Source organism: Kosakonia sp. SOY2, from assembly GCF_027109175.1.
GTDB lineage: Bacteria > Pseudomonadota > Gammaproteobacteria > Enterobacterales > Enterobacteriaceae > Kosakonia.
The window spans coordinates 1-230686 of the sequence record NZ_JAPVXH010000005.1 but is presented as its reverse complement, the minus strand read 5'-3'; the positions used below and the strand labels follow the sequence as shown (position 1 = coordinate 230686).

Here is a 230686-nt window from a genome sequence, read left to right as displayed (position 1 = left end):
GAGTTTAGCGGGAAGGTAATTTTGATCCCCTGACATAACGCGTTTTAAAAATGAAACAGCACCAGGGAAGCACATAATAAAAAGCGGACACCGGAAATTCCGGTCGAGAAGCTGAAGTAAAAAGCGGGGCGATTGCCCCGCTTCGTTTAACCAGATACCGAATTAACGGTATTTCTTGTGATACGTATTGCGGGTATCAATGAACCCTTTGGCGGCGTCCTGCGCCTCTTTCACTTTGCCTTCGTTAGCCAGTTTCAGCGCGCCGTCAATCTGCCCGACCAGCACATCAAAGCCGTGACGATAATCTTTCATCTCCGCGCTATCTGCCGCTTTACCTTCCAGTTTCGGCGGCGTCGCTTTTTGTGCATCCAGCGCAGCGGTACGCATTTTGGTTAATGCATCTTTCATCTCGCCAGCGTCGCTGGTTTTCTGCACCACTTTCAGATTGTCATTCAGGGTGCCCATATCATCTTCGAGATCGGCGGCGAACACCGACGATCCAACAAACAACGATGACACAGCAAGGATCGCTAACAGGTTTTTACGCATTGCTCACTTCCTTTTTTTATTATTCACGCTAAAGGCGCAACTCTGTGCGCCACGGAGTTATTGTCCGGCGATTTTCATCTCCGGGAGTAACACTGAACCACACTGAATATTGCTACGGTGTTCGATATCGTCACCAACGGTAACGATATTACGCCACATATCTTTCAAATTTCCTGCAATGGTAATTTCGCTCACCGGGTACTGGATTTCACCATTTTCTACCCAAAAACCGGACGCACCGCGCGAATAATCACCGGTAATGCCGCTCACGCCCTGGCCCATCAGCTCGGTGACAACAAGCCCGGTGCCCATCTCTTTTAGCATCTGTTCGAAGCTCAAGCCGCGTCCGGCAATGCGCCAGTTATGGATACCGCCTGCATGTCCGGTGCTTTTCAGTCCCAGCTTACGCGCGGAATAATTGGTCAGCAGCCACTGCATCAGTACGCCATCTTTCACGATATCGCGGCGTTCGGTACGCACGCCTTCGCTGTCGAACGGTGAAGATGCCAGCCCTTTAAGCAGGTGCGGATGTTCTTCAATAGTCAGCCACTCTGGCAGGATCTGCTTGCCAAGATAGTCCAGCAGGAACGTCGATTTGCGGTAGACAGAACCACCGGCAATCGCGCCGACCAGGTGACCAAACAGGCCGGTCGCTACTTCGTGGCCGAAAATGACCGGCGCTTTCATGGTCGACAGCTTGCGCGGCGACAGGCGGGACAACGTGCGACGCGCACACTCTTCGCCCACCCACTCCGGCGTTTGCAGTTCGTTAATATCACGGCTGATGGTGTAGGCGTAATCGCGTTCCATGTCGCCATTCTCTTCGGCAATCACGCAGCTCGACAGCGAGTGGCGCGTGGAGCAGTAGCTTTGCAGCATGCCGTGGCTGTTACCGAAGACTTTAATGCCGTAATGGCTATTGAAGCTGCCGCCTTCGGTATTATTAATGCGTTTATCCGCTTTCAGCGCCGCCTGTTCGGCGCGCGCGGCCCATTCGATGGCTTCATCCGGCGTCACTTCCGCCGGGTGGAACAGGTCAAGATCGGGTGCTTCAAACGCCAGCAGATCTTTATCTGCCACGCCCGCGTAAGGATCCGGCGAAGTGTAACGCGCGATATCGAGCGCCGCCTGTACGGTGCGGGCAATCGCGTCCGGGCTGAGATCGGTTGACGAGGCGCTGCCTTTACGGTTCTGGTGATAAACGGTTATCCCCAGAGCCCCATCGCTGTTAAATTCGACATTCTCCACTTCGCCGTAGCGCGTGCTCACGCCGATCCCGGTGGTTTTGCTGACAGCCACTTCCGCACCGTCCGCTTTTCCGGCAGCTAATTCCAGCGCTGTGGAAACCGCCTCTTCCAGCGTTTTGCGTTGTTGTGCAACTTGTGTGATTACTTTCATTGCCAATGCCATAATTAAGGGAGAGATTCTTTGAAGTCTAACAGAGAACCGTTTTTCAGTGCGCGCCTTAACTGGTAACATTAGCCTCTTTTTTTAAGGAGCCTGAGATGACAAAGCAGCCCGACGACTGGCTCGACGACGTGCCCGGTGATGATATTGAAGACGAAGATGACGAGATCATCTGGGTCAGTAAGAGTGAAATTAAGCGCGATGCTGAAGAGTTAAAGCAGCTCGGCGCGGAAATGGTCGATCTTGGTAAAAACGCGCTGGATAAACTCCCGCTCGACCAGGATCTGCGCGACGCTATTGAGCTGGCGCAGCGCATTAAGAAAGAGGGTCGCCGCCGTCAGTTGCAGTTGATCGGTAAAATGCTGCGTCAGCGCGATGTCGATCCGATTCGCCAGGCGCTGGATAAGCTGAAAAACCGCCACAACCAGCAAGTTGCCTTTTTCCACAAGCTGGAGCAGATCCGCGATCGCCTGATTGAAGAGGGTGATGATGCGGTGCCAGAGGTGCTGAACCTGTGGCCGGATGCTGACCGCCAGCAGTTACGTTCGCTGATCCGTAATGCGAAAAAAGAGAAAGAAGGGAACAAACCGCCGAAATCCGCGCGTTTAATCTTTCAGTATCTGCGTGAACTGGCTGAAACCAGCGAGCAATAACCTTTCTGAATTATCCTCTCCTGCGGGAGAGGGCTTTTCCTGCTTCCCTTTTCCTGTTTCATTTATTCCCTTCTGAACGCGATCAAAATTTAGCTGAATCGTTAAAGCTAAAAACGTTCTCTATCACATATTTATTACGCATATATCTTTCATTTCATAGATAAATGCGATCAATACCAGCTATTTTCATTCTCATCCTCGCTCATTTTCACCAAATGAAACGGATCACATTTTCTCCCCTGCGCAAAACGTAGATTTCAGCCGTGGTGCAAATAATCGATTCAGCTAAAAAGGACAAAATGATGAAAAAAACCGTAATGCTTTCCGCACTTGCCCTGCTTGTATCTGCTCCGGTAATGGCGAAAACCTGGGTGCTGACAAGTGCTGAAGGCGGCGTTGAGCAGGGAAACTGGCGCATCAGCAGCGATCAGCTGAACATCAAAGATCAGCAGTTCAGCATTGAGCAGGTGGTACTGCATGGTGGCAAACAAGAGGGCAGCAAAGTTATCAAACTGAGCAGTAAAAACGGCCTGACTATCGCGCTGAGCCCGACGCGCGGGATGAATTTACTCTATGCAGACGGTTTTGGCGTGCATATGGGCTGGAATTCACCGGTAAAAGAGGTCGTTAACCCGGCATTCATCAACCTAGAAAGCCGCAACGGACTCGGCTGGCTGGAAGGTTTCAACGAGATGGTGGTGCGCTGCGGTTACGAGTGGACCGGCCATCCGGTAACGGCGGACGGACAGATTTACACCCTGCATGGCAAAGTGGGTAACACGCCCGCTTCGCAGGTTTCCGTCGATGTTAGCGAAACGGCACCCTATGAAATTCGCATTCGCGGATTAGTGAAAGAGAGCACCTTCAAAAAAGCGGATCTGCAAACGGAAATGGAGTTGCGCTACATTCCGGGCAGCAACAGTTTCAGTCTGCATGACGTGCTGACCAACCATGCTGACTATCCGCACGATTACCAAATCATCTACCACAGCAACTTCAGCAAACCGATCCTTGAACAGGGCGCGCGCTTTATTACGCCGTATGAAAACGTCAGCCCGTTCAATGATTACGCTAAAAAAGGGCTGAAAGAGTGGCAAACCTACGCCGGGCCAACCAAGGGCTTCGACGAAATGGTGTTTAATATCAAGCCGCTGGCCGACGCCAGTAAACAGACTGTCGCGGCACTCCTCAACAAGGCCGGAGATAAAGGCGTGGCGATCAGCTATAACACTGAACAGTTGCCGGTGCTGACGCTGTGGAAAAATACCGACACGGAAAAACAGGGCTACGTCACCGGTATCGAGCCGGGCACCAGCTACGCCTACCCGGTGACCATTGAGCGTGAACAAAAACGCGTGAAACAGTTGCAACCAGGCCAGAGCACCCGCTTCGATTTAACCTATACCTTGCTGCACAGCAGCGGTCAGGTGGCTGAAGTAGAGAAACGCGTGCAGGAAATTCAGGGCAGCAAAACCCCGCAGTCGATTGAAACGCCGATGGCGAAAGAGTAACGCGCAGGCATAAAAAAACCGCGCCAGGTTTCAGGCGCGGTTTTTTATTCGGCTTAATTTAATCAGGCGCTTTCAGCAGCGAGTTGCGCTTTTTTCGCCAGCCCGTCCAGCAGTTTCTGGTGGATACCGCCAAACCCGCCGTTGCTCATCACCAGAATGTGATCGCCCGGCTGGGCGCTTTTGACAATCATCTCCGCCAGCGTATCTACATCCGCACTCCAGTACGCAGGCTGTACGCAGGCATCCGCCACTTCCGCCACCTGCCAGGGAATATGCGGCGGCTGCAGCAGGTACACTTCGTCGGCGCGTCCCAGCGACGGAGCGAGATCGGCTTTGCAGATGCCCATTTTCATGGTGTTCGAGCGTGGCTCCAGCACGGCGATAATTTTCGCGGTGCCGCCCACTTTCCCGCGCAGCGCCGCGAGGGTTGCCAGGATTGCCGTCGGGTGATGGGCAAAATCGTCATACACGGTCACGCCATTGGCTTCGCCACGCAGCTCCAGACGACGACGCGCATTGATGAAAGAGCCCAGCGCGTTCGCCGCATCTGCCGGTGCAACGCCAACATGACGCGCGGCGGCAATCGCCATCAGGCCGTTATGCATGTTGTGCTCGCCCACCAGACCCCAGTTCACCTGGCCTACGCATTCGTTATCCAGCCACACTTCCCAACTGGAGGCGTCAGTATTCAGTTTTTTCGCCTGCCAGTGCCCCTGCTCGCCCACCAGCTCCTGCTCGCTCCAGCAGCCCATCGCCATCGTCTGTTTCAGGTTGATGTCGTTTTCCGGCCAGATGATTTTCCCCTGCCCCGGCACGATGCGCACCAGGTGGTGGAACTGTTTCTGAATCGCTTTCAGGTCATCGAAAATATCCGCGTGGTCAAACTCAAGATTATTGAGCACCAGCGTGCGCGGGCAGTAATGGACAAATTTGGAACGTTTGTCGAAGAAGGCGCAGTCATATTCATCGGCTTCAATCACGAAGAACGGGCTTTCACCCAGACGCGCGGATACATCGAAATTGCCCGGTACGCCGCCAATCACGAAGCCCGGTTTGTAACCGCAGGCATCCAGAATCCAGGTCGCCATGCCAGCGGTGGTGGTTTTACCGTGCGTACCGGCAATGGCGACAACCCAACGGTCGCGCAGCACAAAGTCATGGAGCCATTGCGGGCCCGACATAAACGGAATGTTCTTTTCCAGCACCGCTTCCACACAGGGATTACCGCGCTTCATCACGTTGCCGATGATGACCAAATCCGGCGCCGGATCGAGCTGGCTGGCGTCATAACCTTCAATCAGTTCAATCCCTTGATTCTCAAGCAGCGTGCTCATCGGCGGATAGACACTGTCGTCCGAGCCCGTTACCTGGTGTCCCAGCGAGCGCGCCAGCATTGCCAGCCCGCCCATGAAAGTGCCACAAATCCCCAATATATGAATGCGCATACGTCGTTATCCTTTCTTAAACTGGCGCACATTTTACTCATATGTTTACGCACAGAGAAATGCATTTCAGGATAATCCGCATATAGCTGGCGCGATTCACCTGTGCGCGAGCTTTTGAATGTTTGTTAGTATTGTTACAGGACCTTCGCGTTTTCGTTTGCGAAAGCTCTGGCTGTTACGGCGTCGGCTGTTTACTATCCGGAACTTGCTGTGAGCAGCAACCTGAAAACCACAGGCTACAATCGCTTTACTCCATCATGAAAAATGCAGGGAAAGTGTTATGAAAACGTTAGGTGAATTTATTGTCGAAAAGCAGCATGAGTTCTCGCATGCAACGGGTGAACTGACTGCTTTGCTGTCGGCGATAAAACTGGGCGCCAAGATCATTCATCGCGATATCAATAAGGCCGGTCTGGTCGATATCCTGGGTGCAAGCGGTGCTGAAAACGTGCAGGGCGAGCAGCAGCAAAAACTCGACCTGTTCGCGAACGAAAAACTGAAAGCCGCACTCCGCGCCCGCGATATCGTGGCTGGCATCGCCTCTGAAGAAGAAGATGAGATCGTCGTTTTCGAAGGCTGCGAGCACGCAAAATATGTGGTGCTGATGGATCCTCTGGATGGTTCCTCCAACATCGACGTTAACGTCTCCGTCGGGACAATTTTCTCCATCTATCGCCGCGTAACGCCAGTCGGCACGCCGGTCACCATGGAAGATTTCCTGCAACCGGGCAACAAACAAGTCGCCGCCGGTTATGTGGTTTACGGTTCGTCCACCATGCTGGTTTACACCACCGGCTGTGGCGTACACGCCTTCACTTACGATCCGTCACTTGGCGTGTTCTGCCTGTGTCAGGAGCGTATGCGCTTCCCGGATCGTGGCAACACGTACTCCATTAACGAAGGCAACTACATCAAATTCCCGCAGGGCGTGAAGAAATACCTGAAGTTCTGCCAGGAAGAAGATAAAGCGACCAACCGCCCTTACACCACGCGCTACATCGGCTCGCTGGTGGCGGATTTCCACCGTAACCTGCTGAAAGGCGGCATCTACCTCTACCCAAGCACCGCCAGCCACCCGGAAGGGAAACTGCGTCTGCTGTACGAATGCAACCCGATGGCGTTCCTCGCGGAACAAGCAGGCGGTAAAGCCAGCGACGGCAAAAACCGTATTCTGGATATCCAGCCGGAAAGCCTGCATCAGCGCCGTCCGTTCTTTGTCGGCAACGAGCATATGGTGGATGACGTAGAACGCTATATGCGTGAGTTCCCGGACGCGTAATCAGCCGGGCAAAACGAGAAAAGCGCCACGATTGTGGCGCTTTTTTTTAGCGTACGAAGGTGCGTTTGACGCGCTCGGACACCACAAAATAGGGGATCCAAATCGCCGCGCTTATTACGCTACGAACCAGTGAGCTTACGGTATCGTAGACATACGGCACATCAAACACCTGATGCGCCAGCCATACATCTACGCCATGAAAGGCAATCCATAACAGCAGAAAACCAATGTAAAAACGCGGAAGCAGCCGTTTCTTGCGAAAGAACAGGCTCCCGACGAAGACCGTGTAGGCGAACATTACCCCGTAGAATACCAGTTCGAAAACGAGCATCCCTTTTTGTCCACCAACGAGCACGCTGTAATGCTCCATCACCACTTTGAGCGTCGCGCTGAAAGAGACAATCACGCTGAGCAGCGACAGCACCAGCCCAATAGCAGGAACAAACAGCCAGCCGCGAATTTTTTTAAACTCGCGCGCCTCACACTCCGCGCAGAAATCACTCTCTTTCAGCGCTTCCTTATCGCATTGAATACAGATTCCCATGTCGTTGCCTTTCGTTATCCCTGCGTCTGTAAACGGAATGAAGCCATTGCCTGCAACAATTCGCGCGACTGCTCTTCCAGCGAACGGGTCGCCGCAGAAGATTGCTGTACCAGCGCCGCGTTTTGCTGCGCGGTTTCATCCATCTGGCTGACGGCGATATTCACCTGCTCAATACCGCGGCTCTGCTCCTGCGACGCATTGGCGATTTCGCGCATCAGTTTGGTCATGCGCAACACTTCTTCGGCGATTTCGTCCATCGTTTCGCCGGCCTGCATCGCCAGATCGCTGCCTTCAGAGACCTGCGCCTGCGAGCTGCTGATCAGCGCCCGGATCTCTTTCGCCGATTCGGCGCTGCGGCTGGCAAGGTTACGCACTTCACCGGCTACGACGGCAAAACCGCGCCCCTGCTCACCCGCGCGCGCCGCTTCAACGGCGGCGTTCAGCGCCAGAATATTAGTCTGGAAAGCAATGGCGTCAATCACGCTAAGAATGTCGGCGATGCGATCGGAACTGGCGGAGATATCGCGCATTTTTTCAATTACATAGCAGACCATTTCGCTGCCGCGATCGGCGGTATCGGAAACCGTCTTCGCCAGTTTGTGCGCCTGTTCGGCGTTGTCGGCGTTCAGTTTCACCGTGGCGGTGATCTGCTCCATGCTGGCCGCGGTTTGCTCCAGCGATGTGGCGGTCGATTCCGTACGCTGCGACAAATCGATGTTTCCCGCCGCCAGTTCACGGCTGCCGGTATCAATTTGCGAGCTGGCATCGCGCACGCGGGTGACCGAACCCACCAGCGACTGGCGCATCTCTTCAATGGCCGCATTCAGCCGGTTAAATTCTTTACTACTGACGTCGGTTTTCAGGTAGGTCAAATCCCCTGCCGCTACCTGTTCCAGTTGCTGAATAGACGTATCCAGCGGCTTGAGCAGTAAATGACGCAGCGCCAGCCAGGCCAGTACGATGATCCCGGCCACCAGTAACGCCACCACCAGAATCAGCAGCATAACGCCGTTTTTGCTGCTCTGAACGGCGCTCACTTCCGCTTTGCCGCGCACTTCGCCCCATTTCTGGAAGGCCTGCATATCGTTGTCGAACTGGCGGGAGATAGGGATAAGTTTGTTTTCCAGCAGATCGTAATAGGCATCGGCGCTCTGTTGGTTGAGCGCATCCTGCATCGGTTTAATGCCCTGATTGACGTAGTCGCCGTAGCTTTTCGCTAACGCCGCCAGCAGTGCAGCACCTTGTTCATCATCGACGCCCGCCTTAATCACACCAGCAAGCGATTGCTCACCGTGTTCAATTTCGCCATTGATCATCTTTACCGATTTGGCGGCATCGTCCAGCAAACCAACTTCCATCATGCGCACGGCCTGACCCGCTTCATTACGCGCACGCAGGATCAGCGTGTAGCCTTCGCTCAGGCGCGCCATCTTTTCGCCCTGAAGCTGGCTAATTCGCTCCAGCGATGAGGAACTTTTATTGAGTGCATAAACTCCGATGCCGCTAACCAGCAGCAGGAGAAACGTCATAACAGCCAGCAAAGAAAGTAAACCAGTACGGATCGAAAGCGTTTTAAGCATGATGTGAATCCCGGTAGCAGCGATACTTTTTGGCGTAAATTAAGCCGATTCGTCAGTTATCGACCGCCACCGGAATTACTTTAGGGAAAAATAGTCATTTCAATATGTTATTACTTTGTTGCCGTTGTGCTAACGCGTGTAACAGGTGAGCTTTGGCGGTTCTCCCACAGCACCGTTAAGCCACGTTGCAACGCGATAAAAATAAACAACAGGATGCCAATGGCAATCTTGGTCCACCATGAACTGAGCGTGCCGTCGAAGTTAATATAGGTCTGGATAAGTCCCTGAATACCCACGCCAAAAAGCGTACCTAACACTGTGCCGACGCCGCCGCTAAGCAACGTGCCGCCAATCACCACCGAGGCGATAGCATCCAGTTCAACCCCCACGCCCGCCAGCGCGTAACCGGCCTGGGTGTAAATGGAGAAGACAATCCCCGCCAGTGTCGCAAGACCAGTCGAGAGCATATAGATACGAATGGTGGTACTGCGCGTTGAGATACCCATCAGGTTCGCGGAAGTGGCATTGCCGCCAATCGCGTAGACTTCGTTGCCAAAGCGGGTGCGGTGTGCGAGGAAAATACCGATCACCACCACGAATAACATCAGCAGCCCCATCGCGCTCAAACGTCCGCCGCCGGGGATCATCCACGCCAGGCTGGAGAGCGAATCATAGACCGGGTGATTAATCGGAATCGACTCTTCCGACAGCAGGTAGCTGACGCCGCGCAGGAAAAACATCCCCGCGAGGGTGATGATAAACGCCGGGATTTTTAACGCGTCGATCATAAGCCCCATAAACGCGCCAAACGCAGTGCCCATCAGCAGAATCAGCGGGAACGCCAGCAGCGGCGAGATGCCCCAGTCGCCAATGGCTTTCGCCAGAAAAACCCCGGTAAAGGCAATCACCGAGCCGACGGACAAATCAATGCCGCCAGAGAGGATCACGAAGGTCATACCAACGGCAATAATCCCCAGGAAAGCGTTATCCGTCAGGATGTTGCAAATCACACGTGTCGACGCGAAACCGGGAAACTGCGTCAGGCAGTAGAGGTAGCCGAGCACAAACACGCCCAGCGTTATCATCAGCGGTAAATTACGTTTTATCATGACCGCGTACTCCTTTAATCAGCGCGATAAAGCGCGGCGACTGAACAATCAGCACGCACATCACCACCACCGCTTTCACCACCTGGTTGAGTTCCGGCTGGAAGCCGGAGAGCAAAATGCCGGTGTTCATACCCTGAATAATCAGCGCACCCACCACCGACAGCACAAGATTGAAGCGCCCGCCCATCAGCGACCCGCCGCCTATCACCACCGCCAGGATCGCGTCCAGCTCCAGCCATAGCCCGGCGTTGTTGGCATCCGCGCCGCGAATGTCCGCCGCGACAATCACCCCGGCTATCGCCGCGCACACGCCGCTCAGCACATAGGTCAGCATCACCACAACACGGGTATTCACACCGGCGTTTTTCGCTGCGCGAATGTTGATGCCCACCGCTTCAATGAACATGCCGAGCGCGGTTTTGCGCGTGAACAGCCAGAACAGCACCAGCGTAACCAGTGCGATAATCACCGGGGTGGGAAACAGCAGCAGCGAACCGCTGCCCAACCAGGCCAGCGACGGGGCGTTAAAGGTGACAATCTGCCCAGAGGTGATCAACTGCGCGACACCGCGCCCGGCGACCATCAAAATCAGCGTGGCGACAAACGGCTGGATCTTCAAAATCGCCACCAGAATGCCGTTCCATAAACCGGCCAGCACACCGGTGCCGATCGCCGCCAGCAGTACCACCGTCAGGCTGTGTCCGGCGACCGTTAACGACGCCGCCGTCGCGCCGGCAATCGCCATCACCGCCCCGACCGACAGATCAATACCGCCGGTGGCAATCACCAGCGTCATACCAATGGCCAGCAGCGCCACCGGCGCGGCACGGTTAAGAATGTCTATCGGGCTACCGAACAGGCGACCATCCTGTAACACCACCTGATAAAAATGCGGCGCGACCAGGCTATCCACCACCAACACCAGCAGCAGCGCTATCAACTGCGGCGTTCCGGTCGGCCAGTTAAAACGGCGCTTTGGCGGCGTCGTTTGGCCAAGTGATTGAGGCATCACACTCTACTCCTTACGCCGCAATGGCATTCATGATCGCCGGAACGGACAACTCAGCGAGCGGGATCTCCGCCACCTGTTTACGATCGCGCATGATAATCACCCGATCCGCATAGCCGACCAGCTCTTCCAGTTCGGACGAAATAACCAGCAGTGCGAGACCATCGGCACAGAGGGTTTCGATCAGGCGAATGATCTCCGCATGCGCCCCCACATCGATACCGCGCGTTGGCTCATCGAGGATCAGGAATTGCGGGCGCGTCAGCAGCCAGCGTGAAAGCAGCACTTTCTGCTGGTTGCCGCCGGAAAGAAATTCAATCGGCTGCTCGGCGCTCGGTGTGCGAATGCCAAGCTGGCGAATGAAACGCTCGGCAATCGCATTCTGCTCTTTGCGCGGGATCGGCCGCAGCCAGCCGCGCTGCGCCTGCAACGCCAGCACAATGTTTTCCCGCACCGATGCGGCGGCGATAATGCCGTCGGTTTTACGGTCTTCCGGGCAAAAACCGATGCCCAGACACGAAGCCTGGTGTGGCGAACGTAAAGATTGCGACTTGCCTTTGATGGTCGCGCTGCCGCTGTCGGCGGGTTTAATGCCAAAAATCACTTCAGCGGTTTCGGTACGACCCGAGCCTAACAACCCGGCCAGACCGACAATCTCACCGGGGCGCACTTCCAGATCGAACGGCGCAATCACCCCTTTCTTGCCGTAACCATTGAACGCCGCCACCGGTTTTTCACTCAGTAGCGTGCGCCCGGCACGTTGCAGGGCGTTGCTTTCCAGCTCACGGCCCAGCATCATTTTGACCAGTTCGATTTGCGGCAACTCACTGGTCGGTTTGCAACCGACAAAACCGCCGTTACGCAGCACGGTGATGCGGTCGCTGACTTCATACACCTGATCGAGAAAGTGGGTAACGAAGATCAAGCTGACGCCCTGATCGCGCAACTGGCGCATCAGGGTAAACAGCATCTCCACTTCCTGGGTATCGAGGCTGGCGGTGGGTTCATCAAGGATCAGCACCTTGGCGGAGAGATCGATAGCGCGGCAGATGGCCACAATCTGCTGCATCGCCACCGAATAGCGGTTAAGTGGCTCGCGCACATCCAGTGAAAAGCCGTAGGATTCCATCAGTTCAGTCGCGCGCTTTTCCATCTCTTTACGACGCAATAAACCAAAACGCCGGGGTTCGCGACCAATGAATAAATTATCCGCCACCGACATATTCGGTAGCAGGTTGACTTCCTGGTACACCGTCCCGATGCCAAGCTGCTGGGCGTGGGCGGTATTTTTCGGGTTGATTTGCTGGCCTTCCAGCCAGATAGCCCCTTTATCGGCGTGGTAAACGCCGGTTAACGCTTTAATCAGCGTCGATTTTCCTGCACCGTTCTCCCCAAGCAGGGCCATGATTTCGCCGCGGCGCAAGCTGAAATCCACGTTATCGAGCGCTTTTACGCCGGGAAAAAATTTACTTAAGCCTTCAGTACGCAGGATTTCCTGGTGTGCTTCCGCGTTCATTGTTGACCCCTTACACATTTACCCTCTCCCCGCCGGGGAGAGGGTTTTTGCGACTCAGTAACCCATGTTTTTCTTTTTCTCTAACTCCTCTTTCGCCGTATCCGGCAGATAGAGCGTCGATTTGGTAATGGTCAACTTCGCCGGCATAGTGCCGTCTTTTTTGTATTTCTCCAGCGCGTCGAACGCCGGGCCTGCCATATTTGGCGTCAGCTCAACGCTGGCATTCGCTTCGCCGTCGATCATCGCTTTGTAGATATCCGGCACACCGTCAATAGAACCGGTAAGAATGTCTTTACCCGGTTTCAGACCCGCTTCTTTGATGGCCTGAATAGCGCCGATCGCCATGTCATCGTTGTGGGCGTAAACCATGCAGATGTTTTTGCCGTTGTTTTCCGCCTTGATAAAGCTCTCCATCACCTCTTTACCTTTACTGCGGGTAAAGTCGCCAGACTGAGAACGGATGATTTTGATGTTAGAGGCTTTCGAAATGGCTTCGGCAAACCCTTTCTTACGATCGATCGCCACGCTCGCACCCACGGTGCCTTGCAGCTCAACGACGTTACACGGTTTGCCATCGACCGTTTTCACCAGCCAGTCACCAATCAGCTTGCCTTCAAGAATGTTGTCGGCGGTCACCGTGGTCATGTAGAGCGATTTGTCTTTGACATCGATGGAGCGGTCGAGCAAGAACACCGGGATTTTGGCGTCTTTGGCTTCTTTCAATACCGGCTCCCAGCCTGTTGCCACCACCGGCGCAATAAAGATGGCGTCAACGCCCTGGGCGATGAACGAACGTACCGCTTTGATTTGGTTTTCCTGCTTCTGCTGAGCGTCAGCAATCTTCAGCGTAATGCCGCGCTTGCTGGCTTCGCTTTTGGCGACGTTGGTTTCAGCGGCTCGCCAGCCGGATTCAGACCCGACCTGCGAAAATCCTACGGTTAACGGGGCGGCCATTGCCATAGACGACATGGCTGCCGAAACTGCTGTGACAAGAAGTAAGCGCTTCCACATAAGAGCATCCTCGAGGGTTATTGTTGGCTACAACTTCACCTGCGGGAAAACTATAGACAATCGAGGATGTAACAGAATGCGTTACATCACAAATCGGAAAAGTGAATGAATTGTTGATAACCAGTTGCGATCTGGCGCGCGAAAAGCGCGGTTTTAATTCACCTCATTTATCCATTGAAATTGCAGAAATTTACTGCGTACGGATTAGAACGAAATTTCGCTGTAATCGGTTACACAAAATTATTGATGATGCTGCTATGGTTATGGATAAAACGGTCATAAATGGCGTGTCAGAAAGCGTCTGAAAAAGTGTGAGTAAGTTAAAACAGCCCAAGACATTCACCGCCAGTTGGCTATAATACCCGGCACTTGTTTGCCACACATTTTAAAGGAAACAAACATGAGCTTACTGAACGTCCCGGCGGGTAAAGATCTGCCAGAAGATATCTACGTTGTTATCGAAATTCCGGCTAACGCTGACCCGATCAAATACGAAGTCGACAAAGAGAGCGGCGCGCTGTTCGTTGACCGTTTCATGTCCACCGCGATGTTCTATCCGTGCAACTACGGTTATATCAACCACACCCTTTCGCTGGATGGTGACCCGGTAGACGTACTGGTGCCGACGCCGTACCCGCTGCAGCCTGGTTCTGTGATCCGCTGCCGTCCGGTTGGCGTGCTGAAAATGACCGACGAATCCGGTGAAGATGCCAAACTGGTTGCCGTACCGCACACCAAACTGAGCAAAGAGTACGATCACATTAAAGATGTGAACGACCTGCCGGAACTGCTGAAAGCGCAGATCACCCACTTCTTCGAGCACTACAAAGATCTCGAAAAAGGCAAATGGGTGAAAGTGGACGGCTGGGACAACGCTGAAGCGGCGAAAGCTGAAATCGTTGCCTCTTTCGAGCGCGCAGCGAAGAAGTAATCCGTTTTAGTGAAAAAAGCCCCGGTGCGCGTAATGCGACCGGGGCTTTTTTTCGTCCAGGCTTTGTGAGCTGCCGGTTTAATGACTCTGCCTGAGCCAGGCAGAGATCGGATTAAGCGGAACGCGCGTTGGCCACCTTACGCTGGCCGGGTTTTATGCCGCCAGGCAGAGAACGCCAGCACAATAACCGTGCTCAGCACCCGCTCCGGGTGGAAATAGTCATGAGTGATATTCACGCTCACACCTGGCGGTATTTGCGGTGCCAGCAGAAATTTATGCCCGGCGACAAACAGGCTAAACAGCGCCACGTTACCCAGCGCAGCCCCCAGGCTTCTTACCACAATCCGCTGCGCGGAAAAACGCTGCCGGGCATTTTGTCGTAGCATCAAAAGCAGTATCAGCAAGCCAGAAAAAGCGAACAGCAGACCGTTAATCAGCGTCGCCAGCATAGCGGCGGAAACGGAGGTCATTACCAGCCCGGCACGCCCCCAGAAAAAGTGGAGGAAAGGGTAATAAGTGAGGTAGCCAAAACTAAAGAGACCCGCCAGCAGCAGCGCTGCGGCAACTACCCAGGCTGTCTTACGTAACATGTTTCTCGTCCTTACTCGGCTGAAAAGAAAAACCGCGCCAACGGCGCGGTTCTCTAAGTGTGATTACTTCTGGTACTGCTCGCGGTCGAGCCAGTTACCGCTCTCGATCAAGGTTTTTCCCTCAACCGAACGCTGGTAAACATACATCCAGGCGCTGCCATAAGGCGTCTGGATCAACTGGCGTTTGTATTCACCGCCCGCGGTGCGCAGAGCGTCCAGCTCACCGAGCGTTGCTGCGTCGATACGATAAACTTCGCCCTTGACGCTTCCTTCACCGGCTACTGCGCCCGGATAGTGCCCCAGACTATACAGCTGATGATTTTCGACACAAAAGTCCCCCAGCCACTGAGCATTGGTCATCCAGTGGCTGTTGCCCTGCTTGCGTCGTAAACTGCCGTAGACAAATATTCGCATTGCTAAAACTCAAACTGATAGAGCAAATCTAGTGCCTGATCTACGCCAGACACCGCTTCAAGATACAGCTTAGGCATCAGGCGATAACGTAACGTGAGAGTCGCCAGTGAGTCAAAAATTCCTACACCATATTTTACTTGTAGACCCGGTAGCACATAGCCGCTGACCACCACCTGCGAGGAGTCGCCGACGCCCTGGGTGTCCAGCGCCAGATTGCTGACGCCAAAAGTCTCGCCGATTTTACCCACAACCTGCCCACTTTGTGCAACCCCTAAGCCGATCAGCATCGATGTCATCGCCGCACTGTCGCTCTGTTCGCTCTCCAGCCCCTGACCACGTAGCAGGTACGAGAGCGCTTCTTGTTGCGACATCGCCGGATCGGAGAAAATCTCCGCTTTCGGCTCATCGGCGGTGCCGGTGACGCGAACCCCGGCAATCACATCGTTTTCTGTTGATTCCGGGTTACGAATCGCTTCGATATTCAGCATCGGCTGATCCGGCGGCCCGGAGAACAGCAGCTCGCCTTTGCGCACCAGCAAATCCTGGCCGTAAGCATGGAAACGCCCTTCCGGAATGTTGATCTGCCCGTTCAGGCCCAGCCCCTGCTTATCCTGTGCGACTTTCAGATCGCCCGTCAGCCGCGCTTTCAGGCCGAATGCATTGAGCCGCACGTTGTTGCCGACATGCACCGTCAGGTTGCTGTTGATCGGAATCGACGCGCTTTTTGGCTGCTCAGGCTGCAAGTCGTTATTCAGCATCACTTCATCACTGGAGACGCCCACCGCGCTTTCCGGTAAGTCATGCACCACAATGCGCGCCCACGGCACATCCACATTGCCATCCAGCGTAAACAGGCTTGGCGTCGCCTCAAATACCACATCCGGCGAGACATCCAGGCGCACCATCGGCGGCACGGTAATGCGCACTTTGCTGCCTTTCGCTGCCACGCGCGCGCGCCAGTTATCGATTTGGCTCCAGTCGGCGTCGCCGCTCAGATTGATCTGCCCCTGCCCGGTACGCACCACGCCCTGCAAGGTCGAACTCATGCCGTTGAAATTCATCGCCAGCTGGCTGGGCTGCATATCAAACGGCATAAAGTTGCCGTCAATGTCCAGCCCGTTCAGCCCCAGTTGCCCGAACAGCTGCGGGCTTTGCACGTTGCCGCCAAGACGTAAACTGGCATTCAACGTGCCTGCCGCTTTCTCGCCCCGGCTGAAAATGGCGTTCGCCATCGCCAGCGAGAAGTTGCGAATATTCACGTTGCCGCCCAGATTACGCCGCCCTTGCGGATCGGTTACCTGCACCTGGCCATCGAACTGGCCGTTATTGGTCAGGCGGATCAACCAGCCGAGATCGGCCCGGTTATCGCGCAGTTTTGCGTTGAGATTAAGGGTGTCAAACGCGAGCGGCAGCGGCGCGTCGTTTACCACCTGCGTCACTTTCACACCGCGCCCGGCGAGCGTCACTTCACCTTGTGGCAGCCCCGCTTTGGTGGTGTCCCAGCTGACATCCGCTTTACCGCTGAACACGCCGCTTGCTTGCGTGGTTTCCGGCATAAAGGGTTTCAGCATCGCAAGGTCGAAGCGGTTCAGGTTCACGACCGCGCGCCCTTCTGCGCCTGCGTCGATGGTTTGCGGAATGCAGAGTTCGGCGTTCGGGTTCAGCCAGCAGTGCGGGCCGATAGCGATTTTCTGCTCCTGATTGCGGTAATCCAGCGTTACCGGGCGGTTAATCGACCACGGGCCAACCGGCGTGGCAAAGCGCGTATCGCTCAGTGTCCCTTTCCAGCGCTGCTGCTGGCGGTCAAAGCTGCCCGCCAGATTAAGCTGGCCGGAAACCGGCTCGCCCTGCACGCGCAACTGGAGTTTATGCTGTTGCTCATTGCCGTCCGCCGCCAGTGTCACCAGGCTCAGGTTCACGCCTGGCTGGGCAATGCGTTCCACGCGCACGTTCAGTTTGCCACCAATCTGGTCGCTGGATTTGACATCGCCTTCGACGCGCACGCGAGCTACTGAAAGATCCTGCCAGCGCAGGTTATTGGCGGTAATATCCGCCAGCGCCTGCGGCGCATCCACCGTACCGCGAATTTTCACCAGCCCTTTCGCCGTGCCGCCCAGACCTGGCAGCGCGTTATTCAACCCCGGCGCATCAATCGTGGCATCAAGGTTGAGATCTTTAACCCCCAGTTCGCCTTTAATATCGGCGCTGTTTTTCCCCAGTTCCAGGTGCAGGCCGGGGATCGTCCACTGCAAATAGCTGTTGCCTTTTAGCTGCCCGTCAACGTTGACCTTGTTCTGCTTCACGTTGCCGCTCAGTTTCAGCTCCGGCACCTCCATTTGCCAGCTGCCGCCATACAGGCTGCCGCGCGTTTTGATCAGGCCATTCAGTTTCGATGGCCACTCCGGGAAGGCTTTTGCGGTATCGATATCTTTCAGCGTTAATTCACCGCGCCAGCTAATCGCTTGCTGCCAGTCGAGCAGCGCTTTTAACTCGGTTTTGCCTTCCAGCGCCGCAATAACCAGTTTATCGAGGTTCAGTTGCTGTTCGTTGCCCTTACCATCAAGCGTAATGGTCGCAGGCGGTAGATCCTGGCCTTTCACCGCCGTGCGAAACGACAAAACATAGTCGGTTATTTTGCCGGTAAGCTTCAGGTTCAGGTCATCAGCCTGGTACTGTTTTTCCCCGCTAAACGGCCAGTAAAGCTGCTTGCTGGTTATCTGCAGATCCAGCGGCAAACCAGCTTCGGCCAGTTGCGTTTGCGCCCGCAGATCCATGTCGACCGGCCCGGAGAGATTGACGCCAACGTCGAGTTGCTTACGCATTTCGCCGCCGACTTTCAGTTTCACTTTCTCGCCTTTCAGCGGATCGATATTCAGCGTGGTATTGAGCGTAATATCCACCGGCCAGGTATCGCGCAACTGGGCACTACCGGTGGCGCGCACCTGCCCCTGGTTGGAATCCACATCCAGCGCGTCGAGCTTCATCTGCCCGTCGATACTGCTTACTTTCAGCAACAGGCTGCGCACCAGAATGTCGGTATCGCCGGTAAGACGCAGTTGTTCGCCGCGAAACTCTTCAATGTTGAGATTGAGCGGCAGATGAACATCGGTCATTTCCGGCAGCAGCGGCTTTTCAAACAGCGCTTTTAGGGTTTCGCCGAGCGGTTTTTCCTGCGGCTGCGGGTTCTGGATTTTCGGTTCAACGACCTCTTTTTGCGCCACATCGGCCACTTTCGGCAGCGCAATCAGCAGCCCTTGTAGCGACGTCGGTTTCAGCGTCAGGTTTTTCTCCTGCCAGTTCAGACCGGTGCTGAAATCCATCACCGAAACGGTGGTGTCGTCGATTTTAATATTGACATTGTTGAGCGCCACCCGGCTTAGCGTTATCGGGTATGGCGTGGAGAGGTTCAGCGGCCCGCTCTCTTCCTCTTTTACCGGTGCGGCGGGCGGCATTTTTTTGCTGTCGATAACGACATTGATATCTTTCAGTGACAGATCGTTCACGCACAGGCTGCTGTCGCGCAGGCAGCCGAGCTTCACCGCCAGGTGCACTTCGCCCGCGTTCACCGCCACGCCCGGCTGGGTAAAACGGATATTTTTTAACGTCAGATCGCGCCAGCCGCCGGTCACCTGGCTAATTTCCAGCCCCGGCACCCAGCGGTTGGCCGCGTTAAATAACAGATGCAGCCCGCTGGTAGTGCCCACCAGAAAGACCACGGTGCCCAGCACCAGCAGGATAAACACCAGGACGCCGAGGCTGATTTTCTTCCATAAATTCATAATTCCGGCCCCAACCCGATGTAAAACTGTAATCCGTGTTCTTCTTTATCACCGACCGGTACGGCGAAATCGAGCTTGATAGGCCCGACCGGCGACTCCCAGCGCACGCCAACACCCGCGCCGGTTTTCACATTACTGCGGCGGATATCGCTCACCGCTTCGCCGCTATCGACAAACGCCGCCCCCCACCATTTGCCGGTGACGTTGTACTGATACTCCAGTGAACCGGTCGCCAGTTTGGAGGCACCAATCAGCTTGCCGTCATCATTTTTAGGCGCGATAGATTTGTATTTGTAGCCGCGAATACTGCGATCGCCCCCGGCGAAGAAGCGCAGATCCGGCGGCACACGCTCAAAGTCCCCGGTTTCGATCCAGCCCAGATTGCCGCGCATGACAAAGCGGTGGCGATCGTAAAGCGTGCGGATCCAGACGTTTTGCGCCTGTAATACCAGGAAGTCGACATCCGATCCCCAGGCGGTATTCGAGTAATCCACCGAGTAGCGCTGCGAATCCCCCCAGGTTGGCATCAGGCCGCCGCGCGAGCGGGTACGGCTGATCATCACGCCAGGGTAAAGCAGCATGGTGGTGTTGGTCACGTTCGCCTGGGTAAAGTGATCGAGGCTCCAGCGCAGGTTAATAGCGCGCTGCCAGCCGCTGGAGAGATCCCAGTAGCGCGACAGCGCGAGCGTGGTGGAATCCGCTTCGGTATCGTTCAGATCGGTACGCTTAAAGCCGCCCTGCACCAGGTAATATTGTTCAAGCGGGTTTTTCAGCAGCGGCATCTTGTAGCTGAAATCAAGCTGCTGTTCCGGCGCGGAGATGCTGGTGCTGGTGGTCAGGCTGTGGCCGTAGGAGTTCATCCACGGCTTTTTCCATGTTGCTTTGACGCGCGGCCCGACGTCGGTCGAGTAACCCACCCCGGTTTCAATGGTGTTTTCCGTGCGCGGCGATACCACGCCTTTAAGCGGCAACACTTTGGTTTTACGCGCTTTATCAAACTCTGGTGCGACCACCACCGAATTAAACCAGCCGGTGGCGGACAGGCGGCGGTTTAGCTCTGCCAGATCCTGCGTCTGGTAATAATCGCCTTTGTGGAAAGGCACCAGGTTTTGCAGATATTCGTCGCGGATTTGCGAGCCTTCAAACGTCACCGTACCAAAACGGTAACGCTGGCCGCTGTCGTAATCGATATCCCAGAACGCCTGGCGGCGCTCAAGGGCAATACCAAGCTGGCTTTTAAGAAACTGACTGTCGAAGTAGCCTTTACGCAGCGCCACGCTGGTGAGCGATTTTTTGAAATTATCGTAATCGTTATGGTGCAGCACCGTGCCGATAGCGGGGCGTTTTTTGAGTAAGTCGAGATAATCGCGGTCCGTACGCGCGCCGCCGCGCAGGATCACGCTATTGCCGCCAATGCGCACCGGTTCACCGGCCTGCACGCGCGCAATCAGCACCTGACGCCCTTTCGCCGGTGGCGGGCGCAGTTCAAAATCGATGGTGGGTTCGTAGTAACCTAAGGCTTTTAACCCTTCGCGGATGGCGTCATCCACGCGCGCCTGAAAACGGCGGTCCGGGGTCACTTCATCACTTTCAATGGTGGACAACTGGGCGCGCACGTTTTTTTGCAGCTCCCCGGTTAGCCCCTCCAGCTGCAATCGCACATTGGCGGCGAAAGCCGTTTCGCTCACCAGCAGTAAAGCGGCAAAACATAACAGACGGATCTTTGGCACGTTCTCTCCTGAATATCCTTGTTCCCACCCCTGGAAGGAAACGTAAGCGCAGCTCCGCGCTGAGCCAGGTTTTGCCTTACGACAGAACACAAGCCGATAAAAACCCGTTAACACAGGTTGAAAAACAGACGACTACCCCAAAATTTCTTATGTTTAAATCTAGTCTGATTTATGGCGTTTATTGTGTTAAAACACAGGCCGCAACACAACCCTAACCGCAATTAGCCCCTCCGGGAGGTATCACCGTGAGTCTGTTCGATAAAAAAGAGCTTGTTTACCAATCAGATGCATTGCCCGGACGCAATACACCGATGCCCGTTGCCAGTTTACATGCTGTTAACGAGCATTCAATGAGTCATGTTCCGGAAGGGATGGAAGTCGCCCTGTTCGCCATGGGCTGTTTTTGGGGCGTGGAACGCCTGTTCTGGCAGTTAGACGGTGTTTACAGCACCGCCGCGGGTTACACCGGCGGGTACACGCCGAACCCGACCTACCGCGAAGTCTGCTCCGGTCTGACCGGCCACGCGGAAGCGGTGCGGGTGGTATACGACCCGAAGGTGGTGAGTTATGAAAAACTGCTGCAGGTTTTCTGGGAAAACCACGATCCGGCGCAGGGCATGCGCCAGGGTAATGATTCTGGCACCCAGTACCGTTCCGGGATTTACCCGCTGACGCCAGAGCAAAGCGACGCCGCACAAGCCAGCCTTGCGCGCTTCCAGCAAGCGATGCGCAGCGCAGGCGACGCGCGCCAGGTGACCACGGAAATCAAACCTGCGACACCGTTCTATTACGCGGAAGATGAGCATCAGCAATATCTGTATAAAAACCCGCACGGCTACTGCGGTATCGGCGGTATTGGTGTTTGTTTGCCACCGCAGCTTAACCCTTAAAATATCAAAGGTTTTATCGCCGAAAAACGGTGCAAATTAAGCCTCTGGCAGCCTGCGACAGGCTTACGCTATACTACCCCTCGAAATTGCCGGTCCACCGCTTCGGGCCGGCTTTCATAAGTGTTTACCACATGGATATTCAAAAACCCCTTCCGAGGATCCGGTTAAAAGCTGGATAAATTATGTTAAACAGTATCTTAGTCATACTCTGTCTGATCGCGGTAAGTGCGTTTTTCTCGTTGTCTGAGATTTCACTCGCCGCATCGCGAAAAATTAAGCTCAAACTGCTTGCCGATGAAGGCAATATCAACGCGCAACGCATTCTGAAAATGCAGGAAACGCCCGGCACGTTCTTTACCGTGGTGCAAATCGGCTTGAACGCCGTCGCCATTCTTGGCGGTATCGTCGGCGACGCGGCGTTCTCTCCCGTTTTTCACAGCATGTTGATCAACGTGGTTTCGCCGGAAATGGCCGAACAGCTCAGCTTTATTATTTCGTTCTCGCTGGTAACCGGGTTGTTCATCCTGTTTGCCGATCTCACCCCGAAACGCATCGGTATGATTGCGCCTGAAGCAGTGGCTTTGCGTATCATCAACCCGATGCGCTTCTGCTTATTTGTTTTCCGCCCGCTGGTCTGGTTTTTCAACGGCCTGGCCAACGTCATTTTCCGCATCTTCAAGCTGCCGATGGCGCGTAAAGATGACATCACTTCTGACGATATTTACGCGGTGGTGGAAGCCGGTGCGTTAGCCGGGGTGTTGCGTAAGCAGGAACACGAACTGATTGAGAACGTGTTTGAACTGGAATCGCGCACCGTGCCATCGTCGATGACCTCGCGCGAAAACGTGATTTGGTTCGATCTGCACGAAGATGAGCAGAGCCTGAAAAAGAAAGTGTCGGAACATCCGCACTCGAAGTTTCTGGTCTGTAACGATGATATCGACCACATTGTCGGCTATGTCGACTCCAAAGATCTGCTCAACCGCGTGCTGGCAAACCAGAGCATGGCGCTGAATAGCGGCGTGCAGATCCGCAATACGTTGATTGTTCCGGATACATTAACGCTCTCTGAAGCGCTGGAAAGCTTCAAAACCGCAGGCGAAGACTTCGCGGTGATCATGAACGAATACGCGCTGGTGGTGGGCGTTATCACCCTTAACGATGTCATGACGACACTGATGGGCGATCTGGTCGGCCAGGTGGAAGAGATGATCGTCGCGCGTGATGAAAACTCGTGGCTGATTGACGGCGGCACACCGATTGATGACGTGATGCGCGTACTGGATATCGATGAATTCCCGCAGTCCGGTAACTACGAAACCATCGGCGGCTTTATGATGTTTATGCTGCGTAAAATCCCGAAACGCACCGATGCGGTGAAGTTTTCCGGCTACAAATTCGAGGTGGTGGACATTGATAACTACCGCATCGATCAGCTGCTGGTGACCCGCATCGATACCCGCGCGGCGGTGTTAACGCCGAAGCTGCCGGACGCCGAAGGTAAAGGCGCGGCGTAATCTGTCGCAGAAATGTCAACGGCCCCTTTGGGGCCGTTTTTTTATCGTATTTAAACTACTGCATAGCACAGCTGTTAAGCCATCTCGGTCTGCAAACGCAGCACCTGACGGTTAACTTCAGACATGACAGACAGATGCTGTTTGTCTTTCACTTTCGGGATCAGGATCTTGCCCTTATCGAACTCGAAAGCGCCAACGTCCTTGATATACAACCGTCCACGAAACAGGATTTTTACGTACTTAGCCACCTGAAGTGGGTTGTAACGCTGGAAAATTTTCATTCTTGTATCTCCTGTGAAACATTACGCTCTTGCGGTTCCACAATCGGACCAACGTAGGTGAGCGCAAATTTTAATGCTCAATGACTATAGTTCAGAACCTAACCCATACATAGTGTGAATAACTTTATTTACCTTTTGATGACAATTATTCAGAATATTCTTTTCAACACCTTACTCTGCGCAGTATAAGCCCACATTTTTTCACGGTTATGTGCGTTCGCCCGCAAACTGGCATCCAGATTGCGGGAAAAACGCATTGATCGCATTTATGATTAAAACGCGAGCCCAAGTGGTCGGATCACCTGCACAAACACAAGAGATAATAAGGAAACGCCATGACCCTACGTAACATCCTGGCAGCGACATGCCTGTTACTGCCGCTGGTTGCTTCAGCCCATAATTTTGAAAACAACCAACGCGTGCCGCCTGTGGGCATAGCCGACAGAGGGGAGTTGATACTGGATAACGATAAGTTTAGCTATAAAAAATGGAATAGCGCTCAACTTCCAGGCAAAGTGCGAGTGGTGCAGCATATTGCTGGTCGAACGTCAGCAAAAGAGAAGAATGCCGCGCTGATTGAAGCGATCAAATCCGCAAAGCTGCCGCACGATAAATACCAAACCACCACCATCGTTAACACCGATGATGCCATTCCCGGCAGCGCGATGTTTGTGCGCAGCAGTATCGAAAGCAATAAGAAGCTTTATCCGTGGTCACAATTTATTGTGGATAGCGAAGGCGTGACGCGCAAAGCCTGGAAGCTGGACGAGGAGAGCTCGGCGATTGTGGTGCTGGATAAAGACGGGCGCGTACAGTACGCAAAAGATGGCGGGCTGAGCCAGCAAGAGGTGCAGCAAGTCATCGACCTGCTGCACAAACTGCTTAATCAGTAGAGCGAGACCCGAAAGCCGGGGTTAAGGAAAGATTCACGCGGGGTGTAATCCAGAGTGCGCCCCTGCCAGTCGTGAACATGTGCCCCGGCGGCGACCGCCACCGCATGGCCTGCCGCGGTGTCCCAGACGCTGGTTGGCCCAAAGCGCGGGTAAAGCTGCGCTTTGCCTTCTGCCACCAGGCAAAACTTCAGCGAAGAGCCAATGGCGGTGGTCTGGTGTTCACCAAGATGCTGTAAATACTCTTTCAGTTCATCATCTGCATGTGAGCGGCTCACCACCACCAGCGGCGGACGCGCATCGCGTACCTGAATCTGCTGATGATGCCCCGCCTCATCTTTCCACGCCTTCCCTTCTGCGGCGGAATACATCACATTAAGCACCGGCGCGTAAACCACGCCAAGCACCGGTTTTCCGTTCTCAATCAGGGCGATATTGACGGTAAACTCGCCGTTACGCTTGATGAACTCTTTGGTGCCGTCCAGCGGATCCACCAGCCAGTAACGCCCCCATGTCTGGCGAACTTCCCAGGAGGGCGGATCTTCTTCTGACAGCACCGGAATGTCCGGCGTCAACGCCTGTAAACCGCGCACAATCACCCCGTGTGCGGCAATATCGGCGGCCGTCACCGGTGAGTCATCCACTTTGCTGGTGACTTCCATCGGCTTATGCCCGTCGTAGACCTGCATAATGGCATCGCCCGCTTCGCGCGCGAGCTGGCAAATTGCATCTAACATTTTCCACCTCTTCTGTTCAGTGGTTTGTAACTCATTGTTTTACTTATATCGTATTGCGGCGGAATCTGCCATCTGTGATAGCGATTGCGTTTTCTTTGCGCGCTTTTATGGCAGTATTCACAATTCTGTAAGCAACAAAATGTACATAACACTTTCTTTTGTGGCTTAGATCGAAAAAGGATGCCTCTGATGATTAAGTTTAGTGCAACGCTTCTGGCCACGCTGATTGCGGCCAGCGTGCAGGCTGCAACGGTGGATTTACGTATTCTGGAAACCACTGATTTGCATAGCAACATGATGGATTTTGATTACTACAAAGACACGGCGACGGAAAAATTCGGCCTGGTACGCACCGCAAGCCTGATTAACGCCGCGCGAAATGAAGTCAAAAACAGCGTGCTGGTGGATAACGGTGACTTAATCCAGGGCAGCCCGTTGGGCGATTACATGGCGGCGAAAGGGCTAAAAGCCGGGGAAGTTCACCCGGTGTATAAAGCGATGAACACCCTTGATTACGCCGTCGGTAACCTGGGCAACCACGAATTTAACTACGGTCTGGATTACCTGCACAAGGCGCTGGCTGGCGCGAAATTCCCCTATGTGAACGCCAATATCATTGATGCGAAAAGCAAAAAACCGCTGTTCACGCCTTACTTAATCAAAGAGACGCCGGTCACCGACAGCGACGGCAAAACGCACACGCTGCGCATCGGTTATATCGGCTTTGTACCGCCGCAGATCATGGTCTGGGATAAAGCCAACCTGAGCGGCAAAGTGACGGTGAACGACATCACCGAAACCGCGCGTAAATATGTGCCGGAAATGCGCGCCAAAGGGGCCGATCTGGTGGTCGTGGTCGCACACTCCGGGCTGTCGGCGGAGCCGTATCAGGCGATGGCGGAAAACTCCGTTTATTACCTCAGCGAAGTGCCAGGCGTTGATGCGATCCTGTTTGGTCACGCTCACGCTGTTTTCCCGGGTAAAGATTTCGCGGCGATAAAAGGCGCGGATATCCAGAAAGGAACGTTGAACGGTATTCCGTCCGTGATGCCGGGCATGTGGGGCGATCATCTTGGCGTGGTCGATCTGGTGCTGAACAATGATTCTGGCAAATGGCAGGTACGCGAATCCAAAGCCGAAGCGCGCCCGATTTATGACGCCGCGGCGAAAAAAGCCCTCGTTGGCGAGGACACTAAACTGGTGCAGATCCTCAAACACGATCACGACGCCACCCGCGAGTTTGTCAGCAAGCCGATCGGCAAATCTGCCGACAACATGTACAGCTACCTGGCGCTGGTGCAGGACGATCCGACCGTGCAGGTGGTGAACAATGCGCAGAAAGCCTATGTCGAACACTTTATTCAGGGCGATCCGGATCTGGCGAAACTGCCGGTGCTTTCCGCTGCCGCGCCGTTTAAAGTGGGCGGTCGCAAAAACGATCCCGCCAGTTATGTCGAAGTGGAAAAAGGCCAGTTAACCTTCCGCAATGCCGCCGATTTGTACCTCTACCCGAACACGCTGGTGGTGGTGAAAGCGACCGGTAAAGAGGTTAAAGAGTGGCTGGAGTGCTCCGCCGGTCAGTTTAACCAGATCGATCCGCACAGCGATAAGCCGCAAAGCCTGATCAACTGGGACGGTTTCCGCACCTATAACTTCGATGTGATCGATGGTGTGAACTACCAGATTGATGTCACGCAACCGGCGCGCTACGACGGCGAATGCCAGAGCGTTAACCCGCAGGCGGAACGCATTAAGAATCTGACCTTTAACGGCAAGCCGATTGATCCGAACGCCGTGTTCCTTGTGGCGACCAATAACTACCGCGCCTACGGCGGCAAGTTTGCCGGTACCGGCGACAGCCATATCGCTTTTGCCTCGCCGGATGAAAACCGCGCGGTGCTGGCGAAATGGATAAGCGATGAAACCAAACAGAAAGGGGAAATCCATCCGGCTGCCGACAACAACTGGCAACTGGCACCAATCCACAGCGACGCGAAGCTGGATATTCGTTTTGAAACCGCGCCCACGGACAAAGCCGCCGCGTTTATCAAAGAGAAAGCTCGCTACCCGATGGCGAAAGTCGCCAATGACGATATCGGCTTTGCTATCTATAACATCCAGCTAAACAAATAATTATTCCACCAATGCCTGCTGGCCTTCCCGTTCATCGCGGAAGGCCAGTACCTGCTCGATATTCAGCTCGATCCAGTCGGCAAGCGCCGCGACCTTCTCGCTGACCTGCTCACCCAGCGGGGTCAGACTATATTCAACATGCGGCGGAACGACGGGATACGACACGCGGTTAATAAAACCATCCTGCTCCAGCCATTGCAGGCTCTGCGCCAGCATCTTTTCACTGACGCCGCCCATTTTGCGGCGCAAATCGCTAAAGCGGTGAGTGCCCTCGCGTAGCGCCACCAGTATCAGCACGCCCCAGCGGCTGGTGACGTGTTTCAGAACATCCCGCGAGGGACACTGCTCGGCGAACAGATTGCCGTCGCGCATCTGTTCACTCAACGTTTGCGGTCGGAGTTGCGTTTTCATACTTACCTTTTTGTACGTACTTACTAAAAGTTAGTTAAGGTGTTAGCGTACCACAACACTCACCGAACACCGAAGGAGAATACTCATGATCGCACTCACCGGCGCGACCGGCCAACTGGGCCAGTTTGTGGTAGAAGAGCTGCTGAAAACCGTGGCGGCAAAAGAGATTGTCGCTATCGTCCGTAACCCGGCGAAAGCCGAAGCGCTCAGCAAACAAGGCGTACTGGTGCGCCAGGCCGATTATGGCGACCAGGCCGCGTTAACCCAGGCGTTAGCAGGCGTGAACAAGCTGCTGCTGATCTCCAGTAGCGAAGTGGGCCAGCGCGCCGCGCAACACCGCAATGTGATAAACGCCGCCAAAGCCGCCGGGGTGAAATTCATTGCTTACACCAGCCTGCTGCACGCCGATAAATCCCCGCTTGGCCTGCACGTTGAACACGTTGAAACCGAGAAAATGCTCGCCGATTCCGGTATTCCTTACACCCTGCTGCGTAACGGCTGGTATAGCGAAAACTACCTGGCAAGCGCACCAGCGGCGCTGGCGCACGGGGTATTTATTGGCGCCGCCGGTGACGGCAAAATCGCCTCTGCTACTCGCGCCGATTACGCTGCCGCCGCCGCGCGCGTAATAAGCGAAGAAGGGCATGCGGGCAAAGTGTATGAACTGGCCGGTGATCACGGCTGGACGCTCACTGAACTGGCCGCGCTGCTCAGCAAAGCCAGCGGTAAAAACGTGGTCTACCAGAACCTGAGCGAAGCCGATTTCGCCGCCGCGCTGAAAGGTGCTGGCCTGCCGGACTGGCTCGCCACCATGCTGGCGGATTCCGATGCGGGTGCCGCCAAAGGTGGCCTGTTTGATGACAGTAAAACGCTCAGCAAATTGATTGGCCGCCCGACCACGTCGATTGAAAAGAGCGTCAACGACCTCCTGTAAAGGTTACAAAGTGGTTAATTTTTGTAGCCTCCCGCCGGGTCATCCCTAATAATGAAGGGATGACCCGTGTGGAGAGAGACCGTGGAAGGCGTACCCGAACAGTTTACTGACGAGCGAGATTGCGCGCGCTTTCGCCACCTGGCGTTACTGCCGGGGGTGGAGCTGTACCACGCGCATATTTCGCGTTACGCCTTTGAGCCGCACACTCATGAAGCGTTTGGTATTGGCGCTATCGAAGCCGGTGCCGAACGCTTTCGTTATCGCGGTACGCAGTATGTCGCGCCGATGCATTCCGTGGTCACCATGAACCCTGACGAGCTGCACACCGGCGAGGCGGAAACCGCCGACGGCTGGCGCTATCGCATGGTTTATCTTGAGCCCGAACTGCTCGAAGAGGTCACCGGGATCCGCCACTGGTGGTTTAGCGATGTGATGCGTCACGATCCGCTGCGCACCCGGCAGATCTGCGCACAGATCCACGGCTTGTGGCACACCGACGATCCGCTGGCGCAACAGGGAATTTTGCTGGATCTTATCGATACCTTCCGTCCGCTGGCGCACCATGCGCCGCAGCGCCCGGAAGGCGCGCACCGGTTTGAGCGCGTGCGCGATTACCTGCATGACAACTATATGCACAGCCTGACGCTCGACGAGCTGGCGAAAGTCGCGGCGCTCAGCCCGTACCATTTTCAACGCCAGTTCAAGGCGCATTTTCATGTCACCCCGCATCAGATGCTGATGGCGATCCGCCTGTGGCGCGCCAAATCGTTTCTGACTCAGGGCATGCCCGCCGCCGATGTCGCCGCCGTTACCGGCCTCACCGATCAATCACACCTGACCCGCGCGTTTACACACCGCTACGGCATCACGCCGGTGCGTTACCAAAAGCAGGTTACGCGCCGTTAATGCGCAATCTCATACAATATTCCCGCCCGTCGCTCTCCTACACTGTCCGCTGCCGATGTAAACGCAGGTGGAATGATGATTAGTGGTGTGTTGTATGCCCTGCTCGCCGGGCTATTTTGGGGGCTTATTTTTGTCGGGCCGTTGATCGTGCCGGATTATCCGGCGGCGCTGCAATCCACCGGGCGCTATCTGGCGCTGGGGATTATCGCCCTGCCGCTGGCGTGGCTCGGTCGCGCGCGTTTGCGCCAGCTTACGCGCAGCGACTGGTTCACAGCCTTATGGCTGACGATCATGGGCAACCTTGTCTATTACGTCTGCCTGGCAAGCGCCATTCAGCGTACGGGCGCGCCGGTGTCGACGATGATTATCGCCACGCTGCCGGTGGTGATCCCGGTATGCGCTAACCTGCTCTATAGCCAGCGTGACGGCAAACTCGCATGGCGGCGGCTGGCTCCCGCGCTACTCTGCATTGCGCTTGGGTTAGGCTGCGTCAATATCGCCGAACTGCGCCACGGGCTGCCGAATTTCAGCGGCTGGCGCTACGGTTCCGGTATTGTGCTGGCTTTCACTTCGGTCGCCTGTTGGGCCTGGTATGCGCTACGCAATGCCCGCTGGCTGCGGGAAAACCCGGACAAAAACCCGATGATGTGGGCCACGGCACAAGCGCTGGTGACGCTACCGGTGTCACTGGTGGGCTATATTGCGGCGTGCCTGTGGCTTGGTGTTCAGCAACCGGATTTCACCCTGCCCTTCGGCCCACGTCCGCTGATGTTTATTACGCTGATGTTCACCATTGCGGTGCTCTGCTCGTGGGTGGGCGCGTTGTGCTGGAACATTGCCAGCCAGCGCTTACCGACGGTGATTGTCGGCCCGTTGATTGTCTTTGAAACCCTGGCCGGGCTGCTCTATACCTTTGTGCTGCGCCAAAGCCTGCCGCCGCTGCTCACCGTCTGCGGTATTGCCTTGCTGGTCGGCGGCGTGTTGATGGCGGTACTGTCGAAGCCGGAAAAAGCCAGCATCACCGCACTAAGGACCGAATAAACCGCCGCATTCGTAGTGCTTTCTCGCCGACACGCGGCGTGAAAATCAGGCGTCGGGCCGTTCGGTAAGAGTGAATGCCACACAATCAGGCACTGCCACTCTGTGCCGCTGAGTGCCTCCCCCGCCTGTGGTTTTCAAATGGGCATAAAAAAACCCGGCATATGCCGGGTTTCGGGAGAGCGACGCAACCGTTATCAGAACGTTTCCCAGTTGGCTTCGCTGAAGCTTTCCGTCGCTTTGGCCTGCGGTTTGCTGACTGGCGTGACTAACGCCGGACGGCGTGCGCTGCGCGTACGGTTGACCTTGAATACCGCCACGGTTTCAGTCAAGCGCGCGGCCTGCTCTTCCAGTGCTGCAGCGGCAGCCGCAGACTCTTCTACCAGCGAGGCGTTCTGCTGGGTAACGCGGTCCATCTCGGCAACGGCCTGGCCTACCTGATCGATACCACGACTCTGCTCGTCAGAAGCAGACGAGATTTCGCCCATGATGTCGGTCACGCGCGTGACGGCGCTGACGATTTCAGCCATGGTTTCCCCGGCTTCATGCACCAGGGCGGCACCCGCATTGACACGATTACCAGAGTCTTCAATCAGCCCTTTAATCTCTTTTGCTGCCTGCGCACTGCGCTGCGCCAGGGTACGCACTTCGCCCGCCACCACGGCAAAGCCTCGGCCCTGCTCGCCCGCACGGGCCGCTTCAACGGCGGCGTTCAGCGCCAGGATGTTGGTCTGGAAGGCGATACCGTCAATCACGTTGGTGATTTGCGCGATTTTGCTGGAACTGGTGGCAATCTCATCCATGGTGCGCACCACACCATCTACCACTTCCCCACCTTTCTTCGCGGTACCGGACGCGTTCAGCGCCAGTTGCGTTGCCTGACGGGCGTTGTCGGCGTTCTGTTTCACCGTGGCAGTAAGCTGCTCCATGCTGGCGGCGGTCTCTTCCAGCGACGCGGCTTGCTGCTCGGTGCGTGAAGAGAGATCGTTACTGCCAGCGGAAATTTCACCCGCGCCGGTGTAAATGGTATCGGCGCCGTCGCGCACTACGCTGACGGTTTTCACCAGCGACTGCTGCATTTCCTGCACATTCTGCGCCAGCAGCGCCATTTCGTTTTTGCCTTCGGCATCAATGTCATGCGTCAAATCGCCGCTTGCGATGTGGCGGATATGGCTCATCACCTCATGCAACGGCTTCAGCAGGACGCGCTGCATCGCAACCCAGCTCATGACGATCACTGCCAGCACGACCAGCATCACCGTACCGAGGATCCACAGGATACGCTGGTAATCGCGTTCATTCTGGACGATCCCTTCACTCGCCAGTACGGTTTGCGCATCGCGCCACGCGCGATAGCTCTTCTGCATGGCAACTTGTTTCGCTTCGGCGTTCTGGCGGAACATATCTTCCAGACTACCGGCGAGCAGCAGACGGTTCATCTCTGTCAACGTCGCATGGTAGATGCCGTATTGCGTTTCCAGATCTTTCGACAGCGCTTTATCCAGCCCTGGCGTGTCCGGAATGGTTTTGTACTTCTCGAAATGCTGTTGCGCCTGGTTCAGCAAGTTGGTGGCCGTTTGCGCCAGTTCATTAAGCTGACCGCCATTAATCTGGCTGGCGGTGCTGCTTTGCAGACGCAGCATGCCGCGGTTCAGCGTCACACGCGCCTGGTTAAGGCTGATCCAGGCATCGGTAAATTCGGAAACGTTCTGGCTGGAAACCTGAGAAACGTTGAAGTTGTTTTTATCGTTATTAAGCGCACTGATGAACACGCCAGCGGAGATCAGCTGCATTGCACCAAGTACAAGTAATACCATGATTAATAAAGTAATAACTTTTATTCTTTTGAACATTGTAAGCCTTTATAGCGTGCAGGATATTGTCTGGAGTCTTGGTATCGGCAGCGAAGCGAAGTTGTTTAATTGTGATGCAAGTCGCAATCCAGTAATTTCCAATAAAAACACCGCTATTCAACATGTTAAATTCGTAAGATTTTTTGTGATGAATATCACAGTTTTTCGTGTAAGAAAGGAATAAGGCGATTTCCGCCACCCCAAAAGGGGTATATCATCGGCTTAAAGATGCATTTAAAATGCATCTTATAAATTACACATGAGGTAACTGCTATGGCTTTCCGCGATCAACCCCTGGGTGAGCTGGCGCTCTCTATCCCCCGCGCCTCCGCACTGTTCCGTAAATATGATATGGATTACTGCTGCGGCGGTAAGCAGACGCTGGGACGTTCTGCGGCCCGCAAAGAGCTGGATATTGACGTCATCGAAGCCGAGCTGGCGACGCTTGCCGAGCAGCCGATTGAGAAAGACTGGCGCGTGGCGGGGCTGGCGGAAATCATTGACCACATTATCGTGCGTTACCATGACCGTCACCGCGAACAACTGCCGGAACTGATCCTGCAGGCCACCAAAGTCGAGCGCGTCCACGCCGATAAACCGAACGTGCCGCGCGGTTTAACCAAATACCTGACCATGCTGCATGAAGAGCTTTCCAGCCACATGATGAAAGAGGAGCAGATCCTGTTCCCGATGATCAAACAGGGTATGGGTTCGCAGGCGATGGGGCCGATAAGCGTAATGGAGAGCGAGCACGATGAAGCGGGCGAACTGCTGGAAGTGATCAAACACATTACCAATAACGTCACCCCGCCGCCGGAAGCCTGCACCACCTGGAAAGCGATGTATAACGGCATCAATACCTTGATTGACGATCTGATGGAACACATCAGCCTGGAAAACAACAATCTGTTCCCGCGTGCCCTCGCTGGCGAATAAATAAAGGCGCCCGAGAGCGCCCTGATTCATGGAAGTTTAGAGCCGCCGCGCGGCTCTTTTTTTATGGCTGGCGGTTAGCCAGACGCTTTTTGCCCGCGTACAGCCAGCCCGCGCCCAGCACCACAAACCACAACGGCGTCACGATCAGCGCCTGGCGGGTATCTGCTTCCAGCGTCAGCAGCACCAGTACAAAGACGAAGAACGCCATGCATACCCAGCACATCAGTTTGCCCAGCGGCATTTTGTAGTTCGACTTTTCATGCAACTGCGGGCGCTGCTTACGGTACACCAGGTACGAGCAGAGGATGATCGTCCAGACGAACATAAACAGGATCGCCGATACGGTGGTGATCATGGTGAACGCAGCAATCGCGCTCGGATTGACATACAGCATCACCACGCCGCCCAGCAGGCAGATACAGGAGAAGGTCAGCCCTTTCGCCGGTACCGCGCGTTTAGAGAGCTTAGCGAACGCTTTCGGCGCCACGCCATCCTGCGCCAGGCCGAACAGCATCCGGCTGGTGGAGAAGACGCCGCTGTTGGCGGAAGACGCCGCCGATGTCAGCACTACGAAGTTGATAATGCTCGCCGCCGCCGGAATACCCACCAGCACGAACAACTCAACAAACGGGCTCTTATCCGCCACCACGGAACTCCACGGTGTCACCGACATGATCACAATCAGCGCGAAAACGTAGAACATAATGATGCGCACCGGGATCGAGTTGATGGCGCGCGGCAGGGATTTCTCCGGATCTTTGGTTTCCGCTGCGGTCGTACCGACCAGCTCAATCCCCACAAAAGCAAACACCGCGATCTGGAAACCAGCAAAGAACCCGCTGATGCCTTTCGGGAACCAGCCGCCGTCATTCCACAGATGCGAGAAGGAAGCTTCAACGCCGGTCGGGGATTTAAAGTGCATCAGCACCATCACCACACCCACGATGATCAGCGCGACAATGGCGACGATTTTGATCATCGCAAACCAGAATTCCATCTCGCCGAACATTTTTACCGTCGCGAGATTGAGGCTCAGCAGCACGACGACAACGGTCAGCGCCGCTACCCAATCGGCAAGGCCGGGGAACCAGAACTGCGCGTAAGCCGTGATGGCGACGACATCGGCCATGCCGGTCACTACCCAGCAAAACCAGTATGTCCAGCCGGTAAAATACCCCGCCCACGGGCCTAACAGGTCGGCGGCGAAGTCGCTAAAGGATTTGTATTCGAGATTCGACAGCAGTAATTCACCCATGGCGCGCATGACGAAAAACAGCATAAAGCCGATGATCATATAGACAAAAATGATCGACGGACCGGCGAGGCTGATGGTTTTCCCGGAGCCCATAAACAGCCCGGTCCCGATGGCACCGCCAATGGCGATGAGCTGAATATGCCGGTTTGTGAGATTTCGCCGTAGCGACTGTTCAGTCGACGCCTGTTCGTCGGCCACGACTTTAACCTGATCTACCATGTTGTATTCCTGTCTGTGTTGTTGGGGCTCTACTGGCCTTTTTTAGTTGCGTGTTCCGCCCTTGTATGGACGCAAAGATATTAGGTAAGAATCGGCGGGATGAATACTCGGAATTAAAAACAATGTTAAATATTTGTTTAAAGTGAGTGTCATATCACTCAGGTAACGCGAAATAGCTCACAAAAATACACCCGATTGCGCCATTTGCAAGATAATCTGTCGGTATTGGTTTTATTAACAAACGATCAGCGCAGCAGGTGCAGCCTCTCCCCTGACGGGAAGAGGCATTTATGCGGAGAATTACAGGATTTCCAGCAGTTCCACTTCAAATACCAGCGTGCTGAACGGCGGAATAGACGCGCCAGCGCCGCGCTCGCCGTACGCGAGGTTGTGCGGAATAGTCAGTTCCCATTTGGAACCCACCGGCATCAGCGTCAGGGCTTCGATCCAGCCAGCAATCACGCCGTTAACCGGGAATTCAGCCGGTTCGCCGCGCGCAACGGAGCTGTCGAACACGCTGCCATCAATCAGTTTACCGGTGTAGTGCACACGTACACGGTCGGTACGCGCCGGGATAGCGCCTTCGCCCTGGGTAATAACGCGGAATTGCAGACCGGATTCGGTGCTGTTCACGCCTTCACGCTCGCGGTTCTCTTCCAGATATTTCACGCCTTCCGCCGCCATCTCTTCGAAACGGGAACGACGCACAGCGTCGGCACGCTCGTGAATTTCACGCAGCGCACGATGTACAACATCTACCGGAACAGCGGGTTGTTTGCCTTCCAGTGCATCAGCGATGCCTGCGACCAGCGCTTCCGGTAACAGCCCCTCTAACCCGGATTCGCTCAGCTGCTGTCCTACCTGCAAACCAATGCCGTAGCTGGCTTGCGCTTCGATCGTGTCAAAAGTTGGGGTTGTCATGGGTTTTCCTTTCATCGCTTTTTAAGGTAGCGCGCAGCATAACAGCCGCGCTGCACCGGGTAAAACTTTGTCGCAGGAAAGATGACAAATCGCAGGGAAAGGGAAAGAATACAGCAAGTAAGATTTATCCCGAATTGCGGTCACAAAATGCAGCTTTTTGTCGACTTTCAGGCAGTTAAAAACGGCGTACGCCGCGGTGGCGGGATAAAGTGTATATACTCAACGAGACAGGACATTAAATGACGCGGAGCAGGAGGAAAGCCATGCCCGGGCGATTTGAACTGAAACCTACCCTGGTGAAAATCTGGCAAGCCCCGGACCATTTTCGCCTGATGGATCCGCTCCCGCCATTGCACCGTCGCGGCCTGATCCTCGCGGCTTTGCTGGTGGTTATCGGTTTTCTGTTACCGTCAACTGACGACAGCAACCGCTCCACTACGCCATCCGGTGCTCGCGAAGCGCAACTCAATCTTCCTGCCTCTTCACAGCCGCAACCTTCCACAGCGGAACCCACACCGCCGCAGGTGGTGAGTGAGCCGCAGCAGACCGCGCCGAGCGCGGAAGAATCAATGCAGCAGCAACAAGCCGTAGAGCAACAGCAACCGGTGCAGCAACCGCGTCAGCATGTAGCGCAGAACACGCTGCCCTCTTCCAGCGGCATCGAGCAGCAGTGGCGCGCTTACCGTGTTGAAGAGGGGAAAACGCTGGCGCAACTGTTCCGCGATCACAACCTGCCGCCAACCGATGTCTATGCGATGGCCAAAGTGGAAGGTGACGGTAAACCGCTGAGCACCCTGCAAAGCGGCCAGATGGTGAAAATTCGCCAGAACGCTAACGGCGTAGTAACCGGGCTGACCATCGAAACCGGCGGCCAGCCGGTGCTGTTTACCCGCCAGCCGGACGGCAGCTTTATCCGCGCACGTTAAGCCACTATGCCGGGTACCTGTTACCCGGCTCGTTTATTGACCCACCAGATCCCTGAGCAGACCAGTACCAGCGCGACCGCGTATTTGATATCAAGAATATTTTCACCGAGGAAAATGGCGGAGAGCACCGTACCGGCAACCGGTATCACGAAATTGAACGGCGCGATCATGCTGACGCGGTTCACTTTCAGCAGCATGCTCCACAGCGCAAAAGCCACCGCAGACAGCAGCGTAAGATAACCGAGGATCGCGACCGCGCTGAGGCTATGCACTTCCAGCGTTCCCCCCGACAGATAGCCGCCAATCAGCAGCGCAATGCCGCCGATAGCCAACTGCCAGCCGGTCATCACCGTGGGATCTACTGTCTGGGAAATACGTTTGCCATACAGCGTGGCGGCAGAAAGGATAAACGCCGCCAGCACAATGAAACCGTCGCCGTTCCAGATAAAAACAAAGTCACGCATACCGCTGTGGAAGTTCACCAGCATGACGCCGGCAAAGCCCAGAATACAGCCGAGGCTTTTGTTGTAGCTGAGCTTGTCGTTTTGATAGATAAAGTGCGCCAACAGCACGCTGAAGAAGGTGCCGGTCGCATTCATGATCGACCCGTTTACGCCGGTAGTATAAGCAAGACCAATATAGAAGAAGGTGTATTGCAGGGTCGTTTGCGTTAACCCGAGCACCGTCAGTTGCCCAAACTGCGTAGCCGATAACCTGCCAATCGGTTTGCGCTGCGCCAGGGCGAACAGCAGCAGCAATACCCCTGCAAACAGGAAACGGTAACCGGCAAATACCACCTTTGACGGGATATCGTCGGTGGCGATGTGAAAGAGTTCGTAGCCGTTTTTAATGGCCGGGTAGGAGCTACCCCAGAGCAGACAACAGAGCGTGGCGCAGGCGTAAGCCACATTGCGGCGGGCAAAAACGGACGCGGGCAGAGCGGTTTCCATGACAAATCTCAAAGATAAAATTGCGTTTCAATTATTACCTGAGGATGCGTCAGAATGCGAGATTAAACAAGCCACAATGGCCTGTTCTGCGAGGCCTGAAAAGCAAAACGCCGGCACAAGGCCGGCGTTTCATTCCCAGTCGTATTTCGTGTTGCAGATGCGTTGGCTGCATTCGTTCATCTCAGGAACTTAGTTATCTAAGTTCCTGGAGATTCACTTACTTGCCGCCTGCCTGCAAGCCCGAACTACTTAGGGGCATTGCTGTGAGTAACGAATTACTCAGCAACAACGTTTACAGTCAGTTTAGCGAATACTTCGCTGTGAACCTGGAAGTCCACTTCGTGCTCACCAACAGTACGCAGAACGCCGTTCGGCAGGCGAACTTCGCTCTTCGCAACTTTCACGCCAGCTGCAGTTACAGCGTCAGCGATGTCGCGAGTACCGATGGAACCGAACAGTTTACCTTCGTCGCCAGATTTAGACGCGATGGTAACAGAGCCCAGTGCGTTGATGCTTTCAGCGCGAGCGTTAGCAGCCGCCAGAACGTCAGCCAGTTTGGCTTCCAGTTCAGCGCGACGTGCTTCGAAATACTCAACGTTTTTCTTGGTAGCCGGAACAGCTTTACCCTGCGGTACCAGGAAGTTACGAGCGTAGCCCGCTTTAACGTTAACCTGATCACCCAGGCTACCCAGGTTTGCTACTTTATCAAGCAGAATAACTTGCATTACCTTATCCTCTCAAAGTCGTATTAATGGACCGTGACCGATTACTGATGACGATCAGTGTACGGCAGCAGGGACAGGTAGCGAGCGCGTTTGATAGCGCGTGCCAGCTGGCGCTGATATTTTGCACGGGTACCGGTGATACGGCTCGGGACAATCTTACCGCTTTCGGTGATGTAGTTTTTCAGCGTAGCGATATCTTTATAGTCGATCTCTTGAACGCCTTCCGCGGTGAAACGGCAGAACTTGCGACGACGGAAATAACGTGCCATTTGGCTAGTCTCCAGAATCTATCAATTCAATCTGCTCGGCATGCAGAACCATTTTGCTCAAGCCGTTCTTTGCCTTGTGGCAACTGATGAACCCCTGAACAGTTACTGCGCTGCCGACCGTTATACTGTGAGTAATGGCCTGGTTCTCCTGCCCGCTGATTATTACAGGCATTTGGCACCACGCCTGCCGGTGGAAACCGGCTTCCTCCTGCACAGAACGGTGCTCAAGCACGAACTGGCAGTGAGGAATTCCTGACGGGCTGACCTTACGAAGCGGCGCCCTGCACACTGTGCCGGACAACACCAGGCGGTTGGCCATCAGTAATTACTCTTCAGAATCCCCAGCATCTGCATCATCTGCGGTTTCGTTAGCGAAATCATCGCGACGCTCACGGCGCTCGTCTTTCGCTTTAACCATCGGAGATGCTTCGGTAACAGCGTGTTTAGTACGCATAACCATGCTGCGAATAACGGCATCGTTGAAGCGGAAGTTTGTTTCCAGCTCATCGATCACTTCCTGCGGAGCTTCAACGTTCATCAGAACGTAGTGTGCTTTGTGCAGTTTGTTGATCGGGTAAGCCAGCTGACGGCGGCCCCAGTCTTCCAGACGGTGGATCGTACCTTCTGCTGCAGTGATTGCACCAGTGTAACGTTCGATCATGCCCGGAACCTGTTCGCTCTGGTCAGGATGGACCATAAAAACGATTTCGTAATGACGCATCGAATTGCTCCTTACGGATTATTCAGCCTCCTGTCTGGGTCAGCCGAATCCCGGGGAGGCAAGGAACGTGTTAAAGGTCGGCTGAAAAATTGACGCGTCATAATACTGATGTCCCCTGCCAAACTCAAGGCAATTGCACAAATAATTCGCACTAAGCGCAAAGAGAAGCGCGCCTGGCGAATTAAAATTAAGCACAACGCATTACGGCAATTTTTTGAACGACAGCATCAGAAATGGTCGCGATACCTTTTTGGGCTGACGCGTACACTTTAAACAGGCCTCAAACATAAGGAGGAGAGATGTTAAAAAACTAAAAAACGACGTTTTATCGGAGCATAACATCATGAAATACATCGCAATATTATTAACAACCTTGCTGCTTAGCGCCAATGCCGCAGCGGCAATTAAACTCAACAACCAGCAAGCCCGCAACATGGATGATGTGCACAGCTTAGGCGTTATCTATATCAATCATAACTTCGCTACTGAGCATGAAGCTGACGAGGCGCTCAATGACGAGGCCGACGCCCACAGCGCCAAATATTACCGTGCAGAGCTCACTCATGAGCCAGGGAGCAACGGCAACCTGCACGCCAGCGCGTTTATCTACCGCTAATTATACCTTTTACAGGCCAGTCCCTCTTGCATTTGCGGCCCCGCATTGGGGCCGCTCACCGACGTGAGAATTCTTTTTTTATCCCCCTTATCAACCCCCTTTCCGGCAGGTTTAATAGCGTTTTGGCTGCGGTGATGAAAAGTTGCGGGGAAAGCAATGTTCAAGCGGTTTTCAACGTTAGGTCGCATACCTGCAGGCGTCTGGGTATTAGGCGGCGTCAGTATGTTGATGGATATCTCCTCGGAGATGATCCACAGCTTGCTGCCGCTGTTTATGGCCACGACGCTCGGCACAAGCGTCGTGATTATTGGCCTGATTGAAGGGCTGGCGGAAGCCACCGCGCTGATGATTAAAGTCTTTTCCGGCATGTTCAGCGACTACATCGGCAAACGCAAAGGGCTGGCGCTGCTGGGTTATGGCATGGGCGCATTAAGCAAGCCGCTGTTTGCGCTGGCCTCAACGTCCGGCCTGGTGTTCGGCGCACGCATGATGGATCGGCTTGGCAAAGGTATTCGCGGGGCGCCGCGCGATGCGCTGGTTGCCGATGTCACCCCGACGGAAATCCGCGGCGCGGCGTTTGGGTTGCGCCAGTCGCTGGACACCGTTGGCGCGTTCCTCGGGCCATTGCTGGCGGTCGCATTGATGCTGTTGTGGAATGACGACTTTCAGGCCGTATTCTGGATCGCGGTGATCCCCGGAGTGCTGGCGGTCGCGCTGTTATTCTTTGGCCTGCACGAACCGAAAACCCCCATCACCCATAAGCGCACCAATCCCATTCGCCGCGAAAATCTCAAACGGTTAAGCCGTGCTTACTGGTGGGTGGTGGCGCTCGGTTTTATCTTTACCCTCGCCCGCTTTAGCGAAGCATTTTTGGTGCTGCGCGCCCAGCAGCTGGAGATCCCGCTGGCGACCATTCCGCTGGTGATGGTCGCCATGAACCTGGTCTACTCGGTCACCGCCTATCCGTTTGGCAAACTGTCAGACCGCATCAGCCACAGCCGGTTACTACAGCTGGGTCTGGTGGTACTGATCTTCGCGGATATGGCGCTGGCGCTCAGCCAGCACTGGAGCACATTGCTGCTCGGTGTCGCACTGTGGGGTGTGCATATGGGCATGACGCAAGGCTTGCTCGCGACCATGGTTGCCGATACCGCGCCAGCGGAACTGCGCGGCACGGCGTTTGGCATGTTCAATTTACTCAGCGGTGTTGCGCTGCTGCTGGCAAGCCTCGGTGCCGGCGTTTTGTGGGAAACCCACGGTGCGGCGTCAACCTTCTGGGCGGGAGCCATCATCTGTGTGCTCGCGCTGGTGGTTATGCGCTTGCGCCGAACGGCTTAAAGATAACGGCTAAAAAAGTCCGTTGTTGCACTCAGCGCTTGCGGGGTAATACGGTGCGTTACCCCGGCTTCCCACTGGTAAGTGAGATTGGTGTCCAGCCCCTGTTCCTGCAATGCTTGCTGTAAACGGAAAGATTCCGCTGCTGGCACCACATCATCCTGCTCACCGTGCCACAGCAGCAGCGGGCGATCGGCGATACGCGCCAGTTGCGTACTGACGTCCCACTGTGAGAGTGGATCAATAATCACGTTGAATTCATATTGCTGTTCCGGCGTGGTCACGACCAGCGGCGGGAAAAGCGTACGCGCAAGCGTGGTGAAATAGCCGGAGCCCATCAGGCTTGCGACGCAGCGCACTTCCGGGTGTTGGGTCATAATGCCCAGCGCAGTCATCCCGCCCATTGACGCACCACCGATCGCCAGCCGCCGGTTATCAATCAATTCAAGGCGCTCCAGCGCGTCGCGCAGCGCGGCGAACTCTTCAATATTGCCACGCAGAATTTGCCAGAACCGGTGCAAACGCCGCTCAACATCGCCGCTAAAGCGCGCACCATGATCCGGCGCATCCGGCATCACCACGCGGAAACCGGCTTGCGCCAGCGCCACGGCAAAGTAGCTGTAGACCAGCTTTGATGAGGTGAAACCGTGATAAAACACGACACAAGGCAGCGGTTCGCCGCGTTTTCCCGCCGGGAAGGCATGCAGAGTTTCGATACCTGCAAATTGTTCAACCTGAAGTTCAATCATTACTCCCTCCTTGATCTATAGTGCTGGTATGCCACTGGCGACAGGGTGGCGCAAGTCAGATTTCGCATGAGCATCTGACGACGTTGAGAGATAGCTTACGCTTTCAAAACACTTTCATTCGAAATTAGTGCTCGGGATAACATTTCGGGAACATTCCCCCAAACGGAAATTCACCAGGAACTACACTATGGCAATCAGGAGAGATGAGAAAACCATGCGTGCTTTACCGTGCTTACTGTTCGCCTTGTTATTAAGCGGCTGCGCAGTGCTGGAAGGTAAGCCGCAATCTGCACCGCCGGTTAGCGACCATCCGCAGGAAATCCGCCGTAATCAAACGCAGGATCTCCGCGAGATTGGTGCCGTTAGCGTAACGGTACTGGGTTCTCCCATGGACGTGGAAGACGCAATCAAAGCCAAAGCCGTGGCCGCCGGCGCCAATTATTACGTCATCATCATGATGGATGACACCATAATTCCTGGTCGTTGGTTCGGACGCGCCCTGCTGTATAAACAGTAGCGAGGCGTTGATTTTCAGGACATTTACATTGCTTTGCGTCCATTGATGTTCTCCTGTGCACAATAGGATTTTTCGAATCCGTTGCGCGAAAGGAAGCCCTGCACACTATCGGGGTAACGTAAAATGGAGCTGACTATGAAACGATCTCTTGCTTTAAACTCACTGTTGCTTTCTACCGGTTTGCTAAATACAACAGCGCAGCCTGCAGAGTTCGCCAGCGCTGACTGCGTGACGGGATTAAACGAAATCGGTCTTATCTCCGTCAATAATGTCTCAGGGAGCCTACAGGACGTTGAGCGGGTTATCGCGTTAAAAGCAGATGAACAGGGCGCCTCCTGGTATCGCATTGTGCGAATGCAGGAAGATCAACAAGTTGACAACTGGCGAGTGCAGGCCATTTTGTACGCCTGAGCCGTCGTAAAAAGCCACCTAAATCTGGTGGCTTTTTTATGCCCCTACAATCATTAAGATTATGTTATTGTAAGGATACATCGATGTAACATTTTGTTACATTGACAAACTAAATGTTATCGCAATTGTGCCGTTGAAGGAGCCTCATACACAGAACAACGGACAAATTATGAGCGCCTTTTTTCGCCGCACCGGCCTCGGTGCAAAATTGTCACTTCTGACTGGCGCAAGCGTTGCAACGCTTTTCCTCTTATTCACTTTTCTGATGAGCAATAAAGCCAGCCAACAGCTGGAAACGCTGGCCATGGAAGACCTGCATAGCCAGTCTACCGGGGTGGTGGATATGGTTGAAATGTTCAACAGTAGTCTCAGTGATGAGGTGGAGAGCTACACGCGCTTGTTCAGCAGTTTTCTGCCACAGCCGCTCGCGGTTGATTCACAGCAGCGCCGCGAGATTAACGGTATCGATGTGCCGCTCTTCAAAGGCGGCGATACTGAACTGCATAACAACAACGCTATCCCGGACGATTTCCTCAACCGAACCAGCGCCATCGCGACGCTATTCGTGCGCAGCGGTGACGACTTTGTGCGTGTCGCAACATCACTGCGCAAAGAGAACGGCGATCGCGCCATCGGCACAAAGCTGGATAAAGCCAGCCCGGCTTTTGCGCCGGTAATGAAAGGTGAAGTCTATCGCGGTCTGGCGCTGCTGTTTGGCAAACGCTATATCACCCAATACCAACCGGTGAAAGACGCCAGCGGCAACACCATTGCCATTCTGTTTGTTGGCGTTGATATCTCCCGTTCGTGGGAGGTGATGCGCAATAAGATCCTCGGTCGTAAGCTGGGTGAAAGCGGCCATTTCTTCGTGCTTGATCGCAACCAGGGCAAGAATTACGGCAACTATCTGTTCCACGATACCGACGAAGGCAAACGCCCGCAGTGGGATGAAAAAGATCTGCAAACCTTGCTGACAAACAGCAGCGGTACGCTGGCGCGCCAGAGCGCAGACGGCCGCACATTGCTGATGTCCTACACCGTGCTGCCCGGCTGGAACTGGACAGTGGTTGGCGAAGTCGACAAAGCCGTACTGCTGCGCGATGTCACCACCATGCGTAACCAGTTCCTGCTGGCTGGTATCGTGGTTTCCCTGCTGTTTGCCGCGCTGTTTGTGGTGATTATTCGCCGCTGGCTCAGCCGCCCGCTGCGTAATGTTATCGAACTCGCTCAGCAGTATTCGGCAGGCGATTTGCGCGCCACCCTGGTGGTGGATCGCCACGATGAAGTCGGGCAGTTGATCGAAGCCATTAACGGCATTGGCGACGGGCTGCACAAGATTGTGTTGCAGGTGCGCGAATCCGCCGCCGAAATTAACCTCGGCACCAACGCGCTGGCCGCCGACAGCGGCGAAATCAGCGAGCAGATCAACAAGCAAGCCAGCAGCGTGGAAGAGACCTCCGCCAGCATGGAGCAGCTTGCCGCCACCGTGCAGCAAAACGCCGCCAACATGGAACAAACGCAAAGCCTGGTGAATGAAACCACCGACGCGGTGCAAAAAGGCGGGAAAACCGTCGATCACTCCGTGGCGACAATGGAAGACATTCGCGCAGCATCACAGCGCATTGCCGACATTACCCATGTGATTGAATCCATCGCTTTCCAGACCAATATCCTGGCGCTCAACGCCGCGGTAGAAGCCGCGCGCGCAGGGGAACATGGTAAAGGTTTCGCCGTAGTTGCCCAGGAAGTTCGCGCCCTGGCGGCGCGCAGCGCCAACGCGGTGAAAGAGATTGAAGCGCTGATTGGTGACACGCTGAAAAAGGTGAGCGAAGGACATTCCCAGTCAGAAGCCACACGTGTTGCCATGCAATCGATCATCAGCCACATGGATCAGATCAACCAGCTGGTGCATGAAATTAACCATGCCTCCCACGAGCAATCAGCGGGCATCAACCAGGTTAACCTGGCGATGACGCACATCGGCGACGCCACGCACGTCAACGCCGGGCGCGTTTCGCAAAGCGAGGAGACGGCCCGTACGTTGCGGGAAAAAGGCGCGCACCTGAGCGAGCTGGTAAGCCTGTTCCGCCTGAAGATGGATTAATTTGCCGCCCCCGTGGCGCGTAGCAGCAGGTCATTTTGCACCTGCTCGCCAATCGGCGACGTGCCACGGGTATCCAGCATCATCTGGCACCACGCCTGCGCGATCGGCGGCGATGCGTGGCGCAGCATTTGCGCTCCTGTTCCCAGCCGCCAAAGCAGTTGCGTTATCTCCCTTCCCTGCGCTTCATCCGGTCTGCGTAGCCGCTGCTGAAGCTGTCGCCATGCGCGATCAAAATGGCGATCCTGCCCTTTCACCGTCGCAAAATCGTCACTGAGCAAATCCACTATCCCCGGCTGTTTACCCAGCACGCGCAGCACATCCAGGCACATGACGTTGCCGGAACCTTCCCAGATGCTATTGACCGGCATTTCGCGATACAAGCGCGGTAACTCGCTCTCCTCGCAATAGCCGATACCGCCAAGCACTTCCATCGCTTCGGCGACAAACGGGATCCCGCCCTTACAGACCGCAAATTTCGCCACCGGAGTAAACAGACGCGCAAAGAGCGCGTCTTGCTCATTGCGGCGGCTGTCCCATGCGCGGGCGAGGCGAAACAGCATAGTGGTTTGCCCCTCCAGTTCCAGCGCCATCCTGCTCAGCACATGACGCATCAGCGGCTGATCGACCAGGTTTTTACCAAACGCCTGACGCCGGTGTGCGTGATAGAGCGCCACCGAAAAGGCGCGGCGCATCAGCCCATGGCTTCCCAGCGCGCAATCAAAGCGCGTCAGCCCACCCATTTTGAGGATCTGCCGCACGCCGTCGCCCTCTTCGCCAAGCAGCCAGCCGCTGGCATCGCAAAACTCCGCTTCGCTACTGGCATTGGAACGGTTGCCGAGTTTCTCTTTCAGACGCTCAAGCCGCACGCCGTTACGCTGACCGCCAGGCAGAAAGCGCGGTACAAAAAAGCAGGAGAGCCCGCCTTTGGCCTGTGCCAGCACCAGATGTGCATCACTTTGCGGTACGGAAAAGAACCATTTATGTCCCACCAGCCGGTATTCATCCCCGCTTTTTTCCGCTCGGGTGGTATTGCTCAGTACATCCGTTCCGCCCTGTTTTTCGGTCATTCCCATACCAATCAGCAGGCCGCGTTTCTGGTTGCCCGGCGCTAAATGAGGATCGTAACGGTCGCTCAACAGCGGTTTTAACCAGTCATGAAAAGGCATCGGCAAGGCCTGTTGCAGCAGCGGCGTGGCCGCGAAAGTCATGGTGATGGGGCACAAGGTGCCGGATTCAACCTGGGCGTGCAGCACAAACCGCGCCGCCCGCGCGACAAAAGAACCGACGCGCGCCTCCTCTTCCCAGGCCAGGTTATGCACCCGGTTGGCGCACAGCCCCTGCATCAACAGATGCCACGCCGGGTGAAAACGGACATCATCCAGCCGCTCGCCGGTGGTGTCATAACGCAGCAGCTCCGGGGGATTGGCGTTGGCTAATCTTCCCAGCTCCAGCGATTCCGCCGCGCCCAATTGTTGGCCAATGCTGGCGAGCAGCTCGGCGTCCCACGCCGCGCCTTCGCGCATCACCGCCTCGCACAAAGGGCGATCGGAAAGAAAAAGGTTGCTGTTTTTTAACGGAATGGGTTGGTTAAAAACGGTATGCGTCTGCCAGTGCATCGTGTCTCCCTCCTTCAATGGCAATGAAGATAAGTATGGACAGCCCGCGCTAACGCTGCATGGGAGTAGGCTCACAAGGCCGCAATTTGACGGTAATCATTCGTGAAACGGCTCACACAATATAAGAATAATATATTTCACGAATGCGATTACTGATGAATAATTTATTCTCACCTTGCCAAAGAGAATCCTGATGCCAGCTTCCCAACACGCACCGAATGCGCATAAACGCGCTTTGATTGCCGGCTCGATCGGCAACTTTATCGAGTGGTACGAATTCGCGGTCTACGGCTTTCTCGCCACCGTAATTGCGAAAAACTTCTTTCAACTCTCGGGCGAAACAGGTCTCACCAGTCTGATCCTGACTTATGCCTCCTTTGCCGTCGCCTTTTTCTTCCGCCCACTGGGTGCAATGGTGTTCGGGCGTATCGGTGACCGGATTGGCCGCAAGCCGACGCTGATTATCGTGCTGGTGATGATGACACTCGCTACCGCCGCAATTGGTCTTGTCCCGGTGTATGCCAGCATTGGCATCGCCGCGCCGCTCATTATTACCGGTTTGCGCATTTTGCAGGGGCTGTTTGCCGGGGGCGAATACGGTGGCGCGGTATCGCTAATGACGGAGTTCGCGCCGCGCGGCAAACGCGGGCTGTATGGCGCATGGCAATCTTTTACCGTGGCGCTGGGGCTGCTGGCAGGTGCCGGTATTGTCGCGCTGCTTTCCGTGTTGCTGACGCCAGAGGCGTTGCATGACTGGGGCTGGCGCATCCCCTTTTTCCTTGCGCTACCGATGGGCGTTGTCGCGCTGTGGTTGCGGGTGAGCATGGAGGAGACGCCAAGTTTTGTGCAACAGCAGGCGCATCCTGTTACCGAACGCGCCCGGCTGAGCGACACGTTCAAAGCCATCATCATGGGGATCGGCCGGGTGATGGTGTGGTCCGCCGCTGGTTATACCTACCTTGTGATCATGCCTGCGTATTTACAGTCGGCGCTGCATACCGGCTTTAACCAGGCGCTGCTGATTGCGGTGATATCCAATATTGGCTTTGCGGTGACGATCATTCCCTCCGGCATCCTGAGCGATCGCATCGGGCGTCGTACGGTGATGGTGATTGCCACCGCGCTGCTGCTGATCCTGGCGCTACCGCTGCTGAAAATCCTGCAGGCGGAATCAAGCACGCTGGCGATAAAAGCCGTGGTGGTACTGGTAGCGGGCGGTCTGGTCGGTATGCTGGCAGGACCTGGCCCGGCGATGCTTGCGGAGATGTTTCCAACCCGCGTGCGTTATACCGGGCTGGGTCTGGCGTATTCGCTGTCGAACGCGCTGTTTTCCGGCTGCGCGGGGTTAATCATCACCGGTCTTATCAAAGAGACAGGAAATGTCGATATCCCGGCCTATTACGTGATGGCAACGGCGTTAGTCAGCATTGTGGCGCTGATGACGCTCAAAAAAGATGACCATTTGCGCTCGCTTGAGGAGTAACGTTCGTTGCCCGGCCGCGTTGCGCTTGCCGGGCGGTGCATTACCCGGCGATGTAGTGCGGTACAAACCGCGAGGTATCTTTGGTAATCAAGGTGCAATCTTCGCGGATGCCCATGCCGACCGCTTCATCGTCTACCACCCAACTGCCAATCAGCGTGTAGCTGTCGCCAAAGCGCGGCAGCGGCTGAAAAGCCTGGTAGATCATCGGTTCTTCGCCGTAATCGCCCTCTTCATGGTCAATCACGTTGTGCGCCCCGTCGAAAAGGGTGACATTGCCCCCTTCGCGGGAAAACAGCGGCTTGCGCACGTAGCTGGCACCCGCCGCGATTTGCGGCTTTTCCCCATCAAACCAGGCGGGCAGCAGGTTCGGATGATGGGGGAAGAAACGCCACAGCAGCGGCAGTAGCCCCTTATTGCTGAGCACGCTTTTCCACAACGGTTCCAGCCACCGCTCGCGGCGTTTACACAACAAGGGGCCGTTTTCGTCGCGCATCATCCACTCAAGCGGATAGAGCTTAAACGCCTGGCGAATGACATTATCATCCAGATCCGTCAATACACCGCCCAGCCCCAGCCCAACGTCTTCGATATAAATAAACCGCGTATCGAGTCCGGCCTGGCGGGCGCAATCCTCCAGGTAGAGCACCGTGCCGCGATCTTCCTCGGTTCCTTTGCAGCAGCAAAAATAGAGCGGATGACGACTCTGGATCTCGGCGAAACGGGCAATCAACTTGTCCTGAATCGCGTTGTACTGATCGGCATCGCGTGGGAGCGTACCGTTACGCCGCGCATCCTCCATCCACAGCCACTGGAAGTAGGCGGATTCGTACAGCGAGGTTGGCGTATCAGCGTTATATTCCAGCAACTTCACCGGGTCTTTGCCGCACCAGACAAAATCCATTCGCCCGTAGAGCGACGGATCGCGGTTGCGCCAGCTTGCGGCAATCGCATCCCAGTACAACGGCGGGATCGCCAGTTGGCGAAGGATCGCCTCGTCCGCCACGGCGCGATCCACTACCTCAAGGCACATTTGATGCAGTTCGGCGGTCGGCTTTTCAATCTGCTCTTCAATCTGGCGCAGCGTAAAACGGTAAGCACGGCTCTCATCCCAGTAAACTTCGTTATCAATGATATGGAAGTCAAAGCCGTGGTCGCGGGCGATCCGCTCAAGATCCGGGCGCACAGCAACATCATGACGCAGCATCGTTAGCCTCCCCAGCTTCCGCGCGCGCTGGAAGAGCGCCCGAAACCGCCACGTGATGAAGTGGTCGCCTTTTTGGTGGTGTAACCGTAATGGTTGCTCGCGCTGCTGCTCCCACCGGAGCGCCAGCTGTAATCTCCGTCGCGGTTGCGCCACACCGGGCGGGAAGCGTAGTAACTGCCGCCGCTGCTGTAGCTGTATTGCTCATCACGGTCTTTGCGCACGGCCTGGCTTAACAGAAAACCGCTGAGCACTGGCATCCAGCGCTGGCCAATATTGTCGTAGTAGCAATTATCGTATTGCTGCACGCAATACGGCTGCGACATATTGCGCGGGATCTCTTGCTCGAAGTTCATGCGCGCATTGTTCCACGCATCGTTACACACCTGCGCAGCGTTACCGTCGTCAACGCAATCCTGCTGCGAGGTGTAATAAACCCCGTCACCGTCGTTATCGTCTTTATGATCGTTGCAGCTTTTTAAAGCAAAAAAGGCGGCGCCGCCCATAATCGCCAGCGTCAGGTATTGCCCGCTTTTACGCTCTTTCGGCTGGGTGAAAATGGGCCGCTGGGCGCGGCTCTGCGCAGGCGAAAGAATAGGGTTTCTTTGCCGATTTGATCGCTTTCTGGCCATGATGTTCCATTACCACGTCATGCAGGCGGCATTAAAAATCCCACCCGCCAGTGCCGCCGCACCCATAAATAACCCGGCGGCAGTATTGCTGTTAATTATTTTGTCGCTCAGTTTCGGCATATACAGACGTACACCGCCGTAAACAAGTAACTGCACCACCAGCGCAATAACCCCCCAGATTAAATAATCCGGAATACTCACCGAGTTAATCGCCGCGCTGGAAAGCGGAATAATATAGCCCAGCAGAGAACCACTAAACGCTAACGATGCGGCGACATTATTCTCTTTAATTAATCGCCATTCATCGTGCGGGGTAATGCGCGTATAAACGAAAAGAAAACAGAGCACCATCGCAATGCCAATAAAAAAATAAGAGCAAAACGCCAGCAGCGATCCGAGAATATGCATATCTACTCCCAAAATTAACCAATGACCTTTAATGATGTCAGCGGAATATCCACGCCCAGCGCGCGCGAGTAGATCCACTCCGGCTGGTTTTGCGCATTAAAGGTCTCTTCGCCGTTTAACAGCAAATATTCGAACACGTCAGCGGTGACTTCGCGCTGGTACGCCATCATAAAGTTGTGCACTTCCCAGCTTGCGCCAGCGTGGTTATTGACGGTTTCCAGCGTATAGACCGGTTCGATATCGCCCCGCTCTTCCGCGTTAAACACGCGCTGCCACTGGCAATCCCGCCAGCGGAGCACGGGTTTGCCCATCGCGTTTGCGCTCAGCATATCGCGCCAGGCTTTTTCGCCGGAAACCCCCGCGCTCTCTTCATACACAAACAGTTTGATGTCATCGATATTGTGCGTTTCCAGACCGCCCGAAGTGCTGATTTGCAGGAACTCATCGCCCGTTGTGTAGTAGCGATGAATCATGCATCCGGCGCCGAGATCGAACGACCCGCACGCGCCAATGGTGTACTCTTCGCCGGGAAGCTGAACCAGCAAATCCTCTTCGCACAGGCGAAACAGCAGCGTATCAATGGTGAAACCCGCGTGCAGATGCAACCCAAGCGGACCTCTTACCGGGGCCGCCGCATCAGGCCGCCCCAGCAGGTTTTTCAGAAAAGAGAGCATCACGGTTTCTGTTGCTGTTGCAGACGCGCCAGCACATCCTGCGCCGAAGTTTTATCGCTGCCGCCAATACCGGCCTGCGCCAGTTTTTCGTCGAGATCGCGTCCGTCAGCCACTTTTTCAAGCTGCGTTGCCGCATCCAGTCGGGCCTGGCGTTCAGCCTGACGTGCCTGCAGGCGTTTCAGGGACTCTGCCGCCGTGGCCACATTGTTGGACGCGCCCACGGTGGAGGTAGTGACAGCCTGTTGCGCGCGCTGCATCGCATCGGTGGCTTTAATCACTTCCAGTTGCTGCTCAAACTGCTCAATACGTTGCGCCGTGGCGGTTACCGCTTTTTCAACGGCATCGCGCGACGTTTCAAGATTCGCCAGCACTTGTTCTTCCGCCGCAATGGTATTTTCCAGACGGGCGATTTCGCTGGCGACTTCATTCAGCAAACCGGCATCCACATTTTTCGCCATCGCTTCCAGCGCGCGGGCTTCAAGGCTGGCTTTGCGCTCACGCAAATCGTTGAGTTTGTCGTTGCTCAACTTAACGCGCGCCAGCAGGTCGACGCGGGATTTACCCGCTTTATCCAGCTCAGCGCGCGCGTCGCGAATGTGTTGCTCCAGCATGCGCACGCCCTGCGTCTCTTCAATCGACTCTTCCGCCTGAGCAATAAAGGATTTACCCAGCGTAAACAGGCTTTTTAAAATTCCCATACAACCACTCCCTGACAATGTTATTGGGTAAAATCATCGGTTAGTTCAGCAAGATCCAGCGCGTTTTGCGCAAGTGTGGAGATTTCCAGCAGGATATCGTCGAGCGAGGAGTTAAGCGACAGCGCGCCGAAGGCGACATAATACTCTTCCCCGCCGACAGGCGAGATGCCAACGGACGATAAAGGTAAAAGTTTTTGATTGCGCAGCAGGAAGGCGTTAAAAGCGTCCTGTTGTTTAATTTCACTTAAAGGACAAATATAGGTTTCAATAATTATCTGCCGGGAAGTGAGCAACAGATTTAATTGCAAATCGCCGTAGTCATCCAGTTTAATAATTAACGCATCAGCTTCGTGTTGGATATTTAACGTAAGCGTCGATGATTGCAATAATGCCGCGCCAAGTGTCTCTACAGTCCATGCCATCATTTATACCCTGATTATTCCATCGCAATAAAAGTAAAAAGAGAAAATATCTGCCGGCAAATTCTACCAGTGTTCTGGGCAAAAAAAACCACCCGAATAAGGGTGGTTTTACCGTGCGCTGGAAGTTTAAAGCGCGCGCTGGCGCACCGCTTCAAACAAGCAGATGCCGGTGGCGACTGAGACGTTGAGCGACGACACGCTGCCCGCCATCGGAATGCTGATCAGCTCATCACAGTGCTCACGCGTCAGGCGGCGCATACCTTCACCTTCCGCGCCCATTACCAGCGCCATGCGCCCGGTCATTTTGCTCTGGAACAGGGTGTGATCGGCTTCGCCCGCTGTGCCGACAATCCAGATATTCTCTTCCTGCAACAGGCGCATGGTGCGCGCCAGGTTGGTCACGCGGATCAACGGTACGCTCTCTGCCGCGCCGCAGGCGACTTTTTTTGCCGTGGCATTCAGCTGCGCGGATTTGTCCTTCGGCACGATCACCGCATGCACACCCGCCGCGTCTGCGCTACGCAAACAGGCCCCCAGGTTGTGCGGATCGGTGACGCCATCGAGGATCAAAAAGAAGGGTTGCTCGAGGCTGGCGATCAGATCCGGCAGATCGTTTTCCTGGTACTGACGCCCCGGTTTCACGCGTGCAATGATCCCCTGGTGCACCGCGCCTTCGCTTTTTTCATCCAGATACTGGCGGTTCGCCACCTGGATCACCACGCCCTGCGCTTCCAGCGCGTGGATCAGCGGCAGCAGACGTTTGTCCTCGCGGCCTTTCAGAATAAACACTTCCTGAAAACGCTCCGGGGCGCGCTCCAGCAGGGCCTGCACCGCATGGATGCCGTAAATCATTTCACTCATTGATGGTACTCATTTGGGGCGGTTTCGCCGCGTTATGTGGGCCGTGACACTCATCACTTGCGCTCATTATAACCGACACGCGCCGCAGAAAGTACCTCCGCGGGCTCAGTTGCCGCTTTGCCGAACGTGGTATGGAGTGCGGAATTTCGCTGCACCGTGATGTTTCGCCCGCACAAAGGGAATGGTTTCGCTTTTGCCCGGTAACTGTTGAACAGCGTTTCCCGGAAACCACGAAAGGTTGAGTGGCGATGTGATGCATCACTTCAGTTAATGACGCAGCGGGTAAATGCCGGAGGACGAATGAGATAAAACAGGCTGGCAGATAATCGTACTGAGCTAATGCGCCGATTTTCCAGGGCTGTTTTATACGCGCACCAATATCGGTGTAAACCGCTCAGAAAAGATAACAACCCGTGGAGTATTGAATAAGTGACGCAGAAAAAAGCCCTTCACGGGAAGGGCTTTGCTGGTATTACTGCGCGGCTTTCTTTTTCGCCGCGCGTTTCGCTTTGGTCGCGGCGGCGATTTTCTGCGTTTTCGCCGACGGTTTTTTGGCTTTTTTCGCTTTGCCTTTTCCACCTTCACTACGGAAGGCGCTGTCTGGCTCGAAATTCACTTTTTTCCCCATCTGGCGACGCGGCGGCTTTTTCGCAGAGCCGTTTTTGCCTGCCGAACCTTTTTTCGCTCTTTCACGCTCGGTTTTCCCCACGTTACGCGGGCTGCGCTCACTGGAGATCAGCGAGAAGTCGATCTTGCGCTCATCCATATTGACCGCTTCGACTTTTACCTGCACCCGATCGCCGAGGCGATACGTCTGTCCGCCGGATTCGCCAATCAGGCGCTGACCGATCTGATCGAAGCGGTAGTAGTCGTTGTCCAGCGAAGAGACATGCACCAGCCCATCGATAAACAGATCGTCGAGCCGCACGAAGAAACCGAAGCCGGTAACGCTGGCGATAACGCCCGGGAAGGTGTTGCCGACCTGATCCTGCATAAAGTCGCATTTCAGCCAGTCCGAAACATCACGAGTGGCTTCATCGGCGCGGCGTTCGGTCATCGAACAGTGCTGACCCAGTTGCAGCACCTCTTCCATGCTGTAGTGCCAGCCGCCAGTTTCGGTGCTGTTGCCCTTTAGCCCCTGCTCTTTCGCCAGTAAATATTTAATGGCGCGGTGCAGTGATAAATCCGGGTAGCGGCGAATCGGTGAAGTGAAGTGCGCATAAGATTGCAGCGCCAGGCCGAAGTGACCGCGGTTTTCCGGATCGTAGATCGCCTGTTTCATCGAGCGCAGCAGCATAGTTTGCAGCATTTCGTGATCCGGGCGATCGGCAATCGATTCCAGCAGCTCGGCGTAATCGCGCGGCTCCGGTTTATTGCCGCCCGGCAGCTCCAGACCCAGCTCGGCAAGCACGGAGCGGAACGCGGTGATCGCATCGTTGGTCGGTTTATCGTGAATACGGAACAGCGCCGGCTCGTCGGCTTTCTCCACAAAACGTGCTGCGGAGATGTTGGCGAGGATCATGCACTCTTCAATCAGTTTGTGCGCATCGTTACGCTGAGTCTGCTCAATACGCTCAATGCGGCGCTCGGCGTTGAAGATAAACTTCGCTTCTTCGCTCTCAAACGAGATGCCGCCGCGCTCAGCGCGCGCCTGATCGAGCACTTTATACAGGTTATGCAGCTCTTCGATGTGTTTCACCAGCGGCGCGTACTGCTCACGCAGTTCCTGATCGCCCTGCAACATATGCCACACTTTGGTGTAGGTCAGACGTGCGTGGGAGCTCATCACCGCTTCGTAGAATTTAAAGCCGGTTAAGCGCCCTTTTGAGGAGACGGTCATTTCACAGACCATGCACAGGCGATCCACTTGCGGGTTCAGCGAGCACAGACCGTTTGACAGCACTTCCGGCAGCATCGGCACTACTTGCGATGGAAAGTAAACCGATGTGCCACGGTTACGGGCTTCGTTATCAAGCGCGGTGCCGTGACGTACGTAATAGCTCACATCGGCAATCGCCACCCACAAGCGCCAGCCACCGCCGCGTTTCTTCTCGCAGTAAACAGCATCGTCGAAGTCGCGGGCGTCTTCGCCATCAATGGTCACCAGCGGCAGATCGCGTAAATCTACACGCCCGACTTTGGCCTCTTCCGGTACTTGCTCTTTCAGCCCGGCGACCTGTTTTTCCACTTCCGGCGGCCACTGGTACGGAATTTCATGGGTGCGCAGCGCCATATCGACCGCCATGCCGGTACCCATGTTGTCGCCAAGCACCTCGACGATTTTACCAATCGCTTTCGTGCGGCGGGTTGGACGCTGCGTCAGCTCAACGACCACCACAAAGCCCATGCGCGCGCCCATAATCTCTTCAGGCGGGATAAGAATGTCGAAACTCATGCGGCTATCATCCGGCACGACAAAACCGACACCTGCGTCGGTAAAGTAGCGGCCAACGATCTGCCCGGTTTTCGGCACCAGCACGCGTACGATACGCGCTTCGCGGCGGCCTTTACGATCCGCGCCCAGCGGTTGCGCCAGTACCTGATCGCCGTGAATACACATTTTCATCTGCTCGCTGGAGAGATAAAGATCGTCTTTGCGGCCTTCAACGCGCAGAAAACCATAGCCGTCGCGGTGACCAATCACCACGCCTTTGAGCAGATCGAGACGTTCCGGTAAGGCGTAGCACTGACGGCGGGTAAAGACTAATTGCCCGTCGCGCTCCATAGCGCGCAGACGGCGGCGCAGCGCTTCTTGTTGCTCTTCACCTTCGATATTGAGTTCGATGGCCAGTTCATCCCGGCTGGCTGGTTTTTCGCGTTTGGCTAAGTGATCGAGGATGAATTCGCGGCTGGGAATGGGGTTGGTATATTTTTCAGATTCGCGTTCGAGGAAAGGATCTTGTGACATTGCGGTTCCTCCGTTGTCAGCTCTGGTGGAAATTTTCGTCATTCCACCAGCAATAATTTGTAAAGCGGTTGATTCTCTTCAACCAAATCGGCCAGCGTGTAGTTATCCAGCTCCTTAAGAAAACTTTGCACAGCTTTGGCAAGCGCCTTTTTCAGGCGACAGGCACTGGTAATATGGCAAAACTCACTGCTGCAATTGACCAGCGCCAGCGGCTCCAGCGAGCGGACAACATCACCAATACGAATATCCTGCGCGGGTTTCCCCAGCCGGATCCCACCGTTTTTCCCACGGACGGCCGCGACGTAGCCTTCACGGCTCAGCTGATTGATTATCTTGACCATATGATTACGGGACACGCCATACGTTTCTGTAACTTCAGTAATGCTGGTCATTTGTCCTGCCGGCAGCGACGCCATGTAAATCAGGGCGCGCAAGCCGTAATCGGTAAAGCTTGTTAACTGCACATCAACCTCATAAAAGGGAAAAAGATGAGATACCCGCAGGTATTGACACTATTGATGATAAACCAGCCACCTGTCAGGTCGCTAATTTATTTGAACGGAAGGGTGAAAAAAGCGAAGAAAAAGGGCGCGATTTACGCGCCCTTAAACCACATTATGCGTCGAACGGATCGCGCAGAATCATGGTTTCAGTACGATCCGGACCGGTGGAGATAATGTCGATCGGCACGCCGGTAAGTTCTTCAATGCGTTTGATGTAATTCAGCGCAGCCTGCGGCAGACCGCTGCGATCTTTGACACCAAAGGTCGATTCAGACCAGCCTGGCATGGTTTCGTAAATCGGCTCGATACCTTCCCAGTTGTCAGCCGCCAGCGGCGTAGTGGTGACTTCGCGGCCATCCGGCATGCGGTAAGCAACGCAGATTTTCACCTCTTTCAGACCATCCAGCACGTCCAGCTTGGTCAGGCAGAAGCCAGACAGGGAGTTGATCTGCACTGCGCGACGTACAGCAACCGCGTCCAGCCAGCCGGTACGACGACGGCGACCCGTAGTGGCGCCATATTCGTTACCCTGCTTACAGAGGAACTCACCGATATCGTCGAACAGCTCGGTCGGGAACGGACCCGCGCCTACACGCGTGGAGTAAGCTTTAATAATGCCGAGCACGTAATCCACGTAACGCGGGCCAAGGCCGGAACCCGTCGCTACACCACCAGCGGTGGTATTGGAGGAGGTCACGTACGGATAGGTGCCGTGATCGATATCCAGCAACGTCCCCTGCGCGCCTTCGAACATCACGAAGTCGCCGCGTTTACGCGCCTGATCCAGCAGATCGGAAACGTCCACCACCATTGCGGTCAGGATGTCGGCAATTGCCATCACATCGTCCAGCACTTTCTGGTAGTCAACCGCTTCCACTTTGTAGAAATTCACCAGCTGGAAGTTGTGATACTCAATCACTTCTTTCAGTTTGTCGGCGAAAGTGGCTTTATCGAACAGATCGCCGACGCGCAGACCGCGACGAGCGACTTTATCTTCGTACGCCGGGCCGATACCGCGACCGGTAGTACCGATAGCTTTCGCGCCGCGTGCTTTTTCACGCGCCACGTCCAGCGCCACATGATAATCAAGGATTAACGGACATGCTTCAGAGAGCAGCAGACGTTCGCGAACCGGGATACCACGGTCTTCCAGTTCTTTCATCTCTTTCATCAGCGCAGCGGGAGACAGCACAACGCCGTTACCGATGATGCTGGTGACGTTTTCGCGAAGAATGCCTGATGGAATAAGATGGAGGACGGTTTTTTCACCGTTGATTACGAGAGTATGGCCTGCGTTGTGACCGCCCTGGTAGCGTACAACATATTTAGCCCGTTCAGTCAGAAGATCAACAATCTTCCCTTTACCTTCGTCACCCCATTGGGTGCCCAGTACGACGACGTTGTTACCCATTTTTTCAAAATCACCGTTTGCTTAAAAATGGATTCTACCACCGCTTTTTTTCAGATTCAGCACTTTTTCTGTGCAAAAATGCCCAAAGAACGCCTCAATTTCGTCAGCCAATCGTTTTCCTCAACATGTAGTAGATAACCACTCCCGCGACCACAAGCCCACCGCCAAATCGACGCAAAAGATGGTCCGGCAGCAGGCTAAGAGAAGCAATCATACGCCGCCATGCTCGCGGATAAAGCATCGGCCCAAGCCCTTCCAGTACCAACACCAGCGCCAGAGCGAGCCAGATTGTCGAATTCATTGCTGATCCTTATAAACACAAAACCACCGCCGGAGAAGGCGGTGGTTTTTACGATGAAAATCGCAGGTTATCTTAACGAGTCGCGGAAGTCGGCGTCTTCATATAACGGAAGAAATCGCTATCCGGGCTAAGCACCATCACATCCTGGTTGCTCTGGAAGCTGCTTTCATAGGCACGCAGGCTACGGATAAAGGCATAGAAGTCCGGATCCTGACTGAATGCATCAGCAAACAGCTTCGCCGCTTCAGCATCACCCTCACCGCGCAGGATACGCCCCTGACGCTCAGATTCTGCCAGCGTTTTGGTCACTTCGTAATCCGCTGCGGCACGCAGTTTTTCCGCTTCTTCCTGACCCTGTGAACGATGACGACGGGCAACCGCTTCACGCTCGGCGCGCATACGGTTGTAAATCGCATCCGACACTTCAGTCGGCAGGTTGATTTGCTTAATGCGCACATCAACCACTTCAATACCCAACGCCGCCATACTGTTCGGGTTGATAACCGGCACTTTGCCATTAGTTTCAGCCTGAACGCGCTCAGCCGCTTTCGCGATGGCATCATCGGCAGCAGGCGTCGACACTTCGTCTTCTGTACCGGCAGAACCCGAGTTCAGCGCATCGCGCACTTCGAGCGTCAAACGGCCACGAGAATCGGTAACGATGTCTTTCACGTCCAGACGACCGATTTCAGAACGCAGACGGTCAGAGAACTTACGTTTCAGCAGCACCTCTGCCTGGGAGACGTCACCGCCGCCGGTCGCCAGATAGTAACGGCTGAAATCGCTGATACGCCACTTGATGTAGGAGTCGACGATCAGATCTTTTTTCTCTTTGGTCACAAAGCGATCTGCCTGGTTATCCATAGTCTGGATACGTGCATCAAGCAGTTTAACCGACTCAATAAACGGCAGTTTGAAATGCAGGCCCGGCGCATAAACCAACGGCTTGTTTTCATCATCACGCAGCACTTTACCAAAGCGCAGCGAGATACCACGCTCGCCTTCTTTCACCACAAAAATAGAGGTGTAGAGCACTACCAGCACGATGATGATGATCGCGATAACTGACTTACGCATCGTTATTCCCCCTGACGCTGGTAGTCGTTACGCTGCGCGTTAACGCGGCGTTGGTCCATGATATCTCCCGCAGACGTTGCGGGGGCGCTGTTAGCGCTGCTACTGGAGCTTGACGCTGGCGGCAGACGCAGCAAGTTGTTCGCGCCACTGTTGTCACTCTTTGCTGCAGGAGCGGCGTTACCACCTTTCAGCATCTGATCCAGCGGCAGCACCATCAGGTTGCCGCCTTTATCGTTAACCAGCACTTTGCGGGTATGGCTCAGCACTTTTTCCATGGTTTCGATATACAGACGCTCGCGGGTAATTTCCGGCGCGGCTTTATATTCCGGCAGGATCTTAGCAAAGCGCGCCACTTCACCCTGTGCTTCCAGGATGGTTTGCGTTTTATACGCGCGCGCCTCTTCGAGGATACGCTGCGCCTGACCGTTCGCACGCGGCTGAACTTCGTTGGTGTAAGCTTCGGCTTCACGGATGTACTGCTGCTCGTTTTCACGGGCGGCAATGGCATCATCAAACGCGGCTTTCACCTCTTCCGGCGGACGAGCGGCCTGGAAGTTAACGTCGAGCAGGGTAATCCCCATGTTATACGGGCGAATGGTTTCTTCCAGTTCGCGCTGGGTATCGCTACGAATAACGGTACGGCCTTCGGTCAGAATACGATCCATGGTGTATTTGCCGATGACGCCACGCAGCGCGCTGTCCGTTGCCTGACGCAGGCTGTCATCGGCGCTGGTAACGCTAAACAGATAGCGCTCAGGATCGGTAATGCGATACTGCACGTTCATTTCAACGCGCACGACGTTTTCATCAGACGTCAGCATCACGCCAGATGCCGCCAGTTCACGCACGGATTCCACGTTTACGGGCGTCACTTCATCGATAAAGTTCGGTTTCCAGTTCAAACCCGGTTCGACCAAATGGCTGAACTTGCCCAAACGGGTCACCACGCCACGTTCGGCTTCTTTAATGGTGTAGAACCCGGTTGCAGCCCAGATAATAACGACCGCTGCCGCAACGATACCCACAATACGCCCGCTCGCCTGACCACGTGGGCCAGAAGAACCCGGATTACCGCCGCCGGTGCTTTTACCACCGCCCAGGCCACCGAGTTTTTTACTCAGTTTACGGAAAATATCATCCAGATCAGGTGGTCCCTGATCGCGACCGCCTTTGTTTCCATTTCCCTCAGAGTTGCCGCCTGGTTTGCTGCTTCCCCACGGGTCGCGGTCTTGTCCGTTGTTACCGGGCTGATTCCACGCCATGTATGTGCTCCATATTTATTTGCGGTGTATACCCGGCCTTTGGCGGGCACCCCCAAAGGGGAAAAATCTTCAGGCTGCCGGTCAAACGATGTACTCTTCGAGTGCCGGTTCTTGTTTACAGAGTCGACGCCAGTCAACGATCGGCATACGCACCTGCATACCTACGCTGCCATCGTCTTCCATCCACTCTTTTTCTATTGCCTGAAGCTGGTGAAACCGACTTCTCAGACGCCCTTCCTGCGGCGGTAATCGCAGCGTGTGCTGCGCCACTTCACCCGCAAGACGCTCAGTCAAAGCCTGGAATAACAGTGGTACGCCACCCCCTGTCTGCGCGGAGAGCCAGACACGGATCGGTTTGTTCTCTTCATCCCGGTCAATACGCGGTTCGAAATCGTCCAGCATATCGATTTTGTTCATCACCAGCAGCGTCGGGATATCGTGTGCCTCAATCTCTTCCAGCACGGTGTTCACTGCATCGATGTTTTCCTGTACTCGCACATCGGCGGCATCAATCACATGCAGTAACAACGTCGCCTGGCGCGTCTCCTGCAAGGTTGCTTTAAACGCGGCAACCAAATCGTGCGGCAAGTGGCGAATAAACCCTACCGTGTCTGCCAGCACCGTTTCACCGACATCCGCGACATCAATACGACGCAACGTCGGATCGAGGGTGGCGAATAGCTGATCGGCCGCGTAGACCTGCGCTTCCGTTATCTGGTTAAACAGCGTGGATTTACCGGCGTTGGTATACCCCACCAGCGAGACCGTTGGAATATCGGCTTTCGTGCGGGAACGACGCCCCTGTTCACGCTGCTTTTCAACCTTTTCGAGGCGCGAGAGGATCTGAGTAATACGATTACGCAACAAACGACGGTCGGTTTCGAGCTGGGTTTCACCCGGACCGCGCAAACCAATGCCGCCCTTTTGTCGTTCAAGGTGGGTCCAGCCACGCACAAGGCGTGTCGCCAGATGGCGCAACTGCGCCAGCTCAACTTGCAATTTCCCCTCATGCGTACGCGCACGCTGGGCAAAAATATCTAATATCAGACCGGTGCGATCGATGACTCGACATTCGCACAGTCTCTCCAGGTTACGTTCCTGGGCTGGGGTTAGCGCATGATCAAAGAGCACAACAGAAGCGCCCGCAGATTTTACGGCATCCGCAATTTCTACTGCTTTACCTTCACCAACAAAATATTTTGGATGCGGTGCTTTACGGCTACCGGTAATCACCTGCATTGCTTCGACACCGGCGGAAGAGACCAGAGATTCAAACTCCTGGAGGTCTTCCATATCTTTGTCTTGCGAAAAATAGATGTGTACCAGTACCGCCTGCTCACCGGCGTCATAACGGTCAAACAAGCGTAAACCCTCATAAAATACCAGCGGGGAACACAGCTTTACTGGCTCCCCGATCTGGAAAATCAGCCGTCAACCTTATTCGGTCTCTTCGCCTTCCTGCTGTGCAGAGCCCTGCGCGTTGCTACCGTGATGGTAGTTACTGCTGGTACCGCCGCCGGCATTGTTGCTGTGATGAGAAACCGGACGAGATGGAACAACAGTTGAAATCGCGTGCTTATAGACCATCTGACTGACCGTGTTTTTCAACAGGATCACGAACTGATCGAAAGACTCAATTTGCCCTTGCAGCTTAATACCATTCACCAAATAAATTGAAACTGGAACACGTTCCCGACGCAGTGCGTTCAGGAACGGATCTTGTAAAGATTGCCCCTTAGCCATTCTATCTTTTCCTTATATGCTTGTTTTGTACTTAGAACTCGTAAGTTCTGAAAACTGCGTAAAAATTTGCGCGCCATACGACTTAATTGTACACATTCACCCTGCGATAGCACTAACAACCTGTAGCACGTCACGGTAAGACTTTTCCGGCTTTTCACTCTCTAACCAGTGAACGCCATCCCAGCCCCGCAACCAGGTTATCTGCCGCTTGGCTAACTGCCTCGTCGCGCAAATACCTCGATAAACCATTTCATCATATGAAATTTCGCCTTCAATGTATGACCACATCTGGCGGTATCCCACACAACGAACGGAAGGCATATCCGTATGCAAATCACCACGAGCAAAAAGCGCCCGCACTTCTGCTTCAAAACCTGAAGCTAACATCTGATGAAAACGCTGCTCGATTCGTTGATGGAGCAGTTCACGGCTCGCCGGGGCGATGGCGAACTGATGCACCTGGTAAGGCAGAGCGTCTCCTGACGTTTGCGTCAGATCCGTTAAAGTTTTACCCGAAATGAAAAAAACTTCCAGTGCCCGGGAAAGCCTTTGCGGATCATTTGGATGAATCCGCGCTGCGGCAACGGGATCGATCTCCCGCAACTGCTGATGCAACGCTTCCCATCCCCGCTCTGCCGCCTGTTTTTCAATGTCTGCTCGCACTTGCGCATCTGCCGACGGAAGAGGCGATAACCCTTCCAGCAACGCCTTAAAGTAGAGCATCGTACCGCCCACCAGCAGAGGAATTCGCCCTGCATCGGTTATCTCTTTCATCTCCGCCAGCGCATCGCGGCGAAAATCAGCGGCGGAATAGGCTACCGCCGGATCGAGAATATCCAACAACCGGTGCGGCGCAGCCTGTAACTCTTCCGCGCTCGGCTTGGCGGTACCAATATCCATTCCCCGATAGATAAGGGCTGAATCTACGCTTATCAACTCTACTGGCAAAACTTTACGAAGCTCAATGGCTAATGCGGTTTTGCCGGAGGCCGTGGGCCCCATCAAAAAAATAGCCTTCGGCAGGCCAGCCTTACTCACTTCATTCATTTTTCAGGGCGTTCATCGCCTTTTGTAAATCAACAGGTTGTAATAAACCATCCGGCGGGGTCTTCACCAGATGCGGACAAAGCCGTTCAACGTCGGCAAGCAGGGTTATCGCCTGCGCCACACTCCATTGTGGATGCTCACTCGCCAGCTGGCGCGCCAGCCAGTGAGCAATATTCACCGCATCAATGCTTGTCTGCTGCGCCAGGTAGCCTATCAGAGCGGGAATCAAGATTTGTAAATTTTGTTGGCGCAAGGGTAAAGGCACTGCGCGAATGGTCACGTGTTGTCCATCGGGAACAAATTCGATGCCCATTTCCGCAAGCACTGCCTGGGCACGCTTCAATACGGCGCTCTCTTGCGCAGAGATTTTTAAACGCACCGGAATCAATAACGGTTGACCGCAGGCAGGCGCGTGGTCTGGCGACAGTTGCGCATGGCGCAGCCAGCGTTCAGCAACCGGCAGTGCCAGTAGTGCCAGTTTTCCGTCCCGCTCAAGTAGCGCGAAATGCGGCGCAATAAGCGTTAATACGCGACCAAAACTCTGGCTGTGCCCGTCAAGCGCCGGAGCGACAGGCGCCACGTTTTCATTTTTACGTTCGACAACCGGGGTTTCCAGCAATTGCCGATAGAGCGCCCCCTGCTGTTTCTGATAACCCGGCTGAGCGTTAGGCCACGGTTGAGCCCCTGCGGTATTGCTACGCGCTCCCCCAGAAGAAGGAGTGGAAACACGCGGTGCTGGCGGCTCGCGAGCGATCAGCGGTTCAGCAAACTGGTTACGCCCTGCCGCGACCCGGTTTTCCGGCAGCGCTCTTGGCGCGGGTTCCTCAGAAAGCGGTAACGGTGTTTCTATCTGCTGTTGCAGCACACTTAACACGCCCTGGTAGATAAAATCATGTACCAGGCGCGACTGATGAAAGCGCACTTCATGTTTTGCCGGATGGACATTCACATCCACTTGATGCGGATCGATTTCCAGATAAAGCACAAACGCAGGCTGCTGATCCGCACCCAGCTTATCTTCACATGCCTGGCGAATGGCGTGGTTTATCAGCCGGTCGCGCATCATGCGGCCATTTACATAGCAATACTGGATTTCAGCGAAAGCGCTGGAGGTACTTTTGGGATCGGCCACCCAGCCGCGCAGGGCTAAGTCACCATGCTGCCATTCAATGGCCAGCGCCTGCTCTAAAAATGCCGTGCCGCAAATCGCGCCAAGGCGGCGCTCTTTCTGCCCCCCTTCAGCAACCGCGCGATACTGACGCACCAGTTTACCGTTGTGATTGAGGTTAATGGTGACATCAAAACGCGCCAGTGCGATACGGCGGATCACTTCATCGATATGGCCGAACTCGGTTTTTTCCGTGCGCATAAATTTGCGCCGCGCCGGCGTGTTGTAAAACAGATCCAGCACTTCGAGCGTCGTGCCCACCGGGTGCGCAGCGGGTTTCACCGTCACCGCCATCTCGCGCCCTTCGGCATAAGCCTGCCAGGCTTCTTGCTGTTCGGCTGTACGGGAAGTCAACGTTAAACGGGAAACCGAGCTGATACTCGCCAGCGCTTCGCCGCGAAAACCAAGACTGATAATCGCTTCCAGGTCATCCAGAGAGGCAATTTTACTGGTGGCATGACGTGCCAGCGCCAGCGCCAGCTCCTCTTTTTTGATGCCGACACCGTTGTCACGGATACGAATTAACTTCGCGCCGCCGCGCTCGATATCAATATCAATGCGCGTTGCGCCAGCATCAAGGCTGTTTTCCACTAACTCTTTCACCACCGACGCAGGGCGTTCAACCACTTCGCCCGCGGCGATCTGGTTCGCAAGCTGTGGCGGTAGAACCTGTATCGGCATGAAATAAATCCTTAGTTGAGCAGCCCGTTAGCAGATGAGCCCGCACTGGCGGTTTGCCCGCCGCTCTGCGGCGAGGATTGCAACGGATGTGCGAGGAAATAGTTACGCAGCCCACCGTAAATCGCTTCGGCAATTTGTTGCTGGTAGGCATCGCTTCCCAGTAGCCGCTCTTCGCTGCTGTTACTGATAAAGCCCGTTTCGACCAGCACCGACGGAATATCCGGTGAGCGCAGAACGCCAAGGCTGGCGTGTTCCGGGCGGCGTTTATGTAATGCACCGATACGCTGAAGCTGGCTGAGCATACTGGTGGCGACATCATAGCCTACGCGCTGCGAATGGCCGAACTGTAAATCCAGCACCGCCTGGCTCAAATAAGGGTCAGACTGGCTATTTGCCAGCACATCGCCCGCGCCGCCAAGCAGCTCGGACTGTTTCTCATGCTGCTCCAGCCAGCCCGCCATTTCACTGTTTGCACGGCGGTTAGACAGCACCCATACCGAAGCGCCGGTTGCATCGCGGTTAGGCGCGGCATCGGCATGGATCGAAACCAGAAAATTTGCATTCTGCTTACGCGCCACGTCGGAGCGGCCCATCACCGAAATAAAGTAATCGCCATCGCGAGTCATCACCGGTTTGAACATGGGGTCACCATTCAGTAACGTCCGCAGTTTCCGCGCGATAGAGATAGTGACGTTTTTCTCCTGCGTTCCCCCTGCGCCAATCGCGCCGGGGTCCTGACCGCCGTGCCCGGCATCGATGGCAATCACTACTTTATCGCCAGAAACCGCGCGCGACTGCATCGCAGGCCGCGTGATGGTATTACTGCTGGTGACGCTGGTGATGCGATCGTTTTCGCCTTTAAACGGGTTGCGTCCCGGTGCCGTTTGTTGCGGCATAACCGCCGGGGTTTCTGCGCGTTTCACTACCACTTTTGGCGGCGGTGGCGGCGGAGGAACATCAGCATCAATGGTAAAGACGACAGTGTAGCCCGCTCCGCTTTGCTGTTTCACCGCGCGGGTTTTGCCGTTCTGCGTCAGATCCACCACCAGCCGAATCGACTGGTTGTCCTGTGCGGTACCGGCACGAATGCTTCTCACCAGATTATTGCCACTGAACTGCAGCGGCAGACCCTGAATCACGCCGGTCTGCTTGATGTCCAGCGCAACGCTGCGCTTGCCCTGCTGCGAAAACGAATAGTCAGGATCGCCCATAAAACTGAAGGTAATACGCGCCTGGCTATCGCCATTCGACACCTGAATATCCGCTAAACTCGCCGCACTCACCTGCGTACACAGCAGTAACAATGCGAGTGCCAACCAACTTTTCACGCGACAGATCATTCCGTCATCCTTCCGGTTAACCGGCCATACGTGCCAGTAACGAATCGCCAGATGAGGATACAGCGCTAATGCGCGCCTCACGCCCCTGCGCCTGGTAATCTAAATGGATTTCGACATCCGGGTCAGGCAGTACACCCGCACCTTGTTGCGGCCACTCGACCAAGCAAATCGCATCGTTGGCAAAATAATCACGGATCCCCATAAATTCCAGCTCCTCCGGGTCCGCAAGGCGGTACAAATCGAAGTGATACACCATTAATTTATCGAGGGTGTAAGGTTCAACCAGTGTGTAAGTCGGGCTTTTGACATTGCCGTTATGGCCTAAAGCCTGCAGAAATCCCCGGCTAAAGGTGGTTTTCCCTGCACCAAGATCGCCATATAAATAAATCACTGTCGCGCCGTCGCAGGCCTGCGCCACACGCTTGCCGAGATCCAGTGTTGATTGCTCGTCAGGTAAAGGAATAACTCGATTAATCATCTTCTGTTTCAATTACATCCGGGTTAACAACACGCAACAGCGTGCTAAAAAGATCGGTTGCCAGCATGCCTCGCTGGCCGTGCTGCAGCGCCAGGCGATCCGCCGCCGCACCGTGCGCGACACACCCGGCGCAGGCCGCGTCATACAGGCTCAATTTTTGCCCCAGTAGCGAACCGATAATGCCCGACAGCACATCGCCCATTCCGCCACTTGCCATCCCGGCGTTACCGGCATCAATAATGCCCGTTTCGCCATCGTCGCTCGCGATAACCGTACCCGCACCTTTCAGCACGACAACACCTGCGTAACGTTTTACCAGACGCCGCGCGGAAAGTAAGCGGTCGCTTTCAATTTCTGCCACGCTACAGTTAAGCAAGCGAGCAGCTTCGCCGGGGTGCGGCGTCAGAACGCGATTGTGACGTTTATCGGGATTGATTGCCAGAAGGTTCAGCGCATCCGCATCCCATAACATCGGTTTGCGAAAATTTTCCACTTTCTGGAGCGCCTTTTTACCCCACTCCAGTTGCCCAAGACCGGGGCCAATGACCACCACATCTGCCCATTCAAGGCCCTCATCCAGCGACTCGGCGGTGAGTTCGTGCACCATCAGTTCCGGGCGCGCGGTAATAATGGGTGCAATATTCTCGCTACGCGTCAGTACCCGCACCAGGCCAGCGCCTGTGCGCAACGCAGCTTCTCCCGCCATGCGCACCGCGCCAGCCGTTCCGTGATCGCCACCGATAATCACCAGCCGCCCGAAATCACCTTTATGCGAAGTGGGTCGCCGTGGCGTAAACCATTGGGTAAGCAGGGTGGCATCAAAACGGGAAAGAGATGTTTGCTGGCCTGAAAGCCAGGCGTCAAGCCCCAACGCATGGTGATGTAATTGACCAACCACATCGCGCGCTTTGCCCGTTAGCAAACCAGGTTTAAGGGCGATAAACGTCACCGTATGACGCGCCTGCATCACCGCACCAGCAGCCGCGCCGGTTTGCGCATTCAGGCCAGAGGGAATATCCAGCGCCAGCACGGGAGCCGGGTGCGCATTGGCATGATCAATCAGCGTCGCCACATCATTGCGCGGCGCACTGGTAAGGCCGGTGCCAAGCAGCCCATCAATAATGAGATCAACCTGTTCCGGCCACAGAACGTCAGCCGCATGGATCTCGCCACCCGCATTGAGCCACGCCTCGCGCGCCTGCGCGGCCTCTTCCGGCAGCGGTTTGTTGCTTTCCAGCGCCAGCAGCGTCACGGAAAGCCCCGCCGCTGCGGCTAAACGCGCCACCACATAGCCGTCGCCACCGTTATTACCGTGGCCGCAAAGTACAAGCCAGCTACGCGCATCAGGAAAGTGTTCCCGCGCAATGTTGAACGCCGCTTCTCCCGCGCGCTGCATCAGTTCATAAAGCGTAATGCCAAGGCTATCCGCCGCCTTTTTTTCAGCGCGTCTGAGGTCCTCAGCAGGCCAGACAGAGTGTGGTATACTTGCTGCGATTTTCTTCATTGTATGGTCCGTCATGTCAGAACCCCTCGATCTCAATCACTTAGCGCAACAAATCAAACAGTGGGGCACTGAACTGGGTTTTCAGCAGGTCGGTATTACCGATACCGATCTCAGCGCCAGCGAACCTGCGTTACAGGCATGGCTGGATAAACAATATCACGGCGAGATGGAGTGGATGGCGCGTCACGGTATGATGCGCGCCCGCCCCCACGAGCTTCTCCCCGGCACGCTACGCGTTATCAGCGTGCGAATGAACTACCTTCCCGCACAAGCGGCCTTCGCCAGCACGTTGAAAAACCCGACGCTTGGCTATGTCAGCCGTTATGCGCTGGGCCGCGATTACCATAAGCTGCTGCGCAACCGGTTAAAAAAGCTCGGCGAGCTGATCCAGCAGCAATGTGCTTCGCTGAATTTTAGACCTTTTGTCGATTCTGCGCCCATTCTCGAGCGCCCGCTGGCGGAAAAAGCCGGGCTTGGCTGGACAGGTAAGCACTCACTTATCTTAAGCCGCGACGCTGGCTCGTTCTTTTTCCTTGGCGAGTTATTGATCGATTTACCGCTTCCCGTCGACCAACCGGTGGAAGAAGGCTGTGGCCGCTGTGTGGCCTGCATGACCATCTGCCCGACCGGCGCAATTGTCGAACCCTATACGGTCGATGCCCGGCGCTGCATTTCTTACCTCACCATTGAACTGGAAGGGGCTATCCCAGAAGAATTTCGTCCGCTGATAGGTAACCGTATCTACGGCTGTGACGATTGTCAGTTGATCTGCCCGTGGAACCGTTTCTCTCAGTTAACCGAAGAAGAGGATTTCAGCCCGCGTAAAGCGCTGCACGCTCCAGAGTTGATTGAACTGTTCGGCTGGACCGAGGCGTATTTTTTGAAAATCACTGAGGGTTCGGCCATACGCCGTATTGGTCATCTGCGCTGGCTGCGGAATATTGCCGTCGCGCTGGGGAATGCGCCGTGGGACGTTGCCAATATTCAGGCACTGGAACAACGTCTGGGTGAGCACCCACTTCTCGACGAACACATACAGTGGGCGATTGCGCAGCAAATTGAGAAGCGTAATGCCTGCGTGGTGGAAGTCCAGACGTCGAAAAAACAACGGCTGGTTCGGGTGGTTGAAAAAGGGTTACCACGCGATGCCTGAGCCATCCACAGCTTGTGAATAAAATTAAAAACACATTACGATTCAACGTTCACAAAATCGTCAAGCGATCGCGTTAACAGTTTGAAATGTTATTTTCTTATTTATTTTCAACGCATTAAAAGAAAATGGTTTGCTTATCGAAGTAATCGTTGTGTTGCGAATGAAAGGCTCGCCTGTGGATAAGTCTGTTCACAAACGTTTAGCGAAGACAATAAAAAACGTCCCCAACGAGGAAACCCGCTGTGGATAATTTATTGGATTTGAAAATTTGGAGCGGGAAACGAGACTCGAACTCGCGACCCCGACCTTGGCAAGGTCGTGCTCTACCAACTGAGCTATTCCCGCATACTTATCTGGTTTGGCTTGCTTGCCGTCACCAGTAAATCTGGATGGTGCGTGCCTTTCGGCATTTCAAATTTGGAGCGGGAAACGAGACTCGAACTCGCGACCCCGACCTTGGCAAGGTCGTGCTCTACCAACTGAGCTATTCCCGCATATTTATCTGGATTCAACGTCAATGCTGAAGCCAGTAAATCTGGATGGTGCATTTCAAATTTTGGAGCGGGAAACGAGACTCGAACTCGCGACCCCGACCTTGGCAAGGTCGTGCTCTACCAACTGAGCTATTCCCGCTTATCATCGATTTTTCAGTAAGTTGCTTACGCTTTTCACTAAAATTTCGTGATGCCGTGTTGCACATTTCTGTGTCTTCACGGGAGGCGCATTATACGAGAAATCCTTCCTGCTGCAAGCCCCCGAAAGCAAATTTTCGCTTTTTTTGTTCAAGTGCCGATTTAATCGACAAAACGCGCATTTTTCCAGCAAAGTCGCGCGGTTAGTGGCTTACAGAGCCGAAGCTAAAATTTCCGGCTCCGCGCCGCTTTTGTATTACAGCTTAATAAAATGCTCGCGATAGTAAGCAAGTTCCGCCACCGATTCGCGAATATCATCCAGCGCCTGATGCGTGTTCTGCTTTTTCAGCCCTTCAAGCACTTCCGGTTTCCAGCGGCGCGCCAGCTCTTTCAACGTGCTGACATCCAGGTAGCGATAGTGGAAATAGGCTTCGAGCTCCGGCATGTACTTAAACAGAAAGCGACGATCCTGGCCGATACTGTTACCGCAAATCGGCGATTTCCCCGCGGGTACCCACTCTTTCAGGAACGCTATAGTCGCCAGTTCTGCCGCACGGTCATCCAGTTGGCTGGCCTTGACGCGATCCACCAGGCCGCTACCGGTGTGCGTACGTACGTTCCAGTCATCCATCAGCGCTAACTGCGCGTCGGATTGGTGAACGGCAATTACCGGACCTTCCGCCAGAATGTTGAGGTTTGCATCGGTCACCAGCGTCGCGATTTCAATAATGCGATCGCGCTCGGGATCTAACCCCGTCATTTCCAGATCGATCCAAATGAGGTTGTTTTCATTTGCGCTCATGCTATTTTCCACCCTTCTCGCGTAACTATATTCATCTAAAATTGCGTGTATCATAGTCGTTTTGCCCATCCGGGGCGACCAGGAGCCAGCACGATTGAGTAAAAATAAACTCTCCAAAGGGCAGCAGCGCCGCGTCAATGCGAACCATCAGCGCCGACTAAAAACGTCTGCGGAGAAAGCTGACTACGATGACAACCTGTTCGGCGATCCGTCCGAAGGAGTGGTGATCAGCCGCTTTGGCATGCACGCCGATGTGGAATCCGCCGATGGCGAAGTGCATCGCTGCAACATACGCCGCACTATCCGCTCGCTGGTGACCGGCGATCGCGTGGTATGGCGTCCGGGTAAAGAGGCGGCAGAAGGTGTCAGCGTGAAAGGCATCGTAGAAGCGGTCCATGAACGCACCTCGGTGCTGACGCGCCCTGACTTTTACGATGGCGTCAAACCGATCGCGGCAAACATCGACCAGATCGTCGTGGTTTCCGCTATCCTGCCGGTGTTATCGCTCAATATCATCGACCGCTATCTGGTGGCGTGTGAAACCCTGCAGGTCGAGCCGTTAATTGTGCTGAACAAAATTGATCTGCTGGATGACGACAGCATGCGCTTCGTTAACGAGCAGATGGATATCTATCGTGGGATTGGCTACAAGGTGCTGATGGTTTCAAGCCATACGCAAGACGGGCTGGCACCGCTTGTTGAAGCCTTGACCGACCGCATAAGCATTTTTGCGGGTCAGTCCGGGGTGGGGAAATCGAGCCTGCTCAATGCGTTGCTCGATTTTCAGGAAGATCAAATCCTCACCAACGACGTTTCCGACGTCTCTGGTCTTGGCCAGCACACCACGACTGCGGCGCGGCTGTATCATTTCCCACATGGCGGCGATGTGATTGATTCACCGGGCGTTCGCGAGTTTGGCCTCTGGCATCTCGAACCGGAACAAATCACCAACGGCTTTGTCGAATTCCATGACTATCTTGGTCATTGCAAATACCGCGACTGCAAGCACGATACCGACCCAGGTTGCGCCATCCGCGAAGCGGTAGAGAAAGGCGAAATCGCCGAAAGTCGGTTTGAAAACTACCACCGCATTCTTGAGAGCATGTCGCAAGTAAAAACGCGTAAAAGCTTTTCTGAATCTGATGACTGACAACTACGCTTAGCGTCGCTAAAATCGTCCCCTTTTTAAAGGCTTCGGCGCTTACGCGCCGGGTCAGGAACGACAAAAACAATAGCCTGGAGGCTACCTTGTTAAACTCATTTAAACTTTCGCTTCAATACATTCTGCCTAAACTGTGGCTCACTCGCCTGGCGGGCTGGGGCGCGAGCAAACGTGCAGGCTGGCTGACCAAACTGGTTATCGATCTGTTCGTAAAATACTACAAGGTCGATATGAAAGAAGCGCAGAAGCCGGACACCGCCAGCTACCGCACTTTTAACGACTTTTTCGTCCGCCCACTGCGTGACGAAGTGCGCCCGCTCGATACTGACCCGAACGTGCTGGTGATGCCTGCGGACGGTGTGATTAGCCAACTTGGCGCTATCGATAACGACAAAATTCTGCAGGCCAAAGGGCACAACTACACCCTGGAAGCGCTGCTGGCGGGCAACTACCTGATGGCGGATCTGTTCCGTAACGGTAGCTTTGTCACCACCTATCTCTCGCCGCGCGACTATCACCGCGTGCACATGCCGTGCAACGGCATCCTGCGCGAGATGATTTACGTGCCGGGCGATCTTTTCTCCGTAAACCATTTGACGGCGCAGAACGTGCCGAACCTGTTTGCCCGTAACGAACGCGTGATCTGCCTGTTTGATACCGAGTTTGGTCCGATGGCGCAAATCCTTGTCGGCGCGACGATTGTCGGCAGCATCGAAACCGTATGGGCGGGCACCATCACTCCACCACGCGAAGGCATCATCAAACGCTGGACCTGGCCTGCCGGTGAAAGCGAAGGCGCGGTTGCCCTGCTGAAAGGCCAGGAGATGGGCCGTTTCAAACTCGGTTCTACCGTAATTAACCTGTTTGCGCCGGGCAAAGTGAATTTAGTCGAGCAGTTACAGAGCCTGTCAGTGACCAAAATTGGCCAGCCGCTGGCGATTTCCGCCGAAACCTTCGCGCCTGTTGATGCACAACCGGCACCGCTTCCGGAAGCGGAAATCAAAGCAGAGCATGACGCCAGCCCGCTGGTAGACGACAAGCAAGACGAAAGCTAAGCCTTAACCATTCTGGAGACTGATGTGCGCCTGATTATCGTTTTTCTGATGGCCTGGTGCCTCAGCCTGGGGGCTATCGCCGCAACGGCCCCCGATGCCCGGCAAATCGCCCAGGAGCTGGAGCAAGCCAAAGCGGCGAAAAACACACCGGATCAGGCCGAAACCGTCGAGGTGCTCCAGGCCGCGCTAAACGCGCTCGAAGAACGTAAAGGTTCACTCGAGCGCGCCAAACAATATCAAGAAGTCATTGATAACTTCCCCAAACTCTCCAGAACGTTGCGCGCGCAGCTCGATAACCTGCGTGATGAACCGAAACCTGTTCCGGCGGGCATGAGCAGCGACGCGCTGAATCAGGAGATCCTGCAAGTCAGCAGCCAGTTGCTGGAGAAAACCCGTTTAGCGCAACAGGAGCAGGAGCGCGCGCGGGAAATTAGCGATTCGCTAAGTCAGCTACCGCAGCAGCAAACCGACGCACGCCGCCAGGTCACCGAAGTTGAACGCCGCCTCGGGGCGCAAAACAGCAATACCCCGCTGGCACAAGCACAAAACTTTGGCGCGCAGGCGGAATCCGCGAAGCTGAAAGCACTGGTTGACGAACTGGAGCTGGCACAGCTATCAGCAAATAACCGCCAGGAGCTGGCGCGCATGCGCTCCGAGCTGGCACAAAAACAGAGCCAGCAATTAGACGCGTATTTACAAGCGTTGCGTAATCAACTCAACAGTCAGCGCCAGCGCGAAGCGGAACAGGCGCTGGAAAGCACCGAATTACTGGCCGAAAACAGCGCCAACTTACCAGCGGGAATTGTCGAGCAGTTCCGCATTAACCGCGAGTTGTCACAGGCGCTGAACCAGCAGGCGCAGCGTATGGACCTGGTAGCCTCACAGCAGCGCCAGGCCACCGGGCAGACATTGCAGGTTCGTCAGGCGCTGAATACCCTGCGTGAACAATCGCAATGGCTTGGCGCGTCCAATATGCTCGGTGAAGCGTTGCGCGCACAGGTCGCTCGTCTGCCAGAGATGCCAAAACCGCAGCAGCTTGATACCGAAATGGCGCAGTTGCGTGTGCATCGCATGCGCTATGAAGATCTGCTGAACAAGCAGCCGCAACTGCGACAAATCCGCCAGGCGGATGGTCAGGCGCTGACGGCTGAGCAAAACCGCATTCTGGAAGCACAACTGCGCACCCAGCGCGAACTGCTGAATTCGCTATTGCAGGGCGGCGATACGCTAATCCTTGAACTCACCAAGCTCAAAGTTTCCAATAGCCAGTTGGAAGACGCGCTAAAAGAAGTGAATGAAGCTACGCACCGCTATCTGTTCTGGACGGCGGATGTCAGCCCTATCTCCTTCGCCTGGCCGATTGAGATCGTACAGGATCTGCGTCGCTTGCTTTCGCTCGATACCATCAACCAGTTGGGCAAAGCCAGCGCCATGATGCTCACCAGCAAAGAGACGTTATTTCCGCTGTTTGGCGCGTTGCTGCTGGTGGGCTTTAGCATTTACTCCCGTCGTCACTTTACGCGCTTTCTGGAGCGTTCCAGCGCGCGCGTGGGCAAAGTGACGCAGGATCACTTCTGGCTCACCATGCGTACGGTGTTCTGGTCGATTCTGGTCGCATCGCCGCTGCCGGTATTGTGGAAAACGCTCGGCTACGGTTTGCAGGAAGCCTGGCCCTACCCGCTGGCAGTGGCGATTGGCGACGGCGTAACCGCCACCGTGCCGCTGCTGTGGGTGGTGATGATCTGCGCCACGTTCGCCCGCCCGACCGGCTTATTTGTCGCCCACTTCGGCTGGCCGCGTAACCGTGTGGCAAGAGGGATGCGTTATTACCTGATGAGCATCGGTTTTATTGTGCCGCTGATCATGGCGCTGATCATGTTTGATAACCTAAACGATCGTGAGTTCTCGGCGTCGCTGGGGCGGCTCTGTTTTATTCTGATTTGCGGGGCGCTGGCGATTGTGACGCTAAGCCTGAAGCGTGCCGGGATCCCGTTATATGTTGATAAAGCTGGCAGCAGTGAAAATATGCCCAACCACCTGCTGTGGAACCTGTTGCTCAGCGCGCCTCTGGCGGCGATTCTGGCTGCCTGCGTGGGTTATCTGGCTACGGCGCAGGCGCTGCTGGCGCGTCTGGAAACCTCGGTCGCCATCTGGTTCCTGTTGCTGGTGGTCTATCACATCATCCGCCGCTGGATGCTGATCCAGCGCCGCCGTCTGGCCTTTGAACGCGCCCGCCACCGCCGCGCGGAGATCCTCGCCCAACGCGCCCGTGGTGAAGAAGATGTTCCCCATCACACCAGTACTGAAGGCACTGCCGAGGTGGATGAGCCGGAAGTCGATCTTGATGCTATCAGCGTACAGTCATTGCGCCTGGTGCGTTCGATCCTGATGCTGATCGCCCTGCTGTCGGTGATTGTGCTGTGGTCCGAAATCCATTCCGCCTTTGGCTTTCTGGAAAATATCCCGCTATGGGATGTCACCTCAACGGTACAAGGCGTGGAAAGCCTGGAGCCCATCACCCTCGGCGCGGTGCTGATCGCCATCCTGGTGTTTATTATCACCACCCAACTGGTGCGCAACCTCCCCGCCTTGCTGGAGCTGGCGCTACTGCAACATCTGGATCTGGCACCGGGCACGGGTTATGCCATCACCACGATCACCAAATATCTGTTAATGCTGTTTGGCGGATTGGTAGGCTTCTCGATGATTGGTATTGAGTGGGCCAAATTACAGTGGCTGGTCGCGGCACTCGGCGTTGGGCTGGGTTTTGGCTTGCAGGAGATTTTCGCCAACTTTATCTCTGGCCTGATTATCCTGTTTGAAAAACCAATCCGCATTGGCGATACGGTGACGATCCGCGATCTGACCGGTAGCGTCACCAAGATCAATACGCGCGCGACGACTATCAGCGACTGGGATCGCAAAGAGATCATCGTGCCGAACAAGGCGTTTATCACCGAACAGTTTATTAACTGGTCGTTGTCGGATTCGGTCACGCGCGTGGTGCTGACGGTGCCGGCACCCGCCGATGCCAACAGCGAAGAGGTAACGCAAATTCTTTACACCGCGGCCGAACGCTGTTCGCTGGTGATTGATAACCCGGCGCCGGAAGTGTTCCTCGTCGATTTGCAGCAAGGTTTGCAACTGTTTGAGCTACGCATTTATGCGGCGGAAATGGGGCATCGCATGCCGCTGCGCCACGAAATCCACCAGCTGATTCTGGCGGGCTTCCGCGAACACGGTATCGATTTGCCGTTCCCGCCGTTCCAGATGCGTCTGGAGAGTCTCGACGGCAAACGCACGGCAAGGACGCTGACGTCCTCCGGCAAAAGCAGCCGCCCGGCGGGCAGTTTGTAAGCCAACAAAAAAGGCGCCTCAGGCGCCTTTTTACTGTTCATTCATCGGGTCATCAGGCCCGGTCGACGGTAAATGCAATCACATCCGCCAGGCTTTCAGCCTGCAGCGCCAGCATCACCAGACGGTCCACGCCCAGCGCAACACCGGAGCAATCCGGCAGACCGGCTTTGAGTGCTTCCAGCAGGTTTACATCCACCGGTTGCTGCGGCAAACCGCGCGCGGCACGTTTGCGATTATCCTGCTCGAAACGCTGCTGCTGTTCGCGGGCATCGGTCAGCTCATGGAAACCGTTCGCCAGCTCAATGCCTTTGAAATAAACCTCAAAACGCTCAGCAACGCGGTGATCTTCGGTACTGATCTGCGCCAGCGCCGCCTGGCTTGCCGGAAAGTGATACACAAAAGCCGGACGATCTTTACCGATCTGCGGTTCCACGCCCATGGAGAACAGCAGTTGCAGCAACGTGTCCCGGTCTTCTTCCGTATCGGCGATATTGCTCAGATCAAGCTTCGCCGCCGCTTCACGCAGCTGGGTTTTATCAGCGGAGAGTGGGTCGATTTCCAGATAACGCTGGAAAGCCTGCTGGTAAGAGAGCGACTCCGCCGCCGGGCACTCCAGCACCTGTTGCAGCAAATCATCCACTTCATTCATCAGACGATACATGTCGTAGTGCGGGCGATACCACTCGAGCATGGTGAATTCAGGGTTGTGATGACGGCCCATCTCCTCGTTACGAAAACTTCTGCACAGCTGGAATACCGGGCCACATCCCGCAGCCAGCAGGCGTTTCATGTGATATTCCGGGCTGGTCATCAGATAAAGATTGAGCCCCTGAGAGTGGCCTGGGCCAACAAAACGGGTTTCGAACGGGAACAGGTGAATATCTGTCACCGTCGCCTGGCTCATACAGGGCGTTTCCACCTCAAGCACGCCGCGATCGGCAAAGAAACGGCGAATTTCCGCCATAATTGCCGCGCGTTTCAACAGGTTGGGGATGGATGCGCTCGGCTGCCAGGTTGCCGTCTCGCTCATGGTACTTTCTCCGATTTCAGACAAGGGCACGAAGTCTACCCGCATCGATCCGCAGAGACAAATTTTGCGCAAAATAATTTCATTAATGTCGTCTATAACTAGATGGATAAACATTTAATGGTGATATCAATCAAGATCGATGACATATCACCGCATAGAACAGCAAAAAAATCGAACGCATCAAATTTCCCCCGAATCTCTACGGTTATACTGCCCTTACCCAAAAAGGAGCAGTGGAACATATCCGCAACTACCTTGAGCGCTTCAGGCTTATCGTTGCGGAACAACAATAATCTGGAGGAATGTCGTGCATACCTTTCAAGCCGATATCGCTGTGATTGGCGCAGGCGGAGCGGGATTACGCACCGCGATCGCTGCGGCGCAAGCCCACCCCAACGCCAAAATCGCACTGATTTCAAAAGTCTATCCCATGCGCAGCCACACCGTTGCTGCGGAAGGCGGCTCTGCCGCCGTCGCCCAGGATCATGACAGCTTCGAGTACCATTTCCACGATACCGTTGCTGGCGGTGACTGGCTCTGCGAACAGGATGTCGTTGACTATTTTGTGCATCATTGCCCGACAGAGATGACCCAGCTTGAACAGTGGGGCTGTCCGTGGAGCCGCCGTCCTGATGGAACGGTCAATGTGCGCCGCTTCGGCGGGATGAAAATCGAACGTACCTGGTTCGCCGCCGATAAAACCGGCTTCCACATGCTGCATACCCTGTTCCAGACATCCCTTCAGTTCCCACAAATCCAACGTTTCGACGAGCATTTCGTACTGGATATCCTGGTCGATGACAACCATGCCCGCGGGCTGGTGGCCATGAATATGATGGAAGGTACGCTGGTGCAGATCCGCGCCAATGCGGTGGTGATGGCAACGGGCGGCGCGGGTCGCGTTTACCGTTACAACACCAACGGCGGCATTGTCACCGGCGACGGTATGGGCATGGCGCTGGCACACGGCGTGCCGCTGCGCGACATGGAGTTTGTGCAGTACCACCCGACCGGCCTGCCCGGCTCCGGCATTCTGATGACCGAAGGTTGCCGCGGTGAAGGTGGGATCCTCGTCAACAAGAACGGCTACCGCTATTTGCAGGATTACGGCATGGGCCCGGAAACCCCGCTCGGCGAGCCGAAAAACAAATATATGGAGCTTGGCCCGCGCGACAAAGTGTCGCAGGCGTTCTGGCACGAGTGGCGCAAAGGCAACACCATCTCCACACCGCGTGGCGATGTGGTACACCTCGATTTACGCCATCTCGGCGCGAAGAAAATCAACGAACGTTTGCCGTTTATCTGCGAGCTGGCGAAAGCCTATGTTGGCGTCGATCCGGTCAAAGAGCCGATTCCGGTACGTCCAACCGCGCACTACACCATGGGCGGTATCGAAACCGATCAAAACTGCGAATCCCGAATCAAGGGTCTGTTTGCCGTGGGTGAGTGCTCGTCTGTCGGCCTGCATGGCGCAAACCGTCTTGGCTCGAACTCGCTGGCGGAGCTGGTGGTGTTTGGTCGCCTTGCCGGTGAACGCGCTATGGAACGCGCCGCAACCGCAACCGAGGCCAATGACAGTGCGCTGAACGCACAAGCCGCCGACGTGGAAAAACGCCTGAAAGCGCTGGTGAACCAGGACGGCACTGAAAGCTGGGCGAAAATCCGCGATGAAATGGGTGAATCCATGGAAGAAGGTTGCGGCATCTACCGTACGCCGGAACTGATGCAGAAAACCGTGGATAAGCTGGCGGAGTTGCAGGAGCGCTTTAAACGCGTACGCATCACCGACACGTCCAGCGTCTTTAATACCGATGTCCTTTACACCATTGAACTTGGCCACGGCCTTAATGTCGCCGAATGTATGGCGCACTCCGCGCTGGCACGTAAAGAGTCTCGCGGTGCGCATCAGCGTCTGGATGAAGGCTGTACCGAGCGCGATGACGTTAACTTCCTCAAGCACACGCTGGCTTTCCGTGATGCCGATGGCGCAACCCGTCTGGAGTACAGCGACGTGAAGATCACCACGCTGCCGCCAGCAAAACGCGTCTACGGTGCTGAAGCTGAAGCGACCGAGAAGAAGGAGACGAACAATGGCTGAGATGAAGAATCTGAAAATCGAGATTGTCCGTTACAACCCGGAAGTGGACAACGCGCCGCACAGCGCTTTTTACGATGTGCCCTACGATGAAGCCACTTCGCTGCTCGATGCGCTGAACTATATCAAAGATAACCTCGCGCCGGACCTGAGCTATCGCTGGTCGTGCCGTATGGCGATTTGCGGCTCCTGCGGCATGATGGTTAACAAAGTGCCGAAACTCGCCTGCAAAACCTTTCTGCGCGATTACGAGAAAGGGCTGAAAGTCGAAGCGCTGGCTAACTTCCCGATCGAGCGCGATTTGGTGGTCGATATGACCCACTTTATCGAAAGCCTTGAAGCGATTAAGCCCTACATTATTGGTAACGCGCGCACGCCGGATCAGGGGCCTAACAAGCAAACCCCGGCGCAGATGGCGAAGTATCACCAGTTCTCCGGCTGTATCAACTGTGGTTTGTGTTATGCCGCTTGCCCGCAATTCGGTCTGAACCCGGAATTTATCGGCCCGGCAGCGATCACGCTGGCGCATCGCTATAACCTCGATAGCCGCGACAACGGTAAGAAAGAGCGCATGGGGCAACTCAACAGCCAGAACGGCGTGTGGAGCTGTACGTTTGTCGGTTACTGCTCGGAAGTCTGTCCGAAGCATGTCGATCCGGCCGCCGCTATTCAGCAGGGCAAGGTAGAAAGCTCGAAAGACTTTCTTATCGCCACCCTGAAACCACGCTAAGGAGTGCATTATGACGACTAAACGCAAAGCCTGGGTTCGTCCCATGCCATCAACCTGGTGGAAAACCCTGCCGTTTTATCGCTTCTATATGCTGCGTGAAGGAACGGCGGTCGCGGCGGTCTGGTTCAGCCTCGAACTGATCTTCGGTCTTTTTTCGCTGAAACATGGGCCGGAAAGCTGGGCAGGGTTTGTACATTTTCTGCAAAACCCGATTGTGCTGATCCTCAACCTGATCGCGCTGGCGGCGGCACTGCTGCACACCAAAACCTGGTTTGATCTGGCACCGAAAGCCCAGCTCATTATTGTTAAGGGCGAAAAAATGGGTCCAGAGCCGGTTATTAAAGGGCTTTGGGTGGTAACGGCAGTGGTCACCGTGGTGATCCTGTTTGTCGCACTGTTCTGGTAAGGAGGCCAACGTGATTAACCCGAATCCAAAACGTTCTGACGAACCCGTTTTCTGGGGATTATTTGGCGCTGGCGGTATGTGGGGCGCGATTGTCACACCGGTTATCGTGCTGTTGATTGGCGTGCTGCTGCCGCTGGGGTTCTACCCCGGCGACGCGCTCGGTTACGATCGCGTGCTGGCGTTTGCGCAAAGCTTTATTGGCCGCGTCTTTATCTTTTTGATGATTGTATTGCCGGTGTGGTGCGGTCTGCATCGTATCCACCACATGATGCATGATTTAAAAATCCATGTTCCCAGCGGTAAATGGGTGTTTTATGGTCTTGCGGCCATTCTCACCGTCGTTACCCTGATCGGTGTTTTATTTCTTTGATAGCAGTCGCTCTCCTGCGTAAGCAGGAGAGCAAATTTCCCGCCAGCGTCTATACCCTAAAGAAAAGATCTGGAAGGAAAATCTCATGCGCCTGATGCTTCTCATCATGACTGCTATCGCTGCGCTGTTCATCTCCGGCTGTAGTTCTCCCACTCCTCCTGACGGCGTGACCGTCGTGCAAGATTTCAATACGCAACGCTATCTGGGTAAATGGTACGAAATTGCCCGCTTTGACCACGCATTTGAACGCGGGCTGGAAAGGGTCACCGCCACGTATAGCCTGCGCGACGATGGCGGTTTGACGGTAGTGAATCGCGGTTACAACACGGAACGCGGCATGTGGCAGCAAGCCACCGGCACCGCGTATTTTACCGGTGACCCACGCACCGCTGCGCTGAAAGTCTCCTTTTTCGGCCCCTTCTATGGCGGCTATAACATCCTTGCACTGGACAAAGATTACCGCTACGCGCTGGTTTGCGGGCCGGACCGCGACTATCTCTGGATATTGTCCCGCACGCCCACCCTGCCGGCAGACGTAAAACAGCAGATGCTGGACATCGCGGCCCGACAGGGGTTTGCCGTGGACAAACTGCTATGGATTAACCAGCACCATTAATGGGCGCTCAGTTTCAATCCGATAATCCCGGCGACAATCAGACAGAGGCTGAGGATCCGCGCCACGCTTGCCGATTCGCCGAGCAGCACAATGCCGGCGACGGCGGCGCCGACTGCACCAATACCGGTCCAGATGGCGTATGCCGTTCCCACCGGCAATGTTTTCATTGCCCATGACAGCAGCACGACGCTTGCGACCATCGCCGTCACGGTAATCAGGCTTGGCATTAACCGGGTAAAACCGTGGGTATATTTCAGGCCGATAGCCCAAACCACTTCAAGAAGACCGGCAATAAGAAGAATTAACCAGGACATTTTTGGCTCCAGTGTGGGGCCGTCCCCATTGTGAATGAGCGCAAACGGGTCGTCCCGTTTGGCGTGTTAGAGAGGGAAATTTTGACGTTTTAGGCTCGTTATTTCAATATTTTTGTTCTTGCTCAATTTTAGGCGTTTTAAAGCGAGAAATAGCCACTGTTCGCAGCGGAATTCCGGCATTTATTCACCATATCTACCCCCTATGATAAATCCGCTCTCCTGAATTCAGGACGTTGTGCGACACTCTCTGACTGCGAAGAAAAATATGTTCAAGATTCTCGTGATTGACCGCTGTTACTTCACCCGCACAGGGATGGAATCCTGGCTCAATCAACCCGATTTGTTCCCCGCCTCCTTCCTGGTAACCGCGTTGCATAACTTGATGCTCGCCAAAGAACATATTGTGCAGTGGCAACCGGACCTGGTGATTGCCGACCTTCACGGATTCAAGAATGAAATACATCATATTCAACAGCTTGCGTCTTTTTTCTCTGTTTGTAGCGACCCCACGCAGGTGATGTTGTTAGAGTCTGGCGAAGATGCGCAACTGTCAGAATTTTGCGCGCAGTTTGCTATTCAGGCGACGCTGTTGAAAACAGAACCGCTGGAAAAACTGGCGAAAATTATCGACGCAATGGTGCTGGCGCGCCCGATCCGGGCGATACCGAAAATCGCCACTCCGCTGCTGACAAAGCAGGAAGAGAAAGTGCTGACGCTGTGGATGGAAGGGAATAATAACCAGGCGATTGCCAGTAATCTCAGCATTAACGGTAAGACCGTTTACACCTACAAGCGCAATATCAGAATGAAGCTGGGGATGGGAAACCGTTTTACACCGTTCTTATCACTGCCGGAAAACTCAAACTAACGGTACGGCAAGCGCCGTACCGACAGTGATTACTGTTGCGCTTTTGACGCCGCGCCAGAAATCGCGTTACCGCCATCGGAGATATCCTCTCCCACACCACGCGTGGTGTTACAGGCCGTCAGGACTGAGGAAAGAACCAGAACAGAAAAGATCGCAGCAATTGTCTTCTTAACCATAATATCTTCCTTTTGTAGCCAATATTGTTTGTGTATAGCCACTTAAGCATAGACAAAATCCGGGAAGGTTAGCGGAACGGAAGCATTTTTAGGAAGAGAGGAAGTTTTAGTTCGCTGCGCGGGAAATGACATGGCCCAGACTTTGGATGTCTTCGCCAACGCCACGGGCGGTATTGCAACCGGAAAGCAGTGCGCAACTGATAAGAAGTAGAGAGAAGAATTTCGTCAGACGTTTCATATCATCCCTGCCTGCAAAGTTCGACGGCGTAGCACGGCGCTACGCCGACGTCGTGAGGATTATTTCACGCGAGATACGTATTCGCCAGAGCGAGTATCTACTTTAATCACTTCACCAATCTGCACGAACAGCGGAACTTTAACCACTGCGCCAGTGCTCAGGGTAGCCGGTTTACCGCCGGTACCTGCGGTGTCACCTTTCAGACCTGGATCGGTTTCAATAACTTCCAGCTCAACGAAGTTCGGCGGGGTAACGGCGATCGGCTGGCCGTTCCACAGCGTTACGATGCACTCAGCCTGATCCAGCAGCCATTTTTCGCTGTCGCCAATCGCTTTTGCGTCAGCGGAAAGCTGTTCGAAGGTTTCGTTGTTCATGAAGTGCCAGAACTCACCATCGTTGTACAGGTAAGTCAGGTTCATATCGACAACGTCCGCGCCTTCTGCGGAATCAGTAGATTTGAAAGTTTTTTCTACACGCGTACCGGTCAGCAGACGACGCAGTTTAACGCGTGCGAAAGCCTGGCCTTTGCCTGGTTTAACGAATTCGCTGGCTTCAACCGCATAAGGTTCGCCGTCCATCATGATTTTAAGACCGGCACGAAAATCGTTGCTATAGTAAGTCGCCATAAGGCCCTCTGAAATTGTTAACTGGTAGCTAAGCCACAAAATGGCGCATATTGTAACCCTAAAAACCCCATCCAGAGAAGATTGGTTAATACAACTTGCCGATGTAATCACCGATCCGGATGAACTGTTACGTCTTCTAAAGATAGACACTGATGAAAATTTAATCGCTGGCGGGGCGGCAAAGCGCTTGTTCCCGCTACGCGTTCCCCGCGCATTCGCAGCGCGCATGCAGCCGGGAAATCCGCATGATCCTCTTCTTCGTCAGGTACTTACTTCACAGGAAGAGTTTATTGCCGCGCCAGGTTTCAGCACCGATCCGCTGGACGAACAGAGCAGTGTGGTACCCGGTTTATTGCACAAATACCGCAACCGAGCGCTGCTGCTGGTTAAAGGCGGCTGCGCGGTAAATTGTCGTTATTGCTTCCGTCGCCACTTTCCTTATGCCGATAACCAGGGCAACAAACGCAACTGGCAAGGCGCGCTGGACTATATTGCAGAGCACCCGGAACTGGATGAGATCATTTTTTCCGGCGGCGATCCGCTGATGGCAAAAGATCATGAGCTGGACTGGCTGCTTGCCCAACTGGAAGCAATCCCGCATATCAAACGCCTGCGCATTCACAGCCGTCTGCCGATTGTGATTCCGGCGCGGATCACCGATACGCTAAGCGCGCGTTTTGCCCGCTCATCGCTGCAAATTTTGCTGGTGAACCACATCAACCACGCCCAGGAAATCGGTGATGATTTTCGTCATGCCATGGCGCAACTGCGTCAGGCCAATGTCACGCTGCTGAACCAGAGCGTGTTGCTGCGCGGCGTGAATGATAATGCGCAAACGCTGGCGGATTTAAGTAATGCGTTGTTCGATGCGGGTGTAATGCCTTATTACCTGCATGTGCTGGATAAAGTGCAGGGTGCGGCGCACTTTATGGTCAGTGATGACGAGGCGCGCACGATTATGCGCGAACTGCTGACGCTGGTATCGGGTTATATGGTGCCGAAACTGGCGCGTGAGATTGGTGGGGAACCCAGTAAAACGCCGCTGGATTTGCAGCTTCGTCAGAGTTAAAAAAAAAACGGCTACGCGATGAGAGCAAACGTAGCCGCAAAACAGACGAGCCTACAGCGGCTCGTCGCTAAAACTTAAAAGGTTTCCCATCCATCATCTCCGCCACCCGCCACTGCCGGGCGCGGCTGTCTGACTGGCAACACGGAAGACCTCACGACAGCCGGTTGTTGACCAGGCAAACGGAAGACATCAACCAGCTGTTGCAGTTTGGTGGCTTGATCTTCGAGGCTACCGGCCGCCGCAGACGATTCCTGAACTAGCGCGGCGTTCTGCTGAGTAGTGGTATCCATCTCGGACATCGCCTGGGCAATCTGCGAAATGCCGCGGTTTTGTTCGTCGGACGCCGCGGCAATTTCCTGCATCAAATCTTTCACCTGCAGCACCGAGTTGACGATACCGCTCATGGTTTCGCCCGCCAGGTCAACCTGCCGTGAACCCTCTTCAACAAACGTGACTGATTCGCTGATCAACGCTTCAATCTCTTTTGCCGCCTGAGCACTACGCTGAGCTAATGAGCGCACCTCACCGGCCACCACGGCGAAACCTCGCCCTTGATCCCCGGCTCTTGCGGCTTCAACGGCCGCATTGAGCGCCAGAATGTTAGTCTGAAAAGCGATGCCGTTGATAACCGACGTAATTTCCGAAATACGTTTGGAACTATCCATAATATCTTTCATGCGGCTGACCGCAGCTCCGACGACGCTCCCGCCCTGAGAAGCGGTATCAGAGGCGGTAAGGGCTAGCTGGCTGGCCTGATGCGCGTTCTCTGCGTTCTGTTTTACCGTGGAGCTTAGCTCTTCCATACTGGCGGCGGTTTCAACCACAGCGGCGGATTGCTGCTCAGTACGGGCAGAGAGTTCGTTGTTGCCCAGCGCTATCTCATTCGCGGCAGTGTTCACCGAACCGGAAGCGGCACGCACCATGGCCAGCGATTCAGCCACTCGCTCAACAAGATTATTAAAGGCACTTACTGCCTGGCCGATTTCGTCCAGACGTCCGGTCGGTAACGCATGGCTGAGATCCAGTTTTTCGCTAATTGTGACCATGCCGTCTTTCATGCCGTTCAGGCGACGTTTGATATTCAGCACGGTGAACAATCCGAACAAACCCAGAATGAGGGTTGCGGCAATCGTCGCCGTTAAGGAGAGAATCATTGCCCGGGAAATTAAATTGTCGCTGTCCTGAACAGCCTTGGTCACTAATGATGAGTTGTACGCCACTTGCTCAGCAAAATCATTAATTAACAGCGCAATATTATCTGCGACAAACCCACCTTTCTGCATTGACTTAATAATGGCAACGCGGTCATTACTTTCTGAGACTTTAAAATACTGGTCCATTACAGAACGGAATTTTTCTAAATCACTTAATGTTTTATTAGATAAATCCTGATCATGTTGGTCAGAAACAAGATCTTTAAGGTAACCCTGGTGCATGGCGTAGAGTTCGTCATACAATTTTGTTGCATTCTGTTTTATTTCGGCCATCCCGGCGGGATCGTCCGTCAGACCATGTAAAAAGAGCTGCCCGCGAACTTTTAAGATCTGCAGTGTCTCTTTATTCATTGCATCCAGGCTGGGTAAGGTGTTTTCCTGAAAGTAATTTTGTGACTCACCAATTTTAGACAGTGAAATTATAGCGATAACATTAGTGCCGATGAGGCTTAAGATCAGTAATGAGAAAGCAAGTAACAATCTCTTTGTAATATTCATTCGTAACTCCCGACACCATCATGCATAAAATATATTGTTAGATTATACAGTCCCTCGTTTTTTGTCCTGAGGTAGGTATCGGCAAGTCGTAATATTACTTTAGTCGCCAACGCATTTCTTAGAGAAAAATTTATCCAAAGCTGTGAATATAATCACACTAGATAAATCTTAAGAAAACTTAATATTCAGGAAGATAGCAAGGTTAATTAGCAGAGGAATTATATTCACGCTTATTCATACTTAAATAATTAGAAGCAACCTGTTAAAAATAAAAGAGAGGTTATTTTAAATAGTTGCGCCCCGCCATTACTGGCGGGGCGCTATTAAATATCTCAGTTCGGGCATTTATACACTTGCGCATTCATTTCGCTGGCAGTCGGCACGAAGCTGGATAAGAAGCCTTGCGTCGGGCTTGAGACGCTGTACAACACGTTACCGCCCATGGCTGCAGCCTGGTTACGCAATGCATTCGCTGCGCCGCGCAGCGAGCCGCCTTCCTCACCATGCTGACCTGAGAGCCAGTTGCTCTGCGAACCCGTGGCGGTACCGAGGTACTGGCAGGTTGCCGCCGGTTTCTCCTCGACAAAGCGAACGTTCTGCCCGCCGGCGGTCAATTCATTATTGCTGCTACACCCTGCCAGCAACAGCGAGGCGCCAATAATCCCTGCTAAATGTTTTACGTACATGTTATTCCCCATAATCAATGAGCTGGACGCATGTCGCCCGTGTGTAAACCTTATACTAAAAAGATGACCAAAAGAAAAATGCCGCCATCTCAGGCCGCACAAATTGGGGAAAATAATGAAAAAAGATACGGTGCGAAGTATAGAAATCCGACGTCATAGAAAGCGGCAGTGATTACGCTGCGAAAAGGCGTACCAACGTCTTAAAAAGATGCCGCCGCCAGTCGCGTTTAACGCCAAAACAATAAGACAGAGCCACGACCTGATAATTAGCGCACCCGCAGAAGATGGTTTTCAGTTAACAAAAAAAGAGCGGGCCGAAGCCCGCTCTTTTTCGTTGAACTCGCGCCAGGTCGCCCTGAACGCGCGTCCGGCAGCGATTACATCATGCCGCCCATACCGCCCATGCCGCCCATACCACCAGCAGCACCTAAGTCCGGCGCATCGCCTTTCGGCAGGTCAGTCACCATGCACTCGGTGGTGATCATCAGGCCAGCTACAGAGGCCGCGTACTGCAGAGCAGAACGGGTCACTTTAGTCGGATCCAGGATACCCATGTCGATCATGTTGCCGTACTCTTCGGTAGCCGCGTTGTAACCGTAGTTACCGTCGCCTGCTTTCACAGAGTTAGCCACAACAGACGGCTCTTCACCGCAGTTCAGCACGATCTGACGCAGCGGAGCTTCCATTGCGCGCAGCGCAACTTTGATACCCACGTTCTGGTCTTCGTTCTGGCCTTTCAGCTCGGCAAGTTTGCTTGCTACGCGGATCAGCGCAACGCCGCCGCCAGCCACAACGCCTTCTTCAACGGCAGCACGGGTCGCGTGCAGCGCATCTTCAACGCGGGCTTTTTTCTCTTTCATTTCAACTTCAGTTGCTGCGCCAACTTTGATAACGGCAACGCCGCCAGCCAGTTTCGCTACGCGCTCCTGCAGTTTTTCACGGTCGTAATCGGAAGTGGCTTCTTCGATCTGCTGACGAATCTGAGTCACACGACCCTGAATTGCCGCTTCTTCGCCCACGCCATCGATGATGGTGGTGGTGTCTTTGTTGATCACAACACGTTTAGCCTGGCCCAGATCTTCCAGGGTCGCTTTTTCCAGTTCCATACCGATTTCTTCAGAAATCACGGTACCACCGGTCAGGGTAGCGATGTCCTGCAGCATGGCTTTACGACGGTCGCCGAAGCCAGGCGCTTTAACGGCAGCCACTTTCACGATGCCGCGCATGGTGTTCACCACCAGCGTTGCCAGCGCTTCGCCTTCAACGTCTTCAGCGATGATCAGCAGCGGTTTGCCTGCTTTCGCAACGGCTTCCAGAACCGGCAGCATTTCGCGGATGTTGGAAACTTTTTTATCAGCCAGCAGGATGAACGGGCTTTCCAGTTCTACTGCGCCAGTTTCCGGCTTGTTGATGAAGTAAGGAGAGAGGTAGCCGCGGTCAAACTGCATACCTTCAACCACGTCCAGTTCGTCCTGCAGACCGGTACCGTCTTCAACGGTGATCACGCCTTCTTTACCGACTTTATCCATCGCTTCAGCGATCAGTTTACCTACGGTTTCGTCGGAGTTAGCGGAGATAGTACCAACCTGCGCAATCGCTTTAGAGTCAGAGCACGGTACAGACAGGGCTTTCAGCTCTTCGACCGCAGCAGAGACAGCTTTGTCGATACCACGTTTCAGATCCATCGGGTTCATGCCCGCAGCAACAGCTTTCAGGCCTTCAGTGATGATGGACTGCGCCAGTACGGTTGCAGTGGTGGTACCGTCGCCCGCAGCGTCGTTCGCTTTGGAAGCCACTTCTTTCACCATCTGCGCACCCATGTTTTCGAACTTATCTTCCAGTTCGATTTCACGTGCTACGGAAACACCATCTTTGGTGATGGTCGGTGCACCGAAAGATTTATCCAGAACCACATTACGGCCTTTCGGACCGAGGGTAACTTTCACTGCATCTGCCAGAACATTCACGCCGCGCAGCATTTTTACACGAGCGTCATTACCGAATTTTACGTCTTTAGCTGCCATTTTCTTTATTCCTTAAATTCGTTCAGGTTCGTTCGCGCGCGCTGTTACGCTTCCACAATTGCCAGAATGTCGCTTTCGGACATGATCAACACTTCTACGTTGTCGATCTTCTCAGCTTTCACACCGTAACCATCGTTGAAAATCACGATATCACCCACTTTCACGTCCAGCGGTTGCACAGTACCGTTTTCCAGGATGCGGCCCTTACCGACAGCGATGATTTCGCCACGAGTTGATTTGCCTGCCGCAGAACCGGTCAGAACGATACCGCCAGCAGATTTAGACTCAACTTCTTTACGTTTGACGATCACACGATCATGTAACGGACGAATACTCATTGATAGCTCTCCTTTGAGAAAGTCTTTATCAGTTATGGATGACGCCGGGCCACAAACGGTTATCCGGCTGGTGACCTGAGAGATGGGGTTGGCTTTTTCCCCCTTCAAGGGGGAACAGCAAAAAAAATTTGCGAAAATTTATCCGTAGATAAACCACCATTGCTGGCAGGGGCTGCGGCAGCCATCAGCAAAACTGATTGTGATAACATCGACGCTCCTGACGATAAGCAGACAAAAGACAATGAGCGGACTAAAACAAGAGCTGGGGTTGGCTCAGGGCATTGGGTTACTTTCCACCTCTTTATTGGGCACCGGCGTGTTCGCCGTTCCGGCGCTGGCCGCACTGGCGGCGGGTAACAGCAGCCTGTGGGCATGGCCATTACTGATCGTGCTCGTCTTCCCGGTCGCCATTGTTTTTGCCGCGCTGGGCCGCCACTTTCCCAGCGCGGGCGGCGTAGCGTATTTCGTCGGTATGGCCTTCGGCCCGTGTCTTGAACGCGTAACGGGCTGGTTGTTTCTCTCTGTTATCCCGGTTGGATTGCCCGCCGCGCTGCACATTGCTGCGGGTTTCTGGCAAGGCATGTTTGGCTGGCAGGGGCCGCAATTGTTGATGACTGAGTTGGGTACGCTGGCGCTGATTTGGCTGCTGGGTACTCGAGGCGCGGGTTCCAGCGCGAACCTGCAATCGATTATCGCCGGGCTGATTGTGGCGTTAATTGTGGCGATCTGGTGGCGCGGCGGCATAAGTTTCAGCGACATCCCTTTTCCACCAATCTCAGAAGTGCACGTTTCGGCGATGTCGGCTTCGCTGGCGGTGATGTTCTGGTGTTTCGTCGGGCTTGAAGCCTTCGCCCATCTGGCCTCTGAATTCAAAAACCCCGAGCGGGATTTCCCGCGCGCACTGATGATTGGCCTGCTGCTGGCTGGCTCGGTTTACTGGGCCTGTACCGTTGTGGTGCTGCACTTCGATGTCTGGCGAACTCAGGGCGCAGCGGCGTCGCTGCCGGTGATTGTCGTTGAGTTGTTTGGTAAACACGCGCTGTGGATTGCCTGCATTATTGGTTATCTGGCCTGTTTCGCCAGCCTGAATATCTATATCCAGAGTTTTGCCCGGCTGGTATGGTCGCAGGCGGCATACAAGCCGGATAGCGCACTGGCGAAGCTCTCCAGACGCCAGTTGCCCTTAAATGCGCTGAACGCGGTAATTATCTGCTGCATGTTCTGCACCCTCGCGATTTACGCCTTCAGCGTGAATCTTGATACGCTGATCATCTACGCGAACGGCATTTTCATCATGATTTATCTGCTGTGCATGCTGGCGGGCTGTCGCTTGTTGAAAGGACGCTTTAAGGCGCTGGCGGTACTCGGCAGCGCGCTATGTTTGCTGCTGTTGGTGATCCCCGGCTGGAAGAGTCTTTACGCGGTGTTCATGCTGTTCGCATTGTGGTTGCTGCTGCCAAAGCGCCGCACAACCTCCATTCATTCCACTCAGTCATAAAAAGAAGCCCGGCATTGCCGGGCGTCAGAAATTAGCGATCGTCTTTGTTATCCAGACGATCGCGCGGATTGTCTTTGCGCTGATATTCGCCCTCAAATGTCTGCCCGTCAGCACCGCCCGCGCTAAACCCGCCGCCCGGCATCCGCGAAAATCGTAAATGCGGCATCAGTTTCAGCGTCAGGTGTTTTTGCACCGGCGGCAACAGCAACAGCAGGCCAAGGAAGTCGGTAAAGAATCCCGGCAGTACCAGCAACAAGCCAGCGATAATCAGCGAAACGCTTTTGATCATCTCCGCCGCCGGGCTTTCGCCCGCCGCCATCTTCTGCTGCATCAGCAAAAAGTTCTTAAATCCCTGGTTGCGCACCAGCGACATGCCAATCACCGAAGTGAAGATCACCAGAATCAGTGTCATCAGCACGCCAAAAACATGCGCGACCTGAATAAAGATCGAGATCTCGATGTAAACGTATAAAAAGACTGCAATAAACGGTATCCAGCGCACTGGCTTCTCCTGTCAATGAACAGCCGCGTCAGAGCGTCTGTCGAAATGGGTTTGCAAATCGCATCCTGATCAGATGGTGGCAAATGCGGAAAATTCAATTTCGCGGCGGTTGTAAATTTTTGTCTGTTACGAAGCGGTGACTTATTTCACATATTATTAATTATGATGCATTGACGGGGATAATAAGTGATCCCGATTACGGCATTTCCTTTCCTTCAGCATATAATTTCAGTCATCCGGCCGATTAAGGGGATAATCGTCGGTCGAAAAAGACACATAACCACATTAATTTTGTGTGTTTGGTGTATTCATTCGTAGCTTGAAAAAGAAGGTTCACATGTTAAACAACATTCGTATCGAAGAAGACTTGTTAGGTACCAGGGAAGTGCCAGCGGATGCCTACTACGGCGTGCATACTCTGAGAGCGATTGAAAACTTTTATATCAGCAACAGCAAAATCAGCGACATTCCTGAGTTTGTCCGTGGCATGGTGATGGTGAAAAAGGCGGCAGCGCTGGCGAACAAAGAGCTGCAAACCATCCCGAAAAGTATCGCCAACGCTATCGTTGCCGCATGTGATGAGGTCCTCAACAATGGCAAATGCATGGACCAGTTCCCGGTAGACGTCTATCAGGGCGGCGCGGGCACCTCTGTGAACATGAACACCAACGAAGTGCTGGCGAACATCGGTCTTGAGCTGATGGGCCATCAGAAAGGTGAATACCAGTTCCTCAACCCGAACGATCATGTTAACAAATGCCAGTCCACCAACGACGCCTACCCGACCGGGTTCCGCATCGCGGTGTACGCCTCCATCGTCAAACTGGTTGATGCCATCAAACAGCTCGGCGAAGGCTTCGAAAACAAAGCCGTGGAGTTCAAGGATATCCTGAAAATGGGCCGCACCCAGTTGCAGGACGCGGTGCCGATGACCCTCGGTCAGGAGTTCCACGCTTTCAACGTGCTGCTGAATGAAGAAACCAAAAACCTGCTGCGTACCGCCGAACTGCTGCTGGAAGTGAACCTTGGTGCAACGGCAATCGGTACGCGCCTCAACACCCCGGACGGCTATCAACAACTGGCCGTGCAAAAACTGGCGGAAGTGAGCAATCTGCCGGTGGTTCCGGCGGAAGACCTGATTGAAGCGACCTCCGACTGCGGCGCCTACGTGATGGTGCACAGCTCGCTGAAACGCCTGGCGGTAAAACTTTCTAAAATCTGTAACGACTTGCGCCTGCTCTCCTCCGGGCCGCGCGCTGGGCTGAATGAGATCAACCTGCCGGAGTTGCAGGCGGGCTCGTCCATCATGCCAGCAAAAGTGAACCCAGTGGTGCCGGAAGTGGTGAACCAGGTGTGCTTTAAAGTGATCGGCAACGACACCACCGTCACCATGGCTTCCGAAGCGGGCCAGTTGCAGTTGAACGTGATGGAACCGGTGATTGGCCAGGCCATGTTTGAGTCGGTGCATATTCTGACCAACGCCTGCTACAACCTGCTGGAAAAATGCATCAACGGCATTACCGCCAACAAAGCAGTGTGCGAAGGCTATGTCTATAACTCCATCGGCATCGTCACCTACCTCAACCCGTTCATCGGCCACCACAACGGCGACATCGTTGGCAAAATTTGCGCCGAAACCGGTAAGAGCGTACGTGAAGTGGTGCTGGAGCGCGGCCTGCTGACGGAAGCGGAGCTGGACGACATCTTCTCGGCGCAAAACCTGATGCACCCGGCTTATAAAGCGAAGCGTTATACCGATGAAAGCGAACAGTAATTCCGACGGTTAGAAAGACAAAAGGCACGTCCTGAGCGACGTGCCTTTTTCTTTTGGATGGTTACTAAACTATAACAATTCGATATCACTTAGTTAAACAAGGAAGCCAACTATGTTTGCTGCAGAGCTTGTCCTCGTCCTGATTGCTATCTACCTTGGCGCCAGATTAGGCAGCATCGGCATTGGTTTTGCCGGTGGCCTTGGTGTACTGGTTCTCACCCTGTTCTTTCAAATCAAACCCGGGGCAATTCCCTTTGATGTCATAGAAATTATTATGGCGGTCATCGCCGCTATCGCCGCCATGCAGGTAGCGGGCGGGATGGATTATCTGGTGAGCCTGGCGGAAAAAATGCTGCGCCGCCATCCGAAGTACATCACCTTTCTCGCGCCGCTGGTCACCTGGTTTATGACCATTCTCGCCGGTACCGGGCACACCGCGTTTTCCACGCTGCCGGTAATTACCGAAGTGGCGAAAGAGCAAGGTATTCGCCCGTCGCGTCCGCTGTCGATTGCTGTCGTCGCCTCGCAAATTGCGATTACCGCGTCGCCCATCTCTGCGGCAGTAGTCTTTTTTGCTGGCATCCTTGAACCACTTGGCGTGAGCTATCTGACGCTGTTGGCAATTTGTATTCCGGTGACGCTGATTGCGGTCATGTTGACGGCGGTGGTCTGTAACTTCCTCGGTTGCGAGCTGAAAGATGATCCGGTCTATCAGGAACGTCTGGCGAAAGGCGAAGTGAAGCTGCGCGGCAGCCAGGTTTTTACCATGAAGCCGCATGCCAAACGCTCGGTATTGCTGTTCCTGATTGGTATTGTCGCCGTGATGCTCTACGCCACCGCCATCAGCCCGACCGTTGGCTTAATCACCAACCCGGTGCTGCCGCGTAACGAAGCGATCGTGGTGTTTATGCTGACCATCGCCACGCTGATTTGCCTGACCTGCAAAATCGACACCGGCGAAATCCTGAATGCCAGCACTTTTAAATCTGGTATGAGCGCCTGTATTTGTGTGCTCGGCGTGGCGTGGCTCGGCGATACCTTCGTGAAACACCATATCGAAGATATCCAGACGGTGGCGGGCGATCTGCTGCACAGCTACCCGTGGCTGCTGGCGGTGGTGCTGTTCTTCGCCGCAACGCTGCTCTATTCGCAAGCCGCGACCACCAAAGCGCTGATGCCTGCTGCGCTGCTGCTCGGCGTCACCCCGCTGACGGCAATTGCGTCGTTTGCCGCCGTTTCCGCGCTGTTTGTGCTGCCAACGTACCCAACTCTGCTGGCGGCGGTCGAAATGGATGACACCGGCTCAACGCGCATCGGCAAGTTTGTTTTTAACCACGCGTTCCTCGTTCCCGGCGTGATCGCCATTGCCCTGTGCGTCATGCTGGGCTTTATCTTCGGCGGTATCTTGTTGTAAAGGTCTTAAAATCGGGTCGCCCGGCGGCCCGATCCTCTCACTTCGCGTGGTATAGTCGTGGCTTTCGCTCTTACGAGGTTGACGATGAACACGCCTGACGCCGTTGTTGTACTCTGCACCGCCCCGGATGAAGCCACCGCCCAGGATCTGGCGGCCAAAGTGCTGGCAGATAAGCTCGCTGCCTGTGTCACCATTTTGCCGGGTGCGACCTCGCTCTATTACTGGGAAGGCAAACTCGAGCAAGAGTATGAAGTGCAACTGCTGCTTAAAACCGATGTCGCACATCTGGAAGACCTCTTCGCCAGCATCAAAGCGCACCATCCATATCAAACCCCGGAATTACTGGCTTTACCCGTCACCCACGGAGATTACGATTACCTCTCATGGCTCAACGCATCTTTACGCTGATCCTGCTGCTGTGCAGCACCACCGCTTTTGCGGGCTTATTCGACGCGCCCGGTCGCTCCAGTTTTGTGCCCGCCGACCAGGCGTTTATCTTTGATTTTCAGCAGCATCAGCATGACTTAACGCTCAACTGGCAGGTTAAAGAGGGTTACTACCTTTATCGCCAGCAAATTCACGTCACCCCGGCGCAAGCAACTATTGGCGCGTTAACGCTGCCAAAAGGGGAGATGCATGAAGATGAGTTCTACGGCAAAACGGAAATCTACCGCCAGCGCCTGAACCTGCCGCTCGATATCAACGCGGCGGCAAAAGGCGCAACACTGACCGTCACTTACCAAGGCTGCGCCGATGCCGGCTTCTGTTACCCGCCGGAAACCAAAGTGGTGCCGTTGATGGAAGTCGCGGCGGCAACGACACCGGCACCGGTAAATGCACCGCCAGGCGCAACGCAGGACACCACGGAAAATCAGCTTCCCTTCTCTGCACTGTGGGCGCTGTTGATCGGTATTGGTATCGCCTTTACGCCCTGTGTGCTGCCAATGTACCCGCTGATTTCCGGCATTGTGCTTGGCGGGAGACAGCGCCTTGCCACGCCGCGCGCGCTGCTGCTGGCGTTTATCTACGTGCAAGGAATGGCGCTCACCTATACGGCGCTGGGGCTGGTGGTCGCAGCGGCAGGGTTATCATTCCAGGCGGCGCTGCAACACCCGTATGTGCTGATTGGCTTGTCGGTGCTGTTCACGCTGCTGGCGCTGTCGATGTTCGGCCTGTTTACCTTACAGCTTCCTTCTGCACTGCAGACCCGCTTAACCCTGTGGAGCAACCGCCAGCAGGGTGGCTCCGTGGGCGGGGTGTTTGCCATGGGCGCGATAGCCGGGCTGATTTGCTCGCCCTGCACCACCGCGCCGTTAAGCGCCATCCTGCTCTATATTGCGCAAAGCGGTAACCTGTGGCTCGGCGGCGGTACGCTCTATCTTTACGCGCTGGGTATGGGCCTGCCGCTGATCCTCGTGACGGTGTTCGGTAACCGGCTGCTACCCAAAAGCGGGCCGTGGATGGAGCAGGTCAAAACCGCTTTTGGCTTTGTGATCCTCGCCCTGCCGATCTTTCTGCTGGAGCGCGTGCTCGGTGAAACCTGGGGGCTGCGGCTGTGGTCGCTGCTCGGCGTGGCGTTTTTCGGCTGGGCATTTATCACCAGTCTGGGTGCGAAGCATGCGTTTGTCCGCGTGCTGCAAATCGCCCTGCTCAGCGCGTCGCTGATCTGTGCGCGTCCGTTACAGGATTGGGCGTTTGGCACCCCCGCCGCGCAGACACACTCGCCGCTGGCCTTCACGTCCATTTCCACCGTCGACGATCTGAACCAGGCGCTGGCGCAGGCCAATGGCCGCCCGGTGATGCTGGATCTCTATGCCGACTGGTGCGTGGCGTGCAAAGAGTTTGAGAAGTACACCTTTAGCGACGCCCGCGTACAGGCGGCGCTGAAAGATACCGTGTTATTGCAGGCCAACGTAACGGCCAACAACGCGCAGGACGCTGCGCTGCTGCGCCAGCTCAATGTGCTGGGTCTGCCGACGATCCTGTTTTTCGACGCGCAAGGCCGTGAGCAACCGGCAGCCCGGGTGACCGGGTTTATGGACGCCGCCGCGTTCGCCGCGCATTTGCGCAATCGCGCCCCGTAAACAACACTGTGTGGGGGAACTCGCTTCAGATAACGGAGGATATCACCGTGCAACGCGAAGACGTTTTGAGTCAAACTTTGCAATTACTTGAATTAAGAGGGATTGCGGACACCACTCTTGAAATGGTTGCCGAGCGCATCGACTATCCCATCGATGAGTTCCGCCGTTTCTGGCCAGACAAAGAGGCGCTGCTGTATGACGCGCTGCGTTACCTCAGCCAGCAGGTAGATGTCTGGCGCAGGCAACTGCTGCTGGACGAAACGCTCAGCAATGAGCAAAAACTGCTGGCGCGCTACGGGGCGCTCACCGAATGTGTGAGCAATAACCGCTATCCGGGTTGCTTGTTTATTGCCGCCTGCACCTTCTTCCCGGATCCGGCGCACCCGATCCACCAGCTTGCGGATCAGCAAAAGCGCGACGCGCATGATTTCACCCATCAGCTGCTGACGCAGTTAGAAGTGGACGATCCGGCGATGGTGGCGAAGCAGATGGAGCTGGTGCTGGAGGGCTGTCTGAGCCGGATGCTGGTTAACCGCAGCCAGGCCGATGTCGATACGGCCCAGCGGCTGGCGGAAGATATTCTGCGTTTTGCCCGCTGCCGCCAGGGCGGCGCGCTGACCTAAGCGCCCAGAAATCCCGCCCAGGCGGAAAGCAACAGGCACAGTGCCATCACACGCTGAAACCAGAGTAGCGATGTGGTGGTGCGAAACAGCCGGTTGACCGCCTTGCCGAGCAGCGTCCACGCGCTCAGGCACAGCAGAGAGATCAACAAAAACCACAGTGACAGTAACGACACCTCGCGCAAAGGATGCGCGCCGTGCGGGGCAAACAGGCTTACCACCGCCAGCGCCATCATCCAGGTTTTCGGGTTAATCAGTTGCAGCATCGCCGCCGCACGGCCGCTAAACGGTCGCTGCGCTTCGCCCTGCAAATCGGCCGCGGGCGCGGTAAATAATTGCCAGCTCAGCCAGCTTAACCACAACGCGCCTGCCCAGCTCATCACCTCACGTACCAGCGGATAGCTGCGCAGCACTTCACCCGCGCCCGCGCCGGAGATAAAGACAATCAGGCTGGCCGCCACGCAGGCGCTCACCACCGCAGGCAACGTCGCTTTGATGCCAAAGCGCTGGCTGCTGGTCAGGATCAAAATGTTGGTTGGGCCAGGAGTAATCGACGCCACAAACGCGAAGAGTAAAAACGGCAGATAGCTATAAAACAGGTTCACAGGCAGGCTCCTTATTAATGAGCCTTAGACTGTCGCGTTATTTGCTGTCGTCGTCTGGAAGATTTGTGCACAGCCTGCGGTAGTGCGCGGGCGAGAGGCGATATGCGCGCTGAAACCAGCGCCCAAGATGGCTTTGATCGGCAAATCCCAGCGCGGCAGCAACGCTTGCTGGCGTCTCCCCTTTCGCCAGCTGCGAACGTGCGGTGGCGAGCCGCAGTTGGATCAGCCAGGCGTGCGGGCTTAAATGGAACTCGCGTTTAAAACAGCGCGTCAGTGTAAAGCGATCGGTTCCCGTTTCGCGCGCCAGATCCGAAAGGCCAACGTTATCGCCAATGTGCGCATGCAGATAATCACGCGCACGGTGTGCAATGGCTGTGCTTTGCAATTGCGACGGCAGCCGTTTGCGCCACTGGCAATGGTGCGTAAGCTGGCTGAGCAGCCCATCCATGGCGCTTTGCTGGATGATGCGCATCTCTTCGCTGTGCAGTGCGTAAAAGGTCCTGGCAATCGCGCGGATCAATTGCGGTTCCCTGGCAATAGTGTGGGAAAAATGCAGTGAATAGCTGGACGGCACCGATTCATACAGGCCGCGTAATGTGTCGCTGAGCCAGCGATCATCAAGGTAAAAGGTCAGATAGGTAAACCCGCCTTCTACCGGGGCATCCCCATCGTGGATCTCACCCGGCTCCAGTAGAAAGGCATCGCCCGGCGTGCTGCGGTGGCGCTCCCGCCGACAGTGAAACTGCTGCGTACCGGAAAGCGTAATGCCCACCAGGTAGCTATCGTGCCAGTGCGGATCGTAAGCGTGCCCTTCAAAATGCGCGCGGATGGTTTCAATACCCGTGTCCGCGTGTTGCCGCAGTTCCAGCCAGTCTTTCGCCATATCGCCTCCAAAGTGCCACCGGAAGTTAGCATTCATATCTTTAAGGTAAAAGTCTGGAAGATTTGTGCAATGGTCGATTTGTGCCGCGCAATTGCTCAGATTGCCGTAAAGTTGAGCAACTGGATAGAATTGAAGGAAATAAAGTTGACGCCTTAAGACGATTAAGGTTTAATGCGCCCCGTTGCCCGGATAGCTCAGTCGGTAGAGCAGGGGATTGAAAATCCCCGTGTCCTTGGTTCGATTCCGAGTCCGGGCACCACTATTTAAAGAACCCGCCCAAAAGGCGGGTTTTTGTTTCGGAAATGCGGACTCTTCATCGAACTGCGTTCGATTATTCGCCGCGCATGTTCATTAACCGACCCTGCACCATGCGGCTCTTCGCCACGCTGGAATGATTTTCAGCGCACCCGACCTTTCATTGCTCTCTCCTTTCCCGCCACATTGTTCTACTGGAAATCGCAGCACCTTGTTTTTCCCTGCGATCGCGTCAATAGTGTCGTTTTTCCTGAAACGGATATTCCTATGGTTAAGAGCGTGAATCGCGCGTCGCTGTCTGCGGCGGCGCTGGTGCTGTTAGTGATCCTTATCTATACCGGCTGGTTTGCCAAAGACCGTGTGACCTGGCTGATGGAAGTGGTTCCGGTAATGGTTGTCGTGCCATTGTTGCTCGTCACCTGGCGCCGTTATCCGCTGACATCGCTGCTGTATGTGCTGATCTTTTTCCACGCCATTATTCTGATGGTCGGCGGCATGTATACCTACGCGAAAGTCCCGGTTGGTTTTGATGTGCAACATCTTTTTGGGCTGAGCCGTAACCCGTATGACAAACTCGGCCACTTCTTTCAGGGGCTGGTGCCGGCGCTTGCTGCCAGAGAAATACTGCTGCGCGGGCAATATGTGCGGGGCGGGAAGATGCTCGACTTTATCGTCTGCTGCATTGCGCTGGCGATTAGCGCCACCTATGAATTAATTGAATGGTGGGCGGCGCTGGCTATGGGCCAGGGCGCGGATGAGTTTCTCGGCACCCAGGGCGATCCGTGGGATACCCAGTCGGATATGTTCTGCGCCCTGCTTGGCGCGCTGACTACGGTGCTGGTTCTGGGGCGCTGGCACAAACGCCAGCTCAACGTATAAGACAAAGCGCGGCGAAGACTGGAGCCAATGGTATTCGCCGCCTATACTCCGGAGATTCCCCCCAACGCCCGCACACCTATGACCATGCAACTTCTCACCCGTGACTGGCGCTTACCCGCCGCCGTTGCCCTGCTGGCGATGGTGCTGGCTGCTGCCTTCGTTTTACATGCGCACTGGGCGGCCTTTTTGCAATGGTGCCTGGCAACGCAAATCACCCTGCACCGCTATCTGGTGATGTATTTACTGCAACTGAACAACCACCAGTACAGCGGCGGCTTATGGCTGCTGACCGGCGCGTTCTTTTATGGCGTGCTGCACGCGATTGGCCCAGGCCACGGCAAATTCATCGTTACCACCTGGCTTAGCACCAACAACGAAAGCCAGATTGCGGCGCGCGTCGTTCCCGTGCTGGGCAGCCTGATGCAAGGCGTCAGCGCTATTCTGTTCGTCTTTATTCTGGCGGTCGGTTTCAACCTTGCCGCAGGCGATCTCAGTGAAAGCCGTTGGTACGTTGAGAAAATAAGCGCGGTGATGATTGGCGGTTTCGGCGCGTATGTCGTCTGGAATGCACTCAAAACCCTGCAGCCACGAAAACTGGCAATCCGCTCACTGGCTCCCGCACATCAGCACGACGATCATTGCGGCTGCGGTCATCACGGCGTTGGCATGAGCACGCAAGGCGACTGGAAAACGCGTCTTGGTGTGATCCTCGCTATTGGCGCACGCCCGTGCAGCGGTGCGATCATGATTTTGCTTTTCGCCAATGCGCTCGGCATCGTGAGTTGGGGCATTGCGGCGGTGATGACCATGGCGGTCGGCACGGCACTGTCGATCGCCGGATTGTCGCTGGCGGTGCGCTATGCGCGTAACAGCACGGCGGCGTTTTTTGGCGGTGAGGCAAGCACATTACACAAGTTCGTTCCGGTGCTGAAAATCGCCGGTGGCGTGGCGCTGATCCTGTTCGCGCTGGTGCTGTTTTTAACGGTTATTCCGGTGAGTGCAAACGGAGATTATATTGCGGCGGGATGCTAAAAATCCCGGATGACCGCGCCATCCGGGATTGGCATTACTCGTTGATTTTTGGATGTTGCTGCACCAGGCGAGCACGTTTTTCCTGCAACTGAGCGATCTCCTCATCGATATCTTCGATTTTCTGCTCAATGTTATCGTGATGTTCCTGCAAGATTTCCCGCGCTTCCTGCAGATCCGACGCCGCCGGGGTCGCTCCTTTCAGCGGTAGATTCGCTGTCTCTTTCATCGTCAGGCCAGTAATCAGGCCAATCACCGCAACCACCATCAGGTAATAGGCAGGCATCAGCAGATTGGCTGAACTTTCCACCAGCCAGGCCGTCAGCGTCGGCGTCAAACCGGCAATCAGGATAGAGATGTTGAACGCGCTTGCCAGCGCGCTGTAGCGAATATGCGTCGGGAACATCGCTGGCAACGTTGACGCCATCACGCCGGTAAAGCAGTTCAGCACCACCGCCAGCATCAGCAGACCCGCGAAGATCAGGCCAATAATGTTGCTGTTAATCATGATGAAGGCCGGGATCGCCAGCACAAACAGCGCAATGCTGCCCAGAATAACAAACGGACGGCGGCCAAAGCGGTCGCTCAACAGCCCCATTACCGGCTGCACAAACAGCATACCAATCATGATAGCAATGATGATCAGCACGCCGTGGTCTTCGGAATAGTGCAGGTTATGCGACAGGTAACTTGGCATATACGTCAGCAGCATGTAGTAGGTCACGTTGGTGGAAATCACCAGACCAATACAGGCCAGCAGGCTGCGCCAGTGTTTGGTCGCAATCTCTTTAAATGAGACTTTCGGCCCATCCTGCAACCCCTGGCGATCGCCCTGCTCCAGTTTGTCGACGTGCTGCTGGAAGGCAGGCGTCTCTTCCAGTGCGTGGCGCAGATAGAGACCGATTAACCCCAGCGGGAGCGCCAGGAAGAACGGGATACGCCAGCCCCAGTCGAGGAAGTTCTCCTCACCGACAATGGTAGAGAGCAGAACGACGACGCCCGCGCCGAGCACAAAACCGGCGATGGAACCAAAATCCAGCCAGCTGCCCATAAAGCCGCGTTTTCGGTCCGGCGAGTATTCGGCGACAAAGATGGATGCCCCGGTATATTCGCCGCCCACCGAAAAGCCCTGCGCCATCTTACACAGCAGCAGTAAAATCGGCGCCCAGATACCAATGGTGGCATACGACGGGATCAGACCAATACAGAAGGTACTGACGGACATGATCACTATCGTTATTGCGAGGATTTTTTGTCGGCCGTATTTATCGCCCAACATGCCGAAGAACAGGCCGCCCAACGGACGAATCAGGAACGGAACCGAGAAGGTCCCAAGCGCAGCAATCATCTGCACGCTGGGGTTTGCATCGGGGAAGAACACCTTACCAAGGGCGTAGGCGACAAAGCCGTAAACGCCGAAATCAAACCACTCCATGGCGTTACCCAACGATGCGGCAGTAATCGCTTTACGCAATTTGCCATCATCGATAATGGTTACATCACGCAAGGTGATGGGTTTAATTTTTTTCCTTTTTAGCATGCATCTATTCCTCTTTAGACTTTCGCCCTGAACCGCCCGGCGTACTCTCCCTGCCGGGCGTTTTAAATGGCTTTTCAGCCTTCCTGTTCAAGCGTAGCAGGTTTACTTACACGGACTGTTTAAAGCCTGTACAACCGAACCTGTTGACGCCTGCCGGGCAGTGAATGACCTTTTTACCCTAACAGGGTTTAAAAATGTGATCAAATTCACATAGTTTTACCACGCAATAATCCTCCTCACAGTTTTAACGCTTTTTCTCTCATCGGGAATAAGAAACATCTAATGCGCAGCAGGCTAAAAATATGCCGGTAATCACCGTCGTGATTATTATCTTCCTTGCCATCTCCCCCATATATTTCTTCACAACTCATTTACAGCAAAAATAAATAAACAAATATCAGATTATCTTTACGCAAAATATGTGATCGGCGTAACTAAAACATTGTTTCATTCTTATTGAATAGATATTCCATTGATCGGATGATAACGACATAACCCCGCAGAGTGGCGCAACATAGCGTCTTTAAATGCGGCGACCAGCGGCAATCGATAGCGAGTGCCCTGCCTGAGAAATTCTTTAATGAATTGAAAATATTCACTATTAATTTTTAGCTTTCCTCGTTCATGGCAATGACGAGCAGTGAGGATTTATTATGAAAATCAAGGCCACGATAGAACGCATTCCTGGCGGGATGATGCTGGTTCCGCTGCTGTTAGGCGCAATGTTGAATACGCTGGCACCGGATACCGGTGCTTATTTTGGCTCATTCACTAAAGGGATGATTACCGGCACAGTACCCATTCTTGCGGTGTGGTTTTTCTGTATTGGCGCATCCATTGATTTACGCGCTACCGGCACCGTTTTACGTAAATCCGGCACACTGGTGCTGACTAAAATTGCCGTCGCCTGGGTAGTGGCGATGATCGCCGCGTCGTTTATTCCGGACACCGGCATCCAGACCGGATTCTTTGCCGGGCTTTCTGTGCTGGCGCTGGTATCCGCCATGGATATGACCAACGGCGGTCTGTACGCGAGCCTGATGAACCAGTACGGCAGCAAAGAGGAGTCTGGCGCGTTTGTGTTGATGTCGTTGGAATCCGGCCCGCTGATGACCATGGTGATCCTCGGCTCCGCCGGTCTGGCCTCGTTTGAGCCGCACCACTTTGTCGGCGCCGTGCTGCCGTTCCTGATTGGTTTCGCGCTCGGTAACCTCGATCATGATTTGCGCGCTTTCTTCAGTAAAGCAACGCCGGTGCTGATCCCGTTCTTCGGCTTCGCGCTGGGTAACACCATCAACCTGAGCGTTATCATGCAAACCGGCCTGCTGGGCATCTTCCTCGGCGTTGCGGTGATTATCATCACCGGTATTCCGCTGATTATCGCCGACCGTGTAATCGGTGGCGGCAACGGAACGGCAGGTGTGGCAGCCTCTTCTGCGGCAGGCGCGGCGGTGGCGAACCCGGTGATTATCGCGCAGATTAACCCGGCATTTGAACCGGTTGCCGCATCCGCAACCGCGCTGGTCGCCGCAAGTGTGATAGTGACGGCCATTCTGGTGCCGATTATCACTGCGCTGTATGCGAAACGCTTCGGTCATGTGCCGCACGCGAAAGAGGAAGCAGAGAACCCGATCGAGTCGACAGGACACTAAAGATGCTCGATCAAAAAAGCCCCTGACGGGGCTTTTTTATTGCCAGTTGAAAAGCGCATCCGGCGGGCGTGATCCGCAAGAGTTGGCTTTGCCATGCTCCCGCGCATGACCGGGAGAAAATGCCCGTTGCGGGTTTTGATTACCCCTCTCACTGTTACTCAACGCTGTCTTTATAGAGGGATGTTTACGGGTATGAAAGCGGGTTACTCACCAAACACTTCGTCCACCATCGCCGTCGCGATGCGTGTCGCGGAACAGAGCCGCGGCATGCCGAGCGCCACCGTTTGCCAGCTCTGGGTGACAGACCAGCAGATCGGATGGCGTTCAGTATCACACCAGTCGCCAAGCCAGCCGAGTAAATCTTTATAGTCCATCAATCCTGGCGTCGAAGGTGTCGCCAGCCATTGGTGGTAGAAATGTCGGGTTGCCGGCGAAGCATTAATCCCCTGCGCCAGAAAGTCGGCAGCCATCGCGCGCAGATTATCTTTCAGCATCGTCGCCACACCTTCATTCGCCAGGCGGCAGGCATCACCAAACGCCCCCCAGCGCAACTCTTCCAGCGCGATGTAGCAGCGTCCGGCCATCGACCAGCCGTTGTAATTCCCGGCGCGCCAGTGGGCAAAAACTTGCTCGCTATGGTTGCCCGCCTGTACGGCCAGTCCGCGCTGGGTCAGCGCTTTCTCTTTCCACGCCGCACGTTGGCTGAAATGCTCAACCAGCTCGTCATATTGCTGCTGCACGCCAGGCGTCGCGTTGGCAGGACGGCGCTCCGCTTGTTGCAATGCCGCCAGCCGCTCGGTAATGCGGGTTAATGCCAGATATCCCGGATCAAGCATGCTGGCCAGTTTTTCCGCCAGCCCCAGACGCAGCGCGTCGTTTTCATTTAATACGCCAGACATTGCCCACGGGCGCAGTTGCGTTTGCGCCATGATCTCCTGCGTCAGCCGCTCACGAAACAACTGCTGTTGAGGCACAATCGGCGTCTGGCGCGGCGCATCAACGCCCTGCACCAAATCCACGATAAATTTCGGGTGAATACACTCAAGTACGCGCCCCGGGCCGTCCAGTAGTCGATTTTTCATGGTAGATCTGCCGCGAAGAGGGTTTGTATATCATCGCGTAACAGGCGTGCGTCCTCATGGATCCAATTGGCCGTCCTGATGCTCTGCTGCAACTGCTGGCGCAACGCCAACACTGACGACTCGTTCTGCTGTCGTATCGCCAGGCTGTCACGCAAACTTTCCTGTAGTCCCGCGAGACTTAACGAGAACTCGGCAAAAAATGTCGCCATTCCCGCCGTAACAGAAACATCGACCTGCGCGCTTAAAGCTTTACGAATTTGTTCACAAAAATGAGCAACATGGTCGATGAGTTTCTTATTTAACGCCGTAAGGTCGATCACGTAGCGGGTACGCGTGGCGACATAATCGTCCCAGCCCCAGCTGGGGTTGTTGAGCCAGCGCGACACAGTTTCCCGCATGCTGCCAGCGCGCGGCGCCTGCCCGGCAGGCAAATCTTGCGGCGCGATCACATTGGTAAACAACGAACGGGCGTTAAAGTTGAGCGCGCTTGCCTGGAACGCCGGGAAACTGATACGGGCGCGAAAACCGGCGTGCGTAAGTTCCTCTTTAATACGGGTTTCGATGGGGCGCATCGCATCGTTCAACGAGCGCGCCAGCGTATTTTCCAGTTCGTCGAAACGCTGTGCCAGCTCACGGCTGATGCGCTCCTGCGCCGCGACTAAAATCGTCTCGCACACCGAGCGGATTTTACTGAGCGCGACCTGCGCCTGGCCTTCATTTTCCAGCACCAGTTGCCCCGGCGCGAAATGTTCATCGAAACGCAGGTCGGCATGGCTTTCTCTGACCATTGTCATTAACTGACCATCATGGAACCAGGCATCAATGGCTTCGACAATTTCAAATTGCTGGCCATGAATATAAATTTCGGCTGCGGCGAGCGCCTCTTCCACTTCATGTTCAATTTCATCGCTAACGCCTTCTTGGCAGCTACGCAGCAGCGCCATGTCCTCTTCCAGCCGGGAGATGTTTTGCTCCAGCTTTTCATAGGCCACGGTTAATCCCTGATAGCGAAAATCAAGGTACTCGCGGGCGCTTTGGGTGTAGTTCAGCAGCTTATGCGACGCCGAACGCAGCGCATAAAGCGAGGCGTTCGCGTGTGCGGCATGCAGCAGTGTGCGAATCGGTTTTTCAAACAGCGAATCTTCCCACAGCAGATCGGCGGCATGGCGGATATGCTCAATATCCTCTAAATCGGCGTTGCGCCAGCGGCGTCCGAGCGCGGCTTCGGCAAAGTCCTGCACCCAGCGCTGCTCTTGCGGATCCGGCAAACGCCCCTGGTGCTGCAACTCATGGCGGGCGCGGTTCGCCAGATAGCCCCACATTGAAGAGACCGGGAAAATCTGGGTCGGGTTAATGTTTCCTTTCATTAACGTACCGGAAATCAGCGCCTTCACCTGATCTTCATCGTCGCTGTTGCGATCTTTTTGATCGAATTTATTCACCAGTGCGTACAGCGGCACCGAACGGCCGACCGAGGAGATCGCGCGGCGCACTTCCTCATCAGAGATGGATTTAAGCTGTGTGTAGTCCATCACCGCCAGCACCGCCGAAGCGCGCGCCAGTTGCTCGCTGAGCATTTTTTGCAGATGTGGCTGCCCGGCTTCATTCGGCCCGGGGGTATCCAGCAGTGTCAGTTGGCCCAGTTGATTATCGAGCCCGGCCAGATGCACAAACTCCACCTCAATCACCGGAATGTGTTCAATCGCCGCATACGCGGAAAAGGGGAAGTCCACATCCAGCGCTTTGGAGAGGCGCACCAGATCATTGAGGCTTTTCAGGCAGTGGAAGATCGGCTGTGCGCCCAGATAGTGCTTATCAAAAGCATCGCCTTGCGCAATACGATCCAGCAGCGCGGCCATGTCTTTATCGATTTCAATTTTTTGCGCCAGCTTTTCACGGTTGTAATTAAAAAGCCGCGTCTGAAGCTGTTGCGCAAGCGCGTCGATAGGCCCGACGTGAGAAAAGTGCAGCACCGGCTCTTTTTGACCAGGCGTGTGGCGAATAAGGGTGGGCAGCGCGGTCATCGGCCGGTTGCGGTTGGGCAGCACTTCCGTGCCGACAATCGCGTTGATGGTGGTCGACTTTCCTGCCTTCATGGTACCGACAATCGCCAGTACCATTTCCAGCCGGGTAATTTTCCGTAATTCGTTATGCAGCGTCGCCTGCTGCGCTTCAACGCCGCGCGCGCTGAAATGCAACGGCAAAACATTGGCGTTTTCCGCCTTACCGGTGGCGTTCGTCTCATCAAACGTCGCCGTCGGTATTTTTTTTAAAGCCTGGAGATTGTGCAAGGAAAGTTGCAACAATCTTTCTGCTTCCTGGCTTAATTCAAAAATTGTTTGTGTGTGCATGTCAAAAGTCTTTCCTTAACGCAAATTTTCTTACTTTTATTTAGCCGGAATGTTTTATTAGTGAAGTTTCGGCTTTTATAATTACGTGTGGAAAATATCTTCGAAAAGATAAACGCCTGATGATACTCAGGAAAATATATATTTTTTTTCTCAAAAAATGACAGCGGCGCAACTCCGGTGATAAAAACCAGAGAGTTTGAGCTTAGCTCATTTTCAGGAACAACCAGGATATATCATCATTTATTTACCCACCCAATTTGAGAGGTAATAACCACCATTGCTGGCAGCGTAGCAGGCATGACAGTTCGGGTTCGAATTACACCAGATACTACACGCCACCTTATATGAATTAGTAAATGCTGGCAATTTCCACCAGAAAATAATCTAAATAACTGGTGTAAGAATTTACTCATCATGTTTCAGGGATAAGCATCGCTTAACCGAATGACAGGTTGTGTCACTACTTTCATCTTTTTATGTTTTTTCTGAAAAAAATAATAACAACGGCAACTGTACGGTTTTGCTGTATAATCGCAGCCTTTCTGGCGCTGAGCCTTTGTGCGGTTTATCCCGCTCTGTATGTACTTTTGAGGAACTCCCTATGCAACTCCCCCACTGCCCAAAATGTAATTCCGAATACACCTATGAAGATAATGGCATGTTCATTTGCCCGGAATGCGCCCACGAGTGGAACGATGCGGAACCTGCTCACGATGCAGATGAATTAATCGTCAAAGATGCTAACGGCAATCTTTTAGCCGATGGTGATACCGTCACCGTAATTAAAGACTTGAAAGTAAAAGGCAGTTCTTCAATGTTGAAGATTGGCACCCGGGTAAAAAATATTCGTCTGGTGGAAGGCGATCATAATATCGATTGTAAAATCGACGGTTTTGGTCCAATGAAACTCAAATCTGAATTTGTTAAAAAGAATTGATGTTTTGACGGGAAGCATTCGCTTCCCGTCTGGTTTACTTTTTCCCGCAGCGACTACACTTTATGGCAGATTTCGTTACCCGAGGTAATGATTATGCCGCTCAGTCCCTACATCTCTTTTTCTGGCCAGTGCCAGCAGGCCATCGAGTTTTACCAACAGGTACTCCATGCCGAATTAACCTACAAGATAACATTTGGTGAAATGCCTAAATCTCCGCAAGAGAGCAATAGCGATGAAAGCTGCGCTGCGGGTCAGGCTTTCGCCGATAACGATATTGCCCATGCGAATTTACGCATTGCCGGTAGCGAAATCATGATGAGCGACGGCAGGCAAAACAGCGGGGATTACAGCGGTTTTACCTTAAGTCTCGCCACACAGGATGTCGATCAAGGCAAAGCCTGGTTCGACGCGCTTGCCGCCGACGGGCGCGTCACCATGCCGTGGCAGGAGACATTCTGGGCGCACGGTTTTGGCATGGTGACTGATAAATTCGGCATTCCCTGGATGGTGAATGTCGCCAAAGCACCGCCCGCCGCTTAATCTCTTCATTTAACTTGATATCTTTATTGAAAAAGGAGCCAGCGGCTCCTTTTTCATTTTCATACCGCCATACGGCTTCTCCTTGTTTGCCAAGATTCATCCCGGCGCAATCACCGCATAACCAAAATGCAACATTTGCACTTCACGATAAGACCACTTTTTACCTGGCCCGCGGAGCTACTATGAGCATGCACTTGTCCAGACATCCGACCAGCTACCCCACGCGCTATCAGGAAATCGCCGCAAGGTTAGAGCAGGAACTGCGCAGCAACTATCGCTGCGGTGACTGGCTGCCTGCAGAACAACAACTGGCCACGCGCTTTGAGGTTAACCGCCACACACTGCGCCGCGCGATCGATCAACTGGTGGAAAAAGGCTGGGTACAGCGCCGCCAGGGCGTTGGCGTGATGGTGCTAATGCGCCCGTTCGACTACCCCCTCAATGCACAGGCGCGCTTTAGCCAAAACCTGCTCGATCAAGGCAGCCATCCCACCAGCGAACGTCTGCTGACGGTGCTGCGTCCGGCGTCGCAACACGTCGCCGATGCATTAGGCATCCAGGAGGGCGACAACGTGATTCACCTGCGCACTCGCCGTCGGGTGAATGGCGTGGCGCTGTGCCTTATCGATCACTATTTCTCCGATCTGCAGTTATGGCCGCTGCTGCAACAGTTTGACAGCGGTTCGCTGCATGACTTTTTACGTGAACAGGCCGGGGTCAGCCTGAAACGCACCCAGACGCGCATCAGCGCCCGTCGCGCGCAAGTTAAAGAGAGCCGCTGGCTGGAGATCCCCAATATGGCGCCGCTGCTCTGCGTGCGCACCCTCAACCATCGTGAAGGCGAGGTCAACGCCACGGAATACTCCGTCAGCCTGACGCGCGCCGACATGATCGAATTCACCATGGAGCACTGAATGCATTTTGATACGCCAACCCGACAGCGCTGGATGGCCGCACTCGCGCACGCCACGCCGGAGATGCTGCGCGGCCGAATGCGCACGCTCGGACTCACCCCGGAATATGAACAGGTGCGCGCCCCGCAGACAGGCCTGGTGCAGATCCAGGCACGCATGGGCGCGACCGGCGATCGTTTCTTTCCCGGCGATGCAACATTAACGCGCGCGGTTATTCGCCTGGAATGCGGCACGCTCGGTTTCAGCTGGGTGCTCGGGCGCGATAAAGGCCACGCCGAACGTTGCGCCGTGTGTGATGCGCTGTTGCAGGACCCTTCCTATTTCCAGACGTTGATGGAAACCCTTATTACCCCGCTGGAAGCGGACCGCGCCGCGCGACTTACTGCGCGTCAGGCCGAAATCAACGCCAGCCGGGTCGACTTCTTTACGCTGGTTCGCGGAGATAACGCATGACCTTACAACCCGCTTTCGCGTCGGCGGTTCACGATGCCCAACACTGTTTTCGCCGTCTGTTAAAAGCCATGAGCGAGCCGGGTGTGATTGTCTCGCTGCCGCAGTTAAAACATGGCTGGCCGCCGCTCAACCCGGCCACCACCAGCGTATTGCTGACGCTTGCCGATAACGACACACCGATTTGGCTTTCCGCCGCCGTGGATAACGACCTCGTGCGTCAGAACCTGCGCTTTCACACCAACGCGCCGCTGGTCGATCAACCGCAACACTCGCTGTTCGCCATTGCCGATCACACCCTCAGCGCCGAGCAACTGAGCGCCCTGCCAGGCGGCACGGATATCAGCCCGGAAAGCAGCGCGACCCTGATTTTACAGCTCCCGGCACTGAGCGGCGGGCGCATGCTGCGCCTGACCGGGCCGGGCATTCTGGAAGAACGCATGGTTGCCCCGCAGTTGCCGGAGTGCATTACCGATGAGTTTACCGACCGCCCGCACTCGTTTCCGACAGGTATCGACGTGATCCTGACCTGCGGCGAACGCGCGCTGGCGATACCGAGAACCACGCTGGTGGAGGTGTACTGATGTACGTTGCTGTCAAGGGGGGCGAAAAGGCCATCGCCGCAGCCCACGCACTGCAGGAGCATAAACGCCGTGGCGACGCGGAGCTTTCGGAGCTGAGCGTTGCACAAATCGCCGACCAGTTGCACCTCGCGGTCGACCGCGTGATGACCGAAGGCGGCATTGCCGATCGGGAACTGGCGGCGCTGGCGTTAAAACAGGCGAGCGGCGATAACGTCGAAGCCATTTTTCTGCTGCGCGCTTACCGCACCACGCTGCCGCGCCTGGCGGTGAGCGAACCCATCGACAGCGCGAAAATGCGTTTAGAACGCCGTATCTCAGCGGTTTACAAAGATATTCCCGGCGGCCAGTTGCTTGGCCCCACGCACGATTACACCCACCGCCTGCTCGATTTCACCCTGCTCGCCGAAGGCGAAACGCCGACGCTCACCACGCGCGAAGCGCAGCAGGACGCCGCCCCGCACGTTTTCAGTTTGCTGGTCAACGAAGGGCTGGCAAAAGCCGAAGAAGATAGCGGCGCAACCCCGGACGACATTACCCGCAATCCGCCGGTTTACCCCTGTTCGCGCGCTTCACGTTTGCAGCAACTGGCGCGCGGCGATGAGGGTTACTTGCTGGCGCTCGCCTACTCCACTCAGCGCGGTTACGGGCGCAATCACCCGTTCGCCGGTGAGATCCGCAGCGGGTATATCGATGTGGAAATTGTGCCGGAAGAGCTGGGTTTTGCGGTCAACATCGGCGAACTGCTGGTAACCGAATGCGAAATGGTCAATGGCTTTGTCGCACCGCATGATGAGCCGCCACACTTTACCCGCGGCTACGGGCTGGTGTTCGGCATGAGCGAACGCAAAGCGATGGCGATGGCGCTGGTCGACCGCGCCCTGCAAGCCGCCGACTACGGCGAGCCGATTAAAAGCCCGGCGCAGGACGAAGAGTTTGTGCTGGCGCACGCGGATAACGTCGAAGCGGCAGGTTTTGTCTCGCATCTGAAACTCCCCCACTACGTTGATTTCCAGGCCGAACTGGATTTGCTCAGACAGCTGCAACAGGAGAAACATCGTGGCTAACGCGCTAACCGGTTACAACTTTGCTTTCCTTGATGAGCAAACCAAACGCATGATCCGCCGCGCGCTGCTTAAAGCAGTGGCGATCCCCGGTTATCAGGTGCCGTTTGGCGGGCGCGAAATGCCGATGCCCTATGGCTGGGGCACCGGCGGCATCCAGATCACCGCCAGCGTGATCGGTGAAGATGACGTGCTGAAAGTGATCGACCAGGGCGCGGACGATACCACCAACGCCGTCTCCATCCGCCAGTTCTTTACCCGCGTTACCGGCGTGGAAACCACCGAACGCACCGCCGACGCCACGCTGATTCAGACGCGTCATCGCATTCCCGAAACGCCGCTCAAAGAAGATCAAATTCTGATTTACCAGGTGCCGATCCCGGAACCGCTGCGCTTTATCGAGCCGCGCGAGACGGAAACCCGCACCATGCACGCGCTGGAAGAGTACGGCGTGATGCAGGTGAAGTTGTACGAAGATATTGCGCGTTTTGGCAACTTCACTACCCGCTACGCATGGCCGGTAAAAGTGAACGCCCGCTACGTGATGGACCCGTCGCCAATCCCGGCGTTCGATAACCCGAAAATGCACATGATGCCCGCCCTGCAACTGTTTGGCGCCGGGCGTGAAAAACGCATCTACGCCGTGCCGCCCTATACGCAGGTGGTGAGCCTCGATTTTGAGGATTACCCCTTCGCGCCGCAAAAGTGGGATCAGCCGTGTGCCATTTGTGGTTCCACCCATAGCTACCTGGATGAAGTGGTGCTGGATGATACCGGCACGCGCATGTTCGTCTGCTCCGACACCGATTTCTGCCGCCAACAGAGCGAGGCTTTACGCAAATGACCCAACCGCTGCTTTCGGTGACTCACCTTTCCCATCTTTATGCGCCAGGCAAGGGCTTTCAGGACGTCTCTTTCGATTTGTGGCCGGGCGAAGTGCTGGGCATTGTCGGTGAATCTGGCTCTGGCAAAACCACGCTGCTGAATGCCATTTCGGCGCGTCTGGTGCCCCAGCACGGCACCATTACGTACCAGGCGCGCGACCTCTACGCAATGAGCGAAGCCGAACGCCGTCGCCTACTGCGCACCGAGTGGGGCGTGGTCCATCAGCATCCGCTCGATGGTCTGCGCCGCCAGGTTTCCGCTGGCGGCAATATCGGCGAACGTCTGATGGCAACCGGGGCGCGGCATTACGGCGATATCCGTGACCGCGCTGAGCAGTGGCTCAGCGATGTCGAGATCCCGCCGTCACGCATCGACGATTTGCCTACCACTTTTTCCGGCGGCATGCAGCAACGTCTGCAAATTGCCCGTAACCTGGTCACCCGCCCGAAACTGGTGTTTATGGATGAGCCCACCGGCGGGCTGGATGTTTCCGTACAGGCGCGTTTGCTCGACCTGCTGCGCGGCCTGGTGGTGGAGATGAACCTCGCCGTGGTGATGGTGACCCATGATTTGGGCGTTGCGCGGCTGCTGGCGAACCGCTTGCTGGTGATGAAACAAGGTCAGGTGGTGGAAAGTGGGTTAACCGATCGGGTGCTCGACGATCCGCACCACCCTTACACCCAATTGCTGGTCTCCTCGGTATTGCAAAATTAAGGAGTGGATGATGACTGTTTTGCGTGTGGAAAATGTCAGCAAGACCTTCGTTCTGCATCACCAAAACGGCGTGCGCCTGCCGGTGCTGCGCGAAACATCGCTCAGTGTCGGGGCCGGTGAATGTGTGGTGCTGCATGGCCATTCCGGCAGCGGGAAATCGACCCTGCTGCGTTCGCTGTACGCCAACTACCTGCCCGACGCCGGACATATTCATGTCAAACACGGCGATGAATGGGTGGATCTGGTGCAGGCTCCGGCGCGTAAAGTGCTGGAAGTGCGCCGTCACACCATTGGCTGGGTGAGCCAGTTTTTACGCGTTATTCCCCGCGTTAGCGCGCTGGATGTGGTAATGCAACCGCTGCTGGAACAGGGCATTGTCCGCGAACAGTGCGCACAAAAAGCGGGTGAACTGCTCACCCGGCTGAATGTGCCGGAACGCTTGTGGCATCTCGCTCCCGCCACCTTTTCCGGCGGTGAACAGCAGCGCGTTAATATCGCACGCGGGTTTATTGTCGACTACCCGATTTTGCTGCTCGATGAACCTACCGCTTCGCTGGATGAGAAAAACAGCGCCGCTGTCGTTGAACTGATCGCGCAGGCGAAAGCGCGCGGCGCAGCGATTGTCGGCATCTTTCACGATGGCGCCGTGCGCGAACATGTCGCCGACCGCCTCTACCCGATGGGGATCTCCGCATGATAATCAACAATGTAAAACTGATCCTCGAAGATGAGGTGATCAGCGGCTCGCTGGAAGTTCGTGACGGCGTAATTCGTGCTTTTGCCGAAACCCAAAGCCGCCAGCCCGGCGCGCATGATGGCGACGGCGGCTGGCTGATGCCTGGGCTTATTGAACTGCATACGGATAACCTGGATAAGTTCTTCACCCCGCGGCCGAAAGTGGACTGGCCCGCCCATTCCGCGATGAGCAGTCACGACGCGCTGATGGTCGCCAGCGGGATAACAACGGTGCTGGACGCGGTAGCGATTGGTGATGTGCGCGACGGCGGCGACCGGCTGGAGAATCTGGAAAAGATGATCAACGCCGTGGAAGATTCGCAAAAGCGCGGGTTGAACCGCGCCGAGCACCGCCTGCATCTGCGCTGCGAACTGCCGCATCACACCACTCTGCCGCTGTTTGAAAAACTGGTTGGCCGCGAGCCGGTCGCGCTGGTGTCGTTGATGGATCATTCGCCAGGACAGCGCCAGTACGCCAGCTATGAGAAGTATCGTGAATATTATCAGGGTAAATATCACCTCACCGATGAGCAGATGGATCAGTTCGAGCAGGAGCAACTGGCGCTCGCCGCACAGTGGTCGCAGCCCAACCGGTTAGCCATCGCCGCGATATGCAATGCGCGTAATCTGCCGCTAGCCAGCCACGATGACGCAACGCGCGAGCATGTTGTCGAATCGCACCAGCTCGGTAGCGTGATTGCTGAATTCCCGACCACTTTCACGGCGGCGGAAGCCTCGCGAGACCATGGATTAAGCGTGCTGATGGGCGCGCCCAATATCGTGCGCGGCGGTTCCCACTCCGGCAACGTGGCGGCACATAAGCTGGCGCAACTTGGCATGCTGGATATTTTGTCGTCCGACTACTACCCCGCCAGCCTGCTGGATGCGGTGTTTCGCGTAGCCAGCGATGAAGAGAATGATTTCAGCCTGGAGAAAGCGGTTCACCTGGTAACCAAAAACCCGGCACAGGCGCTGAATCTTAACGATCGCGGCGTGATCGCCGAAGGGAAGCGGGCGGATCTGGTGCTGGCGCACCACAAAGGCGACCACGTACGCATTGATCATGTCTGGCGCGAGGGGAAAAGGGTGTTCTGATGGGCAGACTGATCTGGTTAATGGGGCCGTCCGGCGCGGGCAAAGACTCGCTACTGGCGGCGCTGCGCCAGCGAGAGCATCCGCAATTACTGGTCGCGCACCGTTACATTACCCGCCCGGCCAGCGCCGGGAGCGAAAACCATATCGCGTTGAGTGAAAAAGAGTTTTTCACCCGTGCTGAGCAGCATCTGTTTACGCTGAGCTGGCATGCCAACGACTTTTATTACGGCATTGGCGCAGAGATAGACCTCTGGCTACAGGCCGGGTTTGATGTGGTGGTAAACGGTTCGCGCGGGCATCTGCAACAGGCGCAAGCGCAATATGGCGACACGCTGATGCCGGTGTACGTGCAGGTATCGCCCGGCATTTTGCGCCAACGCCTGGAAAAACGCGGGCGGGAGAGCCCCGCAGAGATTGAAGCGCGGCTGGAGCGCGCGGCGCGTTACCAGCCAGGCAATTGCCTGACACTGAATAACGATGGCAGTTTGCTACAGTCAGTAGAAGGACTGGTCATGCTGATTCGTGCGCAACAAGGGAAAAGCGCGTAATGATGTCGGCGTAGCGTTGCTGCGCCGGTTACGTTGACTCAACCGTTAAAGCGAGGCGCTATGAGCCTGACAATCACCCTCACCGGCACCGGCGGCGCACAACTGGTGCCGGTTTTTGGTTGCGACTGCGCAGCCTGCCGCCGTGCCCGTCAGAATGAAACCCATCGCCGTAAACCCTGTAGCGCCGTGGTGAAGTTTAACGACGCAGTGACCTTACTCGACGCCGGTATCCCCGATCTGATGGATACCTTTCCCGCCGGTCACTTTCAGCAGTTCCTGCTTACTCACTATCACATGGATCATGTGCAAGGGCTGTTTCCGTTGCGCTGGGGCGTGGGCGAGAAAATCCCGGTCTATGGCCCACCGGATGAACAGGGTTGCGACGATCTGTTTAAGCACCCCGGCCTGCTTGATTTCAGCCATACCGTTGAACCGTTTGTGGTGTTTGACCTGCAAGGTTTACAGGTGACGCCACTGCCGCTGAACCATTCGAAACTCACCTTTGGCTATTTGTTCGAATCGGCGCACAGCCGGGTGGCATGGCTGTCTGATACCGCCGGGTTACCGGACAAGACGTTAACGTTTCTGCTCAATAATCATCCACAAGTGGTGGTGATAGATTGTTCTTATGAACCACGTGCGCAAACGCCAAAAAATCACAGCGATTTGAACACGGTTATCGCCCTGAATGAGGTGATTGGCTGTCCAAGAGTTATCCTAACGCATATCAGTCATGTCTTTGATCAATGGATGATGAAAAACCCGCTGCCGACGGGGGTTGAAGCAGGGTATGATGGCATGCGGATTGTGCTGGATTAGACCGCATAATACCGATATATTCGTCGCATCTTTTCCGGTGGAAGCGGAATAAGCAGACGCAGCCTGTAAAGAGGTCGTTTGAGGGATTAAGCGTACAGACTCGAAGCAAAAAAAGTTGTTGCGCATAACGCAACGGGGTCTTACTTACCCGCGTGTGACCTGGCAGTTATTAGCACATCGCGGCTTTGACAGAGTATTGAGCTTGCCATGAATGTGCTTTTTATTTGTAGCCGAAACCAGTGGCGCAGCCCCACGGCTGAGCAGGTTTTTCGCCGCTACCCGGGGCTAAATGCCCGTTCCGCTGGCACGCAGCGCCAGGCGAGAAAAACCGTCTCCCCCGCCATTCTCTCCTGGGCGGATGTTATCTGCGTCATGGAAGAACATCACAAGAGCCGGATTCTGGAAGACTTCAGCCGCCTGGTGCAGCATAAACCGGTTTACGTGCTGGATATTCCTGACCATTACCACTTTATGGATCCGCAACTGATCGCGTTGCTGGAAGATGTTGTTCCGGCGCGTTTAGGTTTGCGCATCCCTGCGTAGCCGCGTTAGCGATAATCATCGTCTTCCAGCCTGCGCTGCTCATCTTCCAGCTGGCGTCGCTCGCGATCGAGCTGGCGCTGGCGGTCATCCAGTTGACGACGCCGATCCTCAAGCTGCTGATAACGGTCGTCGTACTGCCTGCGCTGATCGCGGCTTTGGTAGTCGTCATCGCGCCTGTCATCGCGGCTATCTGTGTTATACGCCTCGCCAATCGCCCGCTGGATATTACCAATCGCATCATCAATCACATCCGCGTGGGCAACCTGACCACTGAGTAAGAGAGCGCCGAGCACCAGCGCGTTCGCGTAACGTTTCATAAAGGCCAGCCTCAAATAGGGACGAGGCTTACGTTAATTCAGCCACACGTGCGCCGGGTAGCGGAGGAATCTCAAATCCACTACGCCGCAATGCGCCGCAGCGCCTGGGCGAGTTGTAGGCGGGTAAACGGTTTGCGCAACAGCTCGACATCCGGCAGCGCAGGGTTATGCGCCGGACGCAGATCCTGGCCGCTTATCAGCAACAGCGGCAGTTGCGGATAGTGCTGACGCGCAAGGTTAATCACTTCCGCCCCGCTTAACGTACCGGGCAACATCAGGTCACTAATCAGTGCGCCAATCTCCGGCGATGCGCTCAGTAGTTGCAACGCCTGCTCGCCGCTTTCGGCCTCCAGCGTTAGATACCCCAGCTCATGCAGCTGTTCACACAGCGTCTGGCGCACATCCGCTTCATCTTCCAGCACCAGAATCAGCGTGTCGCGGGTATCACGCGTTTGCGCCAAATCGGGTTCGGGATGATTGACCACCTGCACCGCCGCGCGTGGCAGTTGCAAACGCACCGTGGTGCCCTGCCCTGGCGCGCTTTCGATCTCTACCCGCCCGCCGGACTGACGGACAAAACCGTAAACCATCGACAGCCCTAACCCGCTGCCGCTGCCGGTCTGCTTGGTAGTGAAGAACGGTTCAAATACCTGTGCTTTCACCTCTTGCGACATCCCGCAGCCGTGATCCACCACTTCCAGCGCCACCATATCCTGCTTGCGCCCGTCGCTGCGGGTCACGCGCTGGTTCCAGGTGCGCACTTTGATAACGCCGCTCTCTCCTTCCATGGCATCGCGGGCGTTCATCACCAGGTTGATGATGGCGTTTTCCAGTTGTCCGACATCGATCCACGCGGGCCACGCCGGGTTCTGTGCCTCAATCTCCAGCGTCAATGTCGCCGGCAGGGAATGGCGCATCAGCTCGCCGAGGTTTTCCAGCAGCGGCTGCATCTCTACCGCGTGCGGATGCAGCGACTGCTTACGTGAAAACGCCAGCAGGCGCTGCGTGAGCAACGCCCCGCGCTCGGCGGCTTTCAGCGCCCGCGAAATACGTGGCGCATCCGGCGAACCGGGCGCGACCAGTTCGAGGCTGCCGATGATCACCGCCAGCAGGTTGTTAAAGTCGTGCGCCAGCCCACCGGTCAGTTGCCCGACCGCTTTCATCTTCTGGCTGTGCAGCAATGCGGCTTCCAGCCCTTTACGTTCGGTTCGGTCCAGCACCACGTTAACCATCCCGCGCCCTGGCACCGGGCTGAAGCGCAGCTCAATGGTGCGGTCATCCGCCAGCCGCAATTCTTGCGGTTTTGGCAGCGCCCGGGCGAGATTCTCCTGCACATGGTTGGGTAAATCACTTACCTGGTGCAGCAAACGCTGGTAATGCTGGCCGCGCTGAAGCGCATCGGCAGTTAACCCCAGCAGCAGCGGATATTGCGGGTTCCACACGACCAGACAGCCCTGGTTATCAAACAAGGCAAAGCCGTCGCGCATGGCGTGAAACGTGGTTTCCAGTTGCGTACTTTTCTCTTTCAGTAGCTTTGAGGTGTGCTCCAGCGAGGCGGTGTTGCGCGCAAAGACATTAAACGCCCGCGCCAGTTCGCCCAGCTCATCACGCCGCTGCAAACCCGGTACGGAAACGTCCTTTTCACCGTGCGCCAGCCGCGACATCGCGCGCGAAATCGCAGTTAAATTAGATCCCAGGTTACGGTAGATATACCAACCGGCAAAGCCGGTGATCACCAGCGCCAGCAGGGCGAAAACGCTGATAAACGCAATGATGGAACGCATCTCCTGGTGGCTCTGGGTGGTGCGCAGCTCAGAGGCGTTCGCCACTTCCGAGACATACTGGTTAATGTCGCTGTTGAGCAGCGCCACCAGCGCTTTGATGTGAAACATCGACCAGCTAATCGCCAGATCGCTCTCTTCCAGTTGCAGCGACAGCGGCTCCAGTTTGCGCAACTCGGCGCTGAAATCGGGCAGGATAAACGCCACCGTTGGGCTGGCGCTTTGCAGCGGTAATGTCTCCATCACTTCAGACAGTTGCTTGATGGTCGGGCGCGGGGAAGGCGTTTGAATAGCGGCGATGATGAGCCGGTCCATCTCTTCCAGCAGGCGGCTGTCGGGGATATTTCCCCCTTCCCGCGTATTTATCTCCTGTAAATGACGCAAATAACTTTGGCTCTGGTAGAGCGAGCTGAGCAGCGCATTACGCTCCAGGTGGCGGCGCTGTCCGCGTTGCAGCATCTCGGTGACGCTTTGCTGCAACTCATGGCTGCGCCGCGTGATCTGCGCCACCAGTTGCGGCTCCAGTTGCGCAAGCGGCGCGTTCGCCAGCTGGTTTAGCGAGTGTTGTAGCGCACTTTGCGTTGCTTTCAGCCGCTCGGCTTCACCTTTGTACTCCAGCGCGCCGACCACCTGCGATAAACGCACCGCCGCCGTGGCAACGTTGGCGGTATCGCGCGCCAGGTTCATGCTGCCGGTCATATCGTCCAGCGTCTGCTGTTGCACCTGTTCCTGGATCTGGCTGGCATGGCGAAAGCCAAGCACTGCCACGCCACACACCATTAAGGTCACGGCCACCACTAACACATTGAAAAACAGCAACCGCCCACGGGCGCTGGAAAAGAACGGATTCGCGCGATACGGCATAGTGGCTCCATAAGAGGCTCAACGCGGGTATGGGCGTCACTATGACAAATATGAACAGCTTCTGACATTGTGCATTTACGAACGTGTGATGAAGTGCGGATATCGTCCTTCCGAGGAGCCTGACATGAGCACAACGCCCGTTCTGGAGATGCGCAACATTGCCAAAGCGTTTGGCAAGTTTTACGCGCTCAAAGGGGTGGACCTGACGGTCTGGCCCGGCGAGATCCACGCGCTAATGGGGGAAAACGGCGCGGGGAAAAGCACGTTAATGAAAATTCTTGCCGGGGCGTACAGCGCCACCAGCGGCGAGATCCTGATTGACGGCCAGCCTTACAGTATCAAAGGCCCGAAAGACGCGCTGGCGGCGGGCATCACCTTGATTTACCAGGAGATGCAGCTCGCGCCCAATCTTACCGTCGCCGAAAACATCTTTCTCGGCAGCGAAATCGCCCGTGGCGGACTGGTGCAGCGCAAAGAGATGGCTACGCAAGCCCAGGCGGTAATCGATCGCCTTGGCGCCAATTTCAAAGCCACCGACCGGGTGATGACGTTAACCATCGCCGAACAACAGCAGGTGGAGATCGCCCGCGCATTGCACCGCAACAGCCGCATTCTGGTAATGGACGAACCCACCGCCGCCCTCTCCTCGCGTGAAACTCACCGCCTGTTTGAACTGATCCTGCGCCTGCGCGATCAAGGCATGGCGATTATCTACATCAGCCACCGCATGGCGGAAGTGTATGAGCTTTCCGATCGCGTCAGCGTGCTGCGCGACGGGCAATACGTCGGCAGCCTGACCCGCGACAAACTGAACGCCTCCGAGCTGGTGCGCATGATGGTCGGGCGACCACTCAGCGATCTGTTTAACAAAGAGCGCGATATTCCGCTCGGCAGCCCACGTCTGAGCATTCACCACCTGACGGATAACGAAAAGATCCAGCCGGTTAGCTTGCATGTCCGCGCCGGGGAGATCGTCGGTCTCGCCGGGCTGGTTGGTGCGGGGCGATCGGAACTGGCGCAGTTGATCTTCGGCGTGCGTAAAGCCACCGGCGGCATGATCGAAGTGGATGGCGAACCGGTGGTGATCCACTCCCCGCGCGCCGCCATTGATTTGGGCATCGGTTTTTTGACCGAAAACCGCAAAGAGCAAGGGCTGTTTCTCGAACTGGCGGCGCAGGAGAACATCACCATGGCGACGCTTGAGCGCGACGCCGCCTGGGGAATGCTCGATCGCAAAAAAGCGCAGTCGATCTCCGATGATGCCATCAAGCTGCTCAATATCCGCGTACCGCACGCGCAAGTACGGGCGGGCGGGCTTTCCGGCGGCAACCAACAGAAACTGCTGATCTCGCGCTGGGTGGCGATTGGCCCCCGCATTTTGATCCTCGACGAGCCAACGCGCGGCGTCGATGTCGGCGCGAAAAGCGAGATCTACCGGATCATGAACCAGATGGCGCGCAAAGGCGTGGCGATCCTGATGATCTCCAGTGAGTTACCGGAAGTGGTCGGCATGAGCGATCGCGTGTATGTGATGCGCGAAGGCGAGATTGCCGGTGAGTTACTCAACGGCGACATCACCCAGGAAAACATCATGACGCTGGCGACCGGCGTTAACGAATCCCTACATCCGGCGGTACACCATGACTGATTACAAAGAAAATACAGCCACCGAGGTCGCCAAATCGGCCTCCGCCAAAAAAATGTTAATGGGCGATCTGATGCAAACGGTCGGCATTCTGCCGATTTTGATCCTCATCGTCGCCGTGTTTGGCTTTATCGCGCCGAACTTCTTTACCGAAAGCAATTTACTGAATATCACCCGCCAGGCGTCGATCAACATCGTGCTGGCAGCAGGGATGACCTTCATCATTCTGACCGGCGGCATCGACCTGTCTGTCGGGTCGATCCTTGGTACTACAGCAGTGGCAGCAATGGTGGTGTCGTTGATACCGGAGCTCGCCATGCTGTCGGTGCCGGCGGCGCTGATGCTTGGCCTGGTGCTGGGGCTGTTTAACGGTGCGCTGGTGGCGTTCGCCGGGTTGCCGCCGTTTATCGTCACGCTCGGCACTTACACCGCGCTGCGCGGTGCGGCCTATCTGCTGGCTGACGGCACCACAGTGATTAACTCCGACATCAGTTTTGAGTGGATCGGCAATAACTATCTTGGCCCGGTGCCGTGGCTGGTGGTGATCGCGCTGGCAGTGATTGTGGTGTGCTGGTTTATCCTGCGCCGCACCACGCTTGGCGTACATATTTACGCGGTGGGCGGCAATATGCAGGCCGCACGCCTGACCGGCATCAAAGTGTGGCTGGTGTTGCTGTTCGTCTATGGCATGAGTGGGTTGCTTTCCGGTCTTGGCGGGGTGATGAGCGCCTCGCGCTTGTACAGCGCCAACGGCAACCTCGGCATGGGCTATGAGCTGGACGCCATCGCGGCGGTGATCCTCGGCGGTACCAGCTTTGTCGGCGGCATTGGCACCATCACCGGTACGCTGGTGGGGGCGCTGATTATCGCCACCTTAAACAATGGGATGACGCTGATGGGCGTCTCCTACTTCTGGCAATTGGTGATCAAAGGGGCGGTGATCATCATAGCGGTGCTGATCGACAAATACCGTACCCGACATCATCAGGCAGCATAACAATACCCTACAAAACAGCAACATAAGCGAGGATTACAGCATGCGTCTTAAACCTCTTGTCACTGCGCTCTGCGCGGGTGCTCTGCTGGCCAGCGCCCCGTTCGCGCAGGCCAAAGAACTGAAGTCCATCGGCGTGACGGTGGGCGATCTGGCCAACCCCTTCTTCGTGCAAATCACCAAGGGGGCGGAGCTGGAAGCGCGCAAACTGGCGGGCGATAAGGTCAAAGTGACGCTGGTTTCCAGCGGCTACGATCTCGGTCAGCAAGTGGCGCAGATTGACAACTTTATCGCCGCCAAAGTCGACATGATCATCCTCAACGCCGCAGACTCCAAAGGCATCGGCCCGGCGGTGAAACGGGCAAAAGACGCCGGGATCGTCGTCGTGGCGGTTGACGTGGCGGCGGAAGGCGCTGACGCCACCATCACTTCCGATAACACCCAGGCGGGTGAAATGGCGTGTAAATACATCACCGATCGTCTGAAAGGCAAAGGCAATGTGGTGATCATCAACGGGCCGCCGGTTTCCGCCGTACAGAACCGTGTCGAAGGTTGCCAGACCGAGTTTAAACGCCACCCGGACATCAAGGTGCTTTCCGATAACCAGAACGCCAAAGGCAGCCGTGAAGGCGGGCTGGAAGTGATGACCTCACTGCTTGCCGCTAACCCGAAAATCGACGGCGTGTTTGCGATTAACGATCCGACGGCGATCGGTGCCGATCTGGCTGCTAAACAGGCGCAACGCAACGAGTTCTTTATTGTTGGCGTCGACGGCAGCCCGGACGGTGAAGAGGCGCTGAAACGTAAGAACTCGCTGTTTGTCGCCACCCCGGCGCAGGATCCCCAAGTGATGGCCGCCCGCGCGGTGGAAATTGGTTATGACATCCTGCAAGGCAAACCCGCGCCGAAAGCGCCGGTGCTGATACCGGTGACCATGATCGATAAACAGAATGTCGGCAGTTACAAAGGCTGGACGGTGAAATAACGGTTTATCCCTCTCCCGCAAGGGAGAGGGAGTGCCAACACAGGGGATACCATGAAACGCTCCGCCATTAATGAGATTCTCGGCCATACACGACAGTTCTTCTCGATGCACGATGTGCATCTGCCTCCTTTTGCCAGTTTTCCGCCAACCAAATGGCAACAGCTGGACAGAGAGGCCTGGCGCGAAGTGTTCGATCTGAAGTTAGGCTGGGATGTCACCGCCTTCGGCAGTTCGAATTTCTACGCCCAGGGGCTGACGCTGTTTACGCTGCGCAACGGCTCGCCCAACGGCGCGCCCTATGAAAAATGTTATGCGGAAAAGATCATGCATGTGCGCGACGCACAGGTGACACCGATGCATTTTCACTGGCGCAAGCGCGAGGACATCATTAATCGCGGCGGCGGTAATTTAATTATTGAACTGTGGAACGCCGGAGCGAATGACGAGACGCTCAACACCGACGTTACCGTGGTCATTGATGGCTGCATTCAGACACACGCGGCGGGCAGCCAGCTGCGCCTCTCACCAGGGGAAAGTATTTGCCTGCCACCGGGGCTGTATCACAGCTTCTGGGGTGAACCCGGCTTCGGCGATGTGCTGGTCGGGGAAGTGTCGTCGGTAAACGATGACGAGCATGACAACCACTTCCTGAATGCCATGGATCGCTACAACAACATTCTGGAAGACGAACCGGCGCTGCTGGTGCTGTGCAACGAGTATCATCTGTTTCTGAGCTAAAGGAGTTTGCTATGCCGCTGATTTCTCTTGCCGAAGGCCTGACCCACGCCCGCGAACATCACTACGCCCTGGGCGCGTTCAACGTGCTCGACTCCCACTTTCTACGCGCCTTGTTCGCCGCCGCGAAACAGGAGCGCTCGCCGTTTATCATCAACATCGCCGAAGTGCATTTTAAGTACATCTCGCTGGACTCGCTGGTCGAAGCGGTGAAATTCGAGGCCGCCTGCAGTGACATTCCGGTGGTCTTAAATCTCGACCACGGGCTGCACTTTGAATCCGTGGTGCGCGCGCTGCGGCTCGGCTTTAGTTCGGTGATGTTCGATGGCTCCACGCTGGAGTACGAAGAGAATATTCGCCAGACGCGGGAAGTGGTGAAGATGTGCCATGCGGTGGGCGTGTCCGTTGAAGCCGAGCTGGGCGCGGTGGGCGGCGATGAAGGCGGTGCGTTGTACGGTCACGCCGATGAAGCCTGTTTCACCGATCCGGCGCTGGCGCGGGATTTTGTGGATCGCACCGGCATCGATACGCTGGCGGTCGCCATTGGTAACGCGCACGGCAAGTACAAAGGCGAGCCGAAACTCGATTTCGAACGTCTGGACGCCATTCGCCAGCAAACCGGCCTGCCGCTGGTGCTGCACGGCGGTTCCGGCATCAGCGATGACGATTTCCGCCGCGCCATCTCGCTCGGCATTCATAAAATCAATTTCTACACCGGCATGTCGCAAGCCGCGCTGGGCGCCATCGAGCAGCGCATGAGCAACCGCCAGCCGTTATATGATGAGTTCGCGCAGCTATTGCTCAGTGTTGAAGAAGCCATTACCGATACCGTCGCCGGGCAGATGCGCATCTTTGGCAGCGCGGGGCAACTGTGATGGAACGTAAAGGGGTTATCGCCGCCGGAAATATGCTGGTCGATCATGTCCACCAGATTGTGCAGTGGCCGGAGCGCGGCTGGCTGGCGGAAATCACCCACAGCGAGCGCTCCACCGGCGGTGCGCCGCTGAATGTCCTGCTGACGCTGGCGAAAATGCACGTTGGCCTGCCGCTACAGGCGGTCGGGCTGGTGGGCGAAGACAGCGACGGCGATTATATTCTGGCGATGCTGGAGCAGTACCACGTCAACCGCCAGCATGTACAGCGCACCACGTCGGCACCGACGTCCATGTCGCAGGTGATGACCGATCCTTCCGGGCAGCGCACCTTTTTCCACTCGCCGGGAGCCAATCGTCTGCTGGATCTGCCCGCCTTTGACGGGCTGGATGGCAGCATGAAGATTTTCCATCTCGGTTATTTACTGCTGCTCGACAGCCTGGATAAACCCGATGAGGAATTTGGCACCCGCAGCGCACGCCTGCTGGCGCAAATGCGCGAACAGGGCTTTGAAACCTCGCTCGATTTAGTGTCGCGTAAAGGCGATCCGCGCTATCAACCGCTGGTGCTGCCCTGCTTGCCGCATCTCGATTATCTGGTGATCAACGAACTGGAAGCGGGCGAGTTCAGCGGACTGGCAATGCGCACAGCCGACGACGGGCCGCATATCGACAATATCGCTCTCGCCGCAGCAAAACTGCTGGCGGCGGGCGTAAAACAGCGGGTGGTGATCCACTGCCCGGAAGGTGCCTGGGGTGAAGCACCCGGCGAAGCGGGCAACTGGGTACCTTCGCGGATGCTGAGCCAGGCCGAAATTATTGGCAGCGTGGGGGCGGGAGACGCCTTTTGCGCCGGTTTTTTATATGGTTGCCACGAAAGCTGGCCGCTGCAAAAAAGCATTTTGCTGGCGCATGCCTGCGCCCGCGCCAGCCTGCTGTGCGCCAACGCCATTGACGGCGCGAAAACGCTGGACGAGTTATTACAAGAGTGTTGAGGCTCAGGCGGCTTTATCACCGTGAGAAACGTCTGCGGCAAACACGTAACCAAGCCCGCGCAAGGTTTTGATCAACGCGGGTTGGTGAGGATTGGTTTCGATTTTGCGGCGCAGGCGCATAATCAACACGTCAATGGTGCGATCAAACACATCGACGCTTTCGCTGTGCGTCAGCTCCAGCAACTGTTCGCGATTCAGTACCCGACGCGCGTTTTGCACCAGCGCCAGCAATAAGCTGTACTCCCCTTGCGTCAACGCCACGCTCTGCTGCTGCGGGTTAAACAGCTCACAGCGCTCAGGATCGAGATGCCAGCCGTTAAAGACAAACCCCGGCGTTTTTATCGCGGTGGCTTCCGCCGCCAGCACGCCGGTACGCCGTAATACCGCTTTAACGCGCGCGACCAGCACACGCGCGTTAAAAGGTTTGCCAATGTAGTCATCGGCGCCCATTTCCAGGCCGACCACCACATCCGATTCGCTGCCCAGCCCGGTCAGCATCACCACCGGCAGCGACGGACGCAGTTTTTGCAACTGCTGTAATACCTGCAAGCCGTTGATATCCGGCAACATCATATCCAACAGCACCAGCGCGATATCCGCATGCTGCGCACAAAGGTTTACCGCATCACGCCCGTTATGGCAGGCGTAGACCGTAAAGACGTGCTCGTTGAGCACATCTTCCAGCAGTGAACACACCGCCGTATCGTCATCCACAACCAGAATCGCAGGTTTCATTATCCGCTTCCGCCAGGCTTTATTTGCTCATTCTGGCTCATTCTGTTGGCTGCGATTGATAAATGCAGCGACTAAATGCCGGATTTTTAACCGGGGTCACATCCACCTCGCCTTTCGACACGTCACTTTTGACGATGACCTGCGTTTCGTCAGTATTTTGACCAAATATCCGCCGTAATATCAGTGAATACCCCCAGCAACACTGTGGCATAGAAGATGCATAATCGGGGGCGATATTCTTAACTGGAGCGAAAGTGATGAAAAAAGTCGTCACGGTTTGCCCGTATTGCGCCTCAGGTTGCAAGATTCACCTGGTGGTCGATAACGGCAAAATCGTTCGGGCGGAGGCTGCGCAGGGCAAGACCAATCAGGGCACGCTCTGCCTGAAGGGTTATTACGGCTGGGATTTTATTAACGATACCCAGATTCTGACACCTCGCCTGAAAACCCCGATGATCCGTCGCCAGCGCGGCGGCAAACTGGAGTCGGTATCCTGGGATGAAGCGCTCGATTATGTCGCCGGTCGTCTGAGCGCCATCAAAGAGAACTACGGTCCGGATGCAATCCAGACCACCGGCTCTTCCCGCGGTACGGGTAATGAAACCAACTACATAATGCAAAAATTCGCGCGCGCCGTTATTGGTACCAATAACGTCGACTGCTGCGCTCGCGTCTGACACGGCCCATCGGTTGCAGGTCTGCACCAGTCGGTCGGTAATGGCGCGATGAGTAATGCCATTAATGAAATTGATAACACAGATTTAGTGTTTATCTTTGGTTACAACCCGGCGGATTCTCACCCGATCGTCGCTAATCATGTGATTCGCGCGAAACAAAACGGGGCGAAAATCATCGTCTGCGATCCGCGCAAAATCGAAACCGCGCGCATTGCTGATATGCACGTTGCATTGAAAAACGGGTCGAACATCGCCCTGCTCAACGCAATGGGGCATGTCATTATTGAGGAAAAGCTGTACGACGAAGCGTTTGTCGCCAATCGTACCGAAGGGTTTGAAGAGTACCGGAAAATCGTTGAAGGCTATACGCCGGAATCGGTCGAGGAGATCACCGGCGTCACTGCGCAGGAGATCCGCCAGGCCGCCCGTATGTATGCCGGTGCGAAAACCGCCGCCATTCTGTGGGGCATGGGCGTGACCCAGTTCTACCAGGGGGTGGAAACCGTGCGTTCGCTGACCAGCCTCGCGATGCTGACGGGCAACCTCGGCAAAGCGCACGTTGGGGTGAACCCGGTGCGTGGTCAGAACAACGTACAGGGTGCCTGCGATATGGGCGCGTTACCGGATACCTACCCGGGTTACCAGTACGTGAAAGAGGAGGCGCACCGCGAGAAATTCGCCAAAGCCTGGGGCGTTGAAAGCCTGCCTGCGCATACCGGTTATCGCATCAGCGAACTGCCGCACCGCGTTGAGCATGGCGAAGTCCGCGCCGCCTACATCATGGGCGAAGATCCGCTTCAGACCGATGCCGAGCTTTCAGCGGTACGTAAGGCGTTTGAAGGGCTGGAACTGGTGATTGTGCAGGACATTTTCATGACCAAAACCGCAGCCGCGGCGGACGTCATCCTGCCGTCGACCTCCTGGGGTGAGCACGAAGGTGTGTATACCGCAGCGGATCGCGGCTTCCAGCGCTTCTTTAAAGCGGTGGAACCGAAGTGGGATCTGAAAACGGACTGGCAAATCATCAGCGAGATTGCCACCCGGATGGGCTATCCGATGCATTACAACAACACGCAGGAAATCTGGGATGAATTGCGTCATCTCTGCCCGGACTTCTACGGCGCCACCTACGAAAAAATGGGGGAGCTGGGCTACATTCAGTGGCCGTGTCGTGACACGTCGGATACCGATCAAGGCACGTCGTATCTGTTCAAAGAAAAATTCGACACGCCGAATGGGCTGGCGAAGTTCTTCACCTGCGACTGGGTCGCGCCAATGGATAAACTCAACGAAGAGTATCCAATGGTGCTTTCCACCGTGCGTGAAGTGGGTCACTACTCCTGCCGTTCAATGACCGGTAACTGCGCCGCGCTCGCCGCGCTGGCGGATGAACCGGGTTATGCGCAAATCAACACGGCCGACGCTGCAAGGCTTGGCATTGAAGATGAAGCGCTGGTGTGGGTGAACTCGCGCAAAGGCAAAATCATTACGCGTGCGCAGGTCAGCGAGCGTCCGAATAAAGGCGCGGTATATATGACCTACCAGTGGTGGATTGGTGCCTGTAACGAGCTGGTGACGGAGAACTTAAGCCCGATTACCAAAACGCCGGAGTACAAATACTGCGCCGTGCGCGTGGAGCCGATCGCCGATCAGCGCGCCGCCGAGCAGTATGTAATAGATGAGTACAACAAACTGAAGACTCGCCTGCGCGAAAGCGCAATGGGTTAAGCGGTTAATGCGGGGTGTTCATCACCCCGCATTTTTTCAGATCTCTTTGGTAAAACAGCCAAACCAGAAGCCATTTTCGCGTTCGAACTTTTCATCGCCGAAAGCGCGAGTATGCTCGGAAACCACATCCAGACAGCAAACAGACAACCCCGCCAGATAGCGTTTCAGCTCATCCGCCGAATAGGCTTTTTCAATCATGTTGTCGAACTTACGTTTAAACAAGCCCGGCTCATCCAGCGTTACATCGACGACTTTATCGTTAACTACCGCCTGGTTACTGACTGCGAGGAAAAAATAAGCACCGCCCGGTTTCAGCAACCTGACTACGTTGCTGAAATAAGCGACTCGTACCGCTTCATCGGGAATAAAGGTGATGGCGGACATAATATCGAAAATGCAATCAAAATGAGCATTCGGAAAGGGTAAATCCCCCGCCGCGTTGGCCTTGATAAGTTGTACAATACCTTTTTGTTGATAATCGCTTAGCAACTCGGCTGTTTTATTAATTGCGACATCGGTCTGATCAATACCAACATAATTATCAGAAAAACCATGTGTAATCAGGTAATGAAGATTGCGGCCAAATCCACAGCCAATTTCAAGCGTATTGACGGTAGTCGAGTCAGTTTGTATATATTCCAGACTTTCGTAAATTCGTCTTATTGCGTAACTGGGTGTGGTGCGCACACTTTGATCCGCCGATTTTTTATGTAACTCTTCCCATTTATTTTTATTTTGCTGGCTGCGCTTATTTGATGCAAAGATATCCATGGAATTCACCGTATTTCATGATCGTGGCAATTTGTTTAAACCCGACTTCCGCAAGGATTTTTCTATTTTCCCGCTCGGTGCAAGGCCGCATCACTCCTTCGAGGCTAAATTTCTTAGCGATAATCTCATCAATCGAAAAGCCTCGTGATAGCTTAAATTTTAGATAGCAAGACTCTATCATTTCATTTATTTTTGAATCGTCAATAACCTCTTTTTCAAAAATAATCAGCGCGCCTCCAGGAATTAATGCGTCGTATAATTTTTCATACGCTATTATGCGCTTAGTCAAGGGAATAAATTGCAAGCAGTAATAAGAGGCGATAAAGTCGCACGCTTCCATATCGATATTTTCAATGGTGTCATGCACATATTCAATGGGTAAACTACCGGTTCTTTTTTTTGCCTGCACGATCATATTCTGCACCGGCTCAACGCCAATAAACCGTGTCGCTGTTTTTTGACTATGACGGGTATAGATTTTATGAATCAGTGCGCCGGTGGAGCAGCCGATTTCATAAAACACGGAACCTTCTTTAATAAAGAAATCGCTTAAAAAACCAATAAGCTCATGGCCCTCCTGATAAACTGGCACCGACATTTGCACATGTTCATCAAAATGGCTGGCGACATCGTTATCAAAAGACCATTGTTTTCCGGTTGATATCGAAATACTGTTACCCACTTCCATGTTAATACTCCCGATTAAGAAGAAAGAGTGAAAGGACAATCAGGCATCCGCCGATAATAAGTTGGATGGAGAGACCATCATGCAAGGTGAAAATAGAAAAGATCGTTGAAAAGAGAGGAACCAGAAACAGAAAACCGCTGGCAAGGGTTGCGCCACCCTGCCGTAGTGCTGAAAACCATAAACCGAACGAGCCAACGCTGGCCGGTAAAATAAGCCAAATAAACCACACCCAGCCCCAGGTTTGTAAATCGCCGATGTCATATTTTTCATGTCTTATCCAGGCGATGATCAACATAAACAGCGCGCCGAGAAAAAGCTGCCAGCCGGTAAATACCCAGCTATCTTTATCAAAAACAAATCGCTTACTCACGACCGTGCATACCGCCCAGCATATCGATCCTAAAAACGCATAAAATAAACCGGTTCCGCCTTTAACGCTCTCAAGCCCCAGGCAAACAATGACACCCGCAACACCGATGACCAGTGAGATAATTTTTCGCTTGTTTAATTTATCGTGCAGTAAATAATGCGCCAATATCGCAAGCCACAGAGGATTGGTAAAAAGAATAATAGAAGACATGGATGAGGTAACGCTCTCCAGCGCCAGATTGAGAAAACCCATTGTCCCTGTCGTTTGCAACGCACCGACGACCGCAGTTAAAAGCAGCCCCTTCGCGACAGAACCTTCACTGGTCGGGATGATAGCCTGAATGCCACGGGTAAAGATGGGAATTAATAGCATAAAAAGCCCGGCCGCCATAAACCGCCAACCGCCCATTAAAAATGGCGGCATGTTTTCATAAGAGATTAAGTATTTCCCGGTTGGAAAAGAAGACCCCATACAGAGGGTCGCAATAACGACTTTTATCAGAAAGTTCATATTTCTCGTGGTCACACCGCTTTCCTTTTATCAATATAGCCAATGGCAAACAATAAAACGGATGAAAGAGCAATAACGAGCATGGAGAGAAAGACATAATCCAGCTGCCTGAAAAAAGCAGCAGCGGTAAACAGATACTGAATAATAACCAGCGCCAGCAGAAGTTTTCGGATAAATGCATCTCCATGCCGAACAGAAAAAAGAATACCTAAAGGTGCAAAAATAATGACCACCGGAATCGTTGCACTAAGATATTTTAACGTCTGCATATTCACATTACCGGCACTGATATTTAACGCTGTCGCAAAGATGGATATCAATGCCATCACAATAACCGCAGAAGGTGTTGCCACAGATTCGGTGCGGGAGAACATTAAAATCAAAACACAAAAAAAGACCACATCGATGCCATTACCAATCCATGACGTTACAATCCCCCCCGCAAAGCAAATAGCGATAAATAGCAGTAATCGCCAGCCTCTCGCGTGGGTAATTCCAACAGTCTGCGAAATGGTTTTTTTCCTTCGGACGACAAAAATCGCTGCGCCAAAAGCAAGCCAGAATGAGGAGAAAAAAACTTTTAAGCCTGCGGATGAAAAGGGATTGGGAATATAAAATAACGCCAGCAGATAGCCCAAAAAGCTGGTTATTACACACCAGGTTATCAGAAATTTATCCACCGGTATCTTCCGGGTAACTATCGCTAAAGAAGACGCCGTCATGCCAAACGATTGCATAGCAAGGCAAAAAACAGCGGCCTCTTTCGCGGGGATCTGCTTGATAAATGTCAGTACCGGAAACGCCACCACACCACCGCCGACCGGTGTGGCACTGCCGACAAATGCGCCGACCATCATGGCGAGACTTAAAATATAATTCTCAGCAATACTAACAAAGCCAGTAATATAAACCGTCAATAAAAGCCATAAAATTAAAGCAAAAAATCTGAAAAAGAGGAGGGAGTCCTTATATAGAGGTCGTTGTAAGAACATTATGACTGCCTTGTCTGTTCTGAATTGCGGTATTCTTTACGAACAAACACATAAATGTTTAATTCTTTAATGAACTATGAACGTCATGACAGAGCAACTTCCTAATTTTAGTCGATTGGCTTGTTTATTAGCAGATGCGAGCCGGGCAAGAATGCTCTGCGCGTTAATGGATAATAACCGGCTCACCGCGTCGCAATTAGCTATCATCGCCGGGCTTTCCCCTCAATCGACGAGTAATCATCTGGCGAAACTTATCCATTGCCGCGTCGTTGCCTTTGATAAAATTGGCCGCAACCGTTATTACCGGCTTTATAACTCGCTGATTGCCCAGGCGATAGAATCAATGATGGTCGCCACCTATGCTGATAGCAATTTTCAGGAACGCATCAAACCCAGCGGGTTCAAGAAAATGTGTTATGCCAGAACCTGCTACGACCATATTGCCGGACATGTCGGCGTGACCATCTACGAGCACCTTTGCCAACAAAAAGTGCTCGAGGCCGCGGAGGGAAACCTTGCCATTAGCGCCGCTGGCGATACGTGGTTCAGCACACACTTAGGCATTGATACTCACGCGCTTAGCCATTCTCGCCGGGCGCTGGTGATCCCCTGCATGGACTGGAGCGAACAGAGTTACCATCTTTCGGGAGAGCTCGGCGCGCATCTCTTTAACGCGCTGCTCAGGAAGCGTTTTATCATCAAAACCAATGAGGCACGTATTTTGACCGTCACCCCTGCCGGGAAAGCGTTTTTGCAACGCAGCCTGGGTATTCATAACATTGATGATGAGTGATGTGCCGTCTGTCGGCCCTCACCGCCTGCGCCAGCCCGTCGCGAAATACCTTCACCGCCGGGCGCACAGGAGAAGCTGCATATGACCGATCACGTTTTGTCCCTGCACATAACGCACAATGACCCCGCCCTGCCCGCCCGTTACCATCAATGTTGAAACCCTGCTGAGCATCCGGCCGGATACATATAGAGGTAGCGTGATGGGATGTTCGATCAGAGCGTTAATGAGCGAGCGGCGTCGTTTGACAGGCAAGGCGGGTAAGCCCGCCTGATGTAAAAATCCCTCCATGAAGGAGGGATTGAGAAAGTTACTGATCGGCAGTCTTATCAAATTTGCCCAACATTTCGCGCTCGTAAGCGCGCGCTTTTTTGCGGTCAAACTTGTGCTCCCACTTGGCGATCACCAGCACCGCCAGCGCATTCCCCACCACATTCAGCGCGGTACGTGCCATATCGAGGATACGGTCAACACCAGCGATAAACGCCAGGCCTTCCAGCGGAATACCGACGCTACCCAGCGTTGCCAGCAGTACCACGAAGGAGACGCCCGGCACACCCGCAATACCTTTCGAGGTGACCATCAGCGTCAGCACGAGGATGATTTCCTGCCACAGCGACAGGTCAATGCCATACAGCTGAGCAATAAAGATCGCCGCAATACTCTGGTACAGCGTCGAACCATCAAGGTTAAAGGAATAACCGGTCGGCACCACGAAACTGGTGATCGACGCCGGCGCGCCATAGGCTTCCATTTTCTCGATAATACGCGGCAGCACGCTTTCCGAGCTGGCGGTGGAGTACGCCAGGATCAGCTCATCTTTCAGGATGCGGATCAAAATCCAGATGCTCAGACCGCACACGCGCGCCACAATGCCCAGCACCACCAGCGCAAAGAACAGAATGGCGAAATAGACCAGGATAACCAGCTTTGCCAGCGGCCACAGCGAAGCGAAACCAAAGTTCGCCACCGTTACAGAGATCAGCGCAAACACGCCGACCGGCGCATAACGCATCACCATATGGGTGACTTTAAACATGGTTTCGGAAATAGAACGGAACACGGTGACCAGCGGCTCGCGGTGCGAAGCTGGCAGGGAAGAGAGCCCCAAACCAAACAGCACCGAGAAGAAGATGATCGGCAGCATATCGCCCTTCGCCATCGACGCGATGATATTGGTCGGCACCAACGATAAAATCGTCCCCATCAGGCCGTGGGCGTGGCTTTGCACATCCGCGGTGGTGCTTTGGTATTTCGAAATATCCACCGTCGCCAGCTGCGACATATCAATTCCCGCGCCTGGCTGGAACACATTCGCCATCGTGATGCCGAGAATAATCGCCACCGTAGTGATCACTTCGAAATAGATGATGGTCTTCGCGCCGATACGGCCAAGCTGTTTCGCGTCGCCAACGCCTGCAATGCCGACAATCAGTGTCGAGATAACAATCGGCACGACAATCATTTTGATCAAATGGATAAAGATATCGCCCGCCGGAGACAGGAGATTCGCAATCAGCCATTCGCGGCTGTCGCTGTGGTAGTGCAGATAACTACCCAGAAGAATACCCAGCACAAGGGCTAGCAGAATCTGCCAGGCCAGGCTGATTTTCATGTTTTTCATAACTACAGACATCCTCAATGAAGCGCCATTCCAGGCAAGGAACGACACATACTGAAAGGGTATGATTAGCGTCGCACAGTATTGCGGGGTTTTTTAACGCGCATTATCAGTATCATTTGCAGGGTGTAACGCGCAACCCTATACCGGGAGGGGGTTTGACTGAATTTTTACTCAAAAACCGTCTTTTATTTCAGTTATGACAAATAACTCTTTGTTATGAAAAACTTTTCACTATCGGCAAATCCAATATTTACCATCGGAAATTATTGTGGGTAATTCGTTTATTTGCGCATTTTTTAATCACGAAAAATGTCTCATAAGCCAATTTCTAACGTTATTTCGTCTGCGATTCCTTGTTAATGCAGTGAATAATTCATCATCGTAACCATTACCACCCTACTGGTTACGTGATGGATTTTCATAGGCTTGCAACAGCCTGCTTTTTAACGCCGGTAGTAAGCGTAATCGAATTGTCACCTTCCATAACTTGCTGTTATGAAGCGTCTTTCTTGCCGTTCCACCTTTTTGCGTTCTTTCGCGCGCCAGCACATTTATTTTGCTCGCTTTTTGCACAATTCATTTAATGCGTGATCTATCGCGCAAATAGTAAACAAAGCTGGCAAAGGCCCTACAATTAACGTTCTTGTGACATATTATTAACATCTTACAAGGAGAGCAATCGCCATGAGCCAAATACATAAACACGATATTCCCGCCAATATTGCGGAACGTTGCCTGATAAATCCGGAGCAGTATGAGGCCAAATACCAGCAATCGGTAACTGACCCTGACACATTCTGGGGCGAGCAAGGCAAAATCCTCGACTGGATCAAGCCTTATAAGAAGGTGAAAAACACCTCCTTCGCGCCAGGCAATATTTCCATTAAATGGTATGAAGACGGCACGCTGAACCTGGCAGCCAACTGCCTCGACCGCCACCTCGCCGAACGCGGCGATCAAACGGCCATTATCTGGGAAGGTGATGACGCCAGCCAGAGCAAACTCATCACCTACCGTGAACTGCACCGCGATGTCTGCCGCTTCGCCAATGTGCTGGTGTCGCTCGGTATTAAGAAAGGCGATGTTGTCGCCATCTATATGCCAATGGTGCCGGAAGCCGCTGTGGCAATGCTCGCCTGTGCGCGTATTGGCGCGGTGCATTCGGTCATTTTCGGCGGCTTCTCGCCGGAAGCGGTCGCCGGACGCATTATTGACTCCAGCTCACGGCTGGTGATCACCGCCGATGAAGGTGTGCGTGCCGGGCGCAACATTCCGCTGAAGAAAAACGTTGATGACGCGCTGAAAAACCCGAACGTCAGCAGCGTCGAGCATGTCGTGGTATTCAAACGCACCGGCGGCAACATCGACTGGCAGGAAGGGCGCGATCTGTGGTGGAACGAGCTGACCGACAAGGCCAGCGACCAGCACCAGCCGGTAGAAGTGAATGCAGAAGATCCGCTGTTTATCCTTTATACCTCCGGCTCCACCGGGAAACCGAAAGGCGTGCTGCACACCACCGGCGGCTACCTGGTCTATGCCGCGTCAACCTTTAAATATGTCTTCGATTATCATCAGGGCGATGTCTACTGGTGTACTGCCGACGTCGGTTGGGTAACCGGGCACAGCTACCTGCTGTACGGGCCGCTGGCCTGCGGCGCCATCACGCTGATGTTTGAGGGCGTACCGAACTGGCCGACCCCGGCGCGCATGAGCCAGGTGGTGGACAAACATAACGTGAATATCCTCTATACCGCGCCAACCGCCATTCGCGCGCTGATGGCGGAAGGGGATAAAGCGATTGATGGCACCAGCCGGTCTTCGCTGCGGATCCTCGGTTCCGTCGGCGAGCCGATTAACCCGGAAGCATGGGAGTGGTACTGGTCAAAAATCGGTAACGGTAAATGCCCGGTCATGGATACCTGGTGGCAGACGGAAACCGGCGGCTTTATGATCACCCCGCTTCCCGGCGCAACCCAGTTGAAAGCCGGTTCCGCCACGCGCCCGTTCTTCGGCGTGCAGCCTGCGCTGGTGGATAACGAAGGTAACGCGCTCGATGGCGCGACCGAGGGCAACCTGGTGATCACCGACTCCTGGCCGGGCCAGGCGCGGACGCTGTTTGGCGATCACGAACGCTTTGAGCAGACCTATTTTTCTACCTTCAAAAATATGTACTTCAGCGGTGACGGCGCGCGTCGTGACGAAGATGGCTACTACTGGATCACCGGTCGCGTGGATGACGTGCTGAACGTCTCCGGTCACCGTCTGGGAACGGCAGAGATTGAATCGGCGCTGGTATCACACCCCAAAATCGCCGAAGCGGCGGTCGTCGGCATTCCACACAACATTAAAGGCCAGGCCATTTACGCTTACGTCACGCTCAACCACGGTGAAGAGCCGTCGCCGGAGCTGTACACCGAAGTGCGAAATTGGGTGCGTAAAGAGATTGGCCCGCTGGCGACGCCGGACGTGCTGCACTGGACAGACTCACTGCCAAAAACCCGCTCCGGCAAAATCATGCGCCGTATTCTGCGCAAAATCGCCGCTGGCGATACCAGCAATCTCGGCGATACCTCAACGCTCGCCGATCCTGGCGTAGTGGAAAAACTGCTCGAAGAGAAGCAGGCCATTACCATGCCATCGTAATAATCGTAAAACCCTGCCGGATAGCGGCGCGAAAGCGTGTTATCCGGCGGCAAACGCAACCATAACGCTCTCCTTCCAAGGAGAGGAAACAACCACCTCACCCTACAATTCCTAATGGATTTCGTGTTGCAGGAAAGCGGCAAACGCGCATATCCCAGGCGCAACGATAACGATGTGACTGGGGCGGGCGCGTGCGGCCAACTGACCGGCAGCGCGCAAGACAACGGGGAGACCTCTGGAGAATTCTGTGATGAATAACATTTATCAACAGATAGAAAACAGTGCGCATTTCAGGGAGTTAGTCGAAAGACGGCAACGGTTTGCCTTTATGCTTTCCATCATCATGCTGATTATCTACGTCGGCTTTATTTTGCTGATCGCGTTTGCCCCGCACTGGCTCGGTACGCCCTTGCATGAAGGCACCAGCGTCACGCGCGGTATTCCGATTGGTATCGGTGTGATTGTGATTTCGTTTGTGCTGACCGGCGTGTACGTCTGGCGGGCAAACGGCGAGTTTGATCGTCTGACCAAAGCGGTTCTGAGCGAGGTAAAAGCATCATGAAGAGAGTCCTGACGGCGCTGGCCGCCACACTTCCTTTTACGGCTCACGCCGCCGATGCCATCACCGGCGAGGTACAACGCCAGCCGACCAACTGGCAGGCGATCATTATGTTCGTCATTTTCGTCGCGCTGACTTTGTACATCACCTACTGGGCATCCAAACGGGTGCGTTCGCGCAGCGATTACTACACCGCCGGCGGTAATATCACCGGTTTTCAGAACGGCCTGGCAATAGCGGGTGACTTTATGTCAGCAGCCTCGTTCCTGGGGATTTCCGCGCTGGTGTACACCTCCGGCTACGATGGCCTGATCTACTCGCTCGGCTTCCTCGTCGGCTGGCCGATCATTCTGTTCTTAATCGCCGAACGCTTGCGCAACCTGGGGCGTTACACCTTTGCTGATGTGGCCTCTTATCGCCTGAAACAAGGCCCAATCCGCACCCTTTCCGCCTGCGGTTCGCTGGTGGTTGTCGCGCTGTATTTGATTGCGCAAATGGTCGGCGCGGGCAAATTAATTGAGCTGCTGTTTGGCCTGAATTATCACGTCGCCGTGGTGTTGGTTGGCGTGCTGATGGTGCTGTATGTGCTGTTCGGCGGCATGCTCGCCACCACCTGGGTACAGATCATCAAAGCGGTGCTGTTACTGTTCGGCGCGAGTTTTATGGCCTTTATGGTAATGAAACACGTCGGTTTCAGCTTCAATAACTTGTTCACGGAAGCGATGGCTGTCCACCCGAAAGGGGTGGCAATCATGAGCCCTGGCGGGCTGGTGAAAGATCCGATCTCCGCCCTGTCGCTCGGGCTTGGGTTGATGTTCGGCACCGCCGGTTTACCGCATATTCTGATGCGTTTCTTCACCGTCAGCGACGCGCGCGAAGCGCGTAAAAGCGTGTTCTACGCCACCGGGTTTATGGGTTACTTCTACATTCTGACCTTTATCATCGGTTTCGGCGCCATCATGCTGGTGGGCGCAAACCCGGCGTTTAAAGACGCGGCGGGCGCGCTGATTGGCGGCAACAATATGGCGGCAGTGCATCTGGCAGATGCGGTTGGTGGCAACCTGTTCTTAGGCTTTATCTCCGCCGTGGCGTTCGCCACCATTCTGGCGGTGGTCGCCGGGTTAACGCTCGCGGGTGCCTCTGCGGTTTCCCACGATCTCTACGCCAACGTGTTCCGCAAAGGCGCGACCGAACGCCAGGAGCTGAAAGTGTCGAAAATCACCGTGTTGATACTGGGGATTGTCGCCATTCTGCTCGGCATCCTGTTCGAAAAACAGAACATCGCGTTCATGGTTGGGCTGGCCTTCTCGATCGCCGCCAGCTGTAACTTCCCCATCATTTTGCTCTCGATGTACTGGTCGAAGCTGACCACGCGCGGTGCGATGATTGGCGGCTGGCTGGGTCTGTTGACGGCAGTTGTCCTGATGATCCTCGGCCCGACAATTTGGGTGCAGATCCTTGGTCACGCCGCACCGGTGTTCCCGTATGAGTACCCGGCGCTGTTCTCCATTGCCGTGGCGTTTATCGGTATCTGGATCTTCTCCGCCACCGACAACACCGAAGCCGGCAAACTGGAGCGCGAGCAGTTCCGTGCGCAGTTTATCCGTTCGCAAACCGGGATCGGTATCGAGCAGGGCCGCGCTCATTAACCCTCCGCCCCGGTCAGTAATGGCCGGGGATCACACTTTCCCGCCTTTTCGCTACCCCTCTCCCACCAGCGCGCTACAGTAACCTCAGCTTATTGAAACAATGTTTTTAATACATCAGCACGTTAATTCATTTATGACTGAAGAGGGTGTGATGAAAAAATATGCTTTAGTGGGAACCGGTGGGCGCGCCGGGCTGTATATTTCTGCCATTGGCGGGCAGTGGAAAGAGAATGCCCGCATGGTGGCGTTTTGCGACAGCAACCAGACGCGCATGGATTACGCCAACCAGCTGTTACAAAACGAAGACGCGCAGCCCGTTTCCACGTGGAAAGCGGCGCAGTTTGAGGCGATGATCCGCGAAACCCGGCCAGACATTGTTATTGTCACCACCATGGACAGAACCCATGACGACTACATTGTGCGGGCGTTACACGCAGGCTGCGATGTGATCACCGAAGAGCCGATGACCATCGACGAGCAGCGCGCGCTGCGTATTCTCGATGCCATTGAGCAGACCGGCAAAACCGTGCGCGTGGCGTTTAATTATCGCTATGCGCCGCACCACAGTAAGGTGCGCGAGTTACTGATGAACAACACCATCGGTGACGTTTATTCAGTACATTTCGAATGGTTGTTGAATACCGAACACGGCGCCGATTATTTCCGTCGCTGGCACCGGGAAAAACGCAACAGCGGCGGGCTGCTGGTGCATAAATCGACCCACCATTTTGATCTGATGAACTTCTGGCTCAACAGCTACCCGCAGCGGGTGTATGCCGAAGGCGGGCTGCGTTTTTATGGCAAAGAGAACGCCGAAAAACGCGGCGTTAGCCAATTTTACCCGCGCACGCACGGCTATGCCGCCGCTCACGATGATCCTTTCGCGCTGCATATGGTGGACAATCCGCAATTAAAAGCGCTTTATCTCGACGCGGAACATGAAGATAACTACTGGCGCGACCAGAGCGTGTTCAGCGATGGCATCACCATCGAAGATACGTTGTCAGTGCTGGTGAAATACCAGAACCAGTGCCAGCTCACTTATTCGCTAAATACTTATCTACCGTGGGAAGGGCTAAACGTGATGTTTAACGGCAGCCAGGGGCGGCTGGAGATGAAAATCGTCGAGAAATCCTACGTCAACGCCGGCGGCGAGCGCGCCAGTGAAGGCAGCCTTGAATCCTGCGACATCACCGTGTTTCCGATGTTTGCCGCACCGTGGAAAGCGGATTTTATCCTTGGCGAAGGCGGCCACGGCGGCGGCGATAACGCCATGCTGGCGGACTTGTTTGGCACGCCGGGCAATGACCCGCTGAAACGCGCCGCCGATCACCGCGCAGGTGCGATGTCGATTCTGACCGGCATTGCCGGGAACATTTCTATGCAGCAGCAACGCCCGGTTAACTTTAACGAGTTCGAACTGATAGCTAGGCTGAAAAAGCACTGACCTTCCGGCTCCCCGTTGCCAGGCGGGGAGCTAAAACATCACGCTGGCGATCAGCGGCGCTGCCAGCACCATCAATACGCCAGAAAGCATCATCACCAGACTTGCGACCACGCCCTCCTGCTGCCCCAGTTCATAAGAACGTGCGGTGCCCGCGCCGTGCGAGGCCGCGCCAAAACCGGCCCCTTTCGCCACGCCTTCGCGAATTGATAAGCGCAGAAACAGCACATCGCCAACCGCCATGCCAAATACGCCAGTGACCACTACAAACAGCGCCACCAGATCCGGCTGGCCACCAATCGGCCCGGCGGCCGCCAGCGCAAAAGGCGTGGTGATTGAACGCACCGCGAGGCTGCGCTGGATCTCATCCGGCAACGTAAACAACCGCGCCAGCCAGACCGAACTGGTTACCGCCACCACCGAAGCGGTGATCACACCCGCTGATAGCGACATCCAGTGACGGCGAATAATCGCCAGGTTGTCATACACCGGCACGGCGAAAGCGATGGTCGCGGGCCCCAACAGCCACATCAGCCAGTGGGATTCACCAATGTAGTCCTGCCAGGAGATATGGCCGAACACCAGCATTAACACCAACAGTAGCGGCGTGAATACCAGTGGCATCAGCGGCAATTTACGAAAACGGCGGTAGAGCCGTTTATTGAGGAAATAGCACACCAGCGTCATCGCCAGGCACAGCAGGCTTAAAGCGACATCACTCATTTTTTCAGCCTGCTGAGTTCAAAGCGGTAGACTTTATCCACCACCCAGGCGGTAGCACCGAGCACCAACAGCGTGCTCAAACCGATCACCATAAAAATGCGCCAGCCTTCCACCATCAACAGTTGCGCGTAATTAACCACGGCGACCACCGCAGGCACGAAGAACAGCAACATTTCCGCCAGCAGCCAATGCGCGCCGGCGCGCACCCAATTGAGCGGGATCACCCGACAAAGTATTAACCCCAGCAGCAGTATCATGCCTACCAGATTGGCGGGAAGCGGCAGATGCAGCCATTGAACCAGGTATTGCGCAAAGATAAACAGCCCGGCATAAAGCAATACCTGAAGCGGAACCTGTAAACGACGCACAAGGGCAGGCGTAACACGGCTTAACGCCACGTCCATAACGATTTTCCATCAAATAAGCAGGCGGCCAGTATAGAGAGCCCCAATGCGCTACTGAAATGAATTAAACTCATCGCATACATAGTTCTAAGGAATAATTATGGACATCAGAACGCTGCGCTATTTTGTGGAGGTGGTACGTCAGCAAAGTTTCACCCGCGCGGCGGAGCGCCTGTTTGTGACGCAACCGACCATCAGTAAGATGTTGAAAAATCTCGAAGACGAGCTGAACTGCACGCTGCTTATTCGTGACGGGCGCAAACTTTTACTCACCGATACCGGCCGCGTGGTGTATGAGCGCGGCATCGCCATCCTCGCGGAGTTTCGCCAGTTAGAAACCGAACTTGGCGACATCAATCACCTGAACAAAGGGATTTTGCGCCTCGGCATTCCGCCGATGGTCGGCATGCTGATGGCCGGGCCAATCAACCTCTTCAGCCAGCGCTATCCCGGTGTGGAACTGAAGATTGCCGAGTTTGGCGGTCTGACCGTACAGCAAGCCGTGAGCAACGGTGAACTGGATGTGGCGATGACGGCGCTACCGGTCGAAGAAGAGAGTGGCCTGGCTACCCTGCCGCTGTTCAGCCATGCAATGTGCGTGCTGGTGCCGCGCTCCGGCAGTTGGCTTGCGCGTGAAGTCGTGACGCCGGAGGAACTCGCCGGGCATCCGCTGCTGATCTACAACGAAGATTTCGCCTTAAGCCGCCAGCTCATGCTGCTGTTTCAACAACATGGCGTGAAGCCGCGTATCGCCGTGCGCAGCGGTCAGTGGGATTTTCTCGCTGCGATGGTACAAGCGGGCGTGGGTATTGCCATTCTGCCGGAGCCGGTCTGCCAGCGGCTGGATAAAACCACGCTGCGCTGGATCCCGCTGCAGAGCGACCTGCGCTGGGAGTTAGGAATGATTTGGCGCGAAGGGGTTTATCTTTCCCGCAGTGCGCAGGCGTGGCTGCAATGTTGTAAAGGGTTCTGGCTTGATGATAAAAGCGAGTAGCGGGGTTAACTGGCCGGGCAGCGCATAAACGGCGGCCCGGCGCAGGGTTTACTTATGCTCTAACAGCAGCGCTTCCAGCAGGTCGAGATCGTGCAGCAGTTTTTGCAGCGTCTCGTTACTGATCTGCCGGGTTGCGCGCAGATGGTAAAGCTCGGCGCGCTCTGAGCGCAGTGCCGCCAGGCGGAAACGGCGCTCCAGATTCTCTTCCTGCAGGGAACTCTCAACGTTATTGCGTCCGTCTGCACGGCGGCGCAGGTTACCGATCACCCGCGAACTCACCTCCGTGAGTAACTGGTTATCAATGTTCTCTTCGGTGTCTGCCGCCAGCCGCTCTTCCATCTTCTGAATCGCGACAATCGCCACGTCTGCCGTTGCTGCGCGCGCCATCCGCTCCTCTTTGTACTGCTGCGCGTGGTCGCGTACTTCAACATGCTGCAACAATGCAGGCAGCGCGATTACGCCAACAAACAGCGAGAACAGGATCACCCCGGCGGCGAGGAACACCAGTTCATAGCGCGCTGGAAAGACATCGCCACTCGGCAACAACAGCGGAATGGAGAGCACACCGGCAAGCGTTATCGCCCCGCGCACCCCGGCAAAAGTGGCGATCAGCAGCTCGCGGTCGCTCCACGAGGCGAACTCCATGGGTTTTTTCACCAGGAAACGCTGGCTGAATCTCTTCATCGTCCACAGCCAGCCAAAACGTACCAGCATCAGCGCGGCGTAAATCAGCACAATATCGGTAAACAACATCCAGGTTTCGACATTTGGATCGGCTTCTGCCGCCACCAGCGAAGACTCCAGAATGCCTGGCAACTGTAAGCCTAACAGCAAGAACACCATGCCGTTAAAGACGAACTCCAGCATCGCCCAGGTGCTGTTGGCGCGCAGACGCATGGCCAGCGGCGCGGTGCGCATCACGCCGGAACGGGTGATGGTCATCCCCGCCGCGACCGCCGCAAGAATGCCGGAAAAGCCGATGTGTTCCGCAATCAAATAGGAGGCGAACGGCAGCAGAAACAGCAGCACGATTTGCGTTGCCGGTTCATCGCCGCCCCAGCGGCTGAGAAAACGCAGCGAGCGGCCATACAACCAGCTGACCACAAACCCGGCCAGCAGACCGCCAATCGCCACTTTGAAAAATTCGAACGTCGCGCCGCCCACGGTGAACACCATGGTGCCCATCACTACCGCCACGGCGAATTTCAGCGACACCAGACCCGAAGCGTCGTTCATCAGCGCCTCGCCCTGCAAAATACCCATAATTTTCTTCGGAATGCGCCCTTCCCCGACAATGCCGGAAAGCGCTACGGCATCGGTTGGCGACAGCACTGCCGCCAGCGCAAAGGCGGGCACCAGCGGAATGCCAGGCACCATCCAGTAAATTAAGAAACCGATCCCGACCACGGTGACCACCACCAGCGCCAGCGCCAGGCCAAAGATTTCGCGGCCATGCTCAAGGAACTCGCGCGTGGGCGTTTTCCAGCCGTCGGCGAAGAGCAGCGGCGGAATAAACAAAACCAGGAACAGTTCCGGGTCGAACTCCACATGCAGGCCAAAGGTGGGAAAGGCCAGCAGTGCGCCGATGGCGATCTGCATCAGCGGAAGCGGGATTTGAAATGGAAGAACACGAGTCACGACGCCAGAAAGCGAGACGACAAGGGTCATGATGAGAATGGTAAAAAATATTTCCATGCGTTCCCTGTTTGCGATGTGTTGTTATAAAGGCCTCAGACCTTGATGCCAGAGCCTTCAGCTTAACGCAAAGAAACCGGGCTGTGGGCAAAAAAATGGGCAACCGAAGTTGCCCATTGTGTAAAGGTTTATGCTCAACGCCCTCTGTCCACAGGAAGAGGAAAAGCGGTGTCAGATCGCCCAGCCGCCCGCATAGAAAGCCACCAGCGCGATGGCAATCACCACGGTGCCGATATTCAATTTGCGCCACTCACCGGATACCACGCGGCCAATTACCAGCGAAGCAAAACCGATCATGATGCCGGTTACGATGTTGCAGGTCAGCACGATAAACACGGCTGTAATCAGCCCCGCCATCGCGTCGACGAAGTCGGCAAAATCGATTTTCGCCACGTTACTCAGCATCAGCAGACCAACGTACATCAGCGCCGGTGCCGTGGCATAAGCCGGGACCAGGTAAGAGAGCGGAGAGAGGAACAGGATCAGCAGGAACAATACGCCCACGGTGATCGCCGTCAGGCCGGTTTTACCGCCTGCCGCCGTACCCGCCGCAGATTCGATATACACTGCTGCCGGTGCCGCACCCACCAGGCCTGAGAAGACGCTGCTCAGGGAGTCGGTGGTCAGCGCTTTGCCGCCATCGATAATCTGGCCGTCTTTGCCCAGCAAGTTTGCCTGGCCCGCTACCGCACGGATAGTGCCGGTGGCGTCAAATACCGCTGTCATCACCAGCGCCAGCACGCTTGGCAGCACCACCGGGTTCAGCGCGCCGACGATATCCAGGCTGCCGATCAGCGAGTTGCCTTTGTCATCGCTGAGCGACGGCATGGCGAAAATGCCAGAAAAATGTACGTTCGGGTCGAAAATCAGCCCCACAATCGACACGCCGATAATGGTCAGCAGAATGCCGCCCGGCACTTTCAGTTTTTCCAGGCCGATGATCACCGCCAGACCAATCAGCGACATGATCACCGGGAAGCTGGCAAAGTGGCCGAGAGTCACCGGCAGGCCGTCCAGCGGGTTCTTAATAACCAGACCCACGCCGTTGGCGGCGATCAGCAGCAGAAACAGGCCAATACCGATACCGGTGCCATGCGCAACGCCCTGCGGCAGGTTGCGCAGGATCCAGCTACGGATGCCGGTGGCAGAGATAACGGTAAACAGCACACCCATCAGGAACACCGCGCCAAGGGCGACCGGTACGCTGATATGCTGGCCCAGCACCAGGCTGAACGCGGTAAAGGCGGTCAGAGAGATAGCGCAACCGATAGCCAGCGGCAGATTCGCCCACAGGCCCATCACGATGGAGCCGACACCGGCTACCAGGCAGGTGGCGACAAACACAGCCGCCGGTGGGAAACCGGCTTTACCCAGCATGCCAGGTACGACGATGACCGAATAGACCATCGCCAGGAAGGTGGTTAAACCGGCAACGATTTCCTGACGAACCGTGCTGCCACGGGCAGAAATTTTAAACAGTGCGTCAAGCGAACCGCCGGTACGCGCAGAAGGCGTAGACATAGAAACATCCCCTGAGAATTTTATTGTGCGTTGGCATGCGTGGTGGACAGTCCACTGCCGGTTAAACGTCATCTCCCTGGGCTGCGTTGTGACAAAGGGTCACAAAAAAGCAAACGTTTAACTCCGCGCATACAACGGTTGGTCAAAAAAAGGCAAACGATTATCCAGCGTTTATATGGCGCTTTTCAACTGAACTTTGCCGCTTTTCGCTAAATTTCGCGCGAAGCGGCGAAGAAGTGGGCGTCAGATGCGCAAACGTTATCGTCGGTGCGCAACTTTGCAACATTTGCCGATCATTTTTAGCTGCCAGGCAGATCAAATGGCCCACCCTGCACAATGGCGCGCTGCCATGCCGGACGCATCTCGACCCGTTTTTTCCACGCACGTAAGTTGGGCAAATCCTCCAAGCCACCGCGAGCCAGCAGCGCAAACACCGGGAAACTCATCTGAATATCGGCCATGCTCAGCTGATCTCCTGCAAACCAGCTTTTCTGCGCCAGTTCGCCTTCAATAAAGCGCGCATGGTTTTCAATTTGCTGTTTCAGGAACGCTTTATCGACACCCTTCGCGAGGAGTTTGCCAACACTGCGAATCCCGAACGGCACCGGGGGTTTGCCCAGGCTGCTCATCACCAGTTTCATTAATAGTACGGGCATGAGCGAACCTTCGGCATAGTGCAGCCAGAAGCGGTAATCCAGCTTCTGTTTCGTCTCCTGCGGTTTAAAGCGCTGCTGTGGATCGTAGGTTTCCTGCAAATATTCGAGGATCGCCCCGGATTCGGCGAGGATCAGCCCGTCATCTTCCACCACCGGTGACTTGCCGAGCGGGTGCACTTTTTTCAGGGATTCCGGCGCCAGCATCGTTTTTTCTCGCTGGTAACGGACAATTTGATACGGCACGCCCAATTCTTCCAAAGCCCAGAGCACACGCTGGGAGCGAGACTGATTAAGGTGATGCACCGTAAGCATATTTTTCTCCAGAGAATTCATACACATTAACTATAGAAAACCCGCACTTGCAGCGGTGAAAAAAAAGACAAAAATAATTGCTCAAAAAAGTAGCAATTATGCCGCTGTGGCCTACACTAAAAGTGTCAGCACAACCCGGAACCTCCAACATACTGAGGGGTGCTGGTGTCGGGGGAAACCCTCCCGTAACTGAGCGGGATAGAGAGAAAGACAAAGACCGGAAAACGACTAAAGCGCCCCAACGGGCGCTTTAGTTTTTTGTACGTTTCAGTCGTCTTCCAGCAAGCGCGCGCCGGTGCCCTGCTGCCCAAGTTGGTCGCCGGGGTTACGCAGCGGACAATCGCTACGCGACAAACAGCCACAGCCGATGCAACCATCCAGCTCATCACGTAAGGCCACCAGCGTATGGATGCGCCTGTCCAGCTCTTCACGCCACTGTGACGACAGCTGTTTCCACTCTTTCTTGCTTAATGTATGCCCTTCCGGCAACACACCAAACGCGTCACCAATGGTCGCCAGCGGAATACCAATGCGCTGGGCAATCTTGATGATCGCCACATAGCGCAGCACATCACGCGTATAGCGCCGTTGATTGCCGGTATTACGGGTACTTTTGATTAAGCCTTTGCTCTCATAAAAGTGCAGCGCAGAGACGGCAACCCCGCTGCGCTTCGCCACTTCACCGGGGCTGAGTAAGGCTTTAATACGTGGCGTTTTCTTTTCCATAAAACCTCTTTACCTCAAGTTAACTTGAGGAATTATACTCGCTTCCAGACAAAACGACGAATCGGGAAAAGAGGAAGCCATATGTCCCATCAGCAAATTATTCAGACACTTATTGAATGGATTGATGAACATATCGACCAACCAATGAACATTGATGTAGTCGCCAGAAAGTCAGGTTATTCGAAATGGTATTTACAGAGGATGTTCCGCACCGTGATGCATCAAACGCTGGGTGACTACATTCGCCAGCGCCGTTTACTGCTGGCAGCGGAAGCGCTGCGAACCACGCAGCGGCCTATTTTTGATATCGCGATGGATTTGGGATATGTCTCGCAACAAACATTTTCGCGCGTCTTTCGCCGGGAGTTTGATCGCACACCCAGCGATTACCGACACCAGGCCTGATGAGTTATCACTTTAACGAAGGCGGCTGCTGTACCCAGCGTTTAAATTCCTGTGACGGCAGCGCCTTTGCAAAGTGCCACCCCTGACAGAACTGCACACCGCGTTTTAACAACCACGTGACCTGCTCCGCCGTCTCGACCCCTTCTGCAATAATCTTCAGACGCAGGCTCTGCGCCATCTCAATAATGTGTTCAGCAATCAAATGGCTGGTGCTGTTCGTCGTTAGCGTATCAATAAAAGATTTGTCGATTTTCAGGATATCGACATTCAGCGAGTACAGGTTGTGCAAATTAGAATAACCAGTACCGAAATCATCAATCGCCACTTCGTAACCCGCCTGGCGAAACGCCTGAATAACCGGCGTGGTTTTCGGCACATCAATAAACCCGCGCTCGGTCACTTCAATCTTAATCTGCTCGGCGCGTACCGCATGCATCTTGGCTTTATTGGCAATCAATGAAATCAGGCGCGAGGAGTGAAAATCGGAGGCGGAGAGGTTAATTGAAATATAAAGTTGCGGCACCATTGCCAGGAAATCGCCCAGATCGCTGAACAATTCGTCGACGACATAATCGGTAATACGTTCAATCATGCCCTCTTTTTCTGCCAGCGGAATAAACTCCGCCGGGCTCATGACCGGTCCATTAAACCCCGGCCAGCGCAACAACGCTTCCGCACCAACGCAGGTGCCATTTTTGATATCGATAATAGGTTGGTAATGAAGGCGAAGCTGGCGTCGGGTTAACGCCCGGTGGAGCATACGGCGTGGAGAGTTAAACTCCTGCCGTGTTCGCGACCATATTAATAGCAGAATAACGCTACCAATCACGCCCAGCGGCAGCGTTAAAGTGGCCTGGTGATAAAACGCCTGAAAATAGTGGTCACTCGATGTCGAAACAATAATCGCGATCGGACGATTCTCCGAACGCGCAATGGTATAAAAGCGCTGATCCTGCTGGAATGTTAAATCGTCGGTGCGTAACAGCGTAGCTAACTTACTAAGGTGGGCATTCTGGCTGACGGAAAAAAACTGGTGCGTAACGGTGTCGTAAATACCGTAAGCCAGATCAGGATTGTCTGATGCCACATCGCTGTAAGTGAGCGGATTAATCACCGCGACATAATTTCCGCGCTGCATGTACACCATCTTGTAGCCTGCGTAAAAAGGCGTATCACGATAGTAATAAATAGCGATATCGGGCGCGCGTTTATAATCCGCTGGTGAAATAGCATACGATTGCGTGGGCGTTATTACGCTCGAACATAAAAAGTGGTCGCCACGGGCATAAATTAAATCCGAAACATACATACTGCTGCGGACGATATTGAGCATGGCCGCGCGATGTTCCGGCGCACAAATTTGTCCGTGGTATTTTTCCGCGGCGCTGCGAACCGTATCCACTTGCTGGATAACGCGCTCCGTTTTATTTAGCGCTAATTGGGCAAACGATTGAAGCTGGGCACTCGTTTCTTTCACCGCACGAATATGCGCAAACCATAGCGACAACATCAGCGGCAGAAGAACTACCGTGATGAGCACGACGACGCTGAGCATCTTGCGACGCACGCTATGATTCATGTCCGCCTATATCCATGCATTTAAAGCGCCTTTTTAATGTTTGGCAGGATGCTTTGATAAACAGGTGATTACGTTGCATGAATCAAACGACATTAGCAACTGACTTTTCTCATTAAAAACCTAATATTTGGTTATGACCGAAACAGGCGACCATAAAGCAAACTCAGAGTGTGCCCAATGTTTATATTAAGGAAAATATTAATCCATTCGCATGGGGGTGTTTTAACTTAATACAACAGAGTATCGCTGATTAAGCTAAACTGGCCGCAGGATAAAAAAAAGGCACGCCATTCGCGTATTTTTTCATCTGTCGTTGCGAAGTCTTCATAATTTCTTCTTTATTTATAAAAAAGCGCCAACCACCACGGTTTGACTGCGCCCTGCGCGTTTCGCATCGTACAGGGCGTTATCCGCAAGCGTAAGTAAAACTGAAGTATCGGACTCTTCACCGGTGACGAATACTAAACCAGCGCTAAAGGATAAGGCTATCTTTTCACCATTGCTAAACAATGGATTTCGCGCCAGTGACGCGCGGATTTTTTGGCTAAAACGCAGCGCCATTTTACTGTGGGTATGCGGCATTAAAATCAGAAATTCCTCACCGCCTAAACGACCAAAAATATACGACGGATCGCAATGTTCACGGATCTGATCGCAAAAATGAATCAGTGCGGCGTCGCCTGTTAAATGCCCCCAGCGATCATTGATATTTTTAAAATAATCAAGATCCAGCATCAGCAGACTAAAGTGGCTGCGCGGCTCGTCCGGGCGACAGGCCACCAGCGCCTCTTTTAACTTCCGCAACATAGAAAAACGATTATAACAGCCGGTCAGATCGTCAATGGTGGCTTTCATTTCCAGCTGCCGCTCCGCTTTTTTACGCTCGGTAATATCAAGCCCAATACTCAGCACGGAGTGATCCGGCAGTTGAATATTTGACCAGAGTACCGTCAGCACCTGGCCATCACGTCGTACCGGGTGCCATTCATGCATGTCGACGGCCGGCGATGTATTAACCGAAGCGCGAACTTTTTGCCGTACCTCGGGATCGGGGAAAAATAACGCTAATGGATCGGCCTGCTGATTGAGCTCATTCATGCTCCAGCCAAATACGCGTTCGCACTCACCATTCCATAATATGCAGCGATTGCTTTTATCAAACGAGTTCATTAAAACCGGAGCGCGTTCAAATAACGCTTTATATTGCGTCACAATACGCTGCATCTCTTTCGCCGTGCGTTCCCGGGCGACAATTTCAGCAAGATAATTTTTTAGTTTTTCGACCAAAACAATAACGACATTTTTCACGATGGATAAAGAGTGCAAGGACTGCGAAAATGCCAAAAAGAAATAACCTTCGACTCCAGACTCTTTATAATTCAATTTACACAAAATACCGCTGCGTAATTTTCTGGCCGCTATTTCATGATGCGGAAATAATAAATCACCGGCATGTCGCCGCCAGCAAATGACTCGCCAGGCGCGCTGATGTCGTTGCAGTTGAGACTGCTCAAGAAAGATTTGTACATCCTGCAACGTGCAGCCCGGCGACCCTGAGCTGACGAGCTGCCACGCGTCGTCCTGCCGGATAACCACCCACGCAAGCGTGGATCCAAGTGCTGCATTGATCGCGCGTAATATCTCTTCCATTGAGCGTTGCGCAGTGAGCCAGGGCATCAGCCTGGCCAGAACCGACAACGCCGCATCAGCGTCCTCAGGCGGCACGGCGGAATTTTCTATTTTCATATTTTTTCATTCGCAGGTTATAAGACGCGAAACCAGCTTAAAATGATGTCATCAGGAAAAAAGAAGAGGCGGCCATCAATTCAGTTAGCGCAACTGCGCGCACAAATATCTTCCTCACGCATACAGGACGTGATGAAAAAGAATATATCGATAAAGATCAAAACCCTGAATCATCATTCACAGGCTAATAAGATTATCCTCAAAAGCATAATATATGCGACACAACCTGTAAACGTTGTGGCAATTAGGATGCTAAATATCACTCAAATGTATTAGATGAAAAAAACATTCATTCCCGTGCACACATAAATACATTGGCGATATATTTTCGGATAAAACACAACCAACACGATGCAAAAAGCACGCTTTTTGTACTGGCGAATAAATCAACAAATGTGATATAGTTCACACATTCCTGAAACGGGGAACGCCGTTTCAATTCGTTGTGTTATTCGCGGATCTTCAGCATTGCCACTCGCGCAACGTGCTTGTCCGCCCGGTATTCGGTCTTTCTGAGGATGGTTTGATGGCTACCTTTACCGCCAGCGTCGTGCTTCTCCGCTGGCAGTTACTGAGTGCAGTGTTGATGTTTATGGCCAGTACGCTGAACATTCGCTTCCGTCGTGCTGATTATATTGGCCTGGCAGTGATCAGCAGCGGCATGGGCTTAGCGGCGGCATGCTGGTTCGCTACCGGTTTGTTGGGCATTACGGCGATAGATCTCTCCACGACCTGGCACAACCTGCTCGTCGTGATGGAAGAGATCGCGCAAAAAGCGCCACCCGAGTGGCCGATGATCGTAACGTGATTGCTTAAAGCGCCTGCGGGCGCTTTTTTATTTCCTCTGGGGGGCATTTTTCTACGCTACGCCCTTTCGCATAAATATAAACACCGGATCTGCGCCAGCGGCCGATCTTTACTGCATTGGCATAATCGCTCACCGGTGCGTAAATCGGTACACATCTATTTGATTTAATAGAGGGATCGGGCGGATAAGCCGTCTTATTGCCAGCCAGGGGTGGTAAACGGGAATACACACTCGCCGAAGCAGGACGTAAAAATACAAATGCCCACCAGGACTCAGCTTCGCGGGCATCTGCGCTTTCACTTCAGCACAACGATTGTTTTATTCAAGAATACGGGTTTCCCACGGTCGCCAGAGCGGGTGGAATTTCTGCGGTTGGTAATGCGTCGTTTCGCGCTTGCCAAAATAGAACAGCGCGTCCATCTCATTTTTTATCACGACCATATTTGAACCGTCCGCATGCCCGCCAACGGTGACCGAACCGTGATAACCTTTTACCGGCACGCCGGTGTAATTCGCCAGTTTTTGTGCGAAAGAATCAATGCCGCCTTCCGCCCCGTGACAACTTAAGCAACGGATGTTTTTAAACCTCACATCGCCCGCCAGTTCCAGTGTATCCAGCGCCACATCAAACGGCCCTTTGATACCACCAGCGACCTGCAGGCCGGTCGTGCTGTCACCGTTTGGTGTAAAAATGCCATGACCAATGATATTCAGCCGCGGCTCGCCCTTGTAGCTGTCGGTGAAAAACATATACATATTCGGATCATTTAAGGGGCCATCGCGACGCACAATATTGATTTCACCGGATAATGTCACCCTCCCCATCTCTTTCTCACCCACATCCGCGCCAACTTTAGCAATATCAGCGAATTGTTTGATGTTGAGTTTTGACGACGCCATGGCCTCGGAAAAATTTTTTCCTCCCGCTTGCGGTAATGAAACATGTAATACGTCCGGGCCAGAGGCGTCAGGTATGGCGTGGCTTAACGGCTTACTGCCGGAAACGTTCGCTTCCGTAGCTGGATTTAATGGCCTTGCCATCGCCATTTTCGACTCCGCAATAGCGACGTTGATTTCACCGTGCGGGCCTTTAGCAGTGCCAGAAGGTCGTTCAGCAAGCCGCGCCGCGCCGGCACCGGGAAGCGCTCGCACTCCGCCCGGGAATTCCGGCAGCGGCCCGCCCAATACCGCGCCCAGGAAAATCTCCTGCAAACTTTCGCCCAGCGTGGGCAACGGTATCTTGCCTTCATCTTTGGGGACATGGGAAATATCGGCCTGTTTGTCACCGGTTCGCCACGCATAATGCCGCTGCTGAAACGCCTGAAAAGACTCCTTTGCGGGCGTATAGGCAGGCTCCAGCTGAACCGCTCTGAGTGTTTTGTCTTCGTAAGGGGAAATATCATAAGGTTTAAATACATCAATCGCTGCCGGGCCTTTGATATCCATACTTTCTCCTCCGACTGTTGCCGTCTTGTTTTGGCTGGTAGCGTCGCGCCACAGCTACCTATTAAGTGGCCCGGCACACGCCTTTTTGTGACGTCGTCAGATAATTATTTCCCCAGTTTCGACAGCATCTCCGGGCGCATAAATTTATGGATAACCAGCATAAACAGCACCGATGGCACCAGCAGGATCAGCGCGGTAATGGATGACACCTGGTAGTTGCCCGACATACTGGCGGTATAGAGCAAAATGGGCAGCGTGGTGATATCCGGTGCGCCAACAAAAAAGGTGGCGGTAAACTCATCCAGCGATTCCAGGAAGACAAAAATGCTGGCGGCAATCAGCCCGGGCGCGGCCTGCGGCAAAATAATATGGAAGAAGGTGTATACCGGCCCGGCGCCAAGGTTGCGCGAGGCGCGCGCCAGCAGCGGATCGAGTGAAGAGAACGCCGCCACGCTTATCCAGATCGAATACATCAAGCCGTGCACGCTGTGCACCAGCACCACGCCCGCCACCGTACCGTTCAGTCCCCACTGATAAAACAGCCGCGCCACGTTCATATACACCGTCAGGTTAGGAAACGCCTGCGGGATGAGAAACAGCAGCATAAAGAAGGCGCGACACGGCATGGTTCGGTGCGACAATGCGTAACCCGCCGGAACAGAAATCAGCAGGCAAACCAGCACCGACAGCACGGCGATCAGCACGCTAATGGAGAGCGATCCCGAGACATCGCTGTAAGGGCTAAACACCTGGCTCCAGTATTTCAATCCCCACTGGCTCGGCAAGGTGTGCGGGAAAAACCAGCTTTCCGCCACCGTCCAGATAAGCAGATTCAGCAGCGGGCCAAACAGCGCCAGTACCAGAAAAGTGAGCAACAGAGTTTGCAGCAGAAAACTGCCGCGGAGTTTTTGTCGAAACGTGGTCATTACTGCGCTCCTTTCGCATGCAGGCTGTGGCGTAAATAGAACCAGGAGAGCGCCGCGCAAATCAGATAGGAGATCACGCCCATCGCATTCGCCACCGGGTAATCGCCGTACGAGTTAACGCGAAACGCCATATCGACGGTCATCATGGTTGGCGTGCCGGTGCCAATCATCAGCGGCACGGAAAGCACCGACATCATCGTCACCGTGGAGAGCACCATCGCCACGCCAATCGTCGGCAGCACCTGCGGCAAAATGATGTCGAACAGGATGCGTAAACGCGACGCGCCGAGGTTTTTCGCCGCCAGAATATGCGACGGCTCCACCGCCGACATCGCGCCGCAAATCAGTAACGTCGAGAACGCCATCTGCTTCCAGACAAAGGTAATAATGATCCCGCTCCAGCCCAGCAGCGAGGTGGTGTCCATTGGCGTTAATAGCCCGCTCGCCACCAGCACATTGTTCATCAGCCCGTTTTTGGCGAGGAAGGTGCGCATCATCTGCGCGGTAACAATAAAGGGAATAAACAGCGGCAGGCGGTACAAAAACGCCAGCGCTTTCACGATGCCGCGAAACGGCGACAGCACGATAATGGCGGAAATTGTTATCGACAGCAGCGCCAGAATCACCAGTGAAACCAGCACGATAAGCACGGTAAAGAGAATATCGTTCGAGTAAAGCGCAAAGACTTTATCAAAGTGCGCCAGCGTGAAAGGCTGCGTATCGCTGGTAAACGCGGAAATCAGCGAAAAACCCAGCGGCCAGAGGAAAAAGACGGCGATCAGCAGCGTGGCCGGGCCTACCAGTAAGCAGTATTTAAAGGCGTGTCGCATGGTGAACCTGAATAATCACAGCAAAAAAATGCCCGGGCGAAATGCCCAGGCATGTCCGTCAGTCAGTTAGAAACCTGGCTCTCGTAGCCCTCTTTGATATCGTCAAAGTACGGCGTGATCGGGAAACTTTTGCCGTATTTCGCTAAATCATCCGGCGAGATTTCTGCAAACAGTTTCTGCCAGGTAGCTGCATCCAGTTTCTCTTTCACGTATTTCGCGTCAATTCCTGGATACCAGTTGAACTGCTTCACAATGCCCTGCGCCTGCACGTCCGGGCTGGTCGCCAGCGCAATAAACTCCTGCGCCAGTTTGGCCTGCGCTGCATGTGCCGGAACAACGTAATACATTGGCTGGCCCGGCATCCCCGGCGCGATTAACGCCAGTTTGATCGACGGTGGTACTTTGCCCTGATCTTTCCAGCTATAGAACATATCGACCCACACCGGCCCCATGGTGATTTCGCCCCGGCTGAGCATATCCAGCGTTCCGGCGTTACCCGGCGTGAAAGTGACGTTTTTATTGAACTCTTTCAGCCTGGCGAACGCCTGACTCCAGGTTTTTTCCACGCTTTTGTCATACGGCAGCGCGGAAAGACGCGCCGCATCAGTGCCGTAAGCGTAAATCCAGCCGACCACAAAGCTGACGCCGGACATGCCGTTTTTAATGCCGTTATAGCCAAAGGCTTTCGGGTTTTTCGCCGACCACTGCACCAGCTCGTCGTAGGATTTCGGTGGGGTTTTAATCAGCTCGCTGTTATACGCGATGGCCGTCTGGCTCAAAAACATCGGCATTACATAGCCATCAACGTTAACACCCAGCGCGTTTTTGGCGTTCTCTGCCGTCACCATCGAACCGGTGTTGATGGACGAGCGGTATTTCTCCAGCAGCCCTTTTTCCACCAGTTGCCCCCCCGCCGCCTGGTGCACAACCGCGACGTCGATATCCCAGCTTTTCGCGCCACTCTGCTGTTGCGCCGTCAGTTTTTCGACAATCTTGTTTGAACCCGCATCGCCCGGCCCGGTGCCGACCACCTGCACTTTCACGCCCGGATGCGCGGCTTCAAACTTTGGCCCCAGCCAGGTTTTAACGTAGTCGACCATGTTTTGATCGCCCGCCGTCGCCACATTGAGAACCGTTTCGGCGCTGGCGGTGTGAACTGCACCCAAACAGAGTGCGGCGATGACAGCAAGTTTCGGTTTTACTGACATGATAATCCCCAGGAAAAGTGTGTTGGTTGGCTTAAGAGGTTGCAAAAACATGCAGCGCCGTTTCCGGCACGTGCAAAATCACCGGCGTTCGGGCAGGCCAGAACTGTGTGGAATCCGCGAGAAAAATCTGCCCCTCGCAGCGCACACTATGACGATACTGGTGGCCGAGAAACGCGCTCTCTTCCACCACGCCATTCAGTACCAGTCCCGGCTGCTCCGGCGTCGTTAACGGGCGGTGCATGTTGACGTCCGAACTGCGGAAATAGAGCGTTTCCCCGCCCGCATCAGCCCGCGTCATGCAGTTATCCGCGCCCATAAAATCCGCGACAAACGGCGTTGCCGGGCGGTGATAAATATCTTCCGGCGTCCCCATTTGTTCGATACGCCCGTTATTCAGCACCGCAATTCTGTCGGCCATCACCAGCGCCTCTTGTTGGTCATGCGTGACGATTAACGAGGTGAAACCGAGCTTTTTCTGCAGCGCTTTGATCTCGTGGCGCACATTGAGGCGCACTTTGGCGTCCAGGTTCGACAGCGGCTCATCGAGCACCAGCACATCCGGCTCAATGGCTAATGCGCGCGCCAGCGCCACGCGCTGACGCTGGCCGCCGGAAAGCGCCGTCACTTTTATATCCGCATAATTTTCAAGGTTGACGATTTTTAATAATTCCTGCACGCGTTGCGCAATCGCCTCTTTTTTAACGCGGCGGACTTTTAAGCCATAACCAATATTTTGCGCGACGGTAAAATGCGGCCACAAGGCATAACTCTGAAACACCATGGTAATATTTCGCTGCTCTGGCGTGCTGTAAGTAATATCCCGACCATTAACGGCAATAACGCCGGATCGCACCGGGATAAAACCACATAACGCGTTGAGCAACGTGGTTTTTCCGCAACCAGACGGCCCAAGCAGCGCAATCATTTCGCCCTTTTCCACAGCGAGATGAATATCGTGAAGAACGATATTTTCGCCATAGCCAATTTTCAGTTTTTCAATCTGTAAATAACTCACAGGCGTTCCTTTCTTCAGCTTTTCTTTCGCCGATGAACACGTGTTCATTTATTTGCAAAAAAAATGCAACGTTGCACCGACATTATGTGAGCCTACTTTGTCGTCTATTTGTGACAGTTTGATTAAGTGCGCAATAAATTTGGTGGGGCGAAATGAAAATAGATGTTCTGGGCTGCGGTAGCGCCTTCTCATTGCAGCAAAACACCTCGGCAATCCGCGTTATCGATAACGAAAATCGCCAGTTGCTGATCGATTGTGGCCCGACAATCCCGCGCGCGCTGTGGCAGCGCGGCGGCGACGTAAACGACATCGACGCCATTTACTTCACCCACGTTCACCCGGATCACTGCACCGGGCTAACTGCGCTGCTGAATTACTGGAAAAGTTTTCAGCGTCGTAAACCGCTGATCATCTGGTCGCAGCGCGAACAGCGCCCGGTACTGATAAAACTGGCGAGCCTCGCTAACTGGCCGGAAAACGATCTCTGTTTCGACATTGACTGGCGCGACAGCGAAGCCGAATGGCAGTGGCAAGGCTGGCACATGCGCACCGCGTTTACGCACCATGAATTGCCCAATCTCGCCCTGCGAATCGAAGCGGATGGTCACACGCTGTTCTACAGCGGCGACGGACGCCCAACGCCGGAAAGCATCGTGCTGATGCACAACGCGACGCTGGCGTTTCAGGAGTGCGCTTCGGCAACGGCGCTGCCCAATGACGCCTCGCACGGCGATTTTCCCGGCTGCCTGGCGCTGTTCGGCCAACTGCGTTTACCGCGCCTGGGGTTGTACCACTGCAACGACGCCGCCTTGCCCACGATTGAGCAAGCCTGCACGGCGTATCCGGGTTTGTTTCTCAGCCACGATGGTTTCGCCACCGATCTCAGCCGCCGCGCGGAGGGGAAAGTGTGAGCCAGCGTTTACGCAAACAAGCAGTAACCGCCGAAGACGTGGCGAAGCGCGCGGGCGTGTCCCGCGCCGTGGTGTCGCGCGCGCTGAGCAGCAACGGCAGTATTTCGCCCGCCACCAAAGAGAAAGTGCTGCGCGCCGCGCAGGAGCTTGGCTATCAGGTCAATTTCCTCGCCCAGGGGCTTAACCGCCAGCGCAGCCACTTGATTGGCGTGATTGTCGCGCGCATTGGCGACCCGTTTCGCAGCAGCCTGCTGGAAGGCTTGCTGCATGAAATTCAGCGCCGTGGTTACCAGGCGCTGGTCACCGAGATCACTGGCGAGCAGGATCTGGTCACCACACTGCGCCGTTTTACTCAGTTTCGCGTCTCCGGCGTGATCGTCACCTCCGGCCAACCGCCGGAAGCGATAGTGAACGAGTGCGTCAGCCAGCGCATTCCGGTGGTCGGCATCAACCGCCACCCGGATATTCCGTTAGTCGATTTCGTCTGTTCCGACAACGTTTCCGGCGCACGTCAGGCCGCTGAACAGCTTTATCACTCCGGCTGTCGCCGTTTTGGCTGGCTCAACAATTGCGGATCGACCTGGGCGGGTATTCAGCGCGGTGAAGCCTTTTTCCAGGCATTGCAGCAACTCGGCGTGGATACCCAGCAGCAAGTGCGTTGGTATGACGCGCGCGAAGAGGGCTACGACGGCGGTTTTCAGGCCGCGCAACAGAGTGATGAAGATCTGCCGGAGGGCATATTTTGCGCCAACGCGCAGTTGGCCTGCGGTTTTCTCGACGGCATGCGCCAGCGCGGGAAATTCGCGCCAGACGATTTTCACCTGATAGGTTTTGATAACACGCCGCAGAGCGGCCAGTTCAGCTACCAGTTAACCACGCTGCATCAGGATGTGGCGGAGATAGCGAACCGGGCGCTGACGCGCCTGCTGGAGCGGGCGAAAAATCCTTTACAGCCTTCCCGCGTTGAGTGGGTTAAGGTGACACTGATTCACCGACAAACATCGCCACAGATTGGCTAAGAGTTCAGATATGAGAGAAGAGTTTACCCAGGCGCTGTGCGCACTGATTCGTCGTCTCGGTCAGCAGGCGAAACAGCTTCGTGATAACGGGCTGACCATTGAACAGAAAGGTCGTCAGGATTTTGTCTCCCAGGCGGATGTGTATGTCGAAACCGAGCTGCGCGCCTGGCTGAAAGCTGAACGCCCGCAGGATGGTCTGCTCGGCGAGGAGCGCGGGCTGGAACCAGGCAGCGATGGCGTATGGGTTATCGACCCGATTGATGGCACCACCAACTTTATTCTCGGCATGGATTACTGGTGCATTTCGGTTGCTTACGTGCGCAATGATGCCATCCAACTTGGGGTGATTTACGCCCCGGATCGCGACGAGTTTTTCTTCGCTGAAAGCGGCAAAGGCGCGTTCTTAAACGGTAAACGCCTGAGCCTGAGCGAGCCAGACGCCGACGCGGTAGTGCTCGGCATTGGCCGCTCCAGCCGCAGGCCGCCACGCGAATATACGCAAACCATCGAAACCCTGTTTGAACACGGCGTGGAACACCGCCGCTTTGGTGCGGGCGCGTTAATGCTGGCGCACGTAGCCGCCGGCCAGGTGCATGGTTATTTCGAAGCGCACCTGCACAGCTGGGATGCGCTGGCGGGGCTGGTGATTATTAAAGAAGCGGGCGGCATGCATAACGATTTTCTTGCCAATAATGGTCTGACGCAGGGCAATAACGCCTGGGCGGCAACACCGCACGTGTGGCAGCGCCTGCAACCGATTTTACTGCCAAATGGTTAAACCCGCTTTCCAGGGAAAACGGCTCATTCGGGCCGTTCTTCTTCTGGGTACTCGTAGTGAACCGCCAGCCAGATGGTCGGCGGTTCAGCCTGTGTCCAGTTCACCCGATGGCGGCATTGCGCGGGGATATTGACGAAATCGCCCACCTGCAACACCCGCTCTTGCGCTTCGTCTTCAAGTTGCAAACCGGCGGCGCCCTGAAGTATCAATACCCACTCGCTTTGCGGCTGGCAGTACCAGAAATCAGGCGGGCTGGCCTGACCGGTAGAGACGATGCGCTCAATTTTCAGATCTTTTCGCGAAAGCAGATCATTAAACGTCTCCGCGTCATTCGTGCTCGCGGGGAGATCATGTAACAGGTTGGTCAGCATCGCTGGCGCTCCATTTGGTCAGAAATTATCTCCAGCATCGCAGGTTATGCCCACCAGAACGAGCGCTTTGGCTTTAAACCATTTCTGGGTTCTTTATTTAAAAAGAGACTCATCACACCGGCGAAGAACAGGGTTCACAGATAACGTAAACGCATTGACTTTCCCACAGGCAAAAAAAACGGCTCCGCAGAGCCGTTTTATCAATAAAAACTAAAACGTTTTCATTAGTAAAACCCACAGTAAAAGGCCATTTGAAACATACATGAACCGATTATCAATGGTGGTCAATGTTGTCGTTAGGTGCATTTGCTCTAAAGAAACTTCTACAGTTTCCCGAAGGGGGTAACTTCTATAGGATCCTGGCTGCACACCTGTCCCGGGATAAACTGAGAGATCCCCCCACTCCGACCACAGATGCGGCCCGGCGACACGCTGAGCTTCACCGTTGACCATTACCACCACATCGGGAATGCCGGGGAGTACCCAGCCATTGTCGGCGGCATACTTAACAGCATTAGGTGCGTTCATGGTTTTTTCGCCCAGCGTGGCGAACCAGTGGCTTAACGTAAAGCGCCATAAATACGCTTTGCCATCCGTTATGGATGCGGCTGTGACTCCTACTCTACGAGTGAGTTCATCCGGCTCTCCGGTGATAGTAATATTTCCGTCCTCATCAACGGTAAGCCATGACTGATCGACGGACCAGTTATAGTCGCGGTTTGTCGCCGCATCGCCCGCCATAACGACCTGGAATTTAACACCGATAAGCCCAGTTTTGGGAAACTCATCCAATGCAAAAGAGACGCCGTTTACCGCTAAATAGGTTCCTTCTGGCATCGGCGTCCTCACCGTGATCGTCGCAGGTGGCACCGCCAGTTCATTACCATTGACCGTAACGGTAATGTTATAGGCACCGCTAGTCCTACTGGAGCATTGTGCTGTATATGAGCCATCCTGGTTATCCCTAACGGTACTTATCGTTACCTCCGTCAGGTTGCTGATAAACACCACATTCTGCCCAGGTAATACCGTGCCTTGTTCATCTTTCAGCACCAGCGTCAGCGTTGCGACCTCCTCGTCATCTGCCAGAATCGTCGCTGGGGATGCTGTAAAGGTTGATAGGGTAGGGCTGGCCTGCCAGGCCTCAAAATTCACCGTCACCGAACGGCTCAGCTCACCGCTACTGGCAGTCAGCGTGTACTGCCCGACAGTAAGACTGGTTAATTCCGCCGTTACGCTACCGTCCTCGTCGGTCATTGGCGAGGGCGATTCGAGGTGAACATGGCTATCAATAGTGAACTTCACAAGCTGATTAGCCAACGGGTTGCCACGCTGATCATAGACCGTGGCTTTAACGCTGTTGGCTATCGCACCATCTGCCACTGCGTCATTTACAAGGACGGTGAACTTTATCGCGAAGGCAAACAAAATATCAGCTAAATCATTTTCATCTTCACTCACCACAAACCACGGCGTGTAAAGCGTGCGCCGCAGGTAGCCTTTGGCGGTGAGCGCTTCCCTTTCTCGCCCAAGTGGATCGTAGTAATGCGAGTCCGCATAGAGATCTTCTCGCGCGCTGTCGTCTTTCACCCACTGCCAGCTATTCAGAAAATAGGGTTGATAGGTGCGAATGGCCTGGCCTTTGTTGTCATACTCCGTGCGGCCACTTACCGCCCAGCGGTTGCTGGTCTGCGCCATTTCAGTAATCAGCGTTCCATCGCCCGCGCGCTGCCAGGCCTCGCCCGCTTCAAAGCGAACCGAGGTTTGCAATTCGCGACCGAAGCCATCGCTGAAGACCACCGTCTGGCGGATCTGTTGTTCCCCGCTGCCTTCCCCTCGATCATAACGATCGGTTGTCAGCACCAGCACATGGGGGGGTTGTTGTTTGAGGCTACTGCTCCCTGGGCTTGAATAAACCAGACACTGCGCCACCGGTAACGGTGGGTTCAGCGCCAGGGCTTCATCAATATCGTTCGGTGGGGAGAAGTCGGTATCGCTGTAACCCGCCTCCACACCGTTCTCGGTGCCGCTAAAGCGCTGGCTGGTCACGCGTGCCAGCCCATCCAGCGTGACTTGATGGATGTTATTGTTCACATCGGTAAGTTTAACTGGCGTTAAAAACCGCCAGTCATATTCGGCCTGCGTCGTAAGCCCCGCGGCATCCACCACTTTGGTCACCACACAGTCGTAAGCATCGCGGGTCAGGGTAATCGCGCCGGTCAGCGCCGAATCCCGCACCGTCTGCGGCAACCAGAAATGCTCTGCCGAGCCGTAGGTGGTGAGGTTACGCCGCACCACCCACGCGTTGAGAAACGAAAGCCAAATGTACCCTGCGTCGCTAAGCACGCTGTCGGTCAGATCCTCTCTCAGCGTCGCCACCATTTCGGCGTCCAGCACCGCCGTTTCGATCAATCCGACACGCGGAGGGAAGGCTGGCAGCTCGGAAGTGGGATTGTTATTGCCGTCCAGATACCAGGGTTGATGCCAGCCGGCAAAAGCCTGTCTGGCCGGCGCCCCCAGCGGCGCGCCGGAAATACTCAGATCTTCGAGCGTTAACCCCGTTTCCGGGGCGGTGGAGTAGAGATAAACATCGCTCCTTATCGCATCCTCCAGGCCGTTAACCCATCTCCCGGCGGCCATATCATCAATGCTGTACCAGTGGTTTTCCTGGCGGGTCACCACCAACTGCTGCTGTTGGTCGTCGTAGCTGGAATCAAACAGCGTATCCGGTAGCGTATCCGGGTAGGGGCTGGTTGCCGGTTTGGCGCGGCGCGGATAATTGAGCGTCATGACATAAAGCGGCTGACCATACTGATCGCTGCAGAGGGTGACCTGCTGGCTACACTGCGGATCGTTGCTTACCCGTTCATAGACATAGGATCGCGTTTCGGCGTTTATTGGCAAGACCACCGGATAACGGGCCACGCCCGCTGCCACCACCAGGCGAACCTGCGGGCGCGATTCACTCACCTGATACGGAATGGGTTGCGAAGCGCTGTCATCAAGGCCATACAACTCGCTGCGCAACAGCATGCCTTTCGTGGCGCGGCGTAACCAGAAAGCCTCGTTCTCATCCGGGGTATAAACCTGCTCATTATTGCCAAAACCCCGGGTGTAACGGGTGGAATAGTGCTTAAACGCGCCACTATCGCCGGACCACCACGCTTGCGGCATGCGATCATCAATGGCCGCCAGACCGGTGGCAAACCAGTTACGCGTCAAAGACGGCTGGCTAATTTCCGTCGTGGTGCCCTGGCTGGTCCGCGTATCGGTGTCCTGTATTTCGACATAGCCAAAACCCCGGAACTCACGCTCTTTACCATCCCACGCGCCGGAACGATAACGAGCCGTGCTGACCAGTTTATTTCCGGTGAAGAGGTCTGTTACGTCAGTGCGGGCAAGCAGATGAAGTGGAAACGGCAAATAGCTGGCCGGAACGGGTTCTCCTGCCGCCGCTGCCTCTTGTTTCTCATCCAGCCAGAACTGGGTTGAACTGCGGTAGGTGAAATCATGCTGCGCCCCAATAATGTTTTTCATTTTGTTCAACAACCAGGGTTTTACCGAGGTGATATTACACACATAGTGCCGCGGTTTCGGGTGAGGAACGGTCAGTATCAGGCTGGCGATACCCATGCCCTGAATATCCGCGACGTGCAATTCGCAGGTGTTATCGAAATGCACCCCATCCGGCAGTTTGAACTGAAAAGGCGCTGCAAAACTGTTCCCTGACTGATTGATTAAGATGATGAGATAGTCTTGAACGGCAATGATTACATCTGTCGTGCCGGAGCCATCAACATCGGCCAGAAAAATATTTGAGGGAATAAACTGTACCCCCATCCACCATCTCGCCATCTTCACCGGCGCGCCAAACTGCCCATTGCCTAAATTGGGCCAGTAACGCAAGCTGTCTTGTTTTATCTCGACCAGATGCTGCTGCCCGCTGCCGGCCATATCGCTGAACGCCACCAGAACCCGTTCATTAGTCCCGGGAACTGGCAGTTGGACGCCGGTTGGTTGCAACACATCCTGCGCTTTTTCCCAGCCATCGCCGGTTCCGGCATAAAGCCGCACGCTTTTCGGGCCGATAAGCGCTAAATCCGCCAGCCCCGCGCCGGTGATATCCACCAGCAGGCTGCGCGGGTGAAGGTACTCCACCGGGTAGGCCGAAAGCGGGGTGAAATTGAGCCATCCCCGTTCCGGCGTGCGTCCGTAGTAACCGTTGACGCCCGCCGAAGTGACGACCCACTCCATATAGCCATCACCATTCAGATCCGCCAGAACACCGCCATCGCGGAGCGCGGGAATGGTCGATAACCGCTCAGGCTTATCCCAGGTGACAGCATTGGCATCACTGCCTTGCTGGCGAATGGGCGCGCGGTACCACCACGCCCCGCTATCCTGATACAAAATGCCGGCAATCCCCTCGCCATTGAGATCCACCATCTGGTAGGGCTGGCGGCTATTCAAATTTCCCAGGTCTTCACGTTCTTGCCATGTGATGTCCCACTCCATGGAATACCCGTCATTCACAAATTTACTCCAGCCAAACTGCACCTCAGGCAAGAAGCTGAACGTACCATTTGCATTCAAACCTGACTGCAAGACGCTCACGAGCGTCGTGACTATCAGTGATTCTTCATAGCGCAACAGGAGGCGGGAAACCAGTTGTGGCACGCTTTCGGCGGTGCTGCCGCCTAATGTGTCGGTAAAGTGATAACTCAATACCTGGCGGCAGAGACGGCGAGTACGGATTTCAAAACCATACTCCCAACTGGAGAAGCAATCCTGGCGGCAAGCCCAGTCGCCAGTACCTGGCGTGACCCATTCCGGCACCATATACATATCCACGTTGCGCTCGCCATAATCGAACACCACCATAAACAACCAGTCCGTAAGCGCGGGGTCGGCCGTCAATCCGGGTAATACGCGCCCGGCAACACGGTTGCCATAGTAGACGGCCGCGAGATAGCGTTGCGCAGTGGCATTCGGATGCGCGGTGATTTCAGGCCCGGTACACCCCGTATTATCTTCACTGCGATACAGCCAGTAGATCTGTTCCCCGGTTGCCGAAACGGATGACTCCAGCAGCCAGATACCCGCCTTCTCTGCGGCTTCGGGATGACTAACGCGAGCCTGAGCGGTATTGCCATAGAGATACACCTGGCCATCGGGCGTGTAGAGGAGCCAAAAATCACGCGCGGCAGATCCGCTTTCGACCCAATATTCAAACCGACTAAAATCGCTCTCCACGCGGTAACGATAACGGTGAACGGTAAAGCCACTGCCGAGATCGACGCCAAGCAGTGAACTGGCGGTGCGGGTGCTCGCCGTACCGTCATCAGCGAGAAACGGCACAATGACTTCGCCATTTGGCCCCAGAAACTCATCTGTATCGTTATAATTTGGCACCCCTTTTTTCGTGCGACGACGAATGGCGGGTGCATCAACGCTCCATCCCATACCGAAGGGACCATTGCCAGAGCGGCTGTAATAGCTCAGTGCCAGCGAAGGCGCATACCCTCTCCCGGCATTAATGGGTAGCGGTAGCGTCAGAGAATTTGCGCCATCCGGACCGGCTCCCGCCACATCACCTTTTACACCAGAAATCGCGCCGCCACCTTTTGGCAACGACAGGGTTTCAGGCCTGACAATATCTGTGTTTTGCATGGCTGCGCTCCCACAGGCTCCCCGCAGGGAGCCTGAAATAAAAACATCGATTTAGCCGGTAATGGTGTAACGGATATGCAGAACGATATCCGCCAGGCCAAGCAGAAGTTCCTTTTGTTCCCCACTGATATCCGGGAAGCTGAGGGTCAGCGTGCCGCTGTCATCCACCGGGATCCCTTCAAACGGCAGCCAGCGACCATCATTAAAATCAAGCTGGAACTGACCGCTGTCGTTCATGCCGTGCGAGACCACTACAGCCTTGCACCCCTGCGGTAACACCACGCTGCCGCCATAACTCAGCACGGCCTGAACATCCTCATAGGGTCCCACGGGCAGTGCCAGCGTGACGCTTATCTGTTTGATACGCCGCCGCGCACCAAGCCCGGCGGGGTAATCATCAAGAATGCTCAGATCGGCGAGCCTGACGCTGGCTTTCAACTGCCCGTCGGCTATCGACAGTGTGTTACCCCCGCTACCTACACTGCCCGACCCGTTGATGATCAGGGATGGGGCCTGATCGGTGAGGATGAACGACCCGCCAGCCCTCCCGCTGTAAAAATCTGCCAGCGAGACGGTTTTGTTCACCTCCAGCATCCGCGCATCCTGCTCGATCCACGCCTGCGACATCCGCTCCAGCTCCAGCATCAGCGTCTCCCCGGCCATAAAGCCCATCCAGCTTCCCCGCCACGCCCCCGGTTTGATAAAGGTCGTCGCCTCATCGGCAAAGTGCAGTTGCCACGCCCGCTGTGCCAGCAGGCAGCGCGTCAGCGCCGCGTCATAGAACTGGTAGTAAATCGATGACAGCGTACCGCGCAGCCAGCTGTACAGCGCCTGCCCGGTGAACTTGCCCTGCAGGTAATCAAGCTGCGCCTGCGTCTGCGCCAGCTGCGTTTCCACCTGTGCTTTCTGCAGCGCCAGCCCCTCGCGCCGGACACTCAGCGACGCCAGTTGCGCATCCGCCAGTTTGATCTCCGACTCCGCGTTATTGCGCTGGATCTCCCACTCCTGGCGGCGGCGGCGGTAGTACTCCGACTGGCTGACTTTATCGCTGGCAATGCGTTGAACGTCGGAAGCGATTTGGATCCCGATCCCCACCGCCGACAGTATCGCCCCATAACGACCACCGCCATTAGCCAGGCCATAGATATTGGGCACCATACTCAGCGCCGCGGCCCCCATATGCAGGGCGTTGGCCCCTTGCGCCGTGACAGAGGCGGAGAGCTGCAGACTCATGGCCTGAATCTCCCCGGCATTAATGTTTTCGTCATACAGTTGCCGGTAGCTGTTGCGCCGCTGCTCGGCGGCGGCGCGGCTCACCAGCAGCGCTTCCCTGTCAGCATCCAGCTCCGTCAGCGCATGCTCCTGCACCTGAATACTCTGGCTCAGCAGCGCCAGCCCCTGGTTCTGCAGCAGCACGGAGAGCGCTTCCGCGTCCTGGCGTTCGGTGATGACCTGCATCGCGTTGCCGAACTGGATAAGCTGGCTCACCACCCCGCGCGCACTCTCCAGCAGCGTCGGGAAGCGCAGCAGCGGCAGCGGAACCGTCGGCAGCGAATCGCCACCGCTGGCTGACATCACCGCCGCGCTCAGCAGCGCCGACGGGCTGGCCGGTGCCGCGTACACCGGCAGGTACAGCGCCTGGCCGTCAATCGACAGGTTATGCCGCAGGTTGTAGAGCCGCTGGCGCAGCGTCTGCCAGTAGCCACTCAGCTTGCTGTTAAACTGCGGGTAGAACAGCCCCAGCAGCGAGTTCGCCGTCCGCGTTTCCACAGCCGGTACTGTTTCAGTACGGGCCCTGAGCAGCTGCAACTGGTAAGCCTGCTGTAGCGTCTGGCTCGCCGCCGCGCCCAGCACCGGGCTGGACCAGCTTCCCTGGCCGTAGACCAGCGAGTCATACGGTTCTTCCCCCAGCAGGTTCAGCGCCTGCACGTACCACATTTTGGCTTCGTTCAGCGTGTCGCGCTCCAGCAACCGGAAGGCGGCGTCGCCGCGCGCGATGAGCAGATCCAGCACGCGCATAAAGGTGGCGACCTTGTAGTGCATCGGGTCGGACTGGGCCACTGCGTCCGGGTCAACCGAATCCAGCGGGTCCGGGTTCCACGAGGTGTCCTCTTCCAGCGGGCGCACATTCCACGACCATGGGGCACGCACACCATCACTGCTGTAGTTGCCGGCCGGGTTCCAGATATACTTCATCCAGGTGGTGGCCTCCGCGAACTTGCTCTCCTGCAGCAGGCGCTGGAACACCATCGACGGCACGTAGAAGAACATCTCCCAGAAATAGAGGGCGTTGGCACCGGCGAAATCCATCGGTTCGGTGTTGCCGGCACGAATAAAGGAAGTTAACCCTCGACTACTTGTCGTCGTATCTTTCTCGTAATTATTTGAACTATGCCAATCATATTTTTCTATTGTTTTGTATGAGCCAAAACCTGAATAATCAGAGTACTCAACACCTATACCTGAAAAATCCTCGGCCCCTGTCTTATTGGGGTCATGGGGAAGGAAAATTGTTACCGTCGTATTTTCCGTTTCGGAAACATATCCCGAAGCAATAAGATTAACATCCCGATCAATATTATCGCCTGCTGAAGTCGTAATCCCCACCAAATATAACTTGTACCAACCCTCGCCATGTAACGACTCGTCATAAGGGGGAAACGTCACCGTAACATAGTTACCAGGGCCTAATTGCGGCTCCTGTAATAACTGGGTTTCCATGGAAAGCACGGCGTCTAGCCCCAGATTCGCGCGAGCTACCAGTTGGCGGGCAAATAGCGTATTAATACGAACACGATAAGCCCCACGCTGCAGATATTGCACGCCAGTATCGGTACGCGAAAGGGACATTTTTCGCGTTGCTAACGATTGATAAACAGTGACTATGGCGGTTTGCGTTCCCAGTGATTGCCCCAGCGCGTTGTTCGCGTGGAACTTAATCACTAGATCCATTTTCCCATTCTTAAATTCAGAGGTTGAGAAGGTAGTGGAGCTTCTAAAAGTGTAGGTAGTCTCCCAGTCCGGCGTGGTCATATCAGATCGACCGTTAGCGTAAGCATAATGTCCGCTAGGGCTTGTTATTCTATAACCAACATCGCCAGGGTTAACGACCGTGGTATATTGAATGGGATCGCCAAAATTTTTAAGCATATCAAGCCCAGCAGAATTATAAAAAGTTTTAACGTTATTCAACTGGTCGGGGGTCGCCCTAAACGTCCAGGCATCACCATATGCATTCGGTGATGAGGGAAATAAATAAGTGATAAGCTCAGTACGATCGTTTAAAAGAAAACGAGGTACAAAAACGTCAGTACTCGTTCTCAAGAAAGTTATCGGCCCTATATTAAGGGGACCTTGATCATACAAACAATGAATAATATAACCTTCACCTCTATCTGTTGAATCACTGTATTCAAGCGGTGTTTTAAAAAAAATATAGGAATGACCAACATCCTGGCGAGCTTTAATAAAATTCATCCAGTTTGCTCTGTTTCTCCCGAACGAACCAGAAGCCTCTCCCTTAAAAGAATAATGAATATTCATAGTGTATGAAAAAGTAAAGTAATCACCGCCACCGTCCAGAATAACGGCTCGCACTTGATAACTTCCGCCATACATGCTGGCCAAATTTTCATATCCCCATTCGTGATTTAACGGCCCGGCAATAAACGTTAAGGTGGGTGAAAATAAAAAATTCACTCTTAATTCACTCTGCGTATCAAATTCTCGCGAAATAAATCCCCGGTAATAATTCGGATCTGCCAAAACCGCTATTTTATGTTCTGCGGATATTGTGACTCCCGATACGTTCAGCGCTTGGTTACCTGCCTCAGTAGCGGCGGGGGTGTAAAAGATCACCAAAAGGTGAGCGTTATTGCCACCGTTATAGGAACAATAGAGATGTTTTGTTGACAACGCGCTGATATCCCCGGAAGGCAGGTAATCCGACAGCTTACTGTTCAGCGGTGTGCTCCAGGTGCCGTCATGACGCAGGTACGAGAAGCTGAGAAAGTGATCTGAAGTCTCCGTCACCGTGCCACTGTTGTCCGTCGCCGTTGGCTGCTCCGTCACCCACACCACATACAGCCGGTCATTGAACACCACCGGATGCACCATATTGTTGTACGCCGCGATACCGGTACCGATCTCCAGCCACTCGCTCCATGCCGTCGCCGGGTATTTCCCGTCCGTCAGCATGCTCTGCTGCAGCGTGCGCCAGTAGTATTTCTCCCCTTCGGCCATCGATTTACCGATAAACCACGTTTTCCCCTCCTCAATACTGGCGTTGTCGTGGTAGGCACTGACTATCTCCAGGTTCGCCACCTTCTCAAACTGCGTCATGTATCCCCGGAACGCGTCCCCCACCGAGTCCGCACTCAGCTCACTCTGCCCGATGGTGCCAAGCAGGTTATCCATCATGCTGGTCTGCCCGGTGCGCACCGTCGGATCGATATAGTTTTCCGGGTAATACACCAGTTCCGACACCCCCGCCCAGGTGCTGTAGCGCTTGTTATAACGATCCCAGTCGGTGAAGAACTGCCGGGTCAGCACCGCCAGTTGCACCTCCGTTTCGAGACCGTTCTGGCAGCGGTTGACATACAACTGGATGCTGGCGATCGCTTCCGCCACCCGTGTGGTGGTCACCTGCGACGAGACCTGCCCGTCGATCAGCAGCCACGCGTACAACTGCTCGCGGTTGTTCACTTCCGACTGACCGGCCGTCTGGATGTAATAGCTGCTCAGCGCCGCGCTGGTCAGCTCGTCCAGTTGCCGGTGCAGCGTTACGGTATGCTCCGCGCTCAGCCCCGCCTGCAGCAGGTTGCTCACCGCCAGCCAGTCGTCATATGACGGTGAATTATCTGCGCTGATATTTGTATATTTCAGCGCCACCACTGCCGCCGCTGTCGACGGTGTGCAGTTCAGTGTCGCCGAGAAGTCCAGCCACTGCAGCGTCACGTCCAGCGTTTTCAGCGAACGGATAATTCCGCCCGCCCCGCTGTCCGCCAGCGCCAGCGCCTGCTCCACCGACTGCGGTGTCGCCCCCAGCGCCTGTGCCAGCAGCGCGGTGGTCAGCGTCCCCGCCTCCAGCGCCGCCAGCACCTGCTGCGCGTAATCCCCGGTCTGCAGGATGCGCCGGTTCATCCGCCCCAGCAGGCGCAGCGACTCAATATCCAGCGGAATGACGCTCACCCCGCCGGCAAACCGCGACGGGTCGCTTATCAGCATCGATAACAGGTAGTCGCTGATGTCTGTTTTGCGCACCAGCAGCGCCAGCTGTGCCAGCGCCTGGCAGAACGCCACCAGCTGCCCCGTCTCCGCCTCGCTGCGGGTGTCCTTCAGCACCAGCGCGATAAACGTTTTCACGTCCGTGCCGCCCGGTTTACGCATATCCAGCCAGCGCAGAATGCTCTCCGCCCTGCCGGACTGGTTCAGTTGCCCGGCGGCGGCTATCACCGGCGCGATGTCACGGATAAGCGCCGGCGTGTCGGCGTCCGCCTGACCCACCGCCCCGCGCAGGGAGGCCACCAGACTGCTGATTTCCGGGGTCAGCACCGGGCTGTAGTCCGTGGTGGTCATCAGGTACAGGTCACCCACCGTCCAGTCCAGCTGTTTCAGCCAGCGGGTGGTGCTGTAGACAAAGTTCACCGCCGCCGCGAAACCGGCGGTGTCCAGCGACGACAGCGGCACGTCCTGCCACGGCGATACCGCCAGCAGCAGGGCCAGCTCAGACGCAGAAAGGTGATGAACCTCCGCCAGCAGCTGCGTGCGGTAGAGCAGCGCCAGGTTATCCGCCGTGGCGGTGAACGCCGTGTTCTCCCCCGCCGCAAGCTGCCACAGCACCTTCAGGTCGGCACCGCTGGTGTGAAAACCGCGCTTGATGACGCTGGCGCGGAACAGGTGGTCCGCGTCCTGTGAATCCCAGTCCACCGGCGCGCCGTCGGCGCTGAAGGACCGGTTACTGAGCGGCGGGGTGTTGAACAGCGTGGTGAAGTAGCTGTCCCGGCCTTTCACCCCGACGGCGCTGATGCGCCCCCCGGCCAGTACCAGCGCATCCTCAAAGCGCAGGCTGTAGCGCTGCAGGTAGTAATAGCTGAGAAAACTCAGCCCCAGCATACCGGTCGCAAACGGCTCCGTGCCGGGGTGGTTGTAAATCAGCAGGTACATCTGCTCCGCCGTCAGGCGACAGGCCTTGTACAGGCGGATGATTTTGTTCAGGTAGAGCAGGTACTGCTCTGATGACAGGGTGTACAGCTGGAAGGTGGTTGGCGCGTAATAGTATTGCGCTCTGGCGGTAGAGTAACGGGTAATACCAATGGTCACTCCGGCAGCTAATTTTTCTGCCGGAATAGTTACCGGTATGCTGATATGCTCATTTACTTTGGGTGTAAGTGTCCCGCTATAAAGATCGGAAGATTCCCCACCCGTCGTACCAATAAGCAGCTTATCTGCGGGATCCCATGCAGAGTTAAAACTAAAGTTCATTAGATAGCTGTCCCCGCCCTGCGGCAGCAACTCTGCATAATTGAGCGTACTGTGCTGAGCGCTGCGGACAATCTGCACCACTCCACCCGCGGAAGGGCCGCTGGCAGACACCAGCGAGGTCAGTATATTGTTGACGTAATACGGCACCGGCTCGGAAAAATCGTGGTGCGTCAGCAGGCTGGTTAAGGCCGTCAGATCTTCAGCACTCACATCGTAATACCCGGCCAGCATATAGGTGTTCATCAGCGTGTCGGTGGTGATCGTGCCGAAGTTTTTGCTGTACAGATCGGCAGCACTACCGGTGCTGATCTCCTCGGTCAGGATGCGGAACAGCTCCGGCGACACGTCCGCCACGATCGCCAGCAGCGAGTTGAGATCCACCTGCTGCGCAATAGCCGGGTTATCCGTCAGCGCGTTCAGCATCGGATCCTGCAGCAGTACCGCCAGGCGCGCGCTTTCATATGGCAGGTGGTACGGCGTGTTGCCGGAGAAGCGCCAGGCGGCGAGTTTTTCCATTACCGCGTCGCCGTCCGTCCCTTCCTGGCTGGCAATGGCGTTCAGCACAATATCGTTGGCGATGGAGAGCGTGGTGACTTCCGCGTCCATATTGTCCTGGCTCAGCGCCAGGTGAGCCAGATCCGGGCGGCGGCTGTCCAGATGGCGCGCGTGGCCGGTGGTATGCAGGTCGCGGGCTTCCCGGTAGAGCTCGGTCAGGTAACCGGCAGGCGAGAACATCGATGCCACCGAACCCGGCGAAACGTACATTTGCGCCCGGGTGCCGAACGCAGAGTTGTAATCCCGTGTGTTACGGTTCTGGCTGATCCCCAGGCTGACCGCCTGCGCCAGTTGCGGGTTGGCCCGGCTGAAGGTGCGCACTTCGGTTTCGGTGTTTTTTTTCTGCGCGTCGCTGATCGCCTGGCTGAGGTACTCCGCCTCGCCGAGCGTTAACACATCCTGATAGCTGGCCCAAATTTCGGCAAAGGAGTTGGGCATCAGTGAGGCGAGTTGGCTGTTTTCATCCAGTTCACTGCTTTGGGTGACCACGCCGCCGTCGTCTGTCCCGCGGGTGCGGGCAAGGCTGATCTTGTCCAGTATCGTTTTGGTATCGTAATAAGAGTCGTACATAAGGTATCCCCTCAACTTTTTTAAATAGGGAAGGTTGTATGTGACAGAAGAGCTTTTTAACGTGCAGGTAGCGGGGCCACCATTTATTCATGGTTGCCTGTTTCCATCAGCAAAAAACTGTCCACCAGCTCTCCTGGACAGGATCAGCCGCGTTTATTACCGCTATTTCTTCAGTAAGCGTTAAATGACCTCGCCATCATGCGAGCAGATAAGCAGCCCGATAAAAGGAAGTTGAAATACAGCGTAGGAGATCATTTTATATCGCTCCAGCGAAGGTTGATCATTGGCTAAAAGCGGAATAACAGCCATAAACGGGGGGAATTCAAAGAGATATAAAAGAGATTTTATAAAATTAAAATATTCTTTCAGAACTTTATCCTGGATATATCAAACAAAAATCCGCCAGAAACCGGATGTGGATTTTAACGTTGCATAATTACCTAGGATAATTCATAAGTTCATCGTAAAAAAATAAGATTAATCACGTAAAAAGATAAAACCAGGAATTATCATGATCTTTTCGTGCGTAAATATATTTTTTAAAGCGAGTCGTTATTGACAAAGATAGTCGCCTGCAAGGGAATATATTCTTCCCCATAATGGGGTTCTTTAGCAACTTACTGATTACTCTCCTTTAAAGTGTGCGAGAAGTGCTTTTTATCGGGTAGAAATCAAAAGGCGATAATCTTCTTTTTTGGTCGAACTCAGCATTCAACAGGCTAATTTACTGATGTTTAAACGATCTCATTCCTCACTCGCTTTGGTGATATATAATACTTGTCATTTTTTAAACTTATTAAAATCATTACTGGCTTTTAATATAAATGATCGTCAATTTTGTAACTTTGCCCATAATAAATCGACGACAGACTAACCTCTTTATTTTCCCTTGGCGACAATATACAAAAACAGAATTACGGGCCTTAACCAATATAAGGCGCTGTACTCGCGGTGAAAAATTACGGAGGAAATGTTTAATCAATAAGTAGATATAAGACATGCCTGGTAAGAGAAAAGTATTAACAAGAAGTGAAGCGCAACGTCTTCACTTCTTTATGCATCAATGTTGCGCCAGATATTGCTGTACCAGCTCGTTACCGGCAACGCCCATTACATTGAATTGCTTGTATTCGCTCTTATCAAGCACTCTGACGTACTCATCGCCATTGTACAAATGCCCGGCGCTATGGAATATTTTCAGCTCGTTTTTCCACTCCGTCAGCGGGATATGACCAATGATTTCCCACTCACCACTTTTGAGGCTATCAACCGCCGCAAAGATCACATTGGTCATGCCTCGTGAGTTTTTAAACTTCAGAAACTCATCGTGTTGCGGAATGGTTTTATCAGCCTGAATGCTCAGCACGCCAAATGCGAAAGCCTTTTTAAAGCGCCCTTTTAAGGCACAGACGATCTGACACACGGCAAACCGACCATCGGCAGTTGGGATCAGAAAGATATCACCTTCCTGGTACTTTTGACTCATATGCTACCCCTTATGATAGACAGCGCGTCTTGTAAGATTTCTTTACCCCATGCTGAGCTATCGCCAGCGATTTTATAGGTGGGTGCGTTTTTATTTCCGGGGCGGTAAGACCGGATATCATTCAATAAATTCGTCAATGGATTCATTGACTTAGCACCACCATGCATACCAATAAGTTTTTCTTCCAGAAATTTAGCTTCAGCTTTGGTTAAGTTGTTGTCAAAAATGATCAGCTGTTCCAGATGCGATTTACCCGGCGTTTTCGCATGAGCGTTTAAACGGGTAGGTGCATCACCGCGCCCAACATAACGGATTTTGCCATTCTCGTGCAGAATATATAACCCTTGCCCTTTGGCGCGGTTGTACTTCTTCTTCGAGCCACCGGGCGGGCGCGTAGACGGCAGCCCCAGGCAGCGCTGCAAGCCGAGCGGATCGCTCCATGCCAGTGGATTTGGCGCATATTGGTATACGCTAACCCCCGCCACCATCCCCACGGGATCCTGGCTAATATAGGCCGCAATGTTGGGGTCATAATAGCGATAGCGGTTATAGTGCAGCCCGGTTTCCGCGTCATAATATTGCCCCTGAAAACGCAGCGGATTGTCGATGAGGCTGGCGTAAACCTCTCCTTTCTCGCCCCAGATGCCGCTTTTCTCCGACCAGACAATTTCCCCCTGTGGCGAGGTCAATCTGACCGGCGCACCGTTGGGATCGCAGTGGTAGTGCCAGCTCTGCTTTTCTCCCTCTTCTTGCGTCAGTAACGCCAGCGGCCAGAAACTGCCCGGGTAGTAGATATATTCCCGCATCTCACTGAACAGGTTGGCCTGCGCTTTCTGCCGTTTTAACCTGCCGCCGGTATCGAAAATACTCAGCGCGGCCAGCGGTTCCTGTAACCTGGTGACCGTTTCACCCGCCAGCACATCATCCTGCCAGTAAAACCAGCGGGTTTCGCTCGCCGTCTGCTTGAATACCCGTCGACCCAGGCCGTCATAGCCATAGCGCACCAGGCTGTCGCCTTTACGCACGGCGACCAACTGGCGATTGTCATCCCAGACAAAATCCTCTTTTTCGCCTTCGCACTGGCTATCCCGCCGCTGGCGTAGCTCACCGGCGCGGTCAAACACATAGCGCACGCCGTGGTGAATGCCTTCGCGAAACCAACCGCCCGCGCAGTCATTCACCTCGCGCGTTTGCGTCTGCAATTGATTACCGGCGGCATCCTGCACAAATTGTCGCAGTGCGCCATCGGGTGTCGTATGCGCCGTCAACCGTCCCACCGGATCGTAGCTGTAGCGATCGCTGCCCCACAGGCTATCTTCCCGTAACGTCAGATTCCCGGCACGATCGTAAGCAAACCCGCTGGCAAACAATGGTAAATCGTGTTGCAGCACCTGCTGGGTACTGAGCCGCCCCAGTCTGTCGAAAGTAAAGGTACGCAGGACATCGGCGGAGAGCTGTTCGCTCACGCATCGCCCGGCCTCGTCGTAGGTGAACAGAATAGGCGCATCGTCGTTAAGCTGTATCTGGCTGAGCCGTTCATGCTCATCGAGGTGATAACGCACCTGATGACCACTGTCGCTTTCGCGTGTGATCAACACACCGCGTTCGTTGTAACCGTAGCGCAGTTGAAAACCGTCCTGCTCTTCCAGCAGGACACGCCCGGCATCGTCATAGCGCCAGCTCAGCCGCCGCCACGGGTTTTCACACAGCAGCATCCGTCCGCAGGGATCGTAATGGTATTTAACCTGTAACGTGTCGCCGCTGCGCCGCTCCGTCAGCCGTCCCCTTTTGTCATAGCCGTAGCGCACTTCGCGACCCAGCGGATCTTCACGACTTATCAACCGGCTGGCCTTATCCCAACCGTAACGCGTCACCTGCCCCCAATAATCATGCTCTTGTGTCACCCGCCCGAGCGCATCGCGCGTCAGTTGCCAGCGTTGGCCATTTTGATTCACCACCGTCACCAGGCGATCTTCCGCATCATAGAGAAAGCGCAGCGTCGCGCCGTCCGGGGTTTCGCAGGCCGTCAGCATGCCGCTGCCGTTATAGCGAAGCTGCGTAGTTCGCCCCTGTTCATCGGTGTAACTGACCGGGTCATCTTCTCGATCGTAGACAACACGTATTTCCCCGCCTGCCGGATCGGTGGTCGCCACCAGACGGTCTTTGCTGTCCCAGTGAAAACGGGTTATCCCCCCGCTTTCGTCAATACGCTCCAGCAGCGTTCCACGGGCCGCGTGGCGAAGCTGTATCGCGCCCGCGCCAGCCTGTTCAATCCGCTGCGGAAAGCCATAACGATCATACTGGTAGCGCGTGGGCGAAACACCGGGCACATGCGCCGCACAAAGCTGCCCAAACGCGTCGTACTGATAACTTGTGGTGACGCCGGTGGGATCGATTTCGCGGGTAAGATTACCGGCCTCACTGTATTCCGAGCGCCAGACCGCGCCTTTCTCATCGGTAAGCGCCAGTAAGTGCCCGTCATCGTCATAATCCGCCTGAATCACGCAACCATCGGGCATCTGTTCGGCGGTCATGCGCCCCTGTTCGTCATACTCCCAGCGGTGCGTGCTGCCGTCCGGCTCTGTCACTTCCACCGTGCGGCCAAAATCGTCATAGCGGAACACGGTGTTGCCACCCAACGGATCGATTTCCGAGACGGGCAGGCCATTTTCATCAAAGGTGATACGCGAAACAGCACCCTGCGAGTCGGTCACTTCCACTTCGTTGAGCAGCGCGTGGTACGCAAAGTGATAATCCCACACCCCGCCATCACCCCAGGCGTGGATAACCTGCCAGGCCTCGTTGTACTGGTAGTGAAACCACTGCCCGTTGCGGTCAACATGGCTGACCATACGACGCTGCTGATACGCAAAACGGCGCGGATGCGACAGCGCATCGATCTCCGCGCTCAACTGGCCGTGGGTGTCATATTCGTAGCGGGTAAGCGGCGTTATCTCTCCATCCAGCGCATTATGCAGACGCAGAGAATGCAGACGGTTTCGCTCCTGTGTGACGAGGATTTCGCGCCCGGTCATCCCCGCGTGGGTGTACTCGCGAATTTTCCGTAACTCACCCTCATCACGCTCAAATTTCCAGCCATTACCGCTACGATCGACAATATCGGAAATCGGCAGGGCGCCCTGCTTACCGCTAAAGTGCAGCAGCGGGCCGCTTTCCTGATCCACCCGCCACACCACCTCGCCATCACGGGTTTCCCGCCACAGGCGGCTGCCCTCCGGCAAACCGTGAATGGCATGTTCGCGCCCGTCGCTTTGCGGCAACGTAGCAAATAATGTCATCCCTTCCGGCTGCGTCAGCAGCGCGACGCCCTCTTCTGCCAGCACATCAAGGCGGATATCTGCCGGGGTTGACCAGCCAAAGCCGCACAACCCTTCGACCTCAATATCTGCCGACGAATAGGTCCGCGCCCACGCCAGCGGCAGACGACCCGCTAACAGGAAATCCTGCTGTTCCAGGCTGACGCTGCCGTCGCGAATATCCACCGGTTCGGCGCGCAACACGCGGCACTTGAGGAAGCCGGAGTCCATATTGCGAAACAGCTTTTGCCGCAGCTTACGAAAGCGGCGCATAAACAACCGCCACTGCGGCGTTTTCTTCAGTTTCTTGAAGCCTTTACCCAGCCCGCTTAACCCGGCGCGCATCAGCAACGCCATCAGGTTGATGGTCGGCGGGCCGCCCACTACCACGTTATTGGGAATGGCGAGGTTAAAGGTGAGCGGGAGCGTCAGAGAGAGCGGTTTTGGCTTGGTGGCGCGCTTGAGGCGAAACGGCGGCACCAGACCAATAATGTTGCAGCTCAACACCGGCATGCCGATGCGCGAGAACGGTTCGCCGTCCACCGAGACGGTTTTGCTGCCCATAAACAGCTCGTCTTCAATCTGCGGCCCGCCCGGCGCGCGCAGCGGCGGCACCCATACGCCGCCGACCGGAATATGCACGGCGATGCCGCCCGTTCCTGCACTCGCGCGCTTAATGCTGTTGACGTGCACCGTGGTGCCAATCAGCGGCAGGTAATCGAACACGTCAAAAACAATGCCGATATGCGGCGTTGGCAACGGCCACGGGTAGGTATGAATATCCAGCCCGAGTTGCGGATCGAAGTGCGCGCCGGAGTGCATAAGTCTGGCCTCAGAACATGGCGCGCAGTAACGCGCGTAAGAACGTTCGAACCTCTGTCGCCAGCTCGCTATCGGAAAGGCTTAAAAACAGCAGCGCGAGCAGCGTGACGACAACAATAATAATGATGCGATTTTTCATAGCGGGTTGCTTCCTGCAGTGTCAGATAACGATGCGTCATGGTTGCCCCAGTCGGGCAGGTTTTGCCACTCGCCAGGGGGCGCATCAAAGGGGTGAGCGATCTCCGGCAGGCCGTTCCAGTGCGGGTGTAATTTCTCCCGCGCCAGCCGGATAACGCGGCGAAAACTGTCATCGCCGCGACGGATCAGATTTTCCCGCTCCTCGCGGATCACGGTAAACATGGCCTCAAGTTGTAACTGCAAGCGGCTTTCAGCCTGCTTAACCTGCGCAACGGTCGGCTCACTAGGCAGCGCCGCTTCCGCCTGCTGGATCAGCCGCTGTTTTTCACGTTGCCAGCGCGCAGCGCATGCTTCGAGCGCCTCGGTGCGGCGCTTATCGTGCATACGCAATAAATCCTGAAACACCAGCGGCAACGTGGTCTGGCTGCGTTCGGGCAGCGCCACGCTTTCCGCCGCCTGTACGGCGCGCGCGTACTCCTCCATCGCCGTCGGTCGGTGACCGGCAAGCCAGAGGCAAAACCCGGACATGCGCCAGCCTTCCATCTCAAATACCGGATGGGGAATGGCCTGCGCTTCCAGCGCCGCCTGGCGATAGCCTTTCGCCGCTTGCAGGTGATCTTTTTTCGCGAACCACGCACCCGCTTCACCAAAGGTACTTTGCGTGCGTAACTGCCCTTTCAGCGCCGGATCAGGAATATCACCAGAGAGGGTTTGTGCCTGCCGGTAGTGAGTGACGGCCTGCGCATGGTCGCCGCCTTTTAGCCAGCCACCGGCCATCAGGTTGTGCATCATCGCTTGTTGATCCGTCCAGCCGCGCCGCTGCGCAATGCCCAGCGCCAGCTCGCCGCGTGCGGCGACTTGTGCGGCACTGCCTTTTTCCAGCAGCAGCATCGCGTCAGCAAGGTAGCGGCGAAACAGCAACCGGTCGGCATCGGTATCCGTCTGCTGCTGCGCGGTCTGGTGCATCACCCGCATGCCATCGACTTCATCGACAATCAACTGCACCTCGCGCGGATGCGCCTCATATAACGGCTGCCAGATCGGTTGTTCCAGCGTATCAATCAACAGCACACGCGGGGCACTCGCATCCTGCTCCAGCCAGCCTGTCAACCAGCGCGCCAGGGCGCTTTCGTCGCTGACACCGGTGGGTTTAAGCACCAGTACCAGGTAACGGAGATCGTCTGCAAAAGCCTGTGCGAAGCTCTGTAATAAGCGGTTCAGTTGCGCCGGGGAGTAACAGGGCAGCCAGGGTTCCGCATTCCAGGCGGCGGCATTTTCCGTGGCTTCGTACTGCTCGACAAACTCCCGCCCCAGCGCGTCGCTGTAGCCATAACCGGTTTCGAAGGGGGTATTCAACCCAAGAAACAGATCCGGCAGTGTGCGGCCTTCCGCGTGCTGCTGCAGGGCGATAAAGGCATCCAGCAGCGATTCGCCGCCCGCCGGAACGCGCCAGATAAACAGGCGGGTGCGCGCGGCGTTCTCGCTGGCGTCCAGCCAGCTTAGCTCCAGCTCGCTCATCACTTTCTCTGTGGGGTTCTTTGCCGCGCGCATTCCGTGTCCTTATCAGGCGTTAAGCTCGATTTTCTTGCCATTGACCATCACGCCCGCCGCGTTAATGGTGATGGTCGAGCCGCCCGCGGTGATCTCCACGCTGCCGTTGCCAATCAGAATGCCGCTTTCGCCGACGTTGATCTGGAAGGTATCCGTTGCGCTGTCCGCCACGCTACCCTGGGTAAAACGCGTGTCGCCGCCGGTAATGCTCAGCGTGCGCCCGGCACCGATATTCACCTCTTGCTTTCGCACCACCGTGCGCACTTCGTTGCTGCTGACGGTGACGTTGCGGTTACCGGTCACTTCCAGTGTCTGGTCGCCAGTGACCTGTACGGTGCGATTTTGCTGCACGCTCACCTTCTCGTTGCCCTGCACGGTGCGGGTTCTGTCCTGCACCACGGTCAGCGTCTGGTTGCCTTGCACGGTGCCGGTGTTGTTGCTCTTCACCGTGGTGGTGTGATTGCCAGTAATGGTCTCATCGCGGTTTTGCTCGACACTGAGGGTTTCATTGCCTTTCACGCTTTCGGTGCGGTTCTGCTGCACGGTGGTGGTTTCGTTACCGTTGATGGTTTTGCTGCGATCCTGGCCGATAGTGACGGTTTCATTGCCGTCCACTGTGCGGGTGCGGTTCTGTTTGATATGGCTGGTTTCGTCTTTGCCAACGGTTTTGGTACGGTTGCTGCCAACATCATGGGTTTCGTCGTTTTCGACTTCGGTATCCATGTTGCGTTCGGCATGCAGCCAGAGTTGCTCCTCACCGGGTTTATCTTCAAAGCGCAGGGCGTTGGCGTTATCCGGCGAACCGTCTTTCGAACGGCTCATAAAGCCCATCTGCGTCGCCGCCGCCGGCAGCGCCCACGGCGGCATGCTGGCTTCGTTATAGACGCGACCAATGATTATCGGTCTGTCCGGCTCACCGTTAATAAAATCGACCACCACTTCGTCGCCCACTCGCGGGATCTGCACACCGCCGTAGCCCTGCCCGGCCCACGCGCTGGAGACGCGCACCCAGCAAGAGCTGTTTTCATCGCCCTGGCTTTGCCGATCCCAGTGGAACTTCACCTTCACGCGGCCATATTTGTCCGTCCAGATCGATTCGCCCTGCGGCCCGACCACGCGCGCCGTTTGCGGGCCATAGGTGCGCGGCCAGTCGGTGACCGATGCCGGGCGAAAAGGCGTTGTCGCCGGAATAACGGTAAAGGCGATGTTGTGCTGTGAACTAAATTGCCCACCGGAGGCGTACTGATTCTCTTCAAACGCATACCGGGCGCCAATCACCAGCCACTGCGCGTTATCGGCGAAATTGGGTGCATTGGTAAGGCGAAAAAGATGGCCAGGCGCGATGCCGGTCGCGGTACCGGAGCCTTGCATTTGCTGCTGCTCCGCCTGCCAGGCCTGCTGGCGAATACGCGCGTACGCTTCACCGTCGCCATGCTCAACAAAGCGGCCTGGCCAGTCATACACATCAATTTTCCCTGGGCTTGGCGAAACGGGGTTTTGCAGGGTTTGCAGCATCCAGGCATGCGGCTTTCGGAAATCGTAATCATCGGTGCTGTACAGACCCGGCGTCACCACGTGGTTCGCCACCAACTGGCTGATGCCCTCTTCATTGACCGCGCCGCCGCCGGTTTGCGCATGCCAGGGAATAGTGTCGTAACCGGGAAACGCCTCCGCCTGTGAGTAGTCGTCCATCAGCACCAGCGTGTGACCCTCTTTGCTGTGGCGAAACAGGTAGCTGATGCCTTCAAGCTCCAGCAAACGGCTGATGAAGTGGAAGCTGCTTTCACCATACTGCACGCTGTAATCCCACTGGCGATAGCTGCGTGTCAGTTTGTCTTCAACCCTGACGTTGTATTCGGAAAACAGCGTTTTGGCGATATCCGGCACACGTTGCTGCTGGAAAATACGGAAGTTGCGATCGCGCATCATCGGCCAGAAATCGGGTTCCAGCGTCGCCTGGTACGCCGCGTACTGCGTGCCGTCCAGTTCTTCGGTACGCACCGAAACGGCGGTCACTTTCCCGGAAAGATAGCGTTCGCTACCCGGAATCTGGCACGGGATCACCACCGTCATCTCCTGCCCGAGCAGTTTTTGCCGATCAAGGGTGAAGTCTTTGCTCAGCAGGTCGACCTGAAAGCGAAAAGGAGCAGAAAGATGCTCTTCCCCTTTCAATTTCCAGAACAGGAGTGAATCACTGCCAACGGATGACAGGACGGTTATCCGGTTAACCATACGTATTCCTTGGTAGCGGCGGCGGATATTTCGGGAGAAAACGATTTGCGGGAAATCATTCAAAAGAAACTTATGCGCGCGCGTATTATTTACTAACGACCAACGATTACGAATAATATTATCCACAGTTCATAAAAACGACAGCCAAATACATCTCAGAATCGTCTTATTTTATAATTAAAATAATAACTTATTTAAAATCAATTCAGTGCAAATTACCATGATAAAACAGTGGATTTCAGGTTATTCGATTCAGCTAACAATAAATAATAACGCATCATATATTCTTTTATTTCACCCAATATTCCCCTAAGCGAAATTAGCCTGTTTTAAATTAAAAACAGACGTCAGCTTGCCTGCATTTTTTAACGTCGCCGCGCGCTATGGCCTCCACCGTTGCCGGTTGACGCTTTCGCAACGGCACACGACCCTCGCGCTATCCTCTGTCCGGCAGCCAGAGGGCTTTAGCACATTTGCGCATATTCTTATCCGGATATATTGGTTTTCGCCACAGACACAACGAATATAATTCATTTTAATACGGTACCAGAATAATCAACTGGAATATTTACATAGCATTCTGCCAGCTTTTTCTGGCAATAAATGATGTGCGGAAGGTGTGTAGTGCCAACATGGTTACCCTTAGCGATCGATTCGTTCTGGCCAATGCTTTCCGCCGGGCTGAAATTTACCATTCCCTTAACGTTAAGCGCATTTATTCTTGGTCTGACACTCGGTTTTATTGTGGCGTTATTGCGTTTATATGGCCCGGCATGTTTAAAACCGATAGTCATATTTTACGTCTGGTTAATTCGCGGCACCCCGTTATTAGTACAATTATTTTTAATTTTTTATGCGTTGCCCAGCGCGGGAATGACTATCGATGCCTTTCCGGCGGCGGTGATTGGTTTTACGATAAATATTGGTGCTTATACCTCGGAAGTGATCCGCGCCACGCTGCTCGCCGTGCCTAAAAGTCAGTGGGAAGCCGCGCATGCCATCAGCATGACCTGGGCGCAGGCGCTACGGCGCATTATTCTGCCGCAGGCCGCACGCATCGCTGTGCCGCCGTTATCCAATACCTTTATCTCGCTGGTGAAAGACACCTCGCTGGCCTCGGTGATCACCGTGCCGGAGATGTTTCTCGCTGCGCAGCAAATAGCCGCGGTGACTTACGAGCCGTTAATTTTATATAGCGAGGCCGCGGTGATTTATCTCTTATTCAGCTCTGTCTTATCGCATTTACAAGAGAAGCTGGAGCGGAAATTAGCCGGGACAACCGTTAAGGAGCGGGCAAATGATAACGCTCTGCAACATTGAAAAAAGTTTTGCCGGTCACCGGGTGCTGCAAAATATTCATTTAACGGTAGCAGAAGGCACCGTCACCGCCTTAATTGGCCCCTCCGGTAGCGGGAAAAGTACATTATTACGTTGTATTAATTTGCTGGAAATCCCCCAGTCCGGGGAATTAACCATCGGCAAAGAAGAAATGGTATTTACGCCAGGTGCCCGTATTAAAGGCCAGGATATTCGCCGGATGAGCCGCCAGACCGGAATGGTTTTTCAAAACTTTGCGCTGTTTCCGCATATGACCGCTCTCGACAACATTACCGAGGGACTGATTACGGTGCATAAATGGGACCGCGAGCGAGCCCGCAAACGCGGCGAGGCGCTGCTGGAGAAGGTTGGCATGCTGCATAAGCGTAACGCACTGCCGAATACACTTTCCGGCGGCCAGCAACAACGCGTGGCGATTGCCCGCGCGCTGGCACCTTCGCCTGCGGTGTTACTGTGCGATGAGCCAACCTCGGCGCTCGACCCGGAACTTTCCGGCGAAGTGGTCGCCGTCCTGCGCCAGCTGGCACACGAGGGCACGACGATGATTATGGCCACCCACGATCTGCGCTTAGCGGCCCATATCGCAAGCCAGGTGGTATTTCTCGAAGCCGGGGAAATTGTCGAATCGGGCAGCGCCAGCACCCTTTTTTCACAGGCGAAGAAACCACGAACCACGGAATTCATCGCCTCTTTAAGCACAGCGTTTTCGGCTATCGAAGCGCATCAATAACAATATTTACGGGGTAACGCAGATGAAGGCATTCGCAACACTGGTGATAGCGGGCGTTATGCAGCTGGGCTTTGCTCACGCGGCGCTGGCGCAGGATGATCTGGCAAAAATTCAGTCCGCCGGGGTGTTAAAAATTGGCACCGAAGGGACTTATCCGCCCTTCACTTTCCATAACGCCGCCGGCAAGCTGGAAGGGTTTGATGTCGAAATCGGCCAGGAAATCGCCAAACGCCTGAAAGTGAACGCCCAGTTTGTTGAAGGCAAATGGGATGGCCTGATCGCCGGTATTGATGCTAACCGCTACGACGCGGTGATCAATCAGGTGGGCATTACGCCGGAACGCCAGAAAAAATATGACTTCTCCGAGCCGTATATCGCTTCCAAAGCGGTGCTGATCGTCAACAGCAAAAATACGGCAATCACCCGTTTCGAGGATTTAAAAGGTAAAAAATCCGCTCATACGCTGACCAGCAACTATGCGCAGATCGCGCGCAAATATGGTGCGGAGATCGTCGCCACCGACGGCTTTAACCAGTCTGTCGATTTGGTGGTGCAGGGGCGCGCCGATGCGACCATCAACGACAACCTGTCATTCCTGGATTTCAAAAAACATAAACCCGACGCGCCGGTGAAAATTGTCGCCACGCAATCTGACGCGGAGAAATCCGGCGTGTTATTCCGCAAGGGCAACCCGCAACTGAAAGCCGCGATTGATAAGGCACTCGAAGAGATCAAAGCCGACGGCACTTATCAACGCATTTCGCAGAAATACTTCGGCGCGGATGTGTCGAAGTGATGCGTAGCCGCTGAATGGTAAGACCCCGCAACGCGGGGTTTTTTATGCCGCTGGTGCCTTGCGCACGGACACCCGTTTTATTTGCGCACGTCTTCGACAATATGCAAGTTCGACACTATGCAAAGCTGGGGCGCTGCGTTTGTGCTGCTTGCCGCAGGCGGCGTTGCGCCCACCGTTGCGGAGCTACTGCTGCATCAGTTCAGCGGGCGCGGCGCATAATAGCTGGCTTAAAGCTGAAAACTTTGCGGAACCCCGAGCCTGGCTGGGGGGTTTTCTGTAAACAAAAAAACCCCGCCAGGCGGGGTTTTTAAATTTGCGGCGTAACGCAAATCAGAACGGGATGTCGTCGTCGAAATCCATCGGCGGTTCGTTAGACGGTGCCGGTGCAGACTGCTGCTGCGGGCGAGACTGCGCACCGCCGCTGAACTGGTTACCACCCTGTGGCTGCTGAGGCTGACCCCAGCCGCCCTGCTGCTGGCCGCCACCTGCCGGTGCGCCGCCACCCTGACGGCCGCCCAGCATCTGCATGGTGCCGCCAACGTTAACCACTACTTCAGTAGTGTATTTTTCCTGACCGGATTGATCGGTCCATTTGCGGGTGCGCAGCTGGCCTTCAATATAAACCTGAGAGCCTTTACGCAGGTACTCGCCGGCCACTTCCGCCAGCTTGCCAAACAGCACAACGCGGTGCCATTCGGTCTGCTCTTTGGTTTCGCCGGTCTGCTTGTCACGCCAGGATTCGGAAGTAGCCAGCGTAATGTTGGCAACTGCGCCACCACTCGGCATATAGCGTACTTCCGGGTCCTGGCCCAGATTACCGACGAGAATCACCTTGTTTACGCCTCTGCTGGCCATATTGTGTCTCCTGAAAACGTTGCTTGATTCTTAGTAGTGTAAACGCGCGATTGTAGCATTACAAAGCCACACTTAGATAGCTGCGAGGAGGATTCCAGATTATCGCCGCGCGCCATAGTTTGACATACCCGAAGCGAAGATGCATGCGAATACTGTATATTCATTCAGGTTAAATTGTGTCATAATTAGCCGTTTCTGACCGCTGGTTGTCCTTCAAACACACCAGGCAAAAAAGTGTTCCTCCGGGTAAAAGGTGAATGGATTGGATAAGATAGAAGTACGGGGCGCCCGCACCCATAATCTCAAAAACATTAACCTCGTCATCCCTCGCGACAAACTGATTGTCGTCACCGGGCTGTCGGGTTCTGGTAAGTCCTCCCTGGCTTTCGACACACTCTATGCCGAAGGGCAGCGTCGTTACGTTGAATCACTCTCCGCGTATGCGCGTCAGTTTCTGTCGCTGATGGAAAAACCGGACGTTGACCACATTGAAGGTTTATCGCCCGCCATTTCTATTGAACAAAAATCGACATCCCACAACCCGCGTTCCACCGTCGGCACGATCACGGAGATTCACGATTACCTGCGTCTGCTGTTCGCCCGCGTCGGCGAGCCGCGTTGCCCGGACCACGACGTTCCGCTGGCGGCGCAAACCGTGAGCCAGATGGTGGATAACGTGTTGTCGCAACCGGAAGGCAAGCGCCTGATGCTGCTGGCGCCGGTTATCAAAGAGCGTAAAGGTGAACACAGTAAGACGCTGGAGAACCTCGCAAGCCAGGGTTATATCCGCGCAAGGATCGACGGCGAAGTGTGCGATCTCTCCGATCCGCCGAAACTCGAGCTACAAAAGAAACACACCATTGAAGTGGTGATCGACCGTTTTAAAGTGCGCGCTGATCTTGCCCAGCGCCTGGCAGAATCGTTTGAAACCGCACTGGAGCTTTCCGGCGGTACGGCAGTGGTTGCCGATATGGATGAGCCGACCGCCGAAGAGCTGCTGTTTTCCGCCAACTTCGCCTGCCCGATTTGTGGCTACAGCATGCGCGAGCTGGAACCTCGCCTGTTCTCGTTCAACAACCCGGCGGGCGCGTGTCCGACCTGCGACGGTCTGGGCGTGCAGCAATATTTCGATCCCGATCGCGTGATCCAGAACCCGGAGCTGTCGCTGGCCGGCGGCGCGATCCGCGGCTGGGATCGCCGCAACTTTTACTATTTCCAGATGCTGAAATCGCTGGCGGAACACTACAAATTCGACGTGGAAGCGCCATGGGAAAGCCTGAGCGCCAACGTGCAGAAAGTGGTGCTGTTTGGTTCCGGTAAAGAGTCGATTGAGTTCAAATACATGAACGATCGTGGCGACACCTCTGTGCGTCGTCACCCGTTTGAAGGCGTGCTGCATAATATGGAGCGCCGTTACAAAGAGACGGAATCCAGCGCGGTACGTGAGGAGCTGGCGAAGTTCATCAGCAACCGACCGTGCGCCTCCTGCGAAGGGACGCGCCTGCGTCGCGAAGCACGCCATGTGTTTGTTGAAAACACCCCGCTGCCGACCATTTCCGATATGAGCATCGGCCATGCGATGGACTTCTTCAACAATCTGAAACTTTCCGGCCAGCGGGCAAAAATCGCCGAAAAAGTGCTGAAAGAGATTGGCGATCGCCTGAAGTTCCTGGTAAACGTCGGCCTGAACTACCTGACGCTTTCCCGCTCGGCGGAGACGCTCTCTGGCGGCGAAGCGCAGCGCATTCGTCTGGCAAGCCAGATTGGCGCGGGTCTGGTAGGTGTCATGTACGTGCTGGATGAGCCGTCAATTGGCCTGCATCAGCGCGATAACGAACGTCTGCTCGGCACGCTTATCCATCTGCGTAACCTCGGTAACACGGTGATTGTTGTCGAACACGACGAAGACGCCATTCGCGCCGCCGACCATGTGATCGACATCGGCCCTGGCGCGGGCGTACACGGCGGCCAGGTGGTAGCGGAAGGGACGCTGGATGCCATCATGGCGGTGCCGGAATCCCTTACCGGGCAGTACATGAGCGGCAAACGTAAAATTGAGCTGCCGAAACAGCGCGTGAAAGCCGATCCAGAAAAAGTGCTGAAGCTGACTGGCGCGCGCGGTAACAACCTGAAAGATGTGACGCTGACGCTGCCGGTGGGCCTGTTCACCTGTATCACCGGCGTTTCCGGCTCCGGTAAATCGACGCTGATCAACGATACGCTGTTCCCAATCGCCCAGCGTCAGTTGAACGGCGCGACCATCGCCGAACCTGCGCCGTATCGCGATGTGCAGGGGCTGGAGCATTTCGACAAAGTCATTGATATCGACCAGAGCCCGATTGGGCGTACGCCGCGCTCCAACCCGGCCACCTATACTGGCGTCTTTACGCCAGTGCGCGAGCTGTTTGCCGGTGTGCCGGAGTCCCGCTCGCGCGGTTACACACCGGGGCGCTTCAGTTTTAACGTGCGCGGCGGTCGCTGCGAAGCGTGCCAGGGTGATGGCGTCATTAAGGTTGAAATGCACTTTCTGCCGGATATTTACGTGCCTTGCGACCAGTGCAAAGGCAAGCGCTACAACCGTGAAACGCTGGAGATCAAATACAAAGGCAAGACTATCCATGAAGTGCTGGATATGACTATCGAAGAAGCACGCGAGTTCTTCGATGCTGTTCCGGCGCTGGCGCGTAAGCTACAAACGCTGATGGATGTTGGCCTGACCTATATTCGTCTTGGACAGTCGGCGACGACGCTTTCCGGCGGTGAAGCCCAGCGCGTGAAGCTGGCGCGCGAGCTGTCGAAACGCGGCACCGGCCAGACGCTCTATATCCTCGATGAACCAACCACTGGCCTGCACTTTGCTGATATCCAGCAGTTGCTGGACGTGCTGCATCAGTTACGGGATCAGGGCAACACCATTGTGGTGATTGAGCACAACCTGGACGTGATTAAAACGGCGGACTGGATTGTCGATCTCGGCCCGGAAGGCGGCAGCGGCGGCGGCGAGATCCTGGTCTCCGGCACGCCGGAAACGGTCGCCGAATGCGAAGCCTCTCATACGGCGCGCTTCCTCAAACCGATGCTGAAGTAATTACACGGAGAGTTGCTGCCGGACCTGTTCCGGCACCAACTCAATCGCCTGCTGATACGACGCATCCACCAGGTAGTAAATCTGCGAATCCGGTAACGAACCATCCAGGTAAACGGTGCTCCAGTGCGCTTTATTTAAATGGCGGCTGGGGCGCACATCTTCATGCTGCTGGCGCAGCAAATCCGCCAGTTCTGGGCTCGTTTTCAACGACGCTGCCGGCCGGCCTTCCACCTCTTTCACCATCACAAACAGCACATCCGCAACTTTGATTTGTGTTGCTTTCCAGTCGCTGTGCACGCTCTGTTCAGCGCCAGGCTTCGCCATGCAATATTGCAGTAACTCGGAAATTGTCACTTTTGCTTCTCCTTGTCATGTCGTGGTGGGGTATCGCGATCGGCATAAATACATCATTAAAGCGTAGTGTATGGATAAAAAAATCGTGGGTCGTTACAAAACCTGACGATTAACACAACCTAAACAGAATTGAGAAGGCTGGAACCTTTTGTGTTTTAGAGTGACAAATAGTTACAACCAGAAAGTAACAGTTATTTTTTCATTTTTTTCAAATAGATAAAAGCAGCACACTGATGTGCAATTGATTACGGATTAAAGAGAAAACTCCCGGAGATGCCTGATGAGCATATTACATGGCGAGAAGAAAACCGTCCTTGTCGCTGAAGATGATAGTGATATTGCTGGTGTTATTATTGCTTACCTTGAACGCGACAAGTTCGCGGTGATTCATGCCCCTGATGGTGAAAAAGCGGTCATGATGGCCGAAAAATACCAGCCTGATTTTATTATTCTGGATATCAAGATACCGAAAAAGGATGGCTGGCAAGTATTGATGGAGCTGCGCCAGAAAACCGATACCCCGATTATGATGCTGACCGCATCAGGCGCCGATACGGATAAAGTTCTGGCATTAAAAACGGGCGCTGATGATTATGTAGTAAAACCGTTCAACCCCGAGGAATTAGTCGCCAGGGTGCATGTTATTTTAAAAAGAAGCCAACAATATCATGCGCGAGAAAATCTAAAACTGTATAAAACCAGAAACATTGAAATAAATAAAATAACGCATCAGGTATACGTTGGTCCGAAGAAAATGGATTTATCTACAGACTTAACCTCTACAGAGTTTAAGATATTGATGCATTTAATTCGCTACCCGCAGCGCATCTTTACGCGTGAAGAAATTATGAATTCTTGCATGCCAGAGGGAAACGCCTGCGATCGTACCGTAGATAGCCATGTCAGCAAATTAAGAAAGAAGATCCAGCAGGCGGGCATCGTCAATGTGCCGGAGTGCGTACGCGGCTTCGGCTATCGGTTAGGAGATTGATGTAGCCTAACAGGCTCCCGGCGGGGGATAACCACCGCCGGGAGCCTTCATTAAAACAGCGTCCTGCCCAACGGCAGAATGTCGCACCACTGTTTTTTATAGCTCCAGTAATCTTTATAGACTCCGAGAGAAAATTTAAATTTCTTATCTTTCGCGAGACATAATTCTTTTGCTTTGCAGATATTCACCCACAACAAAATACTGCCCAGATTAAATTCAGGATAGTTCTGAGAATACCCACCATTAATATCATCGAAATAAAAATAGCCATCGCACTCGGCCATAAAAATGATATCAAACGCGCAGGGGCGACCATGCATAAACAACACCGCGCCAAAGAGTAAATGTCGCAATGCGGCAAATGTTCTGATTAAGTCATCACGCGCAAAACAGTAAATTTTACCCTGCCAGCGCTGCCTGAACACGTCGATATATATGTCGGCCAGTTCACTATCCGAAAAGTCATCAACCCACCGAACTTCACCGCCACAGGCAAGAAACTTTTTCATTTCGCCGTTGCGTTTTTTCTGTGACGCTTTCGACAGGCTCTCTTTGACGTAGCAGATCTTGTTTTTTAAATAACCGCTGAATAAAGCATTGAGAAAATCGGATTGATGATGTGGAGATAACCGCTTGGTAACAGCAGGTAAATACCCCACTTTTTTCGTTTCCAGCGGCAGTATGATGTCATCGAAAACAAAGGGATAACGCCGGTCCTGTAGCGATAACGCCCCATTCACTGCGTAACACGCGCCAACATAAACCTGCTGGCGACGAATAGCGTAAAAATCCAGCTTCGCCCCCGTTTCAGCACTTAAAAATTGCAGCACATCCGGATGTGTACAGACAGAACCGCCACGTTGTTGCCAGACCATTTTGTAGGTGGCGAAATCGCACGGTTCCCAACCGTACAGCCACGCGAAAACATTCCGTAAAACCATAACTACCCCGTGTTATCAGACGCACCCACACGTCTTTATGCAGGCTTATAAACGGGGTATATGGAGGTTTGATGGAGCGACTACTCTCCCTGCAGCGTGGCGATGATTTTGCGCGAGCCGCCGTGAATACGGTGCTCGCCAAGCCAAATTCCCTGCCACGTACCCAGCACTACGCGCCCTTTTTGCACGGGTAACAGCAGCGAAACGCCAAGCGTGGAAGATTTGATATGCGACGGCATATCATCCGGCCCTTCGTAATCATGCTCATACGGCGCGTTGTCCGGCACGGCTTGCAGGAAATGCTGCTCCATATCGTGGCGCACGGTGGGATCGCAATTTTCGTTCAGGGTGAGCGAAGCAGAGGTATGTTGCAGCAACAAGTGCAGCAAACCAACGTTAATGCGGGAGATATCGCGAAGTTGCCCAAGCACCTCGTCCGTCACCAGATGAAATCCGCGCGACTTCGCGCCAAGCGTAAGGGTTTGTTGATACCACATGCACATCTCCTGTCAGCAAAATGAACTCTTGTCAGTGTGGCAGCAGGCTGCGAAACAGGAAAGCCGGGGCTAATATTCGGAGTTCACAATCACTTCCTCACCCAACGCACCCGCCTGCGGTAAAGGGCGATAGGTCGAGTTTGAAGCGCGTAGCACGCGAATTGGCCGGGCTTCGCTTTCGCGCGCGGCGGTGATATCGCTGTCTGAATCGCCATAGAAGATGCGGATTTTATTGGCCTTCAGCCACTGGGTTTTGCTGTTCTGGCCAGGCTTATCACCGGCGAAAATCACCGGGTTCATATTGGCCGCAGGAATAAGAAAATCGTCCTGTAACGTTTTACTAACCGTTTCTGTTTTTGTCGGGCTACGTCCGGTGATGAAAAAGATGGTGTCACCGCGCTTTACATGCATCGCAATCAGATGGCGGGCCACTTCTTTCGGAATACTGAAGTCGTCCCAGCCGTTGTTCATCTTTTCCCAAAACGCCGGGTTTTGCAGAAAGGCATCGCTATCCGGCGACCAGGTTTTTTTACCGCGCCAGAAACCGGGGCTGGAAAACAGCACCGTGTCGTCAATATCAAACCCGACCGCCATTGGCGGGCGTTCGATCAGAGAATTTTCGATTTGCGCCACGGAAACCCAGTGAACGGGCGCCTGTTCGGCGAGTCTGGCAACGTTGGTGCCTTCAGATACCGGCGTGGGCGCCGAAGCGTAAACCGCGCTGCCAAACGTCATCCACAGGCAGACCGCGCCGAGCGCGCGTATGAACTTTCGCATATTTATCCCTAAATTATCAGTTCGTTATATTTTATAAATGGTGCGAATGGTCAAAATGTTACCAGACCATACCCTGTGAAGCCGGTGAAAAAAAGTATTTTTTGCAGATTATTCAGAGAATAAGCGAATATTGAGGCATAAATAATCCCCTGCCAGAACGCAGGGGACGGGCAAAGGTAAGTGGGCGCTTACATTACTGCGGCGAATGCTTGCGCCACGCGGTGCACGTTGCGGCTATTCAAACCGGCAACGCACATCCGCCCGCTGGCGATGAGATAAACGCCAAACTCTTCACGCAGACGATCGACCTGCGCCGCGCTCAGGCCGGTATAACTGAACATACCGCGCTGTTTAAGCAGATAATCGAAATTACCGCCCGGTACCGCCTCTTTCAGCACGGTGACCAGTTCCTGGCGCATCGCCAGAATGCGCGTACGCATGGCTTCCACTTCCGCCAGCCAGGAGGCTTTCAGACCGGCGTCGCCAAGCACTGTTGCGACCAGTTGTGCGCCAAAATTCGGCGGGCTGGAGTAGTTACGGCGCACGCTGGCTTTGAGCTGCCCCAGCACGCGGCTGGCGGCGTCCGCATCGTCACACACCACGGAAAGCCCGCCAACGCGCTCGCCATACAGCGAGAAAATTTTCGAAAATGAGTTGCTGACCAGCGCAGGCAGCCCGGCGTGGGCAACCGCGCGGATGGCATAAGCATCGTCTTCCATTCCGGCACCAAAACCCTGATAGGCGATGTCGAGGAACGGGATCAGATTGCGCGCTTGCAACACCTCAACCACCTGGTCCCACTGCGCGTGAGTCAGATCCGCTCCGGTTGGGTTATGACAGCAGGGATGCAGCAGCACAATGCTCTGGGCGGCCAGGGTGTTCAGTTTTTCCAGAAATGCTTCAAAACGCACGTCGTTAGTCGCGCTGTCGTACCAGGGGTAAGTACTCACTACGAAGCCAGCGCCTTCAAAAATAGCGACATGATTTTCCCAGGTCGGGTCACTGACCCACACACCGGAATCTGGAAAGTAACGTTTCAGAAAATCTGCGCCGACTTTCAGCGCACCGGAGCCGCCTAATGTCTGGATGGTGGCAACGCGGTTTTGCGCCAGTACCGGGTGTTCTGCACCGAACAGCAGCGGAGCGATCGCGTTGCGATAGCTATTGAGCCCTTCCATCGGCAGATAAACTGACGCACCGTGCGGCTGCGCATTCAGGCGCGCTTCGGCTTCGGCGACCGCCTGCAAACGCGGAATAATGCCATCTTCGTTGTAGTAAAGCCCGATACTGAGATTGACCTTGTCGCTGCGGGGATCTTCTTTAAAGCGCTCCATTAACGACAGAATCGGGTCGCCGGCGTAGGCGTCAACTTTCTGAAACACGCGTGTACTCTCCAGGTTTACAGTAGGCAAGAACCACCACAATAAACCGGAAGCGGAGGAAGATCGAGAGCAGCAACCGCGGTGATAAAAAATAAGCGATTTAGCCGCGCAGCGCGGCAAGTATTTGCGCCACACGCTCGCTTACCGAACCACGTACACGCAGAAAGGGAATGCCGCGTTGCGTCAGCTGTTCGTTGTACCAGGCCTGCTGGCGCTGGCGGAAGGTTTCATCCTGGCGGGTGCCGTCCTGCACAAACGGGAAATCGTCGTCGCACAGCACCACGAGGTGATAATGCCGCTGCGCCAGTGCATAGAGCGCATCCGGCGCGTGACCAAACATCGCCAGCGTATAAAACAACGTTGTTAGCGGCGAGGTGTCGCATACCAGCCACTGTCGGGCATCGGCGGCATCTTCACGCTGTACCTGCGTTTGTGCAATCGCCAGCATATCGTCATAAACCAGTTCACCGCCCTTTTCGTCCCAGCGCTCGCGGCCATATTCCGCCACATACGCCGTCTCCAGTGCCTGCGCCAGTGCGATGCTCAGCGTGCTTTTGCCGGTCGATTCGCCACCCAGCAGGCAGATGCGCTGAACGAAATCCCGGTAAACAACAGGCGCTAACATCTGCCGCCAGCGGTGAACATCACTGCGAATCAGTGTGCCGGAAGGGGCTTGCTCTCCTTGCTCACGCTGCAAACGGACATGTACGACGGGGCTGGCGAAGCGTTCGCTGAGTACGCGGGCAAAGCCGTCGCCGTACTCTTCAGCGGTAAAAACCGCCTGCGGTTGGCTGTGCAGTACCTGCAAACAGATATCGGCCATATAGTGGCGATGCAGATCGCCGTCGGCCTCGTTATGCGGTGGCGCACTCAAGCCATAATCAGCAAGACACTGGGGGATGAGAACCAGAATGTCGCATTGCGGAAAACGCGCACGAAGCCAGCGTTCACGCTTTTCCGGCTCGCATCCAGGCAACTCTGGCACAGAGTAGCTGACGATCCACAGGCGTTCGCACTGTTCCAGCGCGGCGTTAATCAATCGTTCGTGGCCGCAGTGTAACGGCGCAAATTTACCGACGATCAACCCGCTGGCAAAGCGTTTCATCGCGCGGCCATCGCTTTGCGCCATTGATACAGACCATGCCAGGCGTTACACCAGAAGACAAGATATAACCCGGCGGTAAGCCAGAGATCGCGGGCGGCATACAGCGGCACGGCAATGGTGTTAACCAGCAGCCAGAAATACCAGCTTTCGAGCCTGCGCCCCATCAGCATAAATTGCGCGAGCACGCTGAAAACCATAATGGCGGAGTCCAGCCACGGCGACCACGCGTTGGTAAAGCGGTGCAACAGCCAGGCGTAACACCCGGCGACAACCAGCGCGCCCGCTAACATCAGCAACAAATGGTTAAGCGGCGTTTTACGCACCGCCAGTTCGCTGCCGTGGTTGCCTTTCAGCCAGTTGATCCACCCGGCAATACTGCTGGCGATAAAGAACAGTTGCAGCGTGACATCGGCGTAGAGCTGTACGGAGTAGAACACCCAGCCATACAGCACGCAGCCAATAATCCCCGTCCACCAGGTGTGCATATTATTGCGCGCGGCAAGCCATACAGAGAGGGCATAAGCCAGGCAGGCGGCGATTTCCATTGGCGACAAGGCGCAATCCTTTTAGTCGATGTATTTTAAAGTCGCCCGCGAAGTCAGGCGCGTGATAAGTTCGTAAGCACTCACTTTTGTTGCTTCAGCAATGCGTTCAACGGGTAAACCTTCGCCCCACAGCACCACTTCATCACCGGCTTTGTCTTGCGCATCCGGGCCGAGATCAACGCAAATCATATCCATCGCCACACGACCAACAATCGGCACTTCGCGACCATTAACCAGCACCGGCGTGCCGGAAGGCGCGGCGCGTGGATAGCCATCGCCATAACCCATCGCCACCACGCCTAAACGCGTGTCGCGCGTGCTTTCCCACGTGCCGCCATAGCCCACCGCATCGCCCGCTTTATGCTCGCGCACGGCGATCAGTTGCGAAGTCAGCGTCATGACTGGCTGAAAACCGAAATCGGCACCCCACGGTTTATGATCGAGCGGCGAAACACCGTACAAAATAATGCCAGGGCGAACCCAGTCGAAGTGCGATTGCGGCCACAGCAGCGTACCGCCGGAAGCGGCAATGGAACGCAGACCAGGTTTGCCGTCAGTAAAGGTGGTGAAGATATCAAGCTGGCGCTCTGTTGCGCCGCATTCCGGTTCGTCGGCGCGGGCAAAATGGCTGGCAACGTTAACTGGCTGGCGCACATTTTTGCACTGTGACAAGCGCGCATAAAACGCCTCAGCCTCGTGCGGATGTACGCCCAGGCGGTGCATACCGGTATCGAGCTTCATCCACACGGTCACCGGCGCTTTCAGCGTTGCGGTTTCCAGCGCTTCCAGCTGTTCAAGGCTATGAATAACCGTGTGAAGCTGGTGTTCAGCGACCAATGGCAGATCGCTGGCGGCGAAGAAACCTTCCAGCAACAAAATCGGTTGTGTGATGCCGCCCGCGCGTAATTGCAGGGCTTCTTCAAGACGGGAGACACCGAAAGCATCGGCATCGGGGAGCGTTCGCGCGGTCTCGAGAAGACCGTGTCCATAGGCGTTCGCTTTCACGACCGCAACCACGCGGCTGGCGGGAGCCAGTTCACGCAGGCGTTGCAGATTGTGTCGCAGAGCGCGGCGGTTAACTACTACGGTTGCCGCTTGCATTTACATTACCCTATCAAGCAATCGTCAACATCATTCGTCTACAGGAAGACGACAAGTCCGTCGATCCCGGCGGTTTGGTATAAACCAGGCGACCGGGATCCGCGGACGCGGTCAACGTCCCTGGAATGCGAAGGATGAAGAGGATTTATTCGTCGTCGTATTGTGGCCCTGCATAATTATCAAAGCGCGACCACTGCCCGTTAAATGTCAGACGCACGGTACCAATTGGGCCGTTACGCTGTTTACCAATAATGATTTCTGCAATGCCTTTTAAGTCACTGTTTTCGTGATAAACCTCGTCACGATAAATAAACATGATCAGGTCGGCGTCCTGCTCGATGGAGCCGGATTCACGCAAGTCGGAGTTTACCGGACGTTTGTCGGCGCGCTGCTCCAGCGAGCGGTTAAGCTGCGACAGCGCCACCACCGGCACCTGTAACTCTTTCGCCAGCGCTTTTAGCGAGCGGGAGATTTCGGCGATTTCCAGCGTACGGTTATCCGACAACGACGGCACACGCATCAGTTGCAGGTAGTCGATCATGATAAGCCCAATGCCGCCATGCTCGCGAGCGATGCGCCGCGCACGGGAACGGACTTCCGTCGGCGTCAGGCCGGAAGAGTCATCAATATAGATGTTGCGTTTTTCCAGCAGGATGCCCATGGTGCCGGAGATGCGCGCCCAGTCTTCATCGTCCAGTTGGCCGGTACGAATACGCGTCTGATCGACACGCGAAAGGGAGGCCAGCGAACGCATCATGATCTGTTCGGAGGGCATCTCCAGACTGAAGATTAATACCGGTTTATCCTGCAACATCGCCGCGTTTTCGACGAGGTTCATCGCAAATGTCGTTTTACCCATCGACGGACGCGCGGCAACGATAATCAAATCCGACGGCTGTAAACCTGCCGTTTTCTTATTAAGATCGTCATAACCTGTGTTAACACCGGTGACACCGTCGTGCGGCTGCTGGAAAAGCTGTTCGATGCGCGAAACGGTCGCTTCAAGCACATCGGCGATGTTTTTCGGGCCTTCGTCTTTATTTGCGCGGCTTTCGGCGATTTTGAAAACGCGGGATTCGGCAAGGTCGAGCAGATCTTCGCTGCTGCGCCCCTGCGGATCAAAACCGGCGTTGGCGATTTCATTCGCCACCGAAATCATTTCACGAACTACCGCACGTTCACGCACGATATCGGCATAGGCACTGATGTTCGCTGCACTTGGCGTATTTTTCGAGAGCTCAGCCAGGTAAGCAAAGCCGCCAACAATGTCCAGTTGCCCCTGCAGCTCCAGCGATTCCGCAAGCGTTATCAGATCGATGGGTTTGCCCATCTCCTGCAGGCGGTGCATCTCGGTAAAAATATGGCGGTGCGGGCGCGTATAAAAATCATCCGCCACGACGCGTTCGGCGACATCATCCCAACGCTCGTTATCCAGCATTAAACCGCCCAACACCGACTGCTCCGCTTCAATAGAATGCGGAGGCACTTTCATCCCCTCGAGCTGTACGTCGCGGGTTTCAGTCTGTTTGTTGAAGGGTTTATTTCCTGCCATAGTGAATGGAGCTATCCGGGTAATGAATGGGTTGAGAGATTATCACATCAGGAGGAAGCATGGCGACGAGAATAGAATTTCAAAAGCATGGTGGGCCTGAGGTGCTTAAAGCGGTTGAGTTCACCCCCGCAGCGCCAGCGGAAAACGAAGTGCAGGTAGAAAATAAAGCCATTGGCATCAACTATATCGATACCTATATCCGTAGCGGATTATATCCGCCGCCAGCGTTACCAAGCGGGCTGGGCACCGAAGCGGCAGGCGTGGTAAGCAAAGTGGGCAGCGGCGTCACGCAGGTGAAAGTGGGCGATCGCGTGGTGTATGCGCAATCGGGCCTGGGTGCGTATAGCTCGGTGCATAACGTTTTGGCGGATAAAGTCGCGGTGCTGCCGAACGCGATCTCCTTCGAACAAGCTGCGGCGTCATTCCTGAAGGGTCTGACGGTGTTTTATCTGCTGCGCAAAACCTACGAAATCAAGCCAGATGAAATGTTCCTGTTCCATGCTGCCGCCGGTGGTGTCGGGTTGATTGCCTGCCAGTGGGCAAAAGCTCTTGGCGCGAAACTGATTGGCACCGTGGGTTCCGCGCAAAAAGCGCAGCGCGCGTTACAGGCCGGTGCCTGGCAGGTGATCAACTACAGCGAAGAGAATGTGGTGGAACGTGTCAAAGAACTCACCGGCGGTAAAAAGGTGGCGGTGGTGTACGACTCGGTGGGGAAAGACACCTGGGAGACGTCGCTTGATTGTCTGCGCCGTCGCGGGCTGATGGTCAGTTTCGGTAACGCTTCCGGCCCGGTGACCGGCGTGAATCTGGGTATTCTTAACCAGAAAGGCTCACTCTACGCCACGCGCCCTTCCCTCAATGGCTATGTCACTAACCGGGAAGAGTTGCAGGAAGCCAGTAACGAGCTGTTTTCGCTGATTGCCAGCGGGGTTATCAAAGTGGATGTGGCCGAGAGCCAGAAGTTCGCGCTGCACGATGCACAGCGGGCGCATGAAGTACTGGAGAGTCGGGCGACGCAGGGCTCCAGTCTGTTGATCCCTTAAGCTAATCGCCTGAAAGAATTAGGGCTTCCCATGGGAAGCCCTTTCTTTTTTAGTTCGGCTGCATTGTAGGGTACAGCGCGATGAATTCGTTAACGTCGCGATAGTGACAGATTTAATAAGTAAATCCTATTCGGTTCTAAGCAATGTACCGGGAAAAGTCTTCGGTATGTGACGAACCACGCAATACTTTAGTAACGCCACGGTCATTGCGTTGATAACGTGGGATCTTCGGTTCTTTCACGGCACGGATAATCCAGACAACGGCGACGGCCAGCAGCAGCCATGGCAATAGCTTGATCATCAACGCGAAAAGCCCGCCTAGGAACATAACAGCCGTTGCCACCAGCAGCGCCGCGATGATGCCCAGCAGCGAAACGCCGGTCACCAGCAACATGATAAAAAAGCCCACGATAAACAGTAATTCCAGCATGATGGATCTCCCAAAGAGGTAACTCCCCGGTTATTACAAGAACCATGCCAGGAAAAATTAGCTTATTTATCAATGAAAAAGCTCCGCAGCAGAAGGCGGAGCTTAGTGAATTTGACTATCTTTTAGTGAAACTTTAACGCTTTGAGGCCACTAGGTTGAGCGCGTGTTCCACTACCGCGATATCCGCACCGGCTTTATGCGCATTTTCACTCAGATAACGACGCCACTGACGCGCGCCGGGAACGCCCTGAAACAACCCCAGCATATGCCGCGTGATATGCCCGAGATACGCGCTCTGGCTCAGCTCGCGCTCAATGTAGGGATACATCGCGCGCACCACGGCGACCGGATCGGCATCCGCCACGTCTGCGCCAAAGATCTCGCGGTCAACAGACGCCAGTATGCCAGGGTTCTGATACGCTTCACGACCGACCATCACGCCATCCATATGTTCCAGATGCGCTTTGGCTTCTTCCAGCGATTTGATACCGCCGTTAATGGCCATTTTCAGGTGCGGAAAATCACGCTTCAACTGATACACACGCGGGTAGTCCAGCGGCGGGATTTCCCGGTTCTCTTTTGGGCTTAACCCCGAAAGCCACGCTTTGCGCGCATGGATGATAAAGCTTTCGCACTCGCCTTTTCCGGCCACGGTGCCAATAAAATCGCAGAGAAATTCGTAGCTGTCCTGATCGTCAATGCCAATACGCGTTTTGACGGTGACCGGAATCGACACCACATCACGCATCGCTTTAATGCAATCCGCCACCAGTTGCGCTTCGCCCATCAGGCACGCGCCGAAACGACCATTCTGCACTCGATCGGACGGACACCCGACGTTGAGGTTAATTTCATCATACCCGCGCGCTTCGGCCAGCTTTGCACAATGGGCAAGCTGCGCCGGATCGCTGCCGCCGAGCTGCAACGCGACCGGATGTTCTTCTTCGCTGTACGCCAGGTAATCCCCCTTGCCATGAATGATGGCACCGGTGGTGACCATTTCGGTGTAGAGCAACGTCTGGCGCGACAGCAGACGCAAAAAGTAGCGGCAATGTCTGTCCGTCCAGTCGAGCATCGGCGCCACGCTAAACCGGCCATTCCAGTGTTGAGTGGAATTGAGCGTCGTTGCGTTGGTTTGATGGGGGTTTGTCATTTCAGGGTTACCGTGCATTTTGGACAGTTAAAAAGGTTTGTCGTATCTGATTTCCACTCAGGTCCGGCAATCGCCAGCGTCTGAAATAGCGGGGCATCATTCTAGCATAGAGGAAGCACGTAAACCCGCAGACACAATGCATGGTCAGCATCTGTTATGGATATATGCCCGGGGTCGCCTTGTACAAAACGGAACCACTACCTAACATTTTTGGTAGGCATAGGAAATGTTCATTAATAGCGAAAGCTATTTATAACCGTAACAGGTCAAAGGGAGTTAAGGAAAATGACTAAACCGTATGTACGTCTTGATAAAAACAATGCCGCTGTGTTGCTCGTCGATCATCAAACGGGCTTGCTATCACTGGTCCGGGATCTCGATCCGGATAAATTCAAAAACAACGTGCTGGCGCTGGCCGACCTCGCTACATATTTTAAGCTACCCACCATTCTGACAACCAGCTTCGAGACTGGCCCGAATGGCCCTCTCATGCCGGAACTGCAAACACAATTGCCTGCGGCGCCCTACATTGCTCGTCCTGGTAATATCAACGCCTGGGATAACGAGGATTTTGTGAAAGCCGTAAAAGCAACGGGTAAGAAGCAGTTGATTATTGCGGGAGTCGTAACGGAAGTTTGCGTGGCATTTCCGGCGTTATCTGCCCTGGAAGAGGGCTTCGAGGTGTTTGTCGTCACCGATGCGTCAGGTACATTTAATGAAATTACCCGTCATTCAGCATGGAACCGTATGTCGCAGGCCGGGGCGCAGTTGATGACCTGGTTTGGTGTTGCCTGCGAGTTACACCGCGACTGGCGTAACGATATTGAAGGGTTGGGCAATCTTTTCTGTACTCATATTCCTGATTACGGCAATTTGATGACCAGCTATGCCAAGATGAGCAATATTTAATTCCACTGCCTGGCTTAATCATCTGATTTATAAGCCATAAAAAAACCGGAGGCATCAAGCCTCCGGCCAGAACATCTTAGAATGTGACGCTTAGCTGTGCGCCTGCGCCCCAGGTTTCATCTTCACCAACCAGACCCATCAAATCGACATGGACACGGTTAAACGGTGCAAAACCGACACCGCCTGTGAAGACGTTTTTATCATCACCTTTCACATCCGCGCGGTAACCGGCCCGCACCGCCAGCCAGCTAAGCGGGCGAACTTCCGCACCAACGCCCACGTACTGTGAGTTTTTCTCGCTCTTAAAGCCTTTGGTTTCGGTTAAATCCCCATCGGCGCTTAATGTCACCAGCTCATTATGCCAGGCCGCGCCAGCCGTCACTACCGGGCTAATCTGGTAGGTGTCTTTGTAATTGGTGACCACACCGGTTCTACCATTGCGAATTCGAATATTCTGTGTATCGATATCGCGCGAGATAAGGTTGGTGCCGGTTAAGCCCACAGTGATGCTTTCACTAAGATCTGCCGCAGCACCGACATCGATGTTAAAGCCTGTGTCATCGGTACGATAACGGCTGTCTCTCAGGTCGCTGCTCTTATAGTCATAAATAGACGCGGTGTAGTTGTAGACCCACGTTTTTTGCAGCTTCGGCGTCACGCCAAAGGATAACGGCACGCCAGCGACTTCAAACTGGCGCGCCATGGCGATACCAAAGTCAGAGACGATTGCCGCACGACCAGCAGCGGTAGAGTTAAGGTTTTTGGTGATCTCTTCGCTACCGTTTGGCGAGACAACCGCCCGCAGCGCTTCGCTCAAAGCAATGCCGTCGTTGTTCTGAATGCCGCGCAGGTAATCAATATCTTGTTGATCGATATTCGAGCTGACACGGGCGTGGGCGTAGGCTTTGGTAACAAAGGCCAGCGAAAGCACATCATTGGGAATACTAACGGCAAGCCCGGCAGCGGCTTTGGCCTGCGCGGTTTTGCCTTTCAGGAACACCAGTTCGTCAGCCAAATCTTTCGCCGCCCCCTGGAACTGATTTAATGTACCAATCGGGTTAGCAATGATCTGTGCGGCGGTCAGGTTATCGACCACATCCTTGTAACCATCAATTTTGTCATTGATGTTATCGATTTCATCGCGAAGGTTATCTTTGTCGGTAATTTGCGCCTGCACGCTCGGCAGGATAATCGTGACGTCATCTTCCGGTTTGGCTTTCGCCAGCAGCGCCGGGTTGATGAGTGCCCCACTACCATAATTTGCCGATGCAACACCGGTTCCTCCCATTGCATCGTTACGTGCTTCTGCCCAGGTATTGGCTGCTCCTGCCTGATTTGCTGCAAAGAAGGAGACAGCGATAGCGACCACTGAAAGTTTACGTTTTTTATTCACAATATGTGTCTCGTAGCCAGATGAGTTTTTTTAAGCCTGTTTATTTTAAAAGAAACAGGAATTCACTATTGCTGCGAACAACGACCAAAAAAGAAGCTAAATCATGTGAACGTACAGGATATATATGAACGTTATAGTTATTGAGGAAACTCTCAATATTTATAGAAGAGGAAATTCGTTTCGGGAAGGAAAGTGAGAAAAGGAGTTTACGGGCGGCGATCTCGGCGTTTTGGGCAGGACATGGTAAAGTGTGGGTTTCTGTTCCCACCACCCCGAGGGCGCCAATGGATAAGACCACTTCGCAAGAGATGTTAGTGCAGGCTGAAAAGCTGTGCGCGCAGCGCAATGTGCGCCTGACTCCCCAGCGCCTTGAAGTGTTGCGATTACTGAGCCTGCAACAAGGGGCGATCAGCGCGTATGATTTGCTCGACCTGCTGCGCGAGAGCGAACCGCAAGCAAAACCGCCGACAGTTTACCGCGCGCTTGATTTCCTGCTGGAGCAAGGCTTTGTCCACAAGGTTGAGTCCACCAACAGTTACGTGCTGTGCCACCTTTTTGATCAGCCGACGCATACTTCTGCGATGTTTATTTGCGACCGCTGCGGTTCGGTGAAAGAAGAGCAGGCCGAAGGTGTGGAAGATATTATGCATGCGCTGGCGGCGAAAATGGGTTTTGCCCTGCGTCATAATGTGATTGAAGCCCATGGCCTGTGTGCGGCCTGCGTGGAAGTGGAAGCCTGCCGCCATCACGATCACTGCCACCATGACCATAGCGTCCCGCTAAAGAAAAAACCGCGATAATGGTTTCCCGTCTTTTATCAGTTCTTTATTACCTGCAACACAACCCGCCAGGTTTCGCATTTTAATGGCGGCGAGCAAGCGCATGCTGCGGGAGCCCTGGGTCGGGCGAACTGTTGGTAAAACGAGCTAGACAGAGGGATGCGATAAGAGCACAAAATCAGGAAGTTTGTGCGCAAAACAATGTAGTTAGAGTTAATAAATATGGAATCTGGAGGGGTGGTACATCCTTGTACCTTCGGGCAGGGTAGCCTTCAGAGGGTTAACACATTTGAGGGGATGTGCTGGCTACCAACGGTAATCATTACGCGTTTCCCAGTCCGTCACTTCTTTTTCCGCCTGATCTTTTGCGTAACCGTAACGTTCCTGGATTTTACCCACCAACTGATCACGTTTACCTTCAATGATAGTCATATCATCGTCGGTGAGTTTGCCCCATTTCTCTTTCACTGTGCCTTTAAACTGTTTCCAGTTACCGCCGACTTCGTCTTTATTCATCATGGACTCCTTATCGTTCGGTTATAAAATGACGTTCTCACCGTGCTGAACGTACTGATTATTGTAGTCAGGGATTCGGCATTATGCATTTTATTCGGAATCTTTAACCATTTAACAAGATAAAAGCAGCGTAAACGAGACGAGAAAATCGGAGCACTACCTTAGAAAATAAAGCGCTATCAGGAAGGATCGCTGGCAGCAAACCAACTATTGTTACGCCAGTGACGGCGCCATATTAGCGCCAGCGTCAGCCCACGCAGAGCAAGGAATACAGCAAGTGACAGCCACAAACCGTGATTGCCCAAAACAGGCACGGTGAGTAGCGTAGCGGCAAACCCCGCCGCCGCCACTGCCATACTGTTACGCATTTCGGCCGCGCGCGTGGCACCGACAAACATACCGTCCAGCAGATAACACCACACCCCCACTAACGGTAAGATAACCTGCCAAATCAGATAATGTCCGGCAAGCTGTTGCAGCGCGGGTAACGATGTTAACAGCCCGATAATTTGCTGACCCGCCACTGCATACACAACGGCAAAGAACAGCGCCACCAGACCGGCCTGCCGGCAGGCAGCACGCCAGATATGCATCAATTGACTGCCGTCTCTGGCACCGTAAGCCTGCCCGGAGTGCGCCTCAACCGCATACGCGAAACCATCCAGCGCATAGGCGGTAAAGGTTAAAAACATCATCAGCACCGCATTTGCCGCCACCGTCTCATCCCCGAGCCGGGCACCAAACACCGTTATCGAACCAAAGCAGAGTTGCAGCAGCAGCGAACGCAACATGATATCGCGGTTCAGCGCCAGCAAACGCCGTACGCCGCCGCGCCATGCATTTTTCAGCGTCAGCAATGAAATGCCGCGCATTACCAGTACGTGTCGCACCATCCATAAACCAATAGAGAAGGTGGCGTATTCTGCAATGACCGTGGCAAGTGCCGCACCTTGCACATTCATATGCAGCCCCATGACCAGCCACACATCGAGCACGATGTTGAGCAGATTCCCCACCACCAGCAATATCACCGGTGCACGCGCATACTGCACGCCGAGCAACCAACCGAGCAACACCAGATTGCCCAGCGAAGCGGGCGCACTCAACCAGCGAATATCCAGGAACCGTCGCGCCTGTTCCAGCACCGCCTCGCTACCGCCAGTGATATGCAGCGCCAGGTCGATAAGCGGCGTGCGCAACAGGGTAATCAACACGCCGGCCCCAAGAGCCAGCAGCAAAGGCTGGACTAACGCACGCGCCAGCGCGGGCGCATTTTTCGCGCCGAACGCCTGAGCTGTCAGCCCGGTGGTGCTCATGCGCAAAAAGAGCAGCAGCATAAAGAGAAAACTGGTCGCCGTTGCGCCAATCGCCACACCACCCAGGTAAACCGGGCTGTCCAGATGCCCCACTACCGCCGTATCCACCAGCCCCAGTAATGGGACAGTGATATTTGAGAAGATCATCGGCAGCGCAAGCCGCCAGAGCGCTTTGTCAGATGCGGTTAGCAGTGGCATGGTTTGAATATGAAATTTAATGAGGGAAAAGAGGAGATCGCTGCGGAACCTGAACCCGTCCCGCAGCAAAGCGAATGTGCGTTACAACCACGCGCCATTACGAATAACACCGACCGCCAGCCCTTCGATGGTGAAGTTTTGATCGCGAAGATCGACAACGATCGGGGAAAACTCGCTGTTTTCCGGCAACAGTTCGACGGTGTTACCCTGCTTTTTCAAACGCTTGACGGTCACTTCGTCTTCAATGCGCGCTACAACGACCTGGCCGTTACGCACATCCTGCGTTTTATGCACCGCCAGCAGATCGCCATCCATAATGCCAATGTCACGCATCGACATACCGCTAACGCGCAGCAGGAAATCCGCATGAGGTTTAAAGAGACTCGGATCGACCTGGTAATGGCCTTCGATATGCTGCTGAGCCAGCAGCGGCTCACCCGCAGCGACGCGACCAATCAGCGGTAAGCCGATATCATCCTCTTCTTCTTCAAGCAGCAGACGAAGGCCGCGTGATGCGCCAGATACGATTTCGATAACCCCTTTGCGCGCCAGCGCTTTGAGGTGTTCTTCCGCCGCATTTGGGGAACGGAACCCCAATTGTTGTGCGATTTCCGCACGCGTTGGTGGCATACCGGTTTGAGTGATGCGATCGCGAATAAGATCGAACACCTCTTGCTGCCTGGCCGTTAATGCTTTCATCCCGCCCCCTGGGTGTATATACAGTTATGCTGTGAGTATATACAGCTAAAGGCGATTTTGGAACCAAATTTAAGCAAAAAACCAGGGCGTTATCGAATTCTGGAAGCGTTATCGAAAATGTGACCACAGTAATGCGATCCAGGTAAACAGCGCCAGCAGGATGGACATCAGCACCGCCGCCGACCCCATATCCTTCGCCCGCCCGGAAAGTTCATGGAATTCCGAACCAATTCGATCTACCACGGCTTCGATGGCACTGTTCAGAATTTCGACAATCATTACCAGCGTCACAGAACCAATCAGCAGTACGCGCGTCATTGTGTCAATATCGAGCCAGCAAGCGATTATAATTGCCAGGATAACCGCAACGGACTCCTGACGAAATGCCGCTTCATTAATCCAGGCAGCGCGAACGCCTTTCCAGGAGTATCCAGCGGCTTTAATGATCCGGGTGAAACCGGTGGTATTATTAGCCATTTAAAAGAACCTTTTTATTAAATTGGCGTCAATGTCTCAGCAAGCGCGCAGCGGTACAACAGAAATTATGTGCGCTTTCTGATATTCTTGCGGCGCAATGGCACTATTAACCAGAGGCTTTACATCCTTTATGTCCGGCTGGCCACGAATTTACTACAAATTACTGAATTTACCATTAAGCGTGCTGGTAAAAAGTAAATCGATTCCCGCAGAACCTGCACAGGAACTGGGTCTCGATACATCACGCCCCATCATGTACGTGCTGCCTTATAACTCAAAGGCAGATTTACTGACTTTACGCGCGCAGTGTCTGGCGCATGAGTTGCCCGATCCGCTGGAACCGCTGGAAATCGACGGCGCGTTGCTGCCGCGTTTCGTGTTTATCCACGGTGGGCCGCGCGTGTTCACTTATTACGCGCCAAAAGAAGAGTCGATCAAGCTGTTCCACGACTACCTGGATCTACACCGCAGCCATCCCGATTTGGATGTGCAAATGGTGCCGGTATCGGTGATGTTTGGCCGTTCGCCCGGACGTGAAAAAGGCGAAATTAATCCGCCGCTGCGCATGCTGAACGGCATCCAGAAATTCTTTGCTGTTTCCTGGCTTGGCCGCGACAGCTTTGTGCGTTTTTCACCGCCGGTTTCGCTGCGCCGTATGGCGACGGAGCACGGCACCGATAAAATTATCGCGCAAAAACTGGCGCGCGTGGCGCGTATGCACTTTGCCCGCCAGCGTCTGGCCGCAGTAGGCCCACGTCTGCCGGCGCGTCAGGATTTGTTTAACAAATTGCTCTCTTCTAAAGCGATTGCCCGCGCGGTCGAAGATGAAGCGCGCAGCAAAAAAATCTCCCATGATAAAGCGCAGCAAAACGCCATCGCGCTGATGGAAGAGATCGCCGCGAATTTCTCCTACGAGATGATCCGCCTGACCGACCGCATTCTGGGTTTTACCTGGAACCGTCTCTATCAGGGCATCAATGTGCATAATGCAGAGCGCGTACGCCAGCTGGCGCACGACGGTCACGAAATTGTCTATGTGCCCTGCCATCGTAGCCATATGGACTACCTGCTGCTTTCCTATGTGCTCTATCACCAGGGGCTGGTGCCGCCGCATATCGCTGCCGGTATCAACCTGAATTTCTGGCCCGCCGGGCCTATTTTCCGCCGCCTGGGCGCTTTCTTCATTCGCCGCACCTTTAAAGGCAACAAGCTCTATTCCACCGTGTTCCGCGAATATCTGGGTGAGCTGTTCAGCCGCGGTTATTCGGTAGAGTACTTCGTTGAGGGCGGGCGTTCGCGCACCGGGCGTTTGCTGGATCCGAAAACCGGTACGCTGTCGATGACCATTCAGGCGATGCTGCGCGGCGGTACGCGCCCCATCACGCTGGTGCCGATTTACATCGGGTATGAACACGTGATGGAAGTGGGCACTTACGCCAAAGAGCTGCGTGGCGCGACAAAAGAGAAAGAGAGCCTGTTGCAGATGCTGCGTGGTTTAAGCAAGCTGCGTAACCTCGGTCAGGGCTATGTGAACTTCGGCGAACCCATTCCGCTAATGAACTACCTGAACCACCATGTTCCGGAGTGGCGCGAAGCCATCGATCCCATTGAATCCATTCGTCCGGCGTGGTTAACACCAACGGTGAACACCATTGCCGCTGATCTGATGGTGCGCATCAACAACGCCGGTGCGGCTAACGCCATGAACCTGTGCTGTACGGCGCTGCTGGCTTCCCGCCAGCGTTCGCTGACCCGCGAGCAACTGACCGAGCAGTTAAGCTGCTATCTCGAGCTGATGCGCAACGTGCCTTATTCGCCGGATTCGACCACCCCGTCGGCCAACGCCAGCGAGCTTATCGACCACGCGCTGCAGATGAACAAGTTCGAAGTCGAAAAAGACACCATCGGCGATATCATCATTCTGCCGCGTGAGCAGGCGGTGTTGATGACGTACTACCGCAACAACATTGCGCATATGCTGATGCTGCCGTCGCTGCTGGCGGCGATTGTCACCCAGCACCGCGCGATCTCCCGTAGCGAGATCCTGCGCCACGTCGAGTTACTTTACCCGATGCTGAAAGCCGAGCTGTTCCTGCGCTGGGAAAAAGCGGAGCTGGCGCAAGTGCTGGAGAACTTGACGCAGGAGCTGCTGCGCCAGGGCTTGTTGACGGTGAAAGACGATCGTCTGAGCATCAATCCGGCGCACTCCCGCACCTTGCAACTGCTGGCGGCAGGCGCGCGAGAAACCTTACAGCGTTATGCCATCACTTTCTGGCTGCTGAGCGCCAATCCGGCGATGAACCGCAGCACGCTGGAAAAAGAGAGCCGCACGCTGGCGCAGCGCCTGTCGGTGCTGCACGGTATCAACGCACCGGAGTTCTTCGACAAAGCGGTGTTCAGTACGCTGGTGCTGACGCTACGCGATGAAGGTTATATCAGCGATACCGGCGATGCGGATCCGGCGCGTACCTTAAACGTGTACCAGATGCTGGCGGACTTGATAACGTCGGATGTGCGTCTGACGATTGAGAGCGCGACGCAAGCAGAAGCGTGAGGGTAAATGTTCCCCTCTCTTGCCAGAGAGGGGAAAAAACTCAAGGCAAATGCAGGTAGCTTAACGCCAGCCCTAAAAACAGCACCAGCCCCACATAGTTATTGTTCATAAACGCTTTAAAACAGGCATCACGGTCACGCCCGGCAATCAACTTTTGCTGGTAAACAAACAGCGCACCGGCGATCAGCACCGTCCCGTAGTAGGTCCAGCCCAGCCCATTCAGCCAGCCAATCGACGCCATCAGCACCAGCACTGCCACCTGCAAAATGCCGATAATCAGCTTGTCGAAACGACCAAACAGAATTGCCGTCGACTTGATGCCAATCTTCACATCGTCGTCACGGTCAACCATCGCATACTGTGTGTCATACGCGACCGCCCACAGGATATTGGCGAGAAACATAATCCAGCAGCTCAGCGGTACAGATTCACTCACGGCTGCAAACGCCATCGGAATCGACCAGCCGAACGCCGCGCCGAGCACCACCTGCGGCAGATGCGTATAGCGCTTCATAAACGGGTAAACCCACGCCAGCGCCAGCGCCGCGACGGAGAGCAAAATGGTCATGACATTTAGCGTCAGCACCAGCGCGAAGGCCAGCAGCACCAGCACCACAAACAGCACGCGCGCTTCATTTTCCGTTACCGCGCCGCTTGGCAACGGGCGATTTGCCGTGCGTTTAACATGACCGTCGAATTTACGATCCGCATAGTCATTGACGACACAACCGGCAGCGCGCATCAGCCAGACGCCCGCGACAAAAACCAGCAAAATCCACAGCGGCGGCACGCCCGGCGTCGCCACCCACAGCGCCCACAGCGTTGGCCACAGCAGCAGCAAAGCGCCAATTGGTTTGTCCGTACGCATAAGCCTGTGAAAGGCCAACAGCTTATTCTGCGTGAGACTCCACTCCATTTTCTTTTCCTCTTAGTACAGCGGCGATGCAGGCAAAAACAGTTCGGTCAGCATCAGCGGTTTCCCGCCCAGACGCAGACGGGAACGGCGTCCCCAGAGCTGCTCATGACGACCAATTTCAATAAAGTCACGCGTAAGCGTAGATGAGGTAAAGAGATATCGCCCAAGCGGCGTTTTACCCAGGGTTTGCAGCGCCAGTTCCGGACCGCTCAGCGTAGATTCCGGCACCACGGTGCGTCCGGCGAGCCAGGGTTCCCCGTCGGCGCAGAGAATAATTTCCCGCAACCAGTAACGATCCTCCTTCGGCAGACTGTCGCGTTCTTCGGCGATCTCATCCACCGTCACAAAGCCTTCCCGAATCAGCGTAACGCTGACCGTCTTGCCTTGTTGCTCAAAACGTTTGGTCATTGAATCTTCCAGCAACAGCCACTCGAGCAGTTGCGGTTCAAGCGCGGGAATTGCGTCTACGTAGCGCAGCGCTCGCAGTTGCGTAAGCGCAGGGTGTGACATGCCTTACTCTCCGGTACATAACGTAGCGTTATTGTATCGCAGAACCGGCGCACGGGGCGGGGAAACTTCATTCAGTTTTCATCAGCGCAACAGATGCGCAACAGCGCGCATCTGCGCCGGAAAAAAAGGTGCGTCAGGCGACGCACCAGTTGCTGCAAATATCAGCATTGTGGGGAGAGATTACCCCTTGCCTTTTACACTGCTGATAAAAGTGGCACGGGCGGATTTCGACCCGAGGCGTTCTGCTTCATTCAATAATTTCAGCGCCTTATCAATATCACCTTTGGCAGCGGCTTGTTTGATGGCCTGGTTAAAGTAGCTCTCTGTATCGTTGAGCATCGGCTCGCTTTTCGCCACTGGCGCAGGAGCCGCAGCGGGCGCGGCGGCAGGAGCCGGTTGCGTGTTGTAAGCCGGTGCAGCGGTATTGCCCACGGTAACGGAAGCCGGGCCAGAAGAGCCAAACAGCGGGCCGACTAATACACTGGAACCACTACTATTTTTCACCTTCAGGTTTACCACTCCGTCAGCAATATGACGGGCAATCGGATCGGGGATATCAGGGATCGCGTTGCCCACGCCTTTAGCATAGGCTTTGGCCGGATCGAGCAGTGTGGTGGTTTTCTGCAAATCACTTTCGGTCGTAAACGCAAGGATATAGAGCTTCTGCTGGCCCAGCGCAGGCGTCAGGCGCATAACCCCTTCCAGACGGTCAGCATTTAATACCCCCGGCTCCTGGTAGGTAAAATAGCTACTGGGGAAATAAGCCGCAGGCGACATGTTTTGATCAAATACCAGCACATTTGGCGCAAAAACCCCTGTATTTTTATTAACATCGCTGGAAAGCGTCAGCGTAAGCTCACCAATATTGGCAGGCACGCTAAACGCCGCAACGGGACCGGTTATGCCCGCGACGTTCAGATGCTGCCCACCTGTTGCAAGCCGAACCGTCTGGCTTTTGGACGTATCGACAGGTGTCCAGGTGAGTTGTTGAAGTGCAGAGTTTGGAATCGACGGCGCTGCCGCGGTGTTCTGTGGGACGATATTCACATCAGCAAAACTGATACCCGGTGTGCCCGCCAGCAAACCCGTGGAGAGACACAGAGCGATGAGACTTTTTTTCATTTTCATTGTTATCACCTTCAGGATGCGAAACAGCGGTGGCCAGGCAATAGCGCGCTGTTTATCAGGAGTAGAGGGGCTTTCGCCCCTCTTTTGGTCATTGCATGAGGGAAAAACTTACCACCAGATTTCCATCTGGGCACCGAAGCTCCATTCGTCGCTGTCGCCACGACCGAAGCTTGAGCCGCCCGTACCATTGCGGGTTGCCAGACCATAGTTGGCATTCGTGCCCGGATTACCGCTGGTGTTGTAGCCCCATTTTTCATCCCATTTCGCATAGGTTGCGAATACACGGATTGCCGGACGAGACCAGATGCTGTCGCCTGCTTGCCACTGTTGCGCAAGGGTGATTTTGTACTGATTGTTGGTGTCGTTAGTGCGCTGGGATTTGACGTTGTCATAACCGACTTCCAGCAAGGTGCTCATGATTGGTGTCCATTTGTACATTGGGCGCACGCCGACGGTCCACCATTTGGTACCATTCTGGTTATCCCAATCAATGTCCTGATACATACCGACGTACATCAGATCCCAATTATCACCCAGAGAAATTGCACCGTGGTCGAGGATACGCAGCAGAGAACCGTTATTGTTGGCGCTATAAGGCAGTTTACTATTGCCCTCGATGCCAATACCGGAGCCTTGCGACAACCCTTTGCCCTGTGATGTCAGCGCATCGGTCGCATACTGCACGACAAATTTGTTATAGCCTTTCAGCATGCTCTGAACGTGTTCAGCGGTGAACATCCAGCCATCTTTCGTTTCGGTATTATCGTATAAATGGTAACCGTCACGGGTATTGGCGCGGCCATAGTCAACTCCGAACTCTAATGTACCGCCCGGGTTGACTGCCATCTGTGCCAGACGCACATCAAACACATCGTTAGCCGTTTTTTCGGTGTAATCATAAATACTGTTGCTGGCGAAGGTAGCGGAGCCGCCTGCTTCCGTCGAACGGGTTGCGGCCAGAGAGAGTTTACCAAAGCCGAGATCGACGTTTTCCAGACCAGCACCCGGGCCGGAGATGTCCCAGTAATAGAAGTCGATCATATGTACGTCATGACGCTGATAGAAGCGTTTACCTGCCCAGATCGTGGAGCCCGGCAGCGCATCAATCAGGTTTTTACCTTGTACGTTGGCTTCACGAAATGCTGGATCAGTAGCTTCCCAGTCATTTTGCTGCGCGACTGAGTACGCAACGTTCGTGTCGAAGTAGAAGCTTTTATCGCCTTCTTTCCACACTTCCTGACCGAGTTTTAATTCTGCATAGGTTTCACATTCGTTACCGAGACGGTATTTGGAACCTGCACCGGTGGCCTGGAAGCATTGCTGCTCGCCGCCACTGCCGGTCCAGCCAATCCCCGAACGGGCGTAACCTTTGAAATCAACAGCACCCGCCTGTGCAGACAGCACGCCTGCCGCGATGGCGAGAGCCAGTGGAAGTTTGCGCAGAGTAATCATCGTTCTATCTCCTGAGCTTGCTTTTCTTTTTTTACACATCCCCCTTCGCGCTATCTCTTTATTGGCTGCCGTCATGAATCCCGGCCTGGTACTTTTGTACGCTGCCGGAGAGTCATCACGTTGCCGCCTCGACATAATGCGAATGGCTTTGTGTAAACGCTTTGTGGGGTACGCTTAAACGCCCGGTTCTTTATGTAACCGGCGGCAGGCGGTGCCATCTTCACGGAACAGATGGCAACGCTCCGGCGGTAAGCCGATGGCGAATGTGGCACCCTCTTCTACCAGCACCACGTCGTTCTGGCGGTAGACCAGGTTCTGACGTATTGCAGGGATCTGGATATGAATTTGTGTTTCGTGGCCAAGCTGTTCGACGACCTGAACTTCGCCCTCCAGCGTGACATCAGCGATGTCGCTGGGCAGCAGATGCTCCGGGCGGATGCCCAAAGACATATTTGCGCCGACCTGCACATTGGCGCTGTCCACCGGCAGCCACACGCGCTGGCGGTTCGGCAGTTCAACCTGAACCTGTTCAATGGCGGTAGAGGTCACTTTTACCGGCAGGAAATTCATCTTCGGCGAGCCGATAAAACCGGCGACAAAACGGTCTGCCGGGTAGTGATACAGCTCCAGCGGTTTACCCACTTGCGCCACGCGCCCGGCATCGAGCACCACGATTTTGTCGGCCAGCGTCATCGCTTCCACCTGATCGTGGGTAACGTAAATCATCGTGCGGCCAAGACGTTTGTGCAGACGGGAGATCTCAATACGCATCTGCACACGCAGGGCGGCATCAAGGTTGGAGAGAGGTTCATCAAGCAAGAAGACGCTGGGTTCAGCCACCAGCGTACGACCGATCGCCACACGCTGACGCTGACCGCCAGAAAGGGCTTTCGGTTTGCGATCCAGTAAATGCGCCAGTTGCAGCACTTCCGCTACTTGCGTGACGCGCGATTTGATCATCTCTTTTTTCGCGCCCGCTAACTTCAGGCCGAAAGACATATTTTCCGCAACCGACAAATGCGGATAGAGCGCGTAGGACTGAAACACCATGCCAACGCCGCGTTCTGCGGGAGGAACCTCATTCATGCGGGTATCGCCAATCAGCAAATCCCCGCTGGTGATGGTTTCCAGCCCGGCAATCATGCGCAGCAGCGTCGATTTACCACAGCCTGACGGACCGACAAACACCACGAATTCTCCTTCGTGGATGTCGAGACTGATGTCTTTCGACACCACAACATCGCCCCAGGCTTTCGTTACATTACGCAGCTGTACGCTCGCCATGCCCTTCTCCCTTCGTTACAACCTGTCACCAACAGAAACATTCAACGTGGGCTGACTATGGAGCATCGATTCAGCGGGCGAATCCTCCACCCCCCTGGTTTTTTGTGGGGGAGGAGGCGGGAGGATGAGAACAATGTCTCTGCCCCCTGGACAGGCGGGCTGCGGGCATTTTCGTGATGGGCTCTGCAAAAATCGGCGCTTTTTTATGTGCGCTAACACACATAATGCAAATCTCTGTAACAGAGATCACACAAATCGCCCCAGGGGCGTAGGGTTAAGGAGGATGAGAAGCGCTTGTCAAAAAAGGAGACTAATCCCGTCGAACTACCTTGAGCGTATCCACGAGCACATCACCTAAAGGACGGGATATATGAAAATCAAAACAGGCGCACGCATCCTCGCTTTGTCCGCAGTGGCGACGATGATGTTTTCCGCCTCTGCCCTCGCCAAAATCGAAGAAGGTAAGCTGGTCATTTGGATCAACGGCGACAAAGGCTATAACGGCCTTGCCGAAGTGGGTAAGAAATTTGAGAAAGACACCGGCATTAAAGTCACCGTAGAACACCCGGATAAACTGGAAGAGAAATTCCCGCAGGTTGCTGCAACCGGCGACGGCCCGGACATTATTTTCTGGGCACACGACCGTTTTGGTGGCTATGCGCAATCCGGTCTGCTGGCAGAAGTCACCCCGGATAAAGCCTTCCAGGACAAGCTGTACCCCTTCACCTGGGACGCGGTGCGTTACAACGGTAAGCTGATTGCCTACCCGATTGCTGTCGAATCCTTATCGCTGATTTACAACAAAGATCTCGTGCCAAACCCGCCGAAAACCTGGGAAGAGATCCCGGCGCTGGATAAACAGTTGAAAGCGAAAGGTAAGAGCGCGTTGATGTTCAACCTGCAAGAACCGTACTTCACCTGGCCGCTGATTGCTGCCGATGGCGGTTACGCCTTCAAGTTTGAAAACGGCAAATACGACGTGAAAGATGTCGGCGTCGACAACGCAGGCGCGAAAGCCGGTCTTAGCTTCCTCGTGAAGCTGATTAAAGACAAACACATGAATGCCGACACGGATTACTCAATTGCAGAAGCGGCGTTCAACAAAGGTGAAACCGCGATGACCATCAATGGTCCGTGGGCGTGGGCCAACATTGATAAGAGCAAAGTCAACTACGGCGTCGCGCTGCTGCCAACCTTTAAAGGTAAGCCTTCTAAACCGTTCGTTGGCGTGCTGAGCGCAGGCATCAACGCCGCCAGCCCGAACAAAGAGCTGGCGAAAGAGTTCCTCGAAAACTATCTGCTGACCGATCAAGGCCTGGCAGACGTTAACAAGGACAAACCGCTGGGTGCGGTCGCGCTGAAATCCTATCAGGATCAGTTAGCGAAAGACCAACGCATCGCCGCGACCATGGATAACGCGAAAACCGGTGAAATTATGCCGAACATCCCGCAAATGGCCGCCTTCTGGTATGCCACACGCACCGCGGTTATCAACGCCGTTAGCGATCGCCAGACCGTCGACGCCGCGCTGAAAGACGCCCAGGGTCGTATTACCAAGTAAAAATGTGAATGCCTTATCCCCGCACGGGGATAAGGCGAATTGGACATGTTGTATACGCGGCATCCTTCACGCGCATCATGGCGGCAACGTTGAGTATCCCGGCGCGCTTACAAAAGTAAGCTACCAGCGTGCGCAACCGCAGCCAACAACGCGGCAGCGTGAAGGGTGTTGAGTAGAGAGGAAATCCCCATGGATGTAAGAAGAAAACGCCACTGGTGGCAAAGCCCGCAACTCGCATGGGCGGCCATCACCGTTGTTGGCCTGTTGGTGGCTTACCTTGTCGTTATGATGTATGCCCAGGGGGAATACCTTTTCGCCATTACCACGCTCGTCCTTAGCTCGGCGGGCCTCTATATTTTCGCCAACCGTAAAGCTTATGCCTGGCGCTATGTTTACCCCGGCGTGGCAGGTATGGGGCTGTTTGTCCTGTTCCCGCTGGTTTGTACCATCGCCATTGCGTTTACCAACTACAGCAGCACTAACCAGCTCACTCAGGAGCGCGCGCAGCAGGTGCTGCTCGATCGTTCCTACCAGGCAGGCAAAGCGTATAACTTTGGGCTCTACCCGGCGGGAGATGCGTGGCAACTGGCACTGACCGACGGCGACAGCGGTAAAAACTACGTTTCCGATGCGTTCAAACCCGGCGGCGAGCAGCAACTGACGTTAAAAGAGGCTGACGCCCTGCCCGCTGGCGAGCGCGCCAACCTGCGCATCATCACGCAAAATCGCCAGGCGCTGAACCAGCTGACCGCCCTTCTGCCGGATGGCAGCAAAGTGGCCATGAGTTCGCTGCGCCAGTTCTCCGGTACGCGACCGCTGTATCAGCTTGAACAGGATGGCACGCTGCTCAACAACCAGAGCGGCGCGAAATACCGCCCGAACAATGAAATCGGCTACTTCCAGGTGATTAACGCCGATGGCAGTTGGGGCAGCGAAAAGCTCAGCCCCGGCTATACCGTGACCATCGGCTGGGATAACTTCACGCGCGTCTTTACCGATGAAGGCATTCAAAAACCGTTTATTGAGATCTTTATCTGGACGGTGGTGTTCTCGGTGCTGACCGTGGTTCTGACCGTTGCCGTGGGCATGGTGCTGGCCTGCGTCGTGCAGTGGGAATCCCTGAAAGGCAAAGCGATTTATCGCGTGTTGTTAATTCTGCCGTATGCCGTACCGTCGTTTATCTCCATTTTGATCTTCAAAGGGCTGTTTAACCAAAGCTTTGGCGAGATCAACATGATGCTGAGCGCGCTGTTTGGCATTAAACCGGCCTGGTTTAGCGATCCCACCACCGCGCGTTCAATGATCGTGATCGTCAACACCTGGCTCGGTTATCCGTACATGATGATCCTGTGCATGGGGCTGTTGAAAGCGATCCCTGACGATCTGTATGAAGCCTCAGCCATGGACGGTGCCGGACCGCTGCAAAACTTTTTCCGCATCACCTTCCCGCTGCTGATCAAGCCGCTGACGCCGCTGATGATCGCCAGCTTCGCGTTTAACTTTAACAACTTCGTGCTGATCCAACTGCTGACCAACGGCGGGCCGGATCGCATCGGCACCACCACGCCGGCTGGTTATACCGACTTGCTGGTGAGCTACACCTATCGCATCGCCTTTGAAGGCGGCGGTGGTCAGGACTTTGGGCTCGCTGCCGCTATTGCCACGCTGATTTTCCTGCTGGTGGGTGCGTTGGCTATCGTCAACCTGAAAGCTACGCGCATGAAATTCGATTAAGGAGGACGAAAATTATGGCTATGGTGCAGGCGAAATCGCAAAAGCTGCGGCTGTTTATCACCCATTTGTTATTGCTGGTGTTTATTGCCGCGATTATGTTCCCGCTGCTGATGGTGGTCGCCATTTCGTTGCGTGAAGGTAACTTCGCCACCGGCAGTTTAATTCCGGAAAATATTTCGTGGGAGCACTGGCGCCTCGCGCTGGGCTTTAGCGTCGAACACGCCGATGGCCGCGTCACGCCGCCGCCGTTCCCGGTACTGCTGTGGCTGTGGAACTCGGTGAAAATCGCCGTGATCACCGCAGTCGGCATTGTGGCGCTCTCCACCACTTCTGCGTATGCCTTTGCCCGCATGCGCTTTCGCGGCAAAGCGACATTGCTGAAAGGGATGCTGATTTTCCAGATGTTCCCGGCGGTGCTGTCGCTGGTGGCGCTGTACGCGTTGTTTGACCGGCTCGGCCAGTACGTGCCGTTTATCGGCCTGAATACCCATGGCGGGGTGATCTTCGCTTATATGGGCGGGATCGCGCTGCATGTGTGGACGATCAAAGGTTATTTCGAAACGATCGACGGTTCGCTGGAAGAAGCCGCCTCGCTGGATGGCGCAACACCGTGGCAGGCGTTCCGCCTGGTGCTGCTGCCGCTGTCGGTACCGATCCTGGCGGTGGTGTTTATTCTGTCGTTTATCGCCGCCATTACCGAAGTACCGGTTGCCTCGCTGCTGCTGCGCGATGTTAACAGCTACACGCTGGCGGTCGGGATGCAGCAATATCTCAACCCGCAAAACTATCTGTGGGGCGATTTTGCCGCGGCGGCGGTGCTGTCCGCGATCCCAATTACGGTTGTCTTCCTGCTTGCGCAGCGCTGGCTGGTTAACGGCCTGACCGCAGGCGGTGTGAAAGGTTAATTTTCATTGTTGTTATTGCGCCTTAAATAGTTCGGGTTAGAGCAAGGCGGCGACTGCATGAATCCCCGGCAGCTGACTGAAGTCAGTGACCGGGGTGAGTAAAGGAAGCCAACGCAGCTATCACCCGAAAGATGACCGGCGTTGCCACTGCACCCTCAACTTGTATCACCCAACTTGTGAAGTCATTGGCGATCCCCGGATCGCCCTTTTTTTATTCGCGCCTCAGCCGCTTCGAGTTACACAACCACAGCGTGATCACCAGCAACAGGATCGCCGCCGAGTAGATCAACACATCCATTGGCGACTGGTGATCGACGATGATCAACCGCACAATCGCGGTAATACCAATGTAGATAAAATAGCGCAGCGGGAAGTGAAACCCGGACTGAAAGTACTTCACAATCAGGGCGATAAATTCGAAATAGAGAAAATAAACCACCAGCCCTTCTACCAGCTCATATTTGCTGGTTTGCACCGGCGCGAACAGCACATCCGCCAGATGCAGTGTCTCTTTGCCCAGAAAGACAATCAAAATCAGACCGAGGCTCAGCAAACCAAGATTCAGCACGGTCTGCAATATGGTCGAAATAAATTCAACGCGTGGACGAGTTAGCGATGTCATAGCGGCACCTCATTACTGGTGAACAACGCTTTGTATATCGCAAAAATGTGATCTGGATCTACATTATTTGCTTATATTTTGTGACACCACGTGATGACATGTTGCACAGACATGTCCACGCAGGAGACGAAAAAGAGCATGCTTACCGTACGTAAAGCTGAAATCGCGGACGCCGCATTACTGAGTGAAATGGGCTACGACAGTTATCGCCATCATTTTGCCCCTCTGTGGCGCGAACCGGCCGAGCTGGAGGCATTTCTCCGCCAGGAGTATTCCCCGGCAGTAATCGAGCAGAGCCTGCAAAGCGAAGCGGGCAGCTGGTTTATCGCGCAGAATGCGGCACCTGTCGGTTTCGCTAAAGTCTCCTGGCATCGCGCGGTCGACGAGCACGGCCCGGCAGGTACGCTGCTGCACAAACTCTATCTTCTTCCGGGCGAAACGCGTAAAGGCTACGGCGAGCAACTGCTGGCAGAAATAGAACGCCTGGCGCAACAGCGTGGTGAGCGGTTTATCTGGCTGGAAGTGCTGGACGCCAACCCGAACGCGCGGCGCTTTTATCACCGGCTGGGATTCACGCATCTCAAAGACACACTATTCAGTACCGCGTCGCAGCAAAGTACGCTGCATATTCTGGGCAAACCGCTTTAAGGAGGGAGGATGGCAAGCGCCGCTTTGCGCCAAACCGCCGTACGCAATGTGACCTGCGGCGAAAACGTGGTGATTTATGAACCCGCGAATTTATACGACTGCACGCTGGCGGACGATGTGTTTGTCGGCCCGTTTGTCGAAATCCAGGGGCATACCCAGATCGGTAAAGGTTCGAAGATCCAGTCGCACAGCTTTATTTGCGAATATGTCACCATTGGTGAGCGCTGCTTTATCGGTCACGGCGTGATGTTTGCCAACGATATGTTTCGCGACGGCAAACCGGACCCCGACAGCAACAACTGGGGGCGCATCGTGATTGGTAATGACGTGTCGATTGGCAGCGGCGCGACGATTCTGGCAGTGACTATTGCCGATGGCTGTGTGATAGGCGCGGGCAGCGTGGTGACCAAATCGATCAGCGAGAAAGGGGTGTATGCGGGAAATCCGGCGCGGCTGTTGCGCCGGTTATAAATGCACCTTTCCCTCCCCGGATGGGGAGAGAAACAGGGTTGAAGATAGGTAAAGACAGGCCTTGCGGCCATTCTCTCCCCACACGGGGAGAGAAACAGGGTTGAAAATGGAGAAAGACAGACCTTACGGCCATTCTCTCCCCGCACGGCGAGAGAAACAGGGTTGAAGATGGAGAAAGACGGGCCTTGCGGCCATTCTCTCCCCACACGGGGAGAGAAACAGGGTTGAAAATGGAGAAAGACAGACCTTACGGCCATTCTCTCCCCACACGGGGAGAGAAACAGGGTTGAAGATGGGGAAAGACAGACCTTGCGGCCACTCTCTCCCCACACGGGGAGAGAGAAGGCTTACTGGAAGTTGACCGTCTTATCGTTGGTCATGTTGTAAAGCTCAAACTTACGGCCCAGCATCTGACCACCGTCACGCGTCAGCGGCGTCCAGCCAACGCCAGCGCGGCTGCGGGTCGGACCGGTGCTGAACAGATCCAGCGGAACCGAAATGTAGACCCCTTTGGTGAAGTCCCCTTCCCCGTACTGCGCGGCTGAAACGTTGGTTTTGGTGGCATACGCGCCCACCACAATCCCGCTGTCGAAGTGCTTCGACACATCCAGCGTGACGCCTTTATCGCCCGCCAGATATTGACCGACGCTGGCTTTCACCAGCACATTTTCGGCGAACCACGGCGTCCAGTAAGCGGTAAAGTGGCCGGTTTTGACGCTGTAATCGGTGAATTTCATCATGTCCTGCGCACTGCGCCAGTCACGCTGTTTCACGTAGTTGCCGTCAATACCAAACGCCCAGTGGCTATCAACCGGACGCCACAGCAGTTCGGCACCGGCACCGCCGTACATGGTTTCCAGATACCCGGCATACACCTGGCCATAGAAATTATTGCCCAGGTACTGGAAGTAGTTCGCCTGCATGTTGTTGACGTAAATATCGTTCTGCACATATTCACGCACGCGGGTACGCACACGCGGCAAGGCGGTGTCTCTCGGCGGGTTGGTGTAGTTAAACTTGTCGTAGTTATTGGTCAGGTTGCCAAACAGGCTACCGGTGGTCAGCAGGTGATCCGTGAGCCACCAGTCGGCAGTGGCCATCACGCCAAGCTGGTACATGTAGAAAGCTTCCGGCCCGCCGAATGACTGGTTAAGCACCGGATCGATGTGGAAATCGAACGAGGATTTATCGATATACCAGCCCTGCTCCGGTTTATCCGGCACGATAGGCGTTTCGCGTTTTTGCACCAGTTCCGTATCTTGCCCCAGCGGTTCGCCTTCAAGGTGGCGCTTCAGGCTGGCAACATCCGTTTCGGTGGTGACAACCGGCATATTGAGGCGGTTTTCCGTCACGCGAATAGTGCGAATGCCATCAGGCAGATCATTCATGATGATACGATTCGCGCGCTCAACCCCTTCCTGGGTATTGCGGTATTTCACCTGCTCGCCGGTGACATACAGCGTGTCACCTTTCACCTGAATTTGCGGATCGGTAAGCCCGGCGTTGTATTTCAGTAAGGTCAGCTGATTCGCCACCACCGAATGCTGGAGGATCGCATCTTGCGGCTGTGGCTGATATTTTGGCCGCGCGTTGTCGATATACGATGGGCGCAGATCGCTGAAGTTGTTACGCAGGGTAAAGCCGAACATCCAGGTATTCCCGCGCTCATAGCTCAGGTTGATGTCCGCCCAGTCGGTAACGCGGTAAATCGCGCCGACGTTGACCTTGCTGCGCTGCGGCAGTTTACCGGCGAAGTCCTGCTGGTAGTTGTTCCCTTCATACTCCAGTTTCAGGCGCAGCGGGTTCCACGGCGTCTGGTACTCCACCCCGCCAAACAGCGCGGTCGGACCACGGAACATCTGGCTGGTATCCGTGGAGCCAGCGGCTTTGTAACGGGTGTCGCGCGTACAATATTTCTCGTCGTAGGAGCAGAGCGGGTTTTTGATATTACCGCTGGTGCCAAGGTAGCCCCAACCGATACCCAGCGAGAAATCGAACGGCCCCCAGGCTTTGTTCGCCACCAGATATTCGCCGTCGAACAGCCCGGTACCGCCAATATCGCGCGCGCCCACGGAAACTTCCGGCAGCCAGTAGCCTTCTTGCCACAGGCGCAGTTTTAAATCGAAGGCTTTATCTTTGTAGGACTGATTGCCCGAGAAGGCTTCTACCGAACTGTATTTCCGCGTCCGCACATCGGTGTAGCGCAGCGTTGTTTCCAGCCACGGGAAGAGCTGCACCGAACCGGAGTAGTAGCGGTACTGATTGTTATCGCGGTAGTTAAAGCTCAGTTCACCCTCGCGCGACATCCGCGCAGTGGGCGTTTGCAGCAGGCCGACGCCGCCGAAGTCCGACTGCGATGGGCCAATCGGTTCCGGGTACGATTCTGCGTGACAGGCGGCGCTAATCCCCAGCGCCAACAGGCTAATGACAAACGATTTTTTCATTATTATTCCGGTATCCGATGCGTCAGGGACTGAAGAATGTCGGCATTCAGCTCGTCATACTCGTTGCTCCACAAACCCGGTGCGAAACCGACAAAAATCACGCTGCCGGGCATCGGCTCCACGTGGCGTCGGTTCCAGTAGCCAACCGGTACCTTTTGCGTTTTGCCGTTGGGGTAAATCACCCAGGCATAGCTGCGTTCCGCGCCGCTCAGCAGGCTCATCTCATCCAGATAGCTCACCACATCGCGTCCCGGCGTGAACACTTTTTTGCCCGGGCTGCTGATAAGCCCAACCACGGTGATGGTGGTCGGCTGCGAGCCAACCCATAAGGTGTATTGCCCTTCTAATGGCCGGTTGGCGAGGCGGTGGGTACGCAGGTAATCCGGATCCAGCTCAACGATTTGTCGACCGGTGACCTTCATCGCCTGCAACTGCTGACGCAGCGCGTTGATCGCCGCGGCGCTGTTGCCGCTCTCATCGGCGGCAAGTGCGCTAAGCCGCGCAAGAAGTGCCTGATGGCGAGCCTGTTCGGCAATCGTCGCCTGCCGTTCACTGACTACCGCGCCGGGCCACCAGCTATTCGCCAGACGAGGCTGCCCGACCAGATCCACCAGGTGTGCGGCGTTGGTTAAGGTTTTCGGCTTGCTATCGCCCTCGGTATAGACATCAACAGTGCCGACAGCGAACGCCAGCGGGGAAGCGAGGCTGGCTAACAGCGGAAGAAGAGCGCGTTTTTTCATTATTTCGCCGCCTTAATCAGGGTGGTTTTCACCGGGAACCAGTCCGCGCCAAGGTACTGCTCGGATTGCCGGATAACCCCTTGTTCATCCACCCAATAGCGGTTGCGCCAGCGTTTCTGGTCGGTCGTCACCTCTTCATCAAGGATGCGTACTGCGGTGACGTCGCTCGCCAGTTTCACCGTGTCGGTGCCATTCCAACGGAAGACAGAACGGGCGGTGGCGTAGCGCACTTGCTTGTTTTCCGTCCAGCCCATTAAGCGTGTCCAGCTCGCGCCATCGACAATCTGGTTCGGTTTCGCCAGCGGATCTGCCGCCAGGTTATTAACATCCAGCAGGTTGTCGCCAGGCAGATGCGTTTTCACGATGCGATAGTTTTGCGTGACGATGGTGGACTGATCCTGCGTCACCCATTTCTGCTGCCCGTTTTCGGCGAAAGCGAGCACCACAAACAGTTGTGGGCCATTGTTGAGCTGCATGTACTGGCTGGCATACGGCATATTGAGGATTTCTTCATCCGTGAGCTGCACGCCCGGCATACCAAATACGCTGTTCCAGAGTGAATTCCCGAGGCCTTTGATGGGGCCTGAACATGCCTGAAGGAGCAGGCAAATCAAGATGATACCAGGTCGCTTCACGACTCTTCTCCGAAAGGGGCGGAATAACCACACCGAAGTGTGGTTATAGTTAATGTACCCGCTATTACTGGGTACTTGTGGTCGTGGTGGTCGTGGTTCCCGTGTTGGAGCCATCACCGCCACCGGTTGCCGCCAGCGCGACACCCACCGCAGACCCTACGGTGCTAACGCTCGTTGCTGCGGAGCTACCCGCAGAAACAGAGGTCGCTGCCGACCCTGCCGCTTCACCGATTTGCACCGGTGCTGCAAAAGCAGAAGTCGCCGCAAGCGCGGATATGGCAAAAATGCCATACAGGACTTTTTTCATATCAATTTCCCTTCATTGAATGAATGGAGATTTACCTGAAAGAATTCAGGCGATATCGAGTATACACAACTACAGCAGAGGGTTTACGCATCGGGAAATAGCGGGGAACGTTTTCGGAAAATTGGTATCAGGCATTTAAAAAGAGAAGACAAAAATCAAAAATCGCATATCTTTCAATCAATTAAATAATGACAAAATATTGACACAATAAGGCTAGTCCTAAAATTTATAGCCGCCGCTTATCCGCCTGTAGCGTTTTTCAGATAAACCTGATGATAGATATAGAAACAGCGAACCAGGAATAATCCCCGTAATTTAGCTTTAAAATATCGATATCGGAATTGCTTATATATATCGGGCGAAATCCTCGCGCAATATAACCTTGCAGGAATAAATATAATCGGTAAAAAAAGCGCCGCCGAAGCGACGCTTATGTGGCTTAACCGCGCCAGGATTTGTAGCGGTTAATCAGACCATTGGTTGAGCTGTCGTGGCTGGAGATGGATTTGTCATCGCCCAGCTCCGGCAGAATGCGGTTCGCCAGCTGTTTACCCAACTCCACACCCCACTGGTCAAAAGTGAAGATGTTAAGGATAGCGCCCTGGGTGAAGATTTTGTGCTCGTACAGCGCAATCAGCGCGCCCAGGCTAAACGGGGTGATTTCGCGCAGCAGAATAGAGTTAGTCGGGCGGTTGCCTTCAAACACTTTGAACGGCACAACGTGGTTAAGCGTTGCCGGATCTTTACCCTGATCGCGATATTCCTGCTCGACCACCTCGCGGGATTTACCGAACGCCAGCGCTTCGGTCTGCGCAAAGAAGTTCGACAGCAGTTTCTGGTGGTGATCGGAAAGCGCGTTATGGGTGATAGCCGGCGCGATGAAATCACACGGAACCATTTTGGTGCCCTGGTGAATCAGCTGATAGAACGCGTGCTGACCGTTGGTGCCCGGCTCACCCCAGATGATCGGGCCAGTCTGGTAATCCACCGCGTTGCCGTTACGGTCAACGTATTTACCGTTGGACTCCATATTGCCCTGCTGGAAATAAGCGGCAAAACGGTGCATGTACTGGTCGTACGGCAGAATCGCTTCGGTTTCAGCGCCGAAGAAATTGTTGTACCAGATACCAATCAGCGCCAGCAGCACCGGCAGGTTTTTATCAAGCTCAGTGGTGGAGAAGTGCTTGTCCATCGCGTGCGCGCCGGAGAGCAGCTCAACAAAGTTGTCGTAACCGACGGAGAGGATGATAGACAGGCCAATCGCCGACCACAGAGAGTAGCGGCCACCAACCCAGTCCCAGAATTCAAACATGTTCGCGGTGTCGATGCCGAACTCACCCACCGCTTTCGCGTTGGTGGAGAGCGCCGCGAAGTGTTTCGCCACGTGTTTGTTGTCACCGGCGGTTTTCAGGAACCAGTCGCGCGCGCTGTGGGCGTTGGTCATGGTTTCCTGGGTGGTAAAGGTTTTGGACGCCACGAGGAACAGCGTGGTTTCCGGGTTCACTTTTTTCAGCACTTCGGCGATGTGTGTACCATCGACGTTAGAGACGAAATGCATGTTCAGGTGGTTTTTGTACGGGCGCAGCGCTTCGGTCACCATGAACGGGCCGAGGTCGGAACCGCCGATACCGATGTTCACCACGTCGGTGATCGGTTTACCGGTGTAACCTTTCCAGCTACCTGAAATGATCGCTTCAGAGAAGGCTTTCATCTTCTCCAGCACCGCGTTGACTTCCGGCATTACATCTTTGCCATCCACCACAATCGGCGTATTGCTACGGTTACGCAGCGCGACATGCAGCACGGCGCGATCTTCGGTGCGGTTAATTTTCTCACCGGAGAACATGGATTTGATCGCACCCGCCAGATCGGTCTCTTTGGCGAGTGCCAGCAGTTTGTCCAGCGTCTCTTGCGTGATGCGGTTTTTGGAGAAATCCACCAGCATCAGGTCGTCGAAGGTTGCGGAGAATTTGCTAAAGCGGTCGCCCTCTTTCGCGAACAGATCCGCGATAGTGACGTCCTTCATGTCAGCGTAGTGTTTCTGTAATGCCTGCCAGGCAGATGTCTGCGTTGGATTGATGTTTTTCATAGCAATACTCTTCTGATTTGAGAATTGTGACTGCCGTCGATTGTAGCGCCTGCCGGGGAAAATTGTGATGGTTTTTGTGCCGGCTCGCCGTACACGCGGGCGAATAACGACCAAAAATCGCCGAATTTGAGCACAACATAAGTCATTTTACTGACGACCAATGCAGCATGAAAAATCCGCATAATCCCGGCGTTGACAGCATGCCCGCTAACCCTTTATTTATAAACGCACTACCCGCGCATGCGCGGGTTTGCATTACCAAAGCATTTCGCGTTGCAGCAAGGC

At 54.8% G+C, this 230686-nt stretch carries 204 protein-coding genes and 4 tRNA genes (1 of these 208 cut by a window edge); 86 read left to right on the top strand and 122 right to left on the bottom strand.

From position 1 onward, the window contains the following. On the top strand, nt 1–33 hold the end of the coding sequence (locus O3S68_RS21215) for a quinone oxidoreductase family protein (protein WP_269232403.1). The gene continues 930 nt to the left of window position 1, outside the view; 33 of the gene's 963 nt are visible here — the last part of the coding sequence; its start codon lies off the left edge, out of view; it ends in the stop codon at nt 31–33. 129 nt (nt 34–162) lie between these two features. On the opposite strand, the gene cybC is transcribed toward O3S68_RS21215, so the two are convergent. Both cybC and pmbA read right to left on the bottom strand, forming a co-directional pair. Further along, nucleotides 163–549 (bottom strand): cytochrome b562, encoded by a 387-nt coding sequence (gene cybC / locus O3S68_RS21210; RefSeq protein WP_020456284.1) that lies wholly within the window; start codon nt 547–549, stop codon nt 163–165. A gap of 57 nt (nt 550–606) precedes the next feature. After that, complete coding sequence (gene pmbA / locus O3S68_RS21205; protein WP_269232402.1) at nt 607–1959, bottom strand: metalloprotease PmbA; 1353 nt, start codon at nt 1957–1959, stop codon at nt 607–609. Between the two features lie 95 nt (nt 1960–2054). Between pmbA and yjgA the strand changes: the two genes are divergently transcribed. Further along, entirely contained in the window at nt 2055–2609 is a 555-nt protein-coding gene (gene yjgA / locus O3S68_RS21200; protein WP_017459116.1) for a ribosome biogenesis factor YjgA, read from the top strand. Between the two features lie 302 nt (nt 2610–2911). Next, nucleotides 2912–4120, top strand: a complete 1209-nt coding sequence (locus tag O3S68_RS21195) for an aldose 1-epimerase family protein (RefSeq protein WP_269232441.1) — start codon at nt 2912–2914, stop codon at nt 4118–4120. A 62-nt stretch (nt 4121–4182) separates the two neighbouring features. Here the strand turns inward: O3S68_RS21195 and mpl are convergent, their stop codons facing one another. Then, entirely contained in the window at nt 4183–5565 is a 1383-nt protein-coding gene (mpl, locus tag O3S68_RS21190; RefSeq protein ID WP_269232401.1) for a UDP-N-acetylmuramate:L-alanyl-gamma-D-glutamyl-meso-diaminopimelate ligase, read from the bottom strand. 280 nt (nt 5566–5845) lie between these two features. Between mpl and fbp the strand changes: the two genes are divergently transcribed. Next, nucleotides 5846–6844, top strand: coding sequence for a class 1 fructose-bisphosphatase (gene fbp, locus O3S68_RS21185; RefSeq protein WP_020456280.1), 999 nt, complete (start codon nt 5846–5848; stop codon nt 6842–6844). A gap of 46 nt (nt 6845–6890) precedes the next feature. Here fbp and O3S68_RS21180 read toward each other — a convergent pair whose 3' ends face one another. From O3S68_RS21180 to ytfQ, 6 genes are all read right to left on the bottom strand, one after another. Then, nucleotides 6891–7388, bottom strand: a complete 498-nt coding sequence (locus O3S68_RS21180) for a DUF2569 domain-containing protein (RefSeq protein ID WP_045514230.1) — start codon at nt 7386–7388, stop codon at nt 6891–6893. Nucleotides 7389–7402: 14 nt separating this feature from the next. Beyond that, complete coding sequence (locus tag O3S68_RS21175; RefSeq protein WP_045514228.1) at nt 7403–8968, bottom strand: methyl-accepting chemotaxis protein; 1566 nt, start codon at nt 8966–8968, stop codon at nt 7403–7405. Between the two features lie 110 nt (nt 8969–9078). After that, the gene (gene yjfF, locus O3S68_RS21170) at nt 9079–10077 is read right to left on the bottom strand and encodes a galactofuranose ABC transporter, permease protein YjfF (protein ID WP_045514226.1); all 999 of its coding nucleotides are present in this window, start codon (nt 10075–10077) and stop codon (nt 9079–9081) included. Next, nucleotides 10064–11089, bottom strand: a complete 1026-nt coding sequence (gene ytfT, locus O3S68_RS21165) for a galactofuranose ABC transporter, ATP-binding protein YtfT (RefSeq protein WP_161796292.1) — start codon at nt 11087–11089, stop codon at nt 10064–10066. The genes yjfF and ytfT overlap by 14 nt, the downstream gene beginning before the upstream one ends. 10 nt (nt 11090–11099) lie before the next feature. Beyond that, entirely contained in the window at nt 11100–12602 is a 1503-nt protein-coding gene (gene ytfR / locus O3S68_RS21160; protein WP_020456275.1) for a galactofuranose ABC transporter, ATP-binding protein YtfR, read from the bottom strand. Nucleotides 12603–12656: 54 nt separating this feature from the next. Beyond that, the gene (gene ytfQ, locus O3S68_RS21155) at nt 12657–13613 is read right to left on the bottom strand and encodes a galactofuranose ABC transporter substrate-binding protein YtfQ (protein ID WP_269232400.1); all 957 of its coding nucleotides are present in this window, start codon (nt 13611–13613) and stop codon (nt 12657–12659) included. 400 nt (nt 13614–14013) lie between these two features. Here ytfQ and ppa point away from each other — a divergent pair, with 400 nt between their 5' ends. After that, complete coding sequence (gene ppa / locus O3S68_RS21150) at nt 14014–14544, top strand: inorganic diphosphatase (protein ID WP_020456272.1); 531 nt, start codon at nt 14014–14016, stop codon at nt 14542–14544. A 137-nt stretch (nt 14545–14681) separates the two neighbouring features. Here ppa and O3S68_RS21145 read toward each other — a convergent pair whose 3' ends face one another. The 4 genes from O3S68_RS21145 to tamA form a co-directional block, all read right to left on the bottom strand. After that, on the bottom strand, nt 14682–15134 hold the full coding sequence (locus O3S68_RS21145) for a hypothetical protein (RefSeq protein WP_020456271.1): 453 nt from the start codon (nt 15132–15134) through the stop codon (nt 14682–14684). A gap of 63 nt (nt 15135–15197) precedes the next feature. Next, nucleotides 15198–15548, bottom strand: a complete 351-nt coding sequence (locus O3S68_RS21140; protein WP_020456270.1) for a gamma-glutamylcyclotransferase family protein — start codon at nt 15546–15548, stop codon at nt 15198–15200. A gap of 2 nt (nt 15549–15550) precedes the next feature. Then, the gene (gene tamB / locus O3S68_RS21135; protein ID WP_269232399.1) at nt 15551–19327 is read right to left on the bottom strand and encodes an autotransporter assembly complex protein TamB; all 3777 of its coding nucleotides are present in this window, start codon (nt 19325–19327) and stop codon (nt 15551–15553) included. Continuing rightward, on the bottom strand, nt 19324–21057 hold the full coding sequence (tamA, locus tag O3S68_RS21130) for an autotransporter assembly complex protein TamA (protein ID WP_045513686.1): 1734 nt from the start codon (nt 21055–21057) through the stop codon (nt 19324–19326). The genes tamB and tamA overlap by 4 nt, the downstream gene beginning before the upstream one ends. Before the next feature lie 245 nt (nt 21058–21302). Here tamA and msrA point away from each other — a divergent pair, with 245 nt between their 5' ends. Both msrA and O3S68_RS21120 read left to right on the top strand, forming a co-directional pair. Next, nucleotides 21303–21947: a peptide-methionine (S)-S-oxide reductase MsrA gene (gene msrA, locus O3S68_RS21125; protein ID WP_269232398.1), complete on the top strand. Its 645-nt coding sequence runs from the start codon at nt 21303–21305 to the stop codon at nt 21945–21947. Between the two features lie 182 nt (nt 21948–22129). Then, the gene (locus O3S68_RS21120) at nt 22130–23464 is read left to right on the top strand and encodes a hemolysin family protein (protein WP_020456266.1); all 1335 of its coding nucleotides are present in this window, start codon (nt 22130–22132) and stop codon (nt 23462–23464) included. Nucleotides 23465–23538: 74 nt separating this feature from the next. Here O3S68_RS21120 and O3S68_RS21115 read toward each other — a convergent pair whose 3' ends face one another. After that, on the bottom strand, nt 23539–23745 hold the full coding sequence (locus tag O3S68_RS21115; RefSeq protein ID WP_004857160.1) for a DUF1107 domain-containing protein: 207 nt from the start codon (nt 23743–23745) through the stop codon (nt 23539–23541). Between the two features lie 335 nt (nt 23746–24080). Between O3S68_RS21115 and O3S68_RS21110 the strand changes: the two genes are divergently transcribed. Further along, a complete protein-coding gene (locus O3S68_RS21110) occupies nt 24081–24638 on the top strand; it encodes a YtfJ family protein (RefSeq protein WP_017459133.1) in 558 nt (185 codons plus the stop codon). Here O3S68_RS21110 and cysQ read toward each other — a convergent pair. Then, nucleotides 24632–25372, bottom strand: a complete 741-nt coding sequence (gene cysQ, locus O3S68_RS21105) for a 3'(2'),5'-bisphosphate nucleotidase CysQ (RefSeq protein ID WP_045513692.1) — start codon at nt 25370–25372, stop codon at nt 24632–24634. The genes O3S68_RS21110 and cysQ overlap by 7 nt on opposite strands. A gap of 189 nt (nt 25373–25561) precedes the next feature. On the opposite strand from cysQ, the gene O3S68_RS21100 reads away from it, so the two are divergent. Next, nucleotides 25562–27505 carry a bifunctional 2',3'-cyclic-nucleotide 2'-phosphodiesterase/3'-nucleotidase gene (locus O3S68_RS21100; RefSeq protein WP_269232397.1) on the top strand — a complete coding sequence of 648 codons (1944 nt, stop codon included), beginning with the start codon at nt 25562–25564 and terminating at the stop codon, nt 27503–27505. On the opposite strand, the gene O3S68_RS21095 is transcribed toward O3S68_RS21100, so the two are convergent. Beyond that, a complete protein-coding gene (locus tag O3S68_RS21095; protein WP_045513697.1) occupies nt 27506–27916 on the bottom strand; it encodes a winged helix-turn-helix transcriptional regulator in 411 nt (136 codons plus the stop codon). 85 nt (nt 27917–28001) lie between these two features. On the opposite strand from O3S68_RS21095, the gene O3S68_RS21090 reads away from it, so the two are divergent. From O3S68_RS21090 to O3S68_RS21080, 3 genes are all read left to right on the top strand, one after another. Continuing rightward, nucleotides 28002–28850 (top strand): SDR family oxidoreductase, encoded by an 849-nt coding sequence (locus O3S68_RS21090; RefSeq protein WP_045513699.1) that lies wholly within the window; start codon nt 28002–28004, stop codon nt 28848–28850. 81 nt (nt 28851–28931) lie between these two features. Continuing rightward, nucleotides 28932–29756, top strand: coding sequence for an AraC family transcriptional regulator (locus O3S68_RS21085; protein ID WP_020456261.1), 825 nt, complete (start codon nt 28932–28934; stop codon nt 29754–29756). Between the two features lie 75 nt (nt 29757–29831). Then, nucleotides 29832–30797, top strand: a complete 966-nt coding sequence (locus O3S68_RS21080; RefSeq protein ID WP_269232440.1) for a DMT family transporter — start codon at nt 29832–29834, stop codon at nt 30795–30797. A gap of 194 nt (nt 30798–30991) precedes the next feature. On the opposite strand, the gene O3S68_RS21075 is transcribed toward O3S68_RS21080, so the two are convergent. Beyond that, a complete protein-coding gene (locus tag O3S68_RS21075; RefSeq protein WP_269232396.1) occupies nt 30992–32647 on the bottom strand; it encodes a methyl-accepting chemotaxis protein in 1656 nt (551 codons plus the stop codon). 273 nt (nt 32648–32920) lie between these two features. On the opposite strand from O3S68_RS21075, the gene ytfE reads away from it, so the two are divergent. Next, nucleotides 32921–33583: an iron-sulfur cluster repair protein YtfE gene (ytfE, locus tag O3S68_RS21070; RefSeq protein ID WP_020456257.1), complete on the top strand. Its 663-nt coding sequence runs from the start codon at nt 32921–32923 to the stop codon at nt 33581–33583. 61 nt (nt 33584–33644) lie between these two features. Here the strand turns inward: ytfE and cycA are convergent, their stop codons facing one another. Together cycA and fklB are read right to left on the bottom strand one after the other, a co-directional pair. Further along, nucleotides 33645–35057 carry a D-serine/D-alanine/glycine transporter gene (gene cycA, locus O3S68_RS21065; protein WP_269232395.1) on the bottom strand — a complete coding sequence of 471 codons (1413 nt, stop codon included), beginning with the start codon at nt 35055–35057 and terminating at the stop codon, nt 33645–33647. 300 nt (nt 35058–35357) lie between these two features. Then, on the bottom strand, nt 35358–35978 hold the full coding sequence (gene fklB, locus O3S68_RS21060; RefSeq protein ID WP_020456255.1) for an FKBP-type peptidyl-prolyl cis-trans isomerase: 621 nt from the start codon (nt 35976–35978) through the stop codon (nt 35358–35360). A 263-nt stretch (nt 35979–36241) separates the two neighbouring features. Between fklB and O3S68_RS21055 the strand changes: the two genes are divergently transcribed. After that, on the top strand, nt 36242–36904 hold the full coding sequence (locus O3S68_RS21055) for a LysM-like peptidoglycan-binding domain-containing protein (protein WP_269232394.1): 663 nt from the start codon (nt 36242–36244) through the stop codon (nt 36902–36904). Nucleotides 36905–36924: 20 nt separating this feature from the next. On the opposite strand, the gene O3S68_RS21050 is transcribed toward O3S68_RS21055, so the two are convergent. The 5 genes from O3S68_RS21050 to rpsF all read right to left on the bottom strand — a co-directional run bounded on the left by O3S68_RS21050 (nt 36925) and on the right by rpsF (nt 39569). Continuing rightward, nucleotides 36925–37854: a DMT family transporter gene (locus tag O3S68_RS21050; RefSeq protein WP_269232393.1), complete on the bottom strand. Its 930-nt coding sequence runs from the start codon at nt 37852–37854 to the stop codon at nt 36925–36927. Between the two features lie 275 nt (nt 37855–38129). Then, nucleotides 38130–38579: a 50S ribosomal protein L9 gene (gene rplI / locus O3S68_RS21045; RefSeq protein WP_017459146.1), complete on the bottom strand. Its 450-nt coding sequence runs from the start codon at nt 38577–38579 to the stop codon at nt 38130–38132. 41 nt (nt 38580–38620) lie between these two features. Then, nucleotides 38621–38848 (bottom strand): 30S ribosomal protein S18, encoded by a 228-nt coding sequence (rpsR, locus tag O3S68_RS21040; RefSeq protein WP_000135199.1) that lies wholly within the window; start codon nt 38846–38848, stop codon nt 38621–38623. Between the two features lie 4 nt (nt 38849–38852). Beyond that, complete coding sequence (gene priB, locus O3S68_RS21035; RefSeq protein WP_017459147.1) at nt 38853–39167, bottom strand: primosomal replication protein N; 315 nt, start codon at nt 39165–39167, stop codon at nt 38853–38855. A gap of 6 nt (nt 39168–39173) precedes the next feature. Then, the gene (rpsF, locus tag O3S68_RS21030; protein WP_020456251.1) at nt 39174–39569 is read right to left on the bottom strand and encodes a 30S ribosomal protein S6; all 396 of its coding nucleotides are present in this window, start codon (nt 39567–39569) and stop codon (nt 39174–39176) included. 343 nt (nt 39570–39912) lie between these two features. Here rpsF and yjfY point away from each other — a divergent pair, with 343 nt between their 5' ends. Both yjfY and O3S68_RS21020 read left to right on the top strand, forming a co-directional pair. After that, nucleotides 39913–40185 (top strand): DUF1471 family protein YjfY, encoded by a 273-nt coding sequence (gene yjfY, locus O3S68_RS21025; RefSeq protein WP_045513716.1) that lies wholly within the window; start codon nt 39913–39915, stop codon nt 40183–40185. Nucleotides 40186–40341: 156 nt separating this feature from the next. After that, nucleotides 40342–41523: an MFS transporter gene (locus O3S68_RS21020; RefSeq protein ID WP_045513718.1), complete on the top strand. Its 1182-nt coding sequence runs from the start codon at nt 40342–40344 to the stop codon at nt 41521–41523. On the opposite strand, the gene yjfP is transcribed toward O3S68_RS21020, so the two are convergent. Further along, nucleotides 41520–42269: an esterase gene (gene yjfP / locus O3S68_RS21015; RefSeq protein WP_269232392.1), complete on the bottom strand. Its 750-nt coding sequence runs from the start codon at nt 42267–42269 to the stop codon at nt 41520–41522. The genes O3S68_RS21020 and yjfP overlap by 4 nt on opposite strands. 187 nt (nt 42270–42456) lie before the next feature. On the opposite strand from yjfP, the gene bsmA reads away from it, so the two are divergent. From bsmA to O3S68_RS21000, 3 genes are all read left to right on the top strand, one after another. Beyond that, nucleotides 42457–42786: a biofilm peroxide resistance protein BsmA gene (gene bsmA / locus O3S68_RS21010; protein ID WP_044489546.1), complete on the top strand. Its 330-nt coding sequence runs from the start codon at nt 42457–42459 to the stop codon at nt 42784–42786. Nucleotides 42787–42909: 123 nt separating this feature from the next. Beyond that, complete coding sequence (gene yjfN, locus O3S68_RS21005) at nt 42910–43197, top strand: DUF1471 family protease activator YjfN (RefSeq protein ID WP_020456246.1); 288 nt, start codon at nt 42910–42912, stop codon at nt 43195–43197. A gap of 169 nt (nt 43198–43366) precedes the next feature. Next, a complete protein-coding gene (locus O3S68_RS21000) occupies nt 43367–45301 on the top strand; it encodes a methyl-accepting chemotaxis protein (RefSeq protein ID WP_160271307.1) in 1935 nt (644 codons plus the stop codon). Here O3S68_RS21000 and O3S68_RS20995 read toward each other — a convergent pair. Further along, entirely contained in the window at nt 45298–46917 is a 1620-nt protein-coding gene (locus O3S68_RS20995; protein ID WP_269232391.1) for an isovaleryl-CoA dehydrogenase, read from the bottom strand. The two genes, O3S68_RS21000 and O3S68_RS20995, sit on opposite strands and share 4 nt — an antisense overlap. A gap of 193 nt (nt 46918–47110) precedes the next feature. Here O3S68_RS20995 and O3S68_RS20990 point away from each other — a divergent pair, with 193 nt between their 5' ends. After that, the gene (locus O3S68_RS20990) at nt 47111–48400 is read left to right on the top strand and encodes an MFS transporter (RefSeq protein ID WP_269232390.1); all 1290 of its coding nucleotides are present in this window, start codon (nt 47111–47113) and stop codon (nt 48398–48400) included. A gap of 40 nt (nt 48401–48440) precedes the next feature. On the opposite strand, the gene O3S68_RS20985 is transcribed toward O3S68_RS20990, so the two are convergent. From O3S68_RS20985 to nnr, 20 genes are all read right to left on the bottom strand, one after another. Next, nucleotides 48441–49604 carry a glutathionylspermidine synthase family protein gene (locus O3S68_RS20985; RefSeq protein WP_160271310.1) on the bottom strand — a complete coding sequence of 388 codons (1164 nt, stop codon included), beginning with the start codon at nt 49602–49604 and terminating at the stop codon, nt 48441–48443. A 2-nt stretch (nt 49605–49606) separates the two neighbouring features. Next, nucleotides 49607–50233, bottom strand: a complete 627-nt coding sequence (locus O3S68_RS20980; protein WP_269232389.1) for a DUF1190 domain-containing protein — start codon at nt 50231–50233, stop codon at nt 49607–49609. 9 nt (nt 50234–50242) lie between these two features. Next, nucleotides 50243–50641, bottom strand: a complete 399-nt coding sequence (locus tag O3S68_RS20975; RefSeq protein WP_020456240.1) for a DUF350 domain-containing protein — start codon at nt 50639–50641, stop codon at nt 50243–50245. A 14-nt stretch (nt 50642–50655) separates the two neighbouring features. After that, a complete protein-coding gene (locus tag O3S68_RS20970) occupies nt 50656–51315 on the bottom strand; it encodes a DUF2491 family protein (protein WP_020456239.1) in 660 nt (219 codons plus the stop codon). Continuing rightward, the gene (locus tag O3S68_RS20965; RefSeq protein WP_020456238.1) at nt 51315–52013 is read right to left on the bottom strand and encodes a PspA/IM30 family protein; all 699 of its coding nucleotides are present in this window, start codon (nt 52011–52013) and stop codon (nt 51315–51317) included. Before O3S68_RS20965 ends, O3S68_RS20970 begins: the two co-directional genes overlap by 1 nt. Nucleotides 52014–52033: 20 nt before the next feature. Then, nucleotides 52034–52435, bottom strand: a complete 402-nt coding sequence (locus O3S68_RS20960; RefSeq protein ID WP_045513726.1) for a YjfI family protein — start codon at nt 52433–52435, stop codon at nt 52034–52036. A 126-nt stretch (nt 52436–52561) separates the two neighbouring features. Then, entirely contained in the window at nt 52562–53296 is a 735-nt protein-coding gene (rlmB, locus tag O3S68_RS20955; RefSeq protein WP_045513728.1) for a 23S rRNA (guanosine(2251)-2'-O)-methyltransferase RlmB, read from the bottom strand. A gap of 472 nt (nt 53297–53768) precedes the next feature. Continuing rightward, complete coding sequence (rnr, locus tag O3S68_RS20950; RefSeq protein ID WP_269232388.1) at nt 53769–56204, bottom strand: ribonuclease R; 2436 nt, start codon at nt 56202–56204, stop codon at nt 53769–53771. A 38-nt stretch (nt 56205–56242) separates the two neighbouring features. Then, entirely contained in the window at nt 56243–56668 is a 426-nt protein-coding gene (nsrR, locus tag O3S68_RS20945; RefSeq protein ID WP_020456234.1) for a nitric oxide-sensing transcriptional repressor NsrR, read from the bottom strand. Between the two features lie 151 nt (nt 56669–56819). Further along, entirely contained in the window at nt 56820–58118 is a 1299-nt protein-coding gene (gene purA, locus O3S68_RS20940; RefSeq protein WP_269232387.1) for an adenylosuccinate synthase, read from the bottom strand. Between the two features lie 103 nt (nt 58119–58221). Next, nucleotides 58222–58419: a DUF2065 domain-containing protein gene (locus O3S68_RS20935; protein ID WP_017459167.1), complete on the bottom strand. Its 198-nt coding sequence runs from the start codon at nt 58417–58419 to the stop codon at nt 58222–58224. Nucleotides 58420–58491: 72 nt separating this feature from the next. Next, nucleotides 58492–59496: a protease modulator HflC gene (gene hflC / locus O3S68_RS20930; RefSeq protein WP_020456232.1), complete on the bottom strand. Its 1005-nt coding sequence runs from the start codon at nt 59494–59496 to the stop codon at nt 58492–58494. Nucleotides 59497–59498: 2 nt separating this feature from the next. Further along, on the bottom strand, nt 59499–60758 hold the full coding sequence (gene hflK, locus O3S68_RS20925) for an FtsH protease activity modulator HflK (protein ID WP_020456231.1): 1260 nt from the start codon (nt 60756–60758) through the stop codon (nt 59499–59501). 81 nt (nt 60759–60839) lie between these two features. Continuing rightward, a complete protein-coding gene (hflX, locus tag O3S68_RS20920; RefSeq protein WP_269232386.1) occupies nt 60840–62120 on the bottom strand; it encodes a ribosome rescue GTPase HflX in 1281 nt (426 codons plus the stop codon). A 75-nt stretch (nt 62121–62195) separates the two neighbouring features. Beyond that, nucleotides 62196–62501 (bottom strand): RNA chaperone Hfq, encoded by a 306-nt coding sequence (hfq, locus tag O3S68_RS20915; protein WP_017459171.1) that lies wholly within the window; start codon nt 62499–62501, stop codon nt 62196–62198. A 96-nt stretch (nt 62502–62597) separates the two neighbouring features. Beyond that, complete coding sequence (gene miaA, locus O3S68_RS20910) at nt 62598–63548, bottom strand: tRNA (adenosine(37)-N6)-dimethylallyltransferase MiaA (protein ID WP_269232385.1); 951 nt, start codon at nt 63546–63548, stop codon at nt 62598–62600. Next, nucleotides 63541–65397 (bottom strand): DNA mismatch repair endonuclease MutL, encoded by a 1857-nt coding sequence (gene mutL / locus O3S68_RS20905; protein ID WP_045513736.1) that lies wholly within the window; start codon nt 65395–65397, stop codon nt 63541–63543. Before mutL ends, miaA begins: the two co-directional genes overlap by 8 nt. 11 nt (nt 65398–65408) lie before the next feature. Next, nucleotides 65409–66737, bottom strand: coding sequence for an N-acetylmuramoyl-L-alanine amidase AmiB (gene amiB, locus O3S68_RS20900; RefSeq protein ID WP_020456227.1), 1329 nt, complete (start codon nt 66735–66737; stop codon nt 65409–65411). A 16-nt stretch (nt 66738–66753) separates the two neighbouring features. Beyond that, nucleotides 66754–67215, bottom strand: a complete 462-nt coding sequence (gene tsaE / locus O3S68_RS20895; protein ID WP_017459175.1) for a tRNA (adenosine(37)-N6)-threonylcarbamoyltransferase complex ATPase subunit type 1 TsaE — start codon at nt 67213–67215, stop codon at nt 66754–66756. Then, nucleotides 67208–68734, bottom strand: coding sequence for a bifunctional ADP-dependent NAD(P)H-hydrate dehydratase/NAD(P)H-hydrate epimerase (gene nnr / locus O3S68_RS20890; RefSeq protein ID WP_269232384.1), 1527 nt, complete (start codon nt 68732–68734; stop codon nt 67208–67210). The genes tsaE and nnr overlap by 8 nt, the downstream gene beginning before the upstream one ends. Between nnr and queG the strand changes: the two genes are divergently transcribed. Then, nucleotides 68733–69872, top strand: coding sequence for a tRNA epoxyqueuosine(34) reductase QueG (gene queG, locus O3S68_RS20885; protein WP_097406604.1), 1140 nt, complete (start codon nt 68733–68735; stop codon nt 69870–69872). The two genes, nnr and queG, sit on opposite strands and share 2 nt — an antisense overlap. 269 nt (nt 69873–70141) lie before the next feature. On the opposite strand, the gene O3S68_RS20880 is transcribed toward queG, so the two are convergent. The 4 genes from O3S68_RS20880 to orn all read right to left on the bottom strand — a co-directional run bounded on the left by O3S68_RS20880 (nt 70142) and on the right by orn (nt 71306). Beyond that, nucleotides 70142–70217, bottom strand: a tRNA-Gly gene (locus O3S68_RS20880). Between the two features lie 73 nt (nt 70218–70290). Then, nucleotides 70291–70366 (bottom strand) — tRNA-Gly (locus O3S68_RS20875). Between the two features lie 63 nt (nt 70367–70429). Then, nucleotides 70430–70505 (bottom strand) — tRNA-Gly (locus O3S68_RS20870). A 255-nt stretch (nt 70506–70760) separates the two neighbouring features. Beyond that, nucleotides 70761–71306, bottom strand: a complete 546-nt coding sequence (gene orn / locus O3S68_RS20865) for an oligoribonuclease (RefSeq protein WP_020456224.1) — start codon at nt 71304–71306, stop codon at nt 70761–70763. A gap of 94 nt (nt 71307–71400) precedes the next feature. On the opposite strand from orn, the gene rsgA reads away from it, so the two are divergent. The 3 genes from rsgA to mscM all read left to right on the top strand — a co-directional run bounded on the left by rsgA (nt 71401) and on the right by mscM (nt 76880). Further along, complete coding sequence (gene rsgA, locus O3S68_RS20860; RefSeq protein ID WP_269232383.1) at nt 71401–72456, top strand: small ribosomal subunit biogenesis GTPase RsgA; 1056 nt, start codon at nt 71401–71403, stop codon at nt 72454–72456. Between the two features lie 98 nt (nt 72457–72554). After that, entirely contained in the window at nt 72555–73523 is a 969-nt protein-coding gene (asd, locus tag O3S68_RS20855) for an archaetidylserine decarboxylase (RefSeq protein ID WP_020456222.1), read from the top strand. A 24-nt stretch (nt 73524–73547) separates the two neighbouring features. Further along, nucleotides 73548–76880 carry a miniconductance mechanosensitive channel MscM gene (mscM, locus tag O3S68_RS20850; protein ID WP_020456221.1) on the top strand — a complete coding sequence of 1111 codons (3333 nt, stop codon included), beginning with the start codon at nt 73548–73550 and terminating at the stop codon, nt 76878–76880. Between the two features lie 52 nt (nt 76881–76932). On the opposite strand, the gene epmA is transcribed toward mscM, so the two are convergent. Continuing rightward, complete coding sequence (epmA, locus tag O3S68_RS20845) at nt 76933–77910, bottom strand: elongation factor P--(R)-beta-lysine ligase (protein ID WP_020456220.1); 978 nt, start codon at nt 77908–77910, stop codon at nt 76933–76935. 307 nt (nt 77911–78217) lie between these two features. On the opposite strand from epmA, the gene frdA reads away from it, so the two are divergent. The 5 genes from frdA (at nt 78218) to blc (ending at nt 82127) form a co-directional block, all read left to right on the top strand. Continuing rightward, nucleotides 78218–80008 (top strand): fumarate reductase (quinol) flavoprotein subunit, encoded by a 1791-nt coding sequence (frdA, locus tag O3S68_RS20840; protein ID WP_020456219.1) that lies wholly within the window; start codon nt 78218–78220, stop codon nt 80006–80008. After that, nucleotides 80001–80735 (top strand): succinate dehydrogenase/fumarate reductase iron-sulfur subunit, encoded by a 735-nt coding sequence (locus O3S68_RS20835; protein ID WP_020456218.1) that lies wholly within the window; start codon nt 80001–80003, stop codon nt 80733–80735. The genes frdA and O3S68_RS20835 overlap by 8 nt, the downstream gene beginning before the upstream one ends. Nucleotides 80736–80745: 10 nt before the next feature. Then, complete coding sequence (gene frdC, locus O3S68_RS20830) at nt 80746–81141, top strand: fumarate reductase subunit FrdC (protein ID WP_020456217.1); 396 nt, start codon at nt 80746–80748, stop codon at nt 81139–81141. Nucleotides 81142–81151: 10 nt separating this feature from the next. Then, a complete protein-coding gene (frdD, locus tag O3S68_RS20825) occupies nt 81152–81511 on the top strand; it encodes a fumarate reductase subunit FrdD (protein WP_017459187.1) in 360 nt (119 codons plus the stop codon). Nucleotides 81512–81596: 85 nt separating this feature from the next. Continuing rightward, complete coding sequence (gene blc / locus O3S68_RS20820) at nt 81597–82127, top strand: outer membrane lipoprotein Blc (RefSeq protein ID WP_269232382.1); 531 nt, start codon at nt 81597–81599, stop codon at nt 82125–82127. Here blc and sugE read toward each other — a convergent pair. Then, nucleotides 82124–82441 (bottom strand): quaternary ammonium compound efflux SMR transporter SugE, encoded by a 318-nt coding sequence (gene sugE / locus O3S68_RS20815; RefSeq protein WP_020456215.1) that lies wholly within the window; start codon nt 82439–82441, stop codon nt 82124–82126. The two genes, blc and sugE, sit on opposite strands and share 4 nt — an antisense overlap. A 265-nt stretch (nt 82442–82706) precedes the next feature. On the opposite strand from sugE, the gene O3S68_RS20810 reads away from it, so the two are divergent. Then, entirely contained in the window at nt 82707–83309 is a 603-nt protein-coding gene (locus tag O3S68_RS20810) for a helix-turn-helix transcriptional regulator (protein ID WP_020456214.1), read from the top strand. Between the two features lie 29 nt (nt 83310–83338). On the opposite strand, the gene ecnB is transcribed toward O3S68_RS20810, so the two are convergent. The 3 genes from ecnB to efp form a co-directional block, all read right to left on the bottom strand. Further along, nucleotides 83339–83485, bottom strand: coding sequence for a lipoprotein toxin entericidin B (ecnB, locus tag O3S68_RS20805; protein WP_020456213.1), 147 nt, complete (start codon nt 83483–83485; stop codon nt 83339–83341). Between the two features lie 106 nt (nt 83486–83591). Beyond that, entirely contained in the window at nt 83592–83723 is a 132-nt protein-coding gene (locus tag O3S68_RS20800; RefSeq protein WP_071925253.1) for an entericidin A/B family lipoprotein, read from the bottom strand. A gap of 59 nt (nt 83724–83782) precedes the next feature. Then, nucleotides 83783–84349, bottom strand: coding sequence for an elongation factor P (gene efp / locus O3S68_RS20795; protein WP_017459193.1), 567 nt, complete (start codon nt 84347–84349; stop codon nt 83783–83785). A 40-nt stretch (nt 84350–84389) separates the two neighbouring features. Here efp and epmB point away from each other — a divergent pair, with 40 nt between their 5' ends. Beyond that, nucleotides 84390–85418, top strand: a complete 1029-nt coding sequence (epmB, locus tag O3S68_RS20790; protein WP_269232381.1) for an EF-P beta-lysylation protein EpmB — start codon at nt 84390–84392, stop codon at nt 85416–85418. A gap of 74 nt (nt 85419–85492) precedes the next feature. On the opposite strand, the gene O3S68_RS20785 is transcribed toward epmB, so the two are convergent. The 4 genes from O3S68_RS20785 to O3S68_RS20770 form a co-directional block, all read right to left on the bottom strand. Next, nucleotides 85493–87130, bottom strand: coding sequence for a methyl-accepting chemotaxis protein (locus O3S68_RS20785; RefSeq protein WP_045514347.1), 1638 nt, complete (start codon nt 87128–87130; stop codon nt 85493–85495). A 332-nt stretch (nt 87131–87462) separates the two neighbouring features. Next, nucleotides 87463–87816 carry a DUF4156 domain-containing protein gene (locus O3S68_RS20780; protein ID WP_020456210.1) on the bottom strand — a complete coding sequence of 118 codons (354 nt, stop codon included), beginning with the start codon at nt 87814–87816 and terminating at the stop codon, nt 87463–87465. A 377-nt stretch (nt 87817–88193) separates the two neighbouring features. Further along, entirely contained in the window at nt 88194–89840 is a 1647-nt protein-coding gene (gene groL, locus O3S68_RS20775) for a chaperonin GroEL (RefSeq protein ID WP_020456209.1), read from the bottom strand. Between the two features lie 44 nt (nt 89841–89884). After that, the gene (locus O3S68_RS20770; RefSeq protein ID WP_269232380.1) at nt 89885–90178 is read right to left on the bottom strand and encodes a co-chaperone GroES; all 294 of its coding nucleotides are present in this window, start codon (nt 90176–90178) and stop codon (nt 89885–89887) included. A gap of 241 nt (nt 90179–90419) precedes the next feature. Between O3S68_RS20770 and yjeH the strand changes: the two genes are divergently transcribed. Continuing rightward, nucleotides 90420–91676 (top strand): L-methionine/branched-chain amino acid transporter, encoded by a 1257-nt coding sequence (gene yjeH / locus O3S68_RS20765; protein ID WP_269232379.1) that lies wholly within the window; start codon nt 90420–90422, stop codon nt 91674–91676. A 31-nt stretch (nt 91677–91707) separates the two neighbouring features. On the opposite strand, the gene O3S68_RS20760 is transcribed toward yjeH, so the two are convergent. After that, nucleotides 91708–92178: an FxsA family protein gene (locus tag O3S68_RS20760; protein WP_269232378.1), complete on the bottom strand. Its 471-nt coding sequence runs from the start codon at nt 92176–92178 to the stop codon at nt 91708–91710. 337 nt (nt 92179–92515) lie between these two features. Between O3S68_RS20760 and aspA the strand changes: the two genes are divergently transcribed. The 5 genes from aspA (at nt 92516) to O3S68_RS20735 (ending at nt 98073) form a co-directional block, all read left to right on the top strand. Then, on the top strand, nt 92516–93952 hold the full coding sequence (aspA, locus tag O3S68_RS20755; protein WP_020456206.1) for an aspartate ammonia-lyase: 1437 nt from the start codon (nt 92516–92518) through the stop codon (nt 93950–93952). A gap of 112 nt (nt 93953–94064) precedes the next feature. Continuing rightward, on the top strand, nt 94065–95366 hold the full coding sequence (locus tag O3S68_RS20750) for an anaerobic C4-dicarboxylate transporter (RefSeq protein ID WP_269232377.1): 1302 nt from the start codon (nt 94065–94067) through the stop codon (nt 95364–95366). An 84-nt stretch (nt 95367–95450) separates the two neighbouring features. Next, nucleotides 95451–95774: a divalent cation tolerance protein CutA gene (cutA, locus tag O3S68_RS20745; protein WP_017459202.1), complete on the top strand. Its 324-nt coding sequence runs from the start codon at nt 95451–95453 to the stop codon at nt 95772–95774. Next, complete coding sequence (locus tag O3S68_RS20740) at nt 95750–97450, top strand: protein-disulfide reductase DsbD (RefSeq protein ID WP_269232376.1); 1701 nt, start codon at nt 95750–95752, stop codon at nt 97448–97450. The genes cutA and O3S68_RS20740 overlap by 25 nt, the downstream gene beginning before the upstream one ends. A gap of 47 nt (nt 97451–97497) precedes the next feature. Further along, a complete protein-coding gene (locus O3S68_RS20735) occupies nt 97498–98073 on the top strand; it encodes a transcriptional regulator (protein WP_017459204.1) in 576 nt (191 codons plus the stop codon). Here the strand turns inward: O3S68_RS20735 and O3S68_RS20730 are convergent. Together O3S68_RS20730 and O3S68_RS20725 are read right to left on the bottom strand one after the other, a co-directional pair. Next, nucleotides 98070–98675, bottom strand: a complete 606-nt coding sequence (locus O3S68_RS20730; RefSeq protein WP_114413851.1) for a LysE family translocator — start codon at nt 98673–98675, stop codon at nt 98070–98072. The genes O3S68_RS20735 and O3S68_RS20730 overlap by 4 nt on opposite strands. A gap of 37 nt (nt 98676–98712) precedes the next feature. Then, entirely contained in the window at nt 98713–99558 is an 846-nt protein-coding gene (locus O3S68_RS20725; protein WP_020456201.1) for an AraC family transcriptional regulator, read from the bottom strand. A 183-nt stretch (nt 99559–99741) separates the two neighbouring features. Here O3S68_RS20725 and O3S68_RS20720 point away from each other — a divergent pair. The 3 genes from O3S68_RS20720 to O3S68_RS20710 all read left to right on the top strand — a co-directional run bounded on the left by O3S68_RS20720 (nt 99742) and on the right by O3S68_RS20710 (nt 101724). Further along, a tRNA-Phe gene (locus tag O3S68_RS20720) sits at nt 99742–99817 on the top strand. 263 nt (nt 99818–100080) lie between these two features. Further along, nucleotides 100081–100692 carry a DUF2238 domain-containing protein gene (locus O3S68_RS20715; RefSeq protein ID WP_269232375.1) on the top strand — a complete coding sequence of 204 codons (612 nt, stop codon included), beginning with the start codon at nt 100081–100083 and terminating at the stop codon, nt 100690–100692. 78 nt (nt 100693–100770) lie between these two features. After that, the gene (locus O3S68_RS20710; RefSeq protein ID WP_269232374.1) at nt 100771–101724 is read left to right on the top strand and encodes a nickel/cobalt transporter; all 954 of its coding nucleotides are present in this window, start codon (nt 100771–100773) and stop codon (nt 101722–101724) included. Between the two features lie 34 nt (nt 101725–101758). On the opposite strand, the gene proP is transcribed toward O3S68_RS20710, so the two are convergent. Continuing rightward, entirely contained in the window at nt 101759–103261 is a 1503-nt protein-coding gene (gene proP / locus O3S68_RS20705; RefSeq protein ID WP_020456197.1) for a glycine betaine/L-proline transporter ProP, read from the bottom strand. Nucleotides 103262–103914: 653 nt separating this feature from the next. Here proP and kdgT point away from each other — a divergent pair. After that, entirely contained in the window at nt 103915–104913 is a 999-nt protein-coding gene (kdgT, locus tag O3S68_RS20700) for a 2-keto-3-deoxygluconate transporter (protein WP_020456196.1), read from the top strand. Between the two features lie 203 nt (nt 104914–105116). Here kdgT and O3S68_RS20695 read toward each other — a convergent pair whose 3' ends face one another. Next, the gene (locus O3S68_RS20695) at nt 105117–105995 is read right to left on the bottom strand and encodes a diguanylate cyclase regulator RdcB family protein (RefSeq protein WP_269232373.1); all 879 of its coding nucleotides are present in this window, start codon (nt 105993–105995) and stop codon (nt 105117–105119) included. Next, nucleotides 105992–108346, bottom strand: coding sequence for a clamp-binding protein CrfC (gene crfC, locus O3S68_RS20690; RefSeq protein ID WP_269232372.1), 2355 nt, complete (start codon nt 108344–108346; stop codon nt 105992–105994). The genes O3S68_RS20695 and crfC overlap by 4 nt, the downstream gene beginning before the upstream one ends. 601 nt (nt 108347–108947) lie before the next feature. On the opposite strand from crfC, the gene O3S68_RS20685 reads away from it, so the two are divergent. The 13 genes from O3S68_RS20685 to O3S68_RS20625 all read left to right on the top strand — a co-directional run bounded on the left by O3S68_RS20685 (nt 108948) and on the right by O3S68_RS20625 (nt 118171). Next, complete coding sequence (locus O3S68_RS20685; protein WP_045511864.1) at nt 108948–109283, top strand: zinc ribbon domain-containing protein YjdM; 336 nt, start codon at nt 108948–108950, stop codon at nt 109281–109283. 93 nt (nt 109284–109376) lie between these two features. Next, nucleotides 109377–109823: a VOC family metalloprotein YjdN gene (gene yjdN, locus O3S68_RS20680; protein WP_269232371.1), complete on the top strand. Its 447-nt coding sequence runs from the start codon at nt 109377–109379 to the stop codon at nt 109821–109823. Between the two features lie 188 nt (nt 109824–110011). Then, the gene (phnF, locus tag O3S68_RS20675; protein ID WP_269232439.1) at nt 110012–110737 is read left to right on the top strand and encodes a phosphonate metabolism transcriptional regulator PhnF; all 726 of its coding nucleotides are present in this window, start codon (nt 110012–110014) and stop codon (nt 110735–110737) included. Next, on the top strand, nt 110738–111190 hold the full coding sequence (gene phnG / locus O3S68_RS20670; RefSeq protein WP_269232370.1) for a phosphonate C-P lyase system protein PhnG: 453 nt from the start codon (nt 110738–110740) through the stop codon (nt 111188–111190). It abuts the gene before it with no gap. Next, nucleotides 111187–111771 (top strand): phosphonate C-P lyase system protein PhnH, encoded by a 585-nt coding sequence (gene phnH / locus O3S68_RS20665; RefSeq protein ID WP_045511859.1) that lies wholly within the window; start codon nt 111187–111189, stop codon nt 111769–111771. The genes phnG and phnH overlap by 4 nt, the downstream gene beginning before the upstream one ends. Beyond that, complete coding sequence (locus O3S68_RS20660) at nt 111771–112835, top strand: carbon-phosphorus lyase complex subunit PhnI (RefSeq protein WP_160271322.1); 1065 nt, start codon at nt 111771–111773, stop codon at nt 112833–112835. The genes phnH and O3S68_RS20660 overlap by 1 nt, the downstream gene beginning before the upstream one ends. Continuing rightward, a complete protein-coding gene (locus O3S68_RS20655) occupies nt 112828–113676 on the top strand; it encodes an alpha-D-ribose 1-methylphosphonate 5-phosphate C-P-lyase PhnJ (protein WP_020456187.1) in 849 nt (282 codons plus the stop codon). The genes O3S68_RS20660 and O3S68_RS20655 overlap by 8 nt, the downstream gene beginning before the upstream one ends. Next, nucleotides 113673–114431 (top strand): phosphonate C-P lyase system protein PhnK, encoded by a 759-nt coding sequence (phnK, locus tag O3S68_RS20650; RefSeq protein WP_045511855.1) that lies wholly within the window; start codon nt 113673–113675, stop codon nt 114429–114431. The genes O3S68_RS20655 and phnK overlap by 4 nt, the downstream gene beginning before the upstream one ends. 10 nt (nt 114432–114441) lie before the next feature. Further along, on the top strand, nt 114442–115128 hold the full coding sequence (gene phnL, locus O3S68_RS20645; protein ID WP_045511853.1) for a phosphonate C-P lyase system protein PhnL: 687 nt from the start codon (nt 114442–114444) through the stop codon (nt 115126–115128). Next, nucleotides 115125–116261, top strand: a complete 1137-nt coding sequence (gene phnM, locus O3S68_RS20640) for an alpha-D-ribose 1-methylphosphonate 5-triphosphate diphosphatase (protein WP_097406589.1) — start codon at nt 115125–115127, stop codon at nt 116259–116261. The genes phnL and phnM overlap by 4 nt, the downstream gene beginning before the upstream one ends. Then, the gene (gene phnN, locus O3S68_RS20635) at nt 116258–116809 is read left to right on the top strand and encodes a ribose 1,5-bisphosphokinase (protein WP_161796285.1); all 552 of its coding nucleotides are present in this window, start codon (nt 116258–116260) and stop codon (nt 116807–116809) included. Before phnM ends, phnN begins: the two co-directional genes overlap by 4 nt. 60 nt (nt 116810–116869) lie before the next feature. Beyond that, entirely contained in the window at nt 116870–117628 is a 759-nt protein-coding gene (gene phnP / locus O3S68_RS20630) for a phosphonate metabolism protein PhnP (protein ID WP_269232369.1), read from the top strand. Between the two features lie 207 nt (nt 117629–117835). Then, nucleotides 117836–118171 (top strand): low molecular weight protein tyrosine phosphatase family protein, encoded by a 336-nt coding sequence (locus O3S68_RS20625; RefSeq protein ID WP_020456181.1) that lies wholly within the window; start codon nt 117836–117838, stop codon nt 118169–118171. A gap of 5 nt (nt 118172–118176) precedes the next feature. Here O3S68_RS20625 and yjdP read toward each other — a convergent pair whose 3' ends face one another. Then, entirely contained in the window at nt 118177–118488 is a 312-nt protein-coding gene (yjdP, locus tag O3S68_RS20620; protein ID WP_020456180.1) for a DDRRRQL repeat protein YjdP, read from the bottom strand. Nucleotides 118489–118568: 80 nt separating this feature from the next. After that, on the bottom strand, nt 118569–121133 hold the full coding sequence (locus O3S68_RS20615; RefSeq protein ID WP_269232368.1) for an ATP-binding protein: 2565 nt from the start codon (nt 121131–121133) through the stop codon (nt 118569–118571). A 124-nt stretch (nt 121134–121257) separates the two neighbouring features. Between O3S68_RS20615 and O3S68_RS20610 the strand changes: the two genes are divergently transcribed. From O3S68_RS20610 to O3S68_RS20585, 6 genes are read left to right on the top strand one after another with little or no spacing between them, the layout of a single operon-like run. Beyond that, nucleotides 121258–122781, top strand: a complete 1524-nt coding sequence (locus tag O3S68_RS20610; RefSeq protein WP_269232367.1) for a sugar ABC transporter ATP-binding protein — start codon at nt 121258–121260, stop codon at nt 122779–122781. Continuing rightward, a complete protein-coding gene (locus O3S68_RS20605) occupies nt 122774–123775 on the top strand; it encodes an ABC transporter permease subunit (protein WP_160271328.1) in 1002 nt (333 codons plus the stop codon). The genes O3S68_RS20610 and O3S68_RS20605 overlap by 8 nt, the downstream gene beginning before the upstream one ends. Nucleotides 123776–123815: 40 nt before the next feature. Continuing rightward, entirely contained in the window at nt 123816–124757 is a 942-nt protein-coding gene (locus O3S68_RS20600; RefSeq protein ID WP_017459503.1) for an ABC transporter substrate-binding protein, read from the top strand. A gap of 51 nt (nt 124758–124808) precedes the next feature. After that, nucleotides 124809–125495, top strand: a complete 687-nt coding sequence (locus O3S68_RS20595) for a D-lyxose/D-mannose isomerase (protein ID WP_045511839.1) — start codon at nt 124809–124811, stop codon at nt 125493–125495. An 11-nt stretch (nt 125496–125506) separates the two neighbouring features. Next, nucleotides 125507–126367 (top strand): ketose 1,6-bisphosphate aldolase, encoded by an 861-nt coding sequence (locus tag O3S68_RS20590; protein WP_269232366.1) that lies wholly within the window; start codon nt 125507–125509, stop codon nt 126365–126367. Then, a complete protein-coding gene (locus O3S68_RS20585) occupies nt 126367–127359 on the top strand; it encodes a carbohydrate kinase family protein (RefSeq protein WP_269232438.1) in 993 nt (330 codons plus the stop codon). Before O3S68_RS20590 ends, O3S68_RS20585 begins: the two co-directional genes overlap by 1 nt. 3 nt (nt 127360–127362) lie before the next feature. Here O3S68_RS20585 and O3S68_RS20580 read toward each other — a convergent pair whose 3' ends face one another. Further along, entirely contained in the window at nt 127363–128094 is a 732-nt protein-coding gene (locus O3S68_RS20580; protein ID WP_020456173.1) for a response regulator, read from the bottom strand. Between the two features lie 257 nt (nt 128095–128351). On the opposite strand from O3S68_RS20580, the gene fdhF reads away from it, so the two are divergent. Beyond that, nucleotides 128352–130499 (top strand): formate dehydrogenase subunit alpha, encoded by a 2148-nt coding sequence (fdhF, locus tag O3S68_RS20575; protein ID WP_269232365.1) that lies wholly within the window; start codon nt 128352–128354, stop codon nt 130497–130499. 36 nt (nt 130500–130535) lie between these two features. On the opposite strand, the gene O3S68_RS20570 is transcribed toward fdhF, so the two are convergent. Genes O3S68_RS20570 through O3S68_RS20555 form a run of 4 tightly spaced genes read right to left on the bottom strand, consistent with a single transcriptional unit; the run spans nt 130536 to nt 133830 of the window. Beyond that, nucleotides 130536–131270, bottom strand: a complete 735-nt coding sequence (locus O3S68_RS20570) for a class I SAM-dependent methyltransferase (protein WP_045511834.1) — start codon at nt 131268–131270, stop codon at nt 130536–130538. Further along, entirely contained in the window at nt 131248–131958 is a 711-nt protein-coding gene (locus O3S68_RS20565) for a methyltransferase domain-containing protein (RefSeq protein ID WP_269232364.1), read from the bottom strand. Before O3S68_RS20565 ends, O3S68_RS20570 begins: the two co-directional genes overlap by 23 nt. A gap of 1 nt (nt 131959) precedes the next feature. Next, entirely contained in the window at nt 131960–132853 is an 894-nt protein-coding gene (locus O3S68_RS20560) for a DMT family transporter (protein WP_233500388.1), read from the bottom strand. Next, nucleotides 132850–133830: a sulfite exporter TauE/SafE family protein gene (locus tag O3S68_RS20555; protein ID WP_269232363.1), complete on the bottom strand. Its 981-nt coding sequence runs from the start codon at nt 133828–133830 to the stop codon at nt 132850–132852. Before O3S68_RS20555 ends, O3S68_RS20560 begins: the two co-directional genes overlap by 4 nt. An 85-nt stretch (nt 133831–133915) precedes the next feature. Here O3S68_RS20555 and O3S68_RS20550 point away from each other — a divergent pair, with 85 nt between their 5' ends. Then, nucleotides 133916–134623 (top strand): ArsR/SmtB family transcription factor, encoded by a 708-nt coding sequence (locus tag O3S68_RS20550; RefSeq protein WP_269232362.1) that lies wholly within the window; start codon nt 133916–133918, stop codon nt 134621–134623. Between the two features lie 307 nt (nt 134624–134930). Here the strand turns inward: O3S68_RS20550 and gltP are convergent, their stop codons facing one another. After that, nucleotides 134931–136244: a glutamate/aspartate:proton symporter GltP gene (gltP, locus tag O3S68_RS20545; RefSeq protein WP_020456165.1), complete on the bottom strand. Its 1314-nt coding sequence runs from the start codon at nt 136242–136244 to the stop codon at nt 134931–134933. A 684-nt stretch (nt 136245–136928) separates the two neighbouring features. Between gltP and acs the strand changes: the two genes are divergently transcribed. The 4 genes from acs to O3S68_RS20525 all read left to right on the top strand — a co-directional run bounded on the left by acs (nt 136929) and on the right by O3S68_RS20525 (nt 142542). Then, complete coding sequence (gene acs / locus O3S68_RS20540) at nt 136929–138887, top strand: acetate--CoA ligase (RefSeq protein WP_269232361.1); 1959 nt, start codon at nt 136929–136931, stop codon at nt 138885–138887. Between the two features lie 247 nt (nt 138888–139134). Continuing rightward, nucleotides 139135–139449 carry a DUF485 domain-containing protein gene (locus O3S68_RS20535; protein WP_170956342.1) on the top strand — a complete coding sequence of 105 codons (315 nt, stop codon included), beginning with the start codon at nt 139135–139137 and terminating at the stop codon, nt 139447–139449. Continuing rightward, the gene (actP, locus tag O3S68_RS20530; protein WP_045511824.1) at nt 139446–141095 is read left to right on the top strand and encodes a cation/acetate symporter ActP; all 1650 of its coding nucleotides are present in this window, start codon (nt 139446–139448) and stop codon (nt 141093–141095) included. Before O3S68_RS20535 ends, actP begins: the two co-directional genes overlap by 4 nt. A 151-nt stretch (nt 141096–141246) precedes the next feature. Beyond that, a complete protein-coding gene (locus O3S68_RS20525) occupies nt 141247–142542 on the top strand; it encodes a Gfo/Idh/MocA family protein (RefSeq protein ID WP_269232360.1) in 1296 nt (431 codons plus the stop codon). 30 nt (nt 142543–142572) lie between these two features. Here O3S68_RS20525 and O3S68_RS20520 read toward each other — a convergent pair whose 3' ends face one another. Next, nucleotides 142573–143262, bottom strand: coding sequence for an LrgB family protein (locus tag O3S68_RS20520; protein ID WP_269232359.1), 690 nt, complete (start codon nt 143260–143262; stop codon nt 142573–142575). Then, the gene (locus O3S68_RS20515) at nt 143259–143666 is read right to left on the bottom strand and encodes a CidA/LrgA family protein (protein WP_020456158.1); all 408 of its coding nucleotides are present in this window, start codon (nt 143664–143666) and stop codon (nt 143259–143261) included. The genes O3S68_RS20520 and O3S68_RS20515 overlap by 4 nt, the downstream gene beginning before the upstream one ends. 100 nt (nt 143667–143766) lie before the next feature. Between O3S68_RS20515 and O3S68_RS20510 the strand changes: the two genes are divergently transcribed. Next, nucleotides 143767–144660: a LysR family transcriptional regulator gene (locus O3S68_RS20510; protein WP_045511818.1), complete on the top strand. Its 894-nt coding sequence runs from the start codon at nt 143767–143769 to the stop codon at nt 144658–144660. A gap of 48 nt (nt 144661–144708) precedes the next feature. Here O3S68_RS20510 and O3S68_RS20505 read toward each other — a convergent pair whose 3' ends face one another. The 4 genes from O3S68_RS20505 to soxR form a co-directional block, all read right to left on the bottom strand. After that, entirely contained in the window at nt 144709–146355 is a 1647-nt protein-coding gene (locus O3S68_RS20505) for a Na+/H+ antiporter (RefSeq protein WP_020456156.1), read from the bottom strand. A gap of 171 nt (nt 146356–146526) precedes the next feature. Then, nucleotides 146527–147876, bottom strand: coding sequence for a guanine/hypoxanthine transporter GhxP (gene ghxP / locus O3S68_RS20500; RefSeq protein WP_017459481.1), 1350 nt, complete (start codon nt 147874–147876; stop codon nt 146527–146529). A gap of 299 nt (nt 147877–148175) precedes the next feature. Further along, a complete protein-coding gene (locus tag O3S68_RS20495; protein ID WP_269232358.1) occupies nt 148176–148844 on the bottom strand; it encodes a glutathione S-transferase family protein in 669 nt (222 codons plus the stop codon). A gap of 267 nt (nt 148845–149111) precedes the next feature. Beyond that, the gene (gene soxR / locus O3S68_RS20490) at nt 149112–149570 is read right to left on the bottom strand and encodes a redox-sensitive transcriptional activator SoxR (RefSeq protein WP_017459479.1); all 459 of its coding nucleotides are present in this window, start codon (nt 149568–149570) and stop codon (nt 149112–149114) included. 81 nt (nt 149571–149651) lie between these two features. Between soxR and soxS the strand changes: the two genes are divergently transcribed. Next, nucleotides 149652–149975, top strand: coding sequence for a superoxide response transcriptional regulator SoxS (gene soxS, locus O3S68_RS20485; RefSeq protein ID WP_017459478.1), 324 nt, complete (start codon nt 149652–149654; stop codon nt 149973–149975). A gap of 7 nt (nt 149976–149982) precedes the next feature. On the opposite strand, the gene O3S68_RS20480 is transcribed toward soxS, so the two are convergent. After that, nucleotides 149983–151554: an EAL domain-containing protein gene (locus tag O3S68_RS20480; RefSeq protein ID WP_269232357.1), complete on the bottom strand. Its 1572-nt coding sequence runs from the start codon at nt 151552–151554 to the stop codon at nt 149983–149985. 342 nt (nt 151555–151896) lie between these two features. Next, entirely contained in the window at nt 151897–153300 is a 1404-nt protein-coding gene (locus tag O3S68_RS20475; protein ID WP_269232356.1) for a GGDEF domain-containing protein, read from the bottom strand. Between the two features lie 526 nt (nt 153301–153826). Between O3S68_RS20475 and O3S68_RS20470 the strand changes: the two genes are divergently transcribed. Next, nucleotides 153827–154108 (top strand): YjcB family protein, encoded by a 282-nt coding sequence (locus tag O3S68_RS20470; protein WP_045511800.1) that lies wholly within the window; start codon nt 153827–153829, stop codon nt 154106–154108. 318 nt (nt 154109–154426) lie between these two features. Here O3S68_RS20470 and O3S68_RS20465 read toward each other — a convergent pair whose 3' ends face one another. From O3S68_RS20465 to O3S68_RS20445, 5 genes are all read right to left on the bottom strand, one after another. Then, nucleotides 154427–155554 carry a hypothetical protein gene (locus O3S68_RS20465; protein WP_269232355.1) on the bottom strand — a complete coding sequence of 376 codons (1128 nt, stop codon included), beginning with the start codon at nt 155552–155554 and terminating at the stop codon, nt 154427–154429. A 104-nt stretch (nt 155555–155658) separates the two neighbouring features. Further along, entirely contained in the window at nt 155659–156480 is an 822-nt protein-coding gene (locus O3S68_RS20460) for an ABC transporter permease (protein ID WP_020456149.1), read from the bottom strand. Beyond that, nucleotides 156480–157310, bottom strand: a complete 831-nt coding sequence (locus tag O3S68_RS20455; protein ID WP_045511793.1) for an ABC transporter permease — start codon at nt 157308–157310, stop codon at nt 156480–156482. The genes O3S68_RS20460 and O3S68_RS20455 overlap by 1 nt, the downstream gene beginning before the upstream one ends. A gap of 62 nt (nt 157311–157372) precedes the next feature. Beyond that, a complete protein-coding gene (locus O3S68_RS20450; protein WP_020456147.1) occupies nt 157373–158518 on the bottom strand; it encodes an ABC transporter substrate-binding protein in 1146 nt (381 codons plus the stop codon). A 31-nt stretch (nt 158519–158549) separates the two neighbouring features. After that, a complete protein-coding gene (locus tag O3S68_RS20445) occupies nt 158550–159533 on the bottom strand; it encodes an ABC transporter ATP-binding protein (protein ID WP_269232354.1) in 984 nt (327 codons plus the stop codon). Nucleotides 159534–159685: 152 nt separating this feature from the next. Here O3S68_RS20445 and O3S68_RS20440 point away from each other — a divergent pair, with 152 nt between their 5' ends. The 3 genes from O3S68_RS20440 to O3S68_RS20430 are packed head-to-tail and all read left to right on the top strand — an operon-like array spanning nt 159686 to nt 162241. After that, a complete protein-coding gene (locus O3S68_RS20440; RefSeq protein ID WP_269232353.1) occupies nt 159686–160444 on the top strand; it encodes an MBL fold metallo-hydrolase in 759 nt (252 codons plus the stop codon). After that, complete coding sequence (locus tag O3S68_RS20435; RefSeq protein ID WP_269232352.1) at nt 160441–161463, top strand: LacI family DNA-binding transcriptional regulator; 1023 nt, start codon at nt 160441–160443, stop codon at nt 161461–161463. Before O3S68_RS20440 ends, O3S68_RS20435 begins: the two co-directional genes overlap by 4 nt. Nucleotides 161464–161473: 10 nt before the next feature. Continuing rightward, nucleotides 161474–162241: an inositol monophosphatase family protein gene (locus O3S68_RS20430; RefSeq protein ID WP_097406569.1), complete on the top strand. Its 768-nt coding sequence runs from the start codon at nt 161474–161476 to the stop codon at nt 162239–162241. 23 nt (nt 162242–162264) lie between these two features. On the opposite strand, the gene O3S68_RS20425 is transcribed toward O3S68_RS20430, so the two are convergent. From O3S68_RS20425 to O3S68_RS20385, 8 genes are all read right to left on the bottom strand, one after another. After that, nucleotides 162265–162612 carry a cupin domain-containing protein gene (locus tag O3S68_RS20425; protein ID WP_269232351.1) on the bottom strand — a complete coding sequence of 116 codons (348 nt, stop codon included), beginning with the start codon at nt 162610–162612 and terminating at the stop codon, nt 162265–162267. 210 nt (nt 162613–162822) lie between these two features. Further along, nucleotides 162823–168282, bottom strand: a complete 5460-nt coding sequence (locus tag O3S68_RS20415) for a SpvB/TcaC N-terminal domain-containing protein (RefSeq protein ID WP_331275954.1) — start codon at nt 168280–168282, stop codon at nt 162823–162825. A gap of 51 nt (nt 168283–168333) precedes the next feature. After that, entirely contained in the window at nt 168334–175890 is a 7557-nt protein-coding gene (locus O3S68_RS20410; RefSeq protein ID WP_269232350.1) for a neuraminidase-like domain-containing protein, read from the bottom strand. A gap of 1060 nt (nt 175891–176950) precedes the next feature. Continuing rightward, complete coding sequence (locus O3S68_RS20405; RefSeq protein ID WP_020456139.1) at nt 176951–177376, bottom strand: immunity 26/phosphotriesterase HocA family protein; 426 nt, start codon at nt 177374–177376, stop codon at nt 176951–176953. Beyond that, nucleotides 177373–181515 (bottom strand): RHS repeat-associated core domain-containing protein, encoded by a 4143-nt coding sequence (locus O3S68_RS20400; RefSeq protein ID WP_269232349.1) that lies wholly within the window; start codon nt 181513–181515, stop codon nt 177373–177375. Before O3S68_RS20400 ends, O3S68_RS20405 begins: the two co-directional genes overlap by 4 nt. A gap of 10 nt (nt 181516–181525) precedes the next feature. After that, nucleotides 181526–181654 (bottom strand): hypothetical protein, encoded by a 129-nt coding sequence (locus O3S68_RS20395; protein ID WP_020456137.1) that lies wholly within the window; start codon nt 181652–181654, stop codon nt 181526–181528. Beyond that, on the bottom strand, nt 181651–183204 hold the full coding sequence (locus O3S68_RS20390; protein WP_269232348.1) for a hypothetical protein: 1554 nt from the start codon (nt 183202–183204) through the stop codon (nt 181651–181653). The genes O3S68_RS20395 and O3S68_RS20390 overlap by 4 nt, the downstream gene beginning before the upstream one ends. Before the next feature lie 12 nt (nt 183205–183216). After that, nucleotides 183217–185436: a type VI secretion system Vgr family protein gene (locus O3S68_RS20385; protein WP_160271345.1), complete on the bottom strand. Its 2220-nt coding sequence runs from the start codon at nt 185434–185436 to the stop codon at nt 183217–183219. Between the two features lie 624 nt (nt 185437–186060). Here O3S68_RS20385 and O3S68_RS20380 point away from each other — a divergent pair. Genes O3S68_RS20380 through O3S68_RS20370 form a run of 3 tightly spaced genes read left to right on the top strand, consistent with a single transcriptional unit; the run spans nt 186061 to nt 188300 of the window. Then, a complete protein-coding gene (locus tag O3S68_RS20380; RefSeq protein WP_189660072.1) occupies nt 186061–186756 on the top strand; it encodes an amino acid ABC transporter permease in 696 nt (231 codons plus the stop codon). Beyond that, complete coding sequence (locus O3S68_RS20375) at nt 186734–187504, top strand: amino acid ABC transporter ATP-binding protein (protein WP_269232347.1); 771 nt, start codon at nt 186734–186736, stop codon at nt 187502–187504. Before O3S68_RS20380 ends, O3S68_RS20375 begins: the two co-directional genes overlap by 23 nt. A 22-nt stretch (nt 187505–187526) precedes the next feature. Then, on the top strand, nt 187527–188300 hold the full coding sequence (locus O3S68_RS20370; protein ID WP_020456132.1) for an amino acid ABC transporter substrate-binding protein: 774 nt from the start codon (nt 187527–187529) through the stop codon (nt 188298–188300). Between the two features lie 330 nt (nt 188301–188630). Here O3S68_RS20370 and ssb1 read toward each other — a convergent pair whose 3' ends face one another. Then, nucleotides 188631–189155 carry a single-stranded DNA-binding protein SSB1 gene (ssb1, locus tag O3S68_RS20365; protein ID WP_017459456.1) on the bottom strand — a complete coding sequence of 175 codons (525 nt, stop codon included), beginning with the start codon at nt 189153–189155 and terminating at the stop codon, nt 188631–188633. Nucleotides 189156–189417: 262 nt separating this feature from the next. Between ssb1 and uvrA the strand changes: the two genes are divergently transcribed. Continuing rightward, nucleotides 189418–192243, top strand: coding sequence for an excinuclease ABC subunit UvrA (gene uvrA, locus O3S68_RS20360; RefSeq protein ID WP_020456130.1), 2826 nt, complete (start codon nt 189418–189420; stop codon nt 192241–192243). Here the strand turns inward: uvrA and O3S68_RS20355 are convergent, their stop codons facing one another. After that, complete coding sequence (locus O3S68_RS20355) at nt 192244–192597, bottom strand: MmcQ/YjbR family DNA-binding protein (protein WP_020456129.1); 354 nt, start codon at nt 192595–192597, stop codon at nt 192244–192246. It lies immediately after the preceding gene. Between the two features lie 280 nt (nt 192598–192877). Here O3S68_RS20355 and O3S68_RS20350 point away from each other — a divergent pair, with 280 nt between their 5' ends. Continuing rightward, entirely contained in the window at nt 192878–193588 is a 711-nt protein-coding gene (locus O3S68_RS20350; RefSeq protein WP_269232346.1) for a response regulator, read from the top strand. A 50-nt stretch (nt 193589–193638) separates the two neighbouring features. On the opposite strand, the gene O3S68_RS20345 is transcribed toward O3S68_RS20350, so the two are convergent. From O3S68_RS20345 to dnaB, 8 genes are all read right to left on the bottom strand, one after another. Beyond that, nucleotides 193639–194529, bottom strand: a complete 891-nt coding sequence (locus tag O3S68_RS20345; RefSeq protein ID WP_269232345.1) for a GNAT family N-acetyltransferase — start codon at nt 194527–194529, stop codon at nt 193639–193641. Between the two features lie 80 nt (nt 194530–194609). Next, complete coding sequence (locus tag O3S68_RS20340; protein WP_020456126.1) at nt 194610–195026, bottom strand: secondary thiamine-phosphate synthase enzyme YjbQ; 417 nt, start codon at nt 195024–195026, stop codon at nt 194610–194612. 69 nt (nt 195027–195095) lie between these two features. Then, on the bottom strand, nt 195096–195803 hold the full coding sequence (gene aphA / locus O3S68_RS20335) for an acid phosphatase AphA (RefSeq protein ID WP_269232344.1): 708 nt from the start codon (nt 195801–195803) through the stop codon (nt 195096–195098). A gap of 188 nt (nt 195804–195991) precedes the next feature. Beyond that, nucleotides 195992–197185 carry an aromatic amino acid transaminase gene (gene tyrB / locus O3S68_RS20330; protein WP_269232343.1) on the bottom strand — a complete coding sequence of 398 codons (1194 nt, stop codon included), beginning with the start codon at nt 197183–197185 and terminating at the stop codon, nt 195992–195994. A gap of 100 nt (nt 197186–197285) precedes the next feature. After that, nucleotides 197286–198314, bottom strand: coding sequence for an AAA family ATPase (locus O3S68_RS20325; RefSeq protein WP_442913184.1), 1029 nt, complete (start codon nt 198312–198314; stop codon nt 197286–197288). Then, nucleotides 198287–198844: a nicotinamide riboside transporter PnuC gene (pnuC, locus tag O3S68_RS20320; protein ID WP_025263765.1), complete on the bottom strand. Its 558-nt coding sequence runs from the start codon at nt 198842–198844 to the stop codon at nt 198287–198289. Before pnuC ends, O3S68_RS20325 begins: the two co-directional genes overlap by 28 nt. A gap of 12 nt (nt 198845–198856) precedes the next feature. After that, nucleotides 198857–199936, bottom strand: a complete 1080-nt coding sequence (gene alr / locus O3S68_RS20315; RefSeq protein ID WP_097406555.1) for an alanine racemase — start codon at nt 199934–199936, stop codon at nt 198857–198859. A 145-nt stretch (nt 199937–200081) separates the two neighbouring features. Beyond that, nucleotides 200082–201488 carry a replicative DNA helicase gene (dnaB, locus tag O3S68_RS20310; protein WP_017459445.1) on the bottom strand — a complete coding sequence of 469 codons (1407 nt, stop codon included), beginning with the start codon at nt 201486–201488 and terminating at the stop codon, nt 200082–200084. Between the two features lie 59 nt (nt 201489–201547). Here dnaB and O3S68_RS20305 point away from each other — a divergent pair, with 59 nt between their 5' ends. Further along, a complete protein-coding gene (locus O3S68_RS20305) occupies nt 201548–202531 on the top strand; it encodes a quinone oxidoreductase (RefSeq protein WP_020456120.1) in 984 nt (327 codons plus the stop codon). A gap of 136 nt (nt 202532–202667) precedes the next feature. Here O3S68_RS20305 and pspG read toward each other — a convergent pair whose 3' ends face one another. Both pspG and dusA read right to left on the bottom strand, forming a co-directional pair. Then, nucleotides 202668–202961, bottom strand: coding sequence for an envelope stress response protein PspG (gene pspG, locus O3S68_RS20300; protein WP_269232342.1), 294 nt, complete (start codon nt 202959–202961; stop codon nt 202668–202670). Between the two features lie 133 nt (nt 202962–203094). Then, entirely contained in the window at nt 203095–204132 is a 1038-nt protein-coding gene (gene dusA / locus O3S68_RS20295) for a tRNA dihydrouridine(20/20a) synthase DusA (protein ID WP_269232341.1), read from the bottom strand. Nucleotides 204133–204399: 267 nt separating this feature from the next. Between dusA and ycaC the strand changes: the two genes are divergently transcribed. Beyond that, on the top strand, nt 204400–205023 hold the full coding sequence (ycaC, locus tag O3S68_RS20290; protein ID WP_020456117.1) for an isochorismate family cysteine hydrolase YcaC: 624 nt from the start codon (nt 204400–204402) through the stop codon (nt 205021–205023). 76 nt (nt 205024–205099) lie between these two features. On the opposite strand, the gene traF is transcribed toward ycaC, so the two are convergent. Further along, entirely contained in the window at nt 205100–206416 is a 1317-nt protein-coding gene (gene traF, locus O3S68_RS20285) for a conjugal transfer protein TraF (protein ID WP_269232340.1), read from the bottom strand. A gap of 284 nt (nt 206417–206700) precedes the next feature. On the opposite strand from traF, the gene zur reads away from it, so the two are divergent. After that, nucleotides 206701–207216 (top strand): zinc uptake transcriptional repressor Zur, encoded by a 516-nt coding sequence (zur, locus tag O3S68_RS20280; RefSeq protein WP_020456115.1) that lies wholly within the window; start codon nt 206701–206703, stop codon nt 207214–207216. A gap of 285 nt (nt 207217–207501) precedes the next feature. Here the strand turns inward: zur and O3S68_RS20275 are convergent, their stop codons facing one another. The 4 genes from O3S68_RS20275 to O3S68_RS20260 form a co-directional block, all read right to left on the bottom strand. Beyond that, entirely contained in the window at nt 207502–207711 is a 210-nt protein-coding gene (locus O3S68_RS20275; protein WP_007372427.1) for a CsbD family protein, read from the bottom strand. 179 nt (nt 207712–207890) lie between these two features. Then, the gene (dinF, locus tag O3S68_RS20270) at nt 207891–209225 is read right to left on the bottom strand and encodes an MATE family efflux transporter DinF (protein WP_269232339.1); all 1335 of its coding nucleotides are present in this window, start codon (nt 209223–209225) and stop codon (nt 207891–207893) included. An 81-nt stretch (nt 209226–209306) separates the two neighbouring features. Next, nucleotides 209307–209924 (bottom strand): transcriptional repressor LexA, encoded by a 618-nt coding sequence (lexA, locus tag O3S68_RS20265; RefSeq protein ID WP_017459437.1) that lies wholly within the window; start codon nt 209922–209924, stop codon nt 209307–209309. A gap of 108 nt (nt 209925–210032) precedes the next feature. Next, nucleotides 210033–210401, bottom strand: coding sequence for a diacylglycerol kinase (locus tag O3S68_RS20260; protein ID WP_020456113.1), 369 nt, complete (start codon nt 210399–210401; stop codon nt 210033–210035). A gap of 130 nt (nt 210402–210531) precedes the next feature. Between O3S68_RS20260 and plsB the strand changes: the two genes are divergently transcribed. Beyond that, a complete protein-coding gene (gene plsB, locus O3S68_RS20255; RefSeq protein ID WP_269232338.1) occupies nt 210532–212955 on the top strand; it encodes a glycerol-3-phosphate 1-O-acyltransferase PlsB in 2424 nt (807 codons plus the stop codon). A 40-nt stretch (nt 212956–212995) separates the two neighbouring features. Here the strand turns inward: plsB and ubiA are convergent, their stop codons facing one another. The 5 genes from ubiA to malK form a co-directional block, all read right to left on the bottom strand. After that, a complete protein-coding gene (gene ubiA, locus O3S68_RS20250) occupies nt 212996–213871 on the bottom strand; it encodes a 4-hydroxybenzoate octaprenyltransferase (protein WP_160271357.1) in 876 nt (291 codons plus the stop codon). Nucleotides 213872–213883: 12 nt separating this feature from the next. Continuing rightward, nucleotides 213884–214381 (bottom strand): chorismate lyase, encoded by a 498-nt coding sequence (gene ubiC, locus O3S68_RS20245; RefSeq protein WP_017459433.1) that lies wholly within the window; start codon nt 214379–214381, stop codon nt 213884–213886. Between the two features lie 180 nt (nt 214382–214561). Next, the gene (gene malM / locus O3S68_RS20240) at nt 214562–215509 is read right to left on the bottom strand and encodes a maltose operon protein MalM (RefSeq protein WP_269232337.1); all 948 of its coding nucleotides are present in this window, start codon (nt 215507–215509) and stop codon (nt 214562–214564) included. A 108-nt stretch (nt 215510–215617) separates the two neighbouring features. Further along, on the bottom strand, nt 215618–216961 hold the full coding sequence (locus tag O3S68_RS20235) for a maltoporin (RefSeq protein ID WP_269232336.1): 1344 nt from the start codon (nt 216959–216961) through the stop codon (nt 215618–215620). 174 nt (nt 216962–217135) lie between these two features. Next, nucleotides 217136–218245, bottom strand: coding sequence for a maltose/maltodextrin ABC transporter ATP-binding protein MalK (malK, locus tag O3S68_RS20230; RefSeq protein ID WP_020456108.1), 1110 nt, complete (start codon nt 218243–218245; stop codon nt 217136–217138). 370 nt (nt 218246–218615) lie between these two features. Between malK and malE the strand changes: the two genes are divergently transcribed. From malE to malG, 3 genes are all read left to right on the top strand, one after another. Beyond that, a complete protein-coding gene (malE, locus tag O3S68_RS20225) occupies nt 218616–219806 on the top strand; it encodes a maltose/maltodextrin ABC transporter substrate-binding protein MalE (protein WP_045511719.1) in 1191 nt (396 codons plus the stop codon). Between the two features lie 189 nt (nt 219807–219995). Continuing rightward, nucleotides 219996–221540, top strand: coding sequence for a maltose ABC transporter permease MalF (gene malF, locus O3S68_RS20220; protein WP_020456106.1), 1545 nt, complete (start codon nt 219996–219998; stop codon nt 221538–221540). A 14-nt stretch (nt 221541–221554) separates the two neighbouring features. After that, nucleotides 221555–222445, top strand: a complete 891-nt coding sequence (malG, locus tag O3S68_RS20215; RefSeq protein ID WP_017459427.1) for a maltose ABC transporter permease MalG — start codon at nt 221555–221557, stop codon at nt 222443–222445. Between the two features lie 211 nt (nt 222446–222656). Here malG and psiE read toward each other — a convergent pair whose 3' ends face one another. Continuing rightward, on the bottom strand, nt 222657–223067 hold the full coding sequence (gene psiE, locus O3S68_RS20210; RefSeq protein ID WP_020456105.1) for a phosphate-starvation-inducible protein PsiE: 411 nt from the start codon (nt 223065–223067) through the stop codon (nt 222657–222659). A gap of 138 nt (nt 223068–223205) precedes the next feature. Here psiE and O3S68_RS20205 point away from each other — a divergent pair, with 138 nt between their 5' ends. Beyond that, nucleotides 223206–223715 (top strand): GNAT family N-acetyltransferase, encoded by a 510-nt coding sequence (locus O3S68_RS20205; protein WP_269232335.1) that lies wholly within the window; start codon nt 223206–223208, stop codon nt 223713–223715. Between the two features lie 9 nt (nt 223716–223724). Next, nucleotides 223725–224186, top strand: coding sequence for an acyltransferase (locus O3S68_RS20200; protein ID WP_020456103.1), 462 nt, complete (start codon nt 223725–223727; stop codon nt 224184–224186). Between the two features lie 347 nt (nt 224187–224533). Here the strand turns inward: O3S68_RS20200 and O3S68_RS20195 are convergent, their stop codons facing one another. From O3S68_RS20195 to pgi, 5 genes are all read right to left on the bottom strand, one after another. Next, entirely contained in the window at nt 224534–226630 is a 2097-nt protein-coding gene (locus O3S68_RS20195) for a YjbH domain-containing protein (RefSeq protein ID WP_020456102.1), read from the bottom strand. A gap of 2 nt (nt 226631–226632) precedes the next feature. Further along, complete coding sequence (locus O3S68_RS20190; RefSeq protein ID WP_045511708.1) at nt 226633–227370, bottom strand: capsule biosynthesis GfcC family protein; 738 nt, start codon at nt 227368–227370, stop codon at nt 226633–226635. Further along, nucleotides 227370–228005, bottom strand: a complete 636-nt coding sequence (locus tag O3S68_RS20185; protein ID WP_097406545.1) for a YjbF family lipoprotein — start codon at nt 228003–228005, stop codon at nt 227370–227372. Before O3S68_RS20185 ends, O3S68_RS20190 begins: the two co-directional genes overlap by 1 nt. Before the next feature lie 64 nt (nt 228006–228069). Next, a complete protein-coding gene (yjbE, locus tag O3S68_RS20180; RefSeq protein WP_007372406.1) occupies nt 228070–228312 on the bottom strand; it encodes an exopolysaccharide production protein YjbE in 243 nt (80 codons plus the stop codon). A 439-nt stretch (nt 228313–228751) separates the two neighbouring features. Beyond that, nucleotides 228752–230401 (bottom strand): glucose-6-phosphate isomerase, encoded by a 1650-nt coding sequence (pgi, locus tag O3S68_RS20175; protein WP_017459420.1) that lies wholly within the window; start codon nt 230399–230401, stop codon nt 228752–228754. Nucleotides 230402–230686: the final 285 nt, after the last annotated feature.

What these genes read in the sequence shown, in the direction of transcription:
- O3S68_RS20785 (WP_045514347.1), bottom strand. Translation starts at nt 87,130, where the DNA reads ATGAATATTACAAAGAGATTGTTACTTGCTTTCTCATTACTGATCTTA.
- actP (WP_045511824.1), top strand. Translation starts at nt 139,446, where the DNA reads ATGAAGAGAGTCCTGACGGCGCTGGCCGCCACACTTCCTTTTACGGCT.
- ssb1 (WP_017459456.1), bottom strand. Translation starts at nt 189,155, where the DNA reads ATGGCCAGCAGAGGCGTAAACAAGGTGATTCTCGTCGGTAATCTGGGC.
- pgi (WP_017459420.1), bottom strand. Translation starts at nt 230,401, where the DNA reads ATGAAAAACATCAATCCAACGCAGACATCTGCCTGGCAGGCATTACAG.
- O3S68_RS21090 (WP_045513699.1), top strand. Translation starts at nt 28,002, where the DNA reads ATGATCGCACTCACCGGCGCGACCGGCCAACTGGGCCAGTTTGTGGTA.
- rpsF (WP_020456251.1), bottom strand. Translation starts at nt 39,569, where the DNA reads ATGCGTCATTACGAAATCGTTTTTATGGTCCATCCTGACCAGAGCGAA.
- mutL (WP_045513736.1), bottom strand. Translation starts at nt 65,397, where the DNA reads ATGCCGATACAGGTTCTACCGCCACAGCTTGCGAACCAGATCGCCGCG.
- O3S68_RS20510 (WP_045511818.1), top strand. Translation starts at nt 143,767, where the DNA reads ATGGACATCAGAACGCTGCGCTATTTTGTGGAGGTGGTACGTCAGCAA.
- crfC (WP_269232372.1), bottom strand. Translation starts at nt 108,346, where the DNA reads ATGCACACACAAACAATTTTTGAATTAAGCCAGGAAGCAGAAAGATTG.
- pmbA (WP_269232402.1), bottom strand. Translation starts at nt 1,959, where the DNA reads ATGGCATTGGCAATGAAAGTAATCACACAAGTTGCACAACAACGCAAA.
- fklB (WP_020456255.1), bottom strand. Translation starts at nt 35,978, where the DNA reads ATGACAACCCCAACTTTTGACACGATCGAAGCGCAAGCCAGCTACGGC.
- malE (WP_045511719.1), top strand. Translation starts at nt 218,616, where the DNA reads ATGAAAATCAAAACAGGCGCACGCATCCTCGCTTTGTCCGCAGTGGCG.
- O3S68_RS20810 (WP_020456214.1), top strand. Translation starts at nt 82,707, where the DNA reads ATGTTCAAGATTCTCGTGATTGACCGCTGTTACTTCACCCGCACAGGG.
- O3S68_RS21110 (WP_017459133.1), top strand. Translation starts at nt 24,081, where the DNA reads ATGACCCTACGTAACATCCTGGCAGCGACATGCCTGTTACTGCCGCTG.
- O3S68_RS20800 (WP_071925253.1), bottom strand. Translation starts at nt 83,723, where the DNA reads ATGAAACGTCTGACGAAATTCTTCTCTCTACTTCTTATCAGTTGCGCA.
- hfq (WP_017459171.1), bottom strand. Translation starts at nt 62,501, where the DNA reads ATGGCTAAGGGGCAATCTTTACAAGATCCGTTCCTGAACGCACTGCGT.
- O3S68_RS20780 (WP_020456210.1), bottom strand. Translation starts at nt 87,816, where the DNA reads ATGTACGTAAAACATTTAGCAGGGATTATTGGCGCCTCGCTGTTGCTG.
- tsaE (WP_017459175.1), bottom strand. Translation starts at nt 67,215, where the DNA reads ATGATTAATCGAGTTATTCCTTTACCTGACGAGCAATCAACACTGGAT.
- O3S68_RS20615 (WP_269232368.1), bottom strand. Translation starts at nt 121,133, where the DNA reads ATGCCGTATCGCGCGAATCCGTTCTTTTCCAGCGCCCGTGGGCGGTTG.
- O3S68_RS20595 (WP_045511839.1), top strand. Translation starts at nt 124,809, where the DNA reads ATGAAACGCTCCGCCATTAATGAGATTCTCGGCCATACACGACAGTTC.
- O3S68_RS20990 (WP_269232390.1), top strand. Translation starts at nt 47,111, where the DNA reads ATGCCAGCTTCCCAACACGCACCGAATGCGCATAAACGCGCTTTGATT.
- O3S68_RS20965 (WP_020456238.1), bottom strand. Translation starts at nt 52,013, where the DNA reads ATGGGAATTTTAAAAAGCCTGTTTACGCTGGGTAAATCCTTTATTGCT.
- yjfF (WP_045514226.1), bottom strand. Translation starts at nt 10,077, where the DNA reads ATGATAAAACGTAATTTACCGCTGATGATAACGCTGGGCGTGTTTGTG.
- O3S68_RS20340 (WP_020456126.1), bottom strand. Translation starts at nt 195,026, where the DNA reads ATGTGGTATCAACAAACCCTTACGCTTGGCGCGAAGTCGCGCGGATTT.
- rlmB (WP_045513728.1), bottom strand. Translation starts at nt 53,296, where the DNA reads ATGAGTGAAATGATTTACGGCATCCATGCGGTGCAGGCCCTGCTGGAG.
- O3S68_RS20995 (WP_269232391.1), bottom strand. Translation starts at nt 46,917, where the DNA reads ATGCACTGGCAGACGCATACCGTTTTTAACCAACCCATTCCGTTAAAA.
- O3S68_RS20685 (WP_045511864.1), top strand. Translation starts at nt 108,948, where the DNA reads ATGCAACTCCCCCACTGCCCAAAATGTAATTCCGAATACACCTATGAA.
- O3S68_RS20325 (WP_442913184.1), bottom strand. Translation starts at nt 198,314, where the DNA reads ATGGCGCAAAGCGATGGCCGCGCGATGAAACGCTTTGCCAGCGGGTTG.
- O3S68_RS20985 (WP_160271310.1), bottom strand. Translation starts at nt 49,604, where the DNA reads ATGCTGCGTCATGATGTTGCTGTGCGCCCGGATCTTGAGCGGATCGCC.
- yjfY (WP_045513716.1), top strand. Translation starts at nt 39,913, where the DNA reads ATGAAATACATCGCAATATTATTAACAACCTTGCTGCTTAGCGCCAAT.
- malF (WP_020456106.1), top strand. Translation starts at nt 219,996, where the DNA reads ATGGATGTAAGAAGAAAACGCCACTGGTGGCAAAGCCCGCAACTCGCA.
- O3S68_RS20260 (WP_020456113.1), bottom strand. Translation starts at nt 210,401, where the DNA reads ATGGCTAATAATACCACCGGTTTCACCCGGATCATTAAAGCCGCTGGA.
- efp (WP_017459193.1), bottom strand. Translation starts at nt 84,349, where the DNA reads ATGGCGACTTACTATAGCAACGATTTTCGTGCCGGTCTTAAAATCATG.
- O3S68_RS21020 (WP_045513718.1), top strand. Translation starts at nt 40,342, where the DNA reads ATGTTCAAGCGGTTTTCAACGTTAGGTCGCATACCTGCAGGCGTCTGG.
- ytfQ (WP_269232400.1), bottom strand. Translation starts at nt 13,613, where the DNA reads ATGTGGAAGCGCTTACTTCTTGTCACAGCAGTTTCGGCAGCCATGTCG.
- O3S68_RS20475 (WP_269232356.1), bottom strand. Translation starts at nt 153,300, where the DNA reads ATGAAAATAGAAAATTCCGCCGTGCCGCCTGAGGACGCTGATGCGGCG.
- soxR (WP_017459479.1), bottom strand. Translation starts at nt 149,570, where the DNA reads ATGGAAAAGAAAACGCCACGTATTAAAGCCTTACTCAGCCCCGGTGAA.
- O3S68_RS20465 (WP_269232355.1), bottom strand. Translation starts at nt 155,554, where the DNA reads ATGGATATCAAAGGCCCGGCAGCGATTGATGTATTTAAACCTTATGAT.
- O3S68_RS20400 (WP_269232349.1), bottom strand. Translation starts at nt 181,515, where the DNA reads ATGCACTCCGGCGCGCACTTCGATCCGCAACTCGGGCTGGATATTCAT.
- O3S68_RS20600 (WP_017459503.1), top strand. Translation starts at nt 123,816, where the DNA reads ATGCGTCTTAAACCTCTTGTCACTGCGCTCTGCGCGGGTGCTCTGCTG.
- gltP (WP_020456165.1), bottom strand. Translation starts at nt 136,244, where the DNA reads ATGAAAAACATGAAAATCAGCCTGGCCTGGCAGATTCTGCTAGCCCTT.
- miaA (WP_269232385.1), bottom strand. Translation starts at nt 63,548, where the DNA reads ATGAATGAAGTGAGTAAGGCTGGCCTGCCGAAGGCTATTTTTTTGATG.
- O3S68_RS21140 (WP_020456270.1), bottom strand. Translation starts at nt 15,548, where the DNA reads ATGCGAATATTTGTCTACGGCAGTTTACGACGCAAGCAGGGCAACAGC.
- O3S68_RS20525 (WP_269232360.1), top strand. Translation starts at nt 141,247, where the DNA reads ATGAAAAAATATGCTTTAGTGGGAACCGGTGGGCGCGCCGGGCTGTAT.
- ycaC (WP_020456117.1), top strand. Translation starts at nt 204,400, where the DNA reads ATGACTAAACCGTATGTACGTCTTGATAAAAACAATGCCGCTGTGTTG.
- O3S68_RS20610 (WP_269232367.1), top strand. Translation starts at nt 121,258, where the DNA reads ATGAGCACAACGCCCGTTCTGGAGATGCGCAACATTGCCAAAGCGTTT.
- O3S68_RS20190 (WP_045511708.1), bottom strand. Translation starts at nt 227,370, where the DNA reads ATGAAAAAACGCGCTCTTCTTCCGCTGTTAGCCAGCCTCGCTTCCCCG.
- O3S68_RS21050 (WP_269232393.1), bottom strand. Translation starts at nt 37,854, where the DNA reads ATGGAAACCGCTCTGCCCGCGTCCGTTTTTGCCCGCCGCAATGTGGCT.
- O3S68_RS20605 (WP_160271328.1), top strand. Translation starts at nt 122,774, where the DNA reads ATGACTGATTACAAAGAAAATACAGCCACCGAGGTCGCCAAATCGGCC.
- epmB (WP_269232381.1), top strand. Translation starts at nt 84,390, where the DNA reads ATGGCGCATATTGTAACCCTAAAAACCCCATCCAGAGAAGATTGGTTA.
- cutA (WP_017459202.1), top strand. Translation starts at nt 95,451, where the DNA reads ATGAACACGCCTGACGCCGTTGTTGTACTCTGCACCGCCCCGGATGAA.
- O3S68_RS20555 (WP_269232363.1), bottom strand. Translation starts at nt 133,830, where the DNA reads ATGTTCTTACAACGACCTCTATATAAGGACTCCCTCCTCTTTTTCAGA.
- O3S68_RS20200 (WP_020456103.1), top strand. Translation starts at nt 223,725, where the DNA reads ATGGCAAGCGCCGCTTTGCGCCAAACCGCCGTACGCAATGTGACCTGC.
- O3S68_RS20195 (WP_020456102.1), bottom strand. Translation starts at nt 226,630, where the DNA reads ATGAAAAAATCGTTTGTCATTAGCCTGTTGGCGCTGGGGATTAGCGCC.
- O3S68_RS20350 (WP_269232346.1), top strand. Translation starts at nt 192,878, where the DNA reads ATGAGCATATTACATGGCGAGAAGAAAACCGTCCTTGTCGCTGAAGAT.
- cysQ (WP_045513692.1), bottom strand. Translation starts at nt 25,372, where the DNA reads ATGTTAGATGCAATTTGCCAGCTCGCGCGCGAAGCGGGCGATGCCATT.
- O3S68_RS20835 (WP_020456218.1), top strand. Translation starts at nt 80,001, where the DNA reads ATGGCTGAGATGAAGAATCTGAAAATCGAGATTGTCCGTTACAACCCG.
- acs (WP_269232361.1), top strand. Translation starts at nt 136,929, where the DNA reads ATGAGCCAAATACATAAACACGATATTCCCGCCAATATTGCGGAACGT.
- O3S68_RS21080 (WP_269232440.1), top strand. Translation starts at nt 29,832, where the DNA reads ATGATTAGTGGTGTGTTGTATGCCCTGCTCGCCGGGCTATTTTGGGGG.
- O3S68_RS20935 (WP_017459167.1), bottom strand. Translation starts at nt 58,419, where the DNA reads ATGAATTCGACAATCTGGCTCGCTCTGGCGCTGGTGTTGGTACTGGAA.
- O3S68_RS20660 (WP_160271322.1), top strand. Translation starts at nt 111,771, where the DNA reads ATGTACGTTGCTGTCAAGGGGGGCGAAAAGGCCATCGCCGCAGCCCAC.
- O3S68_RS21195 (WP_269232441.1), top strand. Translation starts at nt 2,912, where the DNA reads ATGAAAAAAACCGTAATGCTTTCCGCACTTGCCCTGCTTGTATCTGCT.
- priB (WP_017459147.1), bottom strand. Translation starts at nt 39,167, where the DNA reads ATGGCCAACCGCCTGGTGTTGTCCGGCACAGTGTGCAGGGCGCCGCTT.
- kdgT (WP_020456196.1), top strand. Translation starts at nt 103,915, where the DNA reads ATGAAAATCAAGGCCACGATAGAACGCATTCCTGGCGGGATGATGCTG.
- O3S68_RS20495 (WP_269232358.1), bottom strand. Translation starts at nt 148,844, where the DNA reads ATGCTTACGGTGCATCACCTTAATCAGTCTCGCTCCCAGCGTGTGCTC.
- O3S68_RS20460 (WP_020456149.1), bottom strand. Translation starts at nt 156,480, where the DNA reads ATGACCACGTTTCGACAAAAACTCCGCGGCAGTTTTCTGCTGCAAACT.
- amiB (WP_020456227.1), bottom strand. Translation starts at nt 66,737, where the DNA reads ATGATCTGTCGCGTGAAAAGTTGGTTGGCACTCGCATTGTTACTGCTG.
- O3S68_RS21115 (WP_004857160.1), bottom strand. Translation starts at nt 23,745, where the DNA reads ATGAAAATTTTCCAGCGTTACAACCCACTTCAGGTGGCTAAGTACGTA.
- O3S68_RS21120 (WP_020456266.1), top strand. Translation starts at nt 22,130, where the DNA reads ATGTTAAACAGTATCTTAGTCATACTCTGTCTGATCGCGGTAAGTGCG.
- phnF (WP_269232439.1), top strand. Translation starts at nt 110,012, where the DNA reads ATGCACTTGTCCAGACATCCGACCAGCTACCCCACGCGCTATCAGGAA.
- O3S68_RS20580 (WP_020456173.1), bottom strand. Translation starts at nt 128,094, where the DNA reads ATGAAACCTGCGATTCTGGTTGTGGATGACGATACGGCGGTGTGTTCA.
- O3S68_RS20725 (WP_020456201.1), bottom strand. Translation starts at nt 99,558, where the DNA reads ATGGCGAAAGACTGGCTGGAACTGCGGCAACACGCGGACACGGGTATT.
- aspA (WP_020456206.1), top strand. Translation starts at nt 92,516, where the DNA reads ATGTTAAACAACATTCGTATCGAAGAAGACTTGTTAGGTACCAGGGAA.
- yjeH (WP_269232379.1), top strand. Translation starts at nt 90,420, where the DNA reads ATGAGCGGACTAAAACAAGAGCTGGGGTTGGCTCAGGGCATTGGGTTA.
- epmA (WP_020456220.1), bottom strand. Translation starts at nt 77,910, where the DNA reads ATGAGCGAGACGGCAACCTGGCAGCCGAGCGCATCCATCCCCAACCTG.
- plsB (WP_269232338.1), top strand. Translation starts at nt 210,532, where the DNA reads ATGTCCGGCTGGCCACGAATTTACTACAAATTACTGAATTTACCATTA.
- O3S68_RS21095 (WP_045513697.1), bottom strand. Translation starts at nt 27,916, where the DNA reads ATGAAAACGCAACTCCGACCGCAAACGTTGAGTGAACAGATGCGCGAC.
- O3S68_RS20345 (WP_269232345.1), bottom strand. Translation starts at nt 194,529, where the DNA reads ATGGTTTTACGGAATGTTTTCGCGTGGCTGTACGGTTGGGAACCGTGC.
- pspG (WP_269232342.1), bottom strand. Translation starts at nt 202,961, where the DNA reads ATGCTGGAATTACTGTTTATCGTGGGCTTTTTTATCATGTTGCTGGTG.
- O3S68_RS20590 (WP_269232366.1), top strand. Translation starts at nt 125,507, where the DNA reads ATGCCGCTGATTTCTCTTGCCGAAGGCCTGACCCACGCCCGCGAACAT.
- alr (WP_097406555.1), bottom strand. Translation starts at nt 199,936, where the DNA reads ATGCAAGCGGCAACCGTAGTAGTTAACCGCCGCGCTCTGCGACACAAT.
- ytfE (WP_020456257.1), top strand. Translation starts at nt 32,921, where the DNA reads ATGGCTTTCCGCGATCAACCCCTGGGTGAGCTGGCGCTCTCTATCCCC.
- zur (WP_020456115.1), top strand. Translation starts at nt 206,701, where the DNA reads ATGGATAAGACCACTTCGCAAGAGATGTTAGTGCAGGCTGAAAAGCTG.
- O3S68_RS20470 (WP_045511800.1), top strand. Translation starts at nt 153,827, where the DNA reads ATGGCTACCTTTACCGCCAGCGTCGTGCTTCTCCGCTGGCAGTTACTG.
- dnaB (WP_017459445.1), bottom strand. Translation starts at nt 201,488, where the DNA reads ATGGCAGGAAATAAACCCTTCAACAAACAGACTGAAACCCGCGACGTA.
- cycA (WP_269232395.1), bottom strand. Translation starts at nt 35,057, where the DNA reads ATGGTAGATCAGGTTAAAGTCGTGGCCGACGAACAGGCGTCGACTGAA.
- bsmA (WP_044489546.1), top strand. Translation starts at nt 42,457, where the DNA reads ATGGCAATCAGGAGAGATGAGAAAACCATGCGTGCTTTACCGTGCTTA.
- O3S68_RS21055 (WP_269232394.1), top strand. Translation starts at nt 36,242, where the DNA reads ATGCCCGGGCGATTTGAACTGAAACCTACCCTGGTGAAAATCTGGCAA.
- O3S68_RS20305 (WP_020456120.1), top strand. Translation starts at nt 201,548, where the DNA reads ATGGCGACGAGAATAGAATTTCAAAAGCATGGTGGGCCTGAGGTGCTT.
- malK (WP_020456108.1), bottom strand. Translation starts at nt 218,245, where the DNA reads ATGGCGAGCGTACAGCTGCGTAATGTAACGAAAGCCTGGGGCGATGTT.
- hflK (WP_020456231.1), bottom strand. Translation starts at nt 60,758, where the DNA reads ATGGCGTGGAATCAGCCCGGTAACAACGGACAAGACCGCGACCCGTGG.
- O3S68_RS20425 (WP_269232351.1), bottom strand. Translation starts at nt 162,612, where the DNA reads ATGCTGACCAACCTGTTACATGATCTCCCCGCGAGCACGAATGACGCG.
- O3S68_RS20515 (WP_020456158.1), bottom strand. Translation starts at nt 143,666, where the DNA reads ATGGACGTGGCGTTAAGCCGTGTTACGCCTGCCCTTGTGCGTCGTTTA.
- O3S68_RS20275 (WP_007372427.1), bottom strand. Translation starts at nt 207,711, where the DNA reads ATGAATAAAGACGAAGTCGGCGGTAACTGGAAACAGTTTAAAGGCACA.
- soxS (WP_017459478.1), top strand. Translation starts at nt 149,652, where the DNA reads ATGTCCCATCAGCAAATTATTCAGACACTTATTGAATGGATTGATGAA.
- yjfP (WP_269232392.1), bottom strand. Translation starts at nt 42,269, where the DNA reads ATGATTGAACTTCAGGTTGAACAATTTGCAGGTATCGAAACTCTGCAT.
- O3S68_RS20410 (WP_269232350.1), bottom strand. Translation starts at nt 175,890, where the DNA reads ATGTACGACTCTTATTACGATACCAAAACGATACTGGACAAGATCAGC.
- O3S68_RS20430 (WP_097406569.1), top strand. Translation starts at nt 161,474, where the DNA reads ATGAGAGAAGAGTTTACCCAGGCGCTGTGCGCACTGATTCGTCGTCTC.
- nnr (WP_269232384.1), bottom strand. Translation starts at nt 68,734, where the DNA reads ATGACGGACCATACAATGAAGAAAATCGCAGCAAGTATACCACACTCT.
- phnL (WP_045511853.1), top strand. Translation starts at nt 114,442, where the DNA reads ATGACTGTTTTGCGTGTGGAAAATGTCAGCAAGACCTTCGTTCTGCAT.
- ecnB (WP_020456213.1), bottom strand. Translation starts at nt 83,485, where the DNA reads ATGGTTAAGAAGACAATTGCTGCGATCTTTTCTGTTCTGGTTCTTTCC.
- O3S68_RS20770 (WP_269232380.1), bottom strand. Translation starts at nt 90,178, where the DNA reads ATGAGTATTCGTCCGTTACATGATCGTGTGATCGTCAAACGTAAAGAA.
- O3S68_RS20695 (WP_269232373.1), bottom strand. Translation starts at nt 105,995, where the DNA reads ATGAAAAATCGACTACTGGACGGCCCGGGGCGCGTACTTGAGTGTATT.
- phnK (WP_045511855.1), top strand. Translation starts at nt 113,673, where the DNA reads ATGACCCAACCGCTGCTTTCGGTGACTCACCTTTCCCATCTTTATGCG.
- psiE (WP_020456105.1), bottom strand. Translation starts at nt 223,067, where the DNA reads ATGACATCGCTAACTCGTCCACGCGTTGAATTTATTTCGACCATATTG.
- phnM (WP_097406589.1), top strand. Translation starts at nt 115,125, where the DNA reads ATGATAATCAACAATGTAAAACTGATCCTCGAAGATGAGGTGATCAGC.
- fbp (WP_020456280.1), top strand. Translation starts at nt 5,846, where the DNA reads ATGAAAACGTTAGGTGAATTTATTGTCGAAAAGCAGCATGAGTTCTCG.
- O3S68_RS20970 (WP_020456239.1), bottom strand. Translation starts at nt 51,315, where the DNA reads ATGCTCTCTTTTCTGAAAAACCTGCTGGGGCGGCCTGATGCGGCGGCC.
- yjdN (WP_269232371.1), top strand. Translation starts at nt 109,377, where the DNA reads ATGCCGCTCAGTCCCTACATCTCTTTTTCTGGCCAGTGCCAGCAGGCC.
- rnr (WP_269232388.1), bottom strand. Translation starts at nt 56,204, where the DNA reads ATGTCACAAGATCCTTTCCTCGAACGCGAATCTGAAAAATATACCAAC.
- O3S68_RS20740 (WP_269232376.1), top strand. Translation starts at nt 95,750, where the DNA reads ATGGCTCAACGCATCTTTACGCTGATCCTGCTGCTGTGCAGCACCACC.
- O3S68_RS20585 (WP_269232438.1), top strand. Translation starts at nt 126,367, where the DNA reads ATGGAACGTAAAGGGGTTATCGCCGCCGGAAATATGCTGGTCGATCAT.
- O3S68_RS20710 (WP_269232374.1), top strand. Translation starts at nt 100,771, where the DNA reads ATGACCATGCAACTTCTCACCCGTGACTGGCGCTTACCCGCCGCCGTT.
- proP (WP_020456197.1), bottom strand. Translation starts at nt 103,261, where the DNA reads ATGCTAAAAAGGAAAAAAATTAAACCCATCACCTTGCGTGATGTAACC.
- O3S68_RS20395 (WP_020456137.1), bottom strand. Translation starts at nt 181,654, where the DNA reads ATGAAAAATCGCATCATTATTATTGTTGTCGTCACGCTGCTCGCGCTG.
- O3S68_RS20370 (WP_020456132.1), top strand. Translation starts at nt 187,527, where the DNA reads ATGAAGGCATTCGCAACACTGGTGATAGCGGGCGTTATGCAGCTGGGC.
- O3S68_RS20715 (WP_269232375.1), top strand. Translation starts at nt 100,081, where the DNA reads ATGGTTAAGAGCGTGAATCGCGCGTCGCTGTCTGCGGCGGCGCTGGTG.
- O3S68_RS20960 (WP_045513726.1), bottom strand. Translation starts at nt 52,435, where the DNA reads ATGGCATGGACTGTAGAGACACTTGGCGCGGCATTATTGCAATCATCG.
- O3S68_RS20625 (WP_020456181.1), top strand. Translation starts at nt 117,836, where the DNA reads ATGAATGTGCTTTTTATTTGTAGCCGAAACCAGTGGCGCAGCCCCACG.
- mpl (WP_269232401.1), bottom strand. Translation starts at nt 5,565, where the DNA reads ATGCGCATTCATATATTGGGGATTTGTGGCACTTTCATGGGCGGGCTG.
- orn (WP_020456224.1), bottom strand. Translation starts at nt 71,306, where the DNA reads ATGAGCGCAAATGAAAACAACCTCATTTGGATCGATCTGGAAATGACG.
- yjdP (WP_020456180.1), bottom strand. Translation starts at nt 118,488, where the DNA reads ATGAAACGTTACGCGAACGCGCTGGTGCTCGGCGCTCTCTTACTCAGT.
- aphA (WP_269232344.1), bottom strand. Translation starts at nt 195,803, where the DNA reads ATGCGAAAGTTCATACGCGCGCTCGGCGCGGTCTGCCTGTGGATGACG.
- O3S68_RS21145 (WP_020456271.1), bottom strand. Translation starts at nt 15,134, where the DNA reads ATGTTACGTAAGACAGCCTGGGTAGTTGCCGCAGCGCTGCTGCTGGCG.
- malG (WP_017459427.1), top strand. Translation starts at nt 221,555, where the DNA reads ATGGCTATGGTGCAGGCGAAATCGCAAAAGCTGCGGCTGTTTATCACC.
- O3S68_RS20440 (WP_269232353.1), top strand. Translation starts at nt 159,686, where the DNA reads ATGAAAATAGATGTTCTGGGCTGCGGTAGCGCCTTCTCATTGCAGCAA.
- frdC (WP_020456217.1), top strand. Translation starts at nt 80,746, where the DNA reads ATGACGACTAAACGCAAAGCCTGGGTTCGTCCCATGCCATCAACCTGG.
- queG (WP_097406604.1), top strand. Translation starts at nt 68,733, where the DNA reads ATGTCAGAACCCCTCGATCTCAATCACTTAGCGCAACAAATCAAACAG.
- yjfN (WP_020456246.1), top strand. Translation starts at nt 42,910, where the DNA reads ATGGAGCTGACTATGAAACGATCTCTTGCTTTAAACTCACTGTTGCTT.
- blc (WP_269232382.1), top strand. Translation starts at nt 81,597, where the DNA reads ATGCGCCTGATGCTTCTCATCATGACTGCTATCGCTGCGCTGTTCATC.
- yjbE (WP_007372406.1), bottom strand. Translation starts at nt 228,312, where the DNA reads ATGAAAAAAGTCCTGTATGGCATTTTTGCCATATCCGCGCTTGCGGCG.
- O3S68_RS20550 (WP_269232362.1), top strand. Translation starts at nt 133,916, where the DNA reads ATGACAGAGCAACTTCCTAATTTTAGTCGATTGGCTTGTTTATTAGCA.
- O3S68_RS20375 (WP_269232347.1), top strand. Translation starts at nt 186,734, where the DNA reads ATGATAACGCTCTGCAACATTGAAAAAAGTTTTGCCGGTCACCGGGTG.
- phnH (WP_045511859.1), top strand. Translation starts at nt 111,187, where the DNA reads ATGACCTTACAACCCGCTTTCGCGTCGGCGGTTCACGATGCCCAACAC.
- O3S68_RS20565 (WP_269232364.1), bottom strand. Translation starts at nt 131,958, where the DNA reads ATGGAAGTGGGTAACAGTATTTCGATATCAACCGGAAAACAATGGTCT.
- malM (WP_269232337.1), bottom strand. Translation starts at nt 215,509, where the DNA reads ATGAAAATGAAAAAAAGTCTCATCGCTCTGTGTCTCTCCACGGGTTTG.
- O3S68_RS20205 (WP_269232335.1), top strand. Translation starts at nt 223,206, where the DNA reads ATGCTTACCGTACGTAAAGCTGAAATCGCGGACGCCGCATTACTGAGT.
- O3S68_RS20480 (WP_269232357.1), bottom strand. Translation starts at nt 151,554, where the DNA reads ATGAATCATAGCGTGCGTCGCAAGATGCTCAGCGTCGTCGTGCTCATC.
- dusA (WP_269232341.1), bottom strand. Translation starts at nt 204,132, where the DNA reads ATGCACGGTAACCCTGAAATGACAAACCCCCATCAAACCAACGCAACG.
- O3S68_RS20750 (WP_269232377.1), top strand. Translation starts at nt 94,065, where the DNA reads ATGTTTGCTGCAGAGCTTGTCCTCGTCCTGATTGCTATCTACCTTGGC.
- ubiC (WP_017459433.1), bottom strand. Translation starts at nt 214,381, where the DNA reads ATGTCACACCCTGCGCTTACGCAACTGCGAGCGCTGCGCTACGTAGAC.
- O3S68_RS20405 (WP_020456139.1), bottom strand. Translation starts at nt 177,376, where the DNA reads ATGAGTCAAAAGTACCAGGAAGGTGATATCTTTCTGATCCCAACTGCC.
- rpsR (WP_000135199.1), bottom strand. Translation starts at nt 38,848, where the DNA reads ATGGCACGTTATTTCCGTCGTCGCAAGTTCTGCCGTTTCACCGCGGAA.
- O3S68_RS20455 (WP_045511793.1), bottom strand. Translation starts at nt 157,310, where the DNA reads ATGCGACACGCCTTTAAATACTGCTTACTGGTAGGCCCGGCCACGCTG.
- yjgA (WP_017459116.1), top strand. Translation starts at nt 2,055, where the DNA reads ATGACAAAGCAGCCCGACGACTGGCTCGACGACGTGCCCGGTGATGAT.
- O3S68_RS20570 (WP_045511834.1), bottom strand. Translation starts at nt 131,270, where the DNA reads ATGGATATCTTTGCATCAAATAAGCGCAGCCAGCAAAATAAAAATAAA.
- O3S68_RS20390 (WP_269232348.1), bottom strand. Translation starts at nt 183,204, where the DNA reads ATGCGCGCGGCAAAGAACCCCACAGAGAAAGTGATGAGCGAGCTGGAG.
- sugE (WP_020456215.1), bottom strand. Translation starts at nt 82,441, where the DNA reads ATGTCCTGGTTAATTCTTCTTATTGCCGGTCTTCTTGAAGTGGTTTGG.
- ytfR (WP_020456275.1), bottom strand. Translation starts at nt 12,602, where the DNA reads ATGAACGCGGAAGCACACCAGGAAATCCTGCGTACTGAAGGCTTAAGT.
- purA (WP_269232387.1), bottom strand. Translation starts at nt 58,118, where the DNA reads ATGGGTAACAACGTCGTCGTACTGGGCACCCAATGGGGTGACGAAGGT.
- O3S68_RS20235 (WP_269232336.1), bottom strand. Translation starts at nt 216,961, where the DNA reads ATGATTACTCTGCGCAAACTTCCACTGGCTCTCGCCATCGCGGCAGGC.
- cybC (WP_020456284.1), bottom strand. Translation starts at nt 549, where the DNA reads ATGCGTAAAAACCTGTTAGCGATCCTTGCTGTGTCATCGTTGTTTGTT.
- lexA (WP_017459437.1), bottom strand. Translation starts at nt 209,924, where the DNA reads ATGAAAGCATTAACGGCCAGGCAGCAAGAGGTGTTCGATCTTATTCGC.
- O3S68_RS21000 (WP_160271307.1), top strand. Translation starts at nt 43,367, where the DNA reads ATGAGCGCCTTTTTTCGCCGCACCGGCCTCGGTGCAAAATTGTCACTT.
- groL (WP_020456209.1), bottom strand. Translation starts at nt 89,840, where the DNA reads ATGGCAGCTAAAGACGTAAAATTCGGTAATGACGCTCGTGTAAAAATG.
- ghxP (WP_017459481.1), bottom strand. Translation starts at nt 147,876, where the DNA reads ATGTCTACGCCTTCTGCGCGTACCGGCGGTTCGCTTGACGCACTGTTT.
- O3S68_RS21180 (WP_045514230.1), bottom strand. Translation starts at nt 7,388, where the DNA reads ATGGGAATCTGTATTCAATGCGATAAGGAAGCGCTGAAAGAGAGTGAT.
- O3S68_RS20385 (WP_160271345.1), bottom strand. Translation starts at nt 185,436, where the DNA reads ATGGTTAACCGGATAACCGTCCTGTCATCCGTTGGCAGTGATTCACTC.
- hflC (WP_020456232.1), bottom strand. Translation starts at nt 59,496, where the DNA reads ATGCGTAAGTCAGTTATCGCGATCATCATCATCGTGCTGGTAGTGCTC.
- rplI (WP_017459146.1), bottom strand. Translation starts at nt 38,579, where the DNA reads ATGCAAGTTATTCTGCTTGATAAAGTAGCAAACCTGGGTAGCCTGGGT.
- phnP (WP_269232369.1), top strand. Translation starts at nt 116,870, where the DNA reads ATGAGCCTGACAATCACCCTCACCGGCACCGGCGGCGCACAACTGGTG.
- O3S68_RS20505 (WP_020456156.1), bottom strand. Translation starts at nt 146,355, where the DNA reads ATGGAAATATTTTTTACCATTCTCATCATGACCCTTGTCGTCTCGCTT.
- O3S68_RS20975 (WP_020456240.1), bottom strand. Translation starts at nt 50,641, where the DNA reads ATGCATATTCTCGGATCGCTGCTGGCGTTTTGCTCTTATTTTTTTATT.
- O3S68_RS21100 (WP_269232397.1), top strand. Translation starts at nt 25,562, where the DNA reads ATGATTAAGTTTAGTGCAACGCTTCTGGCCACGCTGATTGCGGCCAGC.
- O3S68_RS20520 (WP_269232359.1), bottom strand. Translation starts at nt 143,262, where the DNA reads ATGAGTGATGTCGCTTTAAGCCTGCTGTGCCTGGCGATGACGCTGGTG.
- O3S68_RS20415 (WP_331275954.1), bottom strand. Translation starts at nt 168,282, where the DNA reads ATGCAAAACACAGATATTGTCAGGCCTGAAACCCTGTCGTTGCCAAAA.
- O3S68_RS21075 (WP_269232396.1), bottom strand. Translation starts at nt 32,647, where the DNA reads ATGTTCAAAAGAATAAAAGTTATTACTTTATTAATCATGGTATTACTT.
- ubiA (WP_160271357.1), bottom strand. Translation starts at nt 213,871, where the DNA reads ATGGAGTGGAGTCTCACGCAGAATAAGCTGTTGGCCTTTCACAGGCTT.
- dinF (WP_269232339.1), bottom strand. Translation starts at nt 209,225, where the DNA reads ATGCCACTGCTAACCGCATCTGACAAAGCGCTCTGGCGGCTTGCGCTG.
- ppa (WP_020456272.1), top strand. Translation starts at nt 14,014, where the DNA reads ATGAGCTTACTGAACGTCCCGGCGGGTAAAGATCTGCCAGAAGATATC.
- O3S68_RS20980 (WP_269232389.1), bottom strand. Translation starts at nt 50,233, where the DNA reads ATGGCCAGAAAGCGATCAAATCGGCAAAGAAACCCTATTCTTTCGCCT.
- O3S68_RS20450 (WP_020456147.1), bottom strand. Translation starts at nt 158,518, where the DNA reads ATGTCAGTAAAACCGAAACTTGCTGTCATCGCCGCACTCTGTTTGGGT.
- tamB (WP_269232399.1), bottom strand. Translation starts at nt 19,327, where the DNA reads ATGAATTTATGGAAGAAAATCAGCCTCGGCGTCCTGGTGTTTATCCTG.
- phnG (WP_269232370.1), top strand. Translation starts at nt 110,738, where the DNA reads ATGCATTTTGATACGCCAACCCGACAGCGCTGGATGGCCGCACTCGCG.
- O3S68_RS21175 (WP_045514228.1), bottom strand. Translation starts at nt 8,968, where the DNA reads ATGCTTAAAACGCTTTCGATCCGTACTGGTTTACTTTCTTTGCTGGCT.